197 protein-coding genes, 1 tRNA gene and 18 pseudogenes (2 of these 216 running past the window's edge) are annotated in these 229,722 nt (G+C 63.8%); 132 read left to right on the top strand and 84 right to left on the bottom strand.

Annotation, left to right across the window (positions count from 1 at the left end; genetic code table 11):
- Nucleotides 1-683: the 5' portion of an alcohol dehydrogenase catalytic domain-containing protein gene (locus OKW27_RS13120; protein ID WP_429333708.1), read on the bottom strand. The gene continues 334 nt to the left of window position 1, outside the view; the window shows 683 of its 1,017 coding nt (coding positions 1-683); the start codon lies at nt 681-683; its stop codon lies beyond the left edge, outside the window.
- A 116-nt stretch (nt 684-799) separates the two neighbouring features.
- Here OKW27_RS13120 and OKW27_RS13125 point away from each other — a divergent pair, with 116 nt between their 5' ends.
- Complete coding sequence (locus tag OKW27_RS13125) at nt 800-1,726, top strand: LysR family transcriptional regulator (RefSeq protein ID WP_429333709.1); 927 nt, start codon at nt 800-802, stop codon at nt 1,724-1,726.
- A gap of 636 nt (nt 1,727-2,362) precedes the next feature.
- Entirely contained in the window at nt 2,363-2,836 is a 474-nt protein-coding gene (locus OKW27_RS13130; protein WP_429333710.1) for a GNAT family N-acetyltransferase, read from the top strand.
- A gap of 812 nt (nt 2,837-3,648) precedes the next feature.
- Here the strand turns inward: OKW27_RS13130 and OKW27_RS13135 are convergent.
- The 3 genes from OKW27_RS13135 to OKW27_RS13145 form a co-directional block, all read right to left on the bottom strand.
- Nucleotides 3,649-5,484 carry an HAD hydrolase family protein gene (locus tag OKW27_RS13135; protein ID WP_429333711.1) on the bottom strand — a complete coding sequence of 612 codons (1,836 nt, stop codon included), beginning with the start codon at nt 5,482-5,484 and terminating at the stop codon, nt 3,649-3,651.
- Between the two features lie 107 nt (nt 5,485-5,591).
- Nucleotides 5,592-5,840, bottom strand: a complete 249-nt coding sequence (locus tag OKW27_RS13140; RefSeq protein ID WP_429333712.1) for a hypothetical protein — start codon at nt 5,838-5,840, stop codon at nt 5,592-5,594.
- A gap of 529 nt (nt 5,841-6,369) precedes the next feature.
- Entirely contained in the window at nt 6,370-7,455 is a 1,086-nt protein-coding gene (locus OKW27_RS13145) for an IS630 family transposase (RefSeq protein WP_429333246.1), read from the bottom strand.
- 90 nt (nt 7,456-7,545) lie between these two features.
- Between OKW27_RS13145 and OKW27_RS13150 the strand changes: the two genes are divergently transcribed.
- Entirely contained in the window at nt 7,546-8,208 is a 663-nt protein-coding gene (locus OKW27_RS13150; protein ID WP_429333713.1) for a hypothetical protein, read from the top strand.
- Between the two features lie 209 nt (nt 8,209-8,417).
- Here OKW27_RS13150 and OKW27_RS13155 read toward each other — a convergent pair whose 3' ends face one another.
- The 3 genes from OKW27_RS13155 to OKW27_RS13165 all read right to left on the bottom strand — a co-directional run bounded on the left by OKW27_RS13155 (nt 8,418) and on the right by OKW27_RS13165 (nt 12,339).
- Nucleotides 8,418-9,467 (bottom strand): methyltransferase, encoded by a 1,050-nt coding sequence (locus OKW27_RS13155; protein WP_429333714.1) that lies wholly within the window; start codon nt 9,465-9,467, stop codon nt 8,418-8,420.
- A 437-nt stretch (nt 9,468-9,904) separates the two neighbouring features.
- Nucleotides 9,905-11,386, bottom strand: a complete 1,482-nt coding sequence (locus tag OKW27_RS13160; RefSeq protein ID WP_429333715.1) for a tyrosine-type recombinase/integrase — start codon at nt 11,384-11,386, stop codon at nt 9,905-9,907.
- Entirely contained in the window at nt 11,383-12,339 is a 957-nt protein-coding gene (locus OKW27_RS13165) for a DNA-binding protein (protein WP_429333716.1), read from the bottom strand. Before OKW27_RS13165 ends, OKW27_RS13160 begins: the two co-directional genes overlap by 4 nt.
- A 405-nt stretch (nt 12,340-12,744) precedes the next feature.
- Here OKW27_RS13165 and OKW27_RS13170 point away from each other — a divergent pair, with 405 nt between their 5' ends.
- Nucleotides 12,745-13,023: an HU family DNA-binding protein gene (locus tag OKW27_RS13170; RefSeq protein WP_429333717.1), complete on the top strand. Its 279-nt coding sequence runs from the start codon at nt 12,745-12,747 to the stop codon at nt 13,021-13,023.
- 233 nt (nt 13,024-13,256) lie between these two features.
- Nucleotides 13,257-14,025, top strand: a pseudogene (locus OKW27_RS13175) (TIGR03118 family protein); the annotation flags it as partial.
- Nucleotides 14,026-14,311: 286 nt separating this feature from the next.
- On the opposite strand, the gene OKW27_RS13180 reads toward OKW27_RS13175, so the two are convergent.
- Together OKW27_RS13180 and OKW27_RS13185 are read right to left on the bottom strand one after the other, a co-directional pair.
- On the bottom strand, nt 14,312-14,827 hold the full coding sequence (locus tag OKW27_RS13180) for a hypothetical protein (RefSeq protein WP_429333718.1): 516 nt from the start codon (nt 14,825-14,827) through the stop codon (nt 14,312-14,314).
- Between the two features lie 454 nt (nt 14,828-15,281).
- Nucleotides 15,282-16,001 (bottom strand): TetR/AcrR family transcriptional regulator, encoded by a 720-nt coding sequence (locus tag OKW27_RS13185; protein WP_429333719.1) that lies wholly within the window; start codon nt 15,999-16,001, stop codon nt 15,282-15,284.
- A 143-nt stretch (nt 16,002-16,144) separates the two neighbouring features.
- Between OKW27_RS13185 and OKW27_RS13190 the strand changes: the two genes are divergently transcribed.
- From OKW27_RS13190 to OKW27_RS13240, 11 genes are all read left to right on the top strand, one after another.
- A complete protein-coding gene (locus OKW27_RS13190) occupies nt 16,145-16,579 on the top strand; it encodes a Zn-ribbon domain-containing OB-fold protein (RefSeq protein WP_429333720.1) in 435 nt (144 codons plus the stop codon).
- Nucleotides 16,576-17,745, top strand: coding sequence for a thiolase family protein (locus OKW27_RS13195; RefSeq protein ID WP_429333721.1), 1,170 nt, complete (start codon nt 16,576-16,578; stop codon nt 17,743-17,745). Before OKW27_RS13190 ends, OKW27_RS13195 begins: the two co-directional genes overlap by 4 nt.
- Nucleotides 17,746-17,748: 3 nt before the next feature.
- Complete coding sequence (locus OKW27_RS13200) at nt 17,749-18,615, top strand: FAD binding domain-containing protein (RefSeq protein WP_429333722.1); 867 nt, start codon at nt 17,749-17,751, stop codon at nt 18,613-18,615.
- A gap of 7 nt (nt 18,616-18,622) precedes the next feature.
- Complete coding sequence (locus OKW27_RS13205) at nt 18,623-21,547, top strand: molybdopterin-dependent oxidoreductase (protein ID WP_429333723.1); 2,925 nt, start codon at nt 18,623-18,625, stop codon at nt 21,545-21,547.
- A gap of 25 nt (nt 21,548-21,572) precedes the next feature.
- Entirely contained in the window at nt 21,573-22,820 is a 1,248-nt protein-coding gene (locus OKW27_RS13210) for a CaiB/BaiF CoA transferase family protein (RefSeq protein ID WP_429333724.1), read from the top strand.
- Nucleotides 22,821-22,834: 14 nt separating this feature from the next.
- Complete coding sequence (locus OKW27_RS13215; RefSeq protein ID WP_429333725.1) at nt 22,835-24,400, top strand: alpha/beta fold hydrolase; 1,566 nt, start codon at nt 22,835-22,837, stop codon at nt 24,398-24,400.
- Nucleotides 24,388-25,044: an SRPBCC family protein gene (locus tag OKW27_RS13220; RefSeq protein WP_429333726.1), complete on the top strand. Its 657-nt coding sequence runs from the start codon at nt 24,388-24,390 to the stop codon at nt 25,042-25,044. Before OKW27_RS13215 ends, OKW27_RS13220 begins: the two co-directional genes overlap by 13 nt.
- 86 nt (nt 25,045-25,130) lie before the next feature.
- Nucleotides 25,131-26,417, top strand: a complete 1,287-nt coding sequence (locus OKW27_RS13225) for an MFS transporter (protein ID WP_429333727.1) — start codon at nt 25,131-25,133, stop codon at nt 26,415-26,417.
- A 125-nt stretch (nt 26,418-26,542) separates the two neighbouring features.
- The gene (locus OKW27_RS13230; RefSeq protein WP_429333728.1) at nt 26,543-27,688 is read left to right on the top strand and encodes a porin; all 1,146 of its coding nucleotides are present in this window, start codon (nt 26,543-26,545) and stop codon (nt 27,686-27,688) included.
- A gap of 28 nt (nt 27,689-27,716) precedes the next feature.
- On the top strand, nt 27,717-28,100 hold the full coding sequence (locus OKW27_RS13235; protein ID WP_429333729.1) for a BON domain-containing protein: 384 nt from the start codon (nt 27,717-27,719) through the stop codon (nt 28,098-28,100).
- A gap of 50 nt (nt 28,101-28,150) precedes the next feature.
- The gene (locus OKW27_RS13240) at nt 28,151-29,236 is read left to right on the top strand and encodes an XdhC family protein (protein ID WP_429333730.1); all 1,086 of its coding nucleotides are present in this window, start codon (nt 28,151-28,153) and stop codon (nt 29,234-29,236) included.
- A gap of 74 nt (nt 29,237-29,310) precedes the next feature.
- Here the strand turns inward: OKW27_RS13240 and OKW27_RS13245 are convergent, their stop codons facing one another.
- The 4 genes from OKW27_RS13245 to OKW27_RS13260 form a co-directional block, all read right to left on the bottom strand.
- Nucleotides 29,311-29,748, bottom strand: coding sequence for a type II toxin-antitoxin system RatA family toxin (locus OKW27_RS13245; RefSeq protein ID WP_429333731.1), 438 nt, complete (start codon nt 29,746-29,748; stop codon nt 29,311-29,313).
- Nucleotides 29,749-29,937: 189 nt separating this feature from the next.
- A complete protein-coding gene (locus OKW27_RS13250) occupies nt 29,938-30,231 on the bottom strand; it encodes a hypothetical protein (protein WP_429333732.1) in 294 nt (97 codons plus the stop codon).
- A complete protein-coding gene (locus tag OKW27_RS13255; protein WP_429333733.1) occupies nt 30,224-31,147 on the bottom strand; it encodes a LysR family transcriptional regulator in 924 nt (307 codons plus the stop codon). The genes OKW27_RS13250 and OKW27_RS13255 overlap by 8 nt, the downstream gene beginning before the upstream one ends.
- Nucleotides 31,148-31,423: 276 nt before the next feature.
- Nucleotides 31,424-32,350: a TetR/AcrR family transcriptional regulator gene (locus tag OKW27_RS13260; protein ID WP_429333734.1), complete on the bottom strand. Its 927-nt coding sequence runs from the start codon at nt 32,348-32,350 to the stop codon at nt 31,424-31,426.
- A gap of 221 nt (nt 32,351-32,571) precedes the next feature.
- On the opposite strand from OKW27_RS13260, the gene OKW27_RS13265 reads away from it, so the two are divergent.
- From OKW27_RS13265 to OKW27_RS13285, 5 genes and pseudogenes are all read left to right on the top strand, one after another.
- Nucleotides 32,572-33,756, top strand: coding sequence for an efflux RND transporter periplasmic adaptor subunit (locus OKW27_RS13265; protein WP_429333735.1), 1,185 nt, complete (start codon nt 32,572-32,574; stop codon nt 33,754-33,756).
- A 12-nt stretch (nt 33,757-33,768) separates the two neighbouring features.
- Nucleotides 33,769-36,910 (top strand): annotated as a pseudogene (locus OKW27_RS13270) (efflux RND transporter permease subunit).
- A complete protein-coding gene (locus tag OKW27_RS13275) occupies nt 36,897-38,378 on the top strand; it encodes an efflux transporter outer membrane subunit (RefSeq protein WP_429333736.1) in 1,482 nt (493 codons plus the stop codon). Before OKW27_RS13270 ends, OKW27_RS13275 begins: the two are co-directional and overlap by 14 nt.
- A gap of 156 nt (nt 38,379-38,534) precedes the next feature.
- Nucleotides 38,535-39,329: an IclR family transcriptional regulator gene (locus tag OKW27_RS13280; protein WP_429333737.1), complete on the top strand. Its 795-nt coding sequence runs from the start codon at nt 38,535-38,537 to the stop codon at nt 39,327-39,329.
- A 219-nt stretch (nt 39,330-39,548) separates the two neighbouring features.
- Nucleotides 39,549-40,349 carry a TetR/AcrR family transcriptional regulator gene (locus OKW27_RS13285; protein WP_429333738.1) on the top strand — a complete coding sequence of 267 codons (801 nt, stop codon included), beginning with the start codon at nt 39,549-39,551 and terminating at the stop codon, nt 40,347-40,349.
- Between the two features lie 275 nt (nt 40,350-40,624).
- On the opposite strand, the pseudogene OKW27_RS13290 reads toward OKW27_RS13285, so the two are convergent.
- Nucleotides 40,625-40,888 (bottom strand): annotated as a pseudogene (locus OKW27_RS13290) (transposase); the annotation flags it as partial.
- A 113-nt stretch (nt 40,889-41,001) separates the two neighbouring features.
- Here OKW27_RS13290 and OKW27_RS13295 point away from each other — a divergent pair.
- A pseudogene (locus tag OKW27_RS13295) lies at nt 41,002-42,020 on the top strand (IS110 family transposase).
- 275 nt (nt 42,021-42,295) lie between these two features.
- Here the strand turns inward: OKW27_RS13295 and OKW27_RS13300 are convergent.
- Nucleotides 42,296-42,499 (bottom strand): annotated as a pseudogene (locus tag OKW27_RS13300) (transposase); the annotation flags it as partial.
- Between the two features lie 64 nt (nt 42,500-42,563).
- On the opposite strand from OKW27_RS13300, the gene OKW27_RS13305 reads away from it, so the two are divergent.
- The 3 genes from OKW27_RS13305 (at nt 42,564) to OKW27_RS13315 (ending at nt 44,863) form a co-directional block, all read left to right on the top strand.
- A complete protein-coding gene (locus OKW27_RS13305) occupies nt 42,564-43,532 on the top strand; it encodes a site-specific integrase (RefSeq protein ID WP_429333739.1) in 969 nt (322 codons plus the stop codon).
- Between the two features lie 195 nt (nt 43,533-43,727).
- Nucleotides 43,728-43,934, top strand: coding sequence for a hypothetical protein (locus OKW27_RS13310; protein ID WP_429333740.1), 207 nt, complete (start codon nt 43,728-43,730; stop codon nt 43,932-43,934).
- On the top strand, nt 43,931-44,863 hold the full coding sequence (locus OKW27_RS13315; RefSeq protein ID WP_429333741.1) for a tyrosine-type recombinase/integrase: 933 nt from the start codon (nt 43,931-43,933) through the stop codon (nt 44,861-44,863). The genes OKW27_RS13310 and OKW27_RS13315 overlap by 4 nt, the downstream gene beginning before the upstream one ends.
- Here OKW27_RS13315 and OKW27_RS13320 read toward each other — a convergent pair.
- The 8 genes from OKW27_RS13320 to OKW27_RS13355 all read right to left on the bottom strand — a co-directional run bounded on the left by OKW27_RS13320 (nt 44,841) and on the right by OKW27_RS13355 (nt 53,549).
- Nucleotides 44,841-45,941 carry an OmpP1/FadL family transporter gene (locus OKW27_RS13320; RefSeq protein ID WP_429333742.1) on the bottom strand — a complete coding sequence of 367 codons (1,101 nt, stop codon included), beginning with the start codon at nt 45,939-45,941 and terminating at the stop codon, nt 44,841-44,843. The two genes, OKW27_RS13315 and OKW27_RS13320, sit on opposite strands and share 23 nt — an antisense overlap.
- A 214-nt stretch (nt 45,942-46,155) precedes the next feature.
- Nucleotides 46,156-47,088: a 3-keto-5-aminohexanoate cleavage protein gene (locus OKW27_RS13325; RefSeq protein WP_429333743.1), complete on the bottom strand. Its 933-nt coding sequence runs from the start codon at nt 47,086-47,088 to the stop codon at nt 46,156-46,158.
- Between the two features lie 57 nt (nt 47,089-47,145).
- Nucleotides 47,146-48,021, bottom strand: coding sequence for a fumarylacetoacetate hydrolase family protein (locus OKW27_RS13330; protein ID WP_429333744.1), 876 nt, complete (start codon nt 48,019-48,021; stop codon nt 47,146-47,148).
- A 37-nt stretch (nt 48,022-48,058) separates the two neighbouring features.
- The gene (locus OKW27_RS13335) at nt 48,059-48,988 is read right to left on the bottom strand and encodes a VOC family protein (RefSeq protein ID WP_429333745.1); all 930 of its coding nucleotides are present in this window, start codon (nt 48,986-48,988) and stop codon (nt 48,059-48,061) included.
- 59 nt (nt 48,989-49,047) lie between these two features.
- Nucleotides 49,048-49,560 (bottom strand): flavin reductase family protein, encoded by a 513-nt coding sequence (locus tag OKW27_RS13340; RefSeq protein WP_429333746.1) that lies wholly within the window; start codon nt 49,558-49,560, stop codon nt 49,048-49,050.
- A 34-nt stretch (nt 49,561-49,594) separates the two neighbouring features.
- Nucleotides 49,595-50,806 (bottom strand): acyl-CoA dehydrogenase family protein, encoded by a 1,212-nt coding sequence (locus OKW27_RS13345; protein WP_429333747.1) that lies wholly within the window; start codon nt 50,804-50,806, stop codon nt 49,595-49,597.
- A 257-nt stretch (nt 50,807-51,063) separates the two neighbouring features.
- Nucleotides 51,064-52,014 carry a TetR/AcrR family transcriptional regulator gene (locus tag OKW27_RS13350; RefSeq protein WP_429333748.1) on the bottom strand — a complete coding sequence of 317 codons (951 nt, stop codon included), beginning with the start codon at nt 52,012-52,014 and terminating at the stop codon, nt 51,064-51,066.
- A gap of 404 nt (nt 52,015-52,418) precedes the next feature.
- Entirely contained in the window at nt 52,419-53,549 is a 1,131-nt protein-coding gene (locus OKW27_RS13355) for an IS110 family transposase (protein WP_429333749.1), read from the bottom strand.
- Between the two features lie 245 nt (nt 53,550-53,794).
- On the opposite strand from OKW27_RS13355, the gene OKW27_RS13360 reads away from it, so the two are divergent.
- The 3 genes and pseudogenes from OKW27_RS13360 to OKW27_RS13370 form a co-directional block, all read left to right on the top strand.
- Complete coding sequence (locus OKW27_RS13360) at nt 53,795-54,685, top strand: site-specific integrase (protein ID WP_429333750.1); 891 nt, start codon at nt 53,795-53,797, stop codon at nt 54,683-54,685.
- Nucleotides 54,657-55,151 carry a transposase gene (locus OKW27_RS13365; protein WP_429333751.1) on the top strand — a complete coding sequence of 165 codons (495 nt, stop codon included), beginning with the start codon at nt 54,657-54,659 and terminating at the stop codon, nt 55,149-55,151. The genes OKW27_RS13360 and OKW27_RS13365 overlap by 29 nt, the downstream gene beginning before the upstream one ends.
- A pseudogene (locus tag OKW27_RS13370) lies at nt 55,100-55,240 on the top strand (transposase); the annotation flags it as partial. The gene OKW27_RS13365 and the pseudogene OKW27_RS13370, both read left to right, overlap by 52 nt.
- Nucleotides 55,241-55,515: 275 nt before the next feature.
- Here OKW27_RS13370 and OKW27_RS13375 read toward each other — a convergent pair.
- Complete coding sequence (locus OKW27_RS13375; protein WP_429332134.1) at nt 55,516-56,535, bottom strand: IS110 family transposase; 1,020 nt, start codon at nt 56,533-56,535, stop codon at nt 55,516-55,518.
- Nucleotides 56,536-56,648: 113 nt separating this feature from the next.
- Between OKW27_RS13375 and OKW27_RS13380 the strand changes: the two are divergent.
- Nucleotides 56,649-56,912 (top strand): annotated as a pseudogene (locus OKW27_RS13380) (transposase); the annotation flags it as partial.
- A gap of 423 nt (nt 56,913-57,335) precedes the next feature.
- On the opposite strand, the gene OKW27_RS13385 reads toward OKW27_RS13380, so the two are convergent.
- A complete protein-coding gene (locus tag OKW27_RS13385) occupies nt 57,336-57,968 on the bottom strand; it encodes a TetR/AcrR family transcriptional regulator (RefSeq protein WP_429333752.1) in 633 nt (210 codons plus the stop codon).
- 114 nt (nt 57,969-58,082) lie between these two features.
- On the opposite strand from OKW27_RS13385, the gene OKW27_RS13390 reads away from it, so the two are divergent.
- From OKW27_RS13390 to OKW27_RS13410, 5 genes and pseudogenes are all read left to right on the top strand, one after another.
- Nucleotides 58,083-58,817: an SDR family NAD(P)-dependent oxidoreductase gene (locus tag OKW27_RS13390; RefSeq protein WP_120294484.1), complete on the top strand. Its 735-nt coding sequence runs from the start codon at nt 58,083-58,085 to the stop codon at nt 58,815-58,817.
- Nucleotides 58,818-58,881: 64 nt separating this feature from the next.
- Nucleotides 58,882-59,649, top strand: a complete 768-nt coding sequence (locus OKW27_RS13395; RefSeq protein ID WP_429333753.1) for an SDR family NAD(P)-dependent oxidoreductase — start codon at nt 58,882-58,884, stop codon at nt 59,647-59,649.
- A 28-nt stretch (nt 59,650-59,677) separates the two neighbouring features.
- Nucleotides 59,678-60,274: pseudogene (locus OKW27_RS13400) on the top strand (NADPH-dependent F420 reductase).
- A gap of 1,349 nt (nt 60,275-61,623) precedes the next feature.
- Nucleotides 61,624-62,091: pseudogene (locus OKW27_RS13405) on the top strand (hypothetical protein); the annotation flags it as partial.
- A pseudogene (locus OKW27_RS13410) lies at nt 62,088-62,597 on the top strand (hypothetical protein). The pseudogenes OKW27_RS13405 and OKW27_RS13410, both read left to right, overlap by 4 nt.
- A gap of 576 nt (nt 62,598-63,173) precedes the next feature.
- On the opposite strand, the gene OKW27_RS13415 reads toward OKW27_RS13410, so the two are convergent.
- On the bottom strand, nt 63,174-63,428 hold the full coding sequence (locus tag OKW27_RS13415; RefSeq protein WP_429333754.1) for a hypothetical protein: 255 nt from the start codon (nt 63,426-63,428) through the stop codon (nt 63,174-63,176).
- A 679-nt stretch (nt 63,429-64,107) separates the two neighbouring features.
- On the opposite strand from OKW27_RS13415, the pseudogene OKW27_RS13420 reads away from it, so the two are divergent.
- Nucleotides 64,108-64,812: pseudogene (locus OKW27_RS13420) on the top strand (MFS transporter); the annotation flags it as partial.
- Between the two features lie 524 nt (nt 64,813-65,336).
- On the opposite strand, the gene OKW27_RS13425 reads toward OKW27_RS13420, so the two are convergent.
- The 4 genes from OKW27_RS13425 to OKW27_RS13440 all read right to left on the bottom strand — a co-directional run bounded on the left by OKW27_RS13425 (nt 65,337) and on the right by OKW27_RS13440 (nt 69,675).
- Nucleotides 65,337-65,723, bottom strand: coding sequence for a nuclear transport factor 2 family protein (locus tag OKW27_RS13425; RefSeq protein WP_429333755.1), 387 nt, complete (start codon nt 65,721-65,723; stop codon nt 65,337-65,339).
- 75 nt (nt 65,724-65,798) lie between these two features.
- Entirely contained in the window at nt 65,799-67,145 is a 1,347-nt protein-coding gene (locus OKW27_RS13430) for an MFS transporter (RefSeq protein WP_429333756.1), read from the bottom strand.
- A 90-nt stretch (nt 67,146-67,235) separates the two neighbouring features.
- Nucleotides 67,236-68,768 (bottom strand): bifunctional 3-(3-hydroxy-phenyl)propionate/3-hydroxycinnamic acid hydroxylase, encoded by a 1,533-nt coding sequence (locus OKW27_RS13435; protein ID WP_429333757.1) that lies wholly within the window; start codon nt 68,766-68,768, stop codon nt 67,236-67,238.
- 55 nt (nt 68,769-68,823) lie between these two features.
- A complete protein-coding gene (locus tag OKW27_RS13440) occupies nt 68,824-69,675 on the bottom strand; it encodes a fumarylacetoacetate hydrolase family protein (protein WP_090809645.1) in 852 nt (283 codons plus the stop codon).
- A 147-nt stretch (nt 69,676-69,822) separates the two neighbouring features.
- Here OKW27_RS13440 and OKW27_RS13445 point away from each other — a divergent pair, with 147 nt between their 5' ends.
- The 3 genes from OKW27_RS13445 (at nt 69,823) to OKW27_RS13455 (ending at nt 72,683) form a co-directional block, all read left to right on the top strand.
- Nucleotides 69,823-70,389, top strand: a complete 567-nt coding sequence (locus OKW27_RS13445) for a VOC family protein (protein ID WP_090809646.1) — start codon at nt 69,823-69,825, stop codon at nt 70,387-70,389.
- Nucleotides 70,390-70,507: 118 nt separating this feature from the next.
- A complete protein-coding gene (locus OKW27_RS13450) occupies nt 70,508-71,320 on the top strand; it encodes an IclR family transcriptional regulator (RefSeq protein WP_090809648.1) in 813 nt (270 codons plus the stop codon).
- Between the two features lie 187 nt (nt 71,321-71,507).
- The gene (locus OKW27_RS13455) at nt 71,508-72,683 is read left to right on the top strand and encodes an FUSC family protein (RefSeq protein WP_429333758.1); all 1,176 of its coding nucleotides are present in this window, start codon (nt 71,508-71,510) and stop codon (nt 72,681-72,683) included.
- Between the two features lie 49 nt (nt 72,684-72,732).
- Here the strand turns inward: OKW27_RS13455 and OKW27_RS13460 are convergent, their stop codons facing one another.
- Nucleotides 72,733-73,395 carry a TetR/AcrR family transcriptional regulator gene (locus tag OKW27_RS13460; RefSeq protein WP_429333759.1) on the bottom strand — a complete coding sequence of 221 codons (663 nt, stop codon included), beginning with the start codon at nt 73,393-73,395 and terminating at the stop codon, nt 72,733-72,735.
- Nucleotides 73,396-73,530: 135 nt separating this feature from the next.
- Here OKW27_RS13460 and OKW27_RS13465 point away from each other — a divergent pair, with 135 nt between their 5' ends.
- From OKW27_RS13465 to OKW27_RS13480, 4 genes are all read left to right on the top strand, one after another.
- Nucleotides 73,531-74,823 (top strand): NAD(P)/FAD-dependent oxidoreductase, encoded by a 1,293-nt coding sequence (locus OKW27_RS13465; protein WP_429333760.1) that lies wholly within the window; start codon nt 73,531-73,533, stop codon nt 74,821-74,823.
- A 655-nt stretch (nt 74,824-75,478) separates the two neighbouring features.
- Nucleotides 75,479-76,258, top strand: coding sequence for an acetoacetate decarboxylase (locus OKW27_RS13470; RefSeq protein ID WP_429333761.1), 780 nt, complete (start codon nt 75,479-75,481; stop codon nt 76,256-76,258).
- A 28-nt stretch (nt 76,259-76,286) separates the two neighbouring features.
- A complete protein-coding gene (locus OKW27_RS13475) occupies nt 76,287-77,069 on the top strand; it encodes a 3-hydroxybutyrate dehydrogenase (protein WP_429333762.1) in 783 nt (260 codons plus the stop codon).
- Nucleotides 77,070-77,080: 11 nt separating this feature from the next.
- Complete coding sequence (locus OKW27_RS13480; RefSeq protein WP_090809663.1) at nt 77,081-78,430, top strand: DUF3734 domain-containing protein; 1,350 nt, start codon at nt 77,081-77,083, stop codon at nt 78,428-78,430.
- Nucleotides 78,431-78,928: 498 nt separating this feature from the next.
- Here the strand turns inward: OKW27_RS13480 and OKW27_RS13485 are convergent.
- The 4 genes and pseudogenes from OKW27_RS13485 to OKW27_RS13500 form a co-directional block, all read right to left on the bottom strand.
- Nucleotides 78,929-79,001 (bottom strand) — tRNA-Lys (locus OKW27_RS13485).
- A 48-nt stretch (nt 79,002-79,049) separates the two neighbouring features.
- A pseudogene (locus tag OKW27_RS13490) lies at nt 79,050-79,615 on the bottom strand (Hsp20/alpha crystallin family protein).
- 285 nt (nt 79,616-79,900) lie between these two features.
- On the bottom strand, nt 79,901-80,308 hold the full coding sequence (locus tag OKW27_RS13495) for an Hsp20/alpha crystallin family protein (protein ID WP_429333763.1): 408 nt from the start codon (nt 80,306-80,308) through the stop codon (nt 79,901-79,903).
- A 28-nt stretch (nt 80,309-80,336) separates the two neighbouring features.
- Entirely contained in the window at nt 80,337-80,780 is a 444-nt protein-coding gene (locus OKW27_RS13500; RefSeq protein ID WP_429333764.1) for an Hsp20/alpha crystallin family protein, read from the bottom strand.
- Nucleotides 80,781-81,024: 244 nt separating this feature from the next.
- Here OKW27_RS13500 and OKW27_RS13505 point away from each other — a divergent pair, with 244 nt between their 5' ends.
- The 6 genes from OKW27_RS13505 to OKW27_RS13530 all read left to right on the top strand — a co-directional run bounded on the left by OKW27_RS13505 (nt 81,025) and on the right by OKW27_RS13530 (nt 86,404).
- Nucleotides 81,025-81,408: a hypothetical protein gene (locus tag OKW27_RS13505; RefSeq protein WP_429333765.1), complete on the top strand. Its 384-nt coding sequence runs from the start codon at nt 81,025-81,027 to the stop codon at nt 81,406-81,408.
- A gap of 465 nt (nt 81,409-81,873) precedes the next feature.
- Complete coding sequence (locus tag OKW27_RS13510) at nt 81,874-82,185, top strand: hypothetical protein (protein ID WP_429333766.1); 312 nt, start codon at nt 81,874-81,876, stop codon at nt 82,183-82,185.
- A 935-nt stretch (nt 82,186-83,120) separates the two neighbouring features.
- The gene (locus OKW27_RS13515) at nt 83,121-84,104 is read left to right on the top strand and encodes a hypothetical protein (RefSeq protein WP_429333767.1); all 984 of its coding nucleotides are present in this window, start codon (nt 83,121-83,123) and stop codon (nt 84,102-84,104) included.
- Between the two features lie 398 nt (nt 84,105-84,502).
- Nucleotides 84,503-84,985, top strand: coding sequence for a hypothetical protein (locus OKW27_RS13520; RefSeq protein WP_429333768.1), 483 nt, complete (start codon nt 84,503-84,505; stop codon nt 84,983-84,985).
- 266 nt (nt 84,986-85,251) lie between these two features.
- Nucleotides 85,252-85,998 (top strand): hypothetical protein, encoded by a 747-nt coding sequence (locus OKW27_RS13525; protein WP_429333769.1) that lies wholly within the window; start codon nt 85,252-85,254, stop codon nt 85,996-85,998.
- Nucleotides 85,999-86,212: 214 nt separating this feature from the next.
- A complete protein-coding gene (locus OKW27_RS13530) occupies nt 86,213-86,404 on the top strand; it encodes a hypothetical protein (protein WP_429333770.1) in 192 nt (63 codons plus the stop codon).
- Nucleotides 86,405-86,629: 225 nt separating this feature from the next.
- Here OKW27_RS13530 and OKW27_RS13535 read toward each other — a convergent pair whose 3' ends face one another.
- Nucleotides 86,630-86,983, bottom strand: a complete 354-nt coding sequence (locus OKW27_RS13535; RefSeq protein WP_429333771.1) for a BON domain-containing protein — start codon at nt 86,981-86,983, stop codon at nt 86,630-86,632.
- Between the two features lie 677 nt (nt 86,984-87,660).
- Nucleotides 87,661-88,239, bottom strand: a complete 579-nt coding sequence (locus OKW27_RS13540; RefSeq protein WP_090809671.1) for a TetR/AcrR family transcriptional regulator — start codon at nt 88,237-88,239, stop codon at nt 87,661-87,663.
- 130 nt (nt 88,240-88,369) lie between these two features.
- Here OKW27_RS13540 and OKW27_RS13545 point away from each other — a divergent pair, with 130 nt between their 5' ends.
- The 3 genes from OKW27_RS13545 to OKW27_RS13555 are packed head-to-tail and all read left to right on the top strand — an operon-like array spanning nt 88,370 to nt 89,944.
- Complete coding sequence (locus tag OKW27_RS13545) at nt 88,370-89,104, top strand: SDR family NAD(P)-dependent oxidoreductase (RefSeq protein ID WP_090810503.1); 735 nt, start codon at nt 88,370-88,372, stop codon at nt 89,102-89,104.
- Nucleotides 89,105-89,133: 29 nt separating this feature from the next.
- Nucleotides 89,134-89,331: a hypothetical protein gene (locus OKW27_RS13550; RefSeq protein ID WP_429333772.1), complete on the top strand. Its 198-nt coding sequence runs from the start codon at nt 89,134-89,136 to the stop codon at nt 89,329-89,331.
- A gap of 13 nt (nt 89,332-89,344) precedes the next feature.
- Complete coding sequence (locus OKW27_RS13555) at nt 89,345-89,944, top strand: NADPH-dependent F420 reductase (RefSeq protein ID WP_429333773.1); 600 nt, start codon at nt 89,345-89,347, stop codon at nt 89,942-89,944.
- Here the strand turns inward: OKW27_RS13555 and OKW27_RS13560 are convergent.
- A complete protein-coding gene (locus OKW27_RS13560; RefSeq protein WP_429333774.1) occupies nt 89,908-90,186 on the bottom strand; it encodes a DsbA family protein in 279 nt (92 codons plus the stop codon). The genes OKW27_RS13555 and OKW27_RS13560 overlap by 37 nt on opposite strands.
- 413 nt (nt 90,187-90,599) lie before the next feature.
- Here OKW27_RS13560 and OKW27_RS13565 point away from each other — a divergent pair, with 413 nt between their 5' ends.
- On the top strand, nt 90,600-91,391 hold the full coding sequence (locus tag OKW27_RS13565; protein WP_429333775.1) for an AraC family transcriptional regulator: 792 nt from the start codon (nt 90,600-90,602) through the stop codon (nt 91,389-91,391).
- A gap of 54 nt (nt 91,392-91,445) precedes the next feature.
- Here the strand turns inward: OKW27_RS13565 and OKW27_RS13570 are convergent, their stop codons facing one another.
- Nucleotides 91,446-93,047, bottom strand: a complete 1,602-nt coding sequence (locus OKW27_RS13570) for a DHA2 family efflux MFS transporter permease subunit (RefSeq protein WP_429333776.1) — start codon at nt 93,045-93,047, stop codon at nt 91,446-91,448.
- 293 nt (nt 93,048-93,340) lie between these two features.
- Between OKW27_RS13570 and OKW27_RS13575 the strand changes: the two genes are divergently transcribed.
- The 3 genes and pseudogenes from OKW27_RS13575 to OKW27_RS13585 form a co-directional block, all read left to right on the top strand.
- On the top strand, nt 93,341-94,003 hold the full coding sequence (locus OKW27_RS13575; RefSeq protein ID WP_429333777.1) for an alpha/beta hydrolase: 663 nt from the start codon (nt 93,341-93,343) through the stop codon (nt 94,001-94,003).
- A 189-nt stretch (nt 94,004-94,192) separates the two neighbouring features.
- Nucleotides 94,193-95,245: a rod shape-determining protein gene (locus tag OKW27_RS13580; RefSeq protein ID WP_184031269.1), complete on the top strand. Its 1,053-nt coding sequence runs from the start codon at nt 94,193-94,195 to the stop codon at nt 95,243-95,245.
- A 222-nt stretch (nt 95,246-95,467) separates the two neighbouring features.
- A pseudogene (locus OKW27_RS13585) lies at nt 95,468-95,596 on the top strand (alpha/beta fold hydrolase); the annotation flags it as partial.
- A 62-nt stretch (nt 95,597-95,658) separates the two neighbouring features.
- Here the strand turns inward: OKW27_RS13585 and OKW27_RS13590 are convergent.
- Nucleotides 95,659-96,060, bottom strand: a complete 402-nt coding sequence (locus tag OKW27_RS13590) for a hypothetical protein (RefSeq protein ID WP_429333778.1) — start codon at nt 96,058-96,060, stop codon at nt 95,659-95,661.
- Nucleotides 96,061-96,441: 381 nt separating this feature from the next.
- Between OKW27_RS13590 and gltA the strand changes: the two genes are divergently transcribed.
- From gltA to OKW27_RS13610, 4 genes are all read left to right on the top strand, one after another.
- The gene (gene gltA / locus OKW27_RS13595) at nt 96,442-97,740 is read left to right on the top strand and encodes a citrate synthase (RefSeq protein WP_429333779.1); all 1,299 of its coding nucleotides are present in this window, start codon (nt 96,442-96,444) and stop codon (nt 97,738-97,740) included.
- A 362-nt stretch (nt 97,741-98,102) separates the two neighbouring features.
- Complete coding sequence (locus OKW27_RS13600; RefSeq protein ID WP_090810509.1) at nt 98,103-100,382, top strand: amylo-alpha-1,6-glucosidase; 2,280 nt, start codon at nt 98,103-98,105, stop codon at nt 100,380-100,382.
- Nucleotides 100,379-101,005 (top strand): DUF429 domain-containing protein, encoded by a 627-nt coding sequence (locus OKW27_RS13605; RefSeq protein ID WP_429333780.1) that lies wholly within the window; start codon nt 100,379-100,381, stop codon nt 101,003-101,005. Before OKW27_RS13600 ends, OKW27_RS13605 begins: the two co-directional genes overlap by 4 nt.
- A gap of 61 nt (nt 101,006-101,066) precedes the next feature.
- Nucleotides 101,067-101,738 carry a hypothetical protein gene (locus tag OKW27_RS13610; RefSeq protein WP_429333781.1) on the top strand — a complete coding sequence of 224 codons (672 nt, stop codon included), beginning with the start codon at nt 101,067-101,069 and terminating at the stop codon, nt 101,736-101,738.
- Nucleotides 101,739-101,871: 133 nt separating this feature from the next.
- Here OKW27_RS13610 and lhpH read toward each other — a convergent pair whose 3' ends face one another.
- Entirely contained in the window at nt 101,872-102,879 is a 1,008-nt protein-coding gene (gene lhpH, locus OKW27_RS13615; RefSeq protein WP_429333782.1) for a trans-3-hydroxy-L-proline dehydratase, read from the bottom strand.
- Between the two features lie 144 nt (nt 102,880-103,023).
- On the opposite strand from lhpH, the gene OKW27_RS13620 reads away from it, so the two are divergent.
- The 5 genes from OKW27_RS13620 to OKW27_RS13640 all read left to right on the top strand — a co-directional run bounded on the left by OKW27_RS13620 (nt 103,024) and on the right by OKW27_RS13640 (nt 107,050).
- On the top strand, nt 103,024-103,758 hold the full coding sequence (locus tag OKW27_RS13620; protein WP_429333783.1) for a haloacid dehalogenase type II: 735 nt from the start codon (nt 103,024-103,026) through the stop codon (nt 103,756-103,758).
- Between the two features lie 62 nt (nt 103,759-103,820).
- On the top strand, nt 103,821-104,675 hold the full coding sequence (locus tag OKW27_RS13625) for a MurR/RpiR family transcriptional regulator (protein ID WP_090809694.1): 855 nt from the start codon (nt 103,821-103,823) through the stop codon (nt 104,673-104,675).
- A 97-nt stretch (nt 104,676-104,772) separates the two neighbouring features.
- Nucleotides 104,773-105,129, top strand: coding sequence for a hypothetical protein (locus tag OKW27_RS13630; RefSeq protein WP_425199378.1), 357 nt, complete (start codon nt 104,773-104,775; stop codon nt 105,127-105,129).
- A 5-nt stretch (nt 105,130-105,134) separates the two neighbouring features.
- Nucleotides 105,135-106,463 (top strand): aspartate aminotransferase family protein, encoded by a 1,329-nt coding sequence (locus tag OKW27_RS13635; protein ID WP_184059906.1) that lies wholly within the window; start codon nt 105,135-105,137, stop codon nt 106,461-106,463.
- Nucleotides 106,464-106,495: 32 nt separating this feature from the next.
- Entirely contained in the window at nt 106,496-107,050 is a 555-nt protein-coding gene (locus tag OKW27_RS13640; RefSeq protein ID WP_184059908.1) for a carboxymuconolactone decarboxylase family protein, read from the top strand.
- Between the two features lie 128 nt (nt 107,051-107,178).
- Here the strand turns inward: OKW27_RS13640 and OKW27_RS13645 are convergent, their stop codons facing one another.
- Entirely contained in the window at nt 107,179-107,487 is a 309-nt protein-coding gene (locus tag OKW27_RS13645; protein WP_429333784.1) for a DUF4148 domain-containing protein, read from the bottom strand.
- Nucleotides 107,488-107,806: 319 nt separating this feature from the next.
- Here OKW27_RS13645 and OKW27_RS13650 point away from each other — a divergent pair, with 319 nt between their 5' ends.
- From OKW27_RS13650 to OKW27_RS13665, 4 genes are all read left to right on the top strand, one after another.
- Complete coding sequence (locus OKW27_RS13650; RefSeq protein WP_429333785.1) at nt 107,807-108,232, top strand: OsmC family protein; 426 nt, start codon at nt 107,807-107,809, stop codon at nt 108,230-108,232.
- A 191-nt stretch (nt 108,233-108,423) separates the two neighbouring features.
- Nucleotides 108,424-109,053 (top strand): TetR/AcrR family transcriptional regulator, encoded by a 630-nt coding sequence (locus OKW27_RS13655; protein WP_187610801.1) that lies wholly within the window; start codon nt 108,424-108,426, stop codon nt 109,051-109,053.
- Between the two features lie 58 nt (nt 109,054-109,111).
- On the top strand, nt 109,112-110,659 hold the full coding sequence (locus OKW27_RS13660; RefSeq protein ID WP_429333786.1) for an MFS transporter: 1,548 nt from the start codon (nt 109,112-109,114) through the stop codon (nt 110,657-110,659).
- A 490-nt stretch (nt 110,660-111,149) separates the two neighbouring features.
- Nucleotides 111,150-111,422, top strand: coding sequence for a YodC family protein (locus OKW27_RS13665; RefSeq protein WP_090809708.1), 273 nt, complete (start codon nt 111,150-111,152; stop codon nt 111,420-111,422).
- Nucleotides 111,423-111,513: 91 nt separating this feature from the next.
- Here the strand turns inward: OKW27_RS13665 and OKW27_RS13670 are convergent, their stop codons facing one another.
- On the bottom strand, nt 111,514-111,825 hold the full coding sequence (locus OKW27_RS13670) for a superinfection immunity protein (RefSeq protein WP_090809710.1): 312 nt from the start codon (nt 111,823-111,825) through the stop codon (nt 111,514-111,516).
- A 169-nt stretch (nt 111,826-111,994) separates the two neighbouring features.
- On the opposite strand from OKW27_RS13670, the gene OKW27_RS13675 reads away from it, so the two are divergent.
- Entirely contained in the window at nt 111,995-113,455 is a 1,461-nt protein-coding gene (locus OKW27_RS13675) for a M20 family metallopeptidase (RefSeq protein WP_429334593.1), read from the top strand.
- A 123-nt stretch (nt 113,456-113,578) separates the two neighbouring features.
- A complete protein-coding gene (locus OKW27_RS13680) occupies nt 113,579-114,682 on the top strand; it encodes a malate/lactate/ureidoglycolate dehydrogenase (RefSeq protein WP_429333787.1) in 1,104 nt (367 codons plus the stop codon).
- Between the two features lie 18 nt (nt 114,683-114,700).
- Here OKW27_RS13680 and pdeR read toward each other — a convergent pair whose 3' ends face one another.
- Nucleotides 114,701-116,704 (bottom strand): cyclic di-GMP phosphodiesterase, encoded by a 2,004-nt coding sequence (gene pdeR / locus OKW27_RS13685; protein WP_429333788.1) that lies wholly within the window; start codon nt 116,702-116,704, stop codon nt 114,701-114,703.
- A 205-nt stretch (nt 116,705-116,909) separates the two neighbouring features.
- Nucleotides 116,910-121,706, bottom strand: coding sequence for a DEAD/DEAH box helicase (locus tag OKW27_RS13690; RefSeq protein WP_429333789.1), 4,797 nt, complete (start codon nt 121,704-121,706; stop codon nt 116,910-116,912).
- 260 nt (nt 121,707-121,966) lie between these two features.
- Here OKW27_RS13690 and OKW27_RS13695 point away from each other — a divergent pair, with 260 nt between their 5' ends.
- The gene (locus OKW27_RS13695) at nt 121,967-123,022 is read left to right on the top strand and encodes an aldo/keto reductase (protein WP_429333790.1); all 1,056 of its coding nucleotides are present in this window, start codon (nt 121,967-121,969) and stop codon (nt 123,020-123,022) included.
- Nucleotides 123,023-123,457: 435 nt separating this feature from the next.
- Here the strand turns inward: OKW27_RS13695 and OKW27_RS13700 are convergent, their stop codons facing one another.
- Nucleotides 123,458-123,799 carry a carboxymuconolactone decarboxylase family protein gene (locus OKW27_RS13700; RefSeq protein WP_429333791.1) on the bottom strand — a complete coding sequence of 114 codons (342 nt, stop codon included), beginning with the start codon at nt 123,797-123,799 and terminating at the stop codon, nt 123,458-123,460.
- A 117-nt stretch (nt 123,800-123,916) separates the two neighbouring features.
- Here OKW27_RS13700 and OKW27_RS13705 point away from each other — a divergent pair, with 117 nt between their 5' ends.
- A complete protein-coding gene (locus OKW27_RS13705; protein ID WP_429333792.1) occupies nt 123,917-124,897 on the top strand; it encodes a cupin domain-containing protein in 981 nt (326 codons plus the stop codon).
- Nucleotides 124,898-124,922: 25 nt separating this feature from the next.
- Here OKW27_RS13705 and OKW27_RS13710 read toward each other — a convergent pair whose 3' ends face one another.
- Both OKW27_RS13710 and OKW27_RS13715 read right to left on the bottom strand, forming a co-directional pair.
- On the bottom strand, nt 124,923-125,495 hold the full coding sequence (locus tag OKW27_RS13710) for an FUSC family protein (RefSeq protein ID WP_429333793.1): 573 nt from the start codon (nt 125,493-125,495) through the stop codon (nt 124,923-124,925).
- A 71-nt stretch (nt 125,496-125,566) separates the two neighbouring features.
- A pseudogene (locus tag OKW27_RS13715) lies at nt 125,567-125,854 on the bottom strand (PLP-dependent aminotransferase family protein); the annotation flags it as partial.
- Between the two features lie 320 nt (nt 125,855-126,174).
- Between OKW27_RS13715 and OKW27_RS13720 the strand changes: the two are divergent.
- Nucleotides 126,175-126,960 (top strand): response regulator transcription factor, encoded by a 786-nt coding sequence (locus OKW27_RS13720; RefSeq protein ID WP_090809728.1) that lies wholly within the window; start codon nt 126,175-126,177, stop codon nt 126,958-126,960.
- A gap of 159 nt (nt 126,961-127,119) precedes the next feature.
- On the top strand, nt 127,120-129,885 hold the full coding sequence (locus OKW27_RS13725) for a LuxR C-terminal-related transcriptional regulator (RefSeq protein ID WP_429333794.1): 2,766 nt from the start codon (nt 127,120-127,122) through the stop codon (nt 129,883-129,885).
- A gap of 38 nt (nt 129,886-129,923) precedes the next feature.
- Here OKW27_RS13725 and OKW27_RS13730 read toward each other — a convergent pair whose 3' ends face one another.
- The gene (locus tag OKW27_RS13730) at nt 129,924-130,337 is read right to left on the bottom strand and encodes a DUF3175 domain-containing protein (protein ID WP_429333795.1); all 414 of its coding nucleotides are present in this window, start codon (nt 130,335-130,337) and stop codon (nt 129,924-129,926) included.
- Nucleotides 130,338-130,399: 62 nt separating this feature from the next.
- The gene (locus OKW27_RS13735) at nt 130,400-130,903 is read right to left on the bottom strand and encodes a PRC-barrel domain-containing protein (protein WP_090809734.1); all 504 of its coding nucleotides are present in this window, start codon (nt 130,901-130,903) and stop codon (nt 130,400-130,402) included.
- Nucleotides 130,904-131,204: 301 nt separating this feature from the next.
- On the opposite strand from OKW27_RS13735, the gene OKW27_RS13740 reads away from it, so the two are divergent.
- Nucleotides 131,205-131,516, top strand: a complete 312-nt coding sequence (locus OKW27_RS13740; RefSeq protein ID WP_429333796.1) for a hypothetical protein — start codon at nt 131,205-131,207, stop codon at nt 131,514-131,516.
- A 250-nt stretch (nt 131,517-131,766) separates the two neighbouring features.
- Here OKW27_RS13740 and OKW27_RS13745 read toward each other — a convergent pair whose 3' ends face one another.
- Nucleotides 131,767-133,077, bottom strand: a complete 1,311-nt coding sequence (locus tag OKW27_RS13745; protein WP_429333797.1) for a DNA topoisomerase IB — start codon at nt 133,075-133,077, stop codon at nt 131,767-131,769.
- A 171-nt stretch (nt 133,078-133,248) separates the two neighbouring features.
- Here OKW27_RS13745 and OKW27_RS13750 point away from each other — a divergent pair, with 171 nt between their 5' ends.
- The 6 genes from OKW27_RS13750 to OKW27_RS13775 all read left to right on the top strand — a co-directional run bounded on the left by OKW27_RS13750 (nt 133,249) and on the right by OKW27_RS13775 (nt 136,744).
- Nucleotides 133,249-133,593: a chemotaxis protein gene (locus OKW27_RS13750; RefSeq protein WP_429333798.1), complete on the top strand. Its 345-nt coding sequence runs from the start codon at nt 133,249-133,251 to the stop codon at nt 133,591-133,593.
- 202 nt (nt 133,594-133,795) lie between these two features.
- Complete coding sequence (locus OKW27_RS13755; RefSeq protein ID WP_429333799.1) at nt 133,796-134,347, top strand: type 1 glutamine amidotransferase domain-containing protein; 552 nt, start codon at nt 133,796-133,798, stop codon at nt 134,345-134,347.
- Between the two features lie 60 nt (nt 134,348-134,407).
- Nucleotides 134,408-134,980, top strand: coding sequence for a DUF4142 domain-containing protein (locus OKW27_RS13760; protein WP_429333800.1), 573 nt, complete (start codon nt 134,408-134,410; stop codon nt 134,978-134,980).
- Nucleotides 134,977-135,321: a DUF1488 domain-containing protein gene (locus OKW27_RS13765; RefSeq protein WP_090809747.1), complete on the top strand. Its 345-nt coding sequence runs from the start codon at nt 134,977-134,979 to the stop codon at nt 135,319-135,321. The genes OKW27_RS13760 and OKW27_RS13765 overlap by 4 nt, the downstream gene beginning before the upstream one ends.
- A 97-nt stretch (nt 135,322-135,418) precedes the next feature.
- A complete protein-coding gene (locus OKW27_RS13770) occupies nt 135,419-136,000 on the top strand; it encodes a hypothetical protein (protein ID WP_429333801.1) in 582 nt (193 codons plus the stop codon).
- A gap of 291 nt (nt 136,001-136,291) precedes the next feature.
- Complete coding sequence (locus tag OKW27_RS13775; protein WP_090809752.1) at nt 136,292-136,744, top strand: PA2169 family four-helix-bundle protein; 453 nt, start codon at nt 136,292-136,294, stop codon at nt 136,742-136,744.
- 94 nt (nt 136,745-136,838) lie between these two features.
- On the opposite strand, the gene OKW27_RS13780 is transcribed toward OKW27_RS13775, so the two are convergent.
- Nucleotides 136,839-137,177 carry a BON domain-containing protein gene (locus OKW27_RS13780; protein WP_184059957.1) on the bottom strand — a complete coding sequence of 113 codons (339 nt, stop codon included), beginning with the start codon at nt 137,175-137,177 and terminating at the stop codon, nt 136,839-136,841.
- Between the two features lie 509 nt (nt 137,178-137,686).
- Here OKW27_RS13780 and OKW27_RS13785 point away from each other — a divergent pair.
- Both OKW27_RS13785 and OKW27_RS13790 read left to right on the top strand, forming a co-directional pair.
- Nucleotides 137,687-139,174, top strand: a complete 1,488-nt coding sequence (locus OKW27_RS13785) for an RNA polymerase factor sigma-54 (RefSeq protein WP_187613571.1) — start codon at nt 137,687-137,689, stop codon at nt 139,172-139,174.
- A 215-nt stretch (nt 139,175-139,389) separates the two neighbouring features.
- A complete protein-coding gene (locus tag OKW27_RS13790) occupies nt 139,390-140,583 on the top strand; it encodes a pyridoxal phosphate-dependent aminotransferase (protein ID WP_429333802.1) in 1,194 nt (397 codons plus the stop codon).
- 68 nt (nt 140,584-140,651) lie between these two features.
- On the opposite strand, the gene OKW27_RS13795 is transcribed toward OKW27_RS13790, so the two are convergent.
- Nucleotides 140,652-141,641 carry a ferritin-like domain-containing protein gene (locus tag OKW27_RS13795; protein WP_429333803.1) on the bottom strand — a complete coding sequence of 330 codons (990 nt, stop codon included), beginning with the start codon at nt 141,639-141,641 and terminating at the stop codon, nt 140,652-140,654.
- Between the two features lie 215 nt (nt 141,642-141,856).
- Between OKW27_RS13795 and OKW27_RS13800 the strand changes: the two genes are divergently transcribed.
- From OKW27_RS13800 to OKW27_RS13830, 7 genes and pseudogenes are all read left to right on the top strand, one after another.
- Entirely contained in the window at nt 141,857-143,671 is a 1,815-nt protein-coding gene (locus OKW27_RS13800; protein WP_429333804.1) for a S10 family serine carboxypeptidase-like protein, read from the top strand.
- 94 nt (nt 143,672-143,765) lie between these two features.
- A pseudogene (locus tag OKW27_RS13805) lies at nt 143,766-144,257 on the top strand (FadR/GntR family transcriptional regulator); the annotation flags it as partial.
- 41 nt (nt 144,258-144,298) lie between these two features.
- Complete coding sequence (locus tag OKW27_RS13810; RefSeq protein ID WP_429333805.1) at nt 144,299-145,042, top strand: (Fe-S)-binding protein; 744 nt, start codon at nt 144,299-144,301, stop codon at nt 145,040-145,042.
- Nucleotides 145,039-146,442 (top strand): lactate utilization protein B, encoded by a 1,404-nt coding sequence (locus OKW27_RS13815; RefSeq protein ID WP_429333806.1) that lies wholly within the window; start codon nt 145,039-145,041, stop codon nt 146,440-146,442. Before OKW27_RS13810 ends, OKW27_RS13815 begins: the two co-directional genes overlap by 4 nt.
- Nucleotides 146,429-147,013, top strand: coding sequence for a LutC/YkgG family protein (locus OKW27_RS13820; protein ID WP_090809767.1), 585 nt, complete (start codon nt 146,429-146,431; stop codon nt 147,011-147,013). Before OKW27_RS13815 ends, OKW27_RS13820 begins: the two co-directional genes overlap by 14 nt.
- 69 nt (nt 147,014-147,082) lie before the next feature.
- Nucleotides 147,083-148,852, top strand: coding sequence for a VRR-NUC domain-containing protein (locus tag OKW27_RS13825; RefSeq protein ID WP_429333807.1), 1,770 nt, complete (start codon nt 147,083-147,085; stop codon nt 148,850-148,852).
- The gene (locus tag OKW27_RS13830) at nt 148,849-151,110 is read left to right on the top strand and encodes an ATP-dependent DNA helicase (RefSeq protein ID WP_429333808.1); all 2,262 of its coding nucleotides are present in this window, start codon (nt 148,849-148,851) and stop codon (nt 151,108-151,110) included. The genes OKW27_RS13825 and OKW27_RS13830 overlap by 4 nt, the downstream gene beginning before the upstream one ends.
- Nucleotides 151,111-151,151: 41 nt before the next feature.
- On the opposite strand, the gene OKW27_RS13835 is transcribed toward OKW27_RS13830, so the two are convergent.
- From OKW27_RS13835 to OKW27_RS13845, 3 genes are all read right to left on the bottom strand, one after another.
- Nucleotides 151,152-153,809: a mechanosensitive ion channel domain-containing protein gene (locus OKW27_RS13835; protein WP_429333809.1), complete on the bottom strand. Its 2,658-nt coding sequence runs from the start codon at nt 153,807-153,809 to the stop codon at nt 151,152-151,154.
- Between the two features lie 416 nt (nt 153,810-154,225).
- Nucleotides 154,226-155,653 (bottom strand): sigma 54-interacting transcriptional regulator, encoded by a 1,428-nt coding sequence (locus tag OKW27_RS13840; RefSeq protein ID WP_429333810.1) that lies wholly within the window; start codon nt 155,651-155,653, stop codon nt 154,226-154,228.
- Between the two features lie 19 nt (nt 155,654-155,672).
- Nucleotides 155,673-155,942, bottom strand: a complete 270-nt coding sequence (locus OKW27_RS13845) for a hypothetical protein (RefSeq protein WP_143037282.1) — start codon at nt 155,940-155,942, stop codon at nt 155,673-155,675.
- Between the two features lie 1,037 nt (nt 155,943-156,979).
- Here OKW27_RS13845 and OKW27_RS13850 point away from each other — a divergent pair.
- The 3 genes from OKW27_RS13850 (at nt 156,980) to OKW27_RS13860 (ending at nt 160,364) form a co-directional block, all read left to right on the top strand.
- Nucleotides 156,980-157,249 carry a hypothetical protein gene (locus OKW27_RS13850; RefSeq protein WP_090809776.1) on the top strand — a complete coding sequence of 90 codons (270 nt, stop codon included), beginning with the start codon at nt 156,980-156,982 and terminating at the stop codon, nt 157,247-157,249.
- 181 nt (nt 157,250-157,430) lie between these two features.
- Nucleotides 157,431-158,633 carry an AAA family ATPase gene (locus OKW27_RS13855; protein WP_429333811.1) on the top strand — a complete coding sequence of 401 codons (1,203 nt, stop codon included), beginning with the start codon at nt 157,431-157,433 and terminating at the stop codon, nt 158,631-158,633.
- A 291-nt stretch (nt 158,634-158,924) separates the two neighbouring features.
- Nucleotides 158,925-160,364: a nicotinate phosphoribosyltransferase gene (locus OKW27_RS13860; RefSeq protein ID WP_429333812.1), complete on the top strand. Its 1,440-nt coding sequence runs from the start codon at nt 158,925-158,927 to the stop codon at nt 160,362-160,364.
- Nucleotides 160,365-160,504: 140 nt separating this feature from the next.
- Here the strand turns inward: OKW27_RS13860 and OKW27_RS13865 are convergent, their stop codons facing one another.
- On the bottom strand, nt 160,505-161,101 hold the full coding sequence (locus OKW27_RS13865) for a LysR substrate-binding domain-containing protein (protein WP_429333813.1): 597 nt from the start codon (nt 161,099-161,101) through the stop codon (nt 160,505-160,507).
- A 93-nt stretch (nt 161,102-161,194) separates the two neighbouring features.
- On the opposite strand from OKW27_RS13865, the gene OKW27_RS13870 reads away from it, so the two are divergent.
- Both OKW27_RS13870 and OKW27_RS13875 read left to right on the top strand, forming a co-directional pair.
- Complete coding sequence (locus tag OKW27_RS13870; RefSeq protein WP_429333814.1) at nt 161,195-161,674, top strand: nuclear transport factor 2 family protein; 480 nt, start codon at nt 161,195-161,197, stop codon at nt 161,672-161,674.
- Nucleotides 161,675-161,677: 3 nt separating this feature from the next.
- Nucleotides 161,678-161,818, top strand: a pseudogene (locus tag OKW27_RS13875) (2-oxoglutarate-dependent dioxygenase); the annotation flags it as partial.
- Between the two features lie 39 nt (nt 161,819-161,857).
- Here OKW27_RS13875 and OKW27_RS13880 read toward each other — a convergent pair.
- The 3 genes from OKW27_RS13880 to OKW27_RS13890 all read right to left on the bottom strand — a co-directional run bounded on the left by OKW27_RS13880 (nt 161,858) and on the right by OKW27_RS13890 (nt 164,952).
- Nucleotides 161,858-162,295: a GNAT family N-acetyltransferase gene (locus OKW27_RS13880; protein WP_429333815.1), complete on the bottom strand. Its 438-nt coding sequence runs from the start codon at nt 162,293-162,295 to the stop codon at nt 161,858-161,860.
- A 38-nt stretch (nt 162,296-162,333) separates the two neighbouring features.
- A complete protein-coding gene (locus OKW27_RS13885; protein ID WP_429333816.1) occupies nt 162,334-163,773 on the bottom strand; it encodes an MFS transporter in 1,440 nt (479 codons plus the stop codon).
- Between the two features lie 294 nt (nt 163,774-164,067).
- A complete protein-coding gene (locus OKW27_RS13890; protein ID WP_429290473.1) occupies nt 164,068-164,952 on the bottom strand; it encodes an isocitrate lyase/PEP mutase family protein in 885 nt (294 codons plus the stop codon).
- 200 nt (nt 164,953-165,152) lie between these two features.
- Between OKW27_RS13890 and prpR the strand changes: the two genes are divergently transcribed.
- The 3 genes from prpR to ahpF all read left to right on the top strand — a co-directional run bounded on the left by prpR (nt 165,153) and on the right by ahpF (nt 169,657).
- Nucleotides 165,153-167,174, top strand: coding sequence for a propionate catabolism operon regulatory protein PrpR (prpR, locus tag OKW27_RS13895; protein ID WP_429333817.1), 2,022 nt, complete (start codon nt 165,153-165,155; stop codon nt 167,172-167,174).
- Between the two features lie 148 nt (nt 167,175-167,322).
- Nucleotides 167,323-167,886, top strand: a complete 564-nt coding sequence (gene ahpC, locus OKW27_RS13900; RefSeq protein ID WP_090809789.1) for an alkyl hydroperoxide reductase subunit C — start codon at nt 167,323-167,325, stop codon at nt 167,884-167,886.
- A gap of 172 nt (nt 167,887-168,058) precedes the next feature.
- Nucleotides 168,059-169,657, top strand: a complete 1,599-nt coding sequence (gene ahpF, locus OKW27_RS13905) for an alkyl hydroperoxide reductase subunit F (RefSeq protein ID WP_090809791.1) — start codon at nt 168,059-168,061, stop codon at nt 169,655-169,657.
- Between the two features lie 111 nt (nt 169,658-169,768).
- On the opposite strand, the gene OKW27_RS13910 is transcribed toward ahpF, so the two are convergent.
- Nucleotides 169,769-170,182, bottom strand: coding sequence for a DoxX family protein (locus OKW27_RS13910; RefSeq protein WP_090809793.1), 414 nt, complete (start codon nt 170,180-170,182; stop codon nt 169,769-169,771).
- A 97-nt stretch (nt 170,183-170,279) separates the two neighbouring features.
- Nucleotides 170,280-171,005, bottom strand: a complete 726-nt coding sequence (locus OKW27_RS13915; protein WP_429333818.1) for a pirin family protein — start codon at nt 171,003-171,005, stop codon at nt 170,280-170,282.
- 137 nt (nt 171,006-171,142) lie between these two features.
- On the opposite strand from OKW27_RS13915, the gene OKW27_RS13920 reads away from it, so the two are divergent.
- Nucleotides 171,143-172,054 carry a LysR family transcriptional regulator gene (locus OKW27_RS13920; protein WP_090810514.1) on the top strand — a complete coding sequence of 304 codons (912 nt, stop codon included), beginning with the start codon at nt 171,143-171,145 and terminating at the stop codon, nt 172,052-172,054.
- 12 nt (nt 172,055-172,066) lie between these two features.
- Here the strand turns inward: OKW27_RS13920 and OKW27_RS13925 are convergent, their stop codons facing one another.
- Nucleotides 172,067-173,083 carry a 1-aminocyclopropane-1-carboxylate deaminase gene (locus OKW27_RS13925; protein WP_429333819.1) on the bottom strand — a complete coding sequence of 339 codons (1,017 nt, stop codon included), beginning with the start codon at nt 173,081-173,083 and terminating at the stop codon, nt 172,067-172,069.
- 140 nt (nt 173,084-173,223) lie between these two features.
- Between OKW27_RS13925 and OKW27_RS13930 the strand changes: the two genes are divergently transcribed.
- The 9 genes from OKW27_RS13930 to OKW27_RS13970 all read left to right on the top strand — a co-directional run bounded on the left by OKW27_RS13930 (nt 173,224) and on the right by OKW27_RS13970 (nt 185,461).
- A complete protein-coding gene (locus tag OKW27_RS13930) occupies nt 173,224-173,739 on the top strand; it encodes an Lrp/AsnC family transcriptional regulator (RefSeq protein WP_026226668.1) in 516 nt (171 codons plus the stop codon).
- 147 nt (nt 173,740-173,886) lie between these two features.
- Complete coding sequence (msrA, locus tag OKW27_RS13935; RefSeq protein WP_429333820.1) at nt 173,887-174,645, top strand: peptide-methionine (S)-S-oxide reductase MsrA; 759 nt, start codon at nt 173,887-173,889, stop codon at nt 174,643-174,645.
- A gap of 358 nt (nt 174,646-175,003) precedes the next feature.
- The gene (locus OKW27_RS13940; protein WP_090809799.1) at nt 175,004-175,903 is read left to right on the top strand and encodes a MipA/OmpV family protein; all 900 of its coding nucleotides are present in this window, start codon (nt 175,004-175,006) and stop codon (nt 175,901-175,903) included.
- Between the two features lie 119 nt (nt 175,904-176,022).
- A complete protein-coding gene (gene katE / locus OKW27_RS13945) occupies nt 176,023-178,143 on the top strand; it encodes a catalase HPII (protein WP_429333821.1) in 2,121 nt (706 codons plus the stop codon).
- A 262-nt stretch (nt 178,144-178,405) separates the two neighbouring features.
- Entirely contained in the window at nt 178,406-181,867 is a 3,462-nt protein-coding gene (locus tag OKW27_RS13950; RefSeq protein ID WP_429334594.1) for a response regulator, read from the top strand.
- 34 nt (nt 181,868-181,901) lie between these two features.
- Entirely contained in the window at nt 181,902-182,747 is an 846-nt protein-coding gene (locus OKW27_RS13955; protein WP_429333822.1) for a CheR family methyltransferase, read from the top strand.
- Nucleotides 182,748-182,757: 10 nt separating this feature from the next.
- Nucleotides 182,758-183,399, top strand: a complete 642-nt coding sequence (locus OKW27_RS13960) for a chemotaxis protein CheB (protein ID WP_429333823.1) — start codon at nt 182,758-182,760, stop codon at nt 183,397-183,399.
- 9 nt (nt 183,400-183,408) lie between these two features.
- Nucleotides 183,409-184,536, top strand: a complete 1,128-nt coding sequence (locus OKW27_RS13965) for a hybrid sensor histidine kinase/response regulator (RefSeq protein ID WP_429333824.1) — start codon at nt 183,409-183,411, stop codon at nt 184,534-184,536.
- 100 nt (nt 184,537-184,636) lie between these two features.
- Nucleotides 184,637-185,461, top strand: coding sequence for a helix-turn-helix transcriptional regulator (locus tag OKW27_RS13970; RefSeq protein ID WP_429333825.1), 825 nt, complete (start codon nt 184,637-184,639; stop codon nt 185,459-185,461).
- A 58-nt stretch (nt 185,462-185,519) separates the two neighbouring features.
- Here OKW27_RS13970 and OKW27_RS13975 read toward each other — a convergent pair.
- Nucleotides 185,520-185,869 (bottom strand): annotated as a pseudogene (locus OKW27_RS13975) (hypothetical protein); the annotation flags it as partial.
- A gap of 98 nt (nt 185,870-185,967) precedes the next feature.
- Between OKW27_RS13975 and OKW27_RS13980 the strand changes: the two are divergent.
- The 3 genes from OKW27_RS13980 to OKW27_RS13990 all read left to right on the top strand — a co-directional run bounded on the left by OKW27_RS13980 (nt 185,968) and on the right by OKW27_RS13990 (nt 189,115).
- Nucleotides 185,968-187,167 carry an aromatic amino acid transaminase gene (locus OKW27_RS13980; protein ID WP_429333826.1) on the top strand — a complete coding sequence of 400 codons (1,200 nt, stop codon included), beginning with the start codon at nt 185,968-185,970 and terminating at the stop codon, nt 187,165-187,167.
- A gap of 98 nt (nt 187,168-187,265) precedes the next feature.
- A complete protein-coding gene (locus tag OKW27_RS13985; protein ID WP_429333827.1) occupies nt 187,266-188,060 on the top strand; it encodes a class II aldolase/adducin family protein in 795 nt (264 codons plus the stop codon).
- A gap of 71 nt (nt 188,061-188,131) precedes the next feature.
- Nucleotides 188,132-189,115: a 2-dehydropantoate 2-reductase gene (locus OKW27_RS13990; RefSeq protein WP_090809818.1), complete on the top strand. Its 984-nt coding sequence runs from the start codon at nt 188,132-188,134 to the stop codon at nt 189,113-189,115.
- A gap of 107 nt (nt 189,116-189,222) precedes the next feature.
- On the opposite strand, the gene OKW27_RS13995 is transcribed toward OKW27_RS13990, so the two are convergent.
- From OKW27_RS13995 to OKW27_RS14015, 5 genes and pseudogenes are all read right to left on the bottom strand, one after another.
- Entirely contained in the window at nt 189,223-189,417 is a 195-nt protein-coding gene (locus tag OKW27_RS13995) for a hypothetical protein (RefSeq protein ID WP_184060028.1), read from the bottom strand.
- 21 nt (nt 189,418-189,438) lie between these two features.
- Complete coding sequence (locus OKW27_RS14000) at nt 189,439-191,175, bottom strand: FAD-dependent oxidoreductase (RefSeq protein WP_429333828.1); 1,737 nt, start codon at nt 191,173-191,175, stop codon at nt 189,439-189,441.
- A gap of 128 nt (nt 191,176-191,303) precedes the next feature.
- A pseudogene (locus OKW27_RS14005) lies at nt 191,304-191,516 on the bottom strand (PLP-dependent aminotransferase family protein); the annotation flags it as partial.
- 130 nt (nt 191,517-191,646) lie between these two features.
- Complete coding sequence (locus tag OKW27_RS14010) at nt 191,647-192,366, bottom strand: carboxymuconolactone decarboxylase family protein (protein ID WP_429333829.1); 720 nt, start codon at nt 192,364-192,366, stop codon at nt 191,647-191,649.
- Entirely contained in the window at nt 192,323-192,751 is a 429-nt protein-coding gene (locus OKW27_RS14015) for a (R)-mandelonitrile lyase (protein ID WP_187613541.1), read from the bottom strand. Before OKW27_RS14015 ends, OKW27_RS14010 begins: the two co-directional genes overlap by 44 nt.
- 114 nt (nt 192,752-192,865) lie before the next feature.
- On the opposite strand from OKW27_RS14015, the gene OKW27_RS14020 reads away from it, so the two are divergent.
- Entirely contained in the window at nt 192,866-193,771 is a 906-nt protein-coding gene (locus tag OKW27_RS14020; RefSeq protein WP_429333830.1) for a LysR family transcriptional regulator, read from the top strand.
- Between the two features lie 64 nt (nt 193,772-193,835).
- On the opposite strand, the gene OKW27_RS14025 is transcribed toward OKW27_RS14020, so the two are convergent.
- Together OKW27_RS14025 and OKW27_RS14030 are read right to left on the bottom strand one after the other, a co-directional pair.
- The gene (locus OKW27_RS14025; RefSeq protein WP_429333831.1) at nt 193,836-195,821 is read right to left on the bottom strand and encodes an AI-2E family transporter; all 1,986 of its coding nucleotides are present in this window, start codon (nt 195,819-195,821) and stop codon (nt 193,836-193,838) included.
- 142 nt (nt 195,822-195,963) lie between these two features.
- Nucleotides 195,964-197,244: a DUF445 domain-containing protein gene (locus OKW27_RS14030; protein WP_429333832.1), complete on the bottom strand. Its 1,281-nt coding sequence runs from the start codon at nt 197,242-197,244 to the stop codon at nt 195,964-195,966.
- 208 nt (nt 197,245-197,452) lie between these two features.
- On the opposite strand from OKW27_RS14030, the gene OKW27_RS14035 reads away from it, so the two are divergent.
- Together OKW27_RS14035 and OKW27_RS14040 are read left to right on the top strand one after the other, a co-directional pair.
- On the top strand, nt 197,453-198,658 hold the full coding sequence (locus OKW27_RS14035; protein WP_429333833.1) for a metallophosphoesterase family protein: 1,206 nt from the start codon (nt 197,453-197,455) through the stop codon (nt 198,656-198,658).
- Entirely contained in the window at nt 198,655-201,276 is a 2,622-nt protein-coding gene (locus OKW27_RS14040) for an AAA family ATPase (protein ID WP_429333834.1), read from the top strand. The genes OKW27_RS14035 and OKW27_RS14040 overlap by 4 nt, the downstream gene beginning before the upstream one ends.
- Before the next feature lie 34 nt (nt 201,277-201,310).
- Here OKW27_RS14040 and cobJ read toward each other — a convergent pair whose 3' ends face one another.
- Genes cobJ through cobG form a run of 4 tightly spaced genes read right to left on the bottom strand, consistent with a single transcriptional unit; the run spans nt 201,311 to nt 205,864 of the window.
- Complete coding sequence (cobJ, locus tag OKW27_RS14045; RefSeq protein ID WP_429334595.1) at nt 201,311-203,065, bottom strand: precorrin-3B C(17)-methyltransferase; 1,755 nt, start codon at nt 203,063-203,065, stop codon at nt 201,311-201,313.
- Nucleotides 203,062-203,805 carry a precorrin-2 C(20)-methyltransferase gene (locus tag OKW27_RS14050; protein ID WP_429333835.1) on the bottom strand — a complete coding sequence of 248 codons (744 nt, stop codon included), beginning with the start codon at nt 203,803-203,805 and terminating at the stop codon, nt 203,062-203,064. Before OKW27_RS14050 ends, cobJ begins: the two co-directional genes overlap by 4 nt.
- Nucleotides 203,806-204,432 carry a precorrin-8X methylmutase gene (locus OKW27_RS14055; protein ID WP_429333836.1) on the bottom strand — a complete coding sequence of 209 codons (627 nt, stop codon included), beginning with the start codon at nt 204,430-204,432 and terminating at the stop codon, nt 203,806-203,808.
- A complete protein-coding gene (gene cobG, locus OKW27_RS14060; RefSeq protein WP_429333837.1) occupies nt 204,425-205,864 on the bottom strand; it encodes a precorrin-3B synthase in 1,440 nt (479 codons plus the stop codon). The genes OKW27_RS14055 and cobG overlap by 8 nt, the downstream gene beginning before the upstream one ends.
- Before the next feature lie 307 nt (nt 205,865-206,171).
- Here cobG and cbiE point away from each other — a divergent pair, with 307 nt between their 5' ends.
- From cbiE to OKW27_RS14090, 6 genes are all read left to right on the top strand, one after another.
- Nucleotides 206,172-207,395, top strand: coding sequence for a precorrin-6y C5,15-methyltransferase (decarboxylating) subunit CbiE (gene cbiE, locus OKW27_RS14065; protein WP_429333838.1), 1,224 nt, complete (start codon nt 206,172-206,174; stop codon nt 207,393-207,395).
- The gene (locus tag OKW27_RS14070) at nt 207,395-208,495 is read left to right on the top strand and encodes a cobalt-precorrin-5B (C(1))-methyltransferase (RefSeq protein WP_429333839.1); all 1,101 of its coding nucleotides are present in this window, start codon (nt 207,395-207,397) and stop codon (nt 208,493-208,495) included. The genes cbiE and OKW27_RS14070 overlap by 1 nt, the downstream gene beginning before the upstream one ends.
- Nucleotides 208,492-209,232, top strand: coding sequence for a cobalt-precorrin-6A reductase (locus OKW27_RS14075; RefSeq protein ID WP_429333840.1), 741 nt, complete (start codon nt 208,492-208,494; stop codon nt 209,230-209,232). Before OKW27_RS14070 ends, OKW27_RS14075 begins: the two co-directional genes overlap by 4 nt.
- Nucleotides 209,233-209,252: 20 nt before the next feature.
- The gene (cobM, locus tag OKW27_RS14080; RefSeq protein WP_429333841.1) at nt 209,253-209,981 is read left to right on the top strand and encodes a precorrin-4 C(11)-methyltransferase; all 729 of its coding nucleotides are present in this window, start codon (nt 209,253-209,255) and stop codon (nt 209,979-209,981) included.
- A 156-nt stretch (nt 209,982-210,137) separates the two neighbouring features.
- On the top strand, nt 210,138-211,169 hold the full coding sequence (locus OKW27_RS14085) for an AraC family transcriptional regulator (protein WP_429333842.1): 1,032 nt from the start codon (nt 210,138-210,140) through the stop codon (nt 211,167-211,169).
- 2 nt (nt 211,170-211,171) lie between these two features.
- Entirely contained in the window at nt 211,172-212,335 is a 1,164-nt protein-coding gene (locus tag OKW27_RS14090; protein WP_429333843.1) for an alpha/beta hydrolase family protein, read from the top strand.
- Between the two features lie 37 nt (nt 212,336-212,372).
- On the opposite strand, the gene OKW27_RS14095 is transcribed toward OKW27_RS14090, so the two are convergent.
- Nucleotides 212,373-214,073 (bottom strand): MDR family MFS transporter, encoded by a 1,701-nt coding sequence (locus tag OKW27_RS14095; protein WP_429333844.1) that lies wholly within the window; start codon nt 214,071-214,073, stop codon nt 212,373-212,375.
- Between OKW27_RS14095 and OKW27_RS14100 the strand changes: the two genes are divergently transcribed.
- The 4 genes from OKW27_RS14100 to OKW27_RS14115 all read left to right on the top strand — a co-directional run bounded on the left by OKW27_RS14100 (nt 214,072) and on the right by OKW27_RS14115 (nt 216,476).
- The gene (locus tag OKW27_RS14100) at nt 214,072-214,347 is read left to right on the top strand and encodes a DUF1488 domain-containing protein (protein ID WP_008923225.1); all 276 of its coding nucleotides are present in this window, start codon (nt 214,072-214,074) and stop codon (nt 214,345-214,347) included. The genes OKW27_RS14095 and OKW27_RS14100 overlap by 2 nt on opposite strands.
- Nucleotides 214,348-214,666: 319 nt before the next feature.
- Nucleotides 214,667-215,302, top strand: coding sequence for a carbonic anhydrase (locus OKW27_RS14105; protein ID WP_090809864.1), 636 nt, complete (start codon nt 214,667-214,669; stop codon nt 215,300-215,302).
- 45 nt (nt 215,303-215,347) lie between these two features.
- A complete protein-coding gene (locus tag OKW27_RS14110; RefSeq protein WP_167368763.1) occupies nt 215,348-215,521 on the top strand; it encodes a hypothetical protein in 174 nt (57 codons plus the stop codon).
- A 166-nt stretch (nt 215,522-215,687) separates the two neighbouring features.
- On the top strand, nt 215,688-216,476 hold the full coding sequence (locus OKW27_RS14115; RefSeq protein ID WP_429333845.1) for a DUF4148 domain-containing protein: 789 nt from the start codon (nt 215,688-215,690) through the stop codon (nt 216,474-216,476).
- Between the two features lie 31 nt (nt 216,477-216,507).
- Here the strand turns inward: OKW27_RS14115 and surE are convergent, their stop codons facing one another.
- Nucleotides 216,508-217,287: a 5'/3'-nucleotidase SurE gene (gene surE, locus OKW27_RS14120; protein WP_090809866.1), complete on the bottom strand. Its 780-nt coding sequence runs from the start codon at nt 217,285-217,287 to the stop codon at nt 216,508-216,510.
- Nucleotides 217,288-217,403: 116 nt separating this feature from the next.
- Here surE and OKW27_RS14125 point away from each other — a divergent pair, with 116 nt between their 5' ends.
- From OKW27_RS14125 to OKW27_RS14140, 4 genes are all read left to right on the top strand, one after another.
- Nucleotides 217,404-218,579, top strand: coding sequence for an epoxide hydrolase family protein (locus tag OKW27_RS14125; RefSeq protein WP_429333846.1), 1,176 nt, complete (start codon nt 217,404-217,406; stop codon nt 218,577-218,579).
- A gap of 163 nt (nt 218,580-218,742) precedes the next feature.
- Nucleotides 218,743-219,702 carry an aldo/keto reductase gene (locus OKW27_RS14130; protein WP_429333847.1) on the top strand — a complete coding sequence of 320 codons (960 nt, stop codon included), beginning with the start codon at nt 218,743-218,745 and terminating at the stop codon, nt 219,700-219,702.
- Between the two features lie 172 nt (nt 219,703-219,874).
- Nucleotides 219,875-220,819, top strand: coding sequence for a metallophosphoesterase family protein (locus OKW27_RS14135; RefSeq protein WP_429334596.1), 945 nt, complete (start codon nt 219,875-219,877; stop codon nt 220,817-220,819).
- Between the two features lie 36 nt (nt 220,820-220,855).
- A complete protein-coding gene (locus tag OKW27_RS14140; RefSeq protein ID WP_429334597.1) occupies nt 220,856-221,236 on the top strand; it encodes a cupredoxin domain-containing protein in 381 nt (126 codons plus the stop codon).
- 78 nt (nt 221,237-221,314) lie between these two features.
- On the opposite strand, the gene OKW27_RS14145 is transcribed toward OKW27_RS14140, so the two are convergent.
- Nucleotides 221,315-221,620, bottom strand: coding sequence for a hypothetical protein (locus tag OKW27_RS14145; protein ID WP_090809877.1), 306 nt, complete (start codon nt 221,618-221,620; stop codon nt 221,315-221,317).
- Nucleotides 221,621-221,695: 75 nt separating this feature from the next.
- On the bottom strand, nt 221,696-222,763 hold the full coding sequence (locus tag OKW27_RS14150; protein ID WP_429333848.1) for an aromatic acid exporter family protein: 1,068 nt from the start codon (nt 222,761-222,763) through the stop codon (nt 221,696-221,698).
- A gap of 595 nt (nt 222,764-223,358) precedes the next feature.
- Between OKW27_RS14150 and OKW27_RS14155 the strand changes: the two genes are divergently transcribed.
- Nucleotides 223,359-224,138, top strand: a complete 780-nt coding sequence (locus OKW27_RS14155; protein WP_429333849.1) for a hypothetical protein — start codon at nt 223,359-223,361, stop codon at nt 224,136-224,138.
- Nucleotides 224,095-225,291: a diguanylate cyclase domain-containing protein gene (locus OKW27_RS14160; protein WP_429333850.1), complete on the top strand. Its 1,197-nt coding sequence runs from the start codon at nt 224,095-224,097 to the stop codon at nt 225,289-225,291. The genes OKW27_RS14155 and OKW27_RS14160 overlap by 44 nt, the downstream gene beginning before the upstream one ends.
- A gap of 12 nt (nt 225,292-225,303) precedes the next feature.
- On the opposite strand, the gene OKW27_RS14165 is transcribed toward OKW27_RS14160, so the two are convergent.
- From OKW27_RS14165 to OKW27_RS14175, 3 genes are all read right to left on the bottom strand, one after another.
- Nucleotides 225,304-225,954 (bottom strand): glutathione S-transferase family protein, encoded by a 651-nt coding sequence (locus tag OKW27_RS14165; RefSeq protein WP_429333851.1) that lies wholly within the window; start codon nt 225,952-225,954, stop codon nt 225,304-225,306.
- 162 nt (nt 225,955-226,116) lie between these two features.
- Entirely contained in the window at nt 226,117-227,592 is a 1,476-nt protein-coding gene (locus tag OKW27_RS14170; protein ID WP_429333852.1) for a sodium:solute symporter family protein, read from the bottom strand.
- Nucleotides 227,589-227,804 carry a DUF3311 domain-containing protein gene (locus tag OKW27_RS14175; RefSeq protein WP_090809890.1) on the bottom strand — a complete coding sequence of 72 codons (216 nt, stop codon included), beginning with the start codon at nt 227,802-227,804 and terminating at the stop codon, nt 227,589-227,591. The genes OKW27_RS14170 and OKW27_RS14175 overlap by 4 nt, the downstream gene beginning before the upstream one ends.
- A 349-nt stretch (nt 227,805-228,153) precedes the next feature.
- Here OKW27_RS14175 and OKW27_RS14180 point away from each other — a divergent pair, with 349 nt between their 5' ends.
- Nucleotides 228,154-228,831: a MarC family protein gene (locus OKW27_RS14180; RefSeq protein WP_018425193.1), complete on the top strand. Its 678-nt coding sequence runs from the start codon at nt 228,154-228,156 to the stop codon at nt 228,829-228,831.
- Here OKW27_RS14180 and OKW27_RS14185 read toward each other — a convergent pair.
- A complete protein-coding gene (locus OKW27_RS14185; RefSeq protein ID WP_429333853.1) occupies nt 228,748-229,122 on the bottom strand; it encodes a hypothetical protein in 375 nt (124 codons plus the stop codon). The genes OKW27_RS14180 and OKW27_RS14185 overlap by 84 nt on opposite strands.
- Before the next feature lie 177 nt (nt 229,123-229,299).
- Here OKW27_RS14185 and OKW27_RS14190 point away from each other — a divergent pair, with 177 nt between their 5' ends.
- Nucleotides 229,300-229,545, top strand: a complete 246-nt coding sequence (locus tag OKW27_RS14190; RefSeq protein WP_090809892.1) for a DUF6723 family protein — start codon at nt 229,300-229,302, stop codon at nt 229,543-229,545.
- A 47-nt stretch (nt 229,546-229,592) separates the two neighbouring features.
- On the opposite strand, the gene OKW27_RS14195 is transcribed toward OKW27_RS14190, so the two are convergent.
- Nucleotides 229,593-229,722 carry the 3' portion of a hypothetical protein gene (locus tag OKW27_RS14195; RefSeq protein WP_429333854.1) on the bottom strand. Its footprint extends 107 nt past the window's final position, so 130 of the gene's 237 nt are visible here — the last part of the coding sequence; the start codon falls outside the window, past its right edge; its stop codon occupies nt 229,593-229,595.

Raw genomic sequence — 229,722 nt, forward strand, 5'->3', positions numbered from 1 at the left:
CCTACCGGATCCATGATGACCTGCAGCGGCCGCTCGCCAGCGGCCCGGCGGACTTCGCCAACCCAATCCGAATCGGCCGTGGAAACCACGGACATATTCGGAAACCTCACGGACAAGGCCTTTGCGCCCTCTGCGCTGCGAACCGCGCCCATGATCTTCAGGCCACGCCGGTGGGCCGCCAGCATCGCGATGCGCGCCACGGCCGACCCAGCGGCGGTCAAGAGCATCGGTATTTCGTGCCCAGCGTCCGGCACAGCCCGCTGAGCTGCGCGTAGCAACAGGAGGGCAATCACCGTGTTCGGAAGCAGCTGGGCGGCGATGGAGTCGAGCAGGTCGTCCGGGATGGGCGTCACCAACTCGGCGCGTGTCTTGAGGCGCTCCGCCCAAGCGCCCGAGCTTGGGTTGAAGATCACGCGAGCGCCCGGCTTCACGCCCTGCGCGGGGTCCACCCCTGCGCCCACGGCTTCGACGACGCCCACGCCGTCGCCTCCTGGAACCAGACCACCTGCCGGAAGCGGGATGTTGAACCGCCCGCGGATCATGGCGAGATTGCCGAGGTGGAGTTGCCTCTTGGTCACGCGGACCACGACTTCGCCGGGACCCGGCGGCTGCATGTCTGGCAGGGTCTTCAGCTCAAGAACCTCGGCCGGTTCGCCGAACCGGGTGGCAACGATGGCTTTCATGATTTTGCTCCAGGTAGAGATGCGGATGGAGCAATCATAGGTACCGGATTGCGCTTTGATTAGCGGGTATTATTTTGTTTCTATTTCAAGTAATCGTTGAAGGATATTGGGCCCCTATGGAAACGCTGGCGAACCTTGAATCCTTCGTACGGGCGGCGGAAGGTGGCACCTTTTCAGAAGCGGGACGCAGGCTGGGAGTGACCGCGGCTGCGGTCAGCCGAAACGTGGCGATGCTGGAACGCAACTTGGGGGTCCGGCTGTTCCAACGCTCGACGCGCAAGCTCACACTGACCGAGGCGGGCGAGCGCTTTCTCGTGGAAATTGGCGGCAATCTGGACGCGCTGCAGGCAGCGATCGCGTCGGTCTCGACTGATCGCCGAGAGCCGACTGGCGTGCTGAAAGTCACCATGGCGCCGACGTTCATCACGTACGTCATGCCGCTGCTGCCGGGATTCCTCGCACGCTATCCGATGATTCGTCTGGATTGGCACTTCGAGAACCGACAGGTCGACCTGATTGCAGAGGGATACGATGCAGCGCTGGGTGGTGGGTTCGAGCTCGCATCGGGCGTCGTGTCTCGCGTATTGGCACCTATGCATGTCGTGGCGGTCGCGTCTCCGGCTTACATGGCTGGCCGCGTGCTACCAACCGATCCTGGCGATCTTGCCGGTCTCGACGGCATCGTGTTTCGCTCGAGCCGCACCGGCCGCGTGAGCCACCGGATGATGCGCGACACGGTGGGCGGCGAGATGCCTGCGCGGCTCAGCGAGACCATCATGTTCGACGACCCGGCAGCGATGTGCGAGGCTGCGATTCTCGGACTGGGCGTTGCTCTGCTAGCCGTGCCGACTGTGCTGTCGTCGATCGAACGGGGCGAACTCGTGCGATTGATACCGCGCTGGTACGCGGACGCCGGGGCAATTTCGATCTATTACGCAACGCGAGCGCTGCTGCCGGCGAAAACACGGTTGTTTGTCGATTTCGTCGTCGAGGCGTTCGAACGGGAGCGGTTAGCTGAAAGGTTTGCGGGAAGCATCGAATGAGTCGCGCCGAGCAGGCAAACGGGCATCATTTATCGGCTCTCCGCTTTGCGCAACTGCCGAGAAATGACCCGTTCCGTTCCGACGAAAGCACTTGTTAGTCACGCAACAATCAAGGCAATTTGGCCGAGCGACAGCTAGTTGATGTGGATCGGCCATTGAAACGTCGTGTCAAGGATGCGCAGGAATGGCCGTTCCTGGCCGGCAGTACGCGTTCACGCAAGTCGCCCGAAAGCCGGCGTTGAGGATTCCAACGTCGGATCTCAAAAACGCTCATCGAACAGGTCCTATCGGCCAGTTTGAGACGTTCGTGGCGACTACCTGAATCGGTGACAATTTCCAAATCGCTATTGACAGCTACGCTCTGGAACGGCAACCTCCGGTCATGAACTACGACGCGCGCAATTTCATGATGTGCACCATGACCGCCACTGGCGAGTCGTTGGAATCGTGACGTTCATACATCGCACATAGATTTCCTCAACGGCCCCGCCAGTCATGACGGGGCCGTGCCTTTTCAATTGCTCCGTTTTGTGTTGGCACAAATAGGAGTGGTTGCATGCACGACAAAGTATGTGGTTCCGACCTTTTGAGTCTTATCGAAGCGTGGACCTGGCAGATCGCGCCGAGGAGCGCGGCATGCTGACGATACGGAAAGCTTGCAGCGGCGATGTGCTCGATGCGTGGGATATCCGCAAGGCTTCGGTACTTGCGGCGTGCGCTAAGCATTATCCAGAAGCATCCTTGTCAGCATGGGTTGATGGCTCGCCGACCGACAAATGGGCCAGCGTTGTCGAACGCGACTTTTACGTAGCCGTCGATGAAGGATTTGTCGTTGGCACAGGGATGCTTACGGTCGCAGGTGGGCAAGTAGACGCCATCTTCGTCCGGCCGTCTCACATGGGTCGCGGTATTGGACGCAAGATGCTGCAATCACTCGAAGCGTTGGCTCGTGATCACGGACTTGCCTCGATGCGGCTCGATGCCACGTTGAACGCAGCACCGTTTTATCGTTACTGTGGTTGGTCGGGGGATTCGATTTCGACGTACCGAACGTCACGCGGACTGGAATTGCCTTGCGTGCCGATGACTAAATGCGTTGCCTTAGCGTAGCTTGATTCCGTGCCGACTGCTGCCGCCCGCAGTCGGCAAAACGCTAGGCTGAATGGCCGCAATCGGGAACCCCGTCAGTCCGCTGTGGGTCGTGTGCCGCCGATCGCGACCGGCGGTGCTCAGCCCTCTCACCAAACCTTGCTGTGGGACCGGGTTTGGCCATCAAGGGACGCTGGCCAGCACGCTCGAGGCGACGTTCGCGTGGCGCCTTCGCCCTGACACCGGCCGTCAAGCGTCGGTGTTGATCGCGTTGTTAGGCACTGCGGCGGTGCCGCGGCGCTTAGCTTACGGGTTCTTCAGAAATCTCAAATAGAAGGCTGCAAACACCAAGACAATGCCGATGTTCACTATCAGCCGTTCCCAGAATCGATTCCTAAAGAACAGAAAATCTACACTAACGACAACGCCTATCAACACCACAACGTAAAGCACGACGGACACGTTCCTTGTCATCTCAATCACCAGTTCAAATATAACAACAGGCGCCTACCCATGGTCGGCCCTTCACTTCCCCTGCGGCGGCTTTGGCCGACTTCGAGTCGGCTGAGGCCCCGGAACGAACGGCCTTTTGTCCTCATAGAGCGGCCGGTCGAGCCGTAGCGACGAAGGACATGTAATTGAAGTGCCGATTCGCCCGGAGGCTCACGTTGTCAAACGAGCAGACATCCAATGGCGAGAAAAGGAGGTGCGCCGGAATTCTCATCGCATGAAGTAGTTCGCACAGTGTGGATGCATACGTCGATGCCCGGGTCACGCCAGCGCCCGTCGTGTTGCCGAAACGCTGCCATGGACCCGCAGTTCTCGAAGCGCCGCTACGCAGCCGAAACTGGGAGGCAAGGGTTGTCCGGCTGTGTGTACCGGCGCTCTACCGCTGCGCGGACTTTTGCACGCGCCGTACCGGCGTCAGTGTCGTCAGCGCATTCCGACTCGATGGCGCGGGTTTCCTCGGTGAGGCCTCGGTCGCCAACGACGTCCTCGAACCAGCGCGAATAGTCGCCGCGGCGCAGATGAAAGAGCCACGTTTCCGCATCCACGCCATCGCCAATTTCGAGGAACAGCACCAGATTGTGCGCGCGCAGGTTCAGACGGTTCTCCGGGCCGCGGAAGTAAAAGCTCCGCTCGGGGATCAGTAGACCTTCCGCGTACCTCCGGACATGACGTCGGTGTTCAAGATGCCCCGGCTCGATCGTAACGACCCGCGGCGTGCCAGCGTCGGAATCGAACCGGCAAAACAGCGCTTCTCCACCACGAAGGGAGACGTCGTGCGCATCCGGCGCGGGACGGCCCGCGGCCTGTGCGAAGCTCTGGACAGTCTCCTGCGGCGCCGCGCCCACCACGAGCAGCGTATCGACCTGCGAGAGGAGGGCCGGAGATACGTGGTGTGGATGAACAGTGATCGCTAGCGCCGTTTCGAGTCGCCTGGGCAGGGCCAAGTCGGCGACATCGGCGGAGGCTGGAAACAGATGATGAGCCTCGTCGAACATCAGCCAGTGCGGACGGCCGGTTTCGACGCGCATCTCCTGAAGCCGCGCGAGCAAAGACGCGCAAAACCGCGCGCGCTCATCGAGCGCGACACGCATGAGATTGACGATCACGCTCTGGTCAGGACGGCGCAACACCTGAAGCACCTCGTCGGTCGAGGGCAGATGATCAGCGTCGCCGCGCACCTGTACGTTGTCGAAACTTCCATAGTCGCCTTCGGGATCGATGACGCAGAACTGATAGCCCGCTTCCCCGATGCGCTCGAGCAAGCTGGTCGCGACCGTCGACTTTCCGCCGCCCGAGGTGCCGGCGAGCAGACACACGGTGCCATAAGGGGCGAGCCTCACTTCGACTTCCGGCTCGCGCCCCGCGTCGCGTCCGAGCAGGATGGCGCGCTTGGCGCCCAGCCGCGGCAGTCCAGCCAGGTCGTCGGCCAGGATGTGGTCCACCAGTTCTATGACGCCCCGCCCGCGTTCACCCAGCGTGACGAAATCGGCCTTTGCCTTTAGCGTCGGCAGTGCGTTCGCGACGGCCACCGCGACCTCGCCATATTCGAAGAGCGGGTGATCGTTCTCGGCATCGCCGATAGCGACGACGTTACGCGGGGAGAACCCCAGCTCGTCGAGTGCCGCGGCAAGCCCCGATGCCTTCGTCATACCTGGTGGCAAGATCATTACCGCATCGCCGTTGAACACGATGTGAAGGTCAAGGCCGAGCTCGCGGATTGCCTCCAGCGCCTCTACTTCATGCGGCTTTACCGTGTCGACTATGACGGCGCCGACGCCAAGATGGTTCACGTCGCGCCGGCGCATCGCATCGACAAAGGCCGGCACCGGCGGCGGGCCAAGCAGACGTTGCTCCTCGGTGGCTGGATCGAACAGCACGCCGCCGTTTTCCGCGACGACGCGCGAAAACTGATCGAGCCGGTCGCAAACTCTGCGCAGGTCGTCAAGGTGCCGGCCGGTCACGAGAATGACGTGGCGACCCGAAGCATGCAGGCGCTCTATCGCATCCCACGTCTCGCGCGCAACGCGCCCGCCTTCCGCCAAGGTGTTGTCGTAGTCTGTCGCAACCGCAATGAAACGCATATCGAGCTCCTTCCACGTCTTCCTGACCTCGGCCGGGCACTCGTGCGAGATAGAGAGCAGCAGGCTGCCATTTTGCACGTCGTTTCTTTTGGGTCATCGTTCTGTCAGGAAGTTTCGTGCCCGCCCGGCGTGGTTCGCGAGTCCGTTGCAGGCATCGTCTGGCAAGACGGTCCGGGATCGTCTTGTCATCTCGGGAATAGCCTTGTATTGCGCCAACGTGCGAACGCATCTTTAATGAAAGCGAGCCCGGCCTGACCGGCGAGCGCGTACGCCTGCTCTTCGGTCATCCAGAATCGAACGCTGGCTGCGTCATGCCGGATGTAGCCATCAGCGGCCTGGGCGGCCAACCACTCGCGCATGCAGCGCGAATCTGTTCCGGTCTTTTTCGCAAGTTCTTCTGGTGACGACGGATTGTCAGCCAGCGCTTTATACAAGCAAGCTGGTCGCCGACAACAATCCGTCGGGTAACATTCCTTCGTGAGGCAACACGATGATCCCTCCCGAAACGTGGTTCGTGGAACGTCGTTGTCGCGGAACGCAGGTTGTTGCGACCAGGCAAGGCGCGAAAGCCGGGATACCCGCACAACACAGCCTGATGGTAGCAGCGCGTTTCGAAAGGCAAACCGGTATTTGCGCATGCACCCGGTGCTTGCTGGTACCTCTTCAAGCGGGGGTGTGTGTCGGTCGCCGCGGCGGCAGGAATCGCCGTTCAACCCTCGAAAGCTGCCGTTAAGCTAGTGCGGGATCCAACGGCCTGATCGGGTCGGCATGAGCCAAAACGCATCGGGCAGCACGCGGCCAGTTTGAGACGTTCGACATCATGGGCCAGATCGCTGACAATCTCGGCAGCAAGCTGGGCGAGCCCAGAGAACCCTCGTGTTGGCAAGCGACGAATTGACCGACGCCAACGACTTCGGCAGGTAATGCCGTTGGGCGTCTCGAGCCCCGTGCTAGTGGTCTGCGTCAAACGGATTGCATCTTATTCAGCTTGGTGCGGGCACGCGTGACTTTCGCCAGAATGTCGGAAGCTTTAGCGGTCCAGATGAAGGGTTTTGGATCACCATTGTGCTTTTCAATGTACTGCTCGATCGTGCTGACCAACTCGGGTACCGAGCGAAAGGCTGACCGCCGTAGCTGGTTCTCGGACAGATCACGAAAGAAGCGTTCGACCATATTGAGCCAGGAAGCGCTGGTGGGCGTGAAATGCATGTGAAATCGTGGGTGCTTGGCCAGCCACGCCTTCACCTCGGGATGCTTATGAGTGGCGTAGTTGTCGGCAATCAAATGTAGTTCCTTACCCTTGGGGGTGCTGCGATCGATCTTGCGCAGGAAGCCCAGCCATTCTTGATGACGATGCTTCGTCTGGCACTGGCCAATGATGCTGCCATCGAGCGTGTTCATCGCGGCGAACAACGTCGTCACACCATTGCGCTTGTAATCGTGCGTCATCGTCTGACCTCGACCTCGCTTCATCGGCAAGCCAGGCTGGGTCCGGTCCAGAGCCTGAATCTGGGACTTCTCGTCACAACTGAACACCAGTGCGTGCTCAGGTGGATCGAGATAAAGGCCGACGATGTCCTCCAGCTTCTCGGCAAAGTGCTTGTCGTTCGAGACTTTGAAGGTTTCTATCCGATGCGGCTTGAGTCCATGCGCCTGCCAGATGCGCCTCACGCTCGCCTCGCTGACGCCGGCCACTGCCGCCATGCTGCGCGTACTCCAATGCGTCGCGTTATCGGGACGCTGCTGCATGGTCATCGCCACGATGGCCTTGACCTTGCGCGCAGAGATCTTCGGCTTGCGCCCGGGTCGCGTCTCGTCCCGCTCGATCCCCGCCACACCGTCCGCGATGAAGCGCGCTCGCCAGCGCGCCACCGTGCCTCGCCAGATACCCAACTGCACACCGATCTCTTTGTCTGTGTGGCCCAGTGCCGCGAGCAATATCATCTTGGCACGCTCGGCCAGTCGTACCGGAACCCTCCGCCCAGCCGCCCACGTTTCCAATTGTTTGCGCTGGCCTTCGCTCAGCTCAACTTTTGCCGCGATTCTCATGGGTTCTCCCTCATCACCTGGAAGGAGACTCGCAAATCGCGATTAAGTTGCATTATTTACGACGCACTACACTAGTACAACGGAGAACACATGCGAACGACAACTATGAAACTCTCGCACACGATCAGGATTCTTATCGCAACGGTCGGTCTCTCGGCGCTCGGTGCGCATGCAGCCGACGAAGCCAAAGTGCTGCCGTTTGAAACTCATGCCGCGTTCTTCTCTAGGGAGACACAGCAAAAGACACCATTGGACCCACAGGTTTTCGTCGAGCAACCGGGTGCCCCCGCCGCTACCGGGCCGCAAGGGATTAAGCGAAGCGCTGGCCTTCGCAATGCGCTAATCGCTGACACGCCGACGCTGCCTTTGAAGACCGCTACCGGCCAGCGGATGAATCTTACCTTGGGCGCCTGGCTTGGTGCCAGAGGGGAAGCGATCCTGACGCCGCAGCCGGACGGGCGTGAGAAGGTAACTGTCGTGCTTTCTGGTCTCAAGCCCAACGGACACTACAGCCTTTTCGAAAATCACTTCAATGAGAAGCCGATCGGCTTCACGCCGCTTGATGGTAGCGGTCAGGACAACGACCTGGTAGCAGACGCCGAGGGCAACGCGGCGCTCACCACGATCGCACCAGTGCCGCTGACGCACGACAACGCTGTACTCGTCGTCTATCACTCCGACGGAAAGTCACACGGCAAGCAGCGCGGCGAAATTGGCGTAACGGCGCACCACCAACTCATCGCGAGACCGTAACTTTGCTGTTGTTCATGCGTGAAGGGCTGCTTCAGAGCAACGTTAACGTCCCTTGCGGGTCGGGCGCTGCCGATCGCGGGCGCGCGGCGTTCAGGTTGCGGATACCGTTCGGATCGGGCAGCACGCGGCCAGTTGCGGTCAATCGGCACGGCATCGTAGATCGTTGTCAATCTATGACCAGTCACCAAACTAGTGCACCGGCTGGCCGACTATCGAATCCCGATGATCATCGAATCCGGCCCGAGTAGTGGTTCGACCCGAATCTCCCTGAAGCCGACGTCGGCCATCCATTCACGGCACTGCGCACCCGTATAGTCAAAGCCCCCGGGCGTCTCGATTAGCATATTGAGGCTCATCAGCAAGCCGAACGCATTCTGTCTGCGCTCATCGTCAATAATGGCGTCGTAGACGATCAGGCAGCCGCCCGGAGGCAGCGCCTCATAACATTTGGCGAGCAGTTCGCGCTTCTGCTCGAGATTCCAGTCGTGAAGAATGTGGCCCATCACGAGCACGTCGGCCGACGGGCAGGCTTCCTTGAAGAAATCGCCCGGATGGAAACGAAGGCGCTCCTTTAACCCGTGTTCCGCGACATACTTGTCAAATAAAGGTCCGACTGCCGGCAAATCGAAGCCGCCACCCGTGAGATGCGGATGCGCGCTTGCAACCTCTACGACTAAAGCGCCTTGCGCCGCACCAATGTCGATGAACGAACCGTAGTCTTGCCAAGGAAATTTCTGCGCAAGCGCTTTAGCGGCGCCGAGGCTGATCCCCGTCATCGATTCCAGAAAAACACGCAGTGTTCGTTCGTTCCGATAGATCGCATCAAACGGGTTGCCGCCCTGCTTCGCCTCGTTCTGCGGCAGTCCGCTGCGCAGCGCTTCGGTAAGCGATCCCCAGAACGGATATAGTCGGTCGTTAGCCATTTGCAGTATTCCCCCGATATATCCCGGTTGCGTTCTATCGAGAAATAGTCCTGTCTCGCACGTGTTCCGATAGAGACCGTTTTCTCGCTCCAGCACCTGCAACGAAACCAAAGCATCGAGAAAGTCCAAAGCCGATCTCGGATGCAATCCCAACTCGTCAGTCAACTGCTCACCGTTGCGAGGCCCTTTCCCGAGGTGCGTAAATACATCGAGCTCGACCGCGGACAGCAACGCTTTAGAGCCCCAAAATCCCATGCCCAGTTGCATGAGATTAGCGGGCGAATAGGCTGCCCCGTCTACGTCGTCAGACACTCTTGTGCCGGATTGATATTCCATTGACTCATTTCCTTTGGCGAACGCGATAATGGGGTTGCGGTTTGTACTGCACGACTACATTCACAGAACACCTTGTCGTTAGACTTTATTCCCGCGCCCCAATCCAGGCAGACAAATTGCCCGAACAGCGCACGGCCCATTTCCGCTGAATCCCGCGGCTAAACTGGCGAGCACCGCGCCGCCCTGAATGTCCGGTCTCGGCGATCTCGAATGACTGAAACGGGTCGAGAGTACGCATTGGGCACTCGCCAGACCTGTCATTCGCGACCGCCCACCTGCGAATGTCGGGAAAGCGACAGGTAGCAGCCTGACAGATGCCGATACTCGGATGACGGCTTCGGCCGAGGAGCGACCTGAGACGGAAGTACGGCGGTCACTCAGCGACGGGCTTCCATCCAAGTGGCAAGGCAGACGTTCTCCTGTCGTTCAGCGACGGATTAAGCCTTGTCCGGAAAACTTCCCTCGACAAACGCGCGCGCCTCGTCCTGTCCCGTGCGCGCATAGGCGGCCGTGGTCTGTACCGACGCGTGGCCCAGCAGCGCCTGCGCGACCGGTAACGGCACCCCATGGTCGACCACCAGCGTGCGCGCATAACCGTGCCGCAGCCAGTGCGTGGAGGCCCGTTCGAGGGCCGCGCGGATCGCACGGTCTTCCACCGGCGCACGGGTCGCGGCCAGCGCAAATATCGCCCGGACTTCGTCGTAGAGGCCGCTCGCGCCGAGCGCCCGGCCGCGCTCACTGTGAATGAGCGGCAGGCGTTCCTCCGCGGCCGGATCGGCCGGCAGCCCCACAGCACGCCGGTATGCGCGCAGCGCGGGCAGGCAGGCGGCCGGCAGCGGGATCGCGCGCAGCCGCTGGCCCTTGCCCAGCACGTGCAGCGTCCACTGCCGGGCCGCGTCGACTTCAACGTGCGGCAGCGCCAGTTCCTCGTTCCAGACGAGTTCCGCGAGCCGCACGCCGCCGTACCGGTAGAGCGTCCAGATCGCGCGGCGCCTTAGCCAGAGAACCGGCGGTACCCCGGCCGGCGCGTCACCGGTGGCGATGGCATCGCAGTGGGCGAGCGCGGTGGCGGGCAGGAACCGCACCGGGGTCCAGGTCATGCGTGCGCGGCGTCCGGCGGCCAGTCCTTCGGCTGGATTGACGGTGAGGTAGCCCGTGCGGTGCCACCAGGCGAACAGGCTCGAGACCGCGGCGAGCGCACGGGAGACGGTGGCGGGGGCGGCGCGCCGCACGTTCCCCGCTGCATCGGCCTGCGGCGCCTGCACGGCATCGCGGTAGGCCATCAGGTCCTGCCGGGTCAGGTCGGAAAACGGTCCGAGCTGCTCGCGCACGCACCAGTCCGCGAGCCGCCGCAGTTCCGACAGGTAGGCGCGCCGCGTGTGCGGCGAGTGGGAGGCCCGCTCATTCAGGAACAGCTTCATGGCCTGCGCGTCATCGGCCACACCGAGGGTGTTGGTCAGCGCCACCGGGTTCGCGAAGCGGCCGGCGCGCACGAGCCACGCCGCCCCGACGCCGCCGGGCAGCAACGCTGCGTCCGCTGTGATGACGGTGGTGGCGAGCTGCGCGCTGTCCGGCGTCCCGTCAGCCGCGATCTGGCGGAAGCGCCGACGATGCTGCCGGAGGACGCGTTCGAGCACCGTCGACGCGGAGGGCGCCGCGGCTTCGGGCACGACGCGGAGGCGCCCGCGCTCCCAGTACTCGATCGCGGTGTCGTGCTCGAGCAGCAGCGCGAACACGGCGGGGTGCTCGCGCTTCGCGTCGGCCAGCGACGGGCAGCCGCGCTTGAGCGCCGTGAGCGTCCAGCGGAAATATAGTGGGTGGCCGAGCGCGTGGGCCAGATACCCGAGCGCGGCGTCGACGGAGGCGGGGAGACGCTGCGGGGGCCGCGAGCCGGTGTCGAGCCAGTCGGACGGGTTCATCGCACTTTCCTCGACGAGGCTCGCTTCTGACCTGCGTGGGCCGCTTTCGCGGGAGGCCTCGCCGGACGGCGGGCACCCGTGGCGGCCCCTTTTGTGGTCGATTCGCCCAGAAGCGCGAGTGTCTGGCGTTGCTGCTCGACCACCGTCACGAGCGCGGCCGCTTCGGCCGCAGCCTGCTGCTGTGTCTGGCGCTGCTCCGCCAGTTCGGTCAGCAGCCGGTCGCGCAGGGCCTCCAGCGCCCCCACGCGTTCGGCCGCGCGGGCGAGCTCTCCCTCGAGGCGCTGCCGTTCGATGACAAACGTCTCACGCTGGTGCGCGGTTTCGCGCAGCAGCTGCCGGGACAGGCCGTCATAGCGCGCCCGTTCCGCAGCCAGTTCACTGGCGTGGGTCTTCGCTGCCTGCGCAGCCGTCCCGTCGGCGGTGGCCAGTTGCGACTGCAGCGCCGTGCTGGCGGATTCCAGCAGACGCGTCCGCTCCTCGAGGGCACGACTTTCGAGCCGGCGCTCCAGCAGCTCCGCGTCGCGCGCGCCGAGCTGGGTGCGAAGATCGCTGAGTTCGGTGCGGAGCATGTCCGTGCGCAGCTCCGCCTCGCGGCGGGCGGTGTCGGCCGCTTCCTGGCTGCGTGCCGCGTCCTGGCGCAGCTGCACGATGCCGTCGAGCTGGGTGGCGACGGCCGCTTCCCACAGCGCGCGCATCTGCGCGGCGATCCCGGGCGGCACGTCCGGCATGGCGAAGCCGGTCAGGCCCGCCTGCACGAGTTCCGCCTCGATCGCATTGAGGTGCCGTGACAGCGTCGCGGGGTCGCCGGCGCCGAGGCGCGCGCGCAGCTTGCGCACCGACACGATCCGGCGGAAGCGGGCGTCGGACGCGGGCGCGGTGTCGCCCGCCTCGGCGAGCATCGCGAGCACGGTGGTGCGGATCGTCTCGGGGGTGACAGCGGCGGGGCGGGCCATGGCGGACTCCGGAAACCAGCACTGCAGCACGGCAGCGCGCCGGGGCGACGGGCAGAAACCCGCGGCACGGGGCGCAGGGCGGGATTTCCACATTAGATTACGCACAGATCTGACGCAAGAAAACCCCTTTTCTCGCGGTTAAAAACAGCGCTGCCACGATAAACGCCCTTATCGCGGCTAATCCGCGTGCCAAGAGGCGATGCAACTGGGCGTATTTTCCGTCGGCCGGTCGGAAGTCCCAGTCGGACCACGCGGTTGGTGTCGATGCCGCAACCCGCAACGGCCTGGCACTGGAGGTTGTCCTGTCCGGGCATCGGTCACGACTGCGGACGTTGAACGCTCATTGCGCGCGGGCCTGTGAATCGGGTAGGGGGCGGCTTGCTATCACCTTAACGGGGAAACCAGATGAACAAGCAGGAACTCGTTGACGCCGTCGCCGCGCGGACCGGTACCACCAGGGCGTTGGCCGCCGAAACCCTCGATGCGCTGATCGGCACCATCACGACGGCGGTCACCCAGGGCGACACCGTGCAGCTGATCAGGTTTGGCTCGTTTTCAACGGGCGCGCGCGCAGCGCGGGTCGGCCGTAACCCGGCGACCGGCGCCGAGATCCAGATCGCTGCGGCGAAGACGGTCAAGTCCACGGCGGGCAAGGCGTTCAAGGCTGCCGTGAACGGCGCCTGACAGCGGGCCATGATCTGTTCGCGCGGCAGACGGCGGTGACGGATAGCTCGTCGCCGCGGCGCTCTGCATCAATGACTGATCAGTGCCGGACCGGCGCGGCCGCGTCATCAGCCGCCTCGTGTTGTATTGCCCAACTCATGCAACGAAATGCCGCCGTAAACAGAAGAATACTTATCGTAATAGATGCATTGTGAATTCCATTTCGGAGAAAAGCCGGTACCAATACCCCGACCGTATTCCTCTTCGCAACTGAAGATGGCACGATTTCCGCTTGGGCAGGTGGGTGAATCCGGCGAACAACGCCGTGATCGCGGTCGATAACTCGTCCAATCCCTCCGCCGCCAACGGGGCTGTCTACAAGGGGCTGGTGTTCGGAGTGAATGCGCAAGGCGGATTCCTGTTTGCGACGAACTTCCGTTCGGGTCGGATCGATGTATTCGGGCCGAACGGTTCAGACGGCCTGTTCACGCCCGCGACGACCGACGGTGGCTTCGCCGACCCGAACACCCCAGCCGGCTATGCCCCGTTTTGGTATCGCGAACATCGATGGGGATCTTTTCGTCACCTACGCGAAGCAGGACAAACAGAAGCACGACGACGATGCAGCCCGCGGTCGTGGATTCGTCGACGTATTCGATACCGACGGCCACCTGCTGCGTCGCTTTGCAAGCTGAGGGACGCTCGACTCGCCGTGGGGTATCACGCGCGCATCGTTTGCGTTCGGCCGCTTCAGCGGCAAGATTCTCGTTGGCAACTTCGGCGATGGTCGAATCAATGTCTTCGACAATGACGGCTCGTTCGTCGATCAGTTGGAGAATGAGTTCGGCAATCCACTGGCTATCGACGGTCTGTGGACTCTGACGCTCGGTGGCGGGCGCAATTCGAGTCCAGACACGCTGTATTTCTCGGCAGGTCCTTAACAAGGAGACAAATGGACTCTTCGGGATCATCGCTCCAGTAAGCGGCTCCAGGGAACGAGCGTCCGGGCAGCACGGACAATAACCGGCAGCGCGCCCCTGGGCAACTCCAGAAGCGCGATGTCGCTGACCCATTGACGATATCGATTCAAGTTCGAGACGAAGGACCTCACCTCAGCCGGTCGCGGAACTCGCCAGACGTGACCGGCTGTTCATTGTTCCGTGGTGCCTGAAGGCCAGAATGACTCGTGGTACGGCAATTCCCGTCCTTCCACACTGAGCTTTACCCACAAGTCTGGTTATCAACTGGATCGAACGGTGTAAACTTGAGTCATTCTGTCGATGCAGCGGCAGCGGCAGCGGATAGGCGATCAGGGACCGTGACAGCGGCACTGGACACGCAAAACGTGCCACCTGTCCCGCACAACATGCCATCCGATGACGGCGCCACCACCATGCCACTGGCTGTGAATAATGGTGGTGAGTATTGAGAGAATGGGGTATGGCAGGTTTGCATCATGAAGGCAAAGGTTCTGTTTGCCATGCTGCTGCTTGGCGCGATAGATTGCGCTGCGGAGCCAGGTTATTACAACACGTGCGCGGCGTATCCGAGTTATCCGTGCGAGTTCTATGCCGGGTGTCCGTCTCGCGGCCAGCCATGCGTATTCCTTGGCGGCGGTTTCCACCGCTTCCACGACTTTGACCATGACGACGGCTTTCACCATGGGTTCCGCGGTGGCAGCACTCACTTCGAGCAGGGCGGGGGCCAAAGCGGCGGTCATGGCGGACGCCACTAGGCACCGGCACAGGCTCGCACGTGCAGTCGCGATATGAAATGCAATATCCTCATTAAGGTCCGGACGGCGCTCTTCGAATGCTTCCACCATGCGTTTTCGTGCACCTTCGATTTTTCCGTATTCTTGCTGTGATCCGCGGCGCATGCCAGGATCGCCGCACCTTCGGTCGCGATCGTCATGCGGAGCATCAAAAAATCACGCACGTCCGTGATGCCGGTCAACGAGCCGTGTGCGATAGCGGGCGGCGCTGCGCGCATGCGCTGGACATAATGCCCCGATCTCAATGATCGAGGGGGACCGGGAAAGGTTCTCCAGTAAACGGTGTGCCCGTGACCCTGCTGAGCTCGAGCGACGTGAAGCCCGATCCGGCGCTGGCGGCGAAGGGGCGCACATGGACGCCTCCGCCGGTGTCGACCAGGAAGGAGAATGGCGCGGCGATGTCGACCTTACACCGTCTCGGAAATTGCGCACTCGATCCCGGGATTGCCTGGGTCCAGACAAGGTCAGTAGCAAGTAGCTTCCGTACCTCGAGGGGCGTGTTAGCTCACCGCGTGCGATAACGCATTAAAAACGTGGAGACTGCGCTGCCGATGATCTTTTCAACCTGATCGTCGGATATCGCGTAGTCGATCTGCAGCAGGCGGGGAAAAAAGAGCGTTTCGCCCAACATTCCGATGAATTCAGCACGGGCGAGCTGCACGTCGGCGATCTGTAGCCCGCCTTCTTCCACCCGGTTTGTCAACCAGACGTCTGTCACGTCGCTGAAGAGATTCTTCGCGCGTTGAAAGAGAACTCCAATGTCAGGAAAGTTTCGCACTTGCGCAATGACCAGACGCAGTGCGGCGATCAGGGTGCTGTCCGAAACAAGTTCGTTGTACGCACGTCCAATCTCACGCAGGCCCGACTCGACCTCCACGGGCACTGTGTGATCCTTCCAGCGTGCGAACTGTTGATGCATGAGATGGTCCAGAGCCTGGCTGAACAAGTCTTCCTTGCCGGGAAAGTGTTTGTAGAGGGTCGCGTATGACACGGCTGCGCGGTCGCCGATGGAGTCCATCGTCGCCGCCTCATACCCATTGGCCAGGAACGTCTCGATTGCGACTTCCAGAATCAGCTTGCGCTTTTCCCTGCTAACGCGCTGCTGATACGCCAACAGGCCATCCGTTGGACGATCCCCCGTAGCAGGAACGGTTTTCTTTCGTTGTGCCTGTGTCATTTCCGCGTGTAAGCCACCCAAATAAGCATCCAGAGTTTTCAGCCGCATTCTGCCCTCCATCGGCAAAGTCCGCCAGCCGCGCCGCATATGCAAAGCCTGCAGCGCTAGGGTTTCCCCCAGCTTGGCAGCCGCAGTTTCTTTTCTGCACTATAGTGTAACATACACTACATCATAGAAAGGCGGAAACGCGAATGGAAATGGATGACAGGGTAAGCATGCGAGGTTTCAGGCAAATAGGCACAGGCTCGGTGGTCCGCAGTATCGATAACTGGTCGTTGATGGGGGCAAAGTGCGCCGATTGTGGGGCGCTGCTGTATCCAGCCCTTACCACGTGCCCCGAGTGCGGCGGTCGCACCTTTGTTGCATCGCCGCTGCAGGCGGTCGGCCATCTGTACAGCTATAGCGTCGTACACATGGGGCCCAAAGGCGTCGATGTGCCCTATGTCGCCGGCTATGTGGACTTGAGCGATGGTTTGCGGCTATTCGGACGCATCGAAATGCCGACTGGTGCTGTGCAAATAGGGCAGCAGCTCGAACTGCAGGTGAAGCCGGCAAATAAACAGGCGAGCCAATTCATTTATTTCTTTACCGCACCCGGCGAAGTTTCTCAGCAGGTCAATTCATGAGCATGGCGAACGGTTTGAGAAGTGTGAGCGTCGTTGGCACCGGCATGATCCGATTTGGTCGTTTTCCGGAAGTGAGTCTCTCCCAACTCGCCGCACCAGCGGTCATTGAAGCGCTTGATGAGGCCGAAATCGATCGCCGACGCATCGGTGCGCTTTACTGCGGAACGGTATCCGGAGGCATGCTGGCTGCCCAACGTATCGCACGGGAGACGGGGCTGACCGGCATCGAGGCAGTGAACTTCGAGAACGCCTGCTCGTCTTCAGCGAGCGCGTTCCGGCTCGCCTACCTCGCAATCGCGGCAGGTGCGGTGGACTGTGCGGTCGTGGTTGGAGTAGAGCAACTGACTCGCCTCGGAGCCGGCCCACTTGACTTGGGCGATGAGGATGTCGAGGCGGCGAACGGATTAACAATGCCCGCGTTGTACGCGATGCGCGCGCAGCGCTACATGCATGAATTCGATTTGTCACCCCGCGATCTCGCGCAGATAGCCGTCAAGGCCAGGGCGAATGGCGCGCTCAATCCCTACGCGCAAATTCGCAGCGCGGTCTCGATCGATGAAGTGCTCGGCAGCCGACCGGTGGCATTGCCGCTGACATTGCATCAGTGTTGCCCGCTTGGCGACGGCGCCTCGGCGGTGGTGCTTGCCGCCTCAAACCTCCCGGGTACAAAGCAAGACGCCGTGAAGATTCTCGCGTCCCATCTGACATCGGGGCGCTACATGCAGGGTGGTCGGGACATGACGACTCCCGAGGTGACGGTGCGTTGCGCGAACGAAACCTACGAATCCTGCGGTCTCGGCCCTTCCGACATCGATCTCGTCGAGTGTCACGACGCCTTCACCATCGCCGAACTGCTGTACTACGAAGCACTTGGTTTTGCAGCGCACGGACACGGCGCGGGTTTGATCAGAGAAGGTCACACGTCGGTTAACGGACGGATTCCATTCAATCCGTCCGGTGGCCTGCTCTGCAGGGGCCATCCTCTCGGAGCGTCAGGAATCGCACAGATCGTCGAAATAACACGCCAGTTGCAGGGTCGCTGCGGCGCACGACAGGTCGCGCAAGACAAGCCGCGCGGTCCACGAATCGGGCTGGCGCACATCACCGGTGGGGGCACCTACGGCTTTGATCACGGTGCGTGTGCGATACACATTCTTGGAAGGTGAAAAGTGAAATCAGCACCCTTTACCTGGCACCGTCCAGAGAGCGTGGCGCGAGCAGTTGAACTGCTTTCCACGCTAGACAACGCGCGCATCGTCGCCGGCGGACAGACACTGATGCCGATGCTGGCCATGCGCTACGTGTATGTGGACCATCTGGTCGATGTGAATGCGATTCCCGGTCTCAACGGGATAACGCTGGAAGGCGACGAGGTGTGCATCGGCGCGTTGGTCCGCCAGCGGGATATCGAGCAATCCCCTTTGATTCTTCAATATGCACCGCTGATGGTCGAGGCGTATCACCTTGTCGGTCATATCCAGACGCGAAATCGCGGCACATTTGTCGGAAGCGTCTGCAACCTCGATCCAGCTTCGGAGCAGCCCGCCCTTGCAGAAATATTCAATGCGACCATCGTCGCCGTGGGACCCCGTGGGGAGCGGCGCATCCCATTCGATGAATTCGCGTGCGGCTTCATGACTACATCGATTGAGCCGGACGAAATGGTGACGCAAATTCGCCTTCGTATCTGGAATGAGCCGCATGGATACGCGTTCGAGGAGTTCGCGCGTAGACATGGGGACTTCGCAATCGTCGGCGCTGCGGTCATGGTTTCGGTCGACGCAAATCTCGCGATCAGGCGTGCTGATGCGGTCCTGTGTGGGATGGGTGGAACACCTTGTCGTGTGCAGTTTGCCGACATCCTGCGGGGACAGCAACCCAGCGCCGATCTGGCAAAGACAGCAGCCAACAGAGCAAGCTGGATTGACGCCATTAGCGACACGAGTGCCAGTGCCGCTTATCGGAAACGTCTCGCGTGCACCGTGACCGAGCGTGCGCTTGCGCGCGCGTTCTCTCGCGCATTGAACGTAAGCTGAGGGCATCATGGATCAGAGAATCGAGCTTGTCGAACAGAGAAAAATCGCCTTCGAACTGAACGGACAGGCGCTGACCTGCGACATCGACCCCAGAGTGACGCTCGGAGATTTTCTTCGTCACCAGCTTGACAAGACAGGCACGCACTATGGCTGTGAGCATGGCGTTTGCGGGGCCTGCACGGTACTGGTGGACGGACGCTCCATGCGCTCCTGCCTTCAGCTTTGTGGTCAGGTCGACGGGCGCAAGGTCACAACCGTAGAGGGGCTGGCGAATGCCGACGGCTCGCTCGGCGTCCTGCAGCAGGCCTTTCAGGATCGCCATGCATTGCAGTGCGGATACTGCACGCCAGGCATGTTGACCACGCTAACGGAGTTTCTGCAAGCCAACCCCGACCCGTCCGAGGCCGACGTTCGCGATGCGATCAGCGGGAACATCTGCCGGTGCACGGGTTACCAGGCCATAGTCGAAGCGGCGCTGCTCGCGGCGGCCCGAATGCGCGGCGAGCCCGATCCCGTTTTTGGACGTGTTACCGCGTATTCAAAAAACGGCGATCTCCACGCGGCTTCGACCGTGGGTGCACGATACGTCGGAAAACCCGTCAAGCGCACCGAAGATCCCGCGCTGCTGAGAGGCGAGGGGCAATTCGTCGACGATATCCACCTGCCTGGAACACTGCATTGCTGCTTCGTGCGATCTCCTCATGCGCACGCTCGCATCAAGCATATCGATACGGCAGCGGCGAAGGAAGTTTGCGGCGTGCAACACGTCTGGACCCATGCCGACCTGAACGAAGCACTACGACGGCCGTTGCCGTTCCTCACACCGACTCAGATGCTGACCGAACCACGCATGTGGTCGCCGCTGGCCTCGAGCGAGGTGTGCTTTGTCGGCGAAGCGGTGGCCGTGGTCCTGGCGGAAAGCCGCTATATCGCCGAGGATGCCGCCACTCTTGTCCACGTCGAATACGAGCCATTGTCCGTTGCGGGCGACATCCGGACGATATTTGAAGCCACGGCGCCGCAGGCGCACAGCGACGTTCCGACAAACCTCCTTCTCGACATGCCGTTTGCTTTCGGTGACGTCGATTCGGCGTTCGCGCACGCCGCGCACGTCGTCAGGCGCGAGATATTCCATCATCGTGGAACAGCCCATCCGATGGAGTGCCGTGCGACCCTCGCGCGGCTCGATCGCGGTACCGGCGACCTAACCGTCTGGAATGCAGGTCAGGCGCCGCATCTCGAGCGACGTCTTCTCGCAGAAGCGCTCGATTACGACGAAGCGAAGATCCGGGTCATCATGCCGGATGTCGGGGGTGCTTTCGGTCCGAAGGGAATCGCGTATCCGGAAGAGTTTGTCGTCGCCTCCGCGACACTCAGGTTGGGCGTGCCGGTCAAGTGGACTGAAGATCGGCGCGAGCACTTCCTGTGCATTACCCAGGAGCGCGACCAATTGTGGGATCTCGAGTTGGCGCTCGACGTGGACGGAAAGATCCTCGGCATCCGCGGATCCGTGGTCCATGATAACGGGGCGTACGTGCCGTGGGGCATTGTCGTGCCGCTCATCGCGGTAACCTCGTCGCTGGGCCCGTATGTCGTGCCGGCATTCGACGTGAAGCTGAAGGTGGCTTGCACGAACAAGGTGCCCACCACGCCGGTGCGTGGCGCAGGACGACCCAAGGCGGCATTCGCGATGGAGCGGATGCTCGATGCGGCGGCCGACCAGCTCGGCCTGTCCCGTCTGGAAATTAGGCGCCGCAACTTCGTTCAGCCGGACCAGCTGCCGTACAAAACTGGCCTGATATTCCGCGACGGTTCGCCGATGGTATATGACAGTGGCGACTATCCGAAGACCCAGGAAAAGGCGGTCGAACTCGCCGACCTGGATGCGTTTCGTGTCCGTCAGGAAGAGGCACGTCGTCAGCAAAGGTATCTCGGGATCGGCTTTGCCAACTATGTCGAAGGTTCCGGCCTCGGGCCTTACGAAGGCGCGGAAGTCACGTTGCAAAACGACGGGCGCATACACTTGAACGTCGGCGGCGCCGGGGCGCAAGGGCAAGGGATGAAAACCATCTTTGCTCAAATCGCTGCCGATCAGCTCGGCGTCGACATGGATGCCATTACGGTAGTCGTCGGTGACACGAGCAAGCTGGCAATGGGCGTCGGAACATTCGCGAGCCGGATTACCGTCAACGCCGGAAATGCCGTCCACATCGCTTGCGGCAAGCTCGCCGACAAAATCAGGGCGCTCGCTGGGAACGTATTCCACGTTCCGCTGGAATCGATCGAGATTGCGCATCGCGTCGTACGCGTCCAAGGCAATCTGGAAAGAGCATTGCCGCTCGGGCATATCGCTCGCATGTCGTACGGGACGCCGGGCTTCACGCTACCCGAATGGCTGGATCCCGGTATGACGGTCACACATTATTTTTCACCGAAAGCCAGCGTTTACGCCAACGGAACGGCGTTCGCGGAAGTCGAGGTGGATACCGGGACCGGCTACGTAAAGGTTCTGCGCTATGGCGTTGCACACGACTGCGGAACCGTGATCAATCCGATGCTCGTCGAAGGTCAGGTGATTGGCGCGATTTCTCATGGGATCGGAAATACGCTGCTCGAGCGGCACGGCTATGACGAGAATGCACAGCCGCTTGCGACAAATTTCGCCGAGTTCCTGCTGCCCACCGCACTCGACATGCCATCCCACATAGAGATGGCGCATCTTGTTTCTCCTTCACCGAATAACCCGCTTGGCGTCAAAGGCGCAGGAGAGGGCGGGACGATTCCCGCGTCCGCGGCGATCGTCAGTGCCATTGAAGATGCACTGAGCCGCTGGTCAATTCGTTTTAATGAAACGCCCGTGTTGCCTGAAATGATCTTTGATCGTCTGGATGCCGCCGGCGCGTACAGCGACGTAGACGCCCGCCACACCTGAAATAGTAAACTTGATGGATAACGATATGTCTTCTGGAAAAACTGGTCCCCTGAGCGGTGTGAGGGTTTTGGACCTCACCCAGTTTCTGTCGGGACCCTTCGGAACACAAATCCTCGGCGATCTCGGCGCCGAGATCGTCAAAGTCGAGCCGCCGGGTGGCGAGCTCGCGCGCGGCGTGCCGCCGTATTTCGTTGAGGGGGACAGCGCTTACTATCTCGCGGTCAATCGAAACAAAAAGAGTGTTGTCATTGACCTCAAGACGGAGAGGGGAGCGCAGCTCGTTCGGGAGTTGGCGAGGCAGTCGGACGTGCTCGTCGAAAACAATCGCCCTGGCGTGATGGAGCGGCTCGGACTCGGTCCGGCAGAGCTTCGCGCGGTCAATCCGCGCCTCGTGTACTGCAGCATCAGCGGGTTCGGACAGACCGGTCCGGACAGGGATTTGCCTGCTTACGACATGATCGTGCAGGCCATGTCGGGCGGCATGAGCCTGACCGGGGAGCCCGGCAGGGCGCCGGTTCGCGCCGGTATTCCCATTGGCGACCTCGCGGCCGGCATGTACGGCGTGATGGGCATTCTGGCCGCGCTGGTCGAGCGCCAGACTTCCGGGCAAGGGAGGTTCGTCGATGTGTCGATGCTCGACGCGCAGGTCGCAATGCTTTGCTATCAGGGCGCCTACTACCTGTTGTCGGGCGAAGTGCCGGAGCCGCAGGGGCGAGGCCACGATTCGATACCGACCTACCGTTCGTTCGAATGTGGCGACGGCGTCTCACTGGTCGTGACCGCCAACACGGAACGTATGTGGGCGGATCTGTGCAAGGCCGTCGGGTTGCCGCAGCTCGTCAACGATCCGCGATTTAAGGATCCGGCTGAACGGCTCGCGAACAAGGTGGCGCTGTGGGAAATCCTGGAGGCGCGCTTCCGCGCCGAACCGGCGCAGAGTTGGCTTGAGCGCTTGAATTCGGCTTTGGTCCCGGCCGCTATGGTGAAGACACTGGACAAAGCACTGAATGCTTCTCAGGTCGCGCATCGAGACATGCTCGTCGAGCTTCGCAGTCCTGCGGGATCTCATGTCCGTGTGCCCGGCAATCCGATCAAGTTTGATATCCCGGGGCATGCCGAACCTGGTTACCCGCCTCATCTGGGCGAGCACACCAACGTCGTGCTTGGTCAGTACCTCGGCCTTGATCCTGACGAAATAAGGACACTTCAGAACCAGGGGGTTGTCCGCCAGTTTGTACCAGGCATGCCGTCACCCGGCGTGAAGTCGCGATAAATCGGGAGTTTGGAATGGACGAAAATCTTCTGCTGAAGATGAAGGGTCATGTTTTGCATATCACCCTGAACAGCACAGACGGCAGGAACGAGGTGGACGACGCAATGCTGCGAGCGCTGACGCAGGCGATCAGCGATCCCCCGGAAAGCACTGTGGCCATCGTTTTATCCGGGGCGGGCGACAATTTCTGCGCGGGGCGGGCCGCATCGCCACTCCCGGCGCTTTCTCAAACGGAAGACCCACGCCCCGCAATCAAGGAACGCGGTGCGGCGCCAATTCTCGCACTCTACGAGGCAATCCGTTCGAGCGCGGTACCGGTCGCCTGCTTCGTCGCGGGGCTCGCTTCGGGTCTGGGTTGCGCACTCGTCGCGGCGAGTGACTATGCAGTCGCCGACGCGCGGAGCCAGTTCGAGGCCAATGAACTGGAGAAGCAATTCGCTCCGGCACTGCTGATGTCGGCACTCTTCGAGCGCATCCATGTCAAGGCGATTTCGCGTCTGGTTCTTACGGCGCAGCCGGTCGATGCAACGACCGCCCTGGCATTTGGGCTCGTCGGCGAAGTTGTCGCTCCTTGGGAACTGCCCAAAGCGTTGGACGATTTCATCGCCTTCATGAACAGCCGGGCTCCTCAGGCATTACGCGGAATCAAAACGTTCCTGCGCGACTCGCATGGTATGCATTCGCCAAAGCTTGCCGCGCTGGCCGTCGACGTTGTGGCGGAGTCGCTTGCCCCGCGCCTTGAGCCGACAGCGTCGCTCGCGCCGTCGCACGACAAGCGGTTCCTGACCATCGGCGGAGAACGGATCGCCTATGTCGACATCGGCAAAGGGCCCGCGGTCGTTTTGCTGCACAGTCTCGGCACATCGAGCTCGCTGTGGGACGACATTCTGCCTGCATTGATTGCGAAACATAGAGTCGTCGCCATAGACGCCAGAGGTCATGGTGACTCGACGAAGCACAGCGCGTGGAATGCAGACGCTGTCGCCAACGACGTGGTCGCAGTGGCCGATGCCGCCGGTCTCGGCCGTTTCGGCCTGGCGGGCATCTCGATGGGAGGACTCACCGCGGTACGCGTTGCCGCGAAGCTACGTCAACGCGTTGCTGCCATGGTCTTGTCAAGCGCTTACGCAGGCGTTTCTGGACCAGCAGTAGAGAAGCGGCTGGCCGCCACCGAAGGGATGTTGAAGAAACTGCCTATGCATCTGTTTGCTCGCATGTACGTGGAGCAGACCCTGCACAGGAACACGGCGTACGCGAATAGAGAAAAACTTGCCCAACAGATCGCAGCGATGTCTCCAAAAGATTACCTGGAAATATTGCGCGCCATTTGTACGGATGACGTATCGGGTCTTTTGCGTGATGTCGAAGTTCCGACGCTTGTGCTAAACGCCGAACTCGACGGGAGTGTACCAAAAGCCGTATCCGCGAAGTTGACGCAAGGAATCCAGGGCGCAGTGGAACAGACGTTGCCCGGCGCCGCGCACCTCGCATGCGTAGATATGCCCGATGCCTACGCCGAGGTCCTGTTAGACCGGTTTGAAAAATACACGGATGAGGACGGGGCAGTATGGAAATCGTAAATCGCTTTTCGGTCGACTCGGCTATCGAGAACGCCTGGAAGGCACTACTCGACGTGCCGTTGATCGTGTCCTGCTTTCCCGGTGCCACGTTGACTGAAACGCTCAGCGAAGACTCGTACAAGGGACTGATTCGCGTCAAGCTGGGTCCGATCGCAATGGCATTCGCCGGCACTGTCACGGTGAGCACACTGTCGGCAGACACGTATGCGGCGACTGTCAAAGCCGCATGGCAGGAGACCAGAAACCGGGGATCCGCCACAACGGCGACGACGTTTTCTCTTTCTCGACTTAGTGACGCAGCCGGCACTCAGGTCGACGTTCGCACCGCCGTACAGATGGCCGGGCAGGTTGCACAGTATGGACGCGGGGTTGGAATCATCAATGCCGTATCGGAACAGATGGTGCGTCAATTCGCTGCTAATTTGCAGGATAAACTCGCGGATCGTCCGGCTACGACAGAGGCGCGGCGAGTCGACGCAGGCGCGTCTGCTGCCGCACCCGCCGGAGAACGCGAATCCATGGCAGGGACACGCCGGGGTGACAACGCAGCGGGCTCAACGAACGAGATATCCGTGCTCGCACTGTTGTGGAGAACGATGGTCGCAAAGTGCAAGCAATGGCTTGCCAGGCCGCATTCCTCATAGTCCTCATCGTTGCTGCTCGTTCTTTCAAGTTAGTCAGGTTATCAAAACACAGGATCTTTTAGTTGTACATAGGAGGAGGAAAACCGATGAGAACGAACTCGACTCTGTTGGAGCCGTCAGGCTGCGCGAGGAATGCCGGCACGTCTGTGGTGGGCAGGGCAGCCTGGATCGTGCTTGGATCGGCGTTCGTGGGGTGGATGTTCGATGCGATGGATCTCTACCTGTTCACGATGGTCATGGTGCCGGCCCTTGGCGACCTGCTCGGGCCGTCACAAGGTAATGTCATGCAGATCGGGGGGCTGATCGTCAGCGCGAAACTACTTTGCTGGGGCATCGGAGGCATTCTGTTCGGTGTCCTGGCCGACCGGTTTGGTCGCGCTCGCGTGATGCTCGGCACGATGCTGATCTACTCGGTATTCACTGCGGCGAGCGCGTTCGCGCGGGATTGGCATCAACTCCTTTTGCTTCAGATGCTGGCGGGTTTCGGAATCGGGGGGGAATGGGCTGCCGGAGCGGCGCTGGTCGTCGAGACCTGGCCGGAAAAGCATCGGGCGAAGGCTGTTCAGGTGATGCAGGCTGCCAATGTAGTCGGACTGATCGTTGCCTCTGCGCTGGCGATCCTTCTGTCAGGGGCTGGATGGCGCTGGGTGCTTGGCGTGGGCGCGGTACCGGCGGTCGCAAGCCTTGGCCTGCGGTTTGTTACACCGGAATCGGCTCGCTGGAAGCAGTCGCATGCGGAAGCGATCCGTCACCCAGGTCAAAAATTCGGTTCGTTATCGGAGATATTCGGCGCTCCGTTACGTCGTCGAACAGTGGTGGGCTCTCTCGTTGCCGCTGCATTGATGATCGGTAGCTGGGGATCATCCATCCTCTTTCCCTCGTTACTGAGGGATTTCTTCCCGTCCGCCAGCAACGCGGAATTCACGCGACAGACAGGGATCGCCTTCATGGCGAGCAACGCTGGGGCGGCACTCGGATTCGCGTCGACGCTGGTCCTGGTGAGTCTGGCGCCGCGTATTTCCAGACGGGCAGTCTATGTGGTGTTTTGTGCAGGCGCCTGGATTGCAGTCGTTGCACTCTTCGGTGCAGCGAAAACACTGGAGACGTTTTATCTCGCCATGGTTGGATTCGGTTTTTTCGCGATTGGAGGATTCGGGATCGTCGCGCTGTACCTGACCGAACTGTTTCCGCTCCATGTTCGCGCCACGGGTCAGGGATTCACATGGAATGTGGCACGTTTATTCACCGCACTCGGTCCGTTGTTAGTGTCGTCTGCGTCAGCAACTCTGGAATTTCGTGCGGTAGGAATCGCTATCGCTACGGCATTTGGAATGGGACTGGTCGCTATTTTGTTTGGACCGGAAACCGGTTGAACAGGCGACGCGGATGCCGATTCGCGAATGTGCATGATCGGCGATCGGCGATCCGCTCTCACTGCAACCCTTGCGGTGCTCATGCCGGACTTGCCCGACACAAACAATACGACATCGGAGACGAAATGAAATTGAAAATGATCGGTGCCTCGGGGCTCATTGCATGCGCGACCGCGGCGCAGGCGCAATCGTCGGTGACGCTCTATGGCGCGATCGATACCGGATTGCTGTATCAAAGCGCGAATGCGCCGAACTTCCAGTCGAAAGTGAATCTCGGGCACGTCTACGAACTCAAGGACGCGGGCATTTTCACGAGCTTCTGGGGTATCAAGGGCACCGAAGACATTGGAGGCAGCTACAAGGTCAACTTCAGGCTCCAGGGAGCATTCGCCAGCCCCAATGGGAAGCTCGGACTGAGCGACACGCCGACCTCCACTGCGGTCTTCAACCAGCAGACGACCTTGGGTATCTCCGGTCCGTTCGGCTCGATCGACGCGGGCCGCCAGTTCGTGCCGATGATCTTTGCGATGGCCGACACCGACGTACGGGGCGCGCAATTCTTCGGCAGCATCCTCACCGCATGGCTCGGCTTGAACCAGGCTGCGGGCTGGCAGGGTACCAGCACGAACGGCGCGATCGGTGCGTTGTACGACTCCAACGCGATTGTCTATCAGTCGCCGAAGTTCTACGGCGCATCGCTTGCGCTCGAGTATGCGCCGGGCGGCGTTCCCGGCCAGTTCCAGGGCGGCACGCACGAGTCTGTGGTGCTCAAGTATTCGAACTATGGCCTGAACCTCTCGGCTGCTTACTACAACGGGCACGACACCAATCCGTTCACGACGACGGCTACTGGCGCGATTATTACGGCGCCGTCCGCGGGTCAGGACAACAACCGCTTCTACCATCTGGGCGCGATGTACACATTCCACGATTTGTCCGTATCGACGTCGTACAGCATCGGCAAGAATCCGGCGAACAGCGGTCACGACGACTTCGAGATGATTTCCGGGGGCCTCGGTTACAAGTTCACCCCGTTCTTCAAGGTCACCTCGGGCTTCTATTACCTGAAGGACCGCAACGTTTCGTCCAATCAATCGAACTTGTTCGCGGTGGGCGCCGAATACAACTTGTCCACCTCCACCATCGCCTACGCACAGGTTGGCCACGTCAACAACCGGGGCAACATGAGCCAGACGATCGCCTACGGCGCGCCGGTTCCTGAGGGCAAGTCGACCACTGCAGCGATGGTCGGCATTCGCCACAGCTTCTGATCCCACCACAAGCGAACTGGAGTATTCAATGATGATTAACAGGGCACTCAGGATCGCCGCCAGCGTATTGATCGCCTCCGCATCCGTTCATGTCTGGGCGCAGGCAAGCGAAGGCGAAGTGAGTGATGTGTCGAGCGGAACCGCGATCGCGGCTTCGGGCGGCATGAGGGCGAAGGACATCTGGAAAGCCAATTTCGTGCTGCGCCGTAAGGTCTACGCCGCGATCGTGACGCACAAGGAGATAAATGCCGGCGACATCAGCGTGGTTGTGAAGCGCGGCGCGGTGACGCTCGACGGGACGGTGGCGGACACCTCGCAGATCGACACGGTGACCGAGATCGCGAAAGGCGTTCCGGGCGTGACATCCGTGACCAACATACTGACAGTCAAAAAGCCGTTTGGAGGTCAGTAGTAGGCGCACGGGCGCCAGTGCATGACCGTCGGGTCGAAGGGCAAGTTGGCATGAACAGTATTGACGTTGAGGTGCTGGAAGCGGCGATGCGCTGGCTCGATTCAGGCCACCGCATGATGCTCGTGACAGTGGTGAAAACCTGGGGTTCATCGCCGCGCCCGGAGGGTGCGATGCTTGCTCTGCGCGACGACGGTCAGGTGGTGGGTTCTGTATCGGGCGGCTGCATCGAAGATGACCTCATCGACCGGGTGCGCCGGTACGGCGTCGCCCAACAGACGCCCGAAGTTGTCAGGTACGGCATCAGTTCTGAGGAGGCGCGTCGTTTCGGGCTGCCGTGCGGAGGCACGATGCAACTCGTGCTTGAGCCAATTACGCAGCAAAGCGGCGTTCACGCGTTGTACGAGGCGCTCGGACGCCGCGAGCTGGTGGCGCGCACGCTCGACATGGCAACGGGCGCAGTCACGCTCGGGCCCGCATCCGCGACCGAAGGTGTGGACTTCGACGAGATACAACTGACGACGGTCCACGGGCCGCGCTACCGGATGCTCGTGATTGGCGCTGGACAGTTGTCGCGCTACTTGTGCCAGATTGCAGTGGGACTCGACTATCAAGTCACGGTATGCGACCCGCGCGAAGAGTACATGGAGATGTGGGAATTGCCCGGCACGAAGCTCGTGCGTACGATGCCCGACGACACGGTCCTGGACATGAAGCTGGACGAGCGCAGCGCGGTGATCGCACTTACGCACGATCCGAAGCTCGACGATCTCGCGCTGATGGAAGCGCTCAAGACATCCGCGTTTTACCTCGGCGCGCTTGGCTCGCGGCGAAATAACGCTGCGCGGCGAGAGCGGCTCAAGGAGTTCAATCTGAGCGACGCACAGCTTGCAACGCTACACGGTCCGGCCGGGATCTATATCGGCAGCCGCACGCCGCCCGAAATCGCGATATCGATCCTCGCAGAAGTGACGGCGGCGAAGAACAGCGTGCTGCTGCCGGCGATCCTTCAGGTCGAGTACGCGAAGGCGGCAAGAGAAGTCGCGAGTGGCGAGCCGGTAGCAGCTAATGGCTTTCTCGTTGCTGAGCGCCTGGCGGCACGAAAGAAACCAGTCTTACGGATCGCGCAGGACCAATGAGGCTCTGCTGGCAGGGCGGTGGGACGCACGCCTCGACGTCGATGAATCCGTCCAGGCGAAAGGTTTTTTCCATCCTAGCCCTTACTATAACGTTCGCTCGCGCGCTTGACGAATGATTCGACGAACGTGTCCGCGATGTGGCTCAACACCGGCCCGATCAGCTTCTCCAGGATGATGTTGGAGAATTCATAGTGCAGCGCGAATTCGATCTTGCAGGCGTCCGCGCGCAGAGGAATGAAGTTCCAGTAGTCCTTAAACGTCTTGAAAGGGCCTTCGGTGAACTCCATGTCGATACGAGTCGGCCGCTGCTGCTTGTTGTGCGTGGCGAAATGCTGGTGAATACCCTTAAAACGAATATCGATCCGCGCTTGCGCGCTCGTTTCGTCCTGGTGCCGGATTTCGACGCCACCGCACCACCGCAGGAAGTTCGGGTAGTCGGCGACATCGGTCACGAGGTCGAACATGCGTTCGGCTGAGTAGCGGATCAGGACTGTTTTCTGGAGGTCTGCCATATGCGGGTATCGGAGAAGCGACATCAGACGTGGCGCCGCACTGGCCGACACGCCCGAAGTGGCGAGTACGTGGTGTCAGCAACTCGCCTGGCGGGTCGCTTTCAACTGGGGTAGTGCATCTCACAAGGCGGAAGCTCGTTCCTTGGGCGTTGGCGGGCTGGGTCTCGTTTTGTAGATCAGGTATCTGCGTTATCCGGCGACAGATTGTTCCCGTTCGAGACGGGGACGCGTATCGGCGCAATGCGCCAGCAGATCCCGGACCATGACCGTCTGCGGCTTCGAAAGGGGGATATTCGCCGCTCGCAGGGCCAGCCAACGGTCCAGATCGAACTGGCTCGCGCGATACAGGACCGCGGAACATTGCTCACAGCGCGCCACCTCGCGCCGGGCCAGCACGCGGCGGCGGTAGACGCTGTCGCAATGTTCGCAGACCACGAGTGTGGGGAAGGTTTGCAGGACGTCGTTATCAGGAGAACTAGACAAGAACTTCTACCTCGGATAGTGCACGGGCTTTGAAGTACGATGTCGCATAGTCGACGAACGCCCGGACTTTCGCCGTCATCAGGCTCCGGTCCCGATATGCAAGCTTCAGCTCGACCTCGCCGTTCATCAGCTCGAAGCCGGGTAGAAGCCGGACCAGCCGGCCATCGTCCAGCTCCTTGCCGATCATCGCAAGCGGCAACGCGCCGAGGCCAGCGCCGCCTAACACCAGTTCCTTGTTCAGCGCGGCGTTGTTGGTCGACACTTCGTATTCCAGCGGCACCGCAATCTCTTCGCTACCGCGGCGGAACTGCAGCCGTGGTTCGCTGATCGATGCAAGTATCGTGACGAAGCGGAATGCGGCGAGATCTTCGGGCGTTTGCGGCAGCGCGCGCCCCTGCAGATAGCTGCGCGAGCCGACCACCACCAGCGGGAGGCGGTACAGCGCACGGGTGATCGTCTGGTCACTCGTCAGCATGTACGGCAGCAGCATGCCGAGGTCGTAAGCTTCCCTGACCAGATCGACCGGCCGTTCCGCCAGCGTCACTTCGAGTTGCACGCCTGGATAGCGAGCGCGAAACCCGGCAATGAGCGGTGGCAGTTCCTGCAGCGCCGCAGTGGTGTGCGCCACGAGCCTCAATACGCCGACAGGCTCGCGTGCGCGCTGGCCGGCATCGGCTTCCAACTGGTCCAGTTCGGCAACCACGCGCGAGCAGCCGGCGTAAAACTGTTCCCCGGATTCAGTGGGGGCGACGTGTCGGGTCGTGCGCTGAAAGAGACGAACGCCGAGCCTCGTTTCGAGCTCCGTTATCGAGCGCGAGACGACCGGCGTCGATACGCCGAGCGTATGCGCGGCACCCGTGAAGCTTTTCGCCTCGACGACCGTGCAGAAAACCCGCAGCGTTTCAAGGTGGTCCATAGTAGTCGCGATTCCGTGTTAGTAATGGGACTTCCGCAAATTTCATCGGGACACTCGATTGTGCTGCCGCCTTGCGGCAACTAACCGACCTTCTTCGGCAACACTGAAGTACCCACGCGATATCTGGCATTTCCATGGATTCCGTAATAGGGGGTCCTGGGCGTTGTAGGAAACGCTTTATCCGGATGCCGGATAGCGCGATTGCCATCTCTCCGGCAAAAGCGCAGTGAATAAAGTGGTACAAGTGTACCATGAGTCAGTACATCGTGCCTTCTGTCAGCAGGTGCGCACAGGCCCGTTTGCTGTTTGTGCACCACGCCCGTTTGACCCTGGGCCGTGGCCAGGCGATGTGAACGCCGTGCAGTTCCAGATAGTCGTGCCGTTCTCGTCCTGGCCTGAATGAAAAAACGCAGAAACGGCGGCGATTACGCACGATTTCGCCGCGCTTGAGGCGCTCTCGAATTCACCCTCGATGAGCGATAACTTGACGCTCCCAACGAGGATGGCAAAAAGAAGCCGCGCTGCCTGCTCGCTAGCGAGACTCCCGTGTACGTCGCGTGCGCAGGTGGCGAGCTCTATGACGTTGCGCAGCGCATCGCGCAACTCCCGGGTCGCTGACCGAATCCGCTCTGTCAGGACATTTCTTTCAGATAACTCTATACGAGTAAGAAAGATACTTGCCCGGCGAAGCCCGGCCGGGGAGTCCAGGAACCTATCAACCAATCGCAGGCAAAACGCCAGGATGCGCTCTGCCCCATGACCGGTCGTCGCCCAGGTCGGCCAATCGGGGATTAACACGGACACCGGCAGATGGACCCGGTCGAATAACGCGACCAGCAGTTCGTCCTTGTCCGCGAAGTGCCAATACACGGCGCCGGTCGTCAGTCCAGCATGGCGGGCTATGCTGGTTAGCGGGACGGCAGAAACACCGTCGCGTGCGAACAGCACCTCTGCTGCGTCCAGAATCTCCTCGCGGGTTACCTCGGCCTGCTTTCGGCTACTTCGTCCCATCTGAATTCCACTCCCTGTTCGTTTCGACAACGTGGCGTCGGGCCTGCTCCACCCTGGGCATTTGACACGCAGCGGGCGATCAGCCCGCATCTGCAAGTCAACCTGAATACTCCCCGCGACGTTGGCGGCTGTCACCGCCTGGCAGTCGCCTGCACGCAACTTTCGTCCGAGCTTCCATATCGCGCCGTCCATATGGTGCGTTCGCTAATTTGACGTACTGCGTCTGCTGCCTTGCGTGACCGCGTCGCAATACGGCAGCAAAACTTTGTACCGTGAAACGATACGATTGTACCGAAAATAAAAATTGCGTGGTACACTTGTATCGTCACATGGGAAGATGGTTCGCGCATGGTGTGCCAACGCGTGTGGTTGCTTCCCGGTTCCCTCTTAACATTTACAAGGAAGTTGCAAACATGTCTGCTGGATTTCAAACCCGTGCGGGGATTGGACTAACCGCGTGCTCTGTAGCCGCGTTGCTGCTGCTGGGCGGCTGCGACAAACCGCCGGTCGCGGTACCGACTGCGCCCGAAGTCGGTGTGGTCACATTGCGCAGCCAGGCCGTAACCATGACGGCGGAGTTGCCGGGCCGCACGGATGCATGGAAGGTGGCGGAGGTGCGTCCCCAGGTCAGTGGAGTCCTTCAGAAGCGGCTCTTCACCGAAGGCAGTGACGTAAAGCAGGGGCAGCAGCTTTACCAGATCGATGACGCTCCATACCGGGCCGCGTACGACAAGGCGGCCGCCGCCTTGACCACCGCTCAGCATCTTGCCGAGCGGGACGAGAAGTTGCTGGCCGATAACGCTGTCAGCAAACAGCAGTATGACGATGCGATGTCGGCCTGGCGGCAGGCTCAAGCGGACGTCGAAAGTGCCCGTATCAATCTTGCCTATACCAAGGTGTACGCACCGATCTCTGGGCGCATTGGCCGATCCGCGGTGACCGAGGGGGCGCTTGTTACCAATGGTCAAGGCGAAGCGCTGGCAGTGGTGCAGCAGATCGATCCCATTTACGTGGACGTAACGCAGTCTTCAATTGATCTGATGCGCCTGCGCCGCGAACTCGCTCAAGGACAGCTCAGCCGGTCGGGCGAGGACGCCGCAAGCGTCGGTCTCGTTCTCGAGGACGGGACGTCGTACGGCCAGCAAGGCAGTCTCAAGTTTTCAGAGGTCAGCGTCGATCAGGGAACCGGTAGCGTTCTGCTTCGCGCTGTATTCCCTAACCCCGATCACCACCTGTTACCCGGGATGTTCGTGCATGCCCGGCTGAATGAGGGCACAAGGGCGGACGCCGTCCTGGTGCCGGAACAAGGGGTGACGCGTGACACCACGGGCGCGCCACAGGTCTGGGTTGTGGGTCCTGATAGCAAGGCCACCCTTCGACGCATTCAGGTCGATCGAACGGTCGGCAACACCTGGCTGACAACGTCCGGGGTGCAAGCGGGCGAGCGCGTGGTGACAGAGGGCTTGCAGCGTCTGCAGCCGGGGGTGACGGTGTCGGCACAGCCGGCCACTAACGTGCAGATCCAGACCGGTGAGGATACGGGTCTGCCTGGAGCGGCGCCTGCGCCCGCGTCCGCGTCCGACTCAACTGGTAGCTAGGCGGGGGTTCTGATGTCTAAATTCTTTATCGGTCGGCCCATTTTCGCGTGGGTCATTGCGCTGGTCATCATGCTGACGGGCGTGCTGGCGATTCGCGCCTTGCCAGTCAACCAGTATCCCAACATCGCTGCACCTGCCGTCAGAATTACCGTCAACTATCCGGGCGCGTCAGCTCAAACAGTGCAAGACACGGTGGTGCAGGTCATTGAGCAACAGCTGAACGGTCTGGATGGCCTCCGCTATATGACGTCGAACAGCAATTCCGACGGTAGTATGGAGATCATTGTGACCTTTGATCAGGGCACCAATCCGGATATCGCTCAGGTACAGGTACAGAACAAGCTGCAACTAGCGACGCCCTTATTGCCGCAGGAGGTCCAGCAGCAGGGTATCCGGGTAGCGAAGTACCAGATCAACTTCATGATGGTGGTAAGTCTGGTGTCGGAGGACGGCAAGATGTCCAGCGACGACCTCAGCAACTTCCTCGTTTCCAATTTGAAGGACCCGATATTGCGGACGAAGGGCGTGGGTGACTATATGACGCTGGGTTCCCAGTACGCCATGCGTATCTGGCTCGATCCCGCAAAACTGGATAGTTACTCTCTCACGCCGCAGGATGTGTCCGCCGCGATAAGCGCGCAAAACGTTCAGGTTTCGTCCGGATCGCTGGGCGGGCTTCCGACGCGCAGCGGGGTTGAGCTCAATGCGACGGTGGTCGGCAAGGTGCGCATGAAGACCGCCGAAGAATTCAGGCAGATCCTGCTGAAGGTGAACCCGGACGGTTCGCAGGTGCGTCTGCGCGACGTCGCTGACGTGCGCCTCGGCCCTGAAGATTTTTCCATTTCGAGCAAACTGAACGGCAAACCCGCCGCGGGTATTGCCTTGCGTCTGGCGACCGGTGCGAACCTGCTCGAAACCGTTGCGGCGGTGCGCAAGGTTCTCGATGAGAAGAAGTCAATCCTTCCTCCGGGCGTCAAGGTAAGCGTGCCGTACGACACCTCGCCCGTCGTCGACGCGTCGATGCATGAGGTGGTCAAAACGCTGATCGAGGGCATTGTGCTTGTGTTCCTCGTGATGTACCTGTTCATGCAGAACATCCGGGCTACGTTGATTCCGACGCTGGCCGTGCCGGTGGTGCTGCTCGGTACGTTCGGCATTCTGGCCGCGTGTGGTTTTACCATTAACACCCTCACCATGTTCGGCATGGTTCTGGCGATCGGCCTGCTCGTCGATGACGCGATCGTGGTGGTGGAAAACGTCGAGCGTGTGATGGTGCAAGAGGGGCTGGGGCCGAAGGAGGCGACCCGGAAGTCAATGGGACAGATCCAGGGGGCGCTAGTCGGTATCGCGATGGTGCTCTCGGCGGTGTTTCTCCCGATGGCGTTTTTTGGGGGTTCGACCGGCATCATCTACCGGCAGTTTTCGATCACCATTGTCTCCGCCATGGGGCTGTCGGTGCTGGTGGCACTCGTCTTTACGCCCGCACTATGTGCGACGCTTCTGAAGCCCCCCGCTGCAGACCATCACGAGAAGAAGGGCTTTTTCGGCTGGTTTAACCGGACCTTCGACCGCGGTGCCGGACGGTATGAAGGGGCCGTTGGGTCGATTCTGAAGAAGAAAGGCCGGTATCTGCTGGTCTATGCCCTCATCGTTGTGAGCATGGGTTTTCTCTTTACCCGCATCCCGACCGCGTTTTTGCCGGACGAGGACCAGGGACAGATTTTCGTCCAGGTTCAGATGCCGCCCAATGCATCGGCCGAGCGCACCGAGCGCGTCCTGACCCAGGTCCGCGAGTACTTTTTGAAAAACGAAGCCGGCTCGGTGGCAACGGTGTTTAGCGTCAATGGTTTCAACTTCGCCGGTCGAGGTCAGAGCTCTGCGCTGTTGTTCGTCAGCCTGCGTCCGTGGGACCAGCGCACTGGCGACGATCCTAGCGTGTTCCGGCGTGGCACGCCGTGCAATGGGCACCTTTTCGAAGATCAAGGATGGGGTGGTTATTCCGATCGTGCCCCCAGCGATTCTCGAGTTGGGCAATGCCGGCGGGTTCGACGTGTTTCTGCAGGACGACACCGCGCAAGGGCATGATGCATTGATGGCTGTACGTAACCAGTTTTTGGGGCTGGCTGCCAAAGATCCGCTGCTGGTTGCTGTCCGACCCAATGGCCTGAACGACGAACCCCAATTCCACGTCAAGATCGACGACGAGAAGGCGCGCGCGCTGCAGGTCAGCATTGCGTCAGTCAACGACACGATGACAGCCGCGTGGGGTTCCGAGTACGTGAACGACTTCATCGACAATGGGCGCGTGAAGAAGGTGTTTATGCAGGGCGAGGCAAGCTCACGGATCAGTCCTGAAGACCTGAACAAGTGGTATGTGCGCAATGCAGCCGGTGGCATGGTGCCGTTCTCGGCCGTTGCCTCCGCTACGTGGGGATACGGTTCTCCAAAGCTCGAGCGCTACAACGGCGTTTCTGCGGTTGAGCTGCAGGGCGCGCCGGCGCCGGGTCACAGTTCGGGTGAAGCCATGCAGGAGGTGGCGAAGATCGCTGCGCAGTTGCCTCACGGCTACAGTATCGCTCCCACTGGTCTCTCCTACGAGGAGAAGCTCTCGGGTTCGCAGGCGCCAGCGTTGTACGCATTGTCGATCCTGATCGTGTTCCTGTGCCTCGCGGCACTGTACGAAAGCTGGTCCGTGCCGTTCTCCGTCCTGCTGGTGATTCCGCTCGGTGTGATCGGTGCGGTGTGCGCAACCTTGCTACGCGGATTGAGCAATGACGTGTTTTTCCAGGTGGGGCTGTTGACCACGGTGGGGCTATCGGCGAAGAACGCGATTCTGATTGTCGAGTTCGCCAAGGACCTGCACGAGCACCAGGGCATGACGCTTGTCGCCGCTGCTGTGCGGGCCGCCAGGCTGCGGTTGCGCCCAATCATCATGACGTCAGCGGCTTTCGTTCTGGGCGTGCTACCGCTCGCAATTTCCCACGGCGCAGGCTCGGGAAGTCAGCATTCGGTCGGCACCGGCGTTGTGGGTGGGATGCTGACTGCGACGTTCCTCGCGATATTTTTTGTGCCTATGTTCTATGTATTGGTGACCGGCGCGTTCAAGCGTAGCAGTAACGAGGCAGTTGCGGAGATACAGCATGAAACCAATTAAATTGACTGTGATGGGTGCGGCCATCGTGTTGGCGGGTTGCACGATGATCCCGAACTATCACCGGCCAGACAGTGGTGTGGCGGCGGCCTATGCAGGTGAGCCGGCGGCGCACTCTGTCAAGCAGGACCAATCCGTCGCCGCGGATATAGACTGGCGGGATTTTTATCAAGAACCGCACCTGGCGAAGCTCATTGAGCTTTCGCTCCAGAATAACCGCGATCTGCGGGTTTCGATCCTGAACATCGAAAGCGCGCGTGCGCAGTATCAGATTCAACGCGCGGACCTGCTGCCGACGGTGTCGGCAGGAGCTTCGGGTACCGCGCAGCACTCTCCCGCCGATCTGTCTCTCCCGGGGCAGCCGTCGCACAACTACAACGTGGGCGGGCAGATCGCTTCTTATGAGCTGGATGTCTTCGGGCGGGTGCGAAGTCTCAGCCAGTCCGCGCTGCAGACTTATTTCGCCACAGCCGAAACAAGAAAAGCCGCGCAAATCAGCCTGATCGCCGAAGTCGCGAACGCGTGGCTGACGCTTCAGGCGGACCTTCAGCTTAGGCGGCTGACGGCGAGCACCCTGGAAAATCAGCAGGCCTGCAACAAGATCGTCCGCTCGAGCTTTAATGCTGGAACGGCTTCCGCGCTGGACGTGAGCGAGTCTGATACGCAGGTGCGCCAGGCGGAGGCGGATCTGGCTCAATATGACCGGTTTGCGAAGCAGGACACCAACGCGCTCACGTTGCTGGTTGGCGCACCGATTCCTGCGGAACTGCTGACAGAGGTGCCTCTCGAGTCGGTCAGGCTCGACGACGGGCTGGTACCGGGGCTGCCGTCCGAGCTTTTGACCAGGCGGCCGGATATCGTCGCGGCCGAGGATCGGCTGAAAGCGGCTAATGCGAACATCGGCGCGGCGCGGGCCGCTTTCTTTCCACGCATTATCCTGACCGCGAATGGCGGCACGGCCAGTGCCTCTTTGAGCGATCTTTTCACAGCGGGAAGCGGTGCATGGTCGTTTGGTCCCTCGATAAGCGTGCCCATCTTCGACTATGGCCGCAACAAGGCGAACCTGGACGTGGCCAAGGTAACCTCGCAGATTGAGGTTGCCAATTATCAGAAGGTCATACAAACGGCTTTTCGCGATGTGTCCGATGCACTGGACGGTCGTGAGACATTTGTGCGCCAGGAAAGCGCTCAAGCTGGGGTAGTGCAGGCAAGTGCGTTGGCCTACAGACTCTCGAATGACCGTTATCAGCAGGGGGTGGATGGCTATCTCAGCGCACTCGTCAACCAGCGCTCGCTTTACGGGGCTCAGCAGACGCTCGTTAAAGTCCAGCTTGCTCGGGCTGAAAATACGGTAGGCCTCTATCGCGCGCTAGGTGGCGGCTGGAAATCCGGACAAACCAACGATGCGGAGCAGGCAAACGCATCGGAAAGCGCCTCCGGGGGGCGGTCCGTTTCGTCGAAAGCGGATTGACCTTCAAGCAGGCCGTTGAGTGGCGGACGCCCGGGATGAAAGCGTCGAGCGCGCAAGGTAACCACGCCGCAAACATGTCGTATCATTATGCGGTACATAACCGCTGTTCTGGCCTCACGGGTGAGGCCAGAACAATCTATTTCACAGGAGCTGGTAGTGCGAAAGAGTTTGGCTGGAGAAGGTGACGATCAATGGCCCGACGCCGACAAGAATGGAATTCAAGTGGTTTCTCGGGCCGCGGCCATCCTGCGTGCTCTGGGACGACACCCAGAGGGACTCAGCCTCGGTGCGATCGCTGAAGCAACTACGTTGCCGCGTTCGACCGTACAGCGACTGGTCGGTGCACTTGAAGTGGAAGAGTTCGTCGAGTCCCTTGGCCCGCGCGGTGGGACACGGCTCGGGCCTGCCTTGGGCCAGCTCGCACGCGCGGCGCATGGAGACATCGTTTCAGTGGCCCGCCCGCATCTTGAAACCTTATCCAAGTCGGTCGGCGAAACAGTTGTCTTAGCTGGCGCAGCGGGGAGGCGAGCCATTGTAGTCGATCGCATTGTTTATGAACGTGAGCTTTGTATCATGGTTCCGGTTGGGGCGTCCGCCACACCCTATACCACTTCGTTTGGCAAAGCGCTCCTTGCACAGCTGCCGGACGACGCAGTGCGTAAAACGCTCGGTGACAAGGTCGAGCCGCAGACAAAACGTTCGGTGAAAACAGTGTCGGCGCTCTTGCGCCAATTGTCCGATATCAGAAAGAATGGCTTTGCATATGACCTGGAAGAGCATATCGAAGGATTATGCTCGGTCGCGACTTCGATCGATACGTTTCTGGGACCGTATGCGATTTCGATTGCTGCGCCGGTTCATCGGTATGAAGAAGGCGCAATGCGTTATGCCGAGGAACTGGCGAAATGCAAGCGCGCTATTGAAACGGAAGTTGGCCGCGCGAATGGCTGATGGACCGGCGGCTACTGACGTGTTCAACAGGGCGGCCGCGGTTCGGGTCGATCCTGAAAACCGCAGGGATTTGCCGCGCCCTTGAGTTACGTATCTCTGCAATGGGGGGAAGCAAGGCTGCCCTTCGGGCCGCCGTCAATGACTCAAGGTCATTGATGAGCGTTTTTTCAATCTAGACATTACGATCTATACCTGAGCATAACCAAGCTCGGATCCATCATGCCGAACACTACGAAGCCCCCGACAGCAAAGCGTCCCACCCGTGCGGCGCCGGTCGCCCCGGTTGCCGTTGCTGAAGGACGGGAGCCGCGCGGTGCGCGTCGCAAGCGCGAGACGCGTACGCGCCTGCTCGACGCCGCCCTCAGGCTGATGGCCGAAAAGGGTGTGGAGGGCGTCGCGATCAATGAAGTCATTGAAGCCGCCGATGTCGGCTTTGGCTCGTTCTACTATCACTTCGAATCGAAAGAGGCGATTTACGCGACGCTTGTCGACAACGTGTTCGAGGAATTCGCGAACATGCTGGATACGCTCGCCGGTGGCCTTTCCGATCCGGCCGAGGTGATTTCCGTCTCCGTGCGCCATACGGTCGTGCGCGCGCGGCACGACCCCGTGTGGGGACGTTTCCTGATACGAGAAGGGTTTTCAGCGCGCGCGATGAGCGTCGGGCTCGGGCTGCGGCTGATGCGCGACATCGAAAAGGGCATTGCCGCGAAACGCTTCGCGGTCGCCGACCCGTTTATCGGATTTATTGCGGTGGGCGGCACGGTCCTCTCTGCGATTGCCGCCGAGCTGAACTTCGTCGCTCCGGGCGCACCCGCGCGAGGCGTACTCAAGGAACTTGGCTTTAGCGGGGAGCACGTCCCTGAGCGTACGGCTGCGGTGCTGTTGCAGACACTCGGGCTCAAGCGCGCGGAGGCGGAGAAGATTGCAGCGCGTCCGCTGCCGTTAAGGTTTATTCGATGCCTGCCATCGGCCGCAGGAATGTGCATGCCTCCGTGCATGTCGGCAGGCGTCGAATAAACCCGATGGAGGAAACCGCGGAGTGCCTCAATGCGGCTGGATGCTTCACGACTATGGCGATTGATAGGGCGGAATGCTCAGTGGTGTCGGATGCGGCACGGTCAGGCGAGGTGCCGAACGGACGCTGACGCCGTAGCGAAGCGGTGCAGTCGTGCATGCACGATGATGAAGCGGGTGGGCGAAGCGCTTCGCGAAGCGACACGCACAAACGTCCGCCCCTGGGCCGCGTTGCCGCAGCGCCAACGTTCGACAGGCAGATTGAGGAACCGTGGAGTTCATGTCTGATCGCGGCGCATCGGCGGTGCGCGGATCGGGGCGGTGCGCGCGAGGATATCGACGACGATCATCGGTGCGCCGCAGTGCCGGCAGATGAAGACGGGGCGGGTTGCGACGATGGCCTCGTCCGGTGACGGGCTGATTCCGGGTGCGACGTGCAGCAGATCGCGCACCTTCGCGAGACTGGCGCGGCGTACCGGGTTGGCGAGCAGGCCGTAGTGACGGATCCGGTGGAAACCACCGGGCAGCACATGGAGCAGGAAATGAAATGAACGCGTCCCACCCGAGTATATGAGCGCAAAGGAAGCTGGATCCTCACAGGCCGATGTGCCTACGTGGAAAATACGAAGTTTCCAGGCAAACCGGAGGATCCGTCGTGAAGCTTACGCCAGTTGGGATTGACATTGCGAAGTCGGTGTTTCAGGTCCACTACGTCGATCAGGAAACCGGAGAAATCGTGAACAAGCCGATCAAGCGGGCAAAGTTTCTCGAGTACTTCGCGAACCGGGCTCCGTGCCTGATCGGCATGGAGGCGTGCGGCGGATCGCACCACTGGGCCCGGCAACTTACGAACATGGGTCACGTGGTAAAGCTGATGCCGGCGAAGTTTGTGAAGGCGTTCAACATCCGCAACAAGAACGATGCGGCAGACGCCCGTGCAATCTGGATGGCTGTGCAGCAACCCGGCAAGGCCGTCGCGGTGAAGACCGAGATACAGCAGGCGATGCTGGCGCTACACCGTATGCGGCAGCAGCTGATCAAATTTCGCACGATGCAGATCAACAACCTGCGTGGACTGCTGATGGAATATGGAGAGATCATGAGCAAGGGCCGGAACAAGCTGAACAAAGAGATACCGGTCGTGCTCGAACGGATCGCGGAGCGCCTGCCTGCCGTGCTGATCGATACGTTTCGCGAGCAGTGGAATGGACTGGCGAAGCTGGACGAACAGGTTGCCGAGATCGAGCGCCGGATGCGCGAGTGGAAGAAGGACGACAAGGCGGTGAAAGCGGTTAGCGAAATTTGCGGCGTCGGGCTGCTGACGGCAACGGCAGCCGTCTCAATGATGGGTGATCCGAAAGCATTCAGTTCGGGGCGGGAGTTTGCCGCATGGGTTGGCATCGTGCCGAAGCAGACCGGCTCGGGCGGAAAAGTGAACCTGCACGGGATCAGCAAGAGAGGCGACACCTATTACGGACACTGCTGATCCACGGCGCGCGTAGCGTAATAGAGCACGCAAAGGAGCCCGGCGAGTGGGTCGAGCAGATGATGAAGCGGCGACCAAAGAATGTGGTGGTCGTTGCATTGGCGAACAAGATGGCGCGGACGATCTGGGCTGTGCTGGCCCATGACCAGCCGTACCAGAAGGCCTACGTGAGCGTGAAGCCCGTCTGAATGGTTCACGCGAAGCAGAAGATCAACGGTTAACACAGGGTGAACGTCGAAAGGTTGCGCAGCAATCGAGTGTGATGACAAACCAGGTAGGACCGGGACTCGCTAAACCTGAATGCGCCGTCGAGCTTCGAGCTCGCGCAGGAAATGAGGTGCGAGTCAGCGTATTTCATAGAGGCCCGCAGCAGCAATACCGGCTGCAACAAGGCCGGATATAAAGCTGCAGCCCATCCTGTCTGTCTGAACACACGAAAACTGTTGCAAACGGGACGCGTTCATATAAAGCGGCGCATGAACTCGTGAGGGCCCAGGGTCATGGTCTTGTAGCGGGTGCGCCCCTTCGCGCGATAGTCCTTCCAGCGGAAGGTGACGCCGCGCTCATCGAGCGCAACGAGCCGCTGGTTGGAGATGGCCACGCGATGCGTGTAGCGTGACAGGTAGGCGAGCACCGCCTCGGGTCCCGCGAACGGGCGTTTCGCATATCAGCGCGTTCGTTCGCGACGTCGATCGCGATGCTTCGAGACGAGACGCCGGGAACTGCACGCATTGAAACTGTTGACGCGTTTCTTGCGCGATCGCGGTGTGTGTCGTGTCGCTCAAACGCACGCTATTGCCGCTGACGACGTTGTCGAGGGGTTTGCGCAATCCTTAAAACGCGATCAGGGTTTGGCCGTTGTGACCGTTGAGTCCTATGCAAGGTGGACACGCAAATTTCTGGTGTGGCGGTTCGGCCAGGGAGAAGTCTGCTTGCGGGACGTTCGCGTGACCGACGCCAGCGCTTTCGTTAAGAGCGAGGCAAAGCGCATGGCGCCAGCCGCCCTGAAGAACGTTGTCACGGCACTGCGGTCCTTCCTTCGTTACGCCCAGTTTCGCGGCGAGGTTACCGCGGGATTTGCTGCAAGCGTGCCAGCGGTAGCCAGTTGGGCAAGCACACCTCCCATCCCCAGAGCCATTGCAGCCGAGCACGCGCAGCGCGCAATCGACAGCTGCGACCGCCGGAGCGCGGTGGGCCGACGCGATCGAGCCGTGCTGCTGCTTCTGGCAAGACTGGGACTTCGAGCCTGCGAGATCGTCAGGTTGACGCTGGACGACGTCGACTGGGACTGCGCTCAATTGCGTGTGCGTGGCAAGGGTGGCCGCGAGAGTCTCCTGCCATTGACCGCCGACGTGGGCGAGGCGATCGCCGCCTATCTCGAGCGCGGGCGTCCTGCCAGTCCAGATCGGCACCTCTTCCTTCGATCCCTGGCACCGATACGCGGGCTGATGGAAGGGTCGGACGGTATCGGCACGATTGTGCGCCACGCGCTCAATCGCGCCAAAGTCGACGCGCCGCACCGCGGCTCGCACCAGTTCCGGCACGCCTTGGCTGTTCGCATGTTGCAACTCGGTGCGTCGTTCCCGGAGATCGGCCAGGTTCTTCGCCATCGTAGCCCGCAGTCCACGAGCGTTTATGCGAAGGTGGATGTCAGCGCACTTCGGAAGTTGGCTATGGCCTGGCCAGGAGGTGCACGATGAACTCGATTCGAGAGGCGCTCCAAGAATATCTCGACCTGCGACGCAGCCTGGGCTTCAAGATGCACGATGCCGGTTTGCTGTTGCCCCGGTTCGTCAGTTTCATGGAGACGCGGCATAGGTCGCGTTCATCGGACGTTCTACGCGCTGTCACGGCAAACGGGACTGCGTGCCGAAGGCGCAAGCAAGGGACCACGGTTGCATGACTTCCGGCATCGCTTCGCCGTTGAAGCGCTGATCCGTTGGTATCAGTCTGGAGAGGACGCCTGGCGCTTGTTGCCGGTGCTGTCGACCTATCTTGGGCACATCTATGTGGCCGGCACATACTGGTATCTGAGCGGGTCGCCCGAGTTGATGGCACAAGCGATGGATCTCCTGGAACGCCGTTGGGGGGAGTCATCATGATTAGGGAGCCCAGCTTCGCCGCCTTGCTGGAGAAGTTCTTCATCCAGCGTCTGATGCACCAGCGCCAGGCCAGTGTGCATACGATCGCATCGTACCGCGACACATTCCGGTTACTGCTGGAATTTGTACAGCGACGCCTGCATAAAGCGCCATCCACTCTGGCACTGGAAGACATCGATGCGCCGCTGGTCGCGGACTTCCTCGATGAACAGGAGCAGGTTCGCGGCGTCACAGCTCGAACGCGTAACCTGCGCTTGACGGCAGTGCACTCATTCTTCCGGTATGCGGCCTTCGAGATGCCGTCACACTCAGCGCACATCCAGCGCGTGCTGGCCATCCCGGCCAAGCGCTTTAGCCGCGCATTGGTCCCATTCCTGAGCCGACAAGAGGTCGATGCGTTGCTGGCCGCGCCGGACCAGCAGACTTGGGCAGGTCGCCGCGATCACGCTCTATTGTTGTTGGCGGTGCAGACGGGGTTACGCCTGTCTGAGCTGACCGGCCTTCGGCGCGAGGACCTGCACGTTGGCGCCGGCGCGCACGTACGCGTGTTTGGCAAGGGGCGCAAGGAGCGTTGCACGCCATTGCGCAAGAGCACCCGCTCCGTATTGGTCGCGTGGGTTCGAGAGCCACCGCGGGCCGGGAATCAGCCACTGTTCCCAAATGCGCGCGGCGGCCGGCTGAGCGCACACGGCGTCCATTACCTGCTTCACAAGTATGTGTTGGCGGCCTCGGAGAAATGCTCTTCGCTGAAGAACAAGCGCGTGAGCCCGCATGTGTTGCGACACACGACAGCGATGAATCTGCTGCAAGAAGGCGTCGAACCCTCAGTCATCGCACTCTGGCTACCGAGCAGTATCATCGACAGCAGCGCCGCGCCGTGCGTGCGACCGCCTGCCGCGGCGCGAATTAGAACTTCATCGCGAGATTGAACATGATCAACGAGTAACGAGCGTGAATGTCCGTTCCCGTGCTCGGCCCCGTGCCCTTCAAGGTCTGCGGAAAGTCATATTCATAACCGGCAGAAAGATCGACCTTCTTCGAAGCGTGCCAGGTCAAGCCGCCGCTTAGCGAATCGGTGAGAATCATCGGCGCGTAGTAGTTGGCAATCGTGTGATTCGAGTCGACGCTAGCGGTGCTGTGCTTGCCGCCAACACGTAACGTCAGCCTGCGGGTGACATCCCAGGATGCGCCGAACCGCAACGCGGTCTGATCGTGCAAGCCGAACGTCTGCGTGTCTCCCAGAACGCCAACGTTGGACCACCTGATGCGCACCACATCGGCCGCAACGGTCACGCGAGGAGAAAGATGCAGCGCGAGCCCCGCGCCGTACTGTGACGGTTCGTCCAGATGCCCACCGGCAGCGGCGAACAGATCGTCCGCATAGCCGCTCGCCCTGGAAAAACGGACCTTGGTCGAATAGGCGGCGCCGACGCTCAGCATCCGGGTCACGTTCCAGATCGCGCCGATGCGACCGCCGATGCCATACGTCGTTGTCATGCCGTGTGTCGGCAATACGCCGATCGAGCCGTCCGGCATCGGCGCAACAAGGCCCTGCGCCTCGAACTTCTGCACGCCCAAGATGGCGGATACGCCCAATGCCAAATCCGGCGTGATCTTATATGCGACCGTCGGCAGGAAGTTGATGTAGATATCCTTCGCTTTTGCCGGTGGCGCGCCTGGAATTGGCAGCGGTGCGTGTGGATAGTTGACGCCGCCGCCCGAGGAGTTGATCGACATGCCGATCGCCAGCCGCTCCGTCACATCGACATTCACCCCGCCACTGGGCATCGGACCGATCGCGCCGAAGCCCTGTTGATTCGACGGACTGCCGAAGCTGGACCGGGCGTGCCCCACCACCACCTGCCCCCCCAGATCGGAGCGGTTTCCGAGGTAAGCCATACCCGCCGGATTGTCGCCGGCAATCGCGCTCGTCAGCGGATTCGCAATCGACGCACCGCCCATCATCGACTCGTCCACCCCCGCGGCATTCGTTTGCGTCGCGTTCATTGCCTGCGTTGCACCGGATGCCAGAGCCAGCGCACAACCTGCTGCCAATAAGCGACTCGTTCGACGCTTCTCCATACCCTTTCTCCTCCACGTTTTCTTGATATATAAATCGGATACCTTATTAATATTCTAAGACCTGTCCATCAGGTATTGATTGGAATCCGATACGACGGGCCCGCTCCGTTATCGCGAACCGGGCTCCCCATTCAACGACCTAGAACGCGACTTCGCCTGGCCCCTTGAGCCTGAGCATCACCCGCGCCTCGTCCGGAGTGGCGATCTCGAACCCAAGCTGCTCGACGACGGATCGGATGGCCGTGACCTGCTCGGCATTGCTTTTTGCCAGCTGCCCCTTGCGCAACCACAGGTTATCTTCCAGACCGACACGGACATTGCCTCCCAACAACAGCGCCTGGGTCAGCACCCGGGGTTGCTGTGCGCCTGCGCCCAGCGCAGACCAGTGGTAGTCAGCGCCGAAAAGACGGTCCGCCGTGCGCTTCATGTGCGCAATATCTTCCGGGTGCACGCCGATACCGCCACGAATGCCGAACACCGACTGAATGAAAACCGGCGCTTTGAGCAGCCCCCGGTCCATGAAGTGCGCAGCCGTGTACAAATGACCGATGTCGTAGCACTCAATCTCGAAGCGCGTGCCGTTGTCGTTACAGGCCGCGAGTATGTGAGCGATGTCCTTGAACGTGTTGCGAAAGATCCGGTCCTCGCTCGCCTCGAGATACGGCCGCTCCCAGTCATGCCGGAATTCCTTGAAGCGACCGAGCATCTCGTACATGCCGAAGTTCATCGACCCCATGTTCAGCGACGCCACTTCGGGCTTGAAACGCAGCGCCGGCATTAGGCGCTCTTCCACCGTCATGGCGGGCGCGCCGCCGGTCGTCAGATTGATCACGACATCCGACTCGGCTTTTATCTGCGGTAGGAACTGCGCAAACAGTCCGGCATCCTGACTGGGCATCCCGGTGACAGGATCGCGCGCATGCAGATGCACGACTGCCGCGCCGGCGGCTGCTGCCTGGATGGCAGAGGCGGCGATTTCCGCCGGCGTAACCGGCAGGTACGGCGACATGCTCGGCGTGTGGATCGAGCCGGTTATCGCGCAGGTGATGATGACCTTCGAGGCTTGCGCCATGTCGATGTCTCCCTTTGTGTGACATGAGCTTCGCGCGGCATTCAGGCGCCCCGCACGTTAGATCCGCGGTTCTTTGACGATACGGTTCTCGACGTGACCGACCCCGTCGATTTCTACCCGGATCACGTCGCCGACCTGCAGGAAGACCGGCGGACTCATTGCGATGCCGACGCCTGCCGGCGTACCGGTCACGAGAATGTCGCCGGGTTTGAGCGTCATGACCTGGCTGAGGTACTCAATCTGTTTCGCGATGCTGTACGTCATCAGGCTTGTCGACGAATTCTGACGGACCTCGCCGTTGACCATCAGTCGCAACGTCAGCTTCTGCGGGTCCGGAATCTCGTCGGCGGTCACGATCCACGGTCCGATCGGACCGTGGGTGTCGAACGATTTGCCGAGCGTCCAGGTCGGGCTCTTCATCTGCCAGTCGCGCGAGCTCACATCGTTCGCGACAAAATAGCCGCCGACGTAGTCGAGTGCGTCTTCTTCGGAGATGTATCGGCCTTCCTTCGCGATGACGACGCCGAGTTCCGCTTCGTAATCGAGCTGTTCGCAGACACGCGGATAGTGGACGTCGTCATACGGACCGTTGATGCACGAGGTCTGCTTGTTGAACCAGACCTGTGACGTCGGAATCGGCAAGCCGAGCCGGCGTGCCTCTTCTTCATGGTCCTTGTAGTTCATGCCGAGTGCGAGGAACTTACCCGGCGCCGGTACCGGCGCTTCGAGGCGCACGTCGGCGAGCGCGACGCAGCCTGAGTTGCCAGGGGTTGCAGCCGCCGCGGCAGCAGTCGCGAGCGCATCCGGCGACGCGAGAATGGAAGCAATATCTGCAGGCAGTCCTATGCCGTCGCCCGACAGATCGACGATCGTATCGCCCTCGATCTTGCCGACCGAGGTCTTGCCTTTATAGGTGTATCGTGCAAGTTTCATCGCTATGCCTTGAATTCGGAAACGGTTAGCAGGTGGTTCAGGAAAGGAAGTCCGGCGGCAACGGCGGCGCCCATTGAGCGAGCGCATCGGGCGACAGCGCTTCGTGCCCGACCGGCGTGGATTCGTTGACGATGTCGCCGTCGGTCCAGTGCTCGACCTTATTGCCGAACGGATCGCGCCAGTAGTCGAAAATCTGGCTGCCCTGCACGTGGCGCCCGATACCCCACGAATGCCGGTATCCCTTTGCCGCAAGAAAGCCGTTGCCGGTCGACAGATCGTCCCAGTCGATCACTTCGAATGCGCTGTGATCGAAGTCCCGCTCCTTCGCGCCGAGGCCAAGCAGCGCGATCGTGTGATGGTCCGTGAAAGTACTGCCGAGACCGCAGTGCAGGAACGCCGCCACCGTCTGGTTGGGCTTCTGCGCATAGTAGCTATCGGAGACCTGAAACCCGAGGATGCCCTCATAGAACCTGAGCATTGCCGGGAAATCCACCGTCTTGAGCACCACATGGCCCAGCCGAACCACATGTGACGGACCGGCTGGAACGCGGTTGACGTGGCCGCGCCGGACGCGCTCCCCCGCGCTGTTGATGCGCAGCGGCTCGCGAAACGACTGACCCGGAATCGTGTCGCCGCCGAATAGCAGATCGATGACGAACCCGTCCGGATCAGCGATCGTCACGACCCAGCCCGCATCGAGTTCATCGTTGCTGCGCACGTCCACGCCGAATGCCGCGGCCACCTTCTCCAGGTCCGCCTTGCTGCCAGCCACGAAGCCGACGCCCAGCGGCCTCTGTTCGCCCTTCTGCGCGATATACGCGGGATAACCGCCGGACCAGGCTGCCATCTGCAGGGTATTGTCAGTCTGCTTCAAGACATTCAGTCCGAAATCGCGCAGAAAGACCGATTGCTGCTCAATATCCGGCACCTGATAACGCACATACGCGATGTCGCGCACGTTGATCATTTGTTCGCTCCTTGTGGCGCCGCAGCGCCACGCTTAAATGTCGGGTCAAGCCCGCGTCGTCACCACGCTGCCCCGTTCCAGCACTGCGACGGGTCTAGCGCGTGCAACTGCTTGTATTTGCCGCTGAAGAACAGCAGCGGATGGCCATCCGATTCGTTGAGACTTTCGACGTCTGCCGCATAGATGCGGTGATCGCCGCCCGCGTGGATCGCATGCACGCGCACCACCATCTGGACCAGCGCCGAACGGATCACCGGCACCTCCCCGGCGAATTCGAACGGCGATTCCAGTCCGGCCTGCGGCTGCCCGCCGAAGTGACGGCTGAGGTCCTCCTGTTCTTCTGCGAGAAAGCTCACGCCGAACCGCTTGCCTTCCTTGACGGTTTGCGCGAAGCGGGCCTGGTTGCGCGCCGAGATGAGGATCATCGGCGGATCGACGGACAGCGACATGAAGGCGTTTGCCGTCATGCCTGCCGGCCGGCCCTCATGAAAAAAAGTGATGACCGTCACGCCCGTCGCGAACTTGCCCATCGCGCGGCGAAACTGGGCCGCATTGACTTCAGTAGCCAGCATGTGCTCCTCCAGACTGACGGGAATTCCATCCGGATCAGATCAACGGCGTGTCGGCCGGTTGATCGCATGCGATGCGCCCATATGTCTCGAAGTTCGTGGCCGGCGCCACGATCCCGTGCAGACACGCAACGCGCGCATCGTGCCAGATGCGCGTGAAGCGGTTATTCATGGACGCAAGCGATCCGCCGGAGGCCGACGCGAGCGAGTCGACCGCTTCCCAGATCAGCTTCTCGGCGAAGCCCACGTCACGGCGAACTTTCGCGCGATCCAGGTACGCCATGTAGGTCCCGGACGCTGCACTGCGATCCATCGCGTCGGCCTGCCGTTCGATGATGGCGCGCGCTGCGTCGAGCCTCGCCGATGCCTCACCGACCTGCAGATGAGTCACAGGCGCCTCAGCCTGTTTTGCGTACCACGTGTACTGGATGCCGCGGCGCGGAAGCTGTTCGAGGAAGGTTTCGAGCGCCGCTGCCGCGATGCCCAGCGCCGGGAATGTCAGGATGATCGCGAGCATCGGCATGCAAGCCACGCGATAGAGCGGCTCCTCAGCGAGATGCGTCGAACGGTAGTTGCCTTCGATAGCCTCGCTCAGCGACGCGACACGCGCGTCGGGAACGAACACGTTGGTAACCGAGACGCTTGAGCTGCCTGTGCCACGCAACGCGATCACGTTCCAGTCGTCAAGGATCTTGACGTCGGATGCGCGGATCAGCGCCACGCCCTGATCGATGGTTTTTCCGTTCTCATCGACGAGCGGAATGCCCAGCAAATCCCAGTTCGCGTGATAGATACCCGAGTTGAATCCCCATAGCCCTTCTTCGATCAGATAGCCGCCTTCGACTTTCTTCACCACGGCTTTGCGCGCGGACAGCACACCCACCACGCGGGCCGGCTCGGGACCGCCAAAGACTTCGTCGGCTGCGGCTTCACTGAAGAGCGTCGCCGCGGCCCATGTGGTCACGTTGAGCAAGGCTGCCACCCACGCGGTGGACGCGTCTCCTCGACCAAGTTCGGACACCACTTCAAGAACCGTCCGCACCGAAACCTGCTGGCCGCCATATTTGCGAGGCGTGGTTAAACCCAGCAGGCCGCCGGCCTCGAGTTCGTCGATCGTTTGCTGCGGCAGGCGCCCCAGCTGGTCCACTTCGGCTGCGCGGCCCTTCAGCGCTGGAACCAGCGACGCCGCACGGGCCCGCAGGTCTGCCTCGCTTTTGCCTGCTTCAAAAAATTCGGGATTCGCGTTCAAGATGTCGTCCTCACATGATGGATCGTCAAGGTGCTGCTGTTTTTGATACTCTCATCATTTTGATAACATCATCAATATTTTTCGGCTAGGGGCTTTCCCGAATCGTGGTGACTGGTAGGTGCGGAACGAAAGACGAGCGACGACGGCGCGCGAGCGCGACAAACCACGACATCCACTGGCAACGGTGGGGCGTGGGAAGACGCTGAAGGGAATAGGTCGGTCCGGCGGACTACCGCGTGCCGGCCGAAGAGGAAGGATTACAGCAACTTGTATTTTGTAGCGGCCTTCACGATGCGTGCGGCCTCTTTCGCTTCGACGCCCAACCCTCGCAACACGAATTCGACGAACCGTTCGATCGCTTGGGGCGGCCGGCGTCCCTCGAGGATCTGGCGCAGCAGATACAGTACGCCGCCGATGATCGAGTCCATCGCTGTCGGAACGTCGGGGCACACGAAGCTGCCGTCATTTACGCCAGTCCGGATGTCGCGCGCGAGCCGCCCGCCCATCGTTTCGACCAGATCGTTAGCGCTGGATGCCGCATGCACGAGAAACCATCCCCAGATCGGATCGGTGATCGCATGGCGCAAGGCCCAGCGAATATTCAGTCCGACAATCATCGCGATGTCCGTGTCGGCGGGCCGGTTGCGATCGAGCAGGTCGGCAGTGGCAGTCACGTCCTCGACGAATACGGCGCGTGCGATTTCCTCTTTGCTTGAGAAGTAATTGTAGAACGAGCCAAAGGCGACCTGAGCTTCTTCGGTAATGTCATTGATCGCGGTGCGTTCAATGCCTCGGCGGCTCATCACCACCCGCGCAGCCTGCATCAGCTTGCCCCGCGTGCGCGCCCTGAGCTTTTCGTTTCGCCCGGGCGTCGTCTGGGAGGCCGGTCCGTCTTCGCTTTGCGCAAGGGGCTTGATTTGTTCAGGCTTGGCCTCATCGGGCCGTTTCGTTACCCGCGTTTTGCGTGCAACCGCGGGCCGTTTCGTCTTCTCATCTGGCATTTCACCAATGCTCCTTGGGGATTCGGTTTGTATTATCGCAGTGTGCAGCGTCGGATTCCTTCTTTCCAACGATACGTAGGCACACTGTTTGAAACCGCTGGAAGCGACCGCTTCCATTTCTGTCGACCACGGATGGGAGGTGCTTTCGCGATGGCTGATATTCGGATGAAAATCAGGGTCGGGCGAGATTGTGCAGGCGTCACGCATGCATCAGGTCAATGCTTTGGGCCGAAATAAGCCGCGTGAGGGAGTACACCTGCGTCGGCGTACCGTCTCATGTTGGCCCGGCAACGGACGCTCGAACATTGTGATTGAGTGTCTCAAACTGGCCGGCGGACTGATATGACTTTCCGTGTCAATCGTGATCGGTTTTCATGTGCCTTTGAAGGCACATGAATTTCCTGAGGGCGGCGTAGCAGTAAGTCTCGACGGTGGATCGCACTGATATCCGCGGGTTGGTTACCGCATTACAGAGTCCGCCCCTTGAGCCTGCCGCTATCTAAAGCCGCAAATCGAATGACATCCGTTGCATAGTCCGACCGCGGGTTGCTCGGGTGCCGGGCTACGCCGCCTTCAGGAAACTCGTCGAATCTGTGGTGCAAAGCACAACCCTACGCCGGCTGCTCGTTTCTCGTTACGGCAAGGGACATTGCGAGCTTGCTGATGTCCCAGATGAACCCCGCAAGTTCGCGTGCAACGGCGACGACAGCAATGTTCACATTCTTGCCGCGTGCTGCGAGCTTGCGGTATCGGCGGCAGAGTCGGACCTGTGCGTCCCAGGCACGGTCAAGGATGCGTTTGGGAATGCCTTCATGTCGGCGCTGAATTTCCGGACCCACGCGTGCCGGGTATCTGTAGCTCCAGGCGGCCTCAACGAGCAGCTTTCTTGCATAGCTGTTGCCGTTCTTCGTGATGCTGCCCTGACGCCGCCGCTCACCCGAGGAATGTTCTGAGGGCGTCACGCCCAGCCAGGCCATCAGCTGACGCGGATGCTCGAAGCGGGAGAGGTCCCCTAATTCGGAGAGCATGCCCACGGCGGTGATGAACTGTATGCCGCGCATGGTCTGCAGACCTAGTATGGCCGGATAGAATCGCCAGCCGACGACAGCTTCATGCAAGGTCGCCTCGAGACGCTCACATTGCGCAAGCCTGTCTTCAATCGTGCGACGGCACTCGTCGAAGGCCAGTTGCTGCCAGTGGTTCGGGAATGCAAATACGCTTATCCATCGCCGGTGCGCGGGCCCCCAGTTGGCGTTACCTGAGTAGCGCACGCCATGCGATAGAAGGAAGGACTTTAGCCGCTGGCGGGCCTGTCTGAGATCTGCTTTCGCTGCCGCCCATGCGCGCGCAAGGTCCCGGAACGCCTCATCTTCAACATCCGGTACGTGTACCGCTGCCAGGTCACCGGCGCGCAGTGCGCGCACGAGGTTGACGGCGTCGCGCCGGTCCGTCTTGACGCGCTCGCCCGGTTTCTTCGGAATCAGGGACGGCGCGCATACCACGCAGTCGAATCCTCTTTCAACGAGCGCGCGGTAGAGCCCGTAGCCACAGGGGCCGGCTTCATAAACGACGCGGACATGGCGCGCCTTCGACTGAACACGCTTGCACAATCGATCGATATCTGCCTTCAGCGTTCCGATCTTGCCCAACAGTTCCACGTCGCCCATATCGATCGCGTACGCCACCGTGATCGACTCCTTGTGAACATCCAGACCGACAAACACCGTGCTATCGTGGTTCATGCTGGCCTCCGCGCTGGAAATCGCCGGGGTGTGCCCTGTGCACATCGTGCGGCTCTGGCAGTGATGCTAACCCGCGTTTGGTTCCTCACGGCGGGCCAGCCACTGGCTCACGGAAAGTCATACTGCCTAAACCGCTCGCGCGGTAGGGGCTACGGTCTGACGCTGGAGGCCAGGGAGAGGCCGGTCACTCGGCTTTATGTTGGCGAATGAGGCAATCCGCCTCGTTCTCCAGCAGGAGCCGAATCATGACCTCCTTACCAGCAAACGCCAGCCGATTGCGCCAGCGCATGAGCGACGACATGCGCATGCGCCAGCTTGCCCCCAAGACGCAGGACATCTATCTGCACATCGTGCGTGAGTTCGCCCGGTTTCTCGGGCGCTCACCTGACACGGCCACCGTCGAGGACCTGCGGCGCTACCAGCTCTATCTGGTTGACCACGGCACATCGGCCGTGTCGCTGAACCATGCGATCACCGGCCTGAAGTTCTTCTTCACAGTCACGCTCGACCGGCCCGAGCTGATGGTCAGGATGCAACCCGTGCGCGTGCCCCGCGTATTACCTGTCGTGCTCAGCCCCGATGAAGTGCGGCGGCTCATCGAGGCCGCCGGCAACCTGAAGCACCAGACTGCGCTGTCGGTCGCGTACGGCGCGGGGCTACGCGCCAGCGAAGTGGTAGCGCTGAAGGTCACCGACGTCGACAGCGGACGCATGACACTGCGTATCGAGCAGGGCAAGGGCCGCCGTGACCGCTACGCCATGCTCTCGCCGGTGCTGCTCGAGCGTCTGCGTGTGTGGTGGCGCGTGGCCCGTGCGCAGGGCAGGATGCTCGATGGTGGGTGGCTGTTTCCCGGGCTCGATCCGCTCGACCAGTTAAGCACGCGGCAACTGAACCGTGCCATTCATGCCGCCGCCGAGGCTGCGAACATCGACAAGCGAGTGTCCATGCACACGCTGCGCCATAGCTTCGCGACACACCTCCTCGAACAGAAGGTGGACATCCGCGTGATCCAGGTGCTGCTCGGCCATGCGAAGCTCGAGAACACCCCCGGCGTCACAATAGATGTCGCCTCTGAATTTTTTAATATGAAAAACTCAGAGGTGCAGGTTGAAGGCCAAACAGACGTATTCTGTTGAATTCAGGGAGCAGGCACTCGCGAAGGTCCTGCAACGCGGCAACCGGTCCGTAGGAACGGTTGCCGCGGAAATGAACATGAACGTATTAACCTTGAGGAAGTGGATCCGGGTATCTAACGCCGCAAGCCGCAACACGGGGCCAGTCGATGCACGGCGCCCGGAAGACTGGTCTTTGGAAGAGCGCCTGCTGGCCTTGCAACAGAGCCATGGACTGAACGACGAAGCACTGAGCGCGTGGTGTCGCGAACGGGGCCTGTTTGCCCATCATCTGGTCCAGTGGCGCGCGCAGTTCTGCTCTGCCGGCGCTGCCGGCAGCCCACGCGCAAACGCCTCAGAGGTGCGTGAGCTGAAACAGGCTAATGTGCAATTGCAGCGCGAACTGAAGCGCAAGGACCGCGCACTGGCGGAGGCAGCCGCGTTGCCATCTCCAACCAGCGCCTCGTCGCCTTCGATGAGCGTGGCGTGACGTTCCGCTGGAAGGACTACCGTGCGAAGGGACGCACCCGCTACAAGACCATGACGCTGGAGGCTGGCGAATTCATGCGCCGCTTTATATGAACGCGTCCCGTTTGCAACAGTTTTCGTGTGTTCAGACAGACAGGATGGGCTGCAGCTTTATATCCGGCCTTGTTGCAGCCGGTATTGCTGCTGCGGGCCTCTATGAAATACGCTGACTCGCACCTCATTTCCTGCGCGAGCTCGAAGCTCGACGGCGCATTCAGGTTTAGCGAGTCCCGGTCCTACCTGGTTTGTCATCACACTCGATTGCTGCGCAACCTTTCGACGTTCACCCTGTGTTAACCGTTGATCTTCTGCTTCGCGTGAACCATTCAGACGGGCTTCACGCTCACGTAGGCCTTCTGGTACGGCTGGTCATGGGCCAGCACAGCCCAGATCGTCCGCGCCATCTTGTTCGCCAATGCAACGACCACCACATTCTTTGGTCGCCGCTTCATCATCTGCTCGACCCACTCGCCGGGCTCCTTTGCGTGCTCTATTACGCTACGCGCGCCGTGGATCAGCAGTGTCCGTAAATAGGTGTCGCCTCTCTTGCTGATCCCGTGCAGGTTCACTTTTCCGCCCGAGCCGGTCTGCTTCGGCACGATGCCAACCCATGCGGCAAACTCCCGCCCCGAACTGAATGCTTTCGGATCACCCATCATTGAGACGGCTGCCGTTGCCGTCAGCAGCCCGACGCCGCAAATTTCGCTAACCGCTTTCACCGCCTTGTCGTCCTTCTTCCACTCGCGCATCCGGCGCTCGATCTCGGCAACCTGTTCGTCCAGCTTCGCCAGTCCATTCCACTGCTCGCGAAACGTATCGATCAGCACGGCAGGCAGGCGCTCCGCGATCCGTTCGAGCACGACCGGTATCTCTTTGTTCAGCTTGTTCCGGCCCTTGCTCATGATCTCTCCATATTCCATCAGCAGTCCACGCAGGTTGTTGATCTGCATCGTGCGAAATTTGATCAGCTGCTGCCGCATACGGTGTAGCGCCAGCATCGCCTGCTGTATCTCGGTCTTCACCGCGACGGCCTTGCCGGGTTGCTGCACAGCCATCCAGATTGCACGGGCGTCTGCCGCATCGTTCTTGTTGCGGATGTTGAACGCCTTCACAAACTTCGCCGGCATCAGCTTTACCACGTGACCCATGTTCGTAAGTTGCCGGGCCCAGTGGTGCGATCCGCCGCACGCCTCCATGCCGATCAGGCACGGAGCCCGGTTCGCGAAGTACTCGAGAAACTTTGCCCGCTTGATCGGCTTGTTCACGATTTCTCCGGTTTCCTGATCGACGTAGTGGACCTGAAACACCGACTTCGCAATGTCAATCCCAACTGGCGTAAGCTTCACGACGGATCCTCCGGTTTGCCTGGAAACTTCGTATTTTCCACGTAGGCACATCGGCCTGTGAGGATCCAGCTTCCTTTGCGCTCATATACTCGGGTGGGACGCGTTCATTTCATTTTCTGCTGCATGTGCTGCCCGGCGGCTTCCACCGCATCCGCCACTATGGCCTGCTGGCCAATCCCGTGCGCCGGGAGAATCTCGCGAAGGTGCGTGGGCTGTTGCACGTCGTGCCCGCAGCCAGCACGCAACCCGACGACACCGGTCCCGCTCTGCGTCCTGCCTTCATCTGCCGGCACTGCGGCGCGCCGATGATCGTCATCGAGGTCCTCCAGCGCAGCGCACCGATCCGCGCACCACCCGTACAGCGAGCCGCAGCATGAGCACAGGTGTTTCGAGACGTTCAAGGCGATCGTCGGCTCTCCGGCAACGGGACCCGATAGCGGACGCTTGCGTCTCTTACACGGACCACGCGGCTGTGCGCCCGGCCTCCCGTCACCAACGCGCGCCGGACAGCCTCCCCAACGTGCATCCCGTCGACATCAACCCGCTTTGCCCCAGCGCCGCGTCAGTCCAACACCGCACGCGACCTCTTCAATCCCCATAGCGCTAAAGGTTCCGGCCGCGCCGGAACACTCCGCGGTTTCCTCCCTCGGGGTTTGTACGACGCCTGCCCGCATGCGCCTGTGGCGTGCGCTCATATCCGTGGTCGAGGGCAGGCATCCTACAAACCTAAACAACAGCGGCCAATCGCTCAAGTGCACTAATGGCCATTCGAGTGTCGGCTCCAGTCAGCTTTCCGCCATCTAGTTCGAATCCCCAAGGCTTCCCTGGCAGGAAGTATCCGTCGGCAATTTGATTCGCCGCGTTGCCTTCCTGGCATCGTTGCCAGGCCGACGTGTCAGGATGGCGCTCGTAATGAGGTGAACGAGATGATCCGCTCGTGGCGCGAATGAGGGTTGGTCGACCGCCCAGCCGAGAGCCGTTATCAGGGCGAACAGGTCGTCCCCATTCATATCGGCGCGTGCCGTTCCCTCGCCCTGAGCACGGAGTAGTAGGCGCGCGCCTGCTGAGTGCACCGCTGCGCACGAAGCATAAAGCGCGGAATCCGGGTTCGTGTGGGCTGCCGCCATCATGGCGACAACACCCCTGTAGCTTTGGGTGAATACCACCAATTCCCGAAACCAGATGAGAAGTGCTTCGTCAGCCGAAGTCGATGTTTCGAGCTCGGCTGCCTTCTGCGTCAGTGCATCCAGATGGGTGCACAGCAACGCTTCGAATAGGGCTTCTCGTGTCGGGAAATGACGAAGCAGTGTGGCCAACCCGACGCCAGCCCGGCGAGCAATATCGCGCATCGATGCGTCGGCACCATGCTCGGTGACGACGTCACGCGCGATTGTGAGGATCTGGCTGCGATTTTTTTGAGCGTCGGCTCGCATAGGGATGTTGACAAGTGGATCGGTGATCCATATAGTGTTTATGTGGATCGGTGATCCATATCATACAGCGCTGTATGGCATTTCTCCAGCAACTCCAATGAAAGAGCACATGAAATGAACAGACTGAATGGAAAGACCGCCGTGGTCACCGGCGGCGCTACCGGCATCGGCCTTGCCGCGGCAAAGCGCTTCATCGAGGAAGGCGCGTTCGTCTTCATCTTCGGCCGCCGGCAGGAAGCACTCGATGCGGCTTTGGCCGACCTCGGGCCTAATGCCCGCGCGGTGAAAGGCTCTGTCTCCAATCTGGCCGACCTCGACCGACTCTACGCGGCGGTGAAGGCCGAGCGCGGAACCCTCGACATCGTCTTCGCCAATGCCGGGGCGGGAAGCCAGCTTCCGCTCGGCAAGATCACATCCGAGCACATTGACGAAATCTTCGATACCAACGTAAAGGGTTCGATCTTCACGGTCCAGAAGGCGTTGCCGCTGATGGGTGCGGGCGGTTCGATCATCCTGACCGGATCGAGCGCCGGCACCACGGGCGCCCCGGCATTCAGCGCCTACAGCGCGAGCAAGGCGGCAGTGCGCAACCTCGCGCGGACCTGGGCGGAGGATCTGAAGGGCACCGGAATCCGGGTAAATGTGCTGTCGCCCGGGCCGACGGCGACCGAACTCGCGAAGGAAGCGCTGGGCGAGGAAGGCGTGAAGGCCTTCGGCTCGATGACTCCGCTCCAGCGCATGGCCGATCCGGCGGAGATCGGGGCGGTGGCCGCCTTCCTCGCGTCGCAGGACAGCAGCTTCATGACCGCCAGCGAGGTCGCTGTTGACGGCGGCCTGGCGCAAATCTGACGCGCCACGCCCGGCCGGTCACTCCAGTGATCCGGTTATGCGCACATCCACTGAGGAAAATAAAATGGAACGATCCCTTAAAGGAAAAACCGCTCTCGTTACCGGGGCATCGCGGGGCATTGGCCGCGCCATTGCCGAACGTCTTGCAAAGGATGGTGCGACGGTCGCGCTGACTTACAACGCCAGCAAATCCGGCGCAGACGAAGCGGTCGCGACCATCGAGAAAGCGGGAGGCACTGCGTTCGCGATCCACGCGGACCTCGTTGACCCGGCGACAGTCCCGGCCTTGTTTGAGAGACTCGATGACGAGTTCACCAAGCGGAAGGGAAGCAAAGCTCTCGATATCCTGGTTAACAACGCCGGCAATTCCGGCTGGGTTGGCTTCAAGGACGCGACGCCGGAGAGTTGGGACACCCTGATCGCGGTCTACGCCCGCGCGCCCTTCTTCATCGTTCAGGCCGCTCTGGATCGTCTCACAGATGGTGGACGCATCATCAACATCTCATCCGCTGCCGCCACGAAGCCCGTAACAGCCGCGCCTGTCTATTCGATGGCCAAAGCGGCCATCAACAACCTCACCCATGCGCTCGCGTCCGAGTTGGGGCCGCGCGGAATTACCGCGAACGCCGTAGCGCCGGGCTACACGCGAACAGACGTGAACGCCGCCATCCGGGAGAATCCCGAACTCGTCAAGGCGGTCGAGGCCGAAATCGCGCTGGGACGCTTTGGCGAGCCTTCGGAAATCGCCGCCGTCGTGGCGTTTCTGGCCTCCGATGACGGCCACTGGGTGACCGGTCAGACGATTGAAGCGAGCGGCGGCTACAAGCTCTGATCGCGCCGCAAAAACCAAAGGAGAACATATGAGCTACGCAATCATCGGCTTCGGCAAGATCGGCTACGCGCTTGCCAAGGCGTTTGCCCGCAGCGGTATCGAAGTATCCGTTGCAACCACGCGCGACCCGGAAAGCTTTGCGTCCGATGCCGCCGCGATCGGACCCTGAATCATTCCCAAAACCCTGGCGGAAGCCCTCAAGGCAGACACCATCTTTTTAGCTGTCCGTTTCGAGTCGCACCCGGAGGTCGCGAAAGCGCTGCCGAACTGGAAAGGAAAGACCATCATCGACGCGATGAACACGTTAGCCCCGCTTGAGGAACTGGACGGTCTCCCGTCGTCAGTTTTCGTCGCGAAGGCGTTCACCGGAGCCAGGCTGGTGAAAGGCTTCAACCATTTGGTCGCTGCCGTCCTTGACCAGGACCCGGCCGTACACGGTGGCAGGAGAGTCGTGTTCCTGGCGAGCGACGATGACGGCGCCGCAGCGGAGGTTGGTGCGCTTGCGGAAAAACTCGGTTTCGCGCCAATCAACCTCGGCGGGCTTTCGGAAGGTGGACTGCTTGTACACGCGCGCGGAAATAGCTGGGGTCAACTGATATTCAAGGATCTCGTCAAGTTCAAATAGCGGCGCGTCACGACAAAGTCACAGCGGCCACGCGCATCGCCAAACGCATGCGGCGATCTGATCGAGATTCAGTTAGTGATTCTGAGCGAATGCATCATTGCCGCTAACGACCCACCGGCCCCGAGCGCCCGTAACGGAAGACGTGATGCGAACGAATGTCCGTTCGGAATTGGAAAGCGGTCGTTGTTGACATGGTGACGCGGATGACGGCTCGGGGTCGATTTGCGACAGATCGTTCTGTCGCTACCGTGCCTGTTTTCCGTTTTCTGAAGCGTCCCCCAGGCAGATGTCGTCCAACCACGGTATTGCCTTGAGGGGCGGCGTCGGCGTCCACCGCCTGCAGCACAAAGCATCGGCGTTGAAAGCCATACTGGCACGGAGCAGGCCTGCGCAGTCACTGACGCGAGTTGAACAATCGTAAAAGGTAAGCGCTAGTTATCGGCTGGCGTCTCCACCAATTTCCCGATCAGGCGCAGCAGTTCGGTATGCTCCGGCCCTTTGCCATCTCGAACGAGGAAGTCGCCAATTGAGATGTCGGACGGCCGGCCACCTGACGAGAGGTTTGGCTCATGTCGGACGAAAACCCGGCCAGAGTCGTATTCGTGGACGAGCGACCAACGGTCTCCGTTCGCGCTCCTGTAAAGCTCTCGCGCCTTTTGAGTCATGGCCCCTCCTATTCGGGCTAAGCATACAACGGCCGGGACGTCGCTGACAGGGTGTCAACGTGGTTTTAGCGATCGAATCGATCACGGCGATGATGCCGCGACATACGCGATCTTCGGTCCGCCCTTTCGGTCAACCGGCCGGAACTCGACCTTATGGAACGTATCGACCAGGCGTGCGTTGTCTTGCCTGGAAGTCAGTCGGCGCAAATAAAAGAACGCGTCGCAGTGATCCAGTTCCCGGTGGCGTTGTTTCGCGCAAGGGGAGGGGCGGCAAATGCCGGATGCTGTTCATCAAGTGGCGCCCCCCATGAGACTCGACAGACGGCACGCAACGGCTGAGCCTGAGGCCCCGGCAATCTTGAGTGTCGCCCTGGAAAGGGACATCGAGCTTGGTCAGTCAGGCGCTGTGAGCCAGCATGCATCGCGCGCCATTCCGCCAATCACCGCTGCGCACCGATCCTGCGAATTTCGCTGGTTTCACCAATCCACTCGCGTCAAAATGTGGAATGCGCCGCTCTCGCGATGCGTCTGCCAGCTTTCGCGCAACCGGCTACTGCATCGATCGGGACAAGCCATCCGGAGCGAGGAAAACGACCGTGCAGAGCGCGATTCGGCGGCATTGCCTGCCCGTTACCGCGCTGGCGACCTGTCTCGCGTTGGCAGCCGTCAGTACGGGTCTGACTGGGCTGCAGTTCACTTTACAGTGAAGGCGCCACGGCGGGTGCCGGTATCGCCGGGGCGGCCGTCGCCGGCACGGTCACCAGCAACGCGGCCGTTGCCACCGGCATCGGCCTCGGCGCAGTGGCCGCTGCCCGAGCCGGCGTGCAGTACTCGGAACGCGTGATGCACGCGTATACGCAGGCGCAGATTGCGACCGCGGCGGGACCGCTCGCGGTCGGCGCCGTGGCACCCTGGTTCACCAGGCACAGCGTACCGATCGAGCCAGACGAAAAAGGCCGCGTGACTGTGAGCCGGGTGATCAGTACCGGTATGCTCGACTGCAAGGAAATTGTCTTTTCTGCCGATACCGATGCGAAGAAGGATCAGCCCGCGACCAGTTCGTTCTACGTCGCTGCGGTGTGCCGTGATGGTGATGACTGGAAATGGGCCTCGGCGGAACCGGCCACGGCACGCTGGGGTGCGCTGCAATGAAGCGCCGCTTTAATGCGATGCTTGCGGCCGGCGTTGTGGCGAGTTTGACGGTAATGATGAGTGGCTGCGCGTCGGTCGGCGCGGTGGCCGGTGCGGTCGCCGCGGTATCGACAGGCGCCGTCACCAGCAATCCTGCCATCGGCATCGGCGTGGGCATCGCAGTGCAGGCCGCCGCCGACGAAGCCGTCAGGCGCGTGATGAAGTCGCTGCACGGCGACCAGCAGATGGCGATCGCGGCCACGGCGGGTGAATTGCCGGTCGGCGCAACGAAGCCGTAGCGGGTCAAACACGTGCTGCCGCTCGAAAATGGTCACGGCGAGGTCCGCGTGCTGCGCGAGTTCGATAGCGCGCTGGCGACCTGTCGCGAGTTTGCATTTTCGGTCATTGCTGGCGAGAAGCCCGGTGCGCCCGCTGCCTGGTTTGTCGCGTCAATCTGTAAGGATCAGGACGGTTGGAAGTGGGCTTCGGCCGAGCCGGCGGTCGGGCGATGGGGCACCTTGCAGTAAAGTCCAGTCGGAACGCGCGCGCAATCGCCACATCGAATACGGCTGGCGTTACGGATTGCTCTGTCGCACCAAGGCGTTACTGTAAGGTAAGATCCGGTGGCCGGAAAATGCTGGCGACCCCCATGGCCAGGACGACGAAGACCGCGCAGGACGTTGCCCCCTGGCGTCGCCCAGGTGCTGAAGCGACTGCACTGTCCACATGATGTGATTTTGATGTGCGTGTGGCGGTCTGTTCGAGGATACTGCGCTTGCCGCCGCTTGCCGCCGCTTGCCCGGCAACAGGTGGAAGGGTACGAGGCTAATGTTCGCGCGGAGATCCGCCAAGCTGGGCATCGATCGCGCGCCTGGCGAGGTCTATCGCATCGCTGACTGCGGCCGCTACGCTGAGCAATGAGCGGTAGTGCTCCCAGGTATGCGGCCGCCCTTGCGGTCGATTTCGCCACGCCGCGACATCTGCTCCACCAGCAACGTAACGGTCGACCCGCCGTCGCAGTCCTCTCGCGCGCTGACCGTGATAATGTAGCCTCGGTCCACCTGTTGCTCTTCCATGGCCAACTCCAGACAACAAATGCAAGGTTATTCAGCGATGCCGGCGAGGTCTTCGATGTCGTTTTCAATACGTCCTCGCGCTTCAACCGCCGCTTCCTCCGTAGTCTTTGCGATCAGTGGGAAAATCAGTCCGTTCCCTTTGAATTCGCCGGCGAAATGGACCCATGCCACGTAAGAACATACGCCGGATTCCAGCCGACAGATATTCAGAACTACATCATAGGTACGCTGCAGTCCCTGTCGACGTACGTATTGAAATTTGTACACCTCGGTATCAGGCATGACGACCTCTTCCGCACCTTAAGCCTTAAGGGTAGGCGGCCACGTAGCGACGAAGATCTGCGCTCGTCGCTCGGCATAGCGCGGCTTCCTCCGGTCATACGAGGTTACGCCCTTCCGTATAGGTTGCGAAGACACGCTCAGTTCGATAGGCCCTTTCTCGTACATATCGATGTCCGGACACTACGTGCACGGATCGCGGCAACGCGCGTTGCCGCACGCACTTACGCGGACGCGCGACTCTTCAGCGCGCCGCACCATTACGTTGACCGGCCCGCTCGGCAACGGTGCACTAGCGTCACTTGATCGGCGACGCGGCGATTGGGTTCGTCCGTACCCGGCCAGTTTCCGACACTCGCTTGCGAACGCACACGGACGCTCGAGCGGCCGCTCAGTGTCGGCGCCAACGACCTTCGACGTCTCGATTTCTTCTGCATCCAATCTACCTTCGAAGCATCAAAGCCCACCGTTCTCGGCGCTCACGCCAACCGCGTCGCGCAGCAATCCAGACCCGACGCTGCGCGACGGTCCAGTCGGTCGTTACAGGTTTTGCGGGAACAAGGCGCGACGGGCACCCTCGTTCATCTCGGTGCTGAGGGTCATGCGTTGCTTCAGTGCGATGACCCGCGCCGCCGCCGGACGTGCAGAGATCTCATCGACCAGGCGCTGCACGTGCGGATAGTCGGCGCAGGGCTTGCGTGTGCCGCCCGCGCATGATGCCGCCGGCGCGAATGTGAATGAGGCCGGTTCGCCGGTGGCGAATCTGCGCCCGTCACAGACGCTCAGGACGCCGATCTTCTGGCTGATGTTCGCCATGATGACGATGATGTCGACGTCCGGTCTGATGGTCACGTCGCAAATGGCCACCTTCGCCGCCGATTTCGGCGTGACCAAAGTGCTCGTGTTCGGCATGGCGGCGCTTCCGCTTGCGTTGACGATCGACCGCTTCACGAACGGGCTCACGCGACCGCTGTTCGGCTGGGTGTCCGACAAAGTCGGCCGCGAAAACACGATGTTTTTCGCGTTCGCCCTGGAAGGCGTCGCGATGGCGCTGTGGCTGTTCACGCGCGATAACGCGGTGCTGTTCGTGTTGCTCTCGGGCGTGGTGTTCTTCGGCTGGGGCGAAATCTTCTCGCTGTTCCCGGCGACGCTGACTGACACGTTCGGCACGCGGCATGCCACGGAAAACTATGGCTGGCTCTACATTTCGCAGGGCATCGGCTCGATCCTGGGCGGCCCGCTCGCGGCGTTGATGCACCAGCACGCGGGTAGCTGGTTGCCGGTGTTCGGCGCGGCGATCACGCTTGACATCGTTACCGCATTGCTCGCGATTGCGGTTCTCAAGCCGATGCGCCGCCGTTTTCTTGCCGCACCGCGCGGCGTTTGACGGCAAGTGGGTGCTCGTTCGTTGTACAACTAATTGCCGGGTGGCGCGCGCCCTTCATGGGCGCGCCGCGCATACCGTCACAGTCACGCCTCTTCTAACAGGCGTCGTTCAGCCGCCGTCGGTCTTGTACGTTGAAGCGGGCTCACTCGTGGATGTTCCAGTGACGCTCCCGCGGCTCGCGGCTTGATTGTCGCCGGATATGTTTTTGGTTCGCCGCCGCGATAGTCTCGATCCCACATATTCAATCTTCACGCTTCCGTCGCGTCGGTCCGCTCGTTCGCGCAGAAGAAACTCGCGGAACGCCGCCGATGGCTTGGAGCTGCAGTTCGGCACCAATATGCCTGGCCGCTACACACTCTCGGCGCTGCTCATGCCCGCTCTCGAACTTGCCGCGACTGAATCGCCTGACCGGCCACGCATCGTTACGATTGCTTCCATCGCGCACAAGCAGGGGGAGTTCGCGAACCTGTTCAGGATCGGTGTCCAGGCTTACCCCGAGACGGACGGCAAGATAGGGATCTGCGTCAATCCGGCAAGCGCCCGGAATGAAGATGCAGCAGTTTCCAGCCGCCCTCGCGTTTGACCCAGATTTCAGTTATGAGCGCGCGAATGTTGAGCTCAGATCCATCGGTCCTGCGCACCAGGGATTGCTCGAGATGGCCCGTCGTGATCACGGTGTCTGGCAGGAACCTATACGCGAGCGGTTGCGGACGCACGATTTGACGCACCTTGATCTTCTCGGTAAGGAAGGACAGATACTCCGACTTGCCGTGAACGTAGCCAGCTGAATGGACGAACGTCAGATCGTCGTCGAGTAGCGACGCGAGCTTGTGCAGGTCTCCAGCCACCGTGGCGTCGCAGCGCTGTTGTTCCAACGCCTCGACGGCGGCCTGAATGGACGCATCTTTCATCGTAAATCTCCCGAAAATACTGCATGGATACCTCTTGTCGGAGACGGTGCCGGCCGCGTCGTGGCTCGATTCGGCTCAACGCAACAGTTCGCCGCTCAGTCCATCTGTCTTCGAAGGCGACCCGGCCCGAGACTTTCCCGTCGGCAACCCATAGCTCGCAAGCAGCGCGACCGTGCATGCGGCGATGACATACCAGGCTGGCGCTGCCAAGGAGCCGGTCATGCGAATCAGCATGGTCGCCAGCAAGGGCGCAAAGCCGCTGAATACGACAACGGCCAGGTTGTAAGCCAGCGCGATTCCGCTGAATCTGACCTGGACAGGGAATTGGTCGGCGAGCACCGACGCCCATGTCCCGCTTGCCAGTGAAAAAACCACGCCGGCAAGCACAAACAGCACCACCGGATTGACGGTGTGGCTCGCCAGCGCTTCATAGAACGGGTAGCTCAATGCGATCAGCAGCGCCGCTGACGCTCGAAGCAGGTACCGGCGTGGAATCTTGTCCCCGAGCCAGCCTGCGGCGAGGAGGCCGAGGGAACTGACGATCAGATAAGCGTTCTGGGCAATTGCCGCGGTCCGTGGCGCATAGTGCAGCTGCTGGACGAGGTAGGCGGGCATGTGGCCATAAAGTATGCCGTTGACGCCGGCCATCACGGCGATCGCCAGTGCCCCCGTCGCGACCGCTTTGCCATGACGTCGCAAGGTCTCGCGAAACGGCTGTTTGACGACAGCTCCTTGCATCCTCTTGAACTCGGGCGACTCGTCCAGATTACGGCGCATCAGGTAGGAGGCGATCCCGCAAACGCCGCCGAAAAGAAACGCGATCCGCCAGCCATACGCCGCCGCGTCCGTGGCGGACAGGTAGGTCTGGATGCCGAGGTTGACGAATGTGGCCAGCAAAACACCCAGGTTCACCGCGCAGATAATAATGCCCGCGGCGAGCCCCGCCCGATGCGGCGCGGCTTCCACTGCGTAGGTAATCGCGCCGGGCATTTCTCCGCCGACGCAAAAACCCTGAAGCATGCGCAGCAGGATCAACAGGATCGATGCGGTCATGCCCCAGCTCTGAAAGTTGGGCAGCAGACCAAGACAGATCGTCGCGGTCGTGACCACAATGATTGAGCCGAGAAACACTGGACGCCGGCCATACCGGTCGCCCCAGCTACTGAGCACAATTCCGCCGAGCGGTCGGATCACGTACCCGATTGCGAGCACGGAGAAAGTAGCCAGCATGCTGACCAGCGACGACGAGTTCGGGAAAAACTGGGCCGCGATGTTATGGGCAAAAAAGCCGTAGACGATGAAGTCGTAAAACTCCAGCGAGCCGCCAAGGCTTGCGATGAGAATCATCTTCCACTGCGACGGGGACAAGCCGGATGGCTGTGAACGGTCGGCGCCGCCGACCGGGTTGTGGGATATTCCCATGACTCCTCCAATTTGATTATCGGATTCTTTGTCCGATGGTCTATGTGCGTCGACCGCGAGACATCTCGCGTGACAACGGGGGGTGCGGGCTCACATGGCCACAGCACCTTCGGTTTGCAAGCGGGGTACGGCGTGGTGCAGAAGGTTTTGCAAGGATTCACCGTCCTGCGCGACGCCGTACACATACCGGTCGGGGCGTACAAGCACCGCTGGAGCGTTGATCGACTCCAACCACTCGCGAACAGCCGCTCCATCGCTGGCCACAATCCCGACGCCCGCTTGCGCAGCGCTATTGGCGACGTCGGGGCATTCACGGAGCAATTCCGGTCGCGCAAGCAGCGCAAACCGATAGCCGACCACGTCGTCCACGAGTTGTCCGTCCAGCAGGCGGGGTTGCGGTGCAATATGCCCGGCCACGCCCGATGGTTCATCGATCCATGCGCCCGGGCCAAGCCTGGGTTGTGGGGTCACAAAATTGCGAATCGCTGCGCTCATTTCTTCATCACGGACTTCGGCCAGGTCTGACCTCGTCGTTTGAATGACTGAGCCGAGCTGTACCGCCGTTTCGATAAATAAGCGCACGTGCGGCGAGCGTTCGGATTCGTAGCTGTCGAGGAGGGTATCGGGCGCTTCGCCATGAATGACGGCACCAAGCTTCCACGCGAGATTCGACGCGTCGCGAATGCCGGCTCCCATCCCCTGGCCCATAAAGGGTGGCGTCTGATGTGCGGCATCGCCTGCAAGCAGCAGTCGGCCACGGCGCCAACCGTTCGCCACGACCGAGTGAAATGTATATATGGCAGAACGTTCGAGGCGCGCATCGGCCGGAGAAATCCAGCGAGCGAGTTTGTCCCACAGCCATTCGGGGGACGTGAGTTGCGTCACGTCATCACCGGGCATCACCATGATTTCCCAGCGGCGCCGATTTCCGGGACCACGCGTGTAAGTGGTCGGGCGCGCCGGGTCGCAGTATTGGACCGAGTAGTCGCCAAGATCGGGCCGCGGTGCATCGAGCAATACGTCGACCACAACCCAGCGTTCATGCGATTTCAGATCGCTCAATTCGGTGCCCATGAAGCGTCGCGCAATCGAGCGTGCACCGTCGCAGCCGACTACATATCGCGCGGTGGTACGTCCAAGTTTGCCGCAGCACGTATCCTCGAAGCGCAACTGGACGCCATCGCTCGCGTCGTCAAGCGCGAACACTTCGTGGCGCAACCGGACGTCAACGCTCGATTGCTGCGCAAGACGCTCGCGTAACGCATTCTCGAGATCGGGCTGATGGAACTTGTAACTCGCACTCCACCCCTGTGGTCCGATACAGGTTGGCCGTTGCCAGTCGATCAGCAACTTGCCTTCCCCGTTCACGAATTTCATGCCGGGACCCACGAACAGCTTGGGTAGCAGCTTGTCGGTTAAACCGAGGGTTTGGAACACGCGCATGCATTCACCGTCGAAATGCACCGCGCGAGGAAGCGCGAAAATCTCCTTGTCTCGCTCCAGCACCAGCACCCGCAAGCCTTCGATTGCCAGCAGGTTCGCGAGCGTCGCCCCGGTGGGCCCGAGACCGATAACGGCCACGTCGTAGTCGCACGCGTGCGTCGAAATAGTTTTCTCTAACATGTCTTGTTCCGCCAGATAGACGCCGAGCGCACACGAACGCGCCCGGCTACGACTTTTACGCTTCGTCGGCGATTGGATTGGACAGAACGCCGATCCGATCAACCTCCACTTCCGCCACGTCGCCGGCCTTCATGAACAGCGGCGGATTGCGCTTCGCGCCGACGCCGCCAGGCGTGCCGGTCACGATCACGTCTCCCGGCGAGAGCGGGGTGAACGTCGACAGGTAGGCAATCTGTTTGGCAATGCCGTGAATCAGCATCTGCGTCGTCGCGCGTTGCACTTCCTGTCCATTCAGGCGGGTGACGAGCGTCATCACCGCGTTGGGTTCGATCTCGTCGCTCGTCACCATCCACGGTCCGAACGCGCCGGTGCGATAGAAATTTTTGCCCGGGCCCCACTGGCCCGTATGAAGCTGCCAGTCGCGCACGGAACCGTCGTTGTAGCAGGCGTAGCCAGCGATGTGATTCCACGCGTCGGCCTCGGCAATGCGTCGTCCACCGCGCCCGATGATGACGGCAATCTCACCCTCATAGTCGAACTTCTGCGACTCAGGCGGACGCAGCATCGGCTGGCCATGGCCCACCTGGGAAGCCGGCACCCGCATGAAGATGACCGGATGCTCGGTGGTTTCGCGGTTGGTTTCCTTGACGTGGTCTGCGTAGTTGAGTCCCACGCAAAAGATTTGTTCAGGGTTCGGGATCACAGGCAGCAGCGTGACTTCCGACAGCGGGTAGTCGCCCTGCGCGCCATCGGCGGCCTGCGCGGCCTCGCGGAATGCGTCGGCGGCAATCAGTGCCTTCAGATCGGCATAACGGCCGCCGAGACGTTTGCCAAGGTCGAACACGGTTTCATCGCGAACGATGCCGAACGATGAGCCAAGGTGGGTGGAGAAGCTGGCGAGTTTCATTGATGCTCCGGGTGGATAAAAAGTAGGTAGGATCAACGCCAGGATTCGTAAAAAACCCGTGCATTTATCTTATAGTGAGAATATACTAAATTTATCTAATGTCACAACGTGTTTTTTCTTAGGGTTTATCACTACTTGGAGACGGGCATGGACGGTATGAAGAAAGCGAGGGCAGGGCTGTCGCTCAGTCACATGGGCTTCTATGTGAGCGACATGGCGCGCGTGGAGGACTTTTATACGCGGGTGATGGAATTCACCGTGACGGATCGGGGTTCGCTGCAGACGCCGCACGGCGCTGTGCAGTTGGTATTCTTGAGCCGCGATCCCGCGGTGCATCACCAGATCGTGCTCGCGAGCGGCCGCCCCGAGCACTTGGCGTTCAATCCGATCAACCAGATTTCGTTCACAGCCGACAGCCTTGCCACGTTGAGGCGGTTTCATCGGCAGTTCATTGCGGAAGGCCTGCAGGAAATCAACCCCGTCACCCACGGCAATTCGGTTTCGATCTATGCGCGCGATCCCGAGGGCAATCGCCTCGAGCTCTACATCGACACGCCGTGGTACGTCGACCAGCCGATGCGGGTGCCGGTGGACTTCGGCTTGCCCGATGCTGAACTGATGGCGGCTGTCGAACGCCACGCAAGAACGCTATCGGGATTCAGGCCGCGAAGTGTCTGGCAAACCGAAATGGCCGAGCGCATGGGGCTTGCATAAGCGTGGCGCTGCGTGGCTCGCGTGCGACTGTTTCCGCGCGGTGGTCGTTGAAGGCGTCAATGGCGATCTTGCCAGTGCATATAATTCCGTTCACACACGAGGAGGCGCAGCGCAATAGATGTCGAGCATTACGAGACTTTTATCCATACTCGAGCTGTTTTCGGAGGCGAAGCCATTCCTGTCCGTCGAAGACGTTGCCGCCGAACTCGATTGCTCAACCCCAACGGCTTATCGCTATGTACGCGAGCTCCTGGATGCTGGCTTGCTCATCCGGTTTGCAGGAGGAGACTATGGTCTCGGCCCTCGCATCATCAAGCTTGATTACCACCTGCGCATGTCGGATCCGCTGCTTGCGGTCGGGCAGCCGATCATGCGTGAGTTGAGTGAACACTCCGGCTTCGATGTGGTGATGTCGCGCTGGTACGGTAACGAACTCGTGGACACGCATCGTGAGACTCACGGCGCGGCGCTTGACCTCCGGTACGGCCGGGGCCGTCCTCGCCCCCTGTTTCTCGGCGCCGCTCCAAAAGCGATCCTGTCCACCTTTCCGAAGGCCAAGCTCGCGGTCCTGTTCGATCAGTATGCCGACGAGATCGCGCAAAGCGGCCTCGGGGCGACACTCGACGAGTTTCGCGCGTCGCTGCTCAAAATCCGGCGTGCCGGTTTTTATCTGTCGAGGGGCGAACTGGAAAGCAGCGTTTCTGCACTGGCGTCGCCGCTATTTACGGACGACTCTAGTGAAGCAGTCGGTTCGCTTGCGGTGATCGTGCCGACCCAGCGACTCGAATTTGCCAATCTGGACCGTCTTGTCGAATCGATCCGGGAGGCAGCGGCGCGAATCTCGCAGCGTACGCGTGCGTTGGTTGAAAGTCGGAGGACCGGAGCCATCACGTCGTCGCACACCGTTGCGCGAGGCAAGCGGTCCGCATGATGGCCGTCACGTGAACGTCATTCGATCGCGCTCGCGCACTTGAACCTCGGTGGGTTCGGCGGAAGCGGCACTTGCGACAACCGAACTGGTAGCACGAACGCGTAGACCGACGTCGTCAGGAGAGGGCCGTCTTGAAGCCGCAAAAAGGCGGTTGGTCACTTGCGACCCTGCGGGATGCGGCTCTGAAGTGTCGACAGACAAGACGTGCAATCCGGAGCGCCGTCGGAGCGAAAACGCGATCTCCGCCTTCGATTCAAATTTCATTATCCAATCGCCTGGCCGCTTCACAAAACAATCCCAAATGAGAAGACCTTTCTTTCCGCCCCGCGTACTGAAAAGCCTGCTCGGCTTCAACGACGGCCCGTGGCGGTGGTCGGCCGGCGTCGGAGGGGGCGTCGCCATGGGCGTGCCTCTGAGCGCGTTCATGCTGGCCGGCCACCCGTCACTCGGGCTCATCGCTTCTCTCGGCGCCTTCACGGCTCTCTACGGCTCGACGCTGCGCCTGGGCGACCGGCTCCAGGCCTTGCCGTTCGTCGCGGCGGGGTTCGTGGCCGCCTCCACGCTGGGCGTACTGTGCGCGACGAATGCGTGGCTGACCATCGCCTGCCTCGTCGCCGTGGCTGCGCTCGCCAGCATCATTCTGCTCGGTGTCGGAATGGGCCCGCCCGGGCCGATGCAGTTCGTGCTGGTCGCCGGTGTCAGCGGTCATCTGGCCGCTTCCGCGCGTTTCAGCGGTTCGCCCCTTGGCGTCTTTATGATCCCCTCTCTGGTCGCGGTCGGCGCGCTCAGTGCGTACTTGCTCGTGATCGCACCCCTCGCGCTGCCGCTTGTGCACCAGCGCAAGGGCGAAGCGTCCAGCTTGCGGATGCGGTTTCCTCCCGGCTTGCTCGACGGGGAAAAGGCCACGATCGCCGCGAGGGTGATCGTTGCGGTTGCCAGCGCCGGCTTGCTGAGCCTGTCTTTTGGGGAGCACCGTGCCTACTGGACGGTTATGGTCGCGGGTGCGGTGCTGCAGGGCAGCCACGTCTCGCGCTCAAGTGCCATTCGGGCCGTGCACCGCGTTGTGGGCACGGTCTTGGGCGCGGCTGTCTTTGGCTTGATCCAGCTCGTCGACCCGAAAGGCCTCTGGCTCGTCGGGGTCCTCGCGCTGCTCCAGTTCGCGATCGAAGTCGTGGCCGCGCGGCACTACGCCCTGGCCCTGACCTTCATTACCCCAACCGCGTTGACCATCTCAGCGGTGGGCGGGACGAGCGCTCCCTTCGCGCTCGTCGGCGAGCGGATCGTGGACACGTTCCTTGGGGCGGTCATCGCCATGGTAGTTCTCTTGGGCAGCGAATGCGTCAGGGGACGACGCGCACGATAAGCAGGTGGAGGATTCTGGGCTTGTCGCGAAGGGCATTGGGTCTTGCTGATTACTTTCCGATCATGTTCAGCGCCGTGTCCCGCACCGCGCGCTTGAACCTGGTCTGATCTTCAGGAAGTGACGAGAAAGCCCGCAGCATATGGTGGTAAGCCACGGTATTGCTGATGGCGTTCATCAGCATGGAAAACATGACCTCGGGGTGGTGCGGTTTCAATTCCTTCGCCCTCGATGCATCTTCGAGCAAAGGCACGAACACGTCGTGATAGGGGCGCACCAGACGCCCGATGAGTATGTTGAAGCGCTCGCCTTCTTCGGTCGCGGCAGTCGAAAAAAACATACCAAGGTCGGGTTCGTCGAAAACCTGATCGATGAAAAGAACCACTGCGTGTTCGACACGCTCACGCGCACCTAGCGTGGCCGAGCGCAACCTGGCTGTGGCGTCGATCATTGGCGCAGCCTGATCCGCGATCTGCTCTACCACCGCAACCCATAGCGCTTGTTTCGACCCGAAATGATGCGCGATCAGCGCCGGGTCGACACCCGCGTCGCGCGCGATTTCCCGCACGCTGGTAGCGTCGAATCCACGCTTTGCGAAGGTGTGCCGGGCATTTCGCAGGAGGACGTCGGCACCGACGGAAGCACTGTACGCGGGTCGTCCGCGGGTACGCTTTTTCTCGATCAGCCTGGCAGGTCCTGACGTTACGTCGTTCATTTGGGTGTGAGTTGTGGATCGTCAATTCAGCCGAAGTTTAACTGACGGCGCGTGAGACGCTGAGGAGGGCCGCGGTTTGACGGAGCTCGTGCTTTAGGCTACGATGTGACTTATTCATCACGCGTTGAATTTATTATGTCACAACCAATACGGATTGTCATCGTTGGCGGCGGGATTGCGGGAATTTTGCTGGCTACCCGACTCGGCGACCTGTTAGGGCGTAGCGGCCGGGCCAGCGTCACGCTGATCGACAGCAGCCCGACGCACATATGGAAGCCGATGCTGCACACTATTGCAGCCGGCACGCGCGATGTTCAGCAGCAGCAGGTGATCTACCTCGCCCATGCCCGCGATCACGGCTTCACCTATCAGCCCGGCGCAATGCACGGGCTCGATCGAAGCCGGCGGCTGGTCCAGCTCGACGAGCTCAGGACGCCGGAAGGTGAAGTAGTGCTCGGTCCGCGAACGGTCGGGTACGACGTGCTTGTGCTGTCGCTGGGTAGCCGGGCGAACGATTTCGGCGTGCCGGGCGTGAAAGAGCACTGCCATTTCATCGACAGTCAAAAACAGGCCGAAGCGTTCAACGCCGCGTTGCGAGCGCGCGTATTTCGAAGCGTCGCGAAGGACGAACCACTGCGTGTGGCGATCGTCGGCGCGGGTGCAACGGGTGTTGAGCTGTCCGCTGAACTGAGCCGCTTGCTTGACGTTGCGTCGAGTTACGGAGACCCGACTGTGCGAGAGCGGCTAAGTCTGACGCTGCTCGAAAGCGGCCCGCGCGTGCTCGGGGCGTTTGCGCCGGAGATATCGGCATCGAGCCAGTCGCAGCTCGAGCATATCGGTTTTCGCGTGCTGACTTCGGCGCGTGTTACCGCGGCAGAGGCGAATGGTTTTCGCCACGGCGACGGCACGCTTGCCGAGGCCGATCTGATGGTCTGGGCAGCGGGCGTCAAGGCGCCGGATTTCATGAACAATCTCGACGGACTCGAAACGAACCGGTCCAACCAGATCGTCGTCGGAGCGAGTCTGCAGTCTTCGCGTGACGATCACGTGTTCGCGCTTGGCGATTGCGCAAGCCTGACACTTGCCGGTCACGAACGGCAACTTGCACCGACCGCGCAGGTCGCCACGCAGCAGGCCGAGCATCTCGCGCGTCACCTTCCGGGGTGGCTTGCAGGCAAGCCACTTGCCGATTTCCGTTTCCGCGATTTCGGTTCGCTCGTCTCGCTGAGCGACTACAACGCGTTCGGCACGCTTGGGCGCTTCGGACTCTTTCGTGGCGGTTTCGTGCGCGGACGTTTCGCTCAACTGAGTCACGCCATGCTCTACCGGCGCCATCAGCAGGCTCTCCATGGCTTTCGAAAGGCGACGCTGCTGTGGACAGCGGAACAGATCAACGGTCTCGTCCAACCGAAGATCCGCCTGACCTGAAAGTGGCGCCGAACCCTTTGCAGACCCTGTCGGTTTCCTGGTGCGACTCGTGCAGCGGTCGCTGTGATTACCAGCCCTGACGGGTGTTCATCGCGAAGGGGCCAGGGACGTGCGTGTTGAGCGGTCATCCGATTGAGGCGGGCGACGCCGTGTACTCTCCCAGAGCAGGCGATCCGCCCCCGCGAAACGCAGGCGTAGTGATGGTCGCGGCTTCCGTTAATGTCCAACTGTGACCTTGCGCGCGTTTATATTCTCGGGGACGCGGTTTCGAATCGACATGCCTGAAGCAAGCGAGGCATCGGGGACGAAACAACGAGCCATGTGGCAATTAATAGGTATTCCTATATGTGCGACATTGCCTATCACGAAGCGACATCGCTACACGCGGCGTTTCGCCGATGAGAAGCTGACGCGCACAAGGATCAAACCAATTGTTGCGGCGAGGGGGACAGTGTTTTACGGCCAGCAAGGACACCGATGCATGGACCAAGGCGCTACTATTGCCCGTGCTCTGTACAACGATGCAAAGCACAGGGCCACTCGAACCCGACACGCTGTGATAAGGCAGAGGCGCGGTGTGCAGCACAGCACCTCTGGTGCGCATGCGTGGGCTTTAAAGACGCGACGTCATTTGACGTCACTACTGGAGAGATAGTTGAAAATCGAACAAATCCGCAAAGATGCTTTTGCGATGCCCGTCCACAATCCTTCCTACCCCCGCCCGCCGTTTCGCTTCCTTAATCGTGAGTACTTCATCATTTCGTACGAGACCGACATGGACGCATTGCGCGCCGTGGTGCCGGAACCACTGACAGTCGCAAGCCCCCTCGTGCATTACGAATTCATTCGCATGCCAGACTCGTCGGGATTCGGCGATTACACGGAAAGCGGCCAGGTTATCTCGGTAAGAGATGATGCCGGCGCGCCAGGCAGCTACACACACGCGATGTACCTCGACGACGAAGGCCCGATTGCAGGCGGTCGTGAGATTTGGGGCTTCCCCAAGAAGCTGGCGAGTCCGAAATTGCGTGTTGACGGCAACGACACGCTGCTTGGAACGCTCGACTATGGCACCCAGCGCATTGCCACGGGCACGATGGGCTACAAGTACGAGCCACTTGACCTCGAGGTCGAGCGCAAGAAGCTGGCGGACACGCCGAACTATCTACTGAAAGTCATTCCGCACGTCGACGGTTCAGCCCGCATCTGCGAGCTCGTGCGCTACTTCCTGCGGGATGTCACGGTGCTCGGCGCGTGGGGCGGTCCGGCCGCGCTTGAGCTGCACCCCCATGCCTTGGCTCCTGTGGCGGATTTGCCGGTGCGCAAAATCGTCGGCGCGCGGCACGTTATCGCCAATCTCACGCTCGACATCGGGGAGGTGGCTTTCGATTACCTCGCCGAGGCGCCGGCACTCAAGCTTGCCGCGAATCAGTAAGCACCCTCTGACATATTAAGGAAAAGGCATGTCCGTAAAAGACAAGGTCGCGCTCGTGACGGGCGCTGCAAGTGGTATCGGTGAACAGTGCGCACGCAAGCTCGCGGCGCTCGGCGCGTCGGTGGTAATCGCGGACCTGAACCTCAAGGCTGCTGAGAGCGTGGCCGAGAGCATCCGCAAGGAGGGTGGCAAAGCGCTGCCTGTATCAATGGACGTGACGAGCGAAGAAGCGGTCAACGCCGGCATCCAGCAGGCTGTCGACAGGCTTGGCAGCATCGATGTGCTGGTCTCGAACGCGGGCATCCAGATTGTTAACCCGATTGAAGATTATGCTTTCTCCGACTGGAAAAAAATGCTCGCAATCCATCTGGACGGCGCGTTCCTCACGTCCAAAGCTGCGGTCAGGCACATGTACGCTGCGGGCAACGGTGGGTCGATTATCTATATGGGCTCGGTCCACTCGCACGAAGCGTCGAAGCTGAAGGCTGCCTACGTGACGGCCAAGCATGGACTGCTCGGTCTCGCACGCGTGGTAGCCAAGGAAGGTGGTTCGCGCGGTGTACGGGCCAATGTCGTGTGTCCGGGGTTCGTGCGCACGCCGCTTGTCGACAGGCAGATTCCGGAGCAGGCGATAGCGTTGGGCATTTCGGAAGCAGACGTCGTCAAGAACGTGATGTTGAAGGAAACGGTCGACGGCGAATTCACGACGGTGGAAGACGTCGCCAACACCGTGGCATTCCTCGCCGGCTTCGAATCGTCCGCATTGACGGGCCAGTCCATTATCGTCAGCCACGGCTGGTCGATGCACTAAGGAGCCGCCCAGTGCGTCAAGATCAAGAAACATCAGGCACACCTCGCAAGACTTTCAAGCTTCCGGCCTATGACGAGGTCGCTCTCGTGCTACAGGGTGGCGGCGCGCTGGGCTCCTATCAGGCCGGCGTCTACGAAGGCCTCGAGGAAGCTGGCATTCATCCGGACTGGATTTCCGGCATCTCCATCGGCGCGCTTAACACAGCCATCATCGCGGGCAACGCTCCGGGCAAGCGTACCGAGGCATTGCATGGATTCTGGAACACCATCTGCCAGCCGGCGGACATGCTTGGGAACCTTGGCGCGTGGCTACCCCGCGCCGCGGGCATGCACGACCTGTCGCGCAAGTGGTCGAGCTGCTGGGCGGCAGGCCGCGCACTCACCGAAGGGCAGCGAGGCTTTTTCTCGCCGCGCCTTCCGGTGCCCATCCCAGGGATGGGCAAGCGCTCGCCAGAAGAAGTGAGCTTTTACGATACCACCGCGCTTCGGGCGACCCTTCTGCAATTCGCCGATTTCGACAGAATCAACGACGGCGATATTCGCGTCTCCGTCGGCGCGGTCAACGTGCGCACGGGTAACCTGGTCTACTTCGACAACACCCAGATGCGCCTTTCGCCAGAGCACTTCATGGCCTCGGGTGCGCTCCCTCCGGGCTTTCCTGCCGTCGAGATTGATGGCGAATATTACTGGGACGGCGGTCTGGTGTCGAACACGCCATTGACCGAGGTTGTAAGCGACCCGCAGCACAAGGACACCTTGGTCTTCCAGGTTGACCTGTGGAGTTCGAGCGGCGGCCTCCCGGGCGACATGCTGGATGTGTCCGAGCGCGCCAAGGACATCCAGTATTCCAGCCGGACCCGCGCTATCACCGCGATGCTCGGGTCGAACCAGCGTCATGCACAGCTCATCAAGGAGCTACTGAAGCATGTGCCGCCGGGCCTGGAGAAGCAGCATCCGCTCATCCGGGAGGCACGGGAAGTTGCCGATGGCAGTACGGTCAATGTTGTGCACCTCATATACAAGAACAAGGCGTATGAGGGGCACTATAAGGATTACGAATTCAGCATCGACACGATGAGCGAGCACTGGCAGACGGGCCTGGACGACATTCGCGCGTCGTTTGAGCATCCGGACTGGTTTGCGATACCGAATCACGATTCGGGATTCGTGACGCACGACGTGCATCGTCCCGGGGGCGCGCCTCACGCGGCGCGACTGGAGGGCGCTACCAAGCCAGCGCATTACTCGCGCAGGCGCCATAAAGCGGGCGTCGCGCAAGCACATCTCGAAGTGGCAGCGCCGAAGTCCGCCCCACCTGGGGAAACGACGAAGGAAGCTGTGCAGGATGCGACAGGCCGCTAGCCATCGTGGGGCCGGCCGGGTTCAGTTTGGCCGGTCCCTTTCCACGCTAGCCAAAGGGGCGCTGCCGCAGGTGAGTTCGGCTGCGCGTCCAGTAGCGCAAGCGACTACCGAAGCCAAGCAGAAGCGCGGAGAGTCGGAACAGATGATTTCCCGCGCGAGCCAGCAGGCCGTCAGCAAGGTGGCGGCGCATTGCTGACGGTGGCGGCATTGAGCAACCCGACGGCAGCTTCCTGCATCTGCGAACTCACACTCCCGACCCTGAAAAGACCTTCAACTTTCTCGTTAGCAGAGTGTCGCCGGACGCCCTTGGTGGAATTCATCGATCAAGCTCGGCGAGTCTTCCGCAAGAAGATCGTCGAATGACCAAGCTACACGCTGACGAGAAACTTTCCGCAAGCCGGGCTCGAGCCGATGCGCTCATCCGGCACCCCCTGACCGGCCACCGGCTATCCAGTCCAGTCGCGCGTGCAAAGGTCCGACTCAAGCGAGCCGACGGGGTAGGCCGTACTGGATTCGAACCAGTGACCAACGGATTAAAAGTCCGCTGCTCTACCAGCTGAGCTAACGGCCCGTCTCGCCCGATGTCCACCGCGACCAGGGCACTTCTTGCCTGTTTGGCCTAGCCGATATCGATCGTGCGGCTAGTGGATCGCGCCGGCTCCGATTTCGGCACGGTCAACGTGAGCACACCGTTATCAAATTTTGCCAATGCGTGATCGGGGTCGGCGTTTTCCGGCATCGGAATCGTGCGAATGAAGCTTCCATAGGCGCGCGCTCGAGCCGGTAGCAGCCGTCTTCCTCGCTGCGCACGTCCTGTTTCTTTTCGCCGCGCAACACGATCGCCCCATCCTCGACGCTAACATTGAGGTCTTCGCGCTCCATCCCGGGCAGCTCGGCGGTCACGCGCAACACCTTCCCTTCATCGACCACGTCGATGCGCGGCTGGAAGCGCGATGAACTGAAGTCGCCAAACCATCGTTCGAGGGCGCCGCGACCTGCAAACGGGTCATGGAAGAACTCTTCCAAAGCACGCCACGGTTCGCGTGCGAACAGCCGCGGAATGTCAGGCCACGGGGCACGCCACTGTTCGTTCGCCGGGGGGCTTTCCGGGCTGTCCGCATCGGACTTGCGGGCCGCCCCGCGTAGGAACTTGAAGGGATTCCACTTTTTCGGGTCGGTGTTCATCGTATCCTCCTCTACAGTCTGGCCGAAGAACCGGATTCCTGTCATTGCGCTGAAGTCGCGACTCTGCCCTCGGCATTCCGGACTGCATCTGCGGAACGCCGTCACGGCCGCCTCGCGATCTGCGGCGCGTCCTGAGCTCACGTACCGGCACCGCGCCGTATGCTGAGCGTGCGTCCGCGCCAGCATTCATGTATGACGTCCGCATCCAGGCCTCCGCAGTCAGTAGGTGGCGGCCAGACGACCGCCACCGGTTTTCTCCCTGTCGTTGCTGCCCACCTGCCGACTTCAGTCCGTCCGCACCTCGATCCGGCGCGGCCGGGCTTCGTCGCGGCGCGGTATCGTCAGTTTCAGCACGCCGTCCTTCAGGTTCGCATCGATTTTCGTTGCGTCGAAGTCAGCCCCAAGAGCGAACGCCCGCGCGAAATGCGGCTGGCGGATCTCCGCATGTTGCAGGCGCAGCCCCGCCGGCGTGGGCACCACCGCCTCGGCCTCGATGTACAGGTTGCCGTCGTGTACCTTCACTTCAAGGCGGTCCTTTGTAACGCCGGGCAGATCGGCCCACAGGGTGATGCCCTGGCTGTCCTCGAAGATGTCTACGGGCGGCGTTAGCGTGATCGGGCGTTGCGACTGCTCGTCTTCGCGACGGGCCACCGCAGTTTCGTCTTTCCTGGCAAGTTCTGTCGTGTCGTTCATGATGTCCTCCTCAGTTCTGCGACCGGTTTCATTGAACATTGATGGCCCGCGGCTTCGACGTCTCCCGCTTGCCGATGCTCACGGTCAGGCAACCATTGGTGTACTGCGCCGTGACCTTGTCAGGGTCCGCATGCTGCGGCAGTTCAATGACGCGCCGGAAGGTGCCGACGAACCGCTCCTGCGCATAAGTACGCAAGTCGTCGCCGGCCGCTTCCGGCTGTCCCGTCTCGCGCTCGCCGCTGATGGTCAGCAGCCCTTTGTCGATGGATACGTCGAGATGCGCCGGATCGATACCGGGCGCGAACGCAACGATCTCGATAGAGTCGTCGGTCGAACCGATGTTGACCTGCGGGAAGGCGCCCAGGCGCCCCGAGCGGATGCTGGACGGGAAACCGCCGAAGAGGCTCGCCATCTGCCGTTGCAGACGGTCGAACTCGCTGAAAAGGTCGGTCCCGAAGTAGAGATCACTCATGATCGTTTCCTCCTTGGATGCAGCAGGAAAACGAACCGGCATACGCGCTCCAGTCCGTCTGCCATGCTGCGGCAAACAAATCGAAACACGCAGCGCGCCGCCATGCTGGCGCGGCTGCCCGAGCGATATTCAAGATAGGACTGAAAACAGAAATTTCAAGTGGGCCATGGCGACTTTTTGTTCTTGAATTTGGATTGCCGCACCCCTACGTTCACGACACCCTGCAACACCATGCGAGGACACCATGGAATTCGAATACGATTGGCTCACTCTTGGGCGTCACCGTCTCCGGTTGCGCTCAACAAAGGGGTTCCCGACTGAGACGATGCGCACGGCGGTCGAAGTCATCCGGCTGGCGATCGACAGCAACATGAGCGCCCGGGCGCGGCTGGTTGAAGTGGTGTTCCGGCAGGAGTCCGCTTACGAGATTGCGGTCGGCACCACGTTCGCCGATGACCGGCTATGCGCGCCCCAGCTGGAAGCGGCGATCGCGACGGTGCTGGGCCTGCAGCCCGCGCAGATCACTATTTTCGTGACCGTGGTCACCCAGGAAGAGGTCGATCTGCACTTTGGTGTCTACGAAAGGATGCTGGCTGAAAAGCTCGGCGTGGTGCCGCTGATCCAGTGACGTAGCGGCAGGCAAGGAGCGGGGGATCGGCAAGGGCGAACTGCGCGCCTGCCGGTGCGGACGGCGGGGGCGCCTTTGCTGCAATGCAATGAGGAGTATCCGACCGGATTCGGCCGCCCTCATTGCGGAGCATCCTGCAGCCGGATGCGGGAGGGTCTCGAAGAGCGTGTCATATCCCTGATAGCGCATTCGAACGCAGATTGTTCGCCGCCTGGATTCGATCAATCGGCTTCCGGAACGGCGCGCCACAACTGATAAGACGCCCGATGCGTCAAATTTATGGCGAATGTCGACGATGTAGCCTACGTCGTCGAGGGTCCCCTTGTGGCCGGTCAGCCTCGCCGACTTCGTCCAGGATGTTCAGCGCGCGATCAACGAGGGGCTCGACGACGCGCCGCACTTTATCAATATCGTGATCGGCGCCAATTCGTTCCAGGGCGCGTTGCCCTGCGCGGGGTCGTCTCTGTGGAGGACGTCGATGCCGCGATCTCCTACGGCCCAGGCCTGCGCTGGGCACTGCTCGGTCCGTTTCTCAATCTTCACGCTTCCGGAGGATCCGGTGGCAACACGCATGTGCTGCAGCATCTGGGTGCCGCCCAGCGTGAGTGGGCTAGAGACCTCGGCAAATATCCGGACACGGACGACTACATTGAGTCTATTGCGAGGGGCGTCGATGCTGAACTTCAGTCATACGATTTTTCAGAAATGCTTCGCCAGCGCGATCAAGCGCTGATCGAATTGCTGGAGGCGAAGCGAAATCTTTCTCAGATCCCGTAGCCGGACGATACCTGCGGGTGAGCGGGATCTGGATGCAGATATCTTTGGCACACATTGAATCTGCCATTATTGCGGCAGAAAAGATGCTACTCGTTGCGCGGTATGGCCGTTCCACTTTGATACCTGCCGTTTGAACCGCGACGACTTGACCGTCGGCAACGGGTCGTCTACGGAAATTCAGGATTCGGCGAAGGGATGGCGGTTCGGACGGACGCAAACGTCGTGTTCTGGACGGTAGCTTAAGTTGATGCTGCCCCCTCGGGGCGAAAAAAAGCCGACCGGGTTGCGGTCGGCTAAAGATTCTGGCTATTCCGAGGGCCGCGCCAGAACCTGAGAGAATTGCATTATGCCGCACTATGCCGCACTATGCCGCTCGTTGCCTCGAATCGCCACAGCGACGGCAGCAGTCCCGCGCCGCGTCCTCGCTCTAGTCTCGGCCGCGCCGGGCCGCATCTACGGTGATTGGAGTGCGTTAACGAAGCAGCAAGGCACAAGGATGCGAGATGATCCGTTGACGAATTGCTGGAACACCTAGACACCGAAAAGTGATGCAGAACGCATCTCGGCCGCTGGCATGGGTCAGTGCTTGCCGCGACAATTCTGACTATGCGATGTAGTTGTTTCTGCGCGGATCATCGGACCGGGTTCGGCCAGATGCTGCCGGTCGCCCGACCACGAGCATGTCATTGGAGTGGCTGGGCTTACTCTGGAATCTGCCGGATGCCAGTGGAGCGATCGCGCAATGCATGGCGGCCCTAGCACGTAGATTGGCCGCCGCAATGCTTCAGGGTTAACTACCTTTGTGCGAGTCGGCCTGCTCCCTAGCCGAAGGAACGCTTCACGTACCAGCGCAGTTGTCCCAGCCCTGCGGATCATTGGGAGTGTGATACGTGACGGCAGAAAGGCGGCTGGTCGCGCATTCTGTGAGCATCCCCATGGCTACTGTATACGAGCCCTTCAAACTGTCCGATTTCGAGGTGCAGCGCGCGCAGATCAAGCCGCTCATCAGCTCGCTTCGGTTCGCCAATACGCTCATTGATATGGTCTTCTATGACGTCACTGCTTTTCATCGCGCGATGAAACTCGACGGTTTGGACGTGACCATCCACGGCCCCTGTGACTTCGGCGCGCAGTTTGCTCGAGCGCTTCAAGAGGTCGACCTGAGCGCGTTAGCAAACCCAGAGGGTGCCATTGTAATCGTTGACGCCAGCACGACTCCTCACATCCAGTGCTTCTTCGATGTCTCCGAGTTCCTCCGCGCCAAAGACGGCGTGAGCCGTATTGACTCAATCTCGGTAAGTGGCGTGGGAAGCTCCGCCCTCGGATCTGCGGCCTTGGCGTGGAATGTTTCCCGCGCAATGGGAAAGCCCGTGGCAGGCATTGTTCCCGGCTACGGATTAGCTGACGTCGTCCAGCAGGCACTGGGTGGTTTCCTCGGGTTCGGAATTTTTACGTACTGGATGAAGCAGCCTCTTCAGAACACACTGGCGGTGTTGTTGCCGGGAGCCGCATCTGTAGGAAGGAGTCTGGTCGCGACCGTGCCGGGAGCGAAAACGGCTCCAACCGAGGCTCCAGTGTTCCAGCATGGCAGCGGCTCTTCTGACGTACTTCACTCCGTTCTGAAACACACCGATCACATCAGGACGCTGGTTGGACACAGTAAAGGAGCGCTCGTCATCGAGAACGCTATCGCGGACCTGGAGGAGGAAAAGCTGAGCCGTCTCAGGGTTCTGACCTTTGCATGCAGCATCGCTGAGCGGCCAGCTGTCGGCGAATATGAGCAATTCCTTGGCGCCATCGACGCGCTGGGGCTGCTGGGCTCCGTCGGCAACCGCCCGGAGCACGCGGTCCCGACGTGGCATAGTACGAATACCGAAATGCCCTTCACGATGCACGTCGCAACGCTGGCGCAGCCTTAAGGACTCCCTTTTTGCTGCCGTCCGTTGTCGCACGCTTTGTGGGCGGCCTAGGAATTCCACGGTTTGAAAAGCCCGCGTGGGAGTCAGGTAGCGAGCGCAATAGCGGCAAGCCGTGTCGAGCCCTAGCGCTCGCCGCGGCCTGACCCTGATGGTTGGCTGTCAGCATGAGCTCCATGCGATCTTCTAAGGATTCTCCACAGACATCATGGGCCAGGCCCGGTGTGCGGGCCCACAGCCGTTGGCGGCAAGTTAGCATCCGGTGCAGCGAGCGGCTGTTGTACCCCTGTGAGCAGCCGTAGACCTAGCGCCTAGCTAGTCGACAGAGCCGGGTGGCCCGCTACCGAAGTTAGTGGCAAAGTCATCGGCAAGGTGAACGGACTACGCAATGGAGGCTGACTATGAACCAGTCAAGTTCCGCTCAAAGGCGGGAGAAAATATCCTACGAGGTGTCAGGCGAAAATTCGAAATACACGCTGCTTCACCTGCTGGACGTTGAAGACATACCGGGGCATTCGCTCGCACTCTATGAACTGCATCGCACCTTTCCCAAGGGCGCGTTGATGTTTGCTGGCGTAAGCGTCACGGAGCAATGGCTGCGCGGCACCGTGGACACCGTCGATGGCAACGGCACCGTCATCGGCTATGGGTTTTACAACCTGGAAGGCGGCGACAAGATTCTCGGCAAGTTTGACGGGATCTCACAGTCTGCAACCGGCCAGTCCGTCGATGTCCGCACCGTCATAGGAAGCACGGTGCTCACCGGCGGCACGGGGAAGCTGCGTGGCATTTGCGGCATCCTTCACCTTATGACCAACACGGACGTCTCACAGAACCTAAATGAGAGTAAATGCGAGGGCGAGTACTGGATGCAAAAAGGCTAGTTCGGGCCTCACGGTGCCTTGCACGCGGCCCAGCGTAAAGCTCACTGATCAGAAGCCTCCGCTGAAGCTCAAGGAAATCTGGGCGATCAGCGAAAAGCTGAAGGCGGATACGACCTCGCGATGTTCAGTTCAATCTCCGGGGGGGGGGGGGGGCACTACCTGAAATACGCCGTTACCACTTTATAACGTGCAACATGGAACCCTGACATAAGCTGAATGGAAAGTGTGAGGCGCATGTCGCCGCGCGAATAACGAGGGAGCATGTCATGAACCCGCTCGATGCAACGTTGCGCGCCGGCAGCGCCGTTGCAGTTTTTGCGTTGTCCGGCGCGCTGTCTGGTTGTTACTACGTACCGTACGGCTACTATCCAGGCTACGGGTATTACCCGGGCTATCCTGCTACCTATTCCACTGCCTATCCGAATGGCTATCCCGCCGTGCCGACGGCGGCCACGCAGCATGGCGTGCCCGTCGCGCCCGGGGACCCGTCGCAGCAGGCTCCGGCGCCAGAGGAATTCAACATGCCCGACGGCACGTCGCCCGACGGGCCGCCATCGACGTACGATTTCGCCCCCGCGCCCGCCTATGGCGCGCCGGCGTACTATCCAATCGCCTATCCACCGGCCTACCCCTACGCGTATCCATACCCGTACTACGGGTACTGGCCGGGCTACTACTGGTGGCCGTCGGTGTCGTTCGCCTTCTGGGGCGGGTGTTGCGGCGGTTACAGCCACTACCACTATGGCCATCACACCTACTGGGCCGCCCACGGCTACTGGGGCCATGGGTACTATGGAAACGGCTACTACAGCCACGCTTACTCGGGAAATGGACAGGGTGCGTGGAGCGGCAGTCACGCCAGCTGGGGAGGTGGTAGCTACGGCAGCAGCGCTTCGGGCGCCGGTCACGCGAACTGGGGCGGCGGTGGCGGCTGGGGCGGCGGTGGCGGTGGCGGTGGCGGCTGGGGCGGCGGCCGTTACTGGGGTGGCGGCGGCCACGGCCGATCGCATTGAACCGGGCGTGCGGCGCGCCGCGCGACGGGTATCGCGCGCGGCGAATGGCCGGAGCTGGGACGACGAACGCAATCCTTCCCCCCATCGAGTCGGAATTCGCGAGGGCTCAGCACCCTGACCACGAAGACCGGCCTTACCGACCTAGTCATGCTCGTAGCACGGGTTGTTCGGCCCCTGCTTTTCAAGTACTGTTAATCTTCGAGGAGACACCGCCATGCCTAACGACATCCTTCTCGTCAACGAACGCGGCTACATCGTCTACGCCGACCCTGATACCGAACAGTTCAATGATTACCTGCTGGCCGAAGACGACAACTATCTCGCGTTCCTTCGCACCCACGCCAACATTTCTAAATCCAACCCGAGGCCGGATAAGCTGCGCAAGGAACATTCGAACTGGACTTGAACGACCGAGTATCAGGTCGGCAAGTGCCTTTCGCGCTGTTGGAACAACGTTTCATCGGTACATCGCGCGCACCGAATCCTTCAGATACTTCAGGTCCGAGCGTTCGTGGCCCACGCACCAGGAGGGATAGTCCATCGGCACGGTGAACATCTCGTCCTGCGAGAGCGTCGGCTCCTCTTTTCACGGCTGAAAACGGCCAGTACTTCCCGGCGCCGCCTCGAAGCGTCAATAGCCTTTCGTATGGAGCGTCAGATGGTTACTCACCGACGTTACACCCGGCACGCCCTTCGCCACTTCCGCGGCCTGCTGGATCTGAGGACCGTCCGACACGCTGCCTGATAATGTTACGACGCCGCCGCGCGCCTTGACGAATACGTTCGACACGTTGAAGTTGGGCGCTTTCGACAACGCCTTGCGTACATCCCGAGCCAGCTTCTTGTCCGCTGGCGTCGCCTTGCCTGAACTTGCAGCCGGACTCGAGCCCATCGGCATAGCGTTGCTGGCTTGCGCGTAGACGTTCGACGTCAACGTCACGCATCCCACGACGACGAGCAGATTCACGACGTTCCATGCTTTCATGATTGCCTCTCTCGTTCGGCCTGGCAGATGGTGAGTCAAAGATAGCCAACATTCCGCTTCTAACAAAGCTGCTTGCACGATTAAGGGAAAGCCCGTATCCAGACGCGCGCCCGCTGGCAGGCCGATCATCGGGCGAGTTCGCGAATGAGCAGCCGCAGTATCGCTGGCGAGGCTTCACCGCAGATCCGAACGCGTGACGCATTGGAACGTGCACGATCAGCGTGCTGAAAGGTTACGCCTCAACGCGCTGCACGGAGGCGCCCGACTCCAGTACACATGGCAAGGAACGCTGAACGCCTCAACTGGCGCGTGTTTGCGCTCCAGCTAGCGCCCGTGTGGTTATTACGCTCGTAGTCTTTGTATCGGACGTTGAAGCTGAGTACTTCGAGGCAGGCCGTCAAGGCTCTCCTTTTGACCGTCGCGCGCGCCTTGTGTGGCGCATAGACATCCGCGTGAACGGCCGCTGTACTTTGGAAGTTGCTGTTGCGGTCTTTCCACGTCGAAGGGCAGAAGTTGCTCGCGTGCCGTTGATCGACGTCGGACAAAGGTCGGCCAGAAGCGGCCGATCGATCAAGTGCGGTAGTGGCCATTCGAGTGTCGGCTCCAGTTAGCTTTGCGTCGTCTGGTTCGAATCCCCGGGGCTTTCCTGGTAGGAAAGTATGCGTCGGCGATCTGATTCAACACGTTGCCTTCTCGACATCGTTGCTCGACCGGTTTGTCAGGATGGCGCTCGTAATAATGTGAAAGAGATGATCCCCGCGTGGCGCGAATCCGGGTTGGCCGTCGAGCCAGCCGAGCGCCGACATCAGGGCGAACAGGTCGACCCCATCCATATCGGCGCGCGCCGTTCCCTCGGCCTGAGCACGGCGCAGTAGTCGCGCGCCCGCTGAACGCAGCGCTGTGCTCGAAGCGTGAAGCGCGGAGTCAGGGTCCGCGTGCGCGGTCGCGAACAAGGCGCAAATGCCGCTATAGCTACGAACGAATGCAACCCCTTCGCGAAACCAGGACACCAGCGCTTCGTCAGGCGGATTCGACGTTTCTAGTTTGGCTGCCTGCTGTATCAGTTCGTCCACGTTCATACGCAGCAACGCTTCGAACAAGGCTTCTCGTGTCGGGAAATGGCGAAACAGTGTGGCCAACCCGACGTCGGCCCGGCGGGCGATATCTCGCATGGACGCATCGGCGCCATGCTCGGTGACGACGTCACGCGCGACCGCAAGTAGATGGCTGTAATTTTTTCTGGCGTCGGCTCGCATAAATCGCCTTGACAATCGGATCGGTGATCCGTCTATAATGAATTCGTATCTGGATCAGTGATCCACAAGATACAGCACATTTGTGCAGATGGGAACCGAGACGCTGTCCGACACCACGAAAGGAGATGTCATGGGAAAGCTTGAGGGTAAGGTTGCAGTCATCACGGGGGGATCGAGCGGCATGGCGCTGGCGAGCGCCAAGCGGTTCGTCGAAGAAGGCGCCTATGTTTTCATCACGGGCCGCAGGCAGGAGGTGCTCGACGAAGCCGTCAAGCAGATTGGCCGGAACGTGACCGGCGTGCGCAGCGACGCGGCCAATCTCGACGACCTCGACCGCCTGTTCGATACAGTCAGGCGTGAAAAGGGCAAGATCGACATCCTGTTCGCGAGCGCTGGCATGGGCGAAGCCGTTCCACTGGGCGAGATTACCGAGCAGGACTTCGATGCGACCTTCGGCCTGAATACGCGCGGCACGCTGTTTACGGTTCAGAAGGCGTTGCCGTTGTTCAACGATGGCGGATCGATCTTCATGACCGGGTCGGTTGCTTCGGTGAAAGGTTTTCCTGGTTACGGCGTGTATGCGGCGAGCAAGGCGGCGTTGCGCTCATTCGCACGCACTTGGCTCAACGAACTGAAGGGCAGGAATATCCGGGTGAACGTGCTGAGCCCGGGGCCGATCGCCACACCGATGCAGGACCAGGTTCTCACCGAGGAGGCGAAGCGGATGTTCGAATCCCTGATCCCGCGGGGAAAGATGGGTCGTCCTGAGGAAATTGCGACGGTCGCGCTGTTTCTTGCTTCAGATGATTCGAGCTTCGTGAATGGGGTGGAATTGTCTGTCGACGGCGGCTTCTCGGCTATCTGAAATCGCGCCGAAAAGCTGGATTGGTTTCGGTGATTGTCCAGCGGGTATTGTCACGTCTGCTCGCGCTGTTGTCGCTGCAAACGGCGTTGAAGGCGCTCGGCTCCGCGTGTCTGCTGTGGCTCGCGTGGCGCATCGCGCGCAGCGGGCCGCCTAACGCGGGCAACGCCTCCGCGCGCCCGGTTGCCAATAATCACCATGGATCCGTGGTTGATCAAAACGTCACCTGAATGGAGAGTTCGCATGAGCTATTCGATTATTGGTTTTGGCGCGGTAGGCCAGGCACTCGCTCGAGCGTTTGCAAGAAAGAACATCGACGTAACGGTCGCCAGCCGGCGCCCTCCCGAGACGTTGATGCAGCAGGCACGAGCGATCGGCCCTACCGTCGTCCCCAGGACGCTGCAGGATGCAATCGCGTCCGACACGATCTTCCTGGCGGTTCCTTTCTGGGAGCACCGCGAGGTCGCGAAGCAGATCAAGAGTTGGAAGGGCAAGACGGTCATCGACGCGACAAATGCTTACGGCGTTCCCGTCGAAGAGCTACAAGGTCTGCCGTCCTCCACAGTTGTCGCTAAGGCGTTTACCGGGTCCAGGTTCGTCAAGGGTTTTAACCATCTGCCCGCCGCCGTTCTGGCCGCTGATCCGAGTGTGAATGGCGGCAGCCGCGTCGTGTTTTTGTCGAGTGATGACGAAAGTGCGGTGGCACCGGTCGCGGCTCTGGCTGAACAACTCGGTTTCGCGCCGATTGCGCTAGGACCGCTCAAGGATGGCGGTTCGCTCGTCCAGGCCAGGGGGAATACCTGGGCTCAACTGATCTTCAAGGATCTCGTCAAGTTCAAATAGCGGCGCGTCACGTCACGTCCGCCCAGCATTTCCGAGCGAGTCCAGCTACCGAACTCGAGCCTTCGGTAGGCGCGCCGGTGCATCCCTTGAGGCGGTATTTCCGGGTTCAATTTGAACGGCAGATAACGAACGTCTAATTCGGGAAGATCGTCAAGGGCCTTGCCGGCCTCCAGATTTCGATGTCCGATCCAGCACCATGGACAAATGAAGTCGTAGGCGATCGTGATTTTTGCGCGTTCCATGGCATGCCCCGTGGGCAAGTTGCTATGCTCACCAAGCAAAACAACACGAGCTCCCAGCTGAATATACTCAGCGCGCGAGCTCGTGTTGCGCGTGGCGCAATGGCCCATTCGGCGATCAGGCTCGTGGCGATCCCGGCGGCGTGAGGAGCGTTGCCGGGATCGCGCCATTTGTCAACCTCGTTCAGGCTCTGATTACGGCTGGCCCGATGGACGAAGGGGCTCGTTGTTCAGGTGCTCAAAGCTAACAGCTTGCCGAGAAAGTTAACATCGCCGTCGAGAGATTTTTGAGCTGCCCGCTTTAGGCGGGTTGCGCGCTCACGGTGGCGAGCCCCTGTTAGCCCGCCTCGCAGCCGGGCCCCGCGCGCGTGCTAATCTTGCTCCCTTCGCGGACGTCCCGCGTCAGAGCAGACACCATGACGGAAGCCTTCGATCCGGACGGCATCGAGCAAGCGGTCTTCGTGGTCGGCGAGCGCCATGCGACGCTGGACGAGCCGTGGCGCGCGTATCGGCGCGCGCGTCTGATTCATGTCAGCGAAGGCGTGCTGACCGTGCGCACGGCATCCGGCCGTTGGGTCGTGCCGCCCGCCCGCGCGCTGTGGATCGCCGCGAATACGCTGCACTGCCTGCACGCGACGCGGCCGGTGCAGTCGTATTCGCTCTACGTCGCAACCGATGCCGCAATGGACGCCACCGACGACTCCGCCGACTCCGCCGACGCGCCGCTGCCCGCGCAGACCGGCGCGCTGATCCCCGACACCCTGGTGCAGGCGCTGCTCGCCGCCGCGGCCGATCTGCCGCACGATCACACGCCCGATGAACCCGCCCGCCGTCTGCTGCAGGTGCTGCTGGATCGCGTCGCCGGCTTGCCCGCCGCGCCGCTTGGCTTGAACTGGCCAGGCGATCCGCGCGCGCGGCGCATCGCCGAGGCGCTCAGCGCGAATCCCGCGCAATCGCTGGTGCTGGAGGAACTCGCCGCGGCTGCGGGCGTGACCGCGCGCACGGCCGCGCGATTGTTCGCGAAGGAAACGGGGCAGACCTTCGGTCAATGGCGCCAGCAGTTGCGTCTGCTGGCCGCGCTCGAACATCTGGGTGCCGGTGAGAGCGTCACGCAGGTGGCGCTCGAAGTCGGCTATAACGACGTGTCGTCGTTTATCGCGGTGTTTCGCGATGCGTTCGGCGACACGCCGGCGCGCTATTTCCGCTGACGCCGCTTCGTGGCCACCGCGCGAGCGTCGCCGTCGCGCGAAAACGAATCTGCCTCAATGGGCGCCGGCCGCATCCGGTCCACCTCCGCCCTTGGCCGGCCGCGTGATCCAGATCAGCGGAATGATCAGCACGAAGATGATCGCCGACACATAGAAGACGTCGTTCAGGCCCATCATCGCGGCCTGCGTGTTCACGGTGAAATCGAACAGCGCATTCGCCGATTGTGGATTCAGATGCAGCACCGACTGCGTGTTGTCGATCTGCTGCGTGAACAGCGGGTTGTCGACCGACGCCTGCTCGGTGAGCCGCACATGATGCAGTATCGTGCGGTTGTTCCACGCGGTACCCGCGATCGACGTGCCCACCGCGCCGCAGAACACCCGCACGAAATTCGACAGCCCCGCCGCCGCCGGAATCCGGCTCTGCGGCTGGCCGGACAGGATGATCGCCGTTAGCGGCACGAAGAACAGCGCCATCGGAATGCCTTGCAGCAGCGTCGGCAGCACGAGGTGCCACGTATCGATCTCGATCACGTACTTCGAGCGCATATAGAACACGATCGCGAAGCCGACGAACGCGACCGTCGAGATCACGCGCGCGTCCGAGTGCGGCAGCACGCGGCCGAGTATCGGCGCAAGAATGATCGCGAAGATGCCGAGCGGTGCGGTGACGAGGCCGGCGTCGATCGAACGGTAGTTCAGGTACTCCTGCATCCATTGCGGCAGCAGCACGAGATTGCCGAAAAATACCCCGTAGGCGATCGAAATCGCGATCGTGCCGCCGAGAAAATTGCGCTGCTGAAAGAGCCGCAGATCGACGATCGGGTGCTCCTCGGTCAGCTCCCATACGAGGAAAAACGCAAAGCTGATCAGCGCGACGAGGCCGAGAATCGCGATCACCGGCGACGAGAACCAGTCGAGATCCTTGCCCTTGTCGAGCATGATCTGCAGCGACGCGACCCACGTGATCAGCAGGCCGAGACCGACCACGTCGATCGGCGGCTTGCGCGTCGGCGATTCGCGGGTGCGGTAGATCATCCACGTGACGCCGGCCGCGAACAGGCCGACCGGGATGTTGATGTAGAAGATCCACGACCAGCTGTAACTGTCGGTGATCCAGCCGCCTAGCGCCGGGCCCGCGATCGGGCCGACGGTGGCGGTCATCGCCCACAGCGCGAGCGCGGTCGACGACTTCTCCTTCGGATACGAGCCGAGCAGGATCGCCTGCGACAACGGAATCAGCGGCCCGGCCACCGCGCCCTGGAATACCCGCGCCAGCAGCAGGATCGGCAGCGTCGGCGCGATGCCGCACAGCCATGACGCGAGCGTGAAGGACAGGATCGCGCCGACGAACAGCTTCACCTGGCCGATGCGCTGCGTGAGCCAGCCGGTCAGCGGAATCGCCACCGCGTTGGAGGCCGCGAACACGGTGATCACCCACGTGCCTTCGTCGACCGAGACGCCGAGGTTGCCGGAAATGGTCGGAATCGCGACGTTCGCGATCGACGTGTCGAGCACGTTCATGAACGTGGCGAGCGCGACGGCGATCGTCGCGAGAACCAGCCGGCCGCCTTCGAGAGGCGCGGGCGGTGACGGTGGCGCGGGTGGCTGAGGCGGCGGCGACGCGGAATCAGGCGCGGCGTTGGGCTGGCTCAAAAGGCGTTCTCCGGAGGTTTTGCGGCGGACGGCGCGAACGGCGTGAGGACGGACGGCGAGGGCGCGCGATTCGCAATGCGTGGTCGGCGCAGGATGCCGTGGACCGTGCACCGCGGCGGCGGGTCCGTCGATGCGCAAAAGCATACCCGCAATCGCCGGCCGGCGCCGGCCACGGCAGCAGCCGATGCGGCGCCCGACGGCGCGAACGCGGCACGCGGCGTATGCTCGCGGCTGAGGTTGCGTCAGCAAAGGCCGAAACGTACACCCAATCCCACGGAAAAAAGGACCCCACCATGAGCTGGCAACAATTCGAACACGGCTGGCGGCGCGCGCCGCAAAACACGCCCGCAACGAGCCTCGTCGTGCTGATGCACGGCGTCGGCAGCAACGCGCGCGATCTGATGCCGCTCGCCGACATCTGGAGCGAGGAGCTGCCCGGCACGGCGTTCGTGTCGCTCGACGGCACCGATCCGTTCGACGGCGGCTTCGGCGGCCGCCAGTGGTTCAGCCTGCGCGACGTCGGGGCGGCGAACCGCGAGGCGCGCGTCGCCGCCGCCTATCCGGCGCTGCGCCGCGTGCTCGACGCCGAGCTCGCGCATTGGCAGCTGTCTTTCGATCGGCTTGCGCTGGTCGGCTTCTCGCAAGGTTCGATCATGGCGCTGCATCACGTCGCGTCGAGCGTTGAGGGCGCTGCGGGCGTCGTCGCGTATTCGGGGCGGCTCGCCTCGCCGATCGTGTCGTCGAACCGCGCGACGCCGCTCACGCTCGTCCACGGCGAGAACGACGAGGTGATCCCGGTGCGCGAACTCGAATCCGCGGCCGACGCTTTCAACTCCGCCGGCTATGCGGTCGACGCCTACGTGCTGCCCGGCGTCGGCCACACGATCACCGCCGACGGCGTCGCGCTCGGCCGTGACGCGCTGGAACGCGCACTGGGCGAGCTGTCGCGCGATTGACACAAACCCACTAGAAAGTGGCCCTAAAGATTCTGATGGGCTTGCCGTCATATGGGCAATAGCTTGAAAATCACCCCCGCCGTGCGGGAAGCGCAACGCCCAGCGGGGCGTGTCGCGCGGCTTCGGGGTACCGGGGGCGCATTTCCAGACCGCCTTGGACGGCGCATAACGACACATCAGAGCCTGCATATGGCCAGACCGACGCCGCATTACCCGCTCTTTGAGCGACTGTTCCGCCACGCCGTGGCGGTGGATCTCGGCACGGCCAACACCCTTATCTATACCGACGACGGCGGCATCGTGCTGAACCAGCCGTCCGTCGTGTGCTTCGAGACGCAGCCCGCGAGCGGGTCGAAGCGGATCGCCGCGATCGGCGCCGAGGCGCGCCAGCTGCTCGGCCGCGTGCCGCGCAATCTCGAAGCGGTGCGGCCGATGCGCCACGGCGTCATCGCCAATTTCTCCGCCGCCGAACACATGATCAAGCAATTCGTCGACATGGCGCGGCCGCGCTCGCTCTTCAGCCGGCGCGCGGCATTCACGCTGTGCGTGCCGGCCTCCGCGACCCACGTCGAGCGCCGCGCGATCCGCGAAGCGGCCGAGGCGGCTGGCGCGTGGAAGGTCAGCCTGATCGGCGAATCGCTCGCGTCGGCGCTCGGCGCGGGCCTGCCGGTGGGCGACCCGACCGGCTCGATGGTGGTCGACATCGGCGGTGGCACCACCGAGGTCGGCGTGATCGCGCTGGGCGGCACCGCGTATAGTGGCTCGGTGCGCGTCGGCGGTGACAATTTCGACGCGGCGATCATCGGCTACGTGCGCAATCTGTATGGCGTGCTGCTCGGCGAGCAGACCGCCGAGCACGTCAAGAGAGCCATCGGCTCGGCCGTGCACGACGTGCCGCTCGAGCAGATGAACGCAACCGGCCGCAGCGTCGACGATGGGCTACCGCGCACGGTGCAGTTGAGCAACCGCGATATTTCGGAGGCGATCGAAGGGCCGCTGAGTCAGGTGATCGGCGCGGTGAAGCGCGGGCTCGAATTGGCTCCCGCCGAGCTCGTGACGGACATCGCGCACAAGGGCATCGTGCTGACCGGTGGCGGCGCGCTGCTGCGCAATCTGGGGCGGCGTTTGAGCCGGGAAATCGGCCTCGACGTGCACGTCGCCGACGAACCGCTGACCTGCGCGGTGCGCGGCGCGGGCGCGGCGGCCGCGGCGGGGTGGGTGGACGAAGCCGGGGACGCGTGAGCGGTGGATAAGGGCTTCACTACAGCTCGGCAAAAACCCGGCATTCGGTGGCAAGGTAACCGGCCCTTGGCAAGGCGGGCTGCAAATGGACGCTGCGCTTTACCGGCCCTGTGACGGGCAAGCGACGCGATGCGGGCCCGGCGTGTCTCCCGAGGTCTCTATTGCGGACGCACGTGAAGACGCTTGCGATGGGCCGTTCGATCGACGCTGGCAAACACTCCGTTGCAGGGATGGTTGCCCGATGCGCGCCGCGAAACGGTACGCGGTGCGTCGCATGGCATGAACCTCGCGCATCCGTCCGCGTTCAATCGTTACGTGGATGATTTCATTCAGGCGATGAGCGCGCGCTGAGCAAGTGAAGCGAAGATCAAGGGCGATCGGCCGGCGCGCGCCGCCGATCGCCCGTTACTGCATCAGGCCTTGCGATGCGCGTCCTTGTCGAGCGCGCGTTCGGCCGCCTCGCCGACGAGCCCGTGATAGTACAGATGTACGCCGATCGCGAGCGAGTCGTTGCGGATTTCGTGGAATACCTTCCACGCCTTTACCGGGTCCTTGAACAACAGATAGTGCGCTTCCTGCGCGATCAGATCGGCGACTTCATGCAGGCCGTGTCCATGCAGCACGTCGACGAGCGTGTCGAGACTGCGATGCGTGCGCGCGTCGGTGCGCGGATAGAGCATGTGCAGCACTGCGACGTTCTGCGTCTTCAGCGCCGCCGACAACGCGACGACGATATCCTGATGATTCAGCGCGGTGACCGTGTGGTCTTCGGTATGGACATGATCCGGAAACAGCGTTTCGAGAGAGACATTCATTTGTATTCGTCCTGCTTTTCTGTGTGATCAAAAAAACCCGCTTCGAATCGCGGGCCGCAAGCATCAATGCACGGATCGAGTATCGCAGATGGATCCACGCCGACGCAGTGTGCTGGCAGCAAAACATTGTTGCGGCTGGTGTTCCGACTTTCGTGCAACTTTCAACGGCATCGCGATGCACCCGCCGCGTGCCGACAACGAATGTTGCGCCCAAGGAGATGGACTGTTGCGATCAATCGACGCAATCAACGACACGCCGACCCGTAGAATGCGCAGCGGAGCCTGAGCATGCCCGTCTTCGGGAGCGCCGATGTCGCGCCTCGCCGTACGACTGCGATGCATGCCGGCGCGAGTGCGGTATCAAGCAAAAGGAAGACGTACATGAATTCGAAGTCACACGCAACGCTGAGCTTTTCCGACAGCGACCAGACCATCGATCTGCCGATCTATCAGGGCTCGTTGGGCCCCGACGTCATCGACATCCGCAAGCTGTACGGCCAGACCGGCAAATTCACGTACGATCCTGGCTTCATGTCGACGGCGGCGTGCAACTCCGAGATCACATATATCGACGGCGACAAGGGCGAACTGCTGTACCGCGGCTACCCGATCGACAACCTCGCGCAGAACGCCGACTTCCTCGAAACCTGCCACCTGCTGCTGAAGGGCGAACTGCCGAACGCCCAGCAGAAAGCCGCGTTCGAGAACACCGTCACGCAGCACACGATGGTGCACGAGCAGATGCACTTCTTTTTCCGCGGCTTCCGTCGCGACGCGCACCCGATGGCGATTCTGGTTGCGGCGGTCGGCGCGCTGTCCGCGTTCTATCACGACTCGCTCGACATCACGAACCAGCAGCATCGCGACGTATCGGCGATCCGCATGATCGCGAAGCTGCCCACGCTGGTTGCGATGGCGTACAAGTACAGCGTCGGTCAACCGTTCGTGTATCCGAAGAACGACCTGTCGTACAGCGCGAACTTCATGCGCATGATGTTCTCGAATCCGGCCGAGGAGTACGAGGTCAACGACGTGCTGGTGCGCGCGCTCGACCGCATTCTGATCCTGCACGCGGACCACGAGCAGAACGCGTCGACGTCGACCGTGCGGCTCGCCGGTTCGTCGGGGGCGAATCCGTTCGCGTGTATCGCGGCCGGTATCGCGTGTCTGTGGGGCCCGGCGCACGGCGGCGCGAACGAAGCCGCGCTGAACATGCTGGAAGAGATCGGCTCGGTCGACAACATTCCCGACTTCATCGCGAAGGTGAAGGACAAGAACTCGGGCGTGAAGCTGATGGGCTTCGGCCACCGCGTGTACAAGAACTACGACCCGCGCGCGAAGCTGATGCGCGAAACCTGCCACGAAGTGCTCGAAGAGCTGGGCCTGCACGACGACCCGCTGTTCAAACTCGCGATGGCGCTGGAAAAGATCGCGCTCGAAGACGAATATTTCGTGTCGCGCAAGCTGTACCCGAACGTCGACTTCTACTCGGGCATCGTGCAGCGCGCGCTGGGCATTCCGACGTCGATGTTCACCTGTATCTTCGCGATGGCACGCACGGTCGGCTGGATCGCGCAGTGGAACGAAATGATCGCCGATCCCGAGCAGAAGATTGGCCGTCCGCGTCAGCTGTTCATCGGCGAGACGCTGCGCGAGGCGAAGCCGGTCGCGAAGCGGTAACAGGCCGGATAGACGCCCGACAACGCGTTCAACGACGGTCGCCAACCCACGGCTCACGAGGCCGTGGGTTTTTTTACGCTCCGCGCATCCTGCCGCCTGCACGTCCCGTGCCACCGAAAACGCCGTCAAAAAACGGCGCAAAAAGCCGAAACTCCGAGGCGATAAGCTCGTCTCACGCGGAAAGAGCCTCTACAATCGGATGGGCCGGCCAACCGGGGGGCCGGCCAACCGGGGCCCGGGTGACGGGGCAACCGGGCAACCGGGCAACCGGGCAACCGGGCAACCGGGCAATCCGGCGGCCGATCCGAGGCGAGACCCGAAGTGCAACCAAACGCAGCAGCGAATCCATAGGAGCGACCTTGATACAGCAGCCAGAAGCCCTCGGCGGGCTGACCCACTCCGGCGGCGTCGATCATCGCGAGCCCGAGCAGGACGGCGTTTTCATCCCGACGGAAAACCTTAACGTCGCGAGCGTTACGCAGCACGTGCTCAAGTCGGGCGACACCTTCGTCGTCAACGATCCGCTCGGCGATATCACCGGCCACGACGATGGCCTGTTCGTCAACGATACGCGCGTGATGTCGCAATTGCGGCTGACCTTCGGCGGCCGCGCGCCGTCGCTGCTGTCGGGCAGCGTCAGCAGCGACAACACCAGTTTCACCGCGCATCTGACCAACCGCCCGCTGCCGCCGCTCGGCGGCGACAGCACGCCCGAAGGCGTGATCCACGTCGAGCGTGTGCGCGTGCTGTCGGGCACCGTGCTCAACGAGGCGATCGAGCTCACGAACTACGGCACGCACGATGCGACCGTGCCGCTGTCGATTTCGTTTTCCAGCGATTTCCGCGACATGTTCGAAGTGCGCGGCCTGAAGCGCGACAAACAGGGTCGCGTGCAGCCCGCGCGCATCGAGAATCAGGAGGTGCTGCTCGGCTACATCGGTCTCGACGACGTGGCGCGCAACGTGCGGATCGCGTTCTCTCCGCAGCCGGACAAGCTGTTCGCCGACCGCGCCGACTACACCGTCAAGCTGCCCGCGCAGGCATGCGTGTCGATCTATCTGTCGATAGCGGTGCATGTCGTGCCGATGACCGGCAAGCCCGGCGCCGACGTGTCGCAGCCGATGCATGCGTTGAGCGAAGCGCATCTCTCGCAGATCGATGCGGAGCGCCCGCGCGTCGGCCGCACGGCGGTACGCGCGGCAATGGTGGATGCGCACCTGGTGATGCGCGAGCGACGCAACGCGAGCGCGCGCGTGCGTTCGAGCAATCCGCTGTTCAACGCGTGGATCGACCGCTCGTTCGCCGACCTCGGCCTGCTGACGACGGATCTCGCGACCGGCCCGTACCCGTACGCGGGCATCCCATGGTTTTCGACCCCGTTCGGCCGCGACGCGGTGATCACGTCGCTGCAGACGCTGTGGCTGCAACCGCATCTCGCAGCCGGCGTGCTGCGCTTTCTCGCCGAGCATCAGGCGCGCGAGAACTCGCCGTTTCGCGACGCCGCGCCGGGCAAGATCATGCACGAGATGCGCAAGGGCGAAATGGCCGCGGCCGGCGAAGTCCCGTTCGCGCTGTACTACGGCGGTGTCGACACCACGCCGCTGTTCATCGTGCTGGCCGGCGCCTACGCGGCCCGCACCGGCGACGTCGGCTTGATCGACGAACTATGGCCGGCGCTCGAACGCGCGGCGCAGTGGGTCGCGGGCGTGTGCGACAAAAACCGGCACGGGCTGCTCGATTACCAGCGCGAATCGGATGGCGGCCTCGCGAACCAGGGCTGGAAAGACAGTCACGATTCGGTGTTCCATGCGGACGGGCGCTTCCCTGACGGCCCGATCGCGCTCGTCGAAGTGCAGGCCTATGCGAGCGCCGCGTTCGACACGATGGCTCACTACGCGAAGCTGCGCGGCCTGCGCGACGCGGCCGCGCAATACGCGGAGCGCGCGAAGAAGATCCGCCGCTGCGTCGAAGAAAAGTACTGGATGGACGAGGTCGGCTTTTACGGCATCGCGCTCGACGGTCATGGCGAGTTGTGTCGCGTGATGGCATCGAACGCGGGGCATCTGCTGGCGTTCGGCCTGCCCACGCGCGAGCGCGGCGAGGCGGTGGTGCGGGCGCTCGACTCGACGCTGTTCCACACCGGCTGGGGCGTGCGCACGCTGGCCGCGAGCCAGGCGCGCTTCAATCCGATGGCGTATCACAACGGCTCGGTCTGGCCGCACGACAACGCGCTGTGCGCGCGCGGGCTGTCACGCTATGGCGGCAAGGCGTCGGCCGTGAAGCTGCTGCAGGCCCTGTTTCAGGCCGCGGTCAATTTCGACATGCGCTTGCCCGAGCTGTTTTGCGGCTTCCCGCGACGCCGCGGCGAGCCGCCCACGGCCTATCCGGTCGCGTGTTTGCCGCAGGCATGGGCGGCGGGCTCGCCGTTCATGATGCTCGAGGCGTGTCTGGGCATCACGATCGACGCCGAACGCCGCGAAGTGCTGATCGAACAGCCGATGCTGCCCGAAGGTATCGACTGGCTCGAGGTCAGCGATCTGCGGGTCGGGGATGCGTCGGTGTCGATCACGTTCCGCCGGATCGGCGAGAAGGTGGTGGCGTCGGCGGAGCAGGGCGATGTGAGGGTGGTGGCGCTGCTTTGACGCCGACCACGGTAGCGGGCATCGATGTTGGCGGCGACCGGAAGGGAAACCATCTGGTCGTCCTGCGCGGCACCGAGATCGTGAGCCATCTCGGCAACGCGACCCCCGAACAGATGCTGGAACGGTGTCGCGCATTCGGGGTGGCGGCGGTCGGCATCGATGCGCCGTGTCGTTGGCGAACAGGCGCCGCGGGACGACTAGCCGAGAAGGCGCTCGCGCGGCAGCGAATCTTTTCGTTTGCGACACCGGCTCGCGAAACGGCGCTCGCCAGCAAAAGCGGCTTCTACGGATGGATGTTCAACGGCGAGCGCGTCTACGACGCATTCGTCGCGCACTTTCCGCTTTTCAGCGGCGGCGAAAAAATCAATGGTCGCGTGTGCTTCGAGACATTCCCCCACGCGATCACGTGCGCTTTCCTCGGGACGGACGTCGCATCCGCGAAGCAAAAGGGTCCGCAGCGCCGGGCAATCCTCGAACGGGAAGGTATCGCAACAGCGTCGCTGACTTCGATCGACGACGTCGACGCGGCGCTATGCGCGCTGGCGGCACGTTATCTGCTGGAAGGCAGAGTCGAAACATACGGTGACGAGCCAGGCGGATTCATCGTGGTGCCTGGACTTTGACACTCACATTCTGGGAGGACGGGTGCACCTGGCACGACGATTCGGAGTATTGCTGCTATCCATGGCGGCGTTGGGTTCGACCGCGGCATCGGCGAACGACATTCAGTGTGCAACCTCGCAGCAACCCGCTGAGCGCGTCATTTGCGATCACGCGATCCTGAACAACGAGTACGACGACATCTTCGCGCAGCAACAGGCTCTTCTGAGCAGCGGGAAACTCTCGTCCGCGCAACTGGCGAAGTGGCGGCAGGCGCGAAACGCCTGTATCGATGTGCACTGCGTGGATGGCGTGTTCGCGCAGTGGAAGGCGATGGCCCGGTCCGTCGACGTCGCTCCTCAGCCGGCCGCGCCTCAGCCGGCCGCGCCTGTTGTGACGACCTCGGAAGCGGCGATGGCACCTGTCGGTCCCAATCCCGAAGCGCCTCCAGCCGTATCCGCGTCTGATGCATCTCAGGTGTCCCAGGCCTCGCCGACATCGGAGGCTTCTCTGGTGCGTCAAGGGAGTGCCGCCGGTGTGGCGCTTCCGCAGCCCGTCGCGGCGGAGGCTTCCGCGCCCGTGGCTGCCTCGGCGGCGCCCAGCCAGAGCGAATCTCGTGGCATGACCGGCATGAGCGACATCAGTGGCGGCCTGATCGTGGTTCTGCTCGTCGCGCTCGGAGCCGGTGTGTTCTTCGCGCTTCGGAACCGAAGCAGAGCGACCGCAAAGAAGACGCAAGGTAAGAACGGGCGATGAGGTGATGCCAACGCGCTGGCCTCGCGCACGAAGCCGCGCTTTGACCTACCGGTCGGGCCGCTCGATTCGCCAATCAAACAACGCGGAATGCCTGTCACGGCGTTTCGCGCTAAAAGCGACTGCAAGGAACCGATTATCGGACGAGGAAACCGTAAGTCAGCGGGTCACGCTCGTCCACGATCCAGGTTGCGAAACCGCAAACGTATGCGTTGCCCTGGACCTCGGGGACGACGGCCTTGAAGTCGCCGACGGTCGTCTCACTGAGTACACGCCCCTTGAAGACCGTGCCGATGATGGACTCATTGACGAGCGTCTCGTTGCTCGCCAGTTCGCCGCGCAGATAGAGTTGCGCGACGCGTCCGCCCGTCCCTGAGCCGGTGGGCGAACGGTCCACTTCGCGGTCGGCGAACACGCAACAGTTGGCTTGCGTCGAGCCTTCGTGCCGTGGTGCGTTGGCAATGATGGTCCCGTAGATGTGGTTGATTTCCGGGATATCGGGATGCTCAACCGGGTACGCGTCGTTTGCAGCTTTTTTGACCTCGGCGCCAAACTTGATCAGTTCCTCGACAGAAGACTCCCGGACTGCGAGACCGTGCGGCGCTCCGTCCGTATAGAAGTAGAAGGCACCACCGAAGGCGATGTCACCCTTTACCGTGCCAAACGACGGCGTCTCGACCGTGACATCCCGTTTCCAGACGAACGACGGAACGTTGACGAAGCGTACGTTGCCGGCGTGTTCACCATCCCATTGCACGAACGCCTCGATGAAGCCACATGGAGCGTCGATGCCGATTCGCGTCTCGGGAATCTGGCGCTGAACCCAGCCCAACTCGACCGCCGCGGTAGACAGCGCGATAACGCCGTGTCCGCAGTGGTCGCTATAACCCTCGTTGTGGACGAAGATGATTCCGAAGTCTGCCGTGGGACTAACGGGTTCGGTCAGGTATCCGCCGTACATGTCAGCATGACCACGCGGTTCGAACATCAGCGCGGTACGAATTTCGTCGGCGTTCTCCTTCAGCCACGCTCGACGCTTGACGATGGTGTCACCGGGAAGACGAGGAAGCCCGCTCGTCACGATACGGAACGCTTCGCCGCCGGTATGGACCTCGACTGTCGAAATAGTGCGAGTGATTTTCATGTGTGCGTTGGGGGTTATTCGATTGAACGTCACTGCCCGTAGGGTGGCGCATATAGTCTCCAGGTATTGGACCCGTGTTTGACCAGATTAGCTGCGCTTCGGCATGGGTTCAACCTTTGAGCACGCCATCCGACAGGAGGACCCGTGACCGATTTCGATACACTGACTTTTGACTGCTACGGCACCTTGATCGACTGGGAGAGTGGCATCCTTGAAGGCCTGAGGCCTCTGCTGGAGCGAGCCAGGACACCGCTCACGCGTGACGAGGTTCTCGAAGCGCACGCTCGCCACGAGTCGTCGCAGCAGAACTTTACCCCTGCGAAGCGCTATCAGGAACTGCTTCCCATCGTATATAAGCGCATGGCTGAAGAGTGGGGCCTGCCCTATACACACGAAGAATGCGTGGCGTACGGCCAGTCGATCAGAAACTGGCCGGCATTCGCCGATTCCGCGGTCGCGCTGCAATATCTGAAGAAGCACTACAAGCTGGTCATCCTGTCGAACATCGACAACGAAAGTTTCACCTTCAGCAACGCCAGGCTGCAGGTTGAGTTCGACGCCATCATCACAGCGGAGGACGTCGGGTCCTACAAGCCGTCGCCGCGCAACTTCGAGTACATGCTTCAGAAGCTCGATCAGCGCGGCATCAAGAAGGAAAAAATCCTTCACACGGCAGAAAGCCTCTTCCATGACCACAAGCCCGCAAACGAGTTCGGCCTGGCATCGTGCTGGATTTACCGCCGTCATTCGCAGCCGGGCTTTGGCGCGACGATGAACCCGGGCTCGCAGCCTGACATCGACTTCCGCTTCGACAGCATGGCGGACTTCGTCGACGCGCATCGGGAAGCGCTGGTGAACCGAGCATCTTCGCGCCGTTGAAACGCGCCTGCCCGGTGGTAACATTTGTTGTCATCTCTCACTCCGGCGCCGACCACCTCCCCATGCCAGACAGCTTCGATCAGCTCGTCGCCCTGATCCGGGCGCGCTTTCCCGAACTGAGCCCGCAGTTCCAGATGGGAGCGGGCTTTTTGCTCGATCATCCCGACGAGGTCGCGGTGTCGTCGATGCGCAAGGTGGCCGAGCGCGCGCAGGTGCAGCCCGCGTCGCTGGTGCGGCTGTCGCAGCAACTGGGGTTTCCCGGCTGGAACGAATTGCGCGATCTGTTCGTCGCGCGCGTGCGCACGCGGCCCGAGCCGTTGACGAGCCGGGCGCGCTCGATGGTCAAATCGAAAGATGCGCTCGCGAACGATCTTCTCGTCGCGCAGCAGCACAATCTCGAAACGACCGCCGCGCATAGCGGCCGCGTGATCGTCGAGGCCGCGCGCGTGTTGCGGCGTGCGTCGCACGTGCACGTGGCGGGCTTCCGCTCGTGTTACGCGGTGGCGTTCGGTCTCGTCTATGGCTACCGGCTGTTTCGTCCGTCGGTGTCGCTGCTCAACGGCGAGGCCGGCACGCTCGAAATGCAACTGCGCACGATCGAGCGCGACAGCGCGACCATCGTCATCAGCTTCGCGCCGTATTCGGTCGAAGCCGCGCGCGTCGCCGAGGCCGCGCTCGAAAAAGGCAGCAAACTGATCGCCCTCACCGACAGCGCCGTGTCGCCGATCGCGTTGAACGCCGACAAGGTACTGATCTTCTCGCACGAAAGCCCATCGTTCTTTCCGTCGCTGGTGGCCGCCACCGCGATCGCCGAAGCGCTGGTCGCGCATTTGCTCGCGCTCGAAGGCGCGGATGCGCTCGAGCAGCTTGCGCTCGCCGAACAATCGTTGCATGCGAAGGGCGCGTACGTGCCTTGAGCGATTGCGTGAGGCACGCCGCGCTCCATTCGATGCCGTTCAAGGTATTTGACAACAAATGTTGTATTGGCGTATAAATACGTACCGATTGTTGAATATGGTGCGACCCGTGGCGTCGATGCAGGAATTCAGTGTTTTTTCAGGTCAGCGGCGAGCCGTACGACATCGGCTACCGGCTTGGCGAAATCGCCTCGCCGCGGCCGGCCCGCTGCAACCGGCGGCCCTGCTCGACGTACTGCACGATCGCGCGCCGGCGGGCTTGCCGATCTATCGCGACGATCCTTACGATCCCGACGACGAAAACACTCTCGCCACCGCGCTGTTCGAAATCGGCAACGCTGGTGTGTCGATGAAAGCGTATCGCCAGAAGCAATGCGCGTTCGACACTTTCGTCGCGTGCGCGACGCCCGAACCGGCCCGCGTTTCAGCGCCCGCCGCCCTTACCAGGAACTGAACATCATGTCCACCGTTTTTCATCGCTCTCCGAAGCAATCCTTGCCGGTGGCCGTCGCGGGCGACGGCATCGAAATCATCGACTCCACGGGCAAGCGTTATATCGACGCGTCGGGCGGCGCAGCCGTGTCGTGCCTCGGTCACAGCAACCAGCGCGTGATCGACGCGATCAAGCGGCAAGCCCAACGGTTGCCGTACGCGCACACGTCGTTCTTCACGACGGAGCCGGCTGAGCAACTGGCCGACCGGCTCGTCGCGAGCGCGCCGGCCGGACTCGAGCACGTGTACTTCGTGTCGGGTGGCTCGGAGGCGATCGAGGCGGCGCTCAAGCTCGCGCGTCAGTATTTCGTCGAGAAGGGCGAGACACAGCGGCGCCATTTCATCGCGCGTCGGCAGAGCTATCACGGCAACACCCTCGGCGCACTCGCGATCGGCGGCAATGCATGGCGCCGCGAGCCGTTCCTGCCGATCCTGATCGAAGCGCATCACGTGAGCCCGTGCTACGCATATCGCGAGCAGCGCGCGGACGAAACCGAAGAAGCGTTCGCTCAGCGTCTCGCCGATGAACTCGAGCAGAAGATTCTCGCGCTCGGTGCGGACACGGTCGCGGCGTTCGTCGCGGAAACGGTGGTCGGCGCCACGGCGGGCGCGGTGCCGCCGGTGCGCGAATACTTCCGCAAGATCCGCGCGGTGTGCGACCGCTACGGCGTGCTGCTGATTCTCGACGAGATCATGTCGGGCATGGGTCGCACCGGCTATCTGTACGCCTGCGACGAAGACGGGGTGGCGCCCGATATGCTGACGATCGCCAAGGGCCTTGGCGCGGGTTATCAGGCGATCGGCGCGACGCTGGTCAGCGACCGCATCTATCAGACCATCGTCGGCGGCTCCGGCTTCTTCCAGCATGGCCATACCTATATCGGCCATGCGACCGCGTGCGCGGCCGCGCTCGAAGTGCAGCGGGTGATCGCGGAAGACGATCTGCTGGCGAACGTGCAGGCGCGCGGCGAGCAGTTGCGCGGCCGGCTGCGCGAGCACTATGCGCAACATGCGCATATCGGCGACGTGCGCGGGCGCGGCTTGTTCGTCGGCGTCGAACTCGTCAAGGATCGCGTTACCAAAGAGCCGTTCGACGCCAAACTGAAACTGCACGCGACGATCAAACGCGAAGCGTTCGCGCGCGGCCTGATGGTGTATCCGATGGGCGGGACCGTCGACGGCAAGAGCGGCGACCACGTGCTGCTCGCGCCGCCGTTCATCTGCACGGAGCGCGACATCGACGAGATCGTCAGCCGCCTCAGCGATGCGATCGGCGCGTCGCTCGCCGCCCGCTGAGATTCGACCCACCGCCTTTTGCGAGAACGATGATGACCGAGCGCTTGCCTCACTTCGACATGTCCACTGCCACGCCCGAACAGAAGGCGGTGCTCGACGAAATCCTGTCCGGCCCGCGCGGCAACCTGAATGGGCCGTTCCTCGGCTGGATTCACAGCCCCGATCTCGCGCAGCACGCGCAACGCCTCGGCGCGTTTTGCCGCTACCAGACCGGGCTGCCGCTGCGGCTGTCGGAACTCGCGATTCTGGTGACCGCTTCGCGCTGGCAGGCCCAGGCGGAGTGGTACATCCACTATCCGATCGCGCTGCAGGCGGGCGTCGGCGAAGCGGACGCCGAGGCGATCCGCCAGGGGCGCCGCCCCGAGTTCGCCGATGCCGACGACGCGCTGATCTACGACTTCGCGAGCGAACTGTACGAGACGAAGCGCGTGACGGCCGCGACGTATGCGCAGGCGGTCGGGCGTTTCGGGCATCAGGTCGTGATCAACCTGGTCGGCCTGCTCGGCTACTACGCGCTGGTCGCGATGACGCTGAACGTGTTCGACATGCGCGCAGTGGGGCAGCAAAGCCTGCCGTTTCCCGAATAGCGCTTTTGCCAACGAGCGGCTGCGCAGCAGCGCCGCGCGCGCCAACGAAAAGCCCCGGTTGCCGAACTTCGCAACCGGGGCTTTTTACTGCGCGCTGCATTAACGACTTGCGCGCTCAGTTATCACGCTCAGTTACCGCGATACGTCGAAAAGAGACGTTGCTGCACCGTCGCCGGCGCGCCCGCGTCCGACGAACTGGCCTTCGCGCCGCCGACGTCTTGCGAACCTTGCGCCGAAGCGGTGACGATCGTCGAGTCCTGGGGCACGGTCTTCGGATAGGTGACGTCGTTCTGGTTCAGGAGGCCTGCTTTTTGCGCGGCTACGAGTTCGGCGCGCACCTGAGCGCGCGTGACCGGACCGTTTGTCTGCTGGGCGAACGACAGTGCCGGAACGATAAGAGCGGATGCGACGACGACTGCGGAAAGAAGCGATTTCATGACGACCTCCAATTGATTGTGTGGTGGATCGGTGTGAACCGCTTTCCCGATCCGTTGAACGCAGTCTATTTCTTACGAGGTCAGTAAAAAAGCGGCTTTCTGGCGAAATATTATTGCCAGTTTTGAGATAGTGAAAAAGGCGCTTTTCCGCGCCGGGACGCGGAAGCGCCTATGATGAAATCCGGTCCACGCCCGCGCCTGCAAGCCGCGCGGCACCTGCGACCGATGCCCAGGCGCGGACACATCCGGGCGGACCGCCGCGGCGGGCATCATCTTTGGTCGAGCAGCGTGCGCGGCAAGGCACAAACAGGAGAGAGCAATGAAGCGCAAGGCATCGGCAGTCTGGCAAGGCGGCCTGCAGGACGGCAAGGGCTCGATTTCTAGCGACAGCGGCGTCCTGAAGGACACCCAGTACTCGTTCGCGACGCGCTTCGCGGACGGCATCGGCACGAATCCGGAAGAGCTGATCGCGGCTGCGCATGCGGGATGTTTCTCGATGGCGTTGTCGGCGGAGCTGGGCAAGGCCAACATCACGCCGGAGCGCATCGGCACCACGGCCACCGTCACGCTCGACAAGGACGGCGGCGGCTTCGCGATCACCGCGGTGCATCTCGACGTGACCGTGAAGATTCCGGGCGGAGACAAGGCCGCGTTCGACAAAGCCACCGCGGACGCGAAGGCCGGGTGCCCCGTGTCGAAGGTGCTGAATGCGACGATTACGATGGATGCGAAGCTCGAGACCTGAGCCCCGCTGTCACTGTGAGCGCGCAACGAAGCCGGCGACGGGCCAAGTCCGCCGCCGGTTTTTTGATGCCGGTTGTCGTATGAACGGATGACCCCGACGCGAGTAGGCCTACGGAATGCCATCCTTGATTTATTGAACATACAGTCATAATATCAACGGACCGACGCAACCAGGCAACAAGGTCATCGCAATTGAGTCATTCAAAGCAAGCCGCGAAAAAAGCTGGCGAAACATGTCAGCGCGGCCGTCCGCGCGAGTTCGACACGGCCACCGTGCTGGCGAACGCGAGCCAGGTGTTCTGGGATCACGGCTACCACGCGACGTCGATCGACGATCTGTGCAAGGCCACCGGTCTGCTGCGCGGCAGCCTGTACGGCGTATTCGGAGACAAGCACGGCATCATGCTCGCCGCGCTGGATCATTACTCGGAAGGCGCGGTCGCGCGGCTTGCGCAGCGACTGAGCGCGACGGCCGAGCCGGAGCAGGCGCTGCGCGACGCGCTGCTCCACTACGCGAGGGTGTCCTGCGCATTGAGCGGCCGGCGCAGCTGTTTCATTACGAATACGACGCTCGAAATGCAGCCCGATGACGAAGTGCTGCGCGCGCGCGTCGCCACGATTCAGCGCCGCATGGCGACTTTGCTCGCGGCGGCGGTGATCCGCGGTCAGGCGAGCGGCGCATTCGATTCGACGCTCGACGAAAAAGCCGTCGGCGATTTCCTGCTATGCGTGATGCAGGGCTTGCGGGTCATGGGGCGGGTCGCGCATCAGCAAGATGCGCTGATCGGTATCGTCGATGTGGCGATGCGCGCGCTGGTGTAACGCCTCGTCCGCGAGCAGTGGCGCAAAAATTTTTTAACCAATTTTTGAACGATCGGTCATGAAACGTGAGGCAATCAAGTCCGCTTCGGCGGCATTCGGTGGGTCCGTCAGCTGCGCGGCGAGCGCAGCCGTGAGCGGTCCCGGCCCGGCGATGGCCGGCATGGCTGTCGCCGCCAAAGCGTCGGCGCCCGGCTTTCAGCGCCAGGCGCTCGCGCTCGCCGTGCTGTTCGTCGGCGCCTTTCTCGCGCCGCTCGATTACTTCATCGTCAATCTGGCGCTGCCGTCGATTCACACGGGCCTCAACGCGAGCGACGCGCAACTGCAACTCGTCGTGTCGGCTTATGCGTCCGCCTACGCGGTGCTGCTGATCACGGGGGGCCGCCTTGGCGATCTGTTCGGCCGCCGTCGCATGTTCATGACGGGCATGGCGGCTTTCGTGATCGCGTCGGCGTTGTGCGGCTTCGCGACGAGCGGCCACATGCTCGTGATCTCGCGCATCGTGCAAGGCATCGCGGCCGCGGTGATGGCGCCGCAAGTGCTCGCGACGATTCGTGCGGTCGTGCCGTTGCATCAGCAGACGCGCGTGATGAGTCTGTATGGCTTCGTGTTCGGCTTGTCGTCGATCGTCGGGCAACTCGGCGGCGGCGCGCTGATCACGTATCACCCGTTCGGGCTCGACTGGCGCGTGATCTTCCTGATCAACATCCCGATCGGCATCGCGGCGTTCATCGGCACATGGAAGTTCGTGCCGGAGAACCAGCCGGCCACGCGTACCGGCGTCGATCTGAAGGGCGTCGCGCTGCTGTCGGCGGTGTTGCTGCTCGTCATCTATCCGATGACGCATGGCCGTGAAGCGGGCTGGCCCGCGTGGACCTTCGCCATGTTCGCACTCGCGGTGCCGGTGTTCGCGCTGTTCGTCGCGACCGAGCGGCGCGTCGAGCGCGCTGGCGGCCATCCGCTCGTCGATCTGCAACTGTTCCGCAATTGCGCGTTCGCGCTCGGTCTCGTGCTCGCGTTCCTGTTCTATTGCAATAGCGCGTTCTTCCTGACCTACGGCATCTTTCTGCAAACCGGCCTGCACTGGACGCCGCTCGCGTCGGGCATCGCGATCATGCCGTTCGCGCTCGGCTTCGTGATCGGGCCGTTGACGTCGCCGGCCGTGGTCAAGCGCATCGGCGCCCATGTGCTGACGCTTGGTTTCTCGATGATGACGCTGGGCTTCACGGCGACCGGCTGGTCCGCGACCCAATCCGCGACGCCCGATCTGCTGTTCTACTGCGGGCTAGTGTGCGCGGGCGTCGGACATGGTCTGCTGTTGCCGTCGATCATGCGCATCGTGCTGCAGGAGGTGGTGCCCGAGAAGGCCGGGCTTGCATCGGGTGTGGTCTCGTCGACGTTGCAGATCGGCTCCGCGTTCGGCACCGCGGCGATCAGCGGCGCGTTCTTCGGGGCGCTCGGCGGCCGTTCGGCACCCGCCTCTTATGCGCACGCGTTCCAGCTGAGCCTCGCTATCAATGCCGTGCTGATGTTCGTGTGTATCGGCCTGAGCGTGCTGCTGGTACGTCATCAGCAAGGCGTGCGGCGCTCGGTGGCCCCGGCAGTTTGAAATTAATCCGCTGGTAATCGTTTTCATTTGTTAGCTTGCTGAAAAAAATCGTTCAATTTGAACGAAGCGGTATAACCAACTGCATCGTATTTACCGGCGATCTACTCGTTCACAGGTAATTCTGATTTAGATCAAACTGGCTCATTCCGATTAACGGCTCGACGACATCGCATCAGCTTTTTGTAATCAGACGAAATCGACCTCGCATTTTCTACCGGCCTGCAAACGGCCTACAGTAAGTGTTGCGTTTGTGCGGTAGCGCACATAGGGTTAGCCGCAAGGTGTCGCGATGATTGTTTTTCGGTAATGCCGAGAACTTTAGCCAGCGAGCATGGACTCCGGGTCTAGTGAAAACGGTATCAATAAAAAAGCGCTTGCCGCGTTTAAATTCGATTGTTAATCTGTCTTAACTTTAGAGTGTACGTTCAACAGGTCGGAGTCGATAAAGCCGGGCTCAACTTAATAAACGCTCAAGATAGGGGGACCCAATATGCTGACCGCTACCATTGACGCATTCCAGACAACATCCGCCGCCGCCTTCAATGTGGGCGACGTCGTCAAGTTAAAAGAAGGGGGCCCGCGCATGACCGTGACGTACGCAGGTCCGGTCGCGCTGAATCCCGGCGACTGGGTGATCTGCGAGTGGTTCGACGAACACGGCGAACTGCGCCACGAAAGCTTTGCCGCGCAAGCCGTGCGTGCGGAGCCGCGCTCCATTCCGGCGGGCTCGGTACAGTGGAGTCGCATCGGGCGCGCGGCCTGACTGACGCCCCTGACTGACGCCCGTGCACGTCAATCAATCGGTTTCCTGTAGTTCGTTTGCTGCTCGTATTGCTCGAGCCGCCCGAATCGTTTCAGCGCTCGGGCCGGTCGCGCGCGGCTTGGCGTCGCCGCACGCGCAGCGTCAGCGCCGACGAAAACGCGCGCAAGGTCGACACCTTGCGTGTCGCCACGACGTCCCGCGCGAGGCTCTCCGCCGGATTCGGCTGTAGCGCCCAATACAGCGCGAGCAGCCAGCCGAGCACGGTCCAGCCGAGGCAGGCATTGAAGAGCGCGAGCGTCAGCACGTCGCGGCGCTTGCGCCGGTCCGCGATGATCGCCGGCAGAAAATACAGCGCCAGCGCGAACGCCGCGCCGATGGCCTGAACGGCCACGTTGCCACCCATACAAGCTCCCTGATGCACGATGCATGTAGCGATTGTCGCGCGAATGGCGGCCGCGCGCCTCGCACCTGCGCGTTCCAGTCTCCACCCCAATCACCGCAAGGGGTTCAGCCCGACACGCATCGGGACTATCATGATCGTTTCGACCGAACAGTACTTCACGGACCCGATCATGATCACCGACGACACGACCCAGCAGGCTCAACTCAACCCGGACACGCTACGAGAATTCGTCGAGCGCAAGTGGAACGACGAGATCGTGCCCGCGCTGACGGACTACATCGCGGTGCCGGCCAAGAGTCCGGCGTTCGATCCCGACTGGGCGAAACACGGTTATCTGGAGCGCGTGATCACCGACGCGGCACAATGGGCCGAGCAGCAACCGGTGCGCGGCCTGAAGCTCGAGGTGATCCGCCTGCCGGGCCGCACGCCGGTGATCTTCTTCGAGACGGCCGCGACGCGCTCGGGCAGCGACGAAACCGTCGTGCTCTATGGCCACCTCGACAAGCAGCCCGAGTTCGATGGCTGGCGCAACGACCTCGGTCCGTGGACGCCGAAGTTCGAAGACGGCAAGCTCTACGGCCGCGGCGGCGCGGACGACGGCTACGCGATCTATGCGAGCCTGACGGCGCTCGCCGCGCTCGATGCACAGGGTGTCGAGCGTCCGCGCTGCGTCGGGCTGATCGAAACCTGCGAGGAGTCGGGCAGCTACGATCTGCTGCCCTACGTCGACGCGCTGCGCGAGCGGCTCGGCAACGTCGGGCTGGTCGTGTGTCTCGATTCGGGCGCGGGCAATTACGATCAGCTGTGGCTGACCACGTCGCTGCGCGGCCTCGTCGGCGGCGATCTCGAAGTGCAGGTGCTAGACGAAGGGATTCACTCGGGCGTCTACGGCGGCATCGTGCCGTCGAGCTTCCGCATCATGCGGCAACTGTTCGACCGTCTCGAAGACTCCGCCAACGGCACGCTGCTGCCGAAGGGCTTCCACTGCACGGTGCCGGCCGCTCGTCTGCGCGAAGCGGAGGCCGCCGCAAAGATTCTCGGCGATGAGGTCTGGAAGAAGATGCCGTGGGCGTGCGGCCAGGACGGCCGTCAGGTGCTGCCCACCACGACCGATCCGCGCGAGGCGCTGCTCAATTCGACGTGGCGTCCGTCGCTGTCGGTGACGGGCGCGGCTGGCTTGCCCGCGCTCGCCGACGCCGGCAACGTGCTGCGTCCGCGCACGGCGTTCAAGCTGTCGCTGCGGCTGCCGCCGACCATCGAAGCGGAGAAGGCGGTCGCCGAACTAAAGGCACTGCTCGAATTCGATCCGCCGTACAACGCGAAGGTCACGTTCAAGCCGGATGCGGGCGCGGCGAGCGGCTGGAACGCACCGGAGGTCGCGCCGTGGCTCGCCACCGCGCTCAACGATGCGTCGCGTCAGCACTTCGGCGCCGACGCGGCCTACATGGGTCTCGGCGGCACGATCCCGTTGATGAACGTGCTGAAGGCGGGCTTCCCGAAGTCGCAGTTCATGGTGTGCGGCGTGCTCGGGCCGAAGTCGAACGCGCATGGGCCGAACGAGTTCCTGCACGTGCCGTACGGCAAGAAGCTGACGGCCGCGGTTGCCGAAGTGATTGCCGCGGCGCCGTGAGTTCTGGTTTCGTTTGAGTGGGGCTCGGGCGTGACCCGGGCCCGCTGTTTATCGATGCTGCTTTGATACAGCTGTTTTGCCCGCCGTTTCATTCCTTCCGTTCGAACCTCACCGACACGCTGAATGACCGACTCCCAGACTGCCCGAACCACCACGCCCCGGATTCCGGCCGATCAACTGCATGGCTACGTCAGAGCGATCTGGGAGCGAGCGGGCAGTACGCCGCGCGAAGCGGAGCTGGTGGCCGATCACCTGGTGGCCGCGAATCTGACCGGGCACGACTCACACGGCGTCGGCATGATCCCGCGCTATGTCGAATCGCTCGGCGACCAGCAACTGCAACTGAATCGACACGCCGACGTCGTGAAGGACGCGGGCGCGGTACTGACCGTCGAAGGCGGCAAGGGCTTCGGTCAGGTGATCGCGTTCGAGGCGATGGAGCGGGGCATCGAGCGCGCGCGGCGGCTCGGCGTCTGCGCGGTGGGCTTGCGCGGCGCGCATCATATCGGCCGCATCGGGCATTGGGCCGAGCAGTGCGCGCGCGCCGGGCTGGTGTCGTTTCACTTCGTCAACGTGGCGGGCGATCCGCTCGTCGCGCCATTCGGCGGCGCGGACCGGCGCATCGGCACGAATCCGTTCTGCGCCGCTTATCCGCGGCCCGGCAAACCGCCGCTGGTGCTCGACTTCGCGACCAGCACGATCGCGTTCGGCAAGACGCGCGTCGCTTATAACCAGGGCAAGCACACACCACCCGGCGCGCTGATCGATCACGAAGGCATGCCGACGCTCGAACCGAAAGTCATGCACGAAGCGCCGTTCGGCGCGCTGACGCCGTTCGGCGGCTACAAGGGTTTCGGGCTCGCGGCGATCTGCGAGATTTTCGGCGGTGCGCTGTCGGGCGGCTTCACGACGCATGCGGACACGCTCGCTACCACGCACGCGATCATCAACTGCATGCTATCGGTGATCATCGATCCCACCGCATTCGACGCGCCCGATGCGCAAGCCGAAGTCGATGCGTTCCTCGCGTGGGTGAAGGCGTCGCCGCTCGCGGCGGGCGCGGAGCGCATCTACGAACCCGGCGAGCCCGAGCGCGTGACGCGCGCGCAGCGCGAGGCCGCGGGCATTCCGATCGACGCGGCCACGTGGACGCAAATCCACTGCGCGGCGCGCGTCGTCGGGATGAATGAAGACGAAGTGGGTGGTTGGTCCGCGCGCCTCGGCTGAAGCGCGCGACAGCAGGGCTCAGGCGATCAGCCTGAGCTTGCGCCTATCGAGCAGCCAGCGCTCGAACTCGGTGGCGGGCATCGGCCTCGCGTACAGGAAGCCCTGCACGTAATCGACGCCGAGCCCCTTCATGAAGGCTTCTTCCGCCTCGGTTTCGATCCCTTCGGCGACCACCTGGAAATCGAGCTCCTGCGCGACGGCGACCATCGAGCGCACCAGCGCCTGTGCCTTCATATCCGCGTGGATCGAGCGCGTGAAGCTGCGGTCGAGCTTGATCACGTCGAGCGGAATACGGCCGAGTTGCGACAGCGACGAGTAGCCGGTGCCGAAGTCGTCGAGATGCACCTGCGCGCCGAGTTGGCGGAACTGCTTGATCAGCTCGATCGCGGCCGCTTCGTTTTCGATCAGGCAGCTTTCGGTCAGTTCGAGATCGACGAGGCATGGATCGAGACTCGCGTGCTGCAATGCCTCGGTGAAATGGCGGACCACGGCTGTATCCGTGAGCTGTCGCGCCGACACGTTGATCGCGACGCGCAGGTCATAGCCGGCCGCTTTCCAGCGGGCCGCCTGTTTCGCTGCGGTTTCCATCACCCAGCGGCCGAGCACGCCGATCAGTCCGGATTCCTCGGCATAACGGATGAATTCCGCCGGCATGATCTGGCCGCGCTCCGGCGAATTCCAGCGCACCAGCGCTTCGGCGCCTTGCACGGCGCCCGTCGCGAGGTTCAGCTTCGGCTGATAGTGCAGCGCCAACTGGCCTTCGTCGAGTCCGCGGCGCAGATTCGTGTCGAGCCACATGAACTCCGCGACGCGGCGATTCATGTCCGGCGAGAACACGCGATGCGTGCGCTTGCCTTCGTCCTTCGCGACGTACATCGCCGTATCGGCCGAACGGATCAGCGATTCGAGGGTTTCGCCATGCTCGGGCGAACGCGCGATGCCGATCGAGCAGCCGGTATAGACCTCGACGAGCCCGACAGCGAACGGCATGCGCATACGATCGAGAATGCGCTGCGCGGTGTTTTCCAGTTCATGCGCGAAGCCCTTCGCCGCGAGCACGATGAATTCGTCGCCGCCCAGACGCGCGAGCGAGTCGCCCGGATTCAGGCAGTCGCGGATCGCGTCCGACACGTCGCAGATGAGGCGGTCGCCGAACACGTGGCCGTAGTGATCGTTGACCTTCTTGAAGTTGTCGAGATCGAGAAACAGGACGCCGACGGTTTCGCCCGGCGCCGCCAGTTCGATCGCGATCTGGATGCGCTCCTGGATCGCGTTGCGATTGGCGAGGCCAGTGAGCGGGTCGGTGGTGGCCTGCTCGATCAGGCGGTCCTGCGCGAGCCGTTGCTCGGTGATGTCGGTACCCGAGCAGATCAGGAACTGCTCTTCGATGCCGCTGCCGCTGCGCACGAATTTGTTGCGAAACAGGAACAGCCGTTCGCCGTGCACCGTTTTAATGCGCCGTTCGATCTCGTACGGTTCGCCACGATTGAAAAAATTCGCGCTGACCTCGTTCGAGACCCGGTCGTCGTCGGACGACATGAACAACGTCCAGACGCTGCGGCCGATGATGTCCTCTTCGCTGAGCCCGGTCAGCTCCTCGGCGAGCCGGTTGAAGCGCTGTATCCGGCCGTTCCGGTCAACGATCACGACGACCGAATTGACCTCCGAGACGACCTGTTCAGCGAACGACAGACCGTGCAGCAGCGCTCGCGCGACGGATTCGGTGTCGCCATCGGCCGACGCGGTGCCGCCCCAGCCATGACAATCGAGTTTCTTGCCGACCAGATGCAGCCGCAGCGGCGCGGCGTCCAACTGAACGTCGACGACGACGTGGGAGGTCACGCCGCTCAGCGCGCGGACCTGGGAAGCTTGAGAAGAGGTGAGGGAAATGGCGACGCCGACAGCCGCGTGGCCGTGCGCAGGCACGAGTTCCAGCGTGTCGCTGGCGGCCGCCAGGCGCCAGCAAGGGCTGCTCGTGCCGAACCGCGCGTGAAGCACCTGGTCGTGTAGCTGGTCGCTCATGAAATCCCCGGAGTGTGCCGGCGGTCCGTAGCAAGGCGGGCGGCGGCAGACAGTCTTCCTCATACTAAAGTGAAACTGCCTCATTGTATCTAAGCGTGACAATTCGAGCGAAGAATCATTAACGTTTTGCTAAGCATGAGTATGGGCCGGCGCGGCCGCGCGCGGCGCGATTATTACCCGCCAGAACGACGCCACGATGACGTTGCTAGAGGCGGCGCGCCAGCAGCGCGCGGGCGCGTTCGCGTTCGGGCGGGTTGGCGTCGAGCGCCGCGTCGAACCGGAACTTGCCGGCCACCAGCGTGGCCGCCACCACGCCGTCGCGATACAGCACGCGGTTTCCGGTCACGGCCGGCACCTTGCCGCCGACCAGCAGCGTGCCGACGAGATTCAGCGGATCGGTCCCAGCAACGCAAATAAGTGCACCGTCGTTCGGCTGCCGGCGCACCTCGCGCAGCAGCGCAATCGCCTCGGGCAGCGCGAACTGCTCGCCCGCGAGTCCGTTGACGAACCGCCCGCCGCGGATCACGCCGCGCGCCTCGAGCCGCTGCAGAACGCGCAGCAGATCGCGCCACGGCGGAAGCCATTCGGCCTCGCGTTCGAGCACGCGCCAGAACACGACACCGTAGCGGCGCAGCAACGTCATTGCGACGTGTTCGAGCGCCTCGGGCGGCAACTGGCGCCGCCGTTCGGGGGGATTTTCCGGCGCAACGGCGGGCGGACGGCTCACGAGCGCCCAACGCCCCGCGTCGTCCATGCCGCCGATCAGCGCGCTCGCTCGCGCGCGCCGGCTGCTGGAAAATGCGTTGCGCTTGGCGACCGGCTTCAGCAACGCGCGCAAGCCCGCGAAGCTGTCGGAGTTCGCGAGGCCGGCCGCGACCAGCTCGCCGAGCGCGTTTTCGAGCTCCATGCGCAGCACGCGCACCTCGGCGAGCAGTTCGTCGAAGAACATCGCGCCGTGTTGCGCGAGGGTGTCGTGCACGCTTTGCGCGAGCGCCGACAACTCGACCTGGCGCGCCGGATCGAGCAGCGCGCGCCACGCACGCAGCTGGACGCGCGGCAGCAGCACGATCGGCGTGCCGCGGACCGGACCGGCGGCGCCGCGCGCCCGCTCGGTCAGGCGGGTCCAGACGATCTTGCCGGCGCGGCATAGCTCATCGAGCGAACTGCTGGTGTAGGCACGCACGCGCGCGGGCAGGATGTCTTCCTCCCACGCGCCGGCCGCAGCCTGGAAGCCTTCGAGCTGGTCGAGCGCGGCGGCGAGCGCGTCGCGGCCTTCGGCGCGCGACGTCGGCGCCAGATGCTGAGCCGTCGGCGTCAGATGCTGAGCCGTCGGCGTCAGATGCTGTGTCGTCGGCGTCAGATGCTGAGTCGTCGGCGTCAGATGCTGAGTCGTCGGCGTCAGATGCTGCCATTCGAACAGGAAGCGCATGAAGTCGTGCCGCTCGACCGGCTCGATCTCACGCCGCAGCCGCCTCACCGTGTAGCGGTGGATGCGTGCGAGCAGGTGTCGTTCGCACCATTCCTCGTCGCTCGTGTGCGGCGTGAAGCGGCCGCGCAACAGATAGCCTTCGGCTTCGAGCCGGATCAGCGCCTGTTCGATCCGGTCGGTCGGCAAACCGAGCGGGCGCGCGATCGCCTCGACCGTCAGCGGGCCGAAGCCGGTCAGCCGCGCGCGCAACACGTCGACGAGCGCGTCGTCGGCGCTCCAGCTCTCGGTGTAGCCCTTCGGGGCGCTCAGCGGCGGCATGTAGCGATTGCGCGCGATGCCGGGGTACAGCGCTTCGAAACAGGTCAGGCGTTCGGCGGGCAGCCACAGTGCGCTGTCGCTGTCGCTGGCGCTGGCGTTGTCGTTGCCCGTGCTCGCGTTGGCTTGCGCGGCCAGCGGCAAGCGCGTCGCCCGGCCGGCTTTCGCCAACGCCGCAAGCAGCGTCGGCCAATCCTCGTGCGCGAGCGCCTCGGCCCCGGTGATGCACGCGAGGCCCGTCAGCGCTTCGTGCATTTCGTCGGCGTTGCGCGCCTGCGGCCACGCCTCGTCGCGCACGCTGTCGATCGCGGCGGCGTCGAGCGCGCCAAGATCGTCGACGCTTTCAGGGTCCGTCCAGCGGCGGTTCAGCACCGCCTGGGTGCGGCGCTCCTCGATCGGCGCGTCGTCGAGATACGCGTAGGGCTTCGCGGTCAGGATTTCGGCGGCGAGCGGTGACGGTGCCGGCAGATCACGCGCGACGAGCCGCAACTCGCCGCGCTCGATGCGGCGCAGCAGCGCGAGCCAGCGTTCGCTGTCCATCGCGTCGTGCAGACAGTCGTCGATGGTTTGGTCGACTAAGGGGTGGCGCGGCACCTCGCGTTCGCCGACGACGTTCTCCAGACACGCGGCCTGCTCGGGAAACACGCTCGCGAGCAGATCCTCGCTGCGCATGCGCTGCAGTTGCGGCGCGGTCTTGCGGCCGCCCGTGTAGCGCGGCAGGCAGAGCGCGGTCGTCGCGTTCCAGCGCCAGCGCACGCCGAACAACGGCGCGTCGAGCAGTGCCTGGATCAGCAGACGTTCGGCGCTGTTCGAGTGCAGATAGCGCCAGACCTCGTCGAGCACGAACGAGTGGCTGCCGGTCAGCGACAGCACGATCGCGTCTTCGGTGGCGGCGGCCTGCAACTCGAAGTTGAAGCTGCGGCAGAAGCGCTTGCGCAGCGCGAGCCCCCACGCGCGGTTCACGCGGCTGCCGAACGGCGAGTGGATCACGAGCTGGGTGCCGCCCGATTCGTCGAAGAAGCGCTCCATCACCAGCGTGCTCTGCGTCGGCAGTACGCCGAGCGCGGCGCGGGCACGCGCCAGGTATTCGACGATCTGGCGCGCGGCGGGCTCGTCGAGCGCGAGCTCGTCGGCGAGCCAGGCGATGGCGTGGTCGAGGCGCGCGGTCGTGGGTTCGGCTTCGCTCGCGGGCAACGTGGCTGCGGCGGTTGCGGACGCCGTTGTGGTCTGCGTCGCGCTCTGCGCCACGGCAGCTTTCGCTTTGCGTCCTCTCTTTGCCGCGGATTTCGCGGGCGTTGCGGCTGCTTCGAATTGCGCCGCGGCGATTGGCACCGCCGCAACCGCGTGTGACGCCGGTTCGCCCTCCGTCAGCAAACGCTCGACCTGCTCCCGCAATCTCGTGACCGCGAAAGACAGCTCGTCGCTGCGCCCCGGCGCCTCGCCGAGCCAGAACGGAATGTTCGGCGGTTGCCCTTGTGCGTCCTCGACCCGCACCCGGCCACTCTCGATTCGCAGAATCCGATACGACGCGTTGCCGAGCTGGAACACATCGCCGGCGAGGCTTTCGACCGCGAAGTCCTCGTTGACGGTGCCGATATTGATCGCCTGCGGTTCGAGCACGACGGCGTAATCGGCGTTTTCGGGGATCGTGCCGCCCGACGTCACGGCGACCAGCTTGCCGCCGCGCCGGCCGCGCAGCGTGCCGCTTACCGCATCGCGATGCACGTACGCGGCACGCGGACCGTGGCGGCTCGTGTAGCCCTCGGCGAGCATGCGCAGCACCGCGTCGTATTGCTCGCGCGACAGATCCGCGTACGGCGCTGCGCGCCGCAGCATGTCGAACAGCGCATCCTCGCTCCACTCGGCGCTCGACACTTCCGCGACGATCTGTTGCGCGAGCACGTCGAGCGGCGCGCGCGGGATGCGTAGCGCATCGAGTTCGCCACGCCGCACGCAATCGAGCAGCGCCGCGCATTCGAGCAGGTCGTCGCGCGAGGCGGGAAAGAGCCGCCCCTTCGGCATGCCGCCGACGTGGTGGCCCGAGCGGCCGACGCGTTGCAGGAACGGCGCGATCGCGCGTGGCGAACCCATCTGGCAGACGAGGTCGACGTCGCCGATATCGATGCCGAGTTCGAGCGAAGCGGTCGCGATCAGCACGCGCAGCTCGCCGCGTTTCAGGCGCTGTTCGGCGTCGAAACGATGTTCTTTCGCGAGACTGCCGTGATGCGCAGCGACCGCGTCCTTGCCGAGCCGCTCGGTCAGATGACGCGCGGCGCGCTCGGCCATCCGGCGCGTGTTGACGAAGATCAGCGTGGTGCGATGCTGCGCGACCAGCTCGGCGAGCCGGTCGTAGACGCGCTCCCACACTTCGTTGGCCATCACCGCTTCGAGCGGCACCGGCGGGATCTCGAGCGCGAGGTCGCGCGCGCGGACGTGGCCGACGTCGATCACCGCGCACCCGGCCGGTACGTCGCTCTCGAGGCTCGCGCCGCCGACCAGAAACCGCGCGACCGCGCTGACCGGCTTTTGCGTCGCCGACAGCCCGATGCGCGGCAGGCGCCGGGCGCAGAGCGCGTCGAGCCGTTCGAGGCTCAGCGCGAGATGACTGCCGCGCTTGCTGCCGGCGAGCGCATGAATCTCATCGACGATCACCGTGCGCACCGTCGCCAGCATGCGGCGGCCAGAATCCGAGCCGAGCAGCACGTACAGCGACTCGGGCGTCGTCACGAGAATGTGCGGCGCGCGCTTTTTCAACGCATTGCGTTCCTGCTGCGTGGTGTCGCCGGTGCGCACCGCGGTGCGAATGTCGAGCGGCGGCAGGCCGAGCCTGTCGAGTTCGGCGGCGATGCCTTGCAGCGGCAGTTGCAGATTCAGGCGGATGTCGTTCGAAAGCGCCTTCAACGGCGACACGTAGACGACCAGCGTTTCGTCGGGCAGGGTGCCGCCGTTCGCGAGGCCTTGCGAGACCAGGTCGTTCAGCGCGGACAGGAATGCGGTCAGCGTCTTGCCGGAGCCCGTCGGCGCGGCGACCAGCGTCGAGCGGCCGCTACGGATCTGCGGCCACGCGGCGGCTTGTGCGTCGGTCGGGGCGGCGAAGGTTTGCTGGAACCAGTTGGCGACGGCTGGGTGAAAACCGTCGAGCGCCTGCTGGGCTGGCGGCAAGGCTGGCGCGGCGGCGCGCGCCGCGCTCGCGGTGGCGCGGGCCTTGCGGGAGCGGGGCGCCGCGTCGAGTGCGGCGGAAGTCTTTGCCGAAGTCATGCTTGTGCAGATGAGGGCGGCGCGGGGGATATCCAGTCGGTACCGGGCAATGTCGACCGTTTTGGCGGTTGTGGGTCATTCCACGCTGACGGCGCAATAGCCGCCAGTCTCGCAGGTTTTCGCGGCTCGTGCGCGGCGCATCGGGCTTCGCGCCGCTGCTGGAATTCGTAGTCTTTTGCGGCGTGTGTGCCACTCCTACCAACCTCCGCCAATTCCAGTACGCTTGACGACTCTTCCTGCACCCACGATGGAGCGTCGACATGCGATATAACCAGTTGGGCCGTACCGGTGTGTTTGTTTCAGAGTTGTGTTTGGGCACGATGACCTTCGGCGGTGGCGAAGGCATCTGGCGGCAGATCGGCGATCTGCAGCAGAACGACGCGGAGCGGCTGGTCGGCCGGGCGCTCGACGCGGGCATCAATTTCATCGACACCGCCGACGTTTACGCGGGCGGCCTGTCCGAGCAGATCACCGGCCAGGCGCTGAAGAATCTGCAAGTACCGCGCGACAAGGTCGTGATCGCGACCAAGGTGTTCGGCCAGACCGGCGAGTTCGCAAACGCGCGCGGCGCGTCGCGCTATCACATCCTCGACGGCATCAAGGCGAGCCTGAAGCGTCTGCAACTCGATCACGTCGACCTGTATCAGATCCACGGTTTCGATCCGGCCACGCCGATCGAAGAAACCGTGCGCGCGCTCGATACGCTCGTGCAGCACGGCCACGTGCGCTACGTCGGCGTGTCGAACTGGGCCGCGTGGCAGATCGCGAAGGCGCTCGGCATCGCCGAGCGGCTCGGCACCGCGCGCTTCGAAACGCTGCAGGCGTATTACACGCTCGCGGGCCGCGATCTCGAACGCGAACTCGTGCCGATGCTGCGAAGCGAAGGCCTCGGCCTGATGGTGTGGAGTCCGCTCGCGGGCGGTTTGCTGAGCGGCAAATACGGACGCGAGCAGCAGGCCGAGGCGGGCAGCCGTCGCACGAACTTCGATTTTCCGCCTGTCGATCGCGAGCGCGCGTATGATTGCATCGACGTGATGCGCGAAATCGCTGCAGCGAAAAACGTCTCGGTCGCGCAGATCGCGCTGGCGTGGCTGCTGCATCAGCGTGTCGTCAGCACGGTGATCGTCGGCGCGAAGAAAATCGAGCAGCTCGACGACAACATCGCGGCGACCAACGTCGCGCTATCCGCCGATGAGCTCGCGAAGCTGGCCGAAGTCAGCGCACTGCCGGCGGAGTACCCCGGCTGGATGCTGGAGCGGCAGGGCGAGCAACGCCGGCAGCAGCTGGCCGAGGTTCGGCACGTCGTGCAGCGATAACGCGACGGCGTACTCGCGTTCGCCCTGGAAGCCCGAATCTTCATCGATGGGCGCGCGAGTTTCATGCTCGCGCGCGCGGGGCTGAGGCGGTCGGCTGGAAAAACCGCCAACTCGTGAAGACGATCCACCGCTCTCAGGTTTTCCGCTGCCATTTCGTTTCGGCACTCGCTCAGGTCTCGACGTCCGCGAGACTGAAAGTCTCCGTCTTGTCGTTGTACGAGAAGATTTCCGCGTAACGACCCAGCGCATCAAGAACGAAGCAGTTCCCGGTTTGCGCACGACGATTCAGTTCTGAGAACGGTCATCGGGCCGGTACGCGTTTGATCGATCGCTTCAACAAGGGCCGCGCGCCGCATCGCCGGACATGATCGGTCGATGCGGCACGTAAGGACGGACGATGACTTAGCAATCGCTGCGGCTAATCATCAACCTCGCTTACCCCTGCGTATGCGCGGCGACCGCGTCCAGCGTGCGCGCCGAGTACACCAGCGTCGCGCCCGCGTTGATCGCCATCGCGACGCCGAGCGCTTCGGCGATTTCCTCGCGGGTCGCGCCGTGCTTCAGCGCCTCGGCCGTATGGACCGTGATACAGCCGTCACAGCGCAGGCTGACCGCTACCGCGAGCGCAATCAGCTCGCGCGTTTTCGCGCCGAGCAGGTCGGTCTTCTGACCGGCGCTCGACATCGCCTGATACGCCTTCACGCTTTCGGGCGCGAGCTTCGTCATTTCGCCGATACGGCCGAACAGTTCCTTGCGGTAATCGATCCAGTTCAACATGGCAGTGCTCCTTGGTCCGTTGCGCACCGGCGGTTGCCGGCGTCGTGGGACAAAGTATTGCGCCGCGCCGCGATATCCTGAATACTCATTCGACTCAACTTTTAGCGCGCTCGTCTCGTGGACACGCTCAGTCGCCTGATCGACCTTGCCCGGCCTCAAGCGAGTCTCGATCTTCGCTGCCTGCTATCAGGCGCATTCGACATCGATCATGCGCCGCTGGAGGCGGGCGTCGCGCCGTTTCATCTGGTGCTCGACGGCAGTTGTGTGATCGAGACCGCCGCCGGCGAGCCGCTCGAATTGCGGGCCGGCGATTTCATGCTGTTTCCGCGTGGCGCCGCGCATCGCATGCGCGACGTAAAGCGCTCGGCGGGTGGCCTGCCGTTGACGCTCGGGCATGACGGCATGCTGCCGGTGCGGCGCAACGATGGCCACGAAACCACTGCCACGGCCGCGCACGCGCCCAACGACACCGCGGTTCATGACGGCGTCGATCTGCTGTGCGGCCGCTTCGTCTATGCACCTGGTTCATCGGCGTTGCTGCTCAATGTGCTGCCCGATCCGCTGCACGTATCGCTCGGGGATGCGCAAACGCTCGATGCGTTGCAGGCGGTGATCACTCTGATGCGCGGCGAAGCGGAGCGGCGTCAGCCTGGCGCGCTCGCGATCGTGACGGCCTTGAGCCACGCGCTGTTCGCGATGGCACTGCGCGTGCACGGCGAGCGCAATGCGAACGGCACCGGGATGCTCGCGTTGCTGACGGACGCACGCCTCGGCGCATCGGTGCAGGCCATGCTCGACGCGCCCGAACGCGCATGGACGATCTCTGAACTCGGCGAGCGCGCGGCGATGTCGCGCGCGACCTACGCGCGCCACTTCAACGAGCGCGCGGGCGTGACCGTGATGGATTTTCTGACGCAGATCCGCATGGCGATCGCCAGCGATCTGCTGTTGCGCACACAACGCAGCGCGGCGGACATCGGCGAGGCGGTCGGCTATCAATCGGAGGCGGCGTTCGGCAAGGCGTTCGCGCAAAGCGTCGGTGTGACGCCGGGACGTTACCGGCGCCGCACACCAACGGACGATGCTCTGGATGAGTGACTAAAGACTCAACGCGTGGGCGATTCTATCTGGGCGGTCCGCCCTTGCTGAACACGCGCCTTTCGAACGACGCCATCAGTCGCGCGACCACGAGCGCGCAGACCGTGCCGAGCGTCACTTCGGCAAGCCGCAGAAAGGCCTTGTCCCACGCCGTGCCGATGCCTGGCACCAGCAGCATGATCGTCGCGGTGATGCCGCCGAGGCGCGCTGCGCTGCCGACGTTGACGACCCAGCAGATCAGGATCGCGACCGCCGCGGTCGCCGCGTACGCGGCAAAATGGCCGCCGCCCGCGAGCGTGCCGATCAGCCCGCAAATACCGCCGACCATCGCACCGATGAACTGGTCGCGCGACAGCTTGCGGGTGTCGATATAACTATGCTGGCTCACCGCGATCGCGGTGATGGCGGCCCAGAACGCCTGCTCGGTGTGCAGCGCGCGACCGATGCCGAACGCGAGACTCGCGCCTGCCACGGCCTGCACGGCCATGAAGCCGCCCTCGATCAAGCGGTCGCCGAGCGGCAGCGTCTTCAGGAAAGCGAACAGCGCATCGGCGGCGTGCGTGCGCGAGGAAGGGCTTGAATCGTCGGACGGAGTCATCGGATTAAGGCGGCTCGGCTGGACAGGGGGTCCCGTATTCTAGCGGCTCCGCTTCACGCTTCCACCGCGAGCTAGATCGTGCCGAACAGCGCGCGCGGCCGGTCGCGTAGCGTGTGCGCGAGAATCTGCAGGCCACGCGTCAACTGCTCGCGCGACTCGGCGCAAGCGAGGTTGATGCGCACGCCGTGCTCGACCGTCGAGCGATCGACCGCGAACGCGGATGCGGGCATCGTGTTGACCCCGCGCGCGAGCGCGTTTGCCGCGAAGTCGTCCGAGCGCCACGGCGGCGGCACGCGCAACCACACGAACATGCATGCGGGGTCGCTCTTCAGATGCTCGGCGGGCAATAGTTCGCGCGCGCCAGATCGAATCACTGATAAGGGGGACGGTCGTGCAATATGACCCCCCCCTTCGAAAACACCATCCCCCCCTCCGAAAGGGGGGGATTTGAAAGGCGACTGGCTCTATCTTTCTTCTCGAAATTCACAATGCATACGGGGCCGGCGCCGCTGGCCGCTCACGCCGACCTGGTGCCGTAGGCGATTTTTTTATGTTGGCTTTTTCGTCCTGTTTGAACTGCTTGCTCGTGTGAGTGGAATTCCAGATGCGAATGTCTTTCGCCGCATCTGTCGAGCGGGCCGGTCTTCAAGTCGCCAGGGCGAAAGAAAAAAGGTGATAGATGAATATCCTGTTGGTGGAAGACGATCCCGCGCAAGCTGATTCGGTCGAAAGGGAAATCGGGCAATCCGGGCATCGAATAAACAAGGTCGAGCGGGGCAAGGACGCAATCAGTTTTCTTCAGGCCAACGAGGTCGATCTCGTGGTGCTCGACTGGGAATTGCCGGGCATGAGCGGCTTCGAGGTGCTGTACTGGATACGCCGTCACCTGGGCCGCGAACCCGCGGTGCTGTTCGTGACCAGCCGACTTCTGGAAGTCGACATCGTACAGGCGCTGGACGCCGGCGCGGATGACTACGTCGTCAAGCCGTTCCGGGCCAAAGAGCTGGGGGCACGGGTAGGCGCGCTGTTGCGTCGCACACGACGCAGCATCAAGGTGGAAAGTGCAATCGCGGTCGGGCCGTATGTATTCGACGTCACGCAGCGCAGTGTTTTTCTGCACGGCGAATCGATCTTGTTGACGGAAAAGGAATTCGACGTGGCGGCCTATTTCTTCGCGAACGTCGGACGGGTCGTTTCCAAGCGGCTTCTGGCGAAGCTTGCGTGGGGCCGCGAGCTGGATAGTACGTCGCGCACGATCGACACGCATATCTACCGGCTGCGACGCAAGCTGGCCCTGCATCCGGACAACGGCGTGCGATTGACGACCATCTATACGCACGGCTACCGCCTCGACGAGGCCGATGCCGGCAGCGCGGAAGCGCAAGCGCCGGCGAGCACCGAGCCGGAAGACGCTGTCGCGGAGAAGGACAGGTCCGAGCAGGGCGCGCAAAGCGATCTCCGCTAGCGATCCGACACGAGGCCATGAGCGACCTGAAGCGGATTGCGCTGGTCGCGCCTCGTTGCGCGGCGACTCATTGAGTCGTCATACGGTTCGGCGTATCTTCAAAGCAAATTCACAACGACCCTCCATGCCTCTCACGGATAGCCGGTGAGAGGACACCTCATGAATACAACCGCTGATAGTTTCGAGCGTGAATGGATCGTCTCGTTGATCCAGACCAAGATGATGCCGCCGCGTCTTCCCGCTGGTTGCGTGCAACGGCCGGGATTGCTCCGGCGACTCGATGAACGACGTCCGCGTCACATTACGCTCGTGACCGCGCCCGCGGGTTTCGGCAAAACGACCTTGCTTGCCGCGTGGAGCGAAGCGCAAACGAGAAAGAAGCGTCCCGTTGCGTGGCTCAGTCTCGATGGAGAAGACGACGATCCGCAGCAACTCGGGGCCTATCTGGTGGCGGCGCTTTGTCGCGCGTCGCAGGAGATCGCGTGGCAGGCACAGCAACTTCTCGATAACGATGCACACACGCCGGTCAGAACGGTCATTTCAGTGCTGCTCAATGGCATCGCCGCATACGGCCGCGGTGTTTTCCTGGTGCTCGACGACGTCGACCGTCTGAGCGCGAAACCCGTTCTCGCGATCGTGTCGCGCCTGCTGCGCTACGCGCCCGACAACCTTCACGTGCTGCTCGGCGCGCGCGGCGAACCGGCGCTGTCGCTGAGCGGGCTGCGCTCGCCCGACAAACTTTCGCGTGTGAATGTCGACGATCTGCGCTTTTCGCTCGACGATGCTCAGGCGTTTTTCGATCACACCGGTAACGCGCTGCTCAACCGCAACAGCGTCGAGTTGTTGAACAGCGCGACCGAAGGCTGGGTGGCCGGTTTGCAACTGGCTTCGCTCGGACTGAACCGGATCGATGACGTGGCCGCGCTCGCCAGTCATCTCGCCGGTTCCCGCTTCGGCATCGATCGCTACCTGAACGATACGGTGTTTGCGCATTTGCCGCCGCCCATGCTGACGTTTTTGCTTTACACGTCGATTCTCGAGCGGCTTACGGCGACGCTGTGCGACGATGTCATGGGCGGTGAGGGCGAAAGCGGAGAAAAGCTGGGCTGGCTCGAGCGGCATAACGTGTTCATCCGGCCGCTCGATGAGACGCAGAACTGGTATCGCTATCACGCATTGCTGAGCAATGCGCTTCGCCGCCGTCTCATGCGTCAGACGCCACGACAGGTTCCGTTGCTGCATCGCCGGGCCAGCCTGTGGTTCGCGCGGGCTCGTCTGTGGCGCGAAGCCGTGCGACATGCGCTGGCAGCGGGCGACATCGGGCAGGCGGCGCAGTGGGCCGAAAACTGTGCGATGGAGATGCTCCAACGCGGCGACCCGTTCATGCTGCCGGGCTGGATTCGCAAACTGCCGCCGGACGTGATCGCGGGTCGACTGCGCTTGCGTCTGGCGAAAGCCTGGGCTCTCGCGATGTCGCTTGAGACCGCGCGCGCGTCGAAGGAGATCGGCGAGATTGCCGACGAGTTCGAACGAATGGCCCGTGATGATCGGTCGGTAGCCGACGAGGTCGCATGGGCGGAGATCAACGCGATCCACGCGGTGATCGCTTGCGTGAACGACGACAGCGAACATGCGCTGGAACTCGGGCGTGCCGTTGAGGCATCGACGGCGCCTGCGGAACCCTGGGTACGCCATTACGGGCAAAGCGCGGAGATTTTCGGCTTGATGTATAGAGGGCAGTTCGCCTACATCTCCCGCGTATGGAGAGCGCGGGTCGATCAGGTGGGGCTCAGCCGGAAACCGAACAGCGCGGATATGTTGCGCGATGCGGTGTACGGCATCGCCGCGCTGATACACGGCGAACTTCCCGATGCGAGGCGGGTGATGGAGGTCGCGATGCGGTACTCCGAAGACAAGCTAGGAGAGTGGTCGGCGGGCGCGGCCGCGGTAGCCGGTTGCCTTGCGTCGATTTACTACGAGTGCAACGAGCTGTCCAAGGCGCGGAAGTTGATCGACGGTCGCATGACCATCGCGCTGGAGACTTCGCCGCTCGCCGCATTGATGCGCTATATGCTTACCGCGTCGCGCCTGCTGTGGCGGGATGGCAAAAAAGGGCCGGCGCTCGCCGTTCTCGAGGACGGTCGACAGCTCGCGATAACCCGTCGATGGTTGCGTCTGAAGCTCGCGTGCGATGCGGAAACCGTCAGACAGCTGCTTGCCGACGGTAGGGTGGTCGAGGCACGACAGGTCACCGACGAACTGAGCGCGAGCGTACCGATGATGTGCGAAGGGCGACGGGGCTCGGCGATGGAAACGTGGGCAAGCTACTACGTGCTGCAAGCCCGCGTTCTGCTCGCTGAAAATGCCGCCGGCGACGCCGTTGGCTTTCTCTCGCGCTCACTCGACAATCTGGTTGCACTGGGCTGGCGCTATGCCGAGGCCGTCGTTTCGCTGCTGCTTTCTCTCGCGCATGAGCAGAACGGTGCCTCGGAACAGGCGTTCGCCGTGCTGGGAAACGCGCTGCGGATCGGCGGCGCGATGGGGATGATCAATAGCTTCGTGGACGAGGGGCCGCCGATGCGTGCGTTACTGGAACGCTTTCGCCGCACGCCATCGGAAATCGCGACCGGGCACGCCACGTATATCGGCACGGTGCTGGCGGCTTTCGACGAGGCGGATAACACGCCATCTTCTTCGTCGAGCTATGCCGACACGAAGATAACGCCGGGCACACTGAGCGCGCGTGAACTCGAAATACTGGGCTACGTCGCTCGCGGGCTGTCCAACAAGGAAATCGGACGATCATTGAATCTGGCACCCGAGACGGTCAAATGGCACATGAAGAACGTGTTCGAAAAACTGAACGTCAATTCGCGGTACGAGGCCGTGCAGAGTGCCTTCGGCATTCAGCCTGGAGCCGACTGAAGCGCCGTGCCGCGTGATGGCGCCGTCATCCGGTCACCTCACCGCGGCTCTCGTCCGAACGCTTCGCGCAGCTTGCGCTTGGCCCGCTGCAACGTATTGCGCCGCTCCTTCGGCAGGTTTCGGCCCGCTCGATTGATGTAGAAATTGAGCATCGACATCGCCGATTGAAACGGCGTGCCCTTGCGTCGACGGCTCGCCGTCGACGAGTGCTTCAACGATTGCGCGATGGACTCCGCGCTGCCGGTTTTGAAAATATCCTTCTGGATGTCCATCGCGTCGCTCGTTTCCATTACGTGATGCGACCATCTCTTCGCGCCGGATGCGCCGCTCGACTTCGCGGTTTTAGCGCGATGCGCGGCGTGCGCCTGCGCGTGGCGCTGACGCGCTGGCCGTCCCGACTTGCCACGAGACACAGGGCGTTTCGATTTGCTGCTGGTCTTTCGGGTCGCCATTGTGTTGTCTCCTGAAGCGGAATGTCGGACTCGCCACGCGTCAAAAATGGTCGATTTGGCGATCAGAGCTTCACGCCCCCGGCCTCGGGCGCATCCGACGAACCCGCGGGAATGTCACCGACGCCGAGGTCGTCGCGCCTCGTATAGACGTCGCCCCAGTACGGTTCGCTGCCGTAGTACTGATGCACGGTGGTGGCCCACGTCTGATCCGCCATCGATGGCCAGTGATCCTTATCAAATCCCGGTGCGTTCTTCACGCGCTCGGCCACCATGTTCAGCACGAAGCATTTTTCCTGCGTATCGAGTGTCAGCGCACGCCACGGAATCGCGAGCAGCTTGTCGCCGATGCCGAGAAAACCGCCGCTCGACAGCACCGCATACGCGACGCGGCCCGAACGCACGTCGAGCATGATGTCCTTGATCTTGCCGATGTGCTCGCCGTCGCTGCTGATAACCTTGTTGCCGTCGAGCGTAGCCGCTGCCATAACATCCGGACCTGGGCCTTCCGCGGTCGCGGCGCCTTTACCGACGATGTTCGCACCTTGTGTCTGGGTCTGCATCACCATGATGGGCTCCTTTTTGAAGGGGTGAATGTACCGAGGCATTTAGCAACGGCCGTTCCATCTAGCCATGCGGCGCCGTTACGCCGTGGCGCGCGGCGCATCCGCGCGACGAGGGCACCGCGTGCGTAAAGGATGCGAGCGCGTTTGCAATTATTTCGTCAGTGCCGACGCCAGCGCTGATCAGCAAAGCGCGATGCGCGCATGCGACGACTGCATCGCGCGGCATAGGCCTTGCTCGACTCTCAGTGATGGCAGCAGGGAACCGAAGGATCGCATCCGTCCTTTTACTTCAGGGAGAACCCAGATGAGCAAGTATTCGAAGGCATGGCTGTTTGCGGCATGTATGGTCGCGTCGGGCGCCGTCGCGTCGGGCGCCGCGTTCGCGCAGGCGGGCGGCGGTAACGGCAATAGCGGCGCCGGCGGCGGCAACGCGCATGGCGCGGCGACCGCGGCGCCGACGGCGGGCAACGAGCCCGCGTCGAATGTCACGGGCAGCACCATGGGATCGACTTCGTCGATGAAACATCATCACAAGAAGTCGAAGGCAAACAAGCCGATGACCGATACGACGAACACGCCCGGCGCCAATGCCAGCAGCGATACGAAGGGACAGTAACGCTGGATCGATGCGGGCGCGGCCAGGCACCTGTGCGTTCATCGTAACGCGCCGGCGATATCGCGCTCCCCATCGAGGGAGAAAATCGTGACTAAGAAAATTCATTATCAGGCGAACATCTGCGGCGGGGACCTCGCGCAATGCCTATGCGCTGGCGGCGGAGATACGCGACGGCGAACGCGACGTTTGGCTCGTGATGGCGGCGTTCGAGGAAGACGTTTGAGCCGGAGTCGATTCGGCGCTGAGCCCGTCACTGGGCCGGCGGTTTCGGTTCGGAGGCCATTTCCCGCGCAGCGCGCCGCGTACGCACGCGTGGCGTGGCTCGCAAATGTGCCGCGGCGCTTTTGTCTTTCGCGGCGGTGGCTTTCTTGCGCACCACGCGTGACTTTTTTAGCAGACTCGTCAACGAACCGTTGATACTGTCGTCGACCGACGACTCCCGCGTCTTGCGTCCTTTGTCACCGGATGCGCGCGCGAGTTTCGCCGCACGCTTTTCCGCCTCCGCGAGCAGCACCGCAAAGGCCACTTCATCTACCTTGAGTCCGCGGCGCGATTGGCCTGGCGCGAGGCTCTGCAACTCGCCCGCCTCGAACGCGCTGATGATCGCTGGGTGGATATAGCAGCGCCGGCAGACGGCGGGCGTATTGCGTAGCAGCGTCGCCACTTCTTTCACGATCGCGACGATATGACGACGCGCTTCGGCCGCGCTGCTGCACATCAAGCGGCGCAATGCCGCCAGCGCGTACACGCTGCCGGCCCACGTGCGGTAGTCCTTGGCGGTGAAGTCCGCGCCGCTTACGCGGCGCAGGTAGTCGTTGATATCCGTCGAGCCGACGCTGTGGCGCGTGCCGTCTTCGTCGAGATACTGGAACAGGTCGTGACCGGGCAGCTCCGCGCAACGTCGCACGATGCGCTTGATGTTCGGATTGTCCACTGTCACGTCGTGCTCGATGCCGCTCTTGCCGCGAAACTGGAAGCGCAATTGACCGGCCCTGATCTTCACGTGCTTCTTGCGCAGCGTCGTCAATCCGTACGAGTGGTTATCGCGCGCGTATTCTGCGCTGCCGATCCGGATCAGCGTCGTGTCGAGCAACTGCACGATGGCCGCGACGACCTTGTCGAGCGGCATGCCGGGCAGCTTCAGATCACGCGCCACGCGCGCGCGGATTTTGAGCAATGCGCGGCGGCCGAACTCGGCCATCCGTTCGTACTTGTCGGCATCGCGCGTTTCGCGCCAGCGGGGGTGATAGCGGTACTGCTTGCGGCCGCGCGCGTCGCGGCCGGTCGCCTGCAGATGACCGCGCGGATCGGGGCAGATCCACACGTTTTCGTACGCGGGTGGAATCGCGAGCGAATTGATGCGTTGAATCTCGTCCTCATCGACGATGCGCTTGCCGTCGACGTCGAAATAGATGAAGCCGTTCCGCTCGCGCTTGCGTGTGTAGCCGGGCCTCGTGTCGTCGGCGTGGCGCAGTCCCGGCGGCATCGGTTGGGGCGCGGTGTTGCCGTTCGCGGTGGTCGGGCTGCGTGATGTGGTCGTGGAATGAGTCGCGGTAGCCATTGTTGCAGGTAGAAGTTTCAAACCCGGTTCGAACCGGTTCGCCGAGTAGGTGCGATGTGTGCCGTGTGATCGGCGGGAAGCAAGGGCGATGCCACTGGTAGGTGACCAGCGCGCTGAGGCGGAACGGTCCTTGCGGAAAAGTCGACGTGACCAACCGGAAAGGGAGCTTTCATGAGCAGCACACTCAACCCCGATGAAGAGCCGCAGCAGACCGTCAAGCAAACGTCCCGCACGACGGGCGCGCTGGGTCCCAGCGACTCGTCCGATAGCGGCAGCGACGTGGCGGGCGCGAGGCGTCACGATTTCGACGTCGATACGGAGCTCGACAATCACGCGCTCGAAGCCGGCGACGCCGCACTCGGCAGCGATACCGATCGCTCAGGTACGGGCGAGCGCGCGTCGGCCGATGGCGATTCGACGTTGGAGATGGACCGCGATATCGACACCGACCACGTCGTCGATCCGCAAGTGCCGCCGGGCGCGGAACGCTCCGACGAAGACGAAACCGACGTCTGACCACGGCGCTTTTGCACACGCGGCGGCGCGAGCTGAACGGCGCAACCGCAGCGTCGGGGCATCGCCAACGTAACGTCAGCCCGCTGAACACTGCCTCAACCAGGCACGTGTTTTGCGTAACCATGCTTAGCGAAGGCGCAGACCTATGCACATGCATCACGGGCAAGTGCATGAGCGGGGCGCCGCATGAAGGAGAGCACACATGACTGATGCACTGAATGGCTACAAGGTAGCCGTACTCGCCGTAGATGGCTTCGAGCAGGCAGAACTCATGGAGCCGAAACGCGCGCTCACCGAGGCGGGCGCGACGGTCCATGTGATCTCGGCGAAGCCGGGCAAGATCCAGGGCTTCAAACACATCGACAAGGGCGATTCCGTCGACGTCGATGCGACCTTCGACAAGGCCAGTCCCGACGACTATGACGCGCTGGTGTTGCCGGGCGGCGTCGTGAACGGCGACGCGCTGCGGCTGCTGCCGCAGGCGCAGGCGTTCGTCAAAGCGGTCGACAACGCGAACAAGCCGATCGCGGTGATCTGTCACGGCACGTGGCTGCCGGTATCGGCGGGGATCATCAAGGGGCGCACGGTGACGAGCTGGCCTAGCCTGCAGGACGATATTCGCAACGCGGGCGGCACGTGGGTCGATCAGGAAGTGGTCGAGGACGGCAATCTTATTTCGAGCCGCAAACCCGACGACCTTCCCGCGTTCAACAAGGCGCTGATCGCGCAACTGACGAAGCGCAAGGCGGCTTGATCGCAGGCGGCGCGTTGGCTTCGGAGCCTGCGCATCGGTGATTCGACAGGGAGAAAATGCATGAAATTCCGGTATTCCCTACAAGTGTTGACTGCCGCGCTGGCCGTGTTGGGCGTGAGCGCGGCATCGATCGACACGGCCTGCGCGCAGGCGAGCGATGCGCCCGCCAGCGCAGCGCCGACCGGCAGCACGACGCTGTCACCCGCGGATCAGCAGTTCGTGCTCGAAGCGTCGAAGTCGGACGCCACTGAAATCGCCGCTGGCAAGGTCGCGCTGAAGAACTCCAACGATCCGCATGTCAGGAAGTTCGCTCAACAGATGATCGCCGACCACACGAAGCTGTCGCACGCAATGGCCGGGCTGGTCGCGAAGAAGGGCTTCAAGCCGACGCCGTCCGCGGATTCCGCGCTGGTCGGCAAACTGCAGACGTTGAAGGGCACCGAGTTCGATCAGGCCTATGTCGAGCAGGTCGGCGTGGAAGCGCATCAGCGCGCGGTCGACCTGTTCCAGCAGCAAAGCGAGAGCGGCACCGACTCGCAACTGAAGGCCGCGGCCGCGCAAGCGCTGCCAACCATCAAGCATCACCTCGAGATGGCGGAGCAACTGGCCGGCAAATTAAAGGGCTCGTCATGAACGCGATCCTGCCACGGCCTGCTTATGAGGACTCTCTGATGCAGATCACTTTCCCCGATGACGAAGCGGCCTTCGATGGCGCCAATCTGACCGTGCGCTTTCTTGCGCGCGTCGATGGCGAGCCAGTGGTTTGCGCGATCACTGCCGAGGCTCTGGAAGATCATTTCGGCGCGGAGTCCGCGCTTGAAGCGGCGTTGATGGCCGCTTTCGACAGAGGCCGTCAGCGCATCCGCTCGGTCTGCGCGGAAGCGCTCGACCAGAACAACGGAGAAGGCGTAGTGTTGCATAGCGGACTGTTCAGAGTGGAAGGCATGGAACCGGATCGCGGCGCCGCGGCGTAGCGCCGCTGCATGTCGCATTGACTGGGCGCGCTGCTTCCGACTCGCGTCAGCGGCGACAGGATGGTCCACGAACGGCAATTAACGATAAGGAGGCCGTATGTCACTCATCGTCGCGGCACGCTTCACGACTTTTCCCGCTGCGGAAAGCGCGGCGCAAAAACTGTTCGATGCGGGTTTCGTGGAAGAGGACGTCACGCTGTTTTTCGTCAATCCACGCGGCCAGCATGCGCGTTTCCCGATCGGCGGCGACACCGATACCGACCCCGGCGCGCGAGGAGCGCCTAAAGGCGCGGGCATGGGCGTGACGATCGGCGCGGTGATTGGCGCGGTGATTGGCGTGGCGATCTTCGCGGTGTTTTCCGCGCCGCTGCTGGTGTCGCTGCTCGCGGCCGGCGTCGGCGCGTATGTCGGCTCGCTGGTCGGCGCGATGTCGCGCACCACGGAGCGCGGCAAATCGGACCATCGCGTGCCGTATCACGAGGAGTCGCGCGATTCGGGCGTGCTCGTCGCCGTGCACGTGTCGCCCGACAATCAGCTGGACGCCGCGCGCGTGCTACGTGAAGCGGGCGGCGTGTCGATCGAGAAGGCGACCGGCCGCTGGCAGCAGGGACGCTGGGCCGATTTCGATCCGCTGAAGACTCCTGAGCCGATCAAGGAATTCGCGGAGAAGCGCGCGTGATATGAGCGACGCGGCATACCAACAAAAAACGGCCCGATGACGATCATCGGGCCGTTTTCCGTTTACCGCGCTGTTTCGACGTCGCGCGACACCCGCGGTTGCCGCGCATCGCGCGGCGGCTGCGCTCGTTCGAGCTGCCTTTCGCTATACATCGGCTCGCACGAGGTGCCGGGCACGCGTGATGCGTGCTATCAAATGCAGCCCGCCGCGCGTCGAACCGATTCATCGCGAGGCACATAAAAAGCCCCGCGCGGCGGGTTCCGCGATGAACGAAACCCTTGGAGGTATTGAATGGCTACCAACGTTGTTTCCGTATTGAATGAACTGGTCGAAACGTCGAAGGATGGCGAAAAGGGCTTTATGAAGGCAGCCGAGGATGCGCACGACGACCAGCTGAAGATGCTGTTCCGTTCGAGTGCCGAGGACTGCTCGCGCGGCGCGCGTGAGTTGCAGGATGCCGTTCAGACACTGGGCGGCAAGCCCGAAACCGGCGGCAGCATGAGCGGTGCGCTGCATCGCGGCTGGGTCGACGTGAAATCGGCGGTAGCGAATCGCAGCGACCATGCGATTCTTGCCGAGTGCGAAAAAGGCGAGGACGTCGCGAAGAAACGCTATCACGACGCGCTGGAGAAGGATTTGCCGGCGGACGTGCGGGCAATCGTCGAGCGGCAGTACCAGGGCGTGCTGCAAACGCATGACCGCGTGCGCGATCTGCGCGACCAGTATGCGGCAATGAAGCATTGACCGACGCGTCAGTGCAATAAGGAAGAGCCGGCTCTGTCAGCCGGCTCTATTACGTTCTGTTCAGTCGAATCGGTGCGAACCAATCGCGCGGATATCAGTCAGCCGCGACTTTCAGATGGTTCTTCACGCTGGTCACGCCCTTCACGCTTTGCACGACATCTTCGGCGGCGGACTTGTCGTCCGCCGAAGGCACCGAACCCGTGAGCCACACGACGCCCTTGCGGGTCTTCACGTGGATATGCGTCGATTTGACGTTCTTCGCGGCAAGCAGATCAGCCTTGACCTTGGTCGTGATGGTGCCATCGTCGATATGCTGACCGATGCTTTCCGACGACGCTGGCGGGGCCGAAGCGCTGGTCTGGGCGTTCGCGTTCAGCGCGAACGCGACGACGGCGATGCTGCCTGCGGTCTTCAGAAGCTGGATCGTCTTCATGGTTCTCTCCATCAGGTGGTAATGAAAATGGCGGTCTTGTTGGCCGGTGGCCGATCGCGGCCGAAGCCGCTGATGAGACACGTGGGGTCGTCGCCGCTACGGTACCGTCAGGGGCCCGTTTCTCGACACCGGACGCTGTACTCGCATCCGCGCTCGATCGAGGCGTTTGCGAAGGGCGGCGTCCGTCCACACACCGTTGCTTCGCAACCATCGTGCCTGCCGGCTGCGAGCCAATCCATGCCGCTCGCGAAAGCCGCATGCACCGGGGAGTTTCGACTGACGAATAGGGCTGCGGCGCGGCCATGCGCGAGGCCGCCGGAGAGGTGAAGAAAGGGACCGGAAATTGCCTGCCGTTTGTAAAAACCGGCGCGCCCGGTCAGGGCAATTCATCCGCCTGAATAAACAAAGCGCAATCAAAACAGCGTCTTGCGCGATCTGGTACGGACGTTGCATTGGTCAGTGAACTCGGCTCGTTGAGTCTGAGGCTATTAACGAACGGGATCACTCCAATGCCTTCAATCGAACTTCGTACAAGGCAGTCTCTCGCACTGACGCCTCGTCTTCAGCAGTCGGTGCGGCTCTTGCAATTGTCGGCGCTCGAGTTCCAGCAGGAATTGCGCACGGCGCTCGATACCAATCCGTTCCTCGAATACGACTCATCCGAAGCGGAGGACGTCGCGCTTGCCGGCACCACACCAGGCGAGGGTGAAGACGCCAACGCGCCGCCCGCTGTCGATACGCTTGCCGCCGCCGAGCCGGACGGACTGCCGGCGGAAAGCGCCGGTAGCGATACGCTCGAAAGCGCGGGCCAGGACGACATGCCCGCCGATTTTTCCGGCGACTACGGTTCGCGCAACTCGATGCGCCAGAACGGCGACGCGGACGGCAGCGATCCGGCCGATTGGGCTCGCTCGCAACCCACGCTGCGCGAACAGTTGCACGACGCGTTGCGCCTGTACCGGCTAGACGACCGCGATCGCGCGGTGGCCCGTTTCATCATCGAGGCGCTCGACGACGACGGCTATCTGCGGCAGTCGCTGGCCGACCTGGCCGATAGCGTCGATCTGGAACCCACGCTGACCGAGGAAGAACTGCTGGTGGCGTTGCGCCTCGTGCAGGCGCTCGATCGTCCGGGGCTCGGCGCGCGTTCGCTATCGGAATGCCTCGCGCTGCAGATCAATGCGCTACCCGCCAATACGCCGGGACGCGACGTCGCGCGGCAGATCGCCGAGCATCATCTGGAAAGGCTCGCGCGCCGCGAGCAGGCCGAGTTGCAAAAACAGATCGGCTGCAGCGCGGAGGAATTGCGTGTGGCTTGCGCGTTGGTGCGCAAGCTCGATCCGAAGCCCGGCAATTGCTACGGCCGCACCGAGGATAACTATGTCGTGCCCGACGTGATCGTGCGTCAGGTGCGCAACAAGTGGGTCGTGTCGATCAATCCGGCGGTGCAGCCGCGGGCGCGAATCCATCGCATGTATGCGCAGCTGTTCGCGCAGTCGGCCGGCGCGAGCCGTTCGCCGCTCGCGCAGCAGCTGCAGGAGGCGCGCTGGCTGATCCGCAACGCGCAACAGCGCTTCGATACGATCCAGCGGGTCGCCGAATGCATCGTCGCGCATCAGAAGGCATTCTTCCTGTACGGCGAGATCGCGCTGAAGCCGATGGTGCTGCGTGACGTGGCTGACGAGCTGGGCCTGCACGAATCCACGATCTCGCGCGCGACGGGCAACAAATATATGGCGACGCCGCGCGGCATCTTCGAGTTCAAGCATTTCTTCCCGCGCGAGCTCGGCACCGAAAGCGGCGGAACCTGCTCGGCCGCCGCGGTGCGCGCGCTGCTCAAGGAGATGATCGCCGCGGAAAATACGCGTGATCCACTGTCGGACGTGACGCTCGCGAAGATGCTCGCGGATCAGGGCGTGCTGGTCGCGCGACGCACGGTGGCGAAATACCGGCATCTGATGAAGGTGCCGCCGGCTGAACTGCGCCGGCAGCTTTGACGCGCCGAAGTTTTAACGGGGGTTGAAATAAACCTGGCGGGGGTTTGAAGCAAAGCAGTCATGCAAACAGCAGTACATTGCGCACAGGGTCATGCGAGATCGTCCGCTCGCATGACCCTTTTTCGTATCTGGACGTTTCGCCGGCATGCCTTTACATTGGCGGGTCAATTGGAAAGAGATCGGCGGAACGGGCCGCACAACAACGGGTGAGCGCAATGAAGTATTCGAATCTGGTCGAGCGACTGCAAGGGCGGCGCACGTCGGCGTGGGAAATTCATCGGGTCGCGCAGCAGGCGGCCGCCAGGGGCGAAGACGTGATCGTGCTGAGCGTCGGCGATCCCGAGTTCTCGACGCCCGCGCCGATCGTCGAGCGCGCCATCGATGCGTTGCGGGCCGGCGATACGCACTATACGGCGATGGCCGGTCGCGAGCCGCTGCGCGCCGCGATCGCCGCCGAGCACGCGCGCACGACGGGATGCGACGTGAGCGCCGCCAACGTGGTGCTGACCGCCGGCGCGCAAAACGGCGTGTTCGCGGTGTCGCTGTGCCTGCTCGAAGCGGGCGACGAAGTGATCGTTCCCGAGCCGATGTATCTGACCTACGAGGCTTGCGTGCGCGCGGCGGGTGCGACGCTCGTCGCGGTGCCGGTCGATCCGGCGCGCGCGTTTCACGTCGACTGCGACGCGCTCGAAGCGGCGATCACGCCGCGCACGAGGGCGATATTCTTCGCGACGCCGTGCAACCCGACCGGCGTGGTGATGCAGCGCGCCGATCTCGAACGCATCGCGCGGCTCGCGTGCGAGCACGACCTGTGGGTGCTGTCCGACGAGGTCTATGCGGAACTCACGTTCGAACGCGATCACGTGAGCATTGCGTCGCTGTCCGGCATGGCGGAGCGCACGGTCACGCTCGGCAGCCTGTCGAAGTCGCATGCGATGGCGGGGTGGCGTGTCGGCTGGACAATCGGGCCCGCGACGCTGATCGAGCACATGGCGCGGCTCGCGCTCGCGATGCTGTACGGCCTGCCGGGTTTCATCCAGCAGGCCGCGTTGACGGCTTTGGAGAACAGGGCGGAGATCGTCGCCGATATTCGCGAGATCTACCGGCGGCGGCGCGACGTCGTGTTCGAGCGCTTGCATCGTGTGCCGGGCTTGCGGTGCCTGTTGCCCGAAGCGGGCATGTTCATGATGGTCGACGTCAGCGGGACCGGGCTCGATACGACCGAGTTCACATGGCAGCTGTTTCGCGCACAAGGCGTGGCCGTGCTCGACGCGAGTGCGTTCGGGGAGACGGCGAACGGCTTCGTGAGGTTGGGGCTGGTGGTGGGCGAGGATCGATTGATCGAGGCGTGCGAGAGGATCGCGCGTTTCGTGGAAAGGGGGCGGGGCCGAGAGGGCGGTGGGTTGTAGATTGCGACGATCCGGTCGGTGGGCACCACGGCCAGCCGAAGGTGGCTGGGCAGTGCGTTCGACGCGGCTTACTTTTTCCTGCGCACAAATTTCAAGCCGAAGCGCACCAGCCGAGGCATCGTTTCGGGCCGCAACAGCCGTGGGTCATACCCAGCGAATCGACGTTCGTTTTCCTGAAGACACAGTTGCATCAATTCGGGCACGCTAATATCGACATCCGTTACCGACTGCGCGCCGTTTACCGTGAAGTTGTTATCGTGCTCATGGACGTTGCCGTCAGCATCCATCGCACGTGCGAGCCCAATGCGCTCCCACACCAGAAACGCCCACACGCCCGCCACCTTGAGCTCGAAGCGGATGCGCTGCCACCATGAAAGCTGCGCGCGATGCCACGCGACCCAGTTCGCGAACAGCAGAATATGGCGGCACTCTTCCTGCATCACCGGCTCGAATGTCTCGGTCAGTGCCGGCGGGAACAGGCCCGAGCGCCGCGCCACCTCGAACAGACCGAACGCGAAGAAGCTGTCGATACATTCGCTATAGCCGGTCACGAGGTAAGCCCGTTCCGTGTCTTTCGGATAGACGTACGACGGCTCGGTCGCGAGCGCGATGCCATACGCATGCACCATGCGCGACAGCACTTCCTTATGGCGGTTCTCTTCCCACGCGTTCAGCGCAAGTGCGTCGCGCAACTCCGGGGTGTCGAGCGAGGCCGCGTAGGCGGCCATGCGCAGGCGCGCCCTGCCTTCGGTTTGCACGGCGATGTCCCAGATCGGCAGATCGACGATGCGCTTGAGCGTCGCGGCTTCGAGCTGCGGCCACGCGAGCACGGACGGGCGATACGGATTGAAGGTCTCGCGAAACATGCGGCACATTTCCTGCCGGTGCACGTCGGAGCCGGGCGCCAGCGGTCCGTTGACGGTGCTAGTCCAGTGCCGCATCGCGTGGTCGGCGGCGTCGAGGGTCGAGGGGTCGGGCTGCTCGTGCGGCAGTTGCGGCGCGCGAAAGCCGGGGATCAGCGCGGCAGCGTCGAATGCATCCAGTACCAGTTGGTCCATTGGGTATTCTCGACAAGGCGACGAAGGCGCTGTCGATTCTGCCATGACTGCGCAGGTCTGCGCCACGTCGAGCAAAAAGCGCTTTGTAATGTTCGGCGTGCTGTGACGCCGACGGTTGACGCCGCGCAAACTTGCGTCAAGAATCGAGCGCCGGGTGTGCTCCCGAACCCGGCTAGCCCGATTCCAGCGCGTTTCGATTCGTCGCGGAAAACTTCATGATCCATCGCTTCTCTTCTTCATTGCGCCGCTTGCTGACAGCCGGATTACCGTCCGCCGCGCTGACGGTGACGCTTTCTGTCGCTGGTGTGGTGCCGTTCGGCGAACGGTGCATGGCAGCCGCCCAGGCCGATGCGTCGAGCACCTCGGAAAGCACGGCGACGGGGGGAAGCACGGACGCCGCCGCATTCGCGCCGATCGCACCACGCCAAGGGCCGCAGGCGAACGCGTCGCCGGTCGGCGAATCGAGCGAGCCGCACGCGATGACGGCGCGCCCGAACGGCGAGCCGCGCAGGCGGACGGCTGCGCGTGGCGACACGCAGGCTGCATCGAATGCACCGGACTCGGCCGACGCGACGGCAACGCCTCGCAACGACAGGGCTTCGACGCCCGCGATTCCCGTGCCACCCGAAACCACCAGCGTCACCACGCATTCGCTGCGCCTGAACGGCCGCAAGCTCGAGTACACTGCGAGCGCGGGCAATCTGTTGCTGCACGACAAGACCGGCGCGTCGAACGCGAGCGTGTTCTATGTCGCGTACACGGTGCCGACCAGGACGCCTGCGACGCGTCCGATCACCTTTCTGTTCAACGGCGGCCCAGGCGCCGGCAGCGTATTCCTGATGATGGGCTCGGTCGGCCCGAAACGCGTGCGCACCGCGAGCCCCGCGAGCACGCCGCCCGCGCCGTACACGCTCGACGACAACCCCGATAGCCTGCTCGACACCAGCGACCTCGTGTTCATCGACGCGGTCGGCGCGGGCCTGTCGAGACCGGTCGGGCATGGCACGGGCAAGGACTTCTGGGGCGTCGATCAGGACGTCCGTGCGTTTGCGCAATTCATCGACCGTTATCTGACGGTGAATCAGCGCTGGAATTCGCCGAAGTACCTGCTCGGCGAATCGTATGGCACCGCGCGCGCCGCGATGCTCGCTTATCAGTTGGGGCAGAACAATATCGCGCTGAACGGCGTGATCCTGCTGTCGTCGGTGCTCAATTCCGCGGCGTTCGCGCCCGGCAACGATTTCAGGAGCGAGAGTTATCTGCCGAGTTTCGCGGCGATCGCGTGGTATCACGACAAGGTCACGCCGAAGCCCGCGAGCCTGCCGGCCTTTCTCGACGAAGCACGCGCGTTCGCCCGCGGACCCTATGCGCAGGCGCTCGAACAGGGCGATGCGCTGCCCGACGATCAGCGCGCCGCGATCGCCGCGCGCATCGCGTACTTCACCGGATTGGACGTGGGGTTTGTGAAGCGTAACCGTCTGCGTCTTTATCCGTCGCGTTTTCGAAACGAGTTGCTGCGCAACGAGTCGCGCAGCGTGGGCCGCTACGATGCGCGTTTCGAAGGCCTGAACTACGACGATGCATCGGAGGATCCGGACTTCGATGCGTCGGTGAGCAGCGTGTCGAATGCGTTCAATGCGGCGCTTCATCAGCATCTGTCGGACGACCTGCACTACACGCCAAGCGACCGTTACGTGGTGTTCAGCGACGACGCGTTGAAGCAATGGGACTGGAAACATCGCGAATGGTGGGGCGAACGGCTCGAGCTGCCCTACGCGGGCGGCGATCTGGCCGAAGCGATGCGGCAGAATCCGCAGTTGCGGGTGTTATCGCTGAACGGCTACTTCGATCTCGCCACGCCGTTCTATGCGACCGAATATGCGCTCGCACATCTCGGCCTCGATCGGTCGCTGCGCGAGAACGTGCGCATCGCCTACTATCCGACCGGCCATATGGTGTATCTCGACGATGCCGCGCTGCACGCGATGAAGCGTGACCTCGTGAGCTTTTATACGGGGCAGCCGCGTTGAGATCGGCGAATCGTCGCATGGTGTCGAAAGGTATAATTCCCCGCACCGTGGAGTAGCCGCGCGCTCTGTCAACCGGCTTCATCGTTCGCCGCTTATGCCATTCACCCCGATTCCGTCCTTCGCGCGCAAGCGCATTTCCGACGTGGTGTCCGACCAGATCAAGCAACTGGTCTCGGAGGGCACGCTGATGCCCGGCGACCGTCTGCCGGCCGAGCGCGATCTCGCGGCGCAGCTCGGCGTGTCGCGACCATCGCTGCGCGAGGCGCTGATCCGGCTGGAGGCGGACGGTTACATCGAAACGTCGGGGCGCGGCGGTTTCACGGTGGTCGACGTGACCGCGCCCATCATCTCGAAGCCGCTTGCCGAACTGTTGCTGCAGAATCCGCGCACCAGCGCCGACATTCTGGAGTTGCGCCAGGGGCTCGAAGCGATTTCGACGGTCTATGTCGCGCAGCGCGCAACCGCCACCGATCTGAAGAAAATCCGCGCGGCGTTCGAGGCGTTGAAGGCCGCGTCGCTGTCGCGCGATCGCGCGAATCTCGCCGAACTCGATGCCGCGTTTCATCTCGCGATCGCCGACCACACCGGTCAACAGACATCGTTCCCGCCGCTTTTCCTGAAGAGCCTATGAAAGTCGCGCTGTTTATCCCGTGCTTTATCGACGCGTTCTATCCCGAGGTCGGTATCGCGACGCTCGAACTGCTCGAACGTTTCGGCATCGGGGTCGACTATCCGCAGCAGCAGACTTGCTGCGGCCAGCCGATGGCCAATAGCGGCGCGCATGCGGACGCCGCCGCCACGGAGCGACTATTCGCGCGCAACTTCGCGGGTTACGACTACATCGTCGGGCCGTCCGCGAGTTGCATTCATCACGTGCGCGAACATCTGAGCGCGCTCGAGCAGACCGACGAAGTGAAGAAAGTACGCGCAGGCGCTTACGAACTGGTCGAGTTTCTGCACGACGTGATCGGCGCGCGCGAATTTCCGTGGGCCGAGTTTCCGCATCGCGTCGGTCTACACACCAGTTGCAGCGCGCTGCGTCATCTGAAGCAGGCGTCGGCGTCGGAAATCGCCGGCACGCCGTTTTCGAAGCCGCGCGCGTTGCTCGAAGGCGTGAAGGGCATCGAGTTCGTCAAGCCGGCGAGGCCCGACGAATGTTGCGGTTTTGGCGGCACGTTCTCGGTCACCGAAGAGGCAGTGTCGGTGCGCATGGGGCAGGACAAGGTGCGCGACCATCTGAATGCGGGCGCCGAGTACATCGTTTCGGGCGACATGTCGTGCCTGATGCACCAGCAGGGTTGCGCGGAACGCATGAAAGCCGACGCGCGCTTCATTCATATCGCGCAGGTTCTCAATGGAGCACGCGCATGAGCGGCGACCATCACCGCATCGATCACGCCAAAGCCGCGGGTTCTTTCATCAGCAAGACCGAGCATGTCGCGTTTCACGACAAGCGTCTGTGGGACCTGCGCGAGAAGCGCGACGCGCAGGCGCACGGCATTGCCGAATGGGAAACGTTGCGCTCGCTGGCGTCGGGCATCAAGGAACACACGCTGTCGCATCTGGCCGACTACCTGGAGCAGTTCGCGGCGGCGGCCGAGGCCAATGGCGTGGTCGTGCATTGGGCAGCGAGCGCGGAAGAGCACAACGCGATCGTCCACAAGCTGATGTCCGAGCGCGGCATGACGACGCTCGTGAAGAGCAAGTCGATGCTGACCGACGAATGCCGGATGCGCGAGTATCTCGAACCGCGCGGCATTACCGTGATGGAAACGGACCTCGGCGAGCGCATCCAGCAGCTCGATCATCAGGACCCGAGTCATATGGTCGTGCCGGCCGTGCACAAGCTGCGCGCGGACGTGGCCGAGCTGTTCGGCCGGACCATCGGCACCGATCCGAAGAATAGCGATATCCACTATCTGGCCGAAAGCCAGCGCATGAATACGCGGCCGTATTTCGTGGGCGAGAAAACGGCTGGCATGACCGGCTGCAATTTCGCGGTGGCGGAAACGGGCACGGTCGTCGTCTGCACGAACGAAGGCAATGCCGATCTTTCGGCGAACGTGCCGCCGCTGCATATCGCATCGATCGGAATCGAGAAGCTGATACCGAAGGTGTCGGATCTCGGCGTGTTCGTGCGCATGCTGTCGCGCAGCGCATTGGGTTCGCCGATCACGCAGTACACGTCGCATTTTCGTGCGCCGCGGCCGGGCACCGAGATGCATTTCATCCTCGTCGATCATGGCCGCTCCGAACGGCTCGCGATGGAGGACTTCTGGTACTCGCTCAAATGCATACGCTGCGGCGCGTGCATGAATACGTGTCCGGTCTATCGGCGCAGCGGCGGCCTGTCGTATGGCGGCACCTATTCGGGGCCGATCGGCGCGATCATCAATCCGACGTTCGATCTGAAACGCTATAGCGCGTTGCCGTTCGCATCGACACTCAATGGCAGTTGCACGAATGTGTGTCCGGTGAAGATCAACATTCACGAGCAGATCTATAAGTGGCGCGCGGTGATCGCCGAGCAGCACGAAGTGCCGTTCGTGAAGCAGGAGGTCCTGAAGATGGCGGGGCGTCTGCTATCGAGTCCGACCTTGTATCGCGCGACGGTGTCGTCGATGGGCAGCGCGTTGCGGCGGCTGCCGAATTTCGTGCTGTACAACCCTCTGAATATCTGGGGCCGGCAGCGCGAATTGCCGGAGGCGCCGAAGATGACTTTTCATGCCTGGTACAAAAAGAATCGCGGAGGCGGCGATGACAACGCGTGAGGCTTTTCTCGCCAAGGTGCGCGCCGCGCAACCGGCCGCGCGGCCGCGTCCCGACGTGCCGCTGTTCGAAGCGGTTGGCGGCGATCTGCGGGCGCGCTTCACGGCGGCGTTGCAAACGATGGGCGGCACTTGCGTCGAAGCGGCCAGCGCGAGCGACGTCAGCGATCTGATTCGCGAGCGTTTTGGCGCGGCGGCATCGATCGCATCGGCGAGCGCCGAAGTGCCGGGCACGCGCGTGATCGGCGCGGATACGGACCCCGCATCGCTGCAGGACGTCGACGTCGGGTTGGTCCGTGCGCGCTTTGGCGTCGCCGAAACCGGCTCGGTGTGGTTTAGCGAGCGCGAATATGTGGTCAATGCATTGGGCTATATCGTTCAGCATCTGGTCGTGCTGCTCGATCCGGCGCAATTGCTCGATGGACTGCAAGACGTCTATCGTCGCGACGATTTCCGCAGGGCGCGTTACGCGGCGCTCGTTACCGGCCCTTCGGCCACCGCCGATATCGAGGGCGTACTGATTCGCGGCGCGCAGGGCGTGCGCTCGCTGACGGTCGTGTGGCTCGCGGGCTGATGCGCGGCGGTCGCAGCGCCGGACTTTGCTATCATCACTGTATAAACATACAGGTCCCGCACAAAGTCCGTGGCAACCGATGCTCGCTCAGAGATCCGCTCTGAAGCCCCTTACTACCTGCTGAATTTCGAGCGCGCGCTTGCGTGGCTCGCCGCGCGTTACGACGATCTGCTCGACGACGAAGAGCACGCTTTTCTGGAAACTTTCGCGACGTTGCCGCAGGCATCGCGTGCGCTGCTGGTGCGCATGCTGATGCGCAAAGGCATGCTGTTCCGCGCGAGCCGCCTGGCTTACGACGAAATCGGCTGTCCGTTGCAGGCGGCGATGCCGATGACGGTGCATCGCTGGATCGACACCGAGCCGGCCCTGTCTCTCGACGACCTGTTTGCGCTCAGCACGCGTGCGCAATTGCTGGACATCTTCGCGGACGCGATCGCGCGGATTCCCGGCGCAAAGGCTTTGCGCAAACCGGATCTGCTCGAAACGCTGCGTGAGTTTTACGAAACCGCAAGCGGCGACGCGCAAGCGTGCACATCACGTCCGCTCGCCGCCTGGCACGACGCTTCTACGGACCGCGTGCTGCACGTCGCGATCGCGCCGTTGTGCGATCGCTTGCGCCTGATGTTCTTCGGCAATCTGCATCAGGACTGGTCGGAGTTCGTGCTCGCCGATCTTGGCGTGTTCCAGTACGAGAAGGTCGCGTTCGGGCCTTTGTCGCGCGCGTTCCAGCAACGCGCGGACGTCGACGTTTATCTCGCGCTGCACGCGTGCCGCGAAGCGCTCGAATGGCTACCGGTCGGCACCGACACCCCCAACCTTCACGAACTGATCGCGACCGTCCGCTCGATCGGCACCGCGAATCCGTGGCTCGAAACGCGTCGCGCGAAACTGCTGTTCCGGATCGGCCAGGATTGCGAGCGGCGCGGGCAGTGGGACACCGCGCTCGCGGTGTACGACGCGTGCGCTTGGCCCGGCGCGCGTCTTCGACGCATGCGCGTGCTCGAGCGCAGCGAGCGTTACGACGAAGCGCTGGCGCTGGCCTCGCAGGCCGATGCCGCGCCTGAGAGCGAAGAAGAGGCGCAGCGCGTCGCCCGGATGTTGCCGCGCTTGCGGCGCAAGTGCGGCGAGCCGGTGCCGCGCGCAGCAGCGGCGAGGCCTGTGGAGCGCGGCACGCTGGTGCTGCCGAAGCCTGATACGCCGGTGGCCGTGGAGTACCTGGTGCGCGATCATTTGAGCAGCGACGCCGCGCCGGTGCACTACGTCGAGAACGCGCTGATCAATTCGCTGTTCGGCCTGCTGTGCTGGGAGCCGGTGTTCACGGCGTTGCCCGGCGCGTTTTTTCATCCGTTCCAACGCGGACCGGCCGATCTGCACGCGCCGGACTTTCACGCGCGTCGCGCCACGCAGTTCGCCGCGTGCTTCGCGCAGCTCGATAGCGGCGTCTATCGCGACACGATTCTGCGGCATCTGCACGACAAGGCCGGCATGCAGTCGCCGTTCGTGTTCTGGGGACTGCTGACGCCCGAGCTCATCGCGCTCGCGCTCGACTGTCTGCCCGCCGCGCATCTGAAGCTGTGCTTCGAGCGCTTGCTGCGCGACATTCGCGGCAATCGTTCGGGCTTGCCCGACCTGATCCGGTTCTGGCCGGCCGAGCGTCGCTATGAACTGATCGAGGTGAAAGGCCCCGGCGATCGTCTGCAGGACAACCAGATCCGCTGGCTCGCGTACTGTGCGCAGCACGGCATGCCGGTGCGCGTCGTCGACGTGCGCTGGGTCGGGCAAGAGGCGCAGAGCGAAGCGGACGCCGCGACGCAAGCCGCAGCGGAGCGCGTCGTATGAGCTACGTGGTGGCCGTCCGCGCGATGTGCGAATTCACCGCTCGGCGCGGCGATCTCGATCTGCGCTTCACGCCCGCGCCGACTTCGCTCGAAGGCATCGCGGGTCATCAGATGGTCGCCGGCCGTCGCGCGAGCGGCTACGAAACCGAACTCACGCTGACGGGCACGCATCGCAGTCTGACCGTGCGTGGCCGCGCGGACGGCTACGACGGAATCGCGAACCGGCTCGAAGAAGTGAAGACGTATCGCGGCGATCTCGCGCGTATGCCCGCGAATCATCGCGTGCTGCATTGGGCGCAGGCACTCGTGTATGGGCATCTGCTGTGCCGGGCGCGCGGGCTCGGCGAGCTGACGATCGCGCTCGTCTACTTCGATATCGGCAGTCAGAAGGAAACCGTGCTGACGCAGCAGCACAGCGCGCGCGAACTCGAAATCTTCTTCGTCGACCAGTGTGAACGATTTCTCGATTGGGCCGTGCAGGAAGACGCGCATCGCGTCGCGCGCAACGCGGCGCTCGTCGCGTTGCAGTTTCCGTATGGGCGGTTTCGGCGCGGGCAGCGTGAGCTCGCGGTGGCTGTGTATCGCGCGGCACGCGACGGCAAGCCGTTGATGGCGCAGGCGCCGACCGGTATCGGTAAGACGCTGGCGACGATTTTTCCGTTGCTGAAAGCCTGCGGCGAAGACCGGCTCGATCGCGTGTTCTTTTTGACCGCGAAGACGCCGGGCCGCGCGCTCGCGTTCGATGCGATCGACTCGCTGCACCAGAGCGCGCCGTTGCCGCTCAGAACGCTCGAACTCGTCGCGCGCGACAAAGCCTGCGAGCATCCGGACAAAGCCTGCAACGGCGAGTCCTGTCCGCTCGCGCGCGGCTTTTACGACCGTCTCGATGCGGCGCGCGCCGCCGCGTTGGCGACGCCACGGCTCGATCGCGCGGCGGTGCGCGAGGCTGCGCTCACGCACAATATCTGTCCGTACTATCTGTCGCAGGAGCTCGCGCGCTGGGCCGATGTGATCGTCGGCGATTACAACTACTACTACGACGGGAGCGCGATGCTGCATGCGCTCACGCAGATCAACCAGTGGCGCGTCGGCGTGCTGGTCGACGAAGCGCACAACCTGCTCGAACGCGCGCGGCGCATGTATACCGCGTCGCTAGATCAAAGCGCGTTCCGGCTCGCGCGCAAGAGCGCGCCGGCGGCGCTGAAGAAGCCGCTCGAACGCTTGCAGCGCGAGTGGAATGCGGTGAAGCGCACGCAGACGTCCAGCTATCAGGTGTATGCGGAGGTGCCCGGCAAATTGCTGTCCGCCGCGCAGAATCTGATCGGCGCGGTAACGGATCAGCTCGCCGACGCGCCGTTGTCGATCGACGAACATGCGCTGCGGGTTTTCTTCGACGCGATGCACTTCGTCGCGCTCGCCGAGCAGTTCGGCGAGCACTCGATGTTCGACGTGACATTGAGCGCCGAGCGCTACGCGCCGCGCGACAAAACCAGTGCGACGCTCTGCGTGCGCAACGTGATCCCCGCGCCGTTCCTCGCGCCACGCTATGCGGCCGCGCGTACCACGGTGATGTTCTCCGGCACGCTGAATCCGCAGCATTTCTATCGCGACACACTTGGGCTAGCCGAGGACACGCAATGGCTCGACGTCGAGGGACCGTTTCGCGCGGAGCAGTTGCAGGTGCACGTGGCCGCTCATGTGTCGACGCGCTGGCGTGACCGCGAACGCTCGCTCGCGCCGATCGTGGAGCTGATCGCGAAGCAGTACGACATGCAGCCCGGCAATTATCTGGGGTTCCTGAGCAGTTTCGACTATCTGCAACGCGTGGTCGCGCTGCTGCGCGAGCGGCACCCCGGCTTGCCGGTGTGGGCGCAGGAACCCGGCATGGACGAAGCCGCGCGCGATGCGTTTCTCGCGCGCTTCAGGACGATGAATCAGGGCATCGGCTTCGCGGTGCTCGGCGGCGCGTTTTCGGAGGGTGTCGATCTGACCGGGCAGCAACTGATCGGCGCGTTCGTCGCGACGCTCGGTCTGCCGCAGATCAACGACGTCAACGAGCAGATGCGCCGCGCGCTCGATGCGCGCTTCGGCAATGGCTACGACTACATGTACCTGTATCCGGGTTTGCAGAAAGTCGTGCAGGCGGCAGGGCGCGTGATCCGCACCGAAGAGGACCGCGGCGTCGTGCATCTGATCGACGACCGCTTTCGCAGGCCGGAAGTGCGGCGCCTGTTGCCGCGCTGGTGGCAGGTTCGCTAGCGCCGCGCTAGCGAACCTTTACGCGCGCGACGCGCGACGCGTCACGCGTGCGGCGAGGTCGAGCCCGGATTGCCGGGCGTACCAGGGCCGCCGGCCGGGCTCGGATCAACCGGGATCTGGTCGTCGAGCGGCGCGTCGCCCTTGTGCGGAGCGTGACCGTCCCCCGCGGCGTCGCCGTCCGGCCGGTTGCCATGGCGTTCGCGCGGCGGGGCCGTATCGAACCTGGCCTTGCTCGCCGGGTCCCACGTGAGCAGATGACGCTGCGGATTCGCGATCTCGATGCCGAGTTCGCTGAAGCGCTCGAGGATGCGTCGGTTGAATTCGCGTTGCACGCCCCAGCGCGACGTATCGCGGCATTGCATCTGGCCGGCCAGCGTGATCGCCGAACCGTCGACCGCATCGACGCCCCAGAACGAGAAGTCCGCCAGGATGCCGTCCTTGAAGTTGTCGTCCGTGCGCAGCGATGCGCCGATTTCCTTCAGCGTCTCGATCGCGCGCTCGACGTCCTGGCCGAACACGATATTCACGCGCACCGCCGCGTTGCCGATGCCGCGATTCGTGTTGTTCACGGTCGACACCGAGCTGAACGGCACCGTAAACAGCGAGCCGTCGCCGCCGCGCAGCCGCACCGTGCGAATCGACAGATATTCGACGGTGCCCGACACGCCCGCGAGCGTGACCCAGTCGCCGACCTGCATTGCGTTTTCCATCAGCAGAAAGATGCCGGTGATGAAGTCCTGCACGAGCTTCTGCGAGCCGAAGCCGAGCGCGACGCCGAAGATGCTCGCGCCCGCGAGCAGCGGGCCGATGTTCACGCCGAGTTGGCTCAGGCCGGTCAGCACGACGACGAGCGCGATCACGCAGAACAGCGCGGTGCGCAGCATCGGCATCAAGGTGCGCAGACGCGCGGCGCGCACCAGATCGCCGCTGCTCGTCCAGTTATCGAGGCGACGTTCGGCCGACACGTTGACGATCTCCCACACCACCAGCGCGATGATCGCGGCGACGGCGATCGTCGCGAGCGCCGAGGCGACCCGGTGGCCGATCGTGCCGCTGCGGAACAGATCGACGACGTCGACGCCCCACGCCTGCAACAGCACCAGCGCGGTGACGCTGCCGATGATCCAGCCGATCACGCGCCGCAGCGCCGGATAGTATCGGTAGGCGTGCTGATGCACGAGCGAGTGTGACGCCTCGTCCTGCACATGGAAGATGCGCGCGAGCGCGCCGAAGATCACGATCGACACGAGCCGCGCGCCGATCAGTATCGCGAGCGTCATGCCGCCGATATTCACGAGCGCGTGATAGCCGTTCCGTACGTCGAAAGCCCACACGAACCACAGGCCCATCACGATGACCACGGTCACCACGGCCCACGCGTCCGCGAACGCGTTGCCGAACATCTCCAACGACTCGTGAGCGGCGAAGCGATTGCGGATCCGGTTGGCGACCGGTTTCGCGCAGCGCAGCACGAGGATCGAGATCATCACGTGACCGGCGAGTGCGACCACTTTCAGCAGCGCGAGATGCGCGGCGTCGTTCATGCCAAGCGCCTGCGCGACTTCGGCTAGCGCGACGCCGGCGCCGACCACGCTGACGATTCGCACGATCCAGCCGAGCACGAACGCGGCCCACGCATCGCCCATGCGCAGCAGCCGCAGACGCGGTGCGCTCGGCTGCAGGAAGAACGCGCCGACGATCACGACGCAGCGGCACACCACATAGACGTCGATCAGCGAATCGAGCGCGCGATCCTGCGGCGTGCCGTTGCCGGCGAAGATCGACATCAGCGCGCTCGCCGCGCCGAGGAACACCGCGATCGGCACGAGCCGCGCCAGCGTGATCAGCAACGCGCGCGGCAGACGTTGCAGCAGCGTCCAGTGGTGCGTCGCGTTGCGCTTGCCTTCGGCTTCGATGGCGCGGCCTTTGGCGGATGGCGTCGCGTACGGCGCGGCCGGGCCAGTCGCGACGGCTTGCGCCTCCGCTTCGAGCACTGACGGCGCCGATGACAGCGGGGGCAGCGGCGGCGTGCTGGTGGGCGGATGACCTGCCGGCGCGGCGCCGGCGGCGTGCGCGGGCGGCGGTGAGTTGTCGTTGTCATTCTGCAGCGCGGCTTCGCGGCGCGCGGCGATCGCCCGATAGACGCGCCGCAGCAGCCGCCGCGCCAGCCATTCGAGCACCAGAGCGGGGATCAGCGCGGCCAGCAGCGACCACAGCACCTCGAACAGCACCGCGCGCGCGTGCGGATTGGCGAACTGCCAGTTCCACCATGCGCGCACCGACGCGACGTCGAGCAGCGCGGCGATCGAGCCGCGCAGCGAGGTCGCGAGATGGCCGGCGTAATGCGCGCCCTCGCGCGCGAGTTGCGAGGCGAGGCCATTGGATTTGAACGCGTCCGGCACGAGCGCGGCTGCGCCGCTTGCGGCGGCGGGCGCCGAGGCCGCCGCCGGCGCGGATGCGGGCGGCGCGCTCAACACGCCGGCCGCGGCGATCGCTTGCAGCGTATCGGCGACTTGCGCGCGGCGTTTGGGGTCGTTCAGAACAGCGAGCGCGTCGCGGGCCTGCTGAGGTGTCAGCGTGACGGCGGCGGAAGCGGGTGTCGCGGGCGTGGGATGGGCAGGCTCAGGCGCGGCGGCGAAGACGGGCGCCGCGCCGGCGAGCAGAAAAATGAAAAAACAGACACGCAGAAATTTTGGCATAGGGTGTAAAGCGGGATGAAGCCAGTGCGGACGATTGTGCCGGAACATGGGCTGTTTCAGCGGGGTGACCCGGGACCGACACGGGGCGGGGCGCTGAAGTTCCTGGGGCGGAGGCCCGCCGGACGGGCGAAAGCGCCGCGAGAGCGGCGCCCGGCGGGCGGGGCGTTGACCCGACAGGATAGCCGATGATGGCCGGCAGGCCTGTCGAAGGCAGCAGAAAGCTTGCCCGGAAAGCCCCGTGGGCGGGGCGGCGCAGGAGGTAGGAGGCCGCTTGCCGGGTGGCAATGCTGGCGGCGGCGCGAGGATGTTCTCGACGACCACGCTACGTGCGGGCAGAGCGCGGAAAGTCGGGAATGCTCAATCGCCGTGACCGTGCGCTGCTAAGCGTTCACTACAAAAAACGCTTAAATCCGCGCTTATGCCACTGAAGAGGTCTGGCGCTCTGCTTCGTCATCGGCATGGGGGCCGCTGCTCGCGCCGCGTCCGGCCGGCTCCTGATGCAGCCGGTTCGCGTGCATCAGCCGGTACAGCGTCGCGCGCGAAATGCCGAGTTCGGCCGCCGCATCCGACAGCTTGTAGCCGTGCCGCAGCAGCGCGTTCTCGATCGCATCCTTTTCGGCCTTGCTGCGGATTTCCGCCAGCGTGACCGCCGGGCCATTGTCAGCTTCGGGTAGGCCGAGGTCGCTCGCGGTGATGAAGCGGCCCTCGCTCATCACGACCGCGCGGCGCACGCAGTTGATCAGCTCGCGCACGTTGCCGGGCCACGGATAGTTCGACATCGCGACGATCGCGTCGCTCGACAGGCCGCGCAGCTTGCGCGCGCCGTCCTGCTTGTACATGCTGAGCGCGTAATTGGCGAGTAGCTTGATGTCGCCGCCGCGCTCGCGCAATGGCGGCTCGACGAGGCGCAGCACGCACAGCCGGTGATAGAGGTCGGAACGGAAACGCCCGTCTTCGACGGCGCGCTCCAGATCGACGTGGGTGGCCGAGATCACGCGCACGTCGACGCTGATCGGACCGTTGCCGCCAAGCCGCTCGATCGTGCCTTCCTGCAGGAAGCGCAGCAGCACCGCCTGGCATTCGTGCGGCATGTCGCCGATTTCGTCGAGAAACAGCGTGCCTTCATGCGCGCTCTCGATCCGGCCGAGCTTGCGTTGCACCGCGCCGGTAAAAGCGCCGCGCTCGTGGCCGAACAGTTCGGCCTGCAACAGGCTCGGCGGAATCGCCGCGCAATTGATCGCGACGAACGTGCGGCCCGCGCGCGGCGAGCGGTCGTGAATAGCACGAGCGGTCAGCTCCTTGCCGGTGCCCGATTCGCCCGCGATGAACACCGGCGCATCGGTCACGCCGCATTTGTCGATGCGCCGGTAGAGCTGCTGCATCGGCTCGCATTGCCCGACCATGCCGTGGCGGCCGAGCGACGGCTCCGGCACGACGCGCGGCTGACGCAGGCTCGACAGCCCATGCGCGTGGCCGAGCGCAAACATGAGCCGCTCGTTGAGCCACGGCTGCGTGACGAAGTCGAAGCAGTAATCGAGGATGAAACGGCTGACCAGCTCGTTGTCGGCCTGGCCCGGCACGATCTGCGCGACCCAGTTGGTTTCGACGCGGCGCATGCACAGCGCGAGCGCGGACAGCTGCTGTGACGTGCAATCTTCGGGCAACTGAACGAGACCGACCTTGATGTTGCCGCGTTCGATCATGCGTTCCGCCACGGCCGTGCTTTTTGCGTGCACGGCTTGCCATCCCGACGCGGCCAGAAACTCGACGAGTTTCTGGTCGGGCGTGTTCGCCACGTACAGAACCGTGCGTTCCATATCGGCCGGCGTGCAAGTCGTAGTCATGGTTCCCCCTGTTCGATCCTCAGGACTGCCGTGCGACGTTGTGAGATTCAGGCGGCCAGTTGCTGCACTCCGGCTGCGACGCATTCACGACAGCAGCAATCACGAACAAGGGACACGCTTCAAGCGCGGCGCGAACCGGAACGCGCTGCATGGCGGACCGATTCATGCAATGGCGGCGACCTTGTCGTTCATTGCTGAAACTGCCCGGCGATTTTTTCCCCGAACCGTGAAAACCACTTGAACCGTGGCTTGCCTCGTTGACCTGATAGAAGCGCTCTGATTGGCGCATGGCCTAACGATAAGCGAAAGCGCCTGAAAGCGCCAGACAAAGAAACATGGATGAAGAATGCGGATTGGATTTTCAGATTAACACGGATCACTAATGAATAAGCGGTCAAGGCCGGTTATGCGCGCAATCGCACATTGCGTGGCAATTGCCCTGGTATTAAGGCGTGACTAAAACGGACGGGGCGCGAGCAGTCATGTTTCACAGTTGCGACAGATTGGACAGCGCGAGTCGAATGCGCTTTGCCGCGCCGGGTGGGGCGCTTTGCCAACCGGAAGGAGCGGCGAAGCCACGTGCGGCCGGCCCCGCGGCCTGTCAGCAGGCTGGCGAGACGGAGCGGGAGGCGCGCTTTGCGGCCAGCGCGCGGCGATTTTGGCGTGTCAGAAACGAATCAATGCGCGCCACGCCAAAAATCGGGCCGGTTCGCACTGCGTCAAAAGCAAACCGATTTCTCGGCAGAGTGAAGCTTTGGCGGGCGCCTTACAACTTCGAACGCGTGTTGGCATAACCGTTGCAATAAGGTCTGCACAGAAAAATGTTTTGCCGCCAGGTCGACGGTACGGGGAAAACCGGATTAAAAAAGACCGGCGGTAAAAAAGTCACTCGCAGACATGGTCGGGGAAGCCATCGGGTGTTTGCGGGAGCGCGGCGGGGCCTTCTTGAATACGTTAGCAAACGGGTGAGTGGCGGACCGGTTTGGCGGCCATTCAAAACCGGACGAAAAAAGGGCAACGACTTCGCCGTTTTTCCTTTTCGACTTTTTGTCCTCACGACGCGAAAAGGGTGGCGATAATGACAGGCAACGCGCTGGCAACGTTCGCGAGCGACGCGCCGCAAAGGGAAGGGGCAGCGCCGGATCAGGACCGGCCGGCGCGACGAAGCGGGGAGAGACGCTAGTCTCCACAGAGAGACGAATGTACGAGGTGAACCAGGGGCCGTGTCCGTGGGTTGGCACGGGCACGGCGACCTGGCCCAACGGCCGGGGCGCTGAGACCAGACGGCGTGACCTGGCGCAAATCTGCTCGACATCGGGGACTGACATGAAACCACAAGTGATTCGCAGGCCGGCCGCTTCGGGAGGAACCAGAAGCACTTACCGGCGGTATGTCGCGGCATCGCGAGCGCGCTTTTTCGCGCAGGCGGCGGGCTCGTCGATCGATCTGCTGACGCTCGTCGTCGCCGAGGCGCTCGAGCGCCGAGCGCAAGCCGAGATCCGCCGCGACCTGCTGCGCGACGCGCTGTACGCCATGCCGGTGCGCGCTGAACGCAGCGCGGCGCAGCGGCGCGACGACGATGAAACCGACTTCTGACGCTTGCCGCTCGTCGGCTCGCAGCGACCGCGCAGGAATTCGATAACACCGTTTGCCGGCCCATGGTTTTCACGGAGGAGCGTCGCGGTAAGGAACTCGCGCCGAAGCCTGCGTCGTCAATCGTGAACAGACGACTGGAATAAAAGCCCGCGCATGACGCGCCAAGCGCCGCAGAGCTGCCATGATCGACATCTTCCTGATTGCCGCGAGCATCGAAAACGCGCAGCGAATCGTCGTGCGGCTCGAAGAGAGCGGCGTGCGTTACCGGCTGCACACCGCGTTCGGCCCGGCCCGGCAACTGCCGATGCACGCGCGCGTGGTCCGCGGCGCCGACCTGCTGATCGTCGACGACGCCAATCTGAGCGTCCGCGGACTAGACGGCATCGAGGAAACGCTCGCCTGCGCGCCGACGCTCCATTGCATGCTGGTGACGCCGGCGCCGTCCACCGCGCTGATCGGCGCGGCGCTGCGCGTCGGCGTGCGGCAGGTGCTGTCGTGGCCGCTCGATCGCAAGGCCGTCGTCGATGCGCTTGCGCAGATCGAAGCGCGGCGCCGCGAGCCCGGGCGGCGCCACGCGCGCGTGGTCACCCTGGCGTCGAGCAAGGGCGGTAGCGGCACCACGCTGATCGCGGTCAACCTCGCGTGCGCGCTCGCCGCGCGGCGTGAGCGGCGCGTGCTGCTGATCGACCTGAGCCAGCAATTCGCCGACGCGAGCCTGCTGATGGCGAATCGCCCCCCGCCCATGACGCTCGTCGATCTGTGCTCGCGCAACGAGCAACTCGACCCGGCGCTGTTCGACGCGTGCGCAATGCACGTGTGCCCGAACCTGGATCTGCTCGCCGGCGCCGGCGATCCGTTGAAGGCCGCCGAACTGCTGCCCGGTCAGCTGGACCGGATTCTGACGCTGGTGCGCGAGCGCTACGACGCGGTGCTGATCGACGTCGGCCCGAGCCTGAATCCGTCGACGATCCGCGCGCTCGCGCATAGCGACGCGATCTGCATGGTGGTGCGGCAGAACCCGCTGTACCTGCATGGCGCGCGCCGCATGCTCGATATCTTTCGCGAACTGGGGCATCCGGCCAGCAAGGTGCGGGTCGTCGTCAACCAGTACGACAAGGACGCGCAGATCAATCTGCCGATGCTCGAACGCACGCTCGGCGCGAAGGTCGCGCATCAACTGCCGCGCGACGATCAGCACGTCAACGATGCGCTCAGCCGCGGCGTGCCGCTCGTCGCGTGCGCGCGCGACAGCGGGCTCGCGCAAGGCATCGTGCTGCTGGCGAACATGCTGTGGCCCGCGGGTGCGGAGCGCCGCAGGAGCATGCTCGGCAGGTTGCTCGCGACGTGGCCGAATCTGCCGCCGCAATTGAAGCCGGGGGGCTAGGACGACGTTTACTCGCTGCTCTAGCCCGGTCTTCTACTGGTGAACCTCGAGATCCGGAGGATGATTGTCTGCGGCTGCAGTTGGCGCTGCGGGCCAGACGCATCCTGCGCGAAGAGAAGCTACAGTCCGACGACGAGCGCTATCGCACATACCGTAGTAAGGTGAGATACAGGGTCATCCCCGGCATAGTCTGTAGGGGTAGAGCCGCGGCCGCAGAGTTTCGAAAGCGTCGGGCAGGCTCGCGCCGTCCGGTCACTCCAGCGAGAAAATCACGTGAGCGCAGCACCGTCCATGCAAAACGCGCAGGGTTTCAGCGACCTCGCGTCGATCCTGTCCAATCCGATTCTGAATACGGATTCGTACAAGGCATCGCACTATCTGCAATATCCGCCCGACGCGACGGCGATGTTCTCGTACATCGAATCGCGCGGCGGACGTTACGGCCGCACGCTGTTCTTCGGCTTGCAGATGCTGCTGAAGGAGTACCTGTGCCGGCCGGTTACCGGCGCGATGATCGATCAGGCGCGGACCTTCTTCAGCGCGCACGGCGAGCCGTTCAACGAGGCGGGCTGGCGCTACGTCGTGCAGCGATACGGCGGCCATCTGCCGGTGCGGATTCGCGCGGCGCCCGAAGGCTCGGTCGTGCCCACGCACAACGTGCTCGTCACCGTCGAATGCGACGATCCGCAGGTGTTCTGGCTCACGTCGTATCTGGAGACGATGCTGATGCGCGTGTGGTATCCGATCACGGTCGCGACGCAAAGCTGGCATCTGCGCCAGACGATCCGCGCGTATCTGCTGAAAAGCAGCGACGATCTCTCGCAGCTACCGTTCAAGCTGCATGATTTCGGCGCGCGCGGCGTGTCGAGCGCGGAGTCGGCGGCGATCGGCGGCGCGGCACATCTCGTCAGCTTCATGGGCTCGGATACGGTGCTCGGCGTGGTTGCGGCGAATCACTACTACCGCGACCGCATGGCCGCGTTCTCGGTGCCGGCGGCCGAGCACAGCACGATCACGTCGTGGGGCCGCGAGCGCGAAGTCGACGCGTATCGCAACATGATCGCCCGCTTCGGCAAGCCGGGCGCGATCGTTTCGGTGGTGTCCGACTCTTACGACCTGTTCGCCGCGCTCAACGCATGGGGCGGCGAGCTGAAGCAGGCCGTGCTCGATTCCGGCGGCATGCTCGTGATTCGCCCGGACTCCGGCGATCCGTGCACGATCGTCCTGCACACGCTGCGCTCGCTGGAGGCTTCGTTCGGGTCGCAGACCAACAGCAAGGGGCGGCGCGTGCTCGACCATGTGCGCGTGATTCAGGGTGACGGCGTGAACCCGGATTCGATCGTCGCGATCCTCGCCGCGATGGACGAGGCCGGCTTCGCCACCGACAACATCGTGTTCGGCATGGGCGGTGCGCTGTTGCAGCAGATCAACCGCGATACGCAGCGCTTCGCAATGAAGTGCTCGGCGATCCGGCTAGGCGACACGTGGCACGATGTGTCGAAGGATCCAGTCACGGATCACGCCAAGCGCTCGATGAAAGGCCGGCTCACCTTGCTGCGCCATCGCCGCACCGGCGAGTACCGGACGGTCACGTTGCCGATCGTGTGGGACGGGAGCACGGTGGAGGGCGAGTGGGACGAAGCGCTCGAGACGGTGTTCGATGCGGGCCGCTTGCTGGTCGATACGTCGCTGGCCGAGATTCGAGGCCGCGCCTATGCGGACGAAGGTTGATCCAGCTTTCTGACGCATCGGCATGGTCACGAGCGGGTGGGTCATCAGCGCCCAGTGCTGCATGAAGGGCAGACCTACCGCAATATCCGACAGGACGCCGACCCCGATCAACGTAGCGACGCTGCCGTCAGCGTGAATGTTTACCATCGCGCGCGAAGCGCAGGAACGCCTTGACGGCGGGCGCTCGCTCGTGCCGACAGTTGCGAGGGCCGCACGCTGGCCGAGTCCGCGAGTGGCGAATCGGCTGGCAGCGCGAGCACGAAGCGGTCGCGATGCACGGTCGTGGCCTGAATGCCGATTGCGAGCGGCATCGGCGGACGCACGTAGGCCGCGTCGAGCAGTCCGTCGCCGAGCATCGCGGCGACCGCGTACATCGGCACTTCGCGGATCGATACCTCGACGCCCGCATGCGTGCCACGAAAGCCGCCGACCGCCTTCTGCGACACGCCCGCGTACGCGGCCGATGCCACATAGCCGATCTCGATGCGTCCCACCTCGCCGCGTCCGGCGAGCAACGCGCGCTGCGCGGCACGCGCGAAATGCAGCTTCGCCGCGGGTTTTGCGGCGGCGCTGGGGGTAGCGGCGCTCGTCGCGGCGTCGGTGGCGGCGGTGGTGTGGAAGCTCGCCGGGCGGGCGGAGGTGGTGCGCTTCAAGGGAGCGATATCGGAAGGGTAAAAGCCGTCGTCGGCTCGCGCCGGCCCCCCTTTCACGCCGTTTTCCGATATCGTGTGCGCCATCCCCGCCGCCTACCGCGCGCGGGCTGTTTTTCCGGAGCGCGGCGCGACGCTGCGGGTGCATGACGCGCTCCCGCAATACACCATACGACATCAATGAGCCATCCCAACACCGAGCTGATCGAACGTTTCTACACCGCCTTCCGGCAACGCGACGCCGAGACCATGGTCGCCTGTTACGCCGACGACGTCGTCTTCAGCGACCCCGCTTTCGGCGAGCTGGTCGGCGACGAAGCGCGCGACATGTGGCGCATGCTCGTCAAGCATGCGCAAGACTTCACGCTGAGCTTCAGCGACATCGAGGCGGACGACCATACCGGCCGCGCGCAGTGGGTGGCGCGCTACCGTTTCGTCCAGACGGGGCGCGACGTCGTGAACCGGATCGAGGCGCGTTTCGTGTTCCGCGATGGGCTCATCGTCGAGCATCGCGACCGCTTCGATCTGTGGCTGTGGATGCGCCAGGCGATGGGCGTGCGCGGCACGCTGTTCGGCTGGTCGCCGTTCGTGCAGCGGATGCTCAGGCAGCAGGCGCGCCGAGGGCTGCTGCACTATCGCGGGCAGTTGACGCGCGACTAGGTGCGCGCGGGCGGCGCGGTGTATTTCCGCTGCATGAACGGCCAGCGCCAGCTCGATCCGTCGACTCTGCACGGCGGCGCGCCGGTGCTTGCCGGCGATAAGTGGATCATGACGAAGTGGATGCGCGAGCGCGCGTACGGCTGAGGCTGGGTCCCATCAGTGGGAGGCGTGCCGAGGCGGGGCCTATTCGGCCGCTTTGTAAACATCCGGTCGATGCAGCTCCATATACCGCTCGGGGTTCTCGAGCGACGTGAACCCATGCGGCGCATAGACGTGATGCGCGTCGGTCGTGACCAACATGATTCTGCGCAGCGTGACGAGCGAAGGGCTCGCAAAGATATGTTTCATCAACGCCGACGCATAGCCCTGGCCGCGATACGCGGGCAGCACGAACACGTCGCATAGGTAGGCGAAGGTCGCCTCGTCGGTGACGAGGCGCGCGAACGACATCTGCTTGCCGTCGACAAACCCGCCGAAGCAGAGCGACCCGGCGACGGCGCGCTTGAAGGTCGCGCGTGGCATGCCTCGCGCCCACGGCGTTTCCTGCGACAGGAATGTGTAGACGAGGTCGAGGTCGAGATCGTCGATGCGGCTGGAAATCGTCAGTTCGCCTGCTTGCACGGCACGTCTCCTTTTGATCGCGCAGCGCTTGCGCGTCCCTAGCTCTTCGCCGGAGTTTCACCGCCGCGCGAACCCCCACCGATACTCTGCCCAGCATTGCGGGCGAGCCCCATATATCCAAGCACGGACAGCAGCGTCAGCACGCCCGCGAACAGGAACGCGAGGCGGAAATCGTCGAGCGTGAACACGTGGCCGGTCGTCTCGCCGTTGAACAGCGCCGCGACGCGCAGCGACACCGCGCCGAATGCGATGCCGAGACCGATCGTCATCTGCGCGGCCGCGCTCCACAGCGTACTCGCCGCGCTCATCTGCGGCTGCGGGATGTCGGCATAGGCGAGCGTCGCGAGCGTCGAGAACTGCATCGAGCGCGCGACGCCGTACACGAACACGACGATCAGCACGAACACGAGCGGCACGTCCGGCGTCAGCAGTCCGCACGCGATGATGAAAATGCCGGCCACCGCCACATCGACGATCGACACCATCCGGAAGCCGTAGCGCTGCAGGATGCGCGTGGTCAGCGCCTTCATGCCGAGATTGCCGAGCGCGCTCGCGAGCAGCAGCAGCCCCGAGCGGAACGCCGACAGCCCGAAACCGACCTGGAACAGCAGCGGCATCAGATAGGGCACCGCGCCAATGCCAATGCGCGTGAACGAGCCGGTGATGACCGTCACGGAAAACGTCGGCACCTTCAGCGTCGATACGTCGACGAGCGGATACGGATGACGCTTCGCATGCTGGAACGCGAGCGCGCCGACCAGCAGACCGCCCGCCACGATCGAGACCGCGAGCCACGGATTGGTGGCCGCCTGGCTCGCGAGTTCTGCGCCGTACAGAATCGCGGTCAGCGCGACGCCGCTCAGCAGCAGGCCGACGACGTCGAGCGGCTTGCGTTCGGTGCCGCGCAGGTTCGGCACGATGGCGAGCGCGACGGCAATCGCCGCGAGGCCGAACGGCACGTTCAGCAGGAAGATCCAGCGCCACGATGCGTAGGTCGTGATGAAGCCGCCGATCGGCGGGCCGACCACCGGCGCCGCGATGGCCGGCCATGTGATCGTCGAGATCGCCTGCATCATGCGAGCTTTCTCGGTGCTGCGGACCACGATGAGACGGCCGACCGGCACCATCATCGCGCCGCCGATGCCTTGCAGCAGCCGCGCGGCCGTGAACTCGGGCACGTTCTGCGACAGTCCGCACAGCACCGACGCGACCGTGAACACGCCGATCGCGCTGACGAACACGGTGCGCGCGCCGCAGCGGTCGGCGACCCAGCCGCTCGCCGGGATGAAGATCGCGAGCGCGAGCATGTAGGCGGTCATGCCGAGACTCAGGCTGTTCGGGCCGACGCCGAACGAACGCGCCATCTGCGGCAGCGCGGTGGCGATCACCGTGGTGTCGAGGTACTCCATGAAGAAGGTAGCCGCGACGATGTACGGCAGCCAGCCGACGTGCGCGGTGCGGGTGCCGCTGCAGCTCATCGGGCGATCTCCCGTGCTGCGCGCGTGCGCGCTGAAAGACAATTGACGAGCCCGCGCGGGGCGCGTGAAGAGTTTGACGTCATGGTGCTTGCGACTACCTTTCGTTTGCGTTTTTGTGCTTCTGCCGGCAGCCGGGAGAGCGGCCCCGCGGACGAGGCCGGCGCCGCGAATGGTCGCGGCGGGCTGACGCGAACATCAGCTTGCCTGATTGCCAGCCCTGAATCCTAACGCAATAAAGGGTTCCATATCGCGCAGGCATGCAGCGCGTCGCACCGCCGCGCCGCCGCCCGAGCGTCAGTCCTTCCCCGCGTACTCCTTGTCCAGCCGGTCATACAGCGGCTTGTTGACGAGCCGCTGGCGCTCGCTGAACGGCGCGACGATCGTTGCGTCCTCGTCGAGGCGGCCGCTGCTTTGCAGCGTGCCGAGCGCGCGCTGCATGCCGAGCACCGCGCCCTGCAGCGCCGCATTCGCGTACAGCACGATGCCGTAGCCGAGCTTCGCGAGCGCGTCGCGCGACTGCACCGGCGTCTTGCCGCCGATCACGATGTTGATCAGCTGCGGCACATTGAACAGCCCCGGCAGACGCTCGATGTCGGCGAGCGATTCGGTCGCCTCGATGAACAGGATGTCGGCGCCCGCCTCGATGAAGCGATGACCGCGCTCGATCGCGTCCTCGATGCCGTGGACTGCGGCCGCGTCGGTGCGCGCCATGATCTGCAGGTTCGCGTCTTCGCGCGCGTCGACAGCCGCGCGGATCTTGCCGACCATCTCGCTCGCCGCGACGACTTCCTTGCCCGAGAAGTGGCCGCATTTTTTCGGCATCACCTGATCTTCGAACTGGATCACGTCGGCGCCGCTGCGCTCCAGCACGCGCACGGTCTGGCGCACGTTCAGCGCGTTGCCGAAGCCGGTGTCGGCATCGACGATCAGCGGCAGCGCGACCGCGTCGCGGATGCGCGCGGTGTGCTCTGCGACTTCGGCAAGGCCGATGAAGCCCAGGTCGGGTAGACCGAGCGACATGTTGGTGACGCCCGCGCCGGTGATGTAGACCGCCTCGAAACCGGCGTCCTCGATCACGCGCGCGCTCATCGCGTTGAACGCGCCGGGCACGAGCAGGCCCTGACGCTGATTGACTTTGGCGCGGAACGCGGCGCGGCGGGTGGCGGAAGTGGTGGTCATGATGCAGGTCTCCAGAAGGGAAATCGGTAAGGGAACGCGACCGACATTCTGCAGGAAGCGTGCCATTGAACGGCAGTTCGCCGGTCGTGCCGCTGGAACAAGGCTTTGCGCGATATGAACTCCTGCCTGGACGTTCATGGCACAATCGGTGGAACGTTTCATGAAACGTTTCGAGGAACGTTTCAATCAAGGAGAGCCGCGTGTCCACGTTCACCCCATTTGTCGCGAATCCTGGCCCCGCCGTCGATGCCGGGCGGCCCGGTGTCGCACTCGTCAGTATCAGCCGACTGCAGTCGCTTTGCGAGACGGTGGCGCCGCGCTACGCGGGCCGGGCGAAGTTCTTCACGGTGCGGGAGGGCTACGGCGCGGCCGTCGCCGCGCTGCAGGCTTACGTGGACGCAGGTTCGGTCGACGTCGTACTGTCCGCCGGCTCGAACGGCGCGTACCTGCGCGAGAACCTCAGCGTGCCGGTGGTAATGGTCAAGGTGAATGGCTTCGACGTGTTGAGCGCGATCACGCGCGCGACCGCCACATGGCCGCAGGCGCGCATCGGACTCGTGCTGCACGAAGCAATCGCGCAGGAGCTGGCCGACCTGAGCCCGCTCTTGAACGTCGATCTGCGGCAGCGCGCGTATCGGTCGATCGACGAAGTGCGGCTCGCAGTCGATGAACTCGCCGCGCAGGGCTGCCGCGTGGTGGTCGGCGCTGGCATGGCCTGCGATCTGGCGCAGCAGGCCGGCATGGAAAGCGTGTTCCTGTATTCGCTTGCCGCGGTCGAGGAAGCGTTCGAGCGCTCGGTCGAACTGGCGCGGGTGAGCCGCCAGAAGGAATCGAAGCGGGTGCGCCTGAACACGATCGTCGCGCATCTGCGCGACGGCGTCGCCGCGTTCGACGAAGCCGCCCAGCTCGAAGCCGTCAACCCGGCAATGCTCGAACTGCTCGGTCTAGGCGCCGCGCAGGCGGTCCCAAACGACGACGAGGACACCCCCACACGAGTCGCGCGCGCGCTCGCGCCGCTGCTGCGCGAGACGCGCGCCGCCGACCAGCCGGTCGACGAACGCATCGAACAGATCGGCGGCCGCGCACTGATCGTCGGCTGTGTGCCGATCGTCGAGCAGGGCGCGCGCGCCGGTTTCGTCGTGACGGCGCAGGACGCGCTCGTTGCGCAGCGGATCGACCGTTCCCTGCGCACCAGCCAGCGGCCGAGGCATCTGGTCGCGCGGCACCGGCTCGACGATCTGATCGGCGCTTCGGCGGCGCTCGAGCGCGTGCGCCGGCTCGCGCGCGCCGGCGCCGCGCACGACGCGACCGTGCTCCTGAGTGGCGAAAGCGGCACCGGCAAGGAACTGGTCGCACAGGGCATCCACAACGCGAGCCGGCGGCGCGGCAATCCGTTCGTCGCGTTCAACTGCGCGGCGGTGCCCGAGGGGCTGATCGAAAGCGAACTGTTCGGACACGAGGAAGGGGCGTTCACGGGTGCGCGGCGCGGCGGCAAGCCGGGGTTGTTTGAAATCGCGCACACCGGCACTATTTTTCTCGATGAGATCGGCGAAATGCCGGCCGCGCTGCAAAGCCGGCTATTGCGCGTGCTGCAGGAGCGCGAGGTGATGAAGCTCGGCGCGGGCCGCGCGACGCCGGTCGACGTGAGGGTGATCGCTGCGACGCACCGTGATCTGCACGCGCTCGTCGAGGAGGGCGCGTTTCGCGCGGACCTGTATTTCAGATTAAATCTGCTTCAGATAAAATTGCCGCCGCTGCGCGAACGCCGTGCCGACATCGCGCCGCTGGCGCGGCACCTGCTGCAGCGCAGCGCGCTGCAGTACGGCTTGTCGGCGGCCGGGCTCGAGCGGGTGCTCGTGTTTCTCGCCCCGCTTTTTGCGGATTACGCGTGGCCCGGTAACGTCCGTGAACTGGAAAATCTCCTGGCCCGTGCGGCGATTTATATCGGTGAGCCAACCAACGAGATGTCCGGGAACTTGACTGCCGACGCCTTGCCAGACCGGCAGGCCGTGTTTCCCGAGTTCTTCCGGATCAGCGCGGTCGAGGTCGAGCAGATCACCCAGGCGCCTCCGGGCCCTGCGCCCGGCAGTACGGCGCCCCGCGCTACCCCCAGCCGTGAGGCTGCGCTGCGCGCTCTCGAACAATCGGGCGGCAATCGCGCCGCCGCGAGCCGAGCGCTCGGCATCGGCAGAACCACGCTGTGGCGGCTTCTGAAGGGCTGAAACGCCCGGCAAATCGTCCGATAGTTTCGACTGACGAAATGAATAGTGCTAAACTATCGAACTGATTAATACAATCTGCTTTACCTATTAAGCGCACTCTGACATACTGGCTCCACTTTCCAACCCCCTCAAAGAGAGGATTTAGCAAATGCCGATCATCAACAGTCAAGTCAAACCGTTCAAAGCACAGGCTTTTCACAACGGCGATTTCCAGACCGTCACTGAAGAAAGCCTGAAGGGCAAGTGGTCGGTTTTCGTGTTCTACCCGGCCGACTTCACGTTCGTGTGCCCGACCGAACTCGGTGACCTGGCCGATCGTTATGAAGATTTCAAGAAGCTGGGCGTGGAAATCTACAGCGTGTCGACCGATACGCACTTCACGCACAAGGCCTGGCACGACACGTCGGATACGATCCGCAAGATCAAGTACCCGATGCTGGCTGACCCGACACTCGCTATCTCGCGCAACTTCGACGTGCTGATCGAAGAAGAAGGCCTCGCGCTGCGTGGCACGTTCGTGATCAACCCGGAAGGCGAGATCAAGCTGTGCGAAATCCACGACAACGGCATCGGCCGTGACGCTGGCGAACTGCTGCGCAAGGTTCAGGCTGCTCAGTACATCGCCAAGCACCCGGGCGAAGTGTGCCCCGCCAAGTGGACGCCGGGCGCGCAAACGCTGACCCCGTCGCTCGACCTGATCGGCAAGATCTAAGGTCCGCGCAGCTCACGCTGCACCCGCAGTCTGCATCTGCCGGGATCTTCCCGGCGCTTCACCGCGCGACTCGCCTGATACGGCGCTTCGCGCGTCCCCGGGCCCAACACGTCCTATCCGGATGCGTGCGGCGCCGGGACACCCACACCCCTCGTCACGGAATCGCAACGCCATGCTCGACGTCAATCTCAAGACTCAACTGAAGTCGTACCTCGAAAAAGTTAGCAGGCCTATCGAGCTCGTCGCGTCGATCGATGACAGCGCGAAGTCCCAGGAGCTGCTGGCCCTGCTGAACGACATCGCGACCTTGTCGGAGCGCGTCACGGTGATCGAGCGTCGCGGCGACGACGAACGCAAGCCGTCGTTCTCGATTGGCGAAGCGGGCAAGGAAACCGGCATCCGTTTCGCCGGCATTCCGATGGGGCATGAATTCACGTCGCTCGTCCTCGCACTGCTGCAGGTCGGCGGCCATCCGGTCAAACTCGACGATGCGGTGATCGAACAGATCCGCAGCCTCGACGGCGACTATCAATTCGAAACGTATTTCTCGCTGTCGTGCCAGAACTGCCCGGAAGTCGTGCAGGCGCTGAACGTGATGGCGTTGATCAATCCGCGCATCCGTCACGTCGCGATCGACGGCGCGCTGTTCCAGAACGAAGTCGACGCGCGCCAGATCATGGCGGTACCGACGATGTTCCTGAACGGCGAAACCTTCGGCCAGGGCCGCAGCGGCGTGAAGGAAATCCTCGCGAAGCTCGATACCAACGCCGGTGCGCGCGCCGCGAAGCAACTGGAGAACAAGCCGGTGTTCGACACGCTGATCGTCGGCGGCGGCCCGGCGGGCGCGGCGGCGGCGATCTACTCGGCGCGCAAGGGCATTGCGACCGGTGTCGTGGCCGAGCGGTTTGGTGGCCAGGTGCTCGACACGCTGTCGATCGAGAACTTCGTCTCCGTGACCGAAACCGAAGGACCGAAGTTCGCGACCGCGCTCGAACAGCACGTGAAGACCTATGACGTCGACATCATGGACGTGCAGCGCGCCGAAGCGCTGATTCCTGGGCGCATCATCGAAGTACGTCTGGCCAACGGCGCGGTGCTGAAGGCGAAGACGATCATCCTCGCGACCGGTGCGCGCTGGCGCGAAATCAACGTGCCGGGCGAGCGCGAGTATCGCAATCATGGCGTCGCGTACTGCCCGCACTGCGATGGCCCGCTGTTCAAGGGCAAGCGCGTCGCGGTGATCGGCGGCGGCAACTCGGGCGTCGAGGCGGCGATCGACCTCGCGGGTCTCGTGCGCGAAGTGACGCTGCTCGAATTCGGTGCGACGCTGCGTGCCGACGAGGTGCTGCAACGCAAGCTGCGCAGCCTGCCGAACGTGACGGTCCTCACGCAAGCGCAGACCACGGAAATCACCGGCGACGGCAAGAAGGTCAACGGTCTGGTCTACAAGGACCTCGCTTCGGGCGAAGTGAAGACGGTCGAACTCGAAGGCGTGTTCGTGCAGATCGGTCTCGTGCCGAACACCGAATGGCTGAAGGGCACGGTCGAGCTGTCGAAGCATGGCGAGATCGTCGTCGATGCGCGCGGCGCGACGTCGGTGCCGGGCGTCTTCGCCGCCGGCGACGTGACCACGGTGCCATTCAAGCAGATCGTGATCGCGGTAGGCGAGGGCGCGAAGGCATCGCTGTCCGCATTCGATCACCTGATCCGCAACAGCGAAGAAGTCGCGGCGGTCAGCGAAGCGGAAGCGGAAGCCGAAGCAGCGGTTTGATTCGGTAGCTCAGAGAGGCAAACGGCGGCCCGCGGGCCGCCGTTTCAGTTTGCGCATGCAACAAGGCCCGCATTCGTGCGGGCCTTTTTCGTTAAAGCACGGGAATCGGTATCACCGCCGGTCGAACGAATACTTGCCGGGGCCGGTCACGCACAACAGCAGCAACCCGCCGATGATGCCGATGTTCTTGTAGAAATGAATCATATTGTCGTACTGCATCGCGCCGGTCATGTTCCAGTAGTGATGGCCGATGATCGCGGTGCCGAGCGTATACACCGCAAGCAGCAGCGCCAGCGGTCGCGTGAAAAATCCCACTAACAGCGCGACGCCCACCACAAGCTCCATCACCACCGCGATAACAGCCGAGAACGCCGGCACGGGCGCGCCGATCGACGTCATATAAGCGACGGTGCCGGCAAAGCCGGTCAGCTTCGACCAGCCGAACATCACGAACAGCACCATCAGCAGGATTCGAGCGACGAGAACGACGACGTCTTTCTGGTTTTCGAACAGTGTGTAGCGCATGATTTTTCCCGATAGGGTCGAGCGATGAAGCTCGCTGGAAATCGTCGTCCAGCGAGCCGCGTTCAGGTTTGAGTCAATAGCGGCGCAAGCGGAGCGCTTATGCCCACAACGCCGAGGTTTCGATATTACGCAGGTCGAACACGAGCACTTCCGCATCGCGGCCCTGCGTGAACGTCAGCGCTTCTTCACCCCGCACCCGCGCGCCGTCACCCTCGCCAAGCTCGACGCCATTCACCGTGACGCTGCCGCGCGCCACCTGAACATATGCATAGCGGTCCTTCGCGAGTTCGAGCCGCGCGGTTTCCTCGCCGTCGAACAGACCGGCATACACGCGCGCATCCTGTTGCAACTGCAGCGAACCGTTCGCACCGTCCGGCGACAGCACGAGCCGCAGCACACCGCGCTTGTCGGCCGCGCCGAAGTGCTGTTGCTGATAGCGCGGCGTCGTGCCTTGCTGGGCCGGCGCGATCCAGATCTGCAGGAAGTGCACCGGCTCGCTCTTCGAATGGTTGTATTCGCTGTGCGCCACGCCGGTGCCCGCGCTCATCAACTGGACGTCGCCCGGCACGATCACCGAGCCCGTGCCCATCGTGTCCTTGTGTTCGAGCGCGCCTTCGAGCACGTACGAAAAGATCTCCATGTCGCGATGCGGATGCTTGCCGAAGCCCTGCGCCGGCGCCACACGGTCGTCGTTGATCACGAGCAGGTCGGAGAAGCCGTTCTGCTTCGGATCGTGATAGTTCGCGAACGAAAACGTATGACGCGAGCTGAGCCAGCCGTGTTCCGCGCGGCCACGTTGGTTGGCGTGTCTGATTTCGAGCATGCTCTTTCTCCTTGAGTTTTGTCGTGCGATCCGGGCCAGATGTTTGGCTGCGATCCATGAACGACAGTGTAGGTCAATCCGGATGGCTATAATCATGATCAAGCCGGAAACACTGTCGCATTGGAGTGGACAATACGATGCAACTCGATGACATGCGCATCTTCGTCGCGACCGTCGACGCCCACAATTTCACCGCCGCGGCCAACCGGCTGTCGCTGTCGAAACAGTTCGTGAGCCGCCGTGTGATGGCGCTCGAGGAAGCGCTCGGTGTGCAACTGCTGATCCGCAACACGCGCAAGCTGGCGGTGACCGATCTGGGTCAGGAGTTCTACGAGCGCGCGAAGCGCATCCTCGGCGAGGTCGAGGACGCCGAGCAGGCCATGTCGCTGCGCCGCGCCGGGCCGCGCGGGCTGCTACGCGTGAGCGCGCCGATGTCGTTCGGCATGACGCATCTGTCGCCGCTCGTCGCGGCGTTTCTGCGCGAGCATCGCGACGTGCGCTTCGACATGGAACTGAGCGACCGCGCCGTCGATGTGGTCGGCGAAGGCTTCGATATGGCGATCCGTATCGGCACGCTGGCGGATTCGTCGCTGATCGCGCAAAAGCTGATCGATGTGAAGATGGTCGCGTGCTGCAGCCCCGGTTATCTGCGCCGGCGTGGCAGCCCGGCCGTGCCTGGCGATCTCGCGAACCACGAATGTCTGCTGTACGGCCACGGCGGCGCGGTGAGCTGGGACTTCAGCGTCGAGGGCGTGGTGAAGAGCGTCGAGGTGCGCGGGCCGTTACGCGCCAATAACGGCGATCTGATTCGCGATGCGGCCGTCGCGGGACTTGGAATCGTTCGGCTGCCGGATTTCATCGTCGCCGATGCGCTCGCAAGCGGACAACTCGTGCCCGTGCTCGAAGCGTTCCTGCCGTCGGCGACGGGCGTCTATGCCGTGTATCCGCAGCATCGGCAAAGCTCGGTCACGATCCGGGCATTCGTCGAGTTTCTGCGCAGGCATCTGAGGAAGAAGCTCGCGACCGAACCGCGGACGCCCGTCGGCTAATCCCCTAAACCCTCACCCGTTGCGGAAGATAAAGCTATACGCGCTCAACGCCGGCACGCCGCCCAGGTGCGCATAAAGTACGCGCGAGCCGGCCGGAAATTCGCCGTTACGCACCTTGTCGATCATGCCGTGCATCGACTTTCCCTCGTACACCGGATCGGTCAGCATGCCTTCGAGCCGCGCGCACAGACGGATCGCCTCGAGCGTGCCGTCGTTCGGCAGACCGTATTCCGGGCCGCCGTAGCGCTCGTCGAGCACGATGTCCTTCGCGGTGATGTCGCGGCCCAGTTCGACGCTCTCGGCGGTCCGCTTCGCGATGCGTGTGATCTGCTCGCGTGTCTGCGCCGGTTTCGCCGATGCGTCGATGCCGATAACCCGATCGACGCGGCCGTCGGCGGCGAAACCGACGACCATGCCAGCCTGCGTGCTGCCCGTCACCGAGCACACGACGACGTAGTCGAACCTGAAGCCTAGTTCGGCTTCCTGCTGACGCACCTCTTCGGCAAAGCCGACGAAGCCGAGGCCGCCGAGCGGATGGTCCGAGCAGCCGGCCGGAATCGCGTACGGCTTGCCGCCGGCCGCGCGCACGCTGTCGAGCGCGTCTTCCCAGCTCTTGCGAAAGCCGATGTCGAAGCCGTCCGGCACGAGCCGCACGTCGGCGCCCATCATGCGCGACATCTGGATGTTGCCGACGCGGTCATACACCGCATCCGAGTAGTTGACCCAGTTCTCCTGCACGAGCACGCACTTCAGGCCGAGATGCGCGGCAACCGCCGCGACCTGGCGCGTCTGGTTCGACTGGATGCCGCCGATCGACACGAGCGTGTCGCAGCCCTGCGCGAGTGCGTCGGGGATCAGATATTCGAGCTTGCGGGTCTTGTTGCCGCCGAACGCGAGGCCGCTATTGCAGTCCTCGCGCTTGGCATACAGTTCGACCTTGCCGCCGAGATGCTCGCTCAGACGCTTGAGCGGTTGAATTGGCGTCGGTCCGAAGGTGAGCGGGTAGCGGGGGAATCGTTGCAGGTTCATCGCGGCTCCGTGGTGGGGTGATTTCCGTGAGTACATGTTAGGAAAAACCGCCAGAAATGAGCTTGCGAAAAAAATCGCTTAGACGTATTTTTCGAAATCAAAGAATGTCCACCTCCTAATAAAACTTCGTACATATGGCAATGAGCGCAACGAAAGTTCGTGCTGGAGCGCCACCTTCGGGCATCGGCGCGATTCACCATCCGCTCGATCGCATCGATCGCGCGATCCTGCGGCAGTTGCAAACCGACGCGTCTATTTCGAACGTGGCGCTCGCCGCGAAAGTGAAGCTGAGCGCGCCGGCGTGTTTGCGGCGCGTCGAACGCTTGAAGGAATCGGGGCTGATTCGCGGCGTGGTCGCGCTGCTCGATCCAAAGGCGGCCGGCGCGGGCATGCTCGTGATCATCGGCGTGGTACTGGATCGCTCGACGCCCGAGTCGTTCGCCGAGTTCGAGAAGGCCGCGCAGAAAGTGGCCGGCTGCATGGAGTGCCACGTGGTGACCGGCGAGTTCGACTATTTCATGGTGATCCGCACGCGCGACAGCGACAGCTTCAATCGACTCCACGCCGAGCAGTTGCTGTACCTGCCGGGCGTACGGCAGATCCGCTCATTCATGGTGCTGAAGGAAATCCTGTCGACCACGAAATTTCCGCTGTGAGCCGCGCGGCCGCGCCGCCGGCCGCGAAAGCGCGCATGCTGTCATAAACGCCGCGCCCGCGCGACCAAGCTTCGGCACACCCGCATGCGGCCGTGGCAGCACCGTGCCAACGCGGGCGGGCGCCGGCACTTTTCCGGAGCGACCATCATGACTCGCAACAGACCGCAATTCCTTACATCGTTCGGCGGCAGCTCGAAACGCACACGCGCGGCCGTGTTGTCGTTGCTGCTAGGCGCGGCCGCGCTCGCGTTGCCGCTCGCGCAGCGCGTCGGGTTCGCGGCGGAGAACGCGGTCGTGATCGCGCCGCCCGCGCTCGACGAACCGATCCCGGCCAGCACCGCGCACGAGGAAACCGCGGTGTTCGCGGGTGGCTGCTTCTGGGGCGTCCAGGGGGTGTTCCAGCATGTGCGCGGTGTCACACGGGCGGTGTCCGGCTACTCGGGCGGCTCACGCGACACCGCGCAGTACGAGACCGTCAGCGGCGGCGAGACGGGGCACGCCGAATCGGTGCAGGTCACGTTCGATCCTGGCAAGGTCACCTACGGCCAGTTGCTGCAGGTGTATTTCTCGGTGGTTCAGGACCCGACCGAGCTGAATCGTCAGGGGCCCGACAGCGGCACGCAATACCGCTCCGCGATCTTTCCGCTGAACGACGCGCAACGGCGTGTCGCGCAAAGCTACATTGCGCAGCTCGACAAGTCGCACGTGTTCCCCGCGCCGATCGTCACGAAGACGGAGCCGTACAAGGGCTTCTATCCGGCCGAGTCGTATCACCAGAACTATCTGACCTTGCATCCCGATTCGGCCTACATCGTGTTCAATGACATGCCGAAAATCGCCAACCTGAAACGCCTGTTCCCCAACCTGTATCGCGACAAGCCGGTGCTCGTCGAAGCAGGGCAATAACCCCTCCGAACGGCGGCGCCAGCGGCGCCGCCGCAGCGCCGGACCGTCTTCGGCTTACGCCTTGGGTCGCGCTCGTCATCAATCTTCCACAGAGTTGGCGCATATCTTGCGCAGCAATGTTCCGTTGGCCATTGTCCGCGTCACCGCGGCGCGCAAGGACTATGCGCAGTGGCCACCACGCTAGCGCGTGGGTCATGCGGGCTCGCCGCGCCTCGTGCACATCGCGCTGCCCGCTTCATCGATTGGAAAAATTACACGCCGTAAGTAACAGCGCGGCGGTCGTCCGCGTTTTTGGGTCCGCGCTGGACCCCGGGCGAAAACCTAACCTCATCGCGACGAGCGAAATTGGAGGCTTCCGGTGGTCAACAGCCGTAGAAAGAAGCGGGGCGCCATGCCTCGCCATAAACAAACCGGCATCGCGGCGAGCTCGCTCGTCGCCGCGACCTTGGGCGCGATGGCCTGCGTGCCGGGTGTGGTCTTCGCGCAGACGCCGTCGCCGCTCGGCGAATGGCAATATTCGGTGGGCGTTCCGCTGCAGAAGATGTGGCAGCCGAACATTCCCGACTGGCAACTGCGCTTCGGCGTGGCCACATCGTTCCAGCCGCGCTTCGTAGGATCGGACCGCTATCACCTGGTGGCCGGCCCGAGCATCGACGTGCGCTACAAGGATCTGTTCTTTCTGTCGAGCGGCGAAGGTTTCGGCGTGAATTTCGCGCAGGGCGAGAACTGGCGCATGAGTCTCGCCGCGGTCTACGACCTCGGGCGACGCGGCCAGAACGATCCGCAGGAACTCAACGGGCTCGGCAACATCAACCCGGCGCCCGGTCTGAAGCTTTCGGGCGAGTACGTCGTGTCGAAGGATTTTCCGCTCGTCCTGCGCGCCGATATCCGCCGCTATTTCGGCGGATCGAACGGCTGGATCGGCGATCTCGGCGCCTATATGCCGATGCCCGGCAGCACCAGGCAGTTCTTCTGGTTCGCCGGCCCGAACGTGGTGCTCGCGGACTCCAATTACATGAACAGCTGGTTCGGCGTCAATCAGGAGCAGGCCGCGCACTCGCAGTATCCGCAGTACCACGCGAGCGCGGGCTTCAAGTCGGTGGGTTTCGGCGTCAGCGCGATCTGGCTGTTCAGCAAGCACTGGTTCGCGACCGCCGACGGCGCGTTCGAGCAGCTCGTCGGCAGCGCGGGCAACAGTCCGATCACGCGCAGCCGCGCGACCGGCGTCGCCGACGTGTCGATCAACTACCGGTTCTGACGCAACGCCGCCGCGCAGCCAATGCGCCGTGACTTGGTGGGAATAGCCCTTGCTGACTCTGTGATCGCGCGCCGCGACGCCTCCGTCGCCGCGCGCCCGAACACAAGGAGTCGATCCCCATGGCAGGTAAAGCGAAAACCCAGAAGGCCGCGGCCCAGGCAAACGGGGCCGCGCAGTCGAACGACGCGAAATCGAACGATCTCGAACGCAATCGCGTGAAGCCGCAAGGCGAGGCCCTGAGGACCAATCAGGGCGTCAAGATCGCCGACAACCAGAACACGTTGCGGGCGGGACCGCGCGGTCCATCGCTGCTGGAAGATTTCATCATGCGTGAAAAGATCACGCACTTCGACCACGAGCGTATTCCCGAACGGATCGTGCACGCGCGTGGCTCGGCCGCGCATGGTGTCTTCAAGGTCTACGAATCGATGCGCGAGTACACCAAGGCCGCGTTTTTGCAGGACCCGGCCGCCGAAACGCCGGTCTATGTGCGTTTCTCGACCGTGCAAGGTCCGCGCGGCTCTGCCGACACCGTGCGCGACGTGCGCGGCTTCGCGACGAAGTTCTACACGCAGGAAGGCAATTTCGATCTGGTGGGCAACAACATGCCGGTGTTCTTCATCCAGGACGCGATCAAGTTTCCTGACTTCGTGCACGCGGTGAAACCGGAAGCACCGAACGAAATGCCGACCGGCGGGTCCGCGCACGACACGTTCTGGGACTTCGTCTCGCTCGTGCCCGAATCGGCGCACATGGTGCTGTGGACGATGTCGGACCGCGCGATTCCGCGCAGCTTTCGGACGATGGAAGGCTTCGGCGTTCACACGTTCCGCTTCGTCAATGCGCAGGGCAAAGCTCGTTTCGTCAAGTTCCACTGGCGTCCCGTGCTCGGCTCGTATTCGCTGCTGTGGGACGAAGCGCAGAAGCTCGCGGGCAAGGACCCGGACTTTCACCGCCGCGACCTATGGGAAGCGATCGAGCGCGGCGATTATCCGGAGTACGAACTGGGCGTGCAGATCGTCGAGGAAGCCGACGAGCACAAGTTCGATTTCGACCTGCTCGATCCGACCAAGCTGATTCCGGAAGAGCTGGTGCCGGTGAAAATCATCGGCAAGATGACGCTCAATCGCAATCCGGACAACTTCTTCGCCGAGACCGAACAGGCCGCGTTCCATCCGGGGCATATCGTGCCGGGCATCGATTTCACCAACGATCCGTTGCTGCAGGGGCGTTTGTTCTCGTATACGGACACTCAGATCAGCCGCCTCGGTGGCCCGAACTTTCACGAGATTCCGATCAACCGGCCGGTCTGTCCATCCGTCAACAATCAGCGCGATGCGATGCATCGGCAGGCGATCCATGTCGGCCAGGCGTCGTACGAGCCGAACTCGCTGAACGACGGCTGGCCGAAGGAAACCGATCCGGCCGCTGAAGATGGCGGCTTCGACAGCCATCACGAACACGTCGAGGGCACGAAGATTCGCGTGCGCAGCGACTCGTTCGCCGATCATTTCTCGCAGGCCGCGTTGTTCTACAACAGCATGTCGCAGCCGGAAAAAGACCATATCGCGGCGGCCTATCAGTTCGAGCTCGGCAAGGTGACGAAGCCCGAGATTCGCGCGCGTCAGGTCAACGAGATTCTGGCGAACTTCGACGCCGATCTCGCCGCGAAGGTCGCCGAAGGACTCGGCTTGCCGGCGCCGAAAAAGGGCACGGCGAAACTCGTCGGGCCGAAGACTTCGCCGGCGTTGAGTCTGCTCAATCGCGTGAAGCCCGGCATCAAGACCCGCAAGATCGCGCTGCTCGCCGCACCCGGCTCCGATGGCGCGGCGATCAAACAGTTGCAGCAGGCGCTCACGGATGAAGGCGCAACGCCGATGCTGATCGCGCCGACGCTCGCCGAGATCGATGGCCTCGCGCCCGACGCGACCATCGCCGGGCTGCCATCGGTGATGTTCGACGCGGTGATCGTGGTCGGCGGCGAGAAGGGGGCGAAGGCACTGTCGCAATCGGGCGATGCGCGGCACTTCGTGCTCGAAGCGTTCAAGCATCTGAAGGCGATCGCGGCGCTCGGCGCGGGGCGCGACCTGCTCGCGGCCGCGCAGTTGCCCGCGCAGCCGGACGGCGTGGCGACCGGCGAGGACTCGCAGTCTGCCGATGTGTTGAAGGCGTTCATCAAGGCCGCCGGACAGCATCGCGTATGGTCGCGCGCGGCGCAGGCGGAATCGGTGCCGGCCTGAGCGGGCCGAGCCGGTTGCGCTGATGCGCTGCCGCGTTAGCCGCTGAACGGTGCTGAGCGTAGCTGAAACGCGGCGCGTCGATGCGCGTCGATGCAGGAGGCTGGCCGGTGTTAGCCGGCCAGGTTCTTTTGGGCATTCCGCGTCGCGCGCGTGCGGGTCGTCCTTGTATGATGACAGCGGTCGCGTCGCGGCACTGGACACCGTGCGCAGACACGAAAGATATTCCGCATCGACCCGATTCGCCATGCCACTTACAGAAAAAATGACCGCATCGCAGGCCGTCGATCAACTCCGTTTCCGCCGCATCCTTCGCCGCAATATCGCGCTGCCTTTGGGCGTCGGCCTCGTCACGATGGTGCTGTTCATCGGCTTGATCGCGTATCTCGTGTCGACGATGAACTGGGCCGAGCACTCCGGGCGCGTGATCGGCGACGCCAACGAATTGCTGCGGCTCGCGGTGGATCGCGAATCGTCGATGCGCGGCTTTCTGATCACCGGTAACGAGAGTTTCCTCGCGCCGTATGAAAACGGCGGCCCGAAATTCAAGGCACAGCTCGAAGCGTTGAAAAAGCAGGTCGCCGACAACCCGCCGCAAATCGAGCGGCTCAAGCAGATCGAGGTCTTGCAGGAGCGTTGGAGCCGCTTCGCCGAACAGATCATCGACGCGCGCCGCCGCAACCAGGACTATGAGAGCACGATCGCAGCGGGGCGCGGCAAGCTCGAATTCGACGAAATGCGCCGCGAATTCGGCGATTTTCTCGACGTCGAATTGCGCTTGCGCCAGCAGCGCGTCGAAGCGACGCGCAACGTGACGGCGACGCTGGTCGGCGTGTTCCTGCTGTTCAGCCTCGTCGTCAGCGGCCTGCTCGCATGGCGAGGCCGTCGCGAACTGCTGGACCTGTCCGAGACCTACGACGACGTGCTGCGCCGCCAGGGCGAACAGACCGCGCTGCTCGAGCAGCAGGTCTGGTTGCGCTCGGGCCAGCGCCTGCTCGCGGACAAGGTCGTCGGGCAGACGAGCGCGCCGCTCGTCGGCCGCGCGATGCTCGAGTTTCTCGCCCAATATCTCGATGCGCTCGTCGCCGCGCTGTACGTGCGCGACAGGCAGAGCGGCACGCTGCGCCGCATCGCCGCGTACGGCTATAGCCGTGACAGCGAGCAGACGGCCGCTCCGAGTTTCGAGGAGGGTGAAACGCTGGTCGGCCAGGCCGCGCGCTCGCGCCGCACGCTGGTGCTGCGCGACGTGCCGGCCGATTACGTGCGGGTCGTGTCGGCGACGGGCAGCGGCGCGCCGCGCAATCTGCTGATCCTGCCGATCGACAACGACGGCCAGGTCAACGGCGTCGTCGAAATGGGCTTCCTGCGCGAGGTGACGCCGCGCGACGAAGAGTTCATGGAGCTGATCCGCCACAGCATGGGCAATTTTCTCGAGGCGGCGCTGTATCGCGAACGCCTGCAGGATGCGCTCGCCGAGACGCAGCAGCTGAACGAGGAGTTGCAGGTCCAGCAGGAGGAGTTGCGGGTCTCCAACGAAGGGCTCGAGGAACGCGGCCGCGCGCTGTTGGAATCGCAACGGCGCCTCGAAGCGCAGCAGGCCGAGCTCGAACAGACCAACGTGCGGCTCGAGGAATACGCGCTGCGGCTGGAGCGGCAAAAATCGGATCTGCTGCGCGTGCAGAACGATCTGGCGGCCAATGCGGAGCGCCTCGAACAGTCGAGCCGCTACAAGTCCGAGTTCCTCGCGAACATGTCGCACGAATTGCGCACGCCGCTGAACAGCTCGCTGATTCTCGCGAAGCTGCTGCAGCAGAATCGCAGCGGCAATCTGACCGACGAGCAGGTGCGCTACGCGGAGACGATCCACGCGTCGAACAGCGATCTGCTCGTGCTGATCAACGACATTCTCGACCTGTCGAAGGTCGAGGCGGGTCAATTGACGGTCGAGCACGAAACGGTGTCGATCGAGGCGACGCTGCAATCGCTCGAAGAAATGGTTCGTCCGATCGCGGCGACCAGGCACTTGCGTCTCGCCTTCGACAAGTTGCCGGGCACGCCCGATACGTTCGTCACCGACGGCCAGCGGCTCACGCAGATCCTGCGCAACCTGCTGTCGAACGCGGTGAAGTTCACCGAGCGCGGCGAGGTCACGCTCGAGGTCGCCAGGGTCGAGGACAACGTGCTGCGCTTCGACGTGCGCGATTCGGGCATCGGTATTCCGGCCGACAAGCTCGACCTGATCTTCGAGGCGTTCCAGCAGGCCGATGGCTCGACGAGCCGTCAATATGGGGGCAGCGGCCTCGGGCTATCGATTTCGCGCGAGTTCTCGCGGCTGCTGGGCGGGCGCATCACGGTGGCGAGCGAAGTCGGCAAGGGCAGCGTGTTTTCGCTGTGGCTGCCGCTCGACACCGCACCCGCCGCGGTGATCCCGCCAGCGAATGGTCTGGCAGGCCGGGCACCGCCCACCGCGTCGCGCGAAGCCTTGCTGTCCGGCGCCGCCGAGCCCGCCGCCGCGTCGATAGCCGACGATCGCGACCATCGCACCCGCGCGGGCCGTCTGATCGTCGCGGTCGAAGACGATCCGCCGTTCGCCGCGATTCTGCGCGATCTCGTGCACGAACTCGACTTCGACTTCGTGCACGCGAGCGATGCCGCGAGCGGCCTCGCGCTGGTGCGCGACATGCGGCCGGCCGCGGTGCTGCTCGACGTCGGTCTGCCGGACCGCTCGGGCCTCACGGTGCTCGAATGGCTGAAGAACGATCCGCTGACTCGCCATATTCCGATCCATATCGTGTCGGCCACCGATCACGCCGACAAGGCGCTGCATCTCGGCGCGATCGGCTACACGCTGAAGCCGACCGCGCGCTCGACGATGGAGGCCGCGATCCGCCGCCTCGAAGCGCGGCTGCAACAGCGCCTGAAGCGCGTGCTGGTGATCGAGGACGACGCGCCGATGCGCGAAAGCATCCGCGCGCTGCTGCAAAGCGAGAACACCGAGATCGTCGCGGTCGCGACGCTCGCCGAGGCGTTCGAGCAACTGTCGGCGCTGACGTTCGACTGCGTCGTCGCCGATCTCGCGCTGCCGGACGGCACCGGCTACGATCTGCTCGAACGCCTCGCCGCCAACAGCGCGCATGCATCGCTGCCGGTGATCGTCTACACGGGCCGCATGCTGTCCGGCGAAGAGGAGCACCGGCTGCGCCGCTACTCGAAGTCGATCATCATCAAGGGCGCGAAATCGCCGGAGCGTCTGCTCGATGAAGTCACGCTGTTTCTGCATAGCGTCGAGTCGTCGCTCGCGCCGGAGCAGCAGCGCATGCTGCGCACCGTGCGGCAACGCGACAATGCGTTCGAGGGCCGCACGATCCTGCTCGCCGAAGACGACGTGCGCAACATCTTCGCGCTGTCGCACGTGCTGGAGCCGCTCGGCGCGAAACTGCTGATCGCGCGCAACGGCCGCGAGGCGCTCGACGAACTGGAGAACGGGCCGGAAGTGCATCTGGTGCTGATGGACATCATGATGCCCGAGATGGACGGCCTGACCGCGATGGGCGAGATTCGCCGCAATCCGCGCTTCGCGCATCTGCCGATCATCGCGCTGACCGCGAAGGCGATGGCGAACGATCGCGCGCGCTGCCTCGAAGCGGGTGCCGACGACTACGTGTCGAAACCGATCGACGTCGACAAGCTCGTCGCGCTGTGCCGCGTGTGGCTGCGGCAGCGCTGACGGCGCGAGCGTTGGCACGCAAGCGAGCAATGCGATGAAACCGTCCGCATCTGACGTACCGCACCGCATCAGCGATTTCGACATCGAGCTGCGGCTGCTGCTCGAGGCGATCTATCTGAAGTATCAGCACGACTTTCGCCACTACGCGATGTCGTCGCTGCGCCGCCGCCTCACGCAGGCGCTCGATGAATTCAACGTGGAGACGCTGTCGCAATTGCAGGACCGCATCATGCGCGACGGCTACGAGTTTTCGCGGCTGTTCCGCTACCTGACCGTGCAGGTCAGCGACATGTTTCGCGATCCGTCGTATTTCCTCGCGCTGCGCGAGCACGTGCTGCCGCGTTTGCGCACCTACCCGTCGATCAAGGTGTGGGTCGCCGGATGCAGCACCGGCGAAGAGCTGTGGTCGCTGAAGATCCTGTTCGACGAGGAGGGTCTCACCGAGCGCGCGCTGTTCTACGCGACCGACATCAACCCCGACGCGCTCGCGCGCGCGGAGGCGGGCATCTACGCGCTCGAACGCATCCAGGGCTTCACGCAGAACTATCTGGCGGCGGGCGGCACGCGTTCGCTGTCGGACTACTATCATGCAGCATATGGCGGCGCGCGCTTTGCCGGCTCGCTCAAAGAGCGCGTGGTGTTCGCCGATCACAGCCTGTCCACCGACGAAGTGTTCCTCGAAGCGCATCTGGTGTCGTGCCGCAACGTGCTGATCTATTTCGATCGCGGCTTGCAGGATCGCGCGTTGGGGCTGTTCGAGAACGCACTGGTGCGGCGCGGCTTTCTCGGCCTGGGCAGCAAGGAAACCCTGCGGTTTTCACGTCACTACCCGGCGTTCGACGAGTTTCGCGCGGCCGAACGCATTTATCAGAAGCGTTAGCGAGGTCGCGATGCCACGCTCGACCAGTGAACCCCCGCCCACCCAGGCCGCCGACGCCAGCGCCGCGCGGACGCACGCGCGCCGCGGCTATCAACTGGTCGTGATCGGCGGGTCGGCGGGCGGCATCGAGGTGCTCAAGGTGCTGCTCGCCGCGCTGCCCGCGCGCTTCGCGGCAGCCGTGATGATCGTCGCGCATCTGCCGCCCGATTCGCCGAGCTATCTGGTGCCGGCGATCGCGCATCGCTGCGCGCTGCCGGTGCTCGAACCCGATGCGGGGGAGCTGATTCTGCCGGGCCGCGTGTACGTCGCGCCGGCCGGTTATCACATGCTCGTCGAAGTGGACCGCACGGTCGCGCTGTCGACCGCCGCGGCGGTGCGCTTCTCGCGGCCGTCGATCGACGTGCTGTTCGAATCGGCCGCCGCGGTGTACGGCGATCGGCTGCTTGCGATCCTGCTGTCCGGCGCCAACGACGACGGCGCGCACGGGCTCGAACGCGTGCGCGCGCTCGGCGGCACCGCGTGGGTGCAGGATCCCGGCAGCGCCGGTGCACCGGAGATGCCGCGCGCGGCGATCGAGCGCGGCGCGGCCGACGCGATCTACAATCCCGCAACCTTGGCGAAGCGCCTTGCCGCGCTGCCGACTTCCCTCTGATCCGGTGCCATGACGAACTCACCTGTGAACATCCTGATCGTCGACGACATCGTCCACAACATCACCGCGCTGCAAGCGTTGCTCGCGCGGCCCGACGTCGCGGTGCTGGTCGCCGACTGCGGCACCGCCGCGCTCGATCTGCTGCTCAAGCACGAAGTCGCGCTGGCGATTCTCGACGTCAATATGCCCGGCATGAACGGCTTCGAGCTGGCCGCGCTGATGCGCGGCAGCCCGCGCACGTCGCAGGTGCCGATCATCTTCCTGAGCGCGACCGCGCAGGACGCGTCGCGCACGTTCCGTGGCTATGAGGCGGGCGCGGTCGACTTTCTGTACAAGCCGTTCGATCCGCGCATCCTGCAGTCGAAGGTCGACGTGTTCGTGCAGCTGGAGCAGCAGAAGCGCGAGCTCGCCGCGCAACTGGTGACGACGCGCCAGATGCTCGAAGCGAACGAAATGCTGATGGCGGTGCTCAGCCATGATCTGCGCACGCCGCTCGGCGCGGTGCTGGCGTCGGCGGAATACCTGATGCGCACGGCCGCCGACGAGCAGGCCGCAACCGTCGCCGCGCGCGTGAAGAACAGCGCCCTGCGCATGGCGCGGATGGTCGATCAACTGCTGAACCTCGCGCGCCTGCAAGGCGGACGTCTGCCGTTGCAGCCGCGCTCGATCGAGCTCGCGACGCTGTGCCGCTCGGTCATCGACGAATTCGCATCGCAGGAGAGCGGCAAGCAGATCGTGTTCACCTGCACCGGCAATACGGCCGGCGCGTGGGATACCGATCTCGTTTGGCAGGCGGTGTCGAATCTCGTCAGCAACGCGCTGCATCATGGGGCGCCGGAGGGCGATATCGGCGTGGAGGTCGATGGCGACGCCGAGGATTGCGTGCGCCTGAAGGTGTCCAATCGCGGCACGATTCCGGCGGAGGTGTTTCCGCATCTGTTCAAGGCGTTCGTGTCGAACGGCAACGGCGCGCGCTCGCGCGAAGGGCTCGGGCTCGGTCTGCATATCGTGCAGCAGATCGCGCGCATGCATGGCGGCGGCGTCAGCGTCGTATCCACGGACGAGTCCGGCACGACCTTTACGATCGAATTGCCGAGGACGGTCGCGTTGCAGCGGGGGTCGTTGACCCGGCGATAAAGCATCGCCAGGCCGGCGATCACGCCGGTGGGCCACCGCGTGCCCGCTGTGCTACGCTTGCCGCAACCCAATTCACGCAGCGCAAGCACGAATCCCCATCATGCGTTCCTGGCGCCTCGCATCACCGCAGCGCAGCGGTCAGATCAGCACCGCGCGCGCCACCGATCTCGTCATGGCGATCTCCCACCCGGATGCCGACGCGCTCGCCGCGAGCATTCTGCTGACGGTTGGCGAATCGTTGTCGCTGCCCGTCTCGCAGTGCACGATCTTCGCGTATGAGTTCGACGCGCGGCCCCGTACGGTGTCGGCGGCCGACCATCGCGGCGGGCATTTTCTGCGCGACGTCGCCGAACGCTACGCCGCGCATTTCTATGCGCTCGACGGCAATCGCGCGGTCATCGGTCAATCGAGCCACCGCCGGCGCACCGCTTCGCGCGATGCGCTGGTGCTGCATCAGCAGCGCGGCGACGAAATCGAAAACGAAGCGTACCGCGCGGCCTGCTACGCGCAGCCGAACGTATCCGACCGGCTGTCGTTGCTCGTGCAGCCGGCGGATAGCGTGTGGCTGTCGATCAACCTGTATCGCGACCGCGCGTACGGCGTGTTCGCGCCGGGCGAACTGGAGCGGATCGAAAGCGTCGCGCCGCTGTTCGCGCATGCGGCGAAAGGCCAATACGCGCTGAACGGGCAACATCAGCAGGGCACCGGTGCGGCGATGCTCGCGCGCGTGCGGCGCTTATGTCCGACGCTGACGCCGCGCGAGCTCGACGTGTTGCGTGGCACGCTCGATGGCGCGAGCGCGGCCGAGATCGCCGGGCAGATGGGCGTGAAGCGGGCGAGCGTCGTCACGTACCAGAAGCGCGCGTACGCGCGGCTCGGGATTTCAAATCAGCGGCAACTGTTCGCGCTGTGTATGCAGCCCTAGCTGCACATCTGTCGAAACTCGCGCCGAAGCGCGCGTCGCATCGCGCTTCGAGTCCGCTTCAACTCCGCTTACCCCGCGCCTCGGCCTGCGTCTCCCGATCCCAGCGTTTCAACCACGGCATCACGAAATCCGCGAAGCCGTCGGCCGATGGCGGCAGCGCACGCTCGGTCGACCGATACTCGCACACCTCGCGAATCGTTTCAGGATCGACGATGCGCCTCATCACGAGCTATCGCAGACGCGCACGACCACCTTCGGTTTGTCGCGCGCGTATTCGGCGATCGCGGCGGCCAGCGCCGTCGACGCGATGACGAGCGGCGCGCAGACCCGCACGATGCCGGCCGCCCGGTTGCGGATATGATTGTGCGCGGCGCGTCGACGACCGACACTCGTGCGGGTCGACTTGGCCCGGTAAACCCGCTTAGACTCAAGGTTTGCCCTGTCGTCCCGCGGCGCGCGGACGACCGCTACAACAGGCCTGCAAAGGCCGTCTTCAAGGATCCGTCATGTTCGACCATATTCCCGCCTATCCGGGCGACCCGATTCTGAGCCTGAACGAAGACTTTCAGCTGGACCCCCGGCCGAACAAGGTCAACCTCAGCATCGGCATCTATTTCGACGACGCCGGCAAGCTGCCGGTGATCGACGCGGTGCGCCGCGCCGAAACCGCGCTGCTCGACGCGATCGGCCCGCGCTCGTATCTGCCGATGGCGGGTCTGCCGCTCTATCGCGACACCGCGCAGGCGCTCGTGTTCGGCGCCCACAGCGCGGCGCGCGCCGAAGGCCGGATCGCGACGCTGCAAACGCTCGGCGGCTCGGGCGCGCTGAAGGTCGGCGCCGATTTCCTGAAGCGCTATTTCCCCGGCTCGCAAATGTGGATCAGCGATCCGAGCTGGGAAAACCATCGCGTGGTGTTCGAAGGCGCGGGCCTCACGGTCAACACCTATCCGTACTACGACGCGCAAACGGGCGGCCTGCGCTTTGCCGACATGCTCGCCGCGATCGACACGCTGCCGGAAAAGAGCATCGTGCTGCTGCACGCGTGCTGCCATAACCCGACGGGCGTCGATCTGAGCCCGTCGCAATGGGCGGAACTGGTGCCGGTTTTGCAGCGCCGCAAGCTGATCGCGTTCGTCGACATGGCCTACCAGGGTTTCGGCGCGGGCCTCGAAGAAGACGCCGCGCCGGTGCGCCTGCTCGCCGACGCGAACGTGCCGCTGATCGTCGCGAACTCGTTCTCGAAGAATTTCTCGCTTTACGGCGAGCGCGTCGGCGCGTTGAGCGTGGTCTGCAAGAGCGCCGACGAAGCGGCGCGCGTGGCGGGCCAACTGATGTCGGCGGTGCGCGCGAACTACAGCAATCCGCCGACGCACGGCGCGCGCCTCGTCGCCAACGTGCTCGCCGATGCGACGCTGCGCGCGTCGTGGGAAGCCGAGCTCGGCGCGATGCGCGAGCGCATTCTGGCGATGCGCAAGGTGATTCACGCCGGGCTCGACGGACGCGTCGATGAAGTGATGCGCGCGCGCTATATCGCGCAGCGCGGCATGTTCACGTACACGGGCCTGTCCGAAAGCCAGGTCGAGCGTCTGCGCAACGAATACGCGGTGTACGTGCTGCGCTCGGGCCGCATGTGCGTTGCCGGGCTGAACGCGCGCAACGCGGACTATGTCGCGTCGTCGATCGCGGCGGTGGTGTCGGGCGCCTGAAGCGCTCCGGCGCTCGGGCCGCTGTTGCGGCACGCGTGAATATGATGGGCGGCGCGCACGGGCGCGCCGTCACAACGACAATTTTGGAGACACCGACGATGGCCACGACCCTCGAAGCGCAACCGGCGAGCCCGCCCAGATCGGCCGCGATCCATCCGGACGAATGGCAGGCGCGCGTGCAACTTGCCGCGTGCTACCGGATTTTCGATCTGCTCGGTTGGACCGAGATGATCTACAACCACATCACGCTGCGCGTGCCCGAAAGCGTCAGCGGCCCGGAGCGCCAGTTCCTGATCAATCCGTTCGGGCTGCACTACAGCGAAGTGACCGCGAGCAATCTGGTGAAGATCGACGCGCAGGGGCGCGTGCTCGACGGCTCGCCGTATCCGGTGAATCCGGCTGGCTTCGTGGTGCATGCGGCGCTTCACGAGGGCTTGCCCGACGCGCACTGTGTGATGCATACGCATACGACGGCGGGCGTCGCGGTCGCCTGCCTCGAAGAGGGCCTGCAGCAGACCAACTTCTATAGCGCGCAGTTGCACGACCGGATCGCGTATCACGACTTTGAAGGCATCACGATTCATGCGGAAGAGGGGCCGCGGCTGCTCGCGCATATCGGCGACAGACAGGCGGTGATCCTGCGCAACCACGGTCTGCTATCGTGGGGCCGGACGTTGCCGCAGACCTTCGCGATTCTGTGGACGCTGAATCGCGCGTGCGAAGTCCAGGTGGCGACGTTCTCGATGGGCCGCGCTCGGCCGGTGCCGGAGGAGGTCGCGATTCGCTGCTCGCGCGACGCGCTGCAGTTCGATCCGCGCCACGGCGCCGGACAGGACGTGTTCGATGCGCTGGTGCGGCGGGTCGACCGGATCGATGCGAGTTTCCGGCAATGATTGAAGCCACGCGTATAAGAGCGCGACAATCGACGCTGCAATAATCACAGCAACAGGCAAGGATTCAGGCGATGAAAGTAGCGATCTACGGCGCCGGCTCGATCGGCGGCTGGATGGGAGTGAAGCTCGCGCAGGCGGGCCATCGGGTCAGCGTGGTCGCGCGCGGCGCGACGCTCGACGCGGTGCGCCAGCATGGTCTGCGGCTGATCGAAGGCGGCGTGATCTACGCCGAGCAGGTGAAGGCGAGCGACAAGCCGGCCGATCTCGGCGTGCAGGAACTCGTCGTGATCGCGGTGAAGGGCCCGGCGATGGCGACCGTGGCCGCGCATATCAAACCGCTACTCGGCCCCGAGACGATCGTGCTGACCGCGATGAACGGCGTGCCGTGGTGGTTCTGCGACGGCCTGGGCGGCGAACTCGCCGGCCAGCGCCTGAAGACGATCGATCCCGACGGCGCGATCAGCGCCGCGATCCCGGCCGCGCAGACGGTCGGCTGCGTCGTGCATGCCAGTTGCCTGATCGACGCGCCCGGCGTGGTCCGGCATCACCAGGGCAACGGGCTGATCGTCGGCGAGGCGTCGGGCAAGCCGAGCGAGCGTGTCGAGCTGCTCGCCGCGCTGTTGCAGGCGGCGGGCTTCCATGCAACGGCTTCGGCGCAGATCCAGCGCGACGTGTGGTTCAAGCTGTGGGGCAACATGACGATGAACCCGGTCAGCGCGATCACCGGCGCAACGACCGACCGGATCCTCGGCGACGAACTCGTGCGCGGTTTCGTCACGCACATCATGCTGGAGGCGAAGGAAATCGGTGCGCGCTTCGGCATCCCGATCGACCAGGCGCCCGACGACCGTCACGCGGTCACGCTGAAACTCGGCGCGATGAAGACATCGATGTTGCAGGACGTGCAGGCCGGCAAGGCGGTCGAACTCGATGCGCTGGTCGGCGCGGTGCGCGAACTCGGGCAACTGACGCGCGTGCCGACGCCGTATACGGATGCGTTGCTCGGACTCGCGCGGCTGCATGCGAGTACGTTGGGCTTGTATCCGAGGCAGTGAGGTCGGTCTGCCAGCGCCCGTTTTGTTGTGATGGCTGTAATTCCCTCGCACTGCTCGGCATTGCCGTTACCGCCTCTAGCGAACCGCCTCCAGGGAGGCGGTTTCTTTTACCCGCGCCAGGCCGTGGCGGCAACCGGCAGCTTCGCCGCTTCGATCAACGACAACGCGCGCCGCGAGTCGTCGAGTTCGGTCAGGCACAAGAGCGCGAGGCGCGCGAGATACAGCGACGCCTGCGCCTCGCCTTCGTGGGTCAGCGTGTTGCACAGCGTCGTATAGACGAGGTCGAGATCGGAATCGGTCATGATGTCGAAGGTCCTTGCGCGTTAGTTCTGCTGTGTCAGCGTGGCATCGAGCGCGCGCAGAACGGCCGCCGCGCTGCCGTTGCGCCAGCGCGCGAGCACGTGGCCGTCGGGGCGGATCAGATAGACGGCGCCGGGCCGTGCGTCGAGCATGTCGTGCAGGCGGCCGGTTGGGTCGATCGCTCGCGGGCTGTTTGCCGATTGCGCTTCGGCCGTGACGATATCGATCAGGTTGAACGGAACGCCTTGGTTGGCTAGCGTGCTTTGCAGTTGCTGCCACGCGTCACCATCGTTCGCGAAGTCTGCGTCGAAGCGCAGCGCCGTGAAGCACGGTCCGAGCAGATCGGTTAGATGAATGCCGAGCCGTGCGCCATCTTGCGATTGTTTGAGCAGCCTGCCCTCGGGCAGCACGGTACCCGGCGCGGGGCCGCGATCGAACGCATCGGCTCCGTCGCCTGCGAAGTTCAGCGGCGATTGCCGATACGCGATTGCATGCGTCTGGCGCGGATTGATCAGCGGCCGCACCGCCGCATGCCGCTCGGCGAGCCCGAGCACGGCCGTGCGCAGCAAGTCGAACGCGAAGGTCGGCGGCGCCATGAATTCGGTACTTTTCATGCCGTAGCTCAGGTTCTCGCGCGCCGCGTACACACGTTCGTCGCTATAGCTATCGAGCAGCGCTGGCGACGCGCTCCCATTGATCACGCAGCCGAGCTTCCAGCCGAGATTGTCGGCGTCGTCGATGCCGGAGTTCGCGCCGCGCACGCCGAAGATCGGCACCAGATGCGCGGCGTCGCCCGCGAATAGCACGCTGCCATGCCGATAGCGTTCGAGCGTCAGCGCATTGGCCTTGTAGATCGTGATCCAGATCGGCGACCAGGCGCCGGCTTCGCCCATCGAGTCGAGCAAGTTTTGCACGCGCGGTATCACGTTCTCGGGTAGCACGGCGGCGTCGGGGTCTTCGTCGTCGCGTAACTGATAGTCGATGCGCCACACGTTGTCAGGCTGCTTGTGCACGAGCACCGTCGAGCCCGGATTCGACGGCGGATCGAAGTACGCGAGCCGTTCGGTGGCGCGCGTGCTGTCGAGTTCGATATCGACGATCACGTAGCGGCCTTCGTAGGTCGTGCCTGTGAGCTTCAGCCCGAGCAGGTCGCGGATCGTGCTGCGTCCGCCGTCGCAGGCGACGACCCACGCAGCGTCCATCTGCCAGCTTTTGCCTTGCGGATCGGCAGGATCGGCGCTGCGCAAGGTCAAGCTCGCGCCGCCCTGCGGCCGTTGCTCGAGGCCCGTCACACGCGTTTGCCAGCGCACGTCGATCAGATCGGCGTGCCGTTCGATCTCGTCGAGCAGCAACTGCTCGATCTGATACTGCGCGATATTGATCATCGGCGGCAGCGACTGCTCGTCGTCCTGATGCATCGCGAAGCGAAACACCTCGGTGTCGCGATAGAAACTGCGCCCGCCGGTCCACGCCAGCCCCTTTTGCAGAAAACCGTCGACGACGCCGAGCCGCTTGAAGATTTCGAGGCTGCGTCGCGAGATGCAGATCGCGCGGCTGCCGGTGCACACGCTGTCGTCCGCCTCGATCAGCACCGAGCGCACGCCTTGGCGCGCGAGTGCAAGCGCGAGCGTCATGCCGACCGGACCGCCGCCGACGATCGCGACGGCGCGCGCTTGTGGATCGCGTCCGTCGATGAGCGGCGGCACCACGGCCGGATAGCGGCGCGGGGCGAACGGATAGGGCTTGAACGGGCGGGTCATGCGTGTCTCCAGTTTGCTTGCGTTATCGGTGCAGTATGCGTCAGCGTTCGCGCGCGGCTGTCCTCATTTTGGGTACAGCGCCGCGCGCGAGCGTGAGGAGTGGTAGAGACCTGGACCTTCGCCGCTCGTTAGCCGTCCAGACAGGCGCGCAAGCTCCGCGCGAGGTGGCCCGCTTCACCTGCATTGGCGATGTTTGCGAAGCCCATCACAACGCCACGCGGCGTGCTACGCGTGCGACCATTCGCGTACCAGACCGAGAGCGGCAGAACGGCGAGCCCCGCTTCGCGGGCGCGCGCCGCAACCGCGACGTCGTCGACAGGGCCATCAGGGCCGTCGACGAAGTGAAGACGCGGTCCCTAACTGATGTTTGTTCGAGCTTCCGCGGTGCCAGTGCAGCATCCGGGCCGACGAGCTTCCACCTCGGTCGGAAAAACGCGGCTTCCCAACCGGTGGACGATCCGGCATCGACGTTTATGCCGCTCGCTTCGCGAATACATCCTTGAACACGGGCATCGCCGAAAAGACGTTCGGCCAGCCTGCGTAAAAGGCGAGCTGCGTCAGCATTTCGGACGCCTCGTCCTTCGTCAGACCGTTGTCCATGGCACGGCCGAGGTGATACGGAATCTGCGCGACCTGAGCGCTGGCAACCAGGGCGCTCACCGTGACCAGGCTCCGGTCGCGTGGAGCGAGTCCTGGACGCAGCCAAAGGTCGCGGAAAAGCACATCGGTCGTGTACTGAACAACGCCGGGAGCGACCGAGCCGAAGCTTTGCTCGACCGCCTGCGCACGCTGTTGCTCTGCGACTTCGTTCAGTGGTAGCGGCTCGACTTCGGCCCGAGGGACCTGATCGATACCGATGCCACGTTCATCGAAGATACCCTTCGCGACGACAGCCGCTGTGGTCGCATTTCCCCAGCCGGAATAGAAGGCGAGGTGCGTGATCATTTCCGAAATCTCGGCAGGCTTCACACCGCTATCCAGCGCCAACCGGAAATAGAACGGCATCTCGATGGTCTGGTTGCGGGCGATGAGCACCGACAGTGTCACGATGCTCCGGTCTCGCGGTGACAGTTGCGGCCTCTTCCAGAGGCCGCCGAGCACGGTCTGGCTCGTATAACGCGCGAATGCCGGAGAAACGGGAGTGAGATCAACTTGTGACAATGGATCTTGCATGTTTCCAGTCCTTTCCATACTGCTCGTCCGTGACCTTCTCCAGCCATTCGACGTTCTTGCCGTCGAGCGCTTCCTGAATGGCGATATGTGTCATCGCGGTCGTCGAAGTTGCGCCATGCCAATGCGTGTGGCCAGGCGGGCACCAGATCACGTCACCAGCCCGGATTTCGACGCGCGGCTCGCCTTCGCACTGGGTCCAGCCACAGCCGGCCGTAACGATCAAAGTCTGGCCGAGCGGGTGGGTATGCCAGTTAGTCCGCGCTCCCGGCTCAAAAGTGACGCTCGCGCACGAAACGCGTGCCGGCGGAGGCGGAGCGTTCAGCGGGTCGAGCCGCACCGTGCCCGTAAACCATTCTTCAGGGCCTTTCTTCGAGGGCTGGAAGCCCGCGCGTTTCAATTCCATGACTGTTCCTCGTCGGTATCGTCGGGGCGATATGCCACTGCTGTTAATCTAACTCCTGGCAATTGATGCGACTAGATCACAATATCGGGATGCCCTTATGCTGTGGAGCATTAATTGAAAGAGGATTTCAACGATCTGGTCGGCTTCATGAACGTTGCGCGTGAGCGCAACTTCACGCGGGCGGCCGCGCAACTGGGAGTCTCGCAGTCGGCCTTGAGCCGGACGGTTGCCGGCCTTGAAAAGCGGATGGGCCTTCAGTTACTGATGCGCACTACCCGGAGTGTCTCGTTGACGGAGGCAGGCGAACGGCTACTGGCGGCGATTGCACCGCGTTTTCAGGAAATCGAAGCGGAGGTCGATTCCTTGCGCGCGATGACGAGCCGTCCAGGCGGAACTGTCCGGATCACGACCACCGACTACGCGGCAAACTCGTACGTTTGGCCGCGTCTGCAACCGTTGCTGCGCCAGTATCCGGATCTGAAGATTGAATTGCTCAATGACTACGGGTTAGCCGACATCGTCGCGGATCGGTACGACATCGGCGTGCGGCTAGGCGACCAGGTGGCCAAAGACATGATCGCGGTGCGAATCGCGCCTGACATGACGATGGCAATCGTGGGCTCTCCAGGCTACCTGCAATCGACCGCACCGGCGAAGACGCCGCAGGATCTAACGCTGCACAACTGCATCAATCTTCGATTGCCAACGCGAGATTCACTGCTCCCGTGGGAGCTACGGAAGGGGCGGCGAGAACTGCAGGTGCGGGTCGAAGGGCAGCTCACCTTCAATAGTGTCTACCAGATGATGGACGCAGCGCTTGGCGGGTTTGGGCTCGCGTACGTGCCCAAAGACCTGGCCGAGGTGCATGTCCGGGCCGGGCGCTTGAATTGGATGCTGGAAGACTGGTTTCCCACGTTCGTCGGACATCACGTCTATTATCCAAGTCGCCGCAAATCATCCCGGGCAGTCGAGCTTGTGGTGGACGCATTGAAGAGCGGTTATCAGCGTCGAGCGCAGTGACCGGCAAATGGCGATCACGACGCAGATTTTCACCACTGCGGTCACGGCCTCAGCCCACCCAGCCTCAGCCGGCGCTGGCCGTCTGCGACGGCTGCCGCATGGGCTGCCCAGCCGTCGCCGCGTGACATGCCTCGATCATCGCGCGGAACGTCGGCGACGCGTGCAGTTCCCCGCCCGCATCGAGTTCGACGCTGCCGTCCGGCGCGTCGCCGACGCCGACGCCGACGCCGACCACCAGCGTCGCGCGCGGCCGCCATTCGCGCGTGCGCCGCAGCATGTTGCGCAGGTACAGCGGCGACTCGGGCGCGTCGAGCGACACGATGCAGATGATCGACGTGTCCTTGAAGCTCGGCTCGTCGGCGCGTGCGCTGCGATAGCCCGAGTGCGTCGCCATCAGCGGCGCGAAGCCCTGGCGGTTCAGCAGTTGCACAGCGATCGCGGTCGTCACTTCGTCGAACGCGCCGCGGCCGGGCACGCACAACACCGCGGCCTTGCCCGCTCCGTCCGGCTGTTGCGAGCGCATGAGCAGATCGCTGCGGTATCGCTCCGTGGCACCCGCGCCCGGCGACGCCAGATCCGGCGTCCCGGCAAGCAGCGCGTTACCCGCGTCCGCCGGTTCGGCGGGCGACAGCGAATCGCGCAGCCCTTCGGCGATCTCGAGGTTCTCGACGATATCGACGAGCGCGTCGTTGATCCGCTGCAACTGGTCGGGCATCAGCACGCCGCGCTGCGCGTCGTTGCGCGCGAGCCGCAGGCCTTCGAGCGCGACCTTGTCGTAGTAGTCGATCAGCGACATCTCGCGCAGCAGCCGTTCGGCCTGCACGATCGCCTCGTGCGGATCGTCGGCGAGCAGGCGCTGATAGAAGTTCTGCGCGGGCGTCAGCGCGGGCTGATCGCCGAGCAGCACGGTCAGGAAGTTCAGCCGGTCCGCGTAGCGCCCGAGCGTGACGACGCACAGCGTGAGCGGCGTCGACAGCACGAGGCCGATCGGCCCCCACAGCCAGCTCCAGAAAATCGCCGCGACCACCACCGCGAGGGGCGACAGGCCCGAGCGATGACCGTACAGCAGCGGCTCGGCGATCTGCCCGGCGACCACGTCGACGACGATGAACAGGATCAGCGTGAGGACCGCCATCGTCCATTGCGGCTGGATCGCGGCCGCGAGAAAGAATGCGAGGATCGCCGCGATCCAGATGCCGATGTACGGCACGAAGCGCAGCAGCGCGGCGATCACGCCGAACAGCAGCGCCCCCGGTACGCCGATGATCGCGAGCCCGATCGCGATGATGCCGCCCGCGCTCAGATTCACGCCGAGCTGCGCGACGAAATAGCGTGACAGGCGCCCGGCGGCGTCGTTGATCGCGGTAGTCGTGCGGTGCAGGTCGCGCGAACCGAACAGGCTGATCAGACGGTCGCGCAAATCCTCGCGCTGCAACAGGATGAAGATGGTCACGACGAGCACGATGAAGGTCGTCTCGATCGGCGCGATGGCCGGCGTCAGCGCGCGCTGCGCGAGTTGCACCGGCGTCGGCGCGGGCTGATGAACCTCGACCTGTTGCGGCACCTGCGGCGCGTTGCGCGCGGCCCGGCCGGTCGGGCGCGGCGGCGCGGGGCGCGATGGCGCCACGCGCTGCAGCGCGCTGGCAGCGCTGCTCATCAGTGCGTCGGCGCGGCCCACGGTCTTTTCCTGCACGGTTTCGATCTTCTGCTCGATCGCTTCCTGGTACTGCGGCAGCGCGTCCGCGAGCTGCACGAGCTGCGCGCCGATCAGCGCGCCGATCGCGAGCAGCGAGGCGAGAGCGAACAGCACCGCGATGAAGATCGACGGCAACTGGCCCATATGCAGACGCCGCAGCATCTGCACGAGCGGCGCGAGCAGGAAGCTCAGCAGCACCGACAACGTGATCGGAATCAGTACCTCCCGCCCGAAGTACAGCCCGCACACGACCACCACGCCGGTGATCAGCGACACGAGGCCATGCAGGCCCGGCGTGCCCGGCGGGTAAACGCGGTTGGGCCGCCCTTGCGGTGGCGGCAGCGATATTTTCATGTAAGCAGAATTCCGGTTGGGACGCGTTGACGACCGAGCGGAGCACTGGTCGTCAGCAAGACAGATGCCCGAATTGTAGGTGGTTTGGAGGGAGGGGGCTCACGCGTGGCTGCGCGTTGAGTCGCTCGATGCGCTCGAGTCGTCAGCCGACATGCACCCGCAGCATCTCCAGCAACAGCGAACTCACATACAGCAACAAGCCGATAAATCCGCCGACGATCGTCCCATTGATGCGGATGTACTGCAGATCCTTGCCGATATTCATCTCGACCTGGTGCGACATCTCGTGCGCGGGCCAGTTCTTCACCGTATCGCTGATATGGCGTGTGAGGAACCGCGCGAAATCCGGCGCCATCGCGCGCGCCGCTTCCTCGAGGTGATCGTTCAGCGATTGCCGCAGCGCTGGATCGCGCGCGAGTTCGCGGCCGACCCACGCGCCCATCGCGGCGACACGCGCATGCAGTGCTGAATCGGCGCTTTGCAGATCGCGCTTGAGCCACGCACGCAGCTCGCCCCACATGTCCTTCACGTAGCTGCCGAAAGCCTCGCCTTCGACCAGATAGCGCTTCAGTGCTTCGCCTTGCTGCAGGAACACGGGATCGGTCTTCAGCCGCACGATCAGCGTCTGCACCGCGTGGTCGAACTTGTCGCGCAGCTCGTGCGTGGGGTTCTGCGCGATCTGTTCGAGCATACGGTTCGCGGCGCTCGCGATCGCCTCCGCCCCCTTGTCGCCGAGCCACACCGACGGCAGAAACTTCTCCATCGTCGGATACTCGCTTTTCACCCAATCGACGATGCGCGCGGCAATGAATTCGCGCGCCGGCGCCTCGCGCAGCACCGCGATCACCTGATCGATCGCAGTGTCGAGCAGTTCCTGATGGCGGCCGTCGCGCGTCAGCGTGTCGAGAATCGCGCCGAGCGATTGCGACAGATCGACCTTCGCGAGCACGTCGCGCAACCCGTCCCTGATGAAGTTCTGAATGCGCGCGTCGTCGGCCACGTCGAGGATGCCGCCGGTGAGCCGCACCACGTAGTCGCCGAGGCGCGCGGAGTTGGACGATTCGCTGAGCCACGCGGTGATGGTCTGCGCCGGATCATGCCGGCGGATCAGACCGACCAGCGACGGCACGTCGAGAAACTTGTCCTGCACGAAGTGCGCGAGGTTGTCGGCGATCTTGTGCTTGTTGCGCGGGATGATCGCGGTGTGCGCGGACACGAGCGGAATCGGCACACGGCGAAACAGCGCCGCGACCGCGAACCAGTCGGCGAGCGCGCCGACCATCGCCGCCTCGGCGACGGCCTTGATGCCGTCGACCCACAGACCGCGCGGCAGGAATGCGGCGACGACGAAAACGCAGGCGGCCGCGAGCAGCAGCAGTAAAGGCGTGCGCTTGGCCTTCTTCAGTTCGGTGGTCTTGTCCATCGGGCGCGGTTGATCGTGTCGGGCGGGGGCTGGAAAGTCGGCGGGCTCGGCCGGTTCGGTTGCAATGATGCGGTACGGCCCACGCGCGCGTCCAGCCTGGATACGCGCGCGCGCAATACGCGCCGGCGCTTCGGCAAGGTAACATTCGCGATCGGGTCCTCGGCGAAATCAACGCAAGAGGACGCAACGCAATCGCAATGGAGGCACAGTGATCAGGTTTCTGCACACCGCGGACTGGCAGATCGGCACGCAATTCGGTCAGTTCGAACCGGACGAGGCCGCGCATCTCGCCCAGGCGCGCTTCGACACGGTGCGCCGCATCGCCGAAGAAGCGGCCGCGCGCAACGTCGACGCGGTGCTCGTCGCGGGCGACGTGTTCGATCTGCAGACGGTGTCGGACACCGTGATCCGACGTTTGTTCGCCGCGCTGCAAGCGTTTTCCGGAGCGTGGATCATGCTGCCGGGCAATCACGACGCGGCGCTCGTCGAAAGCGTGTGGACCCGCGCGCAGCGGCTCGATTGCGTGCCGCCGAACGTGCGCCTCGTGCTCGAAGCCGGCGTCGTGCTGCTCGACACGTGCCGTTGCGCGCTGCTGTGCGCGCCGCTCACGCAGCGCATCACCTACGACGACACCACCGCATTCTTCGATTCCACCGATACTCCGCCCGGCTATCACCGCGTGGGGCTCGCGCATGGCAGCGTCGGCGGCATTCTGCAAGACGGCATCGATTCGTCGAATCCGATCGCACCGACGCGCGCCGCCAGTGCGCGGCTCGACTATCTGGCGCTCGGCGACTGGCACGGCCATCTGCGCGTCGACGAACGCACGTGGTACGCGGGCACGCACGAGCAGGACCGTTTCCGCGCGAACGAGCCGGGCTTCGTGCTCGACGTTACCGTCAGCGATCCCGGCGCGGTGCCGCAGGTCGACGCGGTGCGGGTCGGGCAATACCGGTGGCATCGCTGGGACGAGACGATTTCGGTGCCGACCGATGTCGATGCATTGAAAACCCGCCTCGCCGAACTCGGCGCGAATGACGTGCTGCGCATCGAGGTCGGCGGCACCGCGGCGCTCGCCGATGCCGAGGCGCTGCATGTCGCGGTCGAACAGGCGCGCGCCCGCATGCGCGCGTTGCGTGCCGATCTGGGCAGTCTGCACGTGCTGCCGACCGCCGACGATCTCGCCGAACTCGGCGCGCAAAGCGGCTATCTCGCGAAGGTGGTGGCGCGGCTGCGCGGCCTGCAGGAAGACGCGCAGGCCGATCCGCAAGAGGCGCGGCGCGCGGCCGAGGCGTTGCTGCTGCTGGCGCGTTTTCAGCGCGACCAGCGGCAACGCGATTCGCAGGCCGCACCACCCGCGCAGACGCGCGAGCGGCAGCAACCTGAAGCGCCGCGTGAAGGAGCCCCCGCATGAAGCTGCAACGTATCGCGATTCAGGAATTCAGGCAGTTCGGCGGGCAGATCGTGATCGACGATCTGCAGCCCGGTCTCAATCTGTTCATCGGCCCGAACGAGGCCGGCAAAAGCACGATTGCCGAGGCGGTGCGCACGGTGTTCCTCGAACGCTACAAGGCGTCGCATCTGAAAGACCTGTTGCCGTGGGGGCTCGCGAGCGGGCAGCCGTCGGTCGAGGTCAGCTTCGAGCTCGATGGTGTGGCGTGCCGTCTGTCGAAGCAGTTCGTGTCGCGTCAGCGTTGCGAGCTGAGGATCGGCCAGACCGTGTATAGCGAGGACGAAGCCGAAGACAAGCTCGCCGCGCTGCTCGGCTTCTCGCGCGCGGCGCGCGGTCCGATGAAAGCCGAGAACGCCGGCGTGCCGGGTCTGTTGTGGGTGCAGCAAGGCGGCACGCAGGAGATGCGCGATTCGACCGGGCACGCGGCACAGTATCTGCGCGACGCGCTCACGCAACTGTCGGGCGGCCGCGAAGCGGGCGGCGAGGACGCGCTGATCGCGGCCGTGCAGCGCGAGCTGCGGCAACTACTGACCGCGCGCACGCAGAAGTCGACCGGGCCGCTCGCCGAGGCGGAGCAGAAGCTCGCTTCGCTGATCGCGAGCCGCGACGAGCTGCAACAGCAGCGCCAGCAGTTCGACGACAACATCGCGCGCCTCGCCGCCCAACAGCAGGCATTCGACGACGCCGAGCGCAGGCGTCCGTGGGAGCTTCACGAGCAGAAGGCCGCGCTCGCGCAGCAACGTGCCGCGGCGGTCGAACAACTCGAACGCGGTCTCGAAGGGCTCGCGCAGTCGCTGAAGATCGGCGAGGCCGAACTCGCGTTGTCGGTGCAGCAGGAGCAGGGCGCGCTCGAACTGGAGGCGGCCATCGCGCGCGAACGCGAGCAGCTCGACGCGGTGCGCGTCGAGGTCGCGGCCGCGCAAACCGCGCATGCGCAGGCGCAAAGCCGTGTGGCGCAATTCGAGCAGGCATCGGCCGAGGCGAACCGCGCGCTCGAACTCGCGAACGCGGCCGTGACCGCCGCCGATCTGCGCAGCCAGGTCGATTTCTATCGGGCGGAGGGCCAGCGGCTCGAAGCGTCGATCGGCGAGGCGGACAAGGCGAACGCGGCGGTGTTGCAGGCCGCGCGAGACGCGGCGGCGCTCGAACTCGACGACGCGCAGTTCAAGCGCCTCGTCGCGCTCGACGGCGAACTGACCGTGTTGCGCGCGCGGACCGAAGCGGCGATGACGCGCATCGAGTACAGCTTGAATGGCGAGTTGAGCGTCGGCGATCAGACGATCAGCGGCACGGGCGTGCTGCATGTCGACGACGAAAAGCGCATCGGTCTCGGCAAGCTCGGCGAATTGCGCGTGATTCCGGGCGTGTCCGATCTGTCGGCGCGGTTGTCGGAGCTGGCGTCGCTCGAGGCGAAGCACGCGCAGTTGCTGCGCTCGCTCGGCGTCGCGTCGGTGGGCGATGCGCAGGCGCGTCACGAGCAATGGAAAACGCTGGTCGCGCAACAGAAGAGCCAGGCGAGGATACTCGAGGTCCATGCGCCGCAAGGCATCGATGCGTTGCGCGCGGCGCTGGCATCGACGGCGGCGCGCTTGCAGGCGTCGAGCGAGCGCCTTGCCAGTCTGCCCGACGTGTCCGCGGCGCCACCGCTCGACGACGCGCGCCGCAACGCCGACATCGCGCGCGACGCGTTGGAGACCGCGCGCAAGGTGCTCGCGCAGGCGGCGGGCGCGCAATCCAGCGGCGTTGCGAAGGCCGATTCGCTCACGGCGCAGTTGCAGCGCAAAGAAGCGCAGCTGCACGACGAAGCGTTTCGGCGCAAGCGCGCGCAGTGGCAGGCGCATATCGTCGAGCAACGCGTCAAGGTCGATGCGCTGAAGAACCAGCGCGGCGAGCGCGAGCGCGAACTCGATGCGGCGCGTCTGGACGACCCTGTGGCGGAGGCGAAGCGCTATCGCGCATCGGCGGAGCTCGCGCGCAACGAGCAGCACGAGCGTCAACTGCGGATCGCGGAGCTGCGTAGCCAGCTCGAAACGATGGGCGCATCGGGCCTCGGCGAACGGCATGCCGCGCTCGAAGCCCAGGTTCAGCAGGCCACGCGTCGCAAGGACGAACTGCGCCTGCGCGCGAGCGCGCTGAGTCTGCTCGACGAAGTGCTGGTCGACGAACGCGACGCCGCGCTCGCCCAACTGCGTGCGCCGTTGACCGAGCGGGTCGGTCACTACCTGAAGCGGCTTTTTCCGCAGTCGAGCCTCGCGCTCGGCGACGATCTGATTCCGGCGATGCTCGATCGCGACGGCCGCGCGGAACTGCTCGATGCGCTCAGCTTCGGCACGCGCGAACAGCTCGGCATCCTGACGCGGCTCGCGTACGCGGATCTCTTGCAGGCCTCAGGCCGGCCGACTCTGCTGATGCTCGACGACGCCGCGGTACACACCGATGCCGCGCGCCGCGACGCGCTCAAACGCGCGTTGATCGACGCGGCGACGCGGCATCAGATTCTGGTGTTCACGTGCCATCCGGAGTTGTGGGACGACCTGGGCGTGAGGCAGCGGGCGGTGCAGGATCTGAAGGTGGCGTGAGCGGGGCGGGCTGGTACCACCCGGTACGGTCCGCTTACTCGTACCACCGCGGCGTGTACACCCACTGCGCGCCGTGATGACCGCAAGCGAATCTTCTCGTCAGCGACGACCCGACGATCACCATCGTGCGCATATCCACATCGGCCGAGCGAAGCTCGCCGAGCGTCAGCGTGCGCAGCGTGCCGCCGGGCCGGCCGATATCGCGACCCAGCACCACCTGGGTCGATGGCACGCGATACTCCCGCACGATGTCGAGTGCCTTGTCGAGTTGCCACGGACGCGCGCGCGAAATCGGGTTGTAGAACGCCATCACGAGATCGGCTTGCGCCGCATGGCGCAGGCGGGTTTCGATGATCGTCCACGGCTTCAGGTTGTCCGACAGCGACAGCATGCAGAAGTCGTGGCCGAGCGGCGCGCCGGCCTGCGCGGCGGTCGCGAGCGCGGCCGACACGCCCGGCACGATCGATAGTTCGACGGCCGCCCATGCGTCGTTCCGGGAAGCTTCGAGCGCTTCGAGCACGGCGGCCGCCATCGCGAACACGCCGGGGTCGCCCGACGACACCATCACGACCGAGCGGCCTTCGCTCGCGAGCTCGAACGCGTGCCGCGCGCGCTGCATTTCCTCGCGATTGTCGGAGCCGTGCACGCGCTGAGCGGCGCGCAGCGGGCCGGCCATTTTCACGTAGGTGTCGTAGCCGAGGATGTCGGTCGCTTCGTTCAACGCGGTGCGCGCGGCCGGAACCATCAGCTCGGCCCGGCCGGGGCCGAGGCCGATCACGGTCAGACGGCCGCGGGCACGGCCGAGCGTCGCGGGGTCGATGGCGAGCGGGGAGAGGGCGAGCGCGACGCCGGGGTGTGCGTCGTCGTGCAGCGTTTCGTGGGGGACACGTAGCGCGGTATGCAGCAACCTTGCGGCACTCGATTCGCCCGGTTCGGCGCTTGCATCGGCGAAGCGCAGCGGCACCTCGAGAAGCGTTGCCGCTTGCGCGAGCGCCGGGTCGGCCATGCTCGTCGATGGCGCGAGCAAGGCCGCAAGCGAAAGCATCGCGAGACCCTGCGCGTTCAGTGCCGCGCGCACGCGTGCGACGATCGCGTCGGCGGCATCGGCATCGTCGCTGGCGACAGCCGCCACCACACTGCGCGGATGAATCACGAGCTCGTCTTCACGCCCATCCCACGCGCGCGGCGTCACGCGAATCGCGAGACGCGCCGACGCCGAGCGCGGCAGTTGCGCGTCGTCGAGCCACGGCGCGTCGCCTTCGATGCGCGTGCTTTCGCCCGCGAGCAGATCCGACACGAAGCGCTTGCCCTGACCTAGGTCGGCGAGCGAATAGCCAACAGGCGGATTGAGCACGCAGGTGCCGAAACGCAGCTCGCCGCTCGTCGTGATCGCGGGCTGTACGGCCAACGTTGCGGCGATGTCGCGCGCCATCACGTTGACGCCCGCGAGGCCGCCGAGCAGCGGCACGACCGCGCTGCCGTCCTCGGCGACCGCGAGGACCGGCGGCTCGGCGCCTTTGTTCGACAGCAGCGGCGCGAGGCAGCGAATCACGATGCCGGCCGCGCACAGCGCGACGATCGGCGTGCCGCGCGCATACAGCTCGCGCAGATGCGCGCCGAGTTCGCTGTACGAGACGTCGGCGTCGACGCGCCCCTGCAGCGCATGGACCTGGCAGTCCGTGGCAACGCCGGCCGCGGCTTGCGCGCCACGCTCGACATACGACGCCTGAATCCGCCGCGCGGTCGCTAGCGCGCCCGTGCCGAGAATCACGATGGCGGGCGCGTTCATCCTTGCCATTTTTGCCCCGGCACGACCAGCAGTGAGAAATACGGCGACGCCATCGGATCGACTTCCGCGAGCGGCACGATGCGCTGATTTCGCATCGTCGCGCGTTCGACGTACAGCGCGCGCTGCGCGAGTCCGAGTTCGTCGAGCACGCGCCGTACCTTGTCGAAATTGCGGCCGAGTTTCATGATGACCGCCGCGTCGGCGTCGGCCAGACGGCGGCGCAATTCATCTTCAGGCAGCACGCCCGACAGCACCGACAAGCTCTGGTTGCGATACACGAGCGGCGCGCCGAGCACCGCCGCGCCGCCGAGCATCGAGCACACGCCGGGCACTACCTCACTGTCGTAGCGCGCCGCGAGCCGGTCGTGCAGATACATGTACGAGCCATAGAAGAACGGATCGCCTTCGCAGATCACCGCGACGTCGCGGCTCGCGTCGAGATGGCCCGCGACGATTTCGGCGGCGGTGTCATAGAAGTCCGCGATGATCGCTTCGTACGACAGCGGCGGTTCGAGTGCTTCGGTGGTGACCGGATAGACGAGCGGCAGATGCTGCTGCGCGTCGTGCAGATGCGCCTCGATGATGCCGAACGCGTTGCCCTTCTTGCCCTTCGCGACGAAATACGCGACCACCGGCGCCGCTTTGAGCAGCCGCAGTGCCTTCAACGTCAGCAATTCCGGGTCACCGGGACCGACGCCGATGCCGTACAGCCGTCCGCGACTCGTTAGCTGGCTCGCCATTTATTCGACCTCCGTCGCAAGCGCGTTGACCGCGGCGGCGGCCATCGCGCTGCCGCCGCGCCGTCCGTGCACGACCACATAGGGGACGCCGCGGCTGTTTTGCGCGAGTGCCGCTTTCGATTCCGCCGCGCCGACGAAGCCGACCGGAAAGCCGAGAATCAGCGCCGGCTTCTGCGCGCCGGCATCGAGCATGTCGAGCAGATGAAACAGCGCGGTCGGCGCATTGCCGATCACGACGACGCTGCCCGCCAGATGCGGGCGCCACAATTCGAGCGCGGCGGCCGAGCGCGTGTTGCCGATTTCGCGCGCGAGCGCGGGCACGTCCGGGTGCGTGAGCGTGCAGATCACTTCGTTGTTCGCGGCCAGCCGCGCGCGGGTGATGCCTTGCGCGACCATGCCCGCATCGCACAGGATCGGCGCGCCTTGCGCGAGCGCGCGGCGGCCCGCGCTGCCGGCGCAGTCGGAGAACGCGAGGTCGTCGATCACGTCGACCATGCCGCACGCGTGGATCACGCGCACCGCGAGCTTTTCGAGGTCGGCGGGGATGCGCGCGAGGTCGGCCTCCGCGCGGATCGTCGCGAACGATTGGCGATAGATCTCCTGACCGTCGCGAATGTAATCAAGCATGTGGAGTACTCCGGGCGAGGCGCGCGAGCAGCGCGGCGGCCTCGTCGATCGTCAGTTGGGGCGCGACGCATTGGCCGAAGCCGGGGCGGCCGTCGCGTCGATAAAGGTCGTAGAGGCCGCGCGCGGCGGCGAGCAGCGTGTAGGGCGCGCGATGCGCGGCCGCGCAGGAGCGCGGACAGCCCGTCAGATGCACGTCGACGCCGGCGGGTAAGCGCTCGGCGAGTTGCAGCGCATCAGTCTTGGTGTCGGCGAGGCCCTTCGCGCAGCCGGCCGAACCGGCGCAGGCGATCACGTGCGTGATGGCCTGCGCGGGATCGCACGCGAGACCGAGTGCGATCAGCTTCGCGAGCACGGCGGGCACCGCCGTCGTCGCGATGTCGGGCAGCAGCACGCTTTGCCATGGCGTCGCGTGCAGCCTGCCGTTGCCGTGTTTTTGCGCGAGCGCAGCCAGGGCGCGCAGCGTGGCCGCATCGATCCGGCCGAGCGGTGGTTGGGCGCCGACATGCGACGTGCCGTCGCCGCGCTGCGCGTGCGCGCCGAGCCGCAGCGATGGGTCGGCGGCGATGTGCCGTTGCCAGTGGCTCAGCGATGCGTCGCGCGCGAGCGGGAAATCGACGTAGCGCTGCGCGTGCCGCAGCAGCGCGTCGGCGCAATGCGTGGCGAGCAGGTCGCGCATGCGGGTCGCGTCGGCTGCGGCGAGGTCGAGGAACGTGTGCAGCAACGCGCGCAGGAGCGCGGGCACGCGCGACGGCGGCACCGCCGCGAGCGCGCCCGTGCCGTTGGAATCGCGATGGTCGCGCCGGTTCGAGTTTTCGCCTGCCGGAGCCGGGCACCCCGCGAGGCCGAACACGAAGCGCACGCCTTCTTCGTCAGCCGACGCCGCGAGCCACACGTCATGCGGATGATCGACCCGCGCAAGCTGTTCGCCGCCGTCGAGCAGCAGCGCGAATTTCGGCGACAACGCTACCAAGCGCGCATCGCCTTGCAGCAGCGTCAGCAGTTCTCCGCACAGCGGCGTCGTGTCGATCAGCGCGTGCGGATCGCGGCCGGCGGCGGGGCTGATCATCACGTTGCGGACGTCGTCGGCGCAACTGAGCGCGCCGGCCGGTCCAAGCCCCGCGCCGATCAGCGCCGCGCTCAACGCCGCTTCGTGTCCGTTACGCACGCCGCGCAGTTGCAGATTCGCGCGATTGGTCAGCTCGGCGACGCCGTTCGCGTGCCGCGTGCTGGCATCGGCGATCGCGCGTGCCTGCGCCGCGCTCAGCACGCCGCCGGGCAGTTTGATGCGGCAGATGCCGCCGTCGCGCGCGGGGACGATGCGCAGCAACCCCGGACATGCCGAGGACCGCGGTGTCGTGACCGCGTGGGACGAAACGGTGGGAGGCGAAGCTCGATTCAAAGGGGCACCGGGTTTAGCGTCGCGCGACGGCATGGCTGCGGCCTCGCTGCATGCTGCCCGACGAGGGCCGGCGTGAACTGTGCGGCCGAAAGGCGCTTCGGGCTGACCGTAGGCAATGAAAGCGGCCATTATATCTTTACGCTGTGGCCGCAGCGCCTGTTTGCCGGCCATCGCGCGATGCCGGTGATCCCGGCGGCATGGCGCTCCGCCGCGAACCCGCGGGCCGCATGGCGGCGGTATCATGCCGACTTTCGCAACCCGCGCTCCGAGCCTGCGCAAAGCCGCATGCGTGAGCCGGTGTAATCGCTAAAGAATCGACGCAACCGATGAGGATGGATGCATGCCGGCATGGCTGACCGTAGTGGGCATTGGCGACGACGGCTTCGCCGGTTTGGGGCGGCCCGCGCGGCGTGCGTTGCTGGGCGCGTCGGTCGTGTACGGCGGCGAGCGCCATCTGGCGATGCTGCCCGCACGGCTCGCGGCGCGCCGTGCCGCGTGGCCGCGTCCGTTCGATCTCGCGCCGTTGCTCGCCGAGCGTCCGCACGCGGTGTGCGTGCTCGCGAGCGGCGACCCGATGCTGTTCGGCGTCGGCGCGACGCTCGCGCGGCAGTTGCCGGCCGGCGAGTTGCGCGTGCTGCCGGCGCCGTCGTCGTTGTCGCTCGCGGCCGCACGGCTCGGCTGGCCGTTGCAGGATGTCGCGACCGTCTCGCTGGTCGGCCGACCGCTTGCCGCGCTGATTGCGCATCTGCGTGACGGCGCGCGCCTGTTCGTGCTGAGCGCGGACGGGCGCACGCCCGCGGCACTGGCGGCCTCGCTCGATGCGCGCGGTTTCGGCGCGACTGCCATGACCGTGCTCGAACATCTGGGCGGTGCACGCGAACGGCGGGTCGATGGCCGCGCGGATCAATGGCCGGCCGGCGAGATGGCCGCGCTCAATCTGATCGCGCTCGAGTGCCGCGCGTCGGCGCATGCGCCGCGTCTGCCGCTGACCTGCGGTTTGCCCGACGACGCCTTTATCCACGACGGCCAGTTGACCAAGCGCGACGTGCGCGTCATCACGCTCGCGCGCCTCGCGCCCGCGCCCGGCGAGTTGCTGTGGGACGTCGGCGCGGGCAGCGGTTCGATCGGAATCGAATGGATGCGCGCGCATCCCACGTGTCGCGCGATCGCGATCGAAGCGAATGAAGCGCGGCAGCGCTTCGTCGAACAGAATCGCGATGCTTTGGGCGTGCCCGGGCTGCAACTCGTGGCCGGCCGCGCGCCCGACGCGTTGCGGGGACTGCCGGCGCCGCACGCGGTGTTCATCGGCGGTGGGGTGACGGAGCCCGACGTGCTCGACACCTGTTGGACACAACTGCGCGACGGCGGCCGGCTCGTCGCGAACGCGGTGACGCTGCAAGGCGAGGCGGTGCTCGCCGCATGGCGCGAGCGGCATGGCGGTACGCTGACGCGCATCGGACTCGCTCACGCGCAACCGCTCGGCGGCTTCGATACGTGGCGCCAGGCGTTGCCGATCACCCTGCTCGATGTGACCAAACCCGCCAAACCATCGGCCGATTCGTGATGCGCGACGAGACTCCCGAGCAGCCGGCGCCGCTGCGCAGCGGCTATACGACCGGCAGTTGCGCAACCGCGACGTCGCTCGCGGCCGCTCGTCTACTGCTGGCGGGCGAGCTCAGCGAGGTCGCGGAGATCGTGTTGCCGAAGGGCCAGCATGTGCCGATGCGGCTCACGTTCTGCCGCCTTGCCGCGCTGGACGGCGAGCGGATCGCCGAAGCCGGCACGATCAAGGATGCCGGCGACGATCCCGACGTGACCCACGGCGCGCTCGTGTTCGCGCGCGTGCGCCTCGTGCCCGGGCCCGGTGTGATCTTTCGCGCGGGGCCGGGCGTCGGCACGGTCACACGCGCGGGGCTCACGCTGCCGGTCGGCGAACCGGCGATCAATCCGGTCCCGCGCCAGATGATCACGCAGCACCTCGACGAACTCGCCGCGCGCCATGCGTATCGCGGTGGCTTCGAAGTGACGGTCGGCGTCGAAGGCGGCGAAGCGCTCGCGCTGAAAACGATGAACCCGCGACTCGGGATTGTCGGTGGGCTATCGATACTCGGCACCACCGGCATCGTGCGGCCGTTTTCGTGCTCGGCATACATCGCGTCGATCCATCAGGGCATCGACGTCGCGCGCGCGAACGGCTATACGCATGTGGCCGCCTGCACCGGCAACGCGAGCGAGGACGCGATGCGCGCGCACTACGGCCTGCCCGATATCGCGCTGATCGAAATGGGCGATTTTGTCGGCGCGGTGCTCAAGCATGTGAAGCGCGCGCCGGTCGAGCAACTGAGCATTTGCGGCGGCTTCGGCAAGCTCAGCAAGCTCGCGGCCGGCCATCTCGATCTGCATAGCCGCAACTCCAGCATCGATCTCGAACAACTCGCCGGCTGGGCTGCCGCGCATGGCGCCGACGCCGCGCTGCAAGCGGCGATGCGCGCGGCCAACACGAGCCAGCAGGCGCTCGCGCTTGCTCACGCGCGGCAGGTGCCGCTCGGCGATATCGTCTGTCAGCACGCGTTGGCCGTTGCTCGCGATATCGTGCCGCCGCAGGTCAGCGTCGAAATCTTCGCGATCGACCGGCAGGGCAACATCGTCGGAGTCGCGCGATGACGCGCATCCTGCTGCTCGGCGGCACCGGCGACGCGCTGAAGATCGCGCGCCGACTCGGTCCCGCGCATGTGTACAGTCTCGCGGGACTCGGCAAGGTCCCCGACGACTTGAAGTGCGCGGTGCGCGTCGGCGGTTTCGGCGGCAGCGCGGGTCTGGCGCGTTACCTCGCGAGCGAAGCGATCGGCCTCGTGATCGACGCGACGCATCCGTATGCGGCGCGGATCAGCGCGAATGCCGTCGACGCGTGCCGCGTGGCGAAGCTGCCGTGCTGGGCGCTGCGGCGTCCAGCGTGGCAGCCGCAAGCTGGCGACGACTGGCGCATGGTCGATGACTGGAACGAACTGATCGACACGCTCGCGCCGTTCAGGCGGCCGCTTTTCACGCTCGGGCGCGAACCGCTCGCGCATCTCGACGAGATTGCGCCGCATCAATTCTGGACCGTGCGCGTGCTCGACTCGCATCCGGACACCGCGCGCTCGCGCGTCCTCGCGGCGCGCGGACCGTTCACGCTCGACGGCGAACGCGCGCTGTTCGCGCTGCAGGCGTTCGACGTCGTCGTCAGCAAGAACAGCGGCGGCGCCGCGACCGAGGCGAAGCTCGAGGTCGCGCGCGAGCGCGGCTTGCCGGTGATCATGCTGCGACGGCCGGTGTTGCCCGAGGTCGATCGCGAGTTCGCCGGCGTTGCCGATCTTCTCGATGCGTTGCCCGCGCAGGCGAATGCGGATTCGGGTAAGTGAGCAAATAATTGGAGTACTGAATGACAGTGTTTTTTATCGGCGCTGGTCCGGGCGACCCGGAACTGATCACGGTCAAAGGGCAGCGTCTCGTGCGCAGTTGTCCGGTGATCCTGTATGCGGGGTCGCTGGTGCCGGCCGCGGTGCTCGAAGGTCATAGCGCGCAACAGGTGATCAACACCGCGGAGCTCGATCTCGACCAGATCGTCGCGCTGCTCGCGGCGGCGCACGCGAAGGGCCAGCATGTCGCGCGCGTGCATTCGGGCGATCCGTCGCTGTACGGTGCGATCGGCGAGCAGATCCGCCGTTTGCGCGAGCTGGCCATTCCTTACGAAATCGTGCCCGGCGTGACCGCGACGGCCGCATGCGCGGCGGCGCTCGGCTGCGAGTTGACCCTGCCCGGCGTGTCGCAGACGCTGATCCTCACGCGCTACGCGAGCAAAACGTCGATGCCCGAAGGCGAGCAGTTGGGCGATCTCGCGCGGCATCGCGCGACGCTGGCGATTCACCTCGGCGTGCGGCATCTCGCGCGCATCGTCGATGAGTTGCGGCCGCATTACGGCGGCGTGTGTCCGATTGCGGTGATCTATCGCGCGAGCTGGCCCGACGAGGAAAAGATCACTGGCACGCTCGACGATATCGTCGCGAAGGTGCAGGGCAGCGCGATCGAGCGCACCGCGCTGATTCTGGTCGGCCAGGTGCTGGCCGCCGAAGGATTCGCCGATTCGACGCTGTATACGAAGGGCAGTTGACGGCGCCGTGAAAGCCGTTCTGGCGTCAGGAAGCCGCTTGGGTTGTCGATCATAATGTGACGCAGCGCGCGAGCCTGGCCGCCCGTCTGCTGGCAAAACGCGAAAATCCGCAAGTTCTGCACCGCCTCGCGGCGCGCAGACCGCTATCGTGGCGCCATGATGAAGCCCAGCACCGAACGTGATTACCGTCGACGGATCGCTCGCGTGGTCGAGGCCATTCTGGTCGAGCCCGGCGCGCGACACACGCTCGACAGCCTCGCGGCCGTCGCGCATATGTCGCCGTATCACTTCCACCGGATTTATCGCGCGTTGATGGGCGAGAGCGTTGGCGACACCGTCAAGCGTCTGCGGCTCGCCGAGGCGGCCCAGCGATTGACCGACGCCGCGCAGGTCACCGCGGTCGCGCACGACGCCGGCTACGACAGTCCCCAAGCATTCGCGCGCGCGTTTCGCGATTTCACCGGTGTGTCGCCGAGCGAATTCAGGACCCGGCAGCGGCATCTGGTGGCGAATCCGGCGGTTTCGACAGCTTCGGCGCGGACCCTGCGAACGGCGCAAGCGCGCATCGCGCAGCGAGGCGACGGCGATGGCGACGGCGACGGCGCCCGCATTCACGATGGCGTCGACGATAACCGTGACGAAAGCACCGAAAGCCGAAGCACGCCTGCGCTGCCGTGCGTCGAAGTCACCGAGCTCGCGCCGCTCGACGTGCTATGCCTTCGCCATGACGGCCCGGTCGCGACGATCGGCCAGACCTTCCACACGCTGATGACGACGCTGCGCTGTGACGAGAACCCGCTGTTGCAACAGCGCGTCGGCATTTGCGCGCGCGATCCGTCGATGGCCGGCGGGTTTTGCTATCACGCGGCAATTGTCGCGGGCTCGCAGGCGGCGTTGAGCGGTGCGATGGAGCGGCTCGACGAAGCCGCGCAACGCCCGCGTGTTGTCGGGCCGCCGCCGGGCATCGAGCCGCTGCGGCTCGCAGGCGGGCTGTATGCGGTGCACCGCCTCGTCGGCCCTTATGCGCTGATCTCGCCCACTTTCAGGGCGCTGTACAGCGGCTGGCTGCCGCGCAGCGGCTACCGGCGCGATCAGCGGCCGGGACTGGAACTGTATCGAAGCACGCCCGATCGCGGCGCGCAACATCCCTGCGTCACCGATCTGCTGATCCCCATTTGCGAGCACTAACCATGATGCGTCGAGGTTGTGCCGCGCTGTCGAGCGCGGTGGTGGTGTCGTTGACCGCGGCGCTGTCCGGCGCGATGTGGGCGTCGTTGCCGGCGAACGCCATCGCGCAAACCGCCTCCGCCGGCTGGCATGTCGGCGAAACGAGCCGCGTATTTCACCCCGCCGTGGCCCGCAACTGGCGCGGCGCGCAAACGCAGGCGCTGATCACGCGTATCTGGTACCCGGCCGATGCGGCGCAACCCGAAACGCCTCACGATATCGGCGCGCCGGGCCATCCGATGTTCGTCGGCCACGCGGCCGCCGCCGATGCCCCGCTGTCCGCCGCGCAGCCCAAATACCCGTTGCTGCTGCTATCGCACGGCACCGGCGGCAGCGCGGACAGTCTCGACTGGCTCGCGGCCTCGCTGGCCGCGCAGGGTTATATCGTCGCGGGCGTCAATCATCCGGGTAACAACGCGCTGGAGCCGCGCACGCGCGACGGCTTCATCCTCTGGTGGGAGCGCGCGACCGATTTGAGCGAAGTGCTCGACGGGGTGCTCGCGGACCCGCGTTTCGGTCCGCGCGTCGACACGACGCGGATCGGCGCGCTGGGCTTTTCGCTCGGCGGCTATACGGTGCTCGAAGTCGCGGGCGCACGGACCGATCGCGCGGCGCTGGAGCGCTTCTGCACGTCGCCCGAAGCCGATGCGATCTGCTCGCCGCCCGAAGCCGCCAATCTCGCGCACGCGCCGGGCGCGCCGGCGCTGACGGTCGAGGGGCTATCGGCGGAAACGAACGCATCGCGCGCGCGCTCGGGCGACTCGTATCGCGATCCGCGCGTCAAAGCCGCGTTCGCGATCGCACCCGCGCTCGGCGAGGCATTCAACAGTTCGTCGTTCAAGGAAGTGACGATTCCGGTCGCGCTGCTGGCGGGCGAGGCGGACACGACCGCGCCAGTCAACACCAACATTCACCGCATCGCGGGCTTCATGCCGCAAGCGACGGTGACGATGGTGCCGGGCGCCTCGCACTATACGTTCATGGATGTGTGCGAGCCCGAGGCGATGGAGCGTCTGGCGCCGATCTGCAAGGACGGGCCGGGTGTCGATCGCGCCGCGATTCATGCGCGAACCGCGGCCCAGGTGCGTGATTTCTTCGCGGCGACGCTGCCGGCGGGCGGCTCATAGCGCTCGCGAACGCACGTGGTTCGCGACGCCGCGCGACTCAGTCCTCGAGCGGCGACAAGGCCTTGAGTGGTGCCGGCTTGTCGTCGCCGAATCGGATCGTTGGGACCAGCGCGAGCAGCGCGACCACGAATAGCGCGATCACGAACATCGACACGAAGGTCAGATGCAGCGACTGGTGCAGCACGAGCCGGACCAGATCGCTGTCGCCGAGATCGGCGGCGCGGTTCTGCAGCAGCGCCTTCAACTGATCCGACGTGACCGTCGCGACGCCCTGCGAATGACTGAGCCCGAAGTTCAGCACCGCGCCGAACAGCGTCGCGCCGAGCGTGCTGCCGAGATTGCGCGAAAACAGGTTCGACGCGGTCGCGCTGCCGCGTTCGTCCATCCTGACGATCTCCTGGATCAGCACGAGCGAACTGACGCTCGACGTCCCCATGCCAAAGCCCATGATCAGCGACGCGAACCCGGCGACGAGCGGCGACGCGCCCGGCGACAGCAACAGCAGCAGCACCGCGCCGAGCGGCACGAACGCGCTGCCGCAGATCAGGATGCGCCGCAAACCGAGCCGGTGAAACGACTTCGCCGCGAACGTCGCGCCGGTGGGCCAGCCGACCATCATCATCGTCAGCGCGAGGCCGGCCACCACGGGCGAACGATGCAGCACGCCCTGCACGTACATCGGCAGGAACGTGGTCGCGCCCATCAGGATCATGCCGGCCAGCACCGTCGCGCTGTTGCATGCGGCGATCGGGCGGCGGCTCCATAGCGCGAACGAGATCATCGGTTCGGCCGCGCGACGCTCCTGCAGCACGAACAGCAGCACGCACAGCACGAAGACGCCGCCTGCGAACGAGGCTGGCGCCAACGCGTCGTCGCCGGCGTAGGTCAGCGTCATCATCAGCGCTGCGATCGCGGCCATGAACAGCGCGGCGCCGGCGAAGTCGATGGACGGCCGCGCGTGCCGTTCCGATTCGCGCAGGAACGCGATGAAGCCCGCCGCCGACGCAAGCCCGATCGGCACGTTCATCCAGAAGATCCACGCCCACGACAGGTTGTGAATGATGAAGCCGCCGACCATCGGACCCACGACCGCCGAAATCGCCCACACGCTCGCGAGATAACCCTGCACCTTGCCGCGTTCGCGCGCCGGGTACAGATCGGCGACGACGGTCAGCGTGACCGGCTGGATCGCGCCCGCGCCGATCCCCTGGATCAGGCGGAACACGATCATCGCCGGCATTGACCACGCGAAGCCGGCGAGCACCGAGCCGACGAGAAAGATCGCGATGCCCGCGAGGATCACGGGCTTGCGCCCATAGAGGTCGGCGAGCTTGCCGAACACCACGGTCATCGCGGTCTGCGTGAGCAGGAACGACGAGAACACCCAACTGTATAAATGCAGGTCGCCGAGTTGCGAGACGATCTGCGGCATCGCGGTCGACACGATGGTCGCTTCGATCGCGACCATCGCCATCGAGGCCATCACGGCGGCGATCACGAGCGGGCGTGAAGATTGAGTATTGCGGGACATGAAGGGCGTAGTATCGATATGTTGAATGCGTCGACGGCCCGGAGGAGGCCTTGCTGCGACGCATCGGCGCGGCCGCGCGCGGCGGCCGGTCAGGAGTATGCACCTTGCGGAGAATGCGCGCTCGCGCCCGGGCAGCCGGCGAGCCGGCCGGATTGGGCACGACCGTTGCGTATTCGGATTTCCCTTTGACACACGGAGGACAATCATGAGGATCGAATTCACCGGACGCCGGGAAGTGGTGGCTGCTGCGCGCGTCGCCTACGAGGCCAATGTGGACGGGAAGGACGTATGGTGCAGCGTGTCGCTCGACGCGCTCAATGACCATTTCGGCAATGGCAGCCTCGGCAACGGCGCCCCGTCGGCTCACGATCTGGTGGGAGCGTTCGAGGCGAACCGCGCCCGCATTGAAAATGCTACGCGGCGGGTGCTCGAACGCAACGGGGGACGGTCCGTGGAGCTCGAGACGCGCGACTTCGATTGAGCGACCCGCATGCTTGTATCGGGTCAAGCGATTCGTGCCGCGGTGGTAAGGACTCTTCCATCGCGGCGACTATATACGCGACGTCGGCGCGGCTACAGTATCGACGCACACACCGTTTAACGCGTGTGAGCGAGAGAGTTGGACCCGGCTGCCGGCAGCCGGGTCTTTTTTTATGGCGCGTGCAAGCATTCCATTATTTCGCTGGCAGTTCGCCGCAGGAGCGTCCGACGATTAGCACGGTGATTCGCGCGACGATTGAAAGGCTGCGGTATAGTCGCGGCAACTTTAAATCCGTCTCTTCGATTCTCTGGAGAATATCGTGCAGGAAATCATCGAAGGTCTGATCCGCTTTCAACGCGAGGTCTTTCCACAGCAAAGCGCACTCTTCAAGCGTTTGTCGACCGCGCAGAATCCCAGCACGCTCTTCGTGACCTGTTCGGACAGCCGCGTGGTGCCGGAACTGCTGACGCAGACCGAACCGGGGTCGCTGTTCGTGATCCGCAACGCGGGCAACATCGTGCCGTCGTACGGTCCGGAGCCGGGCGGCGTGTCGGCGACCGTCGAATATGCGATTGCCGTGCTCGGCGTGACCGACATCGTGATCTGCGGCCATTCGAACTGCGGCGCGATGACGGCGATCTCGAGCTGCACGAATCTGGAGCACATGCCGGCGGTCGCGAGCTGGCTGCGTCACGCGGATGCGGCGAAGGCGATCAACGCGTCGCGCCACTACTGCTCGGATGCGGAGCGTCTCGAGGCGCTGGTCAAGGACAACGTGATCGCGCAGCTCAGCAACATCCGCACGCATCCGTCGGTAGCGGTCGGACTCGTGAACAAGACGCTGCGGCTGCATGGCTGGATCTTCAATATCGAAAGCGGTGAAATGCTTGCGCTCGATGGCAAGACCGGTAACTTCTTGCCGCTTGCGGATAATCGGGAAATTTGTGCGAGTTGAAGCGGCATTAAAACGGGTTTTTAGTTTGAAGGATTAACACTCGGCTTGCTAAAAGCCGGCGCGGCGGCGCGGTTTCAACCCCACCGCGCCGCCCGCCACGACCATCCCTATCAGCTCGACGTCACCAGCGAATCCGGCGCTGCGCTTGCGTCGCTGAAAACAGGGTCGAAGGCGGCGCCGGAAGAACCGCTTGGGACTCCGATTAAAGCGCGCGTTTGAACGGAAGAATACCCGTCGGTTTCGGACACATCCCCGACCAGATCCGCCGATTCGTCGGTTGTTGGGGCTAAAAAGGAAAACACTGTCATTCGGATCGCCCACACTTCGACTAATGGGTCGGTCGATCGGTTGGAATGGGGAGCGTGCCTTGTATAGCGAACCGAGAATGATCGTGTTGATGGGCCTCGTCTTCGGCGCGGTGACGATTGGGGCCTATGTGTCGCAGCTGGACAACGACTGGTCGTCCGGTCGGGACGTGAGTCTCGTCGCCGACGGCGGACGGGGTGTCAGCGCGACGGCGGCGGCGGCGGGGCAGAGCGAAGGCCGGCCCGGCGCGGCGACGGTCGCGCCGGCAACGCGCCGCCATGCGCTGCGCGACGACGTGGCCGCCTTGCGGGCTCAGCCGGCCGCGTCGATTGGAGCGCAGGCGGGCGATGCTCTGGCCATCGCCGCGCTACAGTTCGCGCGGGAGTCGAACAAGGCGCAGCAACAGCAGCAGCCGCACCCGCAGCAGACGAGTTTGCCGCCGCAGCCTGCGGTGACTTCGAACCGGACCCAGGCGCCACCCACGGCAAAGACCGGGCACGCACACCATAGCCGCGTTGCGTCGGGTACCACGACGAAACCTCGCTCAGCGCAAAGTGTCGCGACGACATCGGGTAGTCATGCGCGGGGCGGCAGCCACCGGAAAAGTTCTACTGCCGAGCGGTCTGGGAAGAAAGCGGCCAGCGTCGTGCCAGAGGCGCGGCCGTTGCCGCAATATGCAACGCAAGGCGTCGAGTCGCCATGGTCGATGCCGCGCGCGGGGCTGACCAGCCAGTCCGCAACTCAGGCGGTCGCCAGCAACGGCCCCAAAACCCGCGCCGAAGTAGAGGCCGAACTCGTGCGCGCGCGTGAGAACGGCACGATGCCCGCGTTCGGCAGACCCGAGCCATCGGGACCTGGGGCGCACTGAAGCGGGCCTCGCGCTGCGTCCCCGGCAACCGTTAGATCAACGACGCGGCGAGCCGCGCGAAGGTGGCTTCGTCGGTGCGATCGAACGCAAGCGGCGTGACCGATACGCGCCCCGCCGCGACGGTTGCCGTTTCGCTGTCGGCATCGTTCTCGCGCGGGCCACGATCGAAGCGCAGCCAGTGATACGCGATGCCGCGCGGGTCGACTTCCGGCAGCACCTCGATGTCCCTGACGAGCCCGACGCCCTGGCGCGTCGGCGTCAGCGGACCGGCGTCGGCGGCATCGACGTCGGGGAAGTTGATGTTCAGGCAGGTCGGCGCCGCATGCTCGATCGCGAGCAATTGACGGATCACGCCGGGTGCGAGCGTGCGCGCGGTGTCCCAGCGCACGCGCTCGCGATCGCTGAACGCCTGGCTCAGCGCGAACGACGGCAGCCCGAGCAGCAGACCCGTCATCGCCGCGCCGACCGTGCCCGAGAACATCGTTTCGATGCCGAGGTTGCCGCCGCGATTGACGCCGGACAGCACCAGCGACGGCGGCGCCTCGCGCATCAGATGACGCACGCCCATCACGACGCAATCGCCGGGCGTGCCGGTTACGCCGAAACGGCGTTCGCCCTGGCGGCTCACGCGCAGCGGTGAATGCAGGCTGATGGAATGCGACGTACCGCTCTGGTCGTGCTCGGGCGCGACCACCCAGACTTCGTGCGCGAGCTCGGCGGCCACGGCTTCGAGCACGGCGAGGCCGGGCGCGTCGATACCGTCGTCGTTCGTCAGCAGCACTCGCGGCAGCTTGGATTCGTAAGCGGACATCGCGTCAATCTCCTGTGGCTCGGTGAATGAATCGTAGGGAAGGGACGCTCATTATCGAGCTTTCGTCGCACGCGCGTACGATGACGGTGAGCCGCCAACGACCCAGGACGACCCCCATGCAGATCGACCCGTTTGAGATTGCGATCGCCGATCAGGATATCGACGATTTGCGCCGCCGCATCCACGCCACCCGCTGGGCGCCCACGACGCCCGCGCCCGCCTGGCAGCAGGGCGCCGACCCGGCCTGGCTGCGCGAACTCGCGAGCTATTGGGCCGGGCAATTCGACTGGCGCGCGGCCGAACGCAGGTTGAACCAGCTGCCGCAATTTCTCGCCGACGTGAACGGCCAGACCGTGCACTTCGCGCATCGGCGCGCCGCCAGTGTCGCGCCCGGCTTTCAGGCTTATCCGCTGGTGATCACGCACGGCTGGCCCGGTTCCTTCTTCGAGTTTCACGCGCTGCTCGATCAGTTGTGCGATCCGGTCGCGTTCGGCGCCGATCCCGCCGACGCCTTCGACGTCGTCGCGCCGTCGCTGCCGGGCTTCGCGTTTTCGCCTGCGCCCGCGCAGGCCGGCATGTCCGCGTTCCAGGTCGCGGACCTGTGGGTGTTACTGATGCGCGGACTCGGCTACGAGCGCTTCGGCGCGCAGGGCGGCGATCTTGGCGCGGGCGTGTCGATTGCGTTGGCCGCGCATCACCCGCGGGTGGTCGACGGCATCCATCTGAACTTCCTGCCGAGTTCCTATGAGCCCGCGATCGGCGCGGCGCAGCGGGAGCTGACGCCGGCCGAGCAGGACTATCTGCGCGAGAAGAACGACTGGGCCGCACTCGAAGGCGGTTACGCGCATCAGCACGGCACCAAACCGCTGACGCTCGCCGCGTCGCTGAACGATTCGCCGGTGGGACTCGCCGCATGGATCGGCGAGAAGTTTCGCGCGTGGAGCGATTGCGGCGGCGAGGTGGAAAGCGTGTTCTCGAAAGACGATCTGCTGACCCATATCTCGCTGTACTGGTTCACGCAGTGCATCGGCCCGGCGATGCAGATGTATTGGGAAAACCGCCTGCAGCCGATGCGTTTCTCCGACGGCGAGCGCATCGACACACCAGTCGGCTTCGCGCTGTTTCCGAAGGAGATCAATCATCCGCCGCGCAGCTGGCTCGAACGAACCTTCAACGTCGCGCAGTGGAGCGAAATGCCAGCCGGCGGGCACTTCGCGGCGATGGAAAAGCCCGCGTTGCTCGCGGCCGAGATTCGAAAGTTCTTCAGGCCGTTGCGGCAGAAAGCGCGCTAGGCGCGCAGCGCGACGCGTCACGCTGCTTCTGTTTCACCTGGCACGACCGCGCCCCTCGCGTCGAGCGTCTCGCGGCGATCGCAGGCTGCACGCATTCATCGACGACAGCCACGCCAGCGTGGACGGTGGTCGAACTTTCATGCACGAGGGCACCATACAGGCTATGGCACATTCGTCGAACCACGATCACCGCCGCCGCTTTCTGCGCACGGCGCTCGGGCTGCCGGCAGCGCTTGCGCTGTCGCGCGTCACGTCCGCGCAAACCGAGGCGCACGCGCAATCCGGTGCCGCCTTACCCCGCATGAGTCGCCGCGCGATCCCGTCCACCGGCGAAGCGCTGCCGGTGATCGGCTGCGGCACGTGGCGCACCTTCGACGTCGGCGACGATGCCGCCGCCCGCGCCCAACTCGCCGAGGTGCTGCGCATCCTGTTCGAAGCGGGCGGCTCGGTGATCGATTCTTCGCCGATGTACGGTTCGTCGGAAGCGGTCGTGGGCGCGCTGCTCACGCAGCTCGACGCGCATCGCAAGGCGTTCGTCGCCACCAAGGTCTGGACCGAGGGACGCGAGGCCGGCATCGCGCAGATGGAGGAATCGCTGCGGCGTTTTCAGCAGCCGCATGTCGATCTGATGCAGATCCACAATCTGCTCGACTGGCGCACGCAGCTCGCGACCTTGCGCGACTGGAAAGCGCGCGGCCGGATTCGCTATCTCGGCATCACGCATTACACATCGAGCGCGTTCGACGAAGTCGCGGCGGTGATGCGCAGCGAGAAGCCCGACTCCGTGCAGATCAACTACGCCGCCGACGATCGCGCGGCCGAGCAGCGCATCCTGCCGCTCGCGGCCGATCTCGGCATCGGCGTCGTGATCAATCAGCCGTTCGGCGGCGGCGGCTTGCTCGCGCGCGTGATGAAAATGCCGTTGCCCGCATGGGCCGGCGAAATCGGCTGCACGAGCTGGGCGCAGATTCTGTTGAAATTCGTGCTCGCGCAGCCGGCGGTGACGGTCGTGATTCCGGGCACCGGGCGGCCGCAATACATGGCGGACAACGTGCGCGCCGGATCGGGACCGCTACCCGACGACGCGATGCGCGCGCGGATCATCGCGGCGGTCGGCGGCTGACGTGATGCGCAATCCAGTGCGCAATCCGCCACGGCGATTACTTGCCGCTTGCTATTCGCATACAGGTGCCGCCTCCCACAAACGCCGCACGACACGGGAATAAAACCGGCCACACGCCAGTCATGCCTCACGAACCGGGTTCGGTTCGGCGAATCCTTATCGTGAGGTCATGATGTCGTCACATCATTCATTCGATCCGGCGCGTCGCGGCGCGCTGAAGTGTCTTGCGTTCGGTGGCCTCGGCACCGTGTTCATGCTGTCGGGCGGCGTGCTGACGCCGGTCGAACTCGCGCTCGCGGCCGACGCGAACACCGCGACGCCAGCGGCTGGCACGCCGCTTTTCCTGCAGATCAGCGACACGCATATCGGCTTCAACAAGGAGGCGAATCCCGACGTCGCGGGCACGCTGAAACAGACGATCGATTACGTCAACGCGATGCCGGCGCGTCCGCCGCTCGCGATTCACACCGGCGACATCACGCATCTGTCGAAGCCCGCGGAATTCGATCTGGCCGCGCAGCTGATGTCGGGACTGAAGATCACCGAGGTGCACACGGTCCCCGGCGAGCATGACGTCACCGACGGCCCCGGCACGGAGTACTTCAGCCGCTTCGGCAAGGCTTCGGATAACCGCGGCTATTACAGCTTCGATCACCAGGGCGTGCATTTCGTCGGGCTCGTCAACGTGATGCATTTCAAGCCGAACGGCCTCGGCGGTCTCGGCGACGAGCAGCTCGAATGGCTCGAAAACGATCTGAAAGGCCGCTCGTCGAGCACCCCGGTCGTGGTGTTCGCGCACATGCCGATGTGGACCATCTACGAGCCGTGGGGCTGGGGCACCGGCGACGCGGGACAGGCGATGAGCTATCTGAAGCGCTTCGGTTCCGTGACGGTGTTGAACGGCCACATTCATCAGATCGTGACGAAGGTCGAGGGCAACGTGACGTTCCATACCGCGCGCTCGACCGCCTATCCGCAGCCGACCGCCGGCCAGGGCGATGGCCCTGGGCCGCTGAAGGTCGCGAGCGACCAGCTGCCGAAGATGCTCGGCGTGACGAGCGTCAGCATCGCGCGTCATCCGCTGAAGGCGACGCTCGACGACACGACGCTCGCCTGACGACACGCGCTACTTTTACGCTCGAGGAGATCAATGATGCTAACCAGGATGATGGGCCGCGCGCTCGCGATTCTGCTCGGCAGTGTCGCGATTCCGGCGGTGTCGGCGGGGCTCGGTTTTGCGCAAACGACGATGCCGATGCAGGTGCAGAAACAGACCGTCGCGTCGACGCCTAACGCGATCGTCATCAAGAACTTCATGTTCTCGCCGAAGGAACTGACCATCAAGGCGGGCACGACGGTCACATGGAAGAATCTCGACGGCGAGCCGCACTCCGTGGTCAACGACGCGGGCCTGTTCCGCTCGGCCGCGCTCGATCAGGACGACACCTATCAGTTCAAATTCGATAAACCGGGCGTGTACAAGATCTTTTGCGGCATCCATCCGAACATGAAGGCGACCATTACCGTGCAATGATCCAATTGCCGCCAAGCCCTTGCTCAGCAAGGGCAGTTCGGATTTTGCTCCGAACTCAACCCTGGATCGCGAGCACTGTTATTCCGTAGGCGGCTTGGCCTGCCCCCAGTCGACGGGGTGGTGCAGCGAAATCTGCAGACGATCGCGCAATTCGGGATGGACAGACGCCTGGTTGAGAACAGCCATGCCTCCGATTTGACGCAAGGTTTCGTCCGTGATCGGCGCGCGGCAATCGTCCGAACCCAGAGGCACAGTCATTGCCATTCCGCGCGCTATCTGCCGATCAATTGCCCCCTCGACTTCCTCGCGCGACACGGTACATACCTGGATTTCACAGGCATCCTCGTTATAAAAAATCACGGTGGCACGCTGGCGCTTTGTCATCTCAGAAACCTCTGCAGCTCTGGTAATTTTGAAATGCCGTCTGTTTGCACATGGCATAAGCACGGGGGTCTTGGGTCACGCGGTATGCAGCTCGCTCAACCGGCACAGCAGAATCCCATAGCCGGTCAGATGCCCGAGGTACACGCTCGTAAACACGTCCGACGCGGGCAGGTCCTCGGTCAGCTGACGCAGGTCCTCCAAATGCAGCGGCGGCGCGTCGAGCGGCGGACGCTCGACGCGCAGGTCCGCCGCCTCGGCCAGTTGCCGGTGCGCGTTGACGAGCCGCGCGAGCCGCGCGAGAAACATTTCGCGCCACGCGGCGTCGAGCGCGGCGAACTGATCGTGAAACGTGTCCATCGTTTCAAGAAAATTGACCAGCGAATCGAAGGTCTCCTGATAGCTCGCGAACACCGGCAGCCGTGCCGCGTTGCGCTTCAGATGCGGCGACACCCACGCCTGCTCGAGGTCGGTCTTCAGCAGCAGGTGCGCCTGCTTCAGGTTCGTGCTCAGCATGCGCAGCCTGGAGGCCGCCGGCTTGATCTGCGCTTTGTCGAGCTGTCCCGCGGCCAGTCGCGCGACGACATCGGTGGCCTGTTCGTTGCCGTCGTTGACGAGCGTGTTCGCCCAGTAGCCGTGATCGGGCGGAAACGCGATCTGCTGGATGACGAAGCCGAGCAACATGCCGAGTACCACGCCAATCAGGCGCTGTTCGAGCATCGGAAGATGTTCGCCGGTATAGAGCACGAGCGTGATCGGCACCGTGATGCTGGTCATCTGGAACAGCGACGGCCGCAGCGCGACGATGCTGAAGATCACGACCGGCAGCAGCGCCGCGCCCATCCACAGGTGCGGCGCGGTCAGCCAGATCAGCAGCGTGCCGATCGGCATCGCCACCACGTTCGAAAACACCCGCTTGTAGAAGTAGCTTCGAGCCGCCGAAATCGAGCTACCGAGCGCCAGCGTCAGCATCGTCGAACCGGCTAGCGGCACGGCCGCGTCGGGAAAGCCGAGCAGGTATGGGATGCCGAAACCGATCCACAGGCCGAGCGTCAGCTTCGTGTACTTGGCGGTTTCCGACAGAGAAAAGCGCGCGAGCGCGCGGCGCAAGGGCGTGAGTGGTTGGTGCAGATACCTGTTCGACATGATTTTTATGCTGACCAATGACGTGGGGCCGAGCACCGTTGGGCCCGGCACCGTTGGGCCCGGCACGGCGCGGCGTCGCGACATGCGCGCACGTGACCTTATCATCCGGCGCGGACGGCTTCGGGAATTCGCACGGCAGCAGGTTCGCGGAATGCGGCTCGAGGCGCGCGGCGCGCGGCGCGCGCAGTCCAACGCGGGTTTCAAGCGGCGGGTTCGGCGTCGCGCGCGCGTTCGCCGCCAGGCCCGGTTGTTGCGTGCGAAACGGCGACCGCGTTGGCGCGTTTCGCAGAATCCGCGTCGCATCGAGCGTAGCGGCCTCCGGCAGGCGCACGGCTGGCTCTCGGGCTCTGTGCCAGGTTGGAGTTTTTACCGGCTTTGCACGCTTTTTTGCCAACTCACACGGCATCGGGCGGCGTCGTTTGAAGCACCGCCGAAGCGAGGCGGAAACGCAACGCTGCTATGTTGTCGGCCGTTCGCGACAGGATTACATTCATTGAGCATTGCGTGCAGCGGCAGTCCGCGAGCTCGGTTTACGCGCCGGCTCGTCAGCGCGCCAGCTTGTCTGCAAGAAGTGGCATACCCGGAGCGTATTGCGATGGCTACCGATCCCGACGATATCGACTTGCGTCATTCCACAACGGACGGCCGGGCCTCCTTCGAACCCGACGGCCCTGACGAATCGGGCGTGCCGCCCCCGCGCTTCGGCCGCCTCGCCCTGTGCCTCGCGGCGGCCGGCGCGCTGACGTTCGGTGTGATGGGCACCGTCGCCTACGGCGTCTGGTTCAACCAGGATCAGCAGACGTACGCGGATGCCATTGCGGGCGCGCGCCAGGCGCTCGGCTCGTCGGCATCGGCCCGGGTGCCGACGGTGGCCGTCGCGCACGCGCCGGAGGAGGCCGCCGCGCCGTTTGCCATGCCGTTTGCCATGCCGTCAGCCAGGCAGCCCGCCGCGCCAGAGGTCGCGCTCGCAGCGGCCGGCGCGAACGGCGGCTTCGAGGACACCAACCCGGCCGTGTGGTCCGGGCAGATCCACGCGAGTACGCCTGACCCGAATCTCACCGCCACGCTGGCCGATACGCCGGTCGATACCTCGGCGGATATGTCGGCGGATATGTCGGCCAACCCACCCACAGCCCCCATTGTTCCCACGCCACCGCCGGGCTACACGCGGCACGTCGCCAATGCCGCCAATTCCACCGCGAAGCCCGCGGCCGGTCACGACGCGAAAGAAACGCGGCTCGCACAGCAGGAGCGGCGCGCGTCGTCGCAGCACAAGGGCGGTCTGTTTGCGCGGATCGGACAGTTCTTTCGACGCGTGAGCTATCGTCAACATGACAATGGCCGACGGCAACAAGATATCTACTCCCATCCCTGAGCACGCGGTCGTCGGGCCAGCGGGGCGAGCAGGGCTGCGCGGCGCCGCACGCGCGCGCGCGCCGATGTGGCGCTTCCGGCCGGGGCCCGCGAGTGTCGGCGTGGCCGCGCTGTTGTGTCTGCTGTTCGGCCTGCTGTATGTGGCGATGCAGATCCGCACGGTGTTTTCCGATCAGTTGAAGCAGGAGTACGCGGGCCTCGTGCTCGAAGCCGCCGGGCGCGTCGACAGCGCGCGCGAGCAGTTGGCCGCGTGGCAGCATATGGCCGACACCCTGGCGAGTCACGACGCGTCGTTCGTGCCGGCCTATGACGCGGCGCGCGCCGAACTCGCGCGGCGTTTCGCGGCGCTCGCGGCGCTCGTCAACGCGAGTCCGTCGCCGGCGCCGCCCATTCCGTCGATGTCACCGACACAGGCGACGCCCGAAGCCGTCGCGGCGGCGCTCGGCAGCGTGTCGGCCTACTGGCGCGCGCAACGCGACGCGTCGAGCGCCGACGTGCGGCTGCGCGTCGCGCACGTCGCGCGCACGCTGATCGCGCTCGCCGCGCTGCTGTTCTGCATGCTGATCACGGCGCTCGGCATGTACGCGAAGCGCACCCGCCAGCTCGCGGGGCAGTCGCACGAGTTCGAGCTGGCGTCGCTGCACGATTCGCTGACGGGCCTGTCGAACCGCCGCAAGCTGCTGGCCGCGCTCGACTCTGCCGCGAGGCACGCGCGGACCGCGGCCGTCGAGCAGCGCTTCGCCGTGCTGTATATCGACCTCGATGGCTTCAAGCAGGTCAACGATTCGTTCGGGCATCGCACCGGCGACGAATTCCTCGCCGCGGTATCCGCCCGGTTTCGCGCGTCGGTGCGCAAAGGCGATCTGGTCGCGCGCATCGGCGGCGACGAGTTCGCGGTGCTGGTGCGCACCTTTGCGGGCGATGACGAGCTGGCCGAGATCGCGCGCCGGCTGATGGCCTGCGTGGTCGACACCGACGAGCAGTTGGGAATCGGCGGCGTGCGCGCGAGCGTGGGCATTGCGAGTTATCCCGACGACGTCGACGATCACCGCCGTCTGGTCGCCGCCGCCGATGCCGCGATGTATCAGGTCAAGCGCGACGGCAAGAACGGCTTCGCGTTCGCGGCGCAGACGGGCAGGGAAGCGACGTTGTGAACCGCCTGAACGTTACTGGCCTTCGTTGCGCCACTCCGTCAGCTTTTCGCGCTCGTTGAGTTCGATGAACGCCGGCCGTGCGCGCAGCCTGCGGATATAGCTCGCGAGATGCGGCCAGCCCACCGTCGCGGGGTGGGGCATGTTGCGGGTCCAGCGCATCAGCACGAGCGCGAGCAGATCGGCGGTGCTGAGCTTGCCGCCCGCGAGGTATGCGTGGCCGTCGGCGAAATGCCTGTCGAGCCGCGCACACGCTTCTTCGATGCGGCGTTGCGCGAGCGCGCGCACCGCCTCGGCGCCCGCGGGGTCGCCGTCGCTGCCGGCGTAGAACCAGTCGCGCATCGCGGGTAGCAGCGTATTCGCGAGGTAGATCATCCATTCGAGCCATTCCGCGCGTGCGACAGAGCCGGGCGCGGGCGCGAGGTCGGCCTCGGCGTGGCGCTCGGCGAGCAGCATCAGCAGCGCGGCCGATTCATGCCGCGGCACGCCATCGACGACCAGCGTGGGCACGCGCCCGGCCGGATTCAGACGCAGATACTCGGGATCGCGCTGCTGGCCCGCGTCGATATCGACGAGGCGCGCTTCGAACGGCACGCCCATTTCGAGCAGCATCCAGTGCACGGGCATGCTGGCCGCGCCGGGCGAGTAGTAGAGAACGTAGGACATTCGGGGCTCCGTGGATCGTCGAGAGCGCGGTCGAGCCGTGAACAGAAAGAATCAGGGGCTGTCGCCGAAACGAACAGCCCCTTCAGATGCGTCAGGCGCCAGCGTACGCAAATGCGGGCGCTCGAAACAGCAAGCCTCGAATCACGCCCGCGGCCAGGTCTTTCAATGCGCCGACGCGTGCTTCTCCTGCTCGGCTGCGCTCGGCTGCGTCACCGCGCTGACGATCACGAACACGATCACGTTGACCGCGAGCGCAAGGAAGCCGATGTTGACGTCCTTCAGCGCATCGGGCAGGAACGGCATCAGGTGACCGACGCTCCAGTGCAGCGTCGTGGTCAGTGTGACCACCGCGACACCCGCGACGATGCCGCAGAACGCGCCTTGCCTCGTCGCGCGGTTGTGCGGGAACAGGCTGCAGAGCACGGCCGGGAACAATTGCGTGACGAAGCTGTAGCCCATCAGCAGCAGCGCGACGATGGTTTCGCCGCCGTTCAGCGTGAAGGCGACCGCGACCAGCGCCACGACCGGTACGAGGAAGCGCGCGATCACCGCGACCGACGCATCCGACGCGTTGCGGTTCACCATGCCGCGATACACGTCGTTGGCGAGCAGCGTCGACGCCGAGGTCAGGATCATCGAGCCCGGCACCAGCGCGGTCAGGATACCGGCCGCGCCGATCACGCCGACGAACCACGGATCGAACGTCTGCAGCGACAGGCGGAACAACGACAGGTCGATGTCGGCGCCCTTCAGGCCCGGCACGCGCAGCGTCGCCGCGAAGCCGACGAAGAACACGAACAGCAGGATCAGCTGATAGAGCGGCAGAATCGCGGCATTGCGGCGGAAGATTCGCTCGTCCTTCGCCGTGAAGATCGAACCGAACGTGTGCGGCCACATGAAGAAGCCGAGCGCGGTCAGCAGCACCGTCGACTGGAACCACACGACGCTCGAACCGTGCGCCGGGAAGGTCAGGAAGCCGGGACGGGCGGCGTCGATCGTGCGGAACATCGCGCCGATGCCGCCGTAGTAATGCAGCGGCAGATAGATGCCGAGGAACAGCACGATCGCGAGAATCAGCAGATCCTTGGCCACCGAGTTCCAGGCGGAGCCGCGCACGCCCGACACGATCACGTAAGAGGTCACGACGATCGCGCCGATCCAGATCGCCGCCGTCGACGAGATCGCGCCGTACGACGCGGTCGCGACGATGATGCCGAGGCCCTTCAATTGCAGCACCAGGTACGGGATCAGCGCGGCCACGCCGACCAGCGCGACCAGCGTGCCGAGCGCCGGGCTCTCGTATTTGCGCCTCAAGAAGTGCGGCTGCGAGACCAGGCGGTGCGTCTTCGCGTAGCGCCAGATCGGCGGCAGCATCCAGTACGACAGGATGTACGCGAGCGTGCCGTACGCGAGGATGTAGTAGACCGGCGCCCCCTTACCGTACGCGAAGCCGCTGCCGCCGAGGAACGTGAAGGTCGTATAGATTTCGCCGGCCATCAGCAGGAACACGAACGCGGTGCCGAAGCTGCGGCCGCCCACGGTCCACTGCTCGAGGCTCATATCGTGGCCGCGCCTTGCGCGCACGCCGAGGAACAGCGCGAATAGCGTAACGGCGGCGATGATGACGAGTGCGCTCATGGGCGAACCTCCTCGCCATCGGCGGCGACGTGTCGGTTGGACGGATCGAGGTTGTAGATGATCGCCATGATGATCGCGCTCAACACCACCCACATGACGATCCAGGCCAGCACGAACGGCATGCCGAGCACGAGCGGCTCGACGCGATTGACAAACGAAACGCCGACCAGGATGCCGACGAACGGCAACGCGGCAAGTACACGAAGCAGCATGTGGACAACTCCTCGAACCAGTAGGTATGTGTCGTTGAAATTCCGGCTTCGCTGAGGACTGTATGCCGGATACTTCGGTCCCGTAAAGCAGGTCAAAATAAATGTCGGAGTTTCGACCGCTGCAATTGCATCTTTCCAGCCCCGATTGCTGCAGTGCAAAGCGGGACGCGCCGTGGCGCGCAAGGCGTCGCGCGGCTTTTCTGCAGGCCGACTGGCGCGCCGCGATATGATCTGCGAGCATTGCGGCATTTTCCGGACCGCGCGATTCCGGCCGGGTTCATGACCGGCAGCGCGCCCAGGCGCGAACCCGCGCGAGCACACGCAGACAAGCAGGCACACGGACACCCACATGGTCGAAAGTCTGATCTCGGACATCATGTTTGGCTTTATCGGCTTAATCAGCATCATCAATCCGTTCAGCGGCGCGTTCGTGTTTCTGGACCGGACCGCGTCGTTGACCCTCGACGAGCGCACCTTACTCGCCCGCAAGATCGCGATCAACGCCGCCGTTGTGCTGCTGGTGGCATTCTTCATCGGCACGCCGATCCTGCATTTCTTTGGTATCTCGATGGAGGCGCTGCGCATCGGCGGCGGGCTCGCGCTTGCCGTGGGCGGCTGGCAAATGCTCAATGCGCCGGACACGCCGGCGGTCGAGCAGACGGAAGTCAAGCGCGTCGACGCCGAAACCGCGAAATCGCGCGCGTTCTTTCCTCTGACCGTGCCGCTGACCACTGGGCCCGGCTCGATCGCGACCGCGATCGCGCTGTCGGCGAATCGCACGCACAAGCTGTCGGCGTTCGTGATGTCGGGCATCGCGTCGGTCGCCATCACGTTCGCGGTGGCCGTCTGCGTGTATCTGATCTACAGCCGCGCGACGATCCTCGCGCGCTATCTCGGCGTCGAGGGCACCAAGGTCGCGTTGCGGGTGTCAGCGTTCCTGCTGCTATGCATCGGCGTGCAGATCATTCTGACCGGTGTATCCGAATTCCTGATTCCGATCGCGACGATGCGCCCGCCGGCGGGCTAGCGCCGCATGCCGGCGCCATGCACGCTGTGGCGGCGGCGCCGCAGGTGGATCGCCTTCGGGTGGTTCGTGCGGAACGTCGACCGGATCGTCGGGGATCGGATCGGGGTCGATCTTCGGCGGCGGCGTGTTCGGCGCGATGTCGGGGTCGACTTCGGGCGGCATCGGCGCATGCGGATGCAGCGGCAGCGGCAACGGCAACGGCTGCATCGAAATTTGCGCGTGGGTTGGCGCGTTCAGGTCGAATGTGCCGATTGCACCGGGCGCTTGCCGGCTCGTATCAGGTGAATCCATCGGTCCTCTCCCTATAGTCTTCGTTCAGACGCGCAATGCCCGTGCCGCATGCCGACGGATCTCGTTCGCGTGGAACGCCAATTGCTGGAACCCGGCACGCGTGCCGCATCGCGATGACCGCGCGCGCCCGGCTCACATTGGACATCGCCCACGCAAAGCACAGGACGAGGAGCGCATATGGCGCGACATAAGGCCGACGTTGCCGACGACGACTTCGAGATTTTCGCCAGCTATCACGGAACAGGCGACGGCCGATACATAGGTGGACTGAAGGTTGTGAGGAAAGCGGACAGGCGGATTCTGTTCCCGTTCGAGGGCGCACCGCAGATCGGCCCCTATGCGACCGCCGACGAAGCACGCCGCGCCGCAATTGCATACGGCCGCAAGCTCGTCGCGGCCGATCGTGCCGCGCCCGAAGGCTGAGCGGGCGCAGCCGGTTTGGCAGTGCTTGCGTGAGAGGCGCAGAGCCATCAGGGCATACCGCCGAGCGACGGCGAAATCGTGCTGCCGCGCGCGGGATCGCCCGGATGTTCGTCGGGCAGGGTAGGGCGCGCCGACAGCGGCGGATGATCGCGATAGCAGGTATCGACCGAACCGTCG

The sequence above is a fragment of the Paraburkholderia sp. 35.1 genome, from assembly GCF_050436525.1.
In the GTDB taxonomy this organism is placed as follows: Bacteria; Pseudomonadota; Gammaproteobacteria; order Burkholderiales; family Burkholderiaceae; genus Paraburkholderia; species Paraburkholderia tuberum.

Bases quoted from the DNA above. Each gene is read 5' to 3' on its own strand.
- OKW27_RS13565 (WP_429333775.1), top strand. From the start codon at position 90,600: ATGACGGAAGCCTTCGATCCGGACGGCATCGAGCAAGCGGTCTTCGTG.
- OKW27_RS13275 (WP_429333736.1), top strand. From the start codon at position 36,897: ATGAAACCAATTAAATTGACTGTGATGGGTGCGGCCATCGTGTTGGCG.
- gltA (WP_429333779.1), top strand. From the start codon at position 96,442: ATGAATTCGAAGTCACACGCAACGCTGAGCTTTTCCGACAGCGACCAG.
- OKW27_RS13385 (WP_429333752.1), bottom strand. From the start codon at position 57,968: ATGCGAGCCGACGCTCAAAAAAATCGCAGCCAGATCCTCACAATCGCG.
- OKW27_RS13760 (WP_429333800.1), top strand. From the start codon at position 134,408: ATGAAATTCCGGTATTCCCTACAAGTGTTGACTGCCGCGCTGGCCGTG.
- OKW27_RS13580 (WP_184031269.1), top strand. From the start codon at position 94,193: ATGGCCAGACCGACGCCGCATTACCCGCTCTTTGAGCGACTGTTCCGC.
- OKW27_RS13730 (WP_429333795.1), bottom strand. From the start codon at position 130,337: ATGGCGACCCGAAAGACCAGCAGCAAATCGAAACGCCCTGTGTCTCGT.
- OKW27_RS14100 (WP_008923225.1), top strand. From the start codon at position 214,072: ATGAGGATCGAATTCACCGGACGCCGGGAAGTGGTGGCTGCTGCGCGC.
- lhpH (WP_429333782.1), bottom strand. From the start codon at position 102,879: ATGAAAATCACTCGCACTATTTCGACAGTCGAGGTCCATACCGGCGGC.
- OKW27_RS14135 (WP_429334596.1), top strand. From the start codon at position 219,875: ATGTCGTCACATCATTCATTCGATCCGGCGCGTCGCGGCGCGCTGAAG.
- OKW27_RS13460 (WP_429333759.1), bottom strand. From the start codon at position 73,395: ATGAACGACGTAACGTCAGGACCTGCCAGGCTGATCGAGAAAAAGCGT.
- OKW27_RS13990 (WP_090809818.1), top strand. From the start codon at position 188,132: ATGAAAGTAGCGATCTACGGCGCCGGCTCGATCGGCGGCTGGATGGGA.
- OKW27_RS13230 (WP_429333728.1), top strand. From the start codon at position 26,543: ATGAAATTGAAAATGATCGGTGCCTCGGGGCTCATTGCATGCGCGACC.
- OKW27_RS13160 (WP_429333715.1), bottom strand. From the start codon at position 11,386: ATGAACCCGTCCGACTGGCTCGACACCGGCTCGCGGCCCCCGCAGCGT.
- OKW27_RS14145 (WP_090809877.1), bottom strand. From the start codon at position 221,620: ATGACAAAGCGCCAGCGTGCCACCGTGATTTTTTATAACGAGGATGCC.
- OKW27_RS13150 (WP_429333713.1), top strand. From the start codon at position 7,546: ATGCGAACGACAACTATGAAACTCTCGCACACGATCAGGATTCTTATC.
- OKW27_RS14185 (WP_429333853.1), bottom strand. From the start codon at position 229,122: ATGGATTCACCTGATACGAGCCGGCAAGCGCCCGGTGCAATCGGCACA.
- OKW27_RS13590 (WP_429333778.1), bottom strand. From the start codon at position 96,060: ATGAATGTCTCTCTCGAAACGCTGTTTCCGGATCATGTCCATACCGAA.
- OKW27_RS13915 (WP_429333818.1), bottom strand. From the start codon at position 171,005: ATGCTCGAAATCAGACACGCCAACCAACGTGGCCGCGCGGAACACGGC.
- OKW27_RS13680 (WP_429333787.1), top strand. From the start codon at position 113,579: ATGACCGACTCCCAGACTGCCCGAACCACCACGCCCCGGATTCCGGCC.
- OKW27_RS13725 (WP_429333794.1), top strand. From the start codon at position 127,120: ATGAATACAACCGCTGATAGTTTCGAGCGTGAATGGATCGTCTCGTTG.
- OKW27_RS13965 (WP_429333824.1), top strand. From the start codon at position 183,409: ATGACGAACTCACCTGTGAACATCCTGATCGTCGACGACATCGTCCAC.
- OKW27_RS13740 (WP_429333796.1), top strand. From the start codon at position 131,205: ATGAGCAAGTATTCGAAGGCATGGCTGTTTGCGGCATGTATGGTCGCG.
- OKW27_RS14040 (WP_429333834.1), top strand. From the start codon at position 198,655: ATGAAGCTGCAACGTATCGCGATTCAGGAATTCAGGCAGTTCGGCGGG.
- OKW27_RS14175 (WP_090809890.1), bottom strand. From the start codon at position 227,804: ATGCTGCTTCGTGTACTTGCCGCGTTGCCGTTCGTCGGCATCCTGGTC.
- OKW27_RS13985 (WP_429333827.1), top strand. From the start codon at position 187,266: ATGGCCACGACCCTCGAAGCGCAACCGGCGAGCCCGCCCAGATCGGCC.
- OKW27_RS13450 (WP_090809648.1), top strand. From the start codon at position 70,508: ATGTCGAGCATTACGAGACTTTTATCCATACTCGAGCTGTTTTCGGAG.
- OKW27_RS13775 (WP_090809752.1), top strand. From the start codon at position 136,292: ATGGCTACCAACGTTGTTTCCGTATTGAATGAACTGGTCGAAACGTCG.
- OKW27_RS13960 (WP_429333823.1), top strand. From the start codon at position 182,758: ATGCCACGCTCGACCAGTGAACCCCCGCCCACCCAGGCCGCCGACGCC.
- OKW27_RS13855 (WP_429333811.1), top strand. From the start codon at position 157,431: ATGATCGACATCTTCCTGATTGCCGCGAGCATCGAAAACGCGCAGCGA.
- OKW27_RS13690 (WP_429333789.1), bottom strand. From the start codon at position 121,706: ATGACTTCGGCAAAGACTTCCGCCGCACTCGACGCGGCGCCCCGCTCC.
- cobJ (WP_429334595.1), bottom strand. From the start codon at position 203,065: ATGAACGCGCCCGCCATCGTGATTCTCGGCACGGGCGCGCTAGCGACC.
- OKW27_RS13665 (WP_090809708.1), top strand. From the start codon at position 111,150: ATGCTGACCGCTACCATTGACGCATTCCAGACAACATCCGCCGCCGCC.
- OKW27_RS13830 (WP_429333808.1), top strand. From the start codon at position 148,849: ATGAGCTACGTGGTGGCCGTCCGCGCGATGTGCGAATTCACCGCTCGG.
- OKW27_RS13430 (WP_429333756.1), bottom strand. From the start codon at position 67,145: ATGGGAATATCCCACAACCCGGTCGGCGGCGCCGACCGTTCACAGCCA.
- OKW27_RS14090 (WP_429333843.1), top strand. From the start codon at position 211,172: ATGATGCGTCGAGGTTGTGCCGCGCTGTCGAGCGCGGTGGTGGTGTCG.
- OKW27_RS14010 (WP_429333829.1), bottom strand. From the start codon at position 192,366: ATGGAAAGGACTGGAAACATGCAAGATCCATTGTCACAAGTTGATCTC.
- OKW27_RS13395 (WP_429333753.1), top strand. From the start codon at position 58,882: ATGGAACGATCCCTTAAAGGAAAAACCGCTCTCGTTACCGGGGCATCG.
- OKW27_RS14160 (WP_429333850.1), top strand. From the start codon at position 224,095: ATGACAATGGCCGACGGCAACAAGATATCTACTCCCATCCCTGAGCAC.
- OKW27_RS13980 (WP_429333826.1), top strand. From the start codon at position 185,968: ATGTTCGACCATATTCCCGCCTATCCGGGCGACCCGATTCTGAGCCTG.
- OKW27_RS13770 (WP_429333801.1), top strand. From the start codon at position 135,419: ATGTCACTCATCGTCGCGGCACGCTTCACGACTTTTCCCGCTGCGGAA.
- OKW27_RS13890 (WP_429290473.1), bottom strand. From the start codon at position 164,952: ATGACCACCACTTCCGCCACCCGCCGCGCCGCGTTCCGCGCCAAAGTC.
- OKW27_RS14180 (WP_018425193.1), top strand. From the start codon at position 228,154: ATGGTCGAAAGTCTGATCTCGGACATCATGTTTGGCTTTATCGGCTTA.
- OKW27_RS13835 (WP_429333809.1), bottom strand. From the start codon at position 153,809: ATGCCAAAATTTCTGCGTGTCTGTTTTTTCATTTTTCTGCTCGCCGGC.
- OKW27_RS13425 (WP_429333755.1), bottom strand. From the start codon at position 65,723: ATGAAAGATGCGTCCATTCAGGCCGCCGTCGAGGCGTTGGAACAACAG.
- OKW27_RS13330 (WP_429333744.1), bottom strand. From the start codon at position 48,021: ATGAAACTTGCACGATACACCTATAAAGGCAAGACCTCGGTCGGCAAG.
- OKW27_RS13530 (WP_429333770.1), top strand. From the start codon at position 86,213: ATGCCTAACGACATCCTTCTCGTCAACGAACGCGGCTACATCGTCTAC.
- OKW27_RS13780 (WP_184059957.1), bottom strand. From the start codon at position 137,177: ATGAAGACGATCCAGCTTCTGAAGACCGCAGGCAGCATCGCCGTCGTC.
- OKW27_RS13920 (WP_090810514.1), top strand. From the start codon at position 171,143: ATGCAACTCGATGACATGCGCATCTTCGTCGCGACCGTCGACGCCCAC.
- OKW27_RS13315 (WP_429333741.1), top strand. From the start codon at position 43,931: ATGATTAGGGAGCCCAGCTTCGCCGCCTTGCTGGAGAAGTTCTTCATC.
- pdeR (WP_429333788.1), bottom strand. From the start codon at position 116,704: ATGAGCGACCAGCTACACGACCAGGTGCTTCACGCGCGGTTCGGCACG.
- OKW27_RS14150 (WP_429333848.1), bottom strand. From the start codon at position 222,763: ATGTCGAACAGGTATCTGCACCAACCACTCACGCCCTTGCGCCGCGCG.
- OKW27_RS13820 (WP_090809767.1), top strand. From the start codon at position 146,429: ATGACAACGCGTGAGGCTTTTCTCGCCAAGGTGCGCGCCGCGCAACCG.
- OKW27_RS13555 (WP_429333773.1), top strand. From the start codon at position 89,345: ATGAGCTATTCGATTATTGGTTTTGGCGCGGTAGGCCAGGCACTCGCT.
- OKW27_RS13675 (WP_429334593.1), top strand. From the start codon at position 111,995: ATGATCACCGACGACACGACCCAGCAGGCTCAACTCAACCCGGACACG.
- OKW27_RS13700 (WP_429333791.1), bottom strand. From the start codon at position 123,799: ATGTTGAACTGGATCGATTACCGCAAGGAACTGTTCGGCCGTATCGGC.
- OKW27_RS13950 (WP_429334594.1), top strand. From the start codon at position 178,406: ATGACCGCATCGCAGGCCGTCGATCAACTCCGTTTCCGCCGCATCCTT.
- OKW27_RS13185 (WP_429333719.1), bottom strand. From the start codon at position 16,001: ATGCGGCTGAAAACTCTGGATGCTTATTTGGGTGGCTTACACGCGGAA.
- OKW27_RS13475 (WP_429333762.1), top strand. From the start codon at position 76,287: ATGTCCGTAAAAGACAAGGTCGCGCTCGTGACGGGCGCTGCAAGTGGT.
- OKW27_RS13765 (WP_090809747.1), top strand. From the start codon at position 134,977: ATGAACGCGATCCTGCCACGGCCTGCTTATGAGGACTCTCTGATGCAG.
- OKW27_RS13170 (WP_429333717.1), top strand. From the start codon at position 12,745: ATGAACAAGCAGGAACTCGTTGACGCCGTCGCCGCGCGGACCGGTACC.
- OKW27_RS13350 (WP_429333748.1), bottom strand. From the start codon at position 52,014: ATGCGTGACGCCTGCACAATCTCGCCCGACCCTGATTTTCATCCGAAT.
- OKW27_RS13925 (WP_429333819.1), bottom strand. From the start codon at position 173,083: ATGAACCTGCAACGATTCCCCCGCTACCCGCTCACCTTCGGACCGACG.
- OKW27_RS14115 (WP_429333845.1), top strand. From the start codon at position 215,688: ATGATCGTGTTGATGGGCCTCGTCTTCGGCGCGGTGACGATTGGGGCC.
- OKW27_RS13210 (WP_429333724.1), top strand. From the start codon at position 21,573: ATGTCTTCTGGAAAAACTGGTCCCCTGAGCGGTGTGAGGGTTTTGGAC.
- OKW27_RS13440 (WP_090809645.1), bottom strand. From the start codon at position 69,675: ATGAAACTCGCCAGCTTCTCCACCCACCTTGGCTCATCGTTCGGCATC.
- OKW27_RS13235 (WP_429333729.1), top strand. From the start codon at position 27,717: ATGATGATTAACAGGGCACTCAGGATCGCCGCCAGCGTATTGATCGCC.
- OKW27_RS14130 (WP_429333847.1), top strand. From the start codon at position 218,743: ATGGCACATTCGTCGAACCACGATCACCGCCGCCGCTTTCTGCGCACG.
- OKW27_RS13255 (WP_429333733.1), bottom strand. From the start codon at position 31,147: ATGGACCACCTTGAAACGCTGCGGGTTTTCTGCACGGTCGTCGAGGCG.
- OKW27_RS13215 (WP_429333725.1), top strand. From the start codon at position 22,835: ATGGACGAAAATCTTCTGCTGAAGATGAAGGGTCATGTTTTGCATATC.
- OKW27_RS13240 (WP_429333730.1), top strand. From the start codon at position 28,151: ATGAACAGTATTGACGTTGAGGTGCTGGAAGCGGCGATGCGCTGGCTC.
- OKW27_RS13995 (WP_184060028.1), bottom strand. From the start codon at position 189,417: ATGACCGATTCCGATCTCGACCTCGTCTATACGACGCTGTGCAACACG.
- OKW27_RS13445 (WP_090809646.1), top strand. From the start codon at position 69,823: ATGGACGGTATGAAGAAAGCGAGGGCAGGGCTGTCGCTCAGTCACATG.
- OKW27_RS14070 (WP_429333839.1), top strand. From the start codon at position 207,395: ATGCGCGACGAGACTCCCGAGCAGCCGGCGCCGCTGCGCAGCGGCTAT.
- OKW27_RS14075 (WP_429333840.1), top strand. From the start codon at position 208,492: ATGACGCGCATCCTGCTGCTCGGCGGCACCGGCGACGCGCTGAAGATC.
- OKW27_RS13710 (WP_429333793.1), bottom strand. From the start codon at position 125,495: ATGACTCCGTCCGACGATTCAAGCCCTTCCTCGCGCACGCACGCCGCC.
- OKW27_RS13955 (WP_429333822.1), top strand. From the start codon at position 181,902: ATGAAACCGTCCGCATCTGACGTACCGCACCGCATCAGCGATTTCGAC.
- OKW27_RS13970 (WP_429333825.1), top strand. From the start codon at position 184,637: ATGCGTTCCTGGCGCCTCGCATCACCGCAGCGCAGCGGTCAGATCAGC.
- OKW27_RS13435 (WP_429333757.1), bottom strand. From the start codon at position 68,768: ATGTTAGAGAAAACTATTTCGACGCACGCGTGCGACTACGACGTGGCC.
- OKW27_RS13320 (WP_429333742.1), bottom strand. From the start codon at position 45,941: ATGAACGCGACGCAAACGAATGCCGCGGGGGTGGACGAGTCGATGATG.
- OKW27_RS13640 (WP_184059908.1), top strand. From the start codon at position 106,496: ATGACCGAGCGCTTGCCTCACTTCGACATGTCCACTGCCACGCCCGAA.
- OKW27_RS13625 (WP_090809694.1), top strand. From the start codon at position 103,821: ATGCCAGACAGCTTCGATCAGCTCGTCGCCCTGATCCGGGCGCGCTTT.
- OKW27_RS13845 (WP_143037282.1), bottom strand. From the start codon at position 155,942: ATGCGCCAATCAGAGCGCTTCTATCAGGTCAACGAGGCAAGCCACGGT.
- OKW27_RS13670 (WP_090809710.1), bottom strand. From the start codon at position 111,825: ATGGGTGGCAACGTGGCCGTTCAGGCCATCGGCGCGGCGTTCGCGCTG.
- katE (WP_429333821.1), top strand. From the start codon at position 176,023: ATGGCAGGTAAAGCGAAAACCCAGAAGGCCGCGGCCCAGGCAAACGGG.
- OKW27_RS13815 (WP_429333806.1), top strand. From the start codon at position 145,039: ATGAGCGGCGACCATCACCGCATCGATCACGCCAAAGCCGCGGGTTCT.
- OKW27_RS13630 (WP_425199378.1), top strand. From the start codon at position 104,773: ATGGTGCGACCCGTGGCGTCGATGCAGGAATTCAGTGTTTTTTCAGGT.
- OKW27_RS13335 (WP_429333745.1), bottom strand. From the start codon at position 48,988: ATGATCAACGTGCGCGACATCGCGTATGTGCGTTATCAGGTGCCGGAT.
- OKW27_RS13795 (WP_429333803.1), bottom strand. From the start codon at position 141,641: ATGGACCAACTGGTACTGGATGCATTCGACGCTGCCGCGCTGATCCCC.
- OKW27_RS13165 (WP_429333716.1), bottom strand. From the start codon at position 12,339: ATGGCCCGCCCCGCCGCTGTCACCCCCGAGACGATCCGCACCACCGTG.
- OKW27_RS13540 (WP_090809671.1), bottom strand. From the start codon at position 88,239: ATGCGAGCCGACGCCAGAAAAAATTACAGCCATCTACTTGCGGTCGCG.
- cbiE (WP_429333838.1), top strand. From the start codon at position 206,172: ATGCCGGCATGGCTGACCGTAGTGGGCATTGGCGACGACGGCTTCGCC.
- OKW27_RS13155 (WP_429333714.1), bottom strand. From the start codon at position 9,467: ATGGAATATCAATCCGGCACAAGAGTGTCTGACGACGTAGACGGGGCA.
- OKW27_RS14170 (WP_429333852.1), bottom strand. From the start codon at position 227,592: ATGAGCGCACTCGTCATCATCGCCGCCGTTACGCTATTCGCGCTGTTC.
- OKW27_RS13750 (WP_429333798.1), top strand. From the start codon at position 133,249: ATGAGCAGCACACTCAACCCCGATGAAGAGCCGCAGCAGACCGTCAAG.
- OKW27_RS13220 (WP_429333726.1), top strand. From the start codon at position 24,388: ATGGAAATCGTAAATCGCTTTTCGGTCGACTCGGCTATCGAGAACGCC.
- OKW27_RS13205 (WP_429333723.1), top strand. From the start codon at position 18,623: ATGGATCAGAGAATCGAGCTTGTCGAACAGAGAAAAATCGCCTTCGAA.
- OKW27_RS13245 (WP_429333731.1), bottom strand. From the start codon at position 29,748: ATGGCAGACCTCCAGAAAACAGTCCTGATCCGCTACTCAGCCGAACGC.
- OKW27_RS13870 (WP_429333814.1), top strand. From the start codon at position 161,195: ATGAGCCATCCCAACACCGAGCTGATCGAACGTTTCTACACCGCCTTC.
- OKW27_RS14165 (WP_429333851.1), bottom strand. From the start codon at position 225,954: ATGTCCTACGTTCTCTACTACTCGCCCGGCGCGGCCAGCATGCCCGTG.
- OKW27_RS14125 (WP_429333846.1), top strand. From the start codon at position 217,404: ATGCAGATCGACCCGTTTGAGATTGCGATCGCCGATCAGGATATCGAC.
- OKW27_RS14015 (WP_187613541.1), bottom strand. From the start codon at position 192,751: ATGGAATTGAAACGCGCGGGCTTCCAGCCCTCGAAGAAAGGCCCTGAA.
- OKW27_RS13340 (WP_429333746.1), bottom strand. From the start codon at position 49,560: ATGCTGGCTACTGAAGTCAATGCGGCCCAGTTTCGCCGCGCGATGGGC.
- OKW27_RS13225 (WP_429333727.1), top strand. From the start codon at position 25,131: ATGAGAACGAACTCGACTCTGTTGGAGCCGTCAGGCTGCGCGAGGAAT.
- OKW27_RS14190 (WP_090809892.1), top strand. From the start codon at position 229,300: ATGGCGCGACATAAGGCCGACGTTGCCGACGACGACTTCGAGATTTTC.
- OKW27_RS13180 (WP_429333718.1), bottom strand. From the start codon at position 14,827: ATGGTGGAAGCATTCGAAGAGCGCCGTCCGGACCTTAATGAGGATATT.
- OKW27_RS13545 (WP_090810503.1), top strand. From the start codon at position 88,370: ATGGGAAAGCTTGAGGGTAAGGTTGCAGTCATCACGGGGGGATCGAGC.
- OKW27_RS13785 (WP_187613571.1), top strand. From the start codon at position 137,687: ATGCCTTCAATCGAACTTCGTACAAGGCAGTCTCTCGCACTGACGCCT.
- OKW27_RS13145 (WP_429333246.1), bottom strand. From the start codon at position 7,455: ATGAGAATCGCGGCAAAAGTTGAGCTGAGCGAAGGCCAGCGCAAACAA.
- OKW27_RS13515 (WP_429333767.1), top strand. From the start codon at position 83,121: ATGGCTACTGTATACGAGCCCTTCAAACTGTCCGATTTCGAGGTGCAG.
- OKW27_RS13650 (WP_429333785.1), top strand. From the start codon at position 107,807: ATGAAGCGCAAGGCATCGGCAGTCTGGCAAGGCGGCCTGCAGGACGGC.
- OKW27_RS13635 (WP_184059906.1), top strand. From the start codon at position 105,135: ATGTCCACCGTTTTTCATCGCTCTCCGAAGCAATCCTTGCCGGTGGCC.
- OKW27_RS13260 (WP_429333734.1), bottom strand. From the start codon at position 32,350: ATGGACGGCGCGATATGGAAGCTCGGACGAAAGTTGCGTGCAGGCGAC.
- OKW27_RS13535 (WP_429333771.1), bottom strand. From the start codon at position 86,983: ATGAAAGCATGGAACGTCGTGAATCTGCTCGTCGTCGTGGGATGCGTG.
- cobG (WP_429333837.1), bottom strand. From the start codon at position 205,864: ATGCCGTCGCGCGACGCTAAACCCGGTGCCCCTTTGAATCGAGCTTCG.
- OKW27_RS13755 (WP_429333799.1), top strand. From the start codon at position 133,796: ATGACTGATGCACTGAATGGCTACAAGGTAGCCGTACTCGCCGTAGAT.
- OKW27_RS13800 (WP_429333804.1), top strand. From the start codon at position 141,857: ATGATCCATCGCTTCTCTTCTTCATTGCGCCGCTTGCTGACAGCCGGA.
- OKW27_RS13840 (WP_429333810.1), bottom strand. From the start codon at position 155,653: ATGACTACGACTTGCACGCCGGCCGATATGGAACGCACGGTTCTGTAC.
- OKW27_RS14025 (WP_429333831.1), bottom strand. From the start codon at position 195,821: ATGAAAATATCGCTGCCGCCACCGCAAGGGCGGCCCAACCGCGTTTAC.
- OKW27_RS13790 (WP_429333802.1), top strand. From the start codon at position 139,390: ATGAAGTATTCGAATCTGGTCGAGCGACTGCAAGGGCGGCGCACGTCG.
- OKW27_RS13810 (WP_429333805.1), top strand. From the start codon at position 144,299: ATGAAAGTCGCGCTGTTTATCCCGTGCTTTATCGACGCGTTCTATCCC.
- msrA (WP_429333820.1), top strand. From the start codon at position 173,887: ATGACTCGCAACAGACCGCAATTCCTTACATCGTTCGGCGGCAGCTCG.
- OKW27_RS13745 (WP_429333797.1), bottom strand. From the start codon at position 133,077: ATGGCTACCGCGACTCATTCCACGACCACATCACGCAGCCCGACCACC.
- OKW27_RS13415 (WP_429333754.1), bottom strand. From the start codon at position 63,428: ATGCCTGATACCGAGGTGTACAAATTTCAATACGTACGTCGACAGGGA.
- OKW27_RS13190 (WP_429333720.1), top strand. From the start codon at position 16,145: ATGGAAATGGATGACAGGGTAAGCATGCGAGGTTTCAGGCAAATAGGC.
- OKW27_RS13525 (WP_429333769.1), top strand. From the start codon at position 85,252: ATGAACCCGCTCGATGCAACGTTGCGCGCCGGCAGCGCCGTTGCAGTT.
- OKW27_RS13645 (WP_429333784.1), bottom strand. From the start codon at position 107,487: ATGAAATCGCTTCTTTCCGCAGTCGTCGTCGCATCCGCTCTTATCGTT.
- OKW27_RS13695 (WP_429333790.1), top strand. From the start codon at position 121,967: ATGCGATATAACCAGTTGGGCCGTACCGGTGTGTTTGTTTCAGAGTTG.
- surE (WP_090809866.1), bottom strand. From the start codon at position 217,287: ATGTCCGCTTACGAATCCAAGCTGCCGCGAGTGCTGCTGACGAACGAC.
- OKW27_RS14030 (WP_429333832.1), bottom strand. From the start codon at position 197,244: ATGGACAAGACCACCGAACTGAAGAAGGCCAAGCGCACGCCTTTACTG.
- OKW27_RS13360 (WP_429333750.1), top strand. From the start codon at position 53,795: ATGACCTCCTTACCAGCAAACGCCAGCCGATTGCGCCAGCGCATGAGC.
- OKW27_RS14055 (WP_429333836.1), bottom strand. From the start codon at position 204,432: ATGCTTGATTACATTCGCGACGGTCAGGAGATCTATCGCCAATCGTTC.
- ahpF (WP_090809791.1), top strand. From the start codon at position 168,059: ATGCTCGACGTCAATCTCAAGACTCAACTGAAGTCGTACCTCGAAAAA.
- OKW27_RS13735 (WP_090809734.1), bottom strand. From the start codon at position 130,903: ATGGTGATGCAGACCCAGACACAAGGTGCGAACATCGTCGGTAAAGGC.
- OKW27_RS13265 (WP_429333735.1), top strand. From the start codon at position 32,572: ATGTCTGCTGGATTTCAAACCCGTGCGGGGATTGGACTAACCGCGTGC.
- ahpC (WP_090809789.1), top strand. From the start codon at position 167,323: ATGCCGATCATCAACAGTCAAGTCAAACCGTTCAAAGCACAGGCTTTT.
- OKW27_RS13575 (WP_429333777.1), top strand. From the start codon at position 93,341: ATGAGCTGGCAACAATTCGAACACGGCTGGCGGCGCGCGCCGCAAAAC.
- OKW27_RS13910 (WP_090809793.1), bottom strand. From the start codon at position 170,182: ATGCGCTACACACTGTTCGAAAACCAGAAAGACGTCGTCGTTCTCGTC.
- OKW27_RS13660 (WP_429333786.1), top strand. From the start codon at position 109,112: ATGAAACGTGAGGCAATCAAGTCCGCTTCGGCGGCATTCGGTGGGTCC.
- OKW27_RS13125 (WP_429333709.1), top strand. From the start codon at position 800: ATGGAAACGCTGGCGAACCTTGAATCCTTCGTACGGGCGGCGGAAGGT.
- cobM (WP_429333841.1), top strand. From the start codon at position 209,253: ATGACAGTGTTTTTTATCGGCGCTGGTCCGGGCGACCCGGAACTGATC.
- OKW27_RS14095 (WP_429333844.1), bottom strand. From the start codon at position 214,073: ATGATTGTCCTCCGTGTGTCAAAGGGAAATCCGAATACGCAACGGTCG.
- OKW27_RS13495 (WP_429333763.1), bottom strand. From the start codon at position 80,308: ATGAACGACACGACAGAACTTGCCAGGAAAGACGAAACTGCGGTGGCC.
- OKW27_RS13285 (WP_429333738.1), top strand. From the start codon at position 39,549: ATGCCGAACACTACGAAGCCCCCGACAGCAAAGCGTCCCACCCGTGCG.
- OKW27_RS14155 (WP_429333849.1), top strand. From the start codon at position 223,359: ATGGCTACCGATCCCGACGATATCGACTTGCGTCATTCCACAACGGAC.
- OKW27_RS13930 (WP_026226668.1), top strand. From the start codon at position 173,224: ATGAGCGCAACGAAAGTTCGTGCTGGAGCGCCACCTTCGGGCATCGGC.
- OKW27_RS13325 (WP_429333743.1), bottom strand. From the start codon at position 47,088: ATGGCGCAAGCCTCGAAGGTCATCATCACCTGCGCGATAACCGGCTCG.
- OKW27_RS13465 (WP_429333760.1), top strand. From the start codon at position 73,531: ATGTCACAACCAATACGGATTGTCATCGTTGGCGGCGGGATTGCGGGA.
- OKW27_RS13520 (WP_429333768.1), top strand. From the start codon at position 84,503: ATGAACCAGTCAAGTTCCGCTCAAAGGCGGGAGAAAATATCCTACGAG.
- OKW27_RS13610 (WP_429333781.1), top strand. From the start codon at position 101,067: ATGGCGGCGTTGGGTTCGACCGCGGCATCGGCGAACGACATTCAGTGT.
- OKW27_RS13505 (WP_429333765.1), top strand. From the start codon at position 81,025: ATGGAATTCGAATACGATTGGCTCACTCTTGGGCGTCACCGTCTCCGG.
- OKW27_RS13500 (WP_429333764.1), bottom strand. From the start codon at position 80,780: ATGAGTGATCTCTACTTCGGGACCGACCTTTTCAGCGAGTTCGACCGT.
- OKW27_RS13865 (WP_429333813.1), bottom strand. From the start codon at position 161,101: ATGGCGCACACGATATCGGAAAACGGCGTGAAAGGGGGGCCGGCGCGA.
- OKW27_RS13850 (WP_090809776.1), top strand. From the start codon at position 156,980: ATGAAACCACAAGTGATTCGCAGGCCGGCCGCTTCGGGAGGAACCAGA.
- OKW27_RS13195 (WP_429333721.1), top strand. From the start codon at position 16,576: ATGAGCATGGCGAACGGTTTGAGAAGTGTGAGCGTCGTTGGCACCGGC.
- OKW27_RS13390 (WP_120294484.1), top strand. From the start codon at position 58,083: ATGAACAGACTGAATGGAAAGACCGCCGTGGTCACCGGCGGCGCTACC.
- OKW27_RS13860 (WP_429333812.1), top strand. From the start codon at position 158,925: ATGCAAAACGCGCAGGGTTTCAGCGACCTCGCGTCGATCCTGTCCAAT.
- OKW27_RS14050 (WP_429333835.1), bottom strand. From the start codon at position 203,805: ATGGCGAGCCAGCTAACGAGTCGCGGACGGCTGTACGGCATCGGCGTC.
- OKW27_RS13720 (WP_090809728.1), top strand. From the start codon at position 126,175: ATGAATATCCTGTTGGTGGAAGACGATCCCGCGCAAGCTGATTCGGTC.
- OKW27_RS14000 (WP_429333828.1), bottom strand. From the start codon at position 191,175: ATGACCCGCCCGTTCAAGCCCTATCCGTTCGCCCCGCGCCGCTATCCG.
- OKW27_RS14085 (WP_429333842.1), top strand. From the start codon at position 210,138: ATGATGAAGCCCAGCACCGAACGTGATTACCGTCGACGGATCGCTCGC.
- OKW27_RS13355 (WP_429333749.1), bottom strand. From the start codon at position 53,549: ATGAACCACGATAGCACGGTGTTTGTCGGTCTGGATGTTCACAAGGAG.
- OKW27_RS13885 (WP_429333816.1), bottom strand. From the start codon at position 163,773: ATGAGCTGCAGCGGCACCCGCACCGCGCACGTCGGCTGGCTGCCGTAC.
- OKW27_RS13560 (WP_429333774.1), bottom strand. From the start codon at position 90,186: ATGGAACGCGCAAAAATCACGATCGCCTACGACTTCATTTGTCCATGG.
- OKW27_RS13130 (WP_429333710.1), top strand. From the start codon at position 2,363: ATGCTGACGATACGGAAAGCTTGCAGCGGCGATGTGCTCGATGCGTGG.
- OKW27_RS14140 (WP_429334597.1), top strand. From the start codon at position 220,856: ATGCTAACCAGGATGATGGGCCGCGCGCTCGCGATTCTGCTCGGCAGT.